The 230,686-nt window shown below is 67.5% G+C and carries 204 protein-coding genes and 4 tRNA genes (2 of these 208 cut by a window edge); 78 read left to right on the forward strand and 130 right to left on the reverse strand.

The window, feature by feature from the left end; translation table 11 throughout:
• A protein-coding gene (locus tag KF892_03790; protein ID MBX3624113.1) for a hypothetical protein crosses the window boundary here: on the reverse strand, positions 1–558 show its 5' portion. The gene continues 495 nt to the left of window position 1, outside the view; the window shows 558 of its 1,053 coding nt (coding positions 1–558); its start codon is at positions 556–558; its stop codon lies off the left edge, out of view.
• Between the two features lie 164 nt (positions 559–722).
• On the opposite strand from KF892_03790, the gene KF892_03795 reads away from it, so the two are divergent.
• Complete coding sequence (locus KF892_03795) at positions 723–1,346, forward strand: hypothetical protein (GenBank protein MBX3624114.1); 624 nt, start codon at positions 723–725, stop codon at positions 1,344–1,346.
• 222 nt (positions 1,347–1,568) lie between these two features.
• Here KF892_03795 and KF892_03800 read toward each other — a convergent pair whose 3' ends face one another.
• From KF892_03800 to KF892_03850, 11 genes are all read right to left on the reverse strand, one after another.
• Positions 1,569–4,514, reverse strand: a complete 2,946-nt coding sequence (locus KF892_03800) for a Tn3 family transposase (GenBank protein ID MBX3624115.1) — start codon at positions 4,512–4,514, stop codon at positions 1,569–1,571.
• Between the two features lie 125 nt (positions 4,515–4,639).
• A complete protein-coding gene (locus KF892_03805) occupies positions 4,640–4,897 on the reverse strand; it encodes a hemerythrin domain-containing protein (protein ID MBX3624116.1) in 258 nt (85 codons plus the stop codon).
• 112 nt (positions 4,898–5,009) lie between these two features.
• The gene (locus KF892_03810) at positions 5,010–6,191 is read right to left on the reverse strand and encodes an MFS transporter (GenBank protein MBX3624117.1); all 1,182 of its coding nucleotides are present in this window, start codon (positions 6,189–6,191) and stop codon (positions 5,010–5,012) included.
• A 39-nt stretch (positions 6,192–6,230) separates the two neighbouring features.
• Positions 6,231–6,443 (reverse strand): hypothetical protein, encoded by a 213-nt coding sequence (locus tag KF892_03815; GenBank protein MBX3624118.1) that lies wholly within the window; start codon positions 6,441–6,443, stop codon positions 6,231–6,233.
• Between the two features lie 119 nt (positions 6,444–6,562).
• Positions 6,563–7,045, reverse strand: a complete 483-nt coding sequence (locus KF892_03820; protein ID MBX3624119.1) for a MarR family transcriptional regulator — start codon at positions 7,043–7,045, stop codon at positions 6,563–6,565.
• Between the two features lie 32 nt (positions 7,046–7,077).
• Positions 7,078–8,244, reverse strand: coding sequence for an NAD(P)/FAD-dependent oxidoreductase (locus KF892_03825; protein MBX3624120.1), 1,167 nt, complete (start codon positions 8,242–8,244; stop codon positions 7,078–7,080).
• Between the two features lie 71 nt (positions 8,245–8,315).
• On the reverse strand, positions 8,316–9,017 hold the full coding sequence (locus tag KF892_03830) for an aquaporin family protein (protein ID MBX3624121.1): 702 nt from the start codon (positions 9,015–9,017) through the stop codon (positions 8,316–8,318).
• A 2-nt stretch (positions 9,018–9,019) separates the two neighbouring features.
• Positions 9,020–9,526: an arsenate reductase ArsC gene (locus KF892_03835; protein MBX3624122.1), complete on the reverse strand. Its 507-nt coding sequence runs from the start codon at positions 9,524–9,526 to the stop codon at positions 9,020–9,022.
• A 17-nt stretch (positions 9,527–9,543) separates the two neighbouring features.
• Positions 9,544–10,026 carry a glyoxalase/bleomycin resistance/dioxygenase family protein gene (locus tag KF892_03840; GenBank protein MBX3624123.1) on the reverse strand — a complete coding sequence of 161 codons (483 nt, stop codon included), beginning with the start codon at positions 10,024–10,026 and terminating at the stop codon, positions 9,544–9,546.
• A 14-nt stretch (positions 10,027–10,040) separates the two neighbouring features.
• Complete coding sequence (locus tag KF892_03845; GenBank protein MBX3624124.1) at positions 10,041–10,364, reverse strand: helix-turn-helix transcriptional regulator; 324 nt, start codon at positions 10,362–10,364, stop codon at positions 10,041–10,043.
• 47 nt (positions 10,365–10,411) lie between these two features.
• Positions 10,412–10,777, reverse strand: coding sequence for a DUF3703 domain-containing protein (locus tag KF892_03850; GenBank protein ID MBX3624125.1), 366 nt, complete (start codon positions 10,775–10,777; stop codon positions 10,412–10,414).
• A gap of 221 nt (positions 10,778–10,998) precedes the next feature.
• Here KF892_03850 and KF892_03855 point away from each other — a divergent pair, with 221 nt between their 5' ends.
• Entirely contained in the window at positions 10,999–12,702 is a 1,704-nt protein-coding gene (locus KF892_03855) for a hypothetical protein (protein MBX3624126.1), read from the forward strand.
• Between the two features lie 7 nt (positions 12,703–12,709).
• On the opposite strand, the gene KF892_03860 is transcribed toward KF892_03855, so the two are convergent.
• From KF892_03860 to KF892_03870, 3 genes are all read right to left on the reverse strand, one after another.
• A complete protein-coding gene (locus KF892_03860; protein MBX3624127.1) occupies positions 12,710–13,603 on the reverse strand; it encodes a YihY/virulence factor BrkB family protein in 894 nt (297 codons plus the stop codon).
• A 7-nt stretch (positions 13,604–13,610) separates the two neighbouring features.
• A complete protein-coding gene (locus tag KF892_03865) occupies positions 13,611–14,198 on the reverse strand; it encodes a DNA-3-methyladenine glycosylase (GenBank protein MBX3624128.1) in 588 nt (195 codons plus the stop codon).
• Between the two features lie 268 nt (positions 14,199–14,466).
• Positions 14,467–15,825 (reverse strand): chloride channel protein, encoded by a 1,359-nt coding sequence (locus KF892_03870; GenBank protein ID MBX3624129.1) that lies wholly within the window; start codon positions 15,823–15,825, stop codon positions 14,467–14,469.
• Positions 15,826–15,857: 32 nt separating this feature from the next.
• Between KF892_03870 and KF892_03875 the strand changes: the two genes are divergently transcribed.
• Positions 15,858–16,382 carry a MarR family transcriptional regulator gene (locus KF892_03875; protein ID MBX3624130.1) on the forward strand — a complete coding sequence of 175 codons (525 nt, stop codon included), beginning with the start codon at positions 15,858–15,860 and terminating at the stop codon, positions 16,380–16,382.
• 15 nt (positions 16,383–16,397) lie between these two features.
• On the opposite strand, the gene KF892_03880 is transcribed toward KF892_03875, so the two are convergent.
• The 6 genes from KF892_03880 to KF892_03905 all read right to left on the reverse strand — a co-directional run bounded on the left by KF892_03880 (position 16,398) and on the right by KF892_03905 (position 21,123).
• Positions 16,398–16,907, reverse strand: coding sequence for an OmpA family protein (locus KF892_03880; protein ID MBX3624131.1), 510 nt, complete (start codon positions 16,905–16,907; stop codon positions 16,398–16,400).
• A gap of 156 nt (positions 16,908–17,063) precedes the next feature.
• Positions 17,064–17,315 carry a hypothetical protein gene (locus KF892_03885; GenBank protein ID MBX3624132.1) on the reverse strand — a complete coding sequence of 84 codons (252 nt, stop codon included), beginning with the start codon at positions 17,313–17,315 and terminating at the stop codon, positions 17,064–17,066.
• 11 nt (positions 17,316–17,326) lie between these two features.
• On the reverse strand, positions 17,327–17,587 hold the full coding sequence (locus KF892_03890; protein MBX3624133.1) for a hypothetical protein: 261 nt from the start codon (positions 17,585–17,587) through the stop codon (positions 17,327–17,329).
• A complete protein-coding gene (locus KF892_03895; GenBank protein ID MBX3624134.1) occupies positions 17,587–17,973 on the reverse strand; it encodes a hypothetical protein in 387 nt (128 codons plus the stop codon). Before KF892_03895 ends, KF892_03890 begins: the two co-directional genes overlap by 1 nt.
• A gap of 10 nt (positions 17,974–17,983) precedes the next feature.
• A complete protein-coding gene (gene otsB, locus KF892_03900) occupies positions 17,984–18,748 on the reverse strand; it encodes a trehalose-phosphatase (protein ID MBX3624135.1) in 765 nt (254 codons plus the stop codon).
• Entirely contained in the window at positions 18,745–21,123 is a 2,379-nt protein-coding gene (locus KF892_03905; protein MBX3624136.1) for a trehalose-6-phosphate synthase, read from the reverse strand. Before KF892_03905 ends, otsB begins: the two co-directional genes overlap by 4 nt.
• Between KF892_03905 and KF892_03910 the strand changes: the two genes are divergently transcribed.
• Positions 21,074–22,156 carry a mechanosensitive ion channel family protein gene (locus KF892_03910; GenBank protein ID MBX3624137.1) on the forward strand — a complete coding sequence of 361 codons (1,083 nt, stop codon included), beginning with the start codon at positions 21,074–21,076 and terminating at the stop codon, positions 22,154–22,156. The genes KF892_03905 and KF892_03910 overlap by 50 nt on opposite strands.
• 6 nt (positions 22,157–22,162) lie before the next feature.
• On the opposite strand, the gene KF892_03915 is transcribed toward KF892_03910, so the two are convergent.
• On the reverse strand, positions 22,163–22,867 hold the full coding sequence (locus KF892_03915) for a substrate-binding domain-containing protein (protein ID MBX3624138.1): 705 nt from the start codon (positions 22,865–22,867) through the stop codon (positions 22,163–22,165).
• 137 nt (positions 22,868–23,004) lie between these two features.
• On the opposite strand from KF892_03915, the gene KF892_03920 reads away from it, so the two are divergent.
• The gene (locus KF892_03920) at positions 23,005–23,478 is read left to right on the forward strand and encodes a cupin domain-containing protein (protein MBX3624139.1); all 474 of its coding nucleotides are present in this window, start codon (positions 23,005–23,007) and stop codon (positions 23,476–23,478) included.
• Positions 23,479–23,489: 11 nt separating this feature from the next.
• Here KF892_03920 and KF892_03925 read toward each other — a convergent pair whose 3' ends face one another.
• Positions 23,490–24,305, reverse strand: coding sequence for a dienelactone hydrolase family protein (locus KF892_03925; GenBank protein MBX3624140.1), 816 nt, complete (start codon positions 24,303–24,305; stop codon positions 23,490–23,492).
• Positions 24,306–24,489: 184 nt separating this feature from the next.
• Here KF892_03925 and KF892_03930 point away from each other — a divergent pair, with 184 nt between their 5' ends.
• Genes KF892_03930 through KF892_03950 form a run of 5 tightly spaced genes read left to right on the forward strand, consistent with a single transcriptional unit; the run spans position 24,490 to position 29,020 of the window.
• Positions 24,490–25,683 (forward strand): ABC transporter substrate-binding protein, encoded by a 1,194-nt coding sequence (locus KF892_03930; GenBank protein MBX3624141.1) that lies wholly within the window; start codon positions 24,490–24,492, stop codon positions 25,681–25,683.
• On the forward strand, positions 25,680–26,600 hold the full coding sequence (locus KF892_03935; GenBank protein MBX3624142.1) for a branched-chain amino acid ABC transporter permease: 921 nt from the start codon (positions 25,680–25,682) through the stop codon (positions 26,598–26,600). The genes KF892_03930 and KF892_03935 overlap by 4 nt, the downstream gene beginning before the upstream one ends.
• Position 26,601: 1 nt before the next feature.
• Entirely contained in the window at positions 26,602–27,558 is a 957-nt protein-coding gene (locus KF892_03940) for a branched-chain amino acid ABC transporter permease (protein ID MBX3624143.1), read from the forward strand.
• On the forward strand, positions 27,555–28,310 hold the full coding sequence (locus tag KF892_03945; protein ID MBX3624144.1) for an ABC transporter ATP-binding protein: 756 nt from the start codon (positions 27,555–27,557) through the stop codon (positions 28,308–28,310). Before KF892_03940 ends, KF892_03945 begins: the two co-directional genes overlap by 4 nt.
• 26 nt (positions 28,311–28,336) lie before the next feature.
• Positions 28,337–29,020, forward strand: coding sequence for an ABC transporter ATP-binding protein (locus KF892_03950; protein MBX3624145.1), 684 nt, complete (start codon positions 28,337–28,339; stop codon positions 29,018–29,020).
• Here the strand turns inward: KF892_03950 and KF892_03955 are convergent.
• A complete protein-coding gene (locus KF892_03955; protein ID MBX3624146.1) occupies positions 29,005–29,730 on the reverse strand; it encodes a hypothetical protein in 726 nt (241 codons plus the stop codon). The two genes, KF892_03950 and KF892_03955, sit on opposite strands and share 16 nt — an antisense overlap.
• 255 nt (positions 29,731–29,985) lie before the next feature.
• Here KF892_03955 and KF892_03960 point away from each other — a divergent pair, with 255 nt between their 5' ends.
• Positions 29,986–30,897: a fasciclin domain-containing protein gene (locus KF892_03960; GenBank protein MBX3624147.1), complete on the forward strand. Its 912-nt coding sequence runs from the start codon at positions 29,986–29,988 to the stop codon at positions 30,895–30,897.
• A 40-nt stretch (positions 30,898–30,937) separates the two neighbouring features.
• The gene (locus KF892_03965) at positions 30,938–31,390 is read left to right on the forward strand and encodes a fasciclin domain-containing protein (GenBank protein ID MBX3624148.1); all 453 of its coding nucleotides are present in this window, start codon (positions 30,938–30,940) and stop codon (positions 31,388–31,390) included.
• Positions 31,391–31,420: 30 nt separating this feature from the next.
• Here the strand turns inward: KF892_03965 and KF892_03970 are convergent, their stop codons facing one another.
• Positions 31,421–32,833, reverse strand: a complete 1,413-nt coding sequence (locus tag KF892_03970; protein ID MBX3624149.1) for a hypothetical protein — start codon at positions 32,831–32,833, stop codon at positions 31,421–31,423.
• A 271-nt stretch (positions 32,834–33,104) separates the two neighbouring features.
• Between KF892_03970 and KF892_03975 the strand changes: the two genes are divergently transcribed.
• A complete protein-coding gene (locus tag KF892_03975; protein ID MBX3624150.1) occupies positions 33,105–36,899 on the forward strand; it encodes a hypothetical protein in 3,795 nt (1,264 codons plus the stop codon).
• 24 nt (positions 36,900–36,923) lie between these two features.
• A complete protein-coding gene (locus KF892_03980; GenBank protein ID MBX3624151.1) occupies positions 36,924–37,082 on the forward strand; it encodes a hypothetical protein in 159 nt (52 codons plus the stop codon).
• 22 nt (positions 37,083–37,104) lie between these two features.
• On the opposite strand, the gene KF892_03985 is transcribed toward KF892_03980, so the two are convergent.
• Both KF892_03985 and KF892_03990 read right to left on the reverse strand, forming a co-directional pair.
• Positions 37,105–37,497 carry a DUF302 domain-containing protein gene (locus KF892_03985; GenBank protein ID MBX3624152.1) on the reverse strand — a complete coding sequence of 131 codons (393 nt, stop codon included), beginning with the start codon at positions 37,495–37,497 and terminating at the stop codon, positions 37,105–37,107.
• Positions 37,498–37,534: 37 nt separating this feature from the next.
• A complete protein-coding gene (locus tag KF892_03990) occupies positions 37,535–38,341 on the reverse strand; it encodes a TlpA family protein disulfide reductase (protein ID MBX3624153.1) in 807 nt (268 codons plus the stop codon).
• Between the two features lie 151 nt (positions 38,342–38,492).
• Here KF892_03990 and KF892_03995 point away from each other — a divergent pair, with 151 nt between their 5' ends.
• A complete protein-coding gene (locus KF892_03995) occupies positions 38,493–40,754 on the forward strand; it encodes a copper-translocating P-type ATPase (protein ID MBX3624154.1) in 2,262 nt (753 codons plus the stop codon).
• A gap of 3 nt (positions 40,755–40,757) precedes the next feature.
• On the opposite strand, the gene KF892_04000 is transcribed toward KF892_03995, so the two are convergent.
• From KF892_04000 to KF892_04020, 5 genes are all read right to left on the reverse strand, one after another.
• On the reverse strand, positions 40,758–41,231 hold the full coding sequence (locus KF892_04000) for a hypothetical protein (protein ID MBX3624155.1): 474 nt from the start codon (positions 41,229–41,231) through the stop codon (positions 40,758–40,760).
• Between the two features lie 61 nt (positions 41,232–41,292).
• Complete coding sequence (locus KF892_04005; protein MBX3624156.1) at positions 41,293–44,430, reverse strand: efflux RND transporter permease subunit; 3,138 nt, start codon at positions 44,428–44,430, stop codon at positions 41,293–41,295.
• On the reverse strand, positions 44,427–45,902 hold the full coding sequence (locus KF892_04010; GenBank protein MBX3624157.1) for an efflux RND transporter periplasmic adaptor subunit: 1,476 nt from the start codon (positions 45,900–45,902) through the stop codon (positions 44,427–44,429). The genes KF892_04005 and KF892_04010 overlap by 4 nt, the downstream gene beginning before the upstream one ends.
• 5 nt (positions 45,903–45,907) lie before the next feature.
• On the reverse strand, positions 45,908–47,173 hold the full coding sequence (locus tag KF892_04015; protein ID MBX3624158.1) for a TolC family protein: 1,266 nt from the start codon (positions 47,171–47,173) through the stop codon (positions 45,908–45,910).
• A gap of 83 nt (positions 47,174–47,256) precedes the next feature.
• Positions 47,257–47,667 (reverse strand): hypothetical protein, encoded by a 411-nt coding sequence (locus tag KF892_04020; GenBank protein ID MBX3624159.1) that lies wholly within the window; start codon positions 47,665–47,667, stop codon positions 47,257–47,259.
• A 174-nt stretch (positions 47,668–47,841) separates the two neighbouring features.
• Between KF892_04020 and KF892_04025 the strand changes: the two genes are divergently transcribed.
• Positions 47,842–49,065: an MgtC/SapB family protein gene (locus KF892_04025; GenBank protein ID MBX3624160.1), complete on the forward strand. Its 1,224-nt coding sequence runs from the start codon at positions 47,842–47,844 to the stop codon at positions 49,063–49,065.
• 2 nt (positions 49,066–49,067) lie between these two features.
• On the opposite strand, the gene KF892_04030 is transcribed toward KF892_04025, so the two are convergent.
• Genes KF892_04030 through KF892_04040 form a run of 3 tightly spaced genes read right to left on the reverse strand, consistent with a single transcriptional unit; the run spans position 49,068 to position 51,764 of the window.
• Complete coding sequence (locus tag KF892_04030; GenBank protein ID MBX3624161.1) at positions 49,068–49,958, reverse strand: ribose-phosphate pyrophosphokinase; 891 nt, start codon at positions 49,956–49,958, stop codon at positions 49,068–49,070.
• The gene (locus tag KF892_04035; GenBank protein MBX3624162.1) at positions 49,955–51,481 is read right to left on the reverse strand and encodes a thymidine phosphorylase family protein; all 1,527 of its coding nucleotides are present in this window, start codon (positions 51,479–51,481) and stop codon (positions 49,955–49,957) included. The genes KF892_04030 and KF892_04035 overlap by 4 nt, the downstream gene beginning before the upstream one ends.
• 28 nt (positions 51,482–51,509) lie before the next feature.
• Entirely contained in the window at positions 51,510–51,764 is a 255-nt protein-coding gene (locus tag KF892_04040) for a heavy-metal-associated domain-containing protein (protein ID MBX3624163.1), read from the reverse strand.
• 240 nt (positions 51,765–52,004) lie between these two features.
• On the opposite strand from KF892_04040, the gene KF892_04045 reads away from it, so the two are divergent.
• The 8 genes from KF892_04045 to KF892_04080 all read left to right on the forward strand — a co-directional run bounded on the left by KF892_04045 (position 52,005) and on the right by KF892_04080 (position 59,684).
• On the forward strand, positions 52,005–52,295 hold the full coding sequence (locus tag KF892_04045) for a DUF2249 domain-containing protein (GenBank protein MBX3624164.1): 291 nt from the start codon (positions 52,005–52,007) through the stop codon (positions 52,293–52,295).
• Entirely contained in the window at positions 52,295–54,538 is a 2,244-nt protein-coding gene (locus KF892_04050; protein ID MBX3624165.1) for a nitric-oxide reductase large subunit, read from the forward strand. Before KF892_04045 ends, KF892_04050 begins: the two co-directional genes overlap by 1 nt.
• Before the next feature lie 2 nt (positions 54,539–54,540).
• Positions 54,541–54,876: a metal-sulfur cluster assembly factor gene (locus KF892_04055; protein MBX3624166.1), complete on the forward strand. Its 336-nt coding sequence runs from the start codon at positions 54,541–54,543 to the stop codon at positions 54,874–54,876.
• Entirely contained in the window at positions 54,870–55,979 is a 1,110-nt protein-coding gene (locus KF892_04060; GenBank protein MBX3624167.1) for a hypothetical protein, read from the forward strand. Before KF892_04055 ends, KF892_04060 begins: the two co-directional genes overlap by 7 nt.
• Positions 55,980–56,055: 76 nt before the next feature.
• The gene (locus tag KF892_04065; GenBank protein MBX3624168.1) at positions 56,056–57,318 is read left to right on the forward strand and encodes an NnrS family protein; all 1,263 of its coding nucleotides are present in this window, start codon (positions 56,056–56,058) and stop codon (positions 57,316–57,318) included.
• Positions 57,319–57,343: 25 nt separating this feature from the next.
• A complete protein-coding gene (locus tag KF892_04070; GenBank protein ID MBX3624169.1) occupies positions 57,344–58,360 on the forward strand; it encodes a U32 family peptidase in 1,017 nt (338 codons plus the stop codon).
• Positions 58,357–59,259, forward strand: coding sequence for a U32 family peptidase (locus tag KF892_04075; GenBank protein ID MBX3624170.1), 903 nt, complete (start codon positions 58,357–58,359; stop codon positions 59,257–59,259). The genes KF892_04070 and KF892_04075 overlap by 4 nt, the downstream gene beginning before the upstream one ends.
• On the forward strand, positions 59,259–59,684 hold the full coding sequence (locus tag KF892_04080) for an SCP2 sterol-binding domain-containing protein (GenBank protein MBX3624171.1): 426 nt from the start codon (positions 59,259–59,261) through the stop codon (positions 59,682–59,684). Before KF892_04075 ends, KF892_04080 begins: the two co-directional genes overlap by 1 nt.
• Here KF892_04080 and KF892_04085 read toward each other — a convergent pair.
• The 4 genes from KF892_04085 to KF892_04100 form a co-directional block, all read right to left on the reverse strand.
• Entirely contained in the window at positions 59,673–61,016 is a 1,344-nt protein-coding gene (locus tag KF892_04085; protein ID MBX3624172.1) for an HD domain-containing protein, read from the reverse strand. The genes KF892_04080 and KF892_04085 overlap by 12 nt on opposite strands.
• A gap of 128 nt (positions 61,017–61,144) precedes the next feature.
• Positions 61,145–61,396: a hypothetical protein gene (locus tag KF892_04090; protein MBX3624173.1), complete on the reverse strand. Its 252-nt coding sequence runs from the start codon at positions 61,394–61,396 to the stop codon at positions 61,145–61,147.
• A 70-nt stretch (positions 61,397–61,466) separates the two neighbouring features.
• Positions 61,467–62,051, reverse strand: coding sequence for an NAD(P)H-dependent oxidoreductase (locus KF892_04095; GenBank protein MBX3624174.1), 585 nt, complete (start codon positions 62,049–62,051; stop codon positions 61,467–61,469).
• Between the two features lie 43 nt (positions 62,052–62,094).
• Entirely contained in the window at positions 62,095–62,322 is a 228-nt protein-coding gene (locus KF892_04100) for a hypothetical protein (GenBank protein ID MBX3624175.1), read from the reverse strand.
• Between the two features lie 172 nt (positions 62,323–62,494).
• On the opposite strand from KF892_04100, the gene KF892_04105 reads away from it, so the two are divergent.
• Together KF892_04105 and KF892_04110 are read left to right on the forward strand one after the other, a co-directional pair.
• Positions 62,495–62,881, forward strand: coding sequence for a hypothetical protein (locus KF892_04105; GenBank protein MBX3624176.1), 387 nt, complete (start codon positions 62,495–62,497; stop codon positions 62,879–62,881).
• A gap of 1 nt (position 62,882) precedes the next feature.
• Positions 62,883–64,379, forward strand: a complete 1,497-nt coding sequence (locus tag KF892_04110; protein MBX3624177.1) for an ATP-dependent DNA helicase RecQ — start codon at positions 62,883–62,885, stop codon at positions 64,377–64,379.
• Here the strand turns inward: KF892_04110 and glgA are convergent.
• The 17 genes from glgA to mltG form a co-directional block, all read right to left on the reverse strand.
• Complete coding sequence (gene glgA, locus KF892_04115; protein MBX3624178.1) at positions 64,365–65,831, reverse strand: glycogen synthase GlgA; 1,467 nt, start codon at positions 65,829–65,831, stop codon at positions 64,365–64,367. The two genes, KF892_04110 and glgA, sit on opposite strands and share 15 nt — an antisense overlap.
• Positions 65,828–67,054 (reverse strand): glucose-1-phosphate adenylyltransferase, encoded by a 1,227-nt coding sequence (locus KF892_04120; protein ID MBX3624179.1) that lies wholly within the window; start codon positions 67,052–67,054, stop codon positions 65,828–65,830. Before KF892_04120 ends, glgA begins: the two co-directional genes overlap by 4 nt.
• Positions 67,055–67,126: 72 nt before the next feature.
• A complete protein-coding gene (locus KF892_04125; protein MBX3624180.1) occupies positions 67,127–68,341 on the reverse strand; it encodes a glycoside hydrolase in 1,215 nt (404 codons plus the stop codon).
• Positions 68,342–68,462: 121 nt separating this feature from the next.
• Complete coding sequence (locus KF892_04130) at positions 68,463–68,762, reverse strand: hypothetical protein (GenBank protein MBX3624181.1); 300 nt, start codon at positions 68,760–68,762, stop codon at positions 68,463–68,465.
• 101 nt (positions 68,763–68,863) lie between these two features.
• Positions 68,864–73,945, reverse strand: a complete 5,082-nt coding sequence (locus tag KF892_04135; GenBank protein MBX3624182.1) for a malto-oligosyltrehalose synthase — start codon at positions 73,943–73,945, stop codon at positions 68,864–68,866.
• Positions 73,938–75,764: a malto-oligosyltrehalose trehalohydrolase gene (gene treZ / locus KF892_04140; GenBank protein ID MBX3624183.1), complete on the reverse strand. Its 1,827-nt coding sequence runs from the start codon at positions 75,762–75,764 to the stop codon at positions 73,938–73,940. The genes KF892_04135 and treZ overlap by 8 nt, the downstream gene beginning before the upstream one ends.
• Entirely contained in the window at positions 75,761–77,902 is a 2,142-nt protein-coding gene (gene glgX / locus KF892_04145) for a glycogen debranching protein GlgX (protein ID MBX3624184.1), read from the reverse strand. Before glgX ends, treZ begins: the two co-directional genes overlap by 4 nt.
• A gap of 15 nt (positions 77,903–77,917) precedes the next feature.
• Positions 77,918–78,610 (reverse strand): hypothetical protein, encoded by a 693-nt coding sequence (locus KF892_04150; GenBank protein ID MBX3624185.1) that lies wholly within the window; start codon positions 78,608–78,610, stop codon positions 77,918–77,920.
• 20 nt (positions 78,611–78,630) lie between these two features.
• Entirely contained in the window at positions 78,631–81,999 is a 3,369-nt protein-coding gene (treS, locus tag KF892_04155; GenBank protein MBX3624186.1) for a maltose alpha-D-glucosyltransferase, read from the reverse strand.
• Positions 81,996–84,026 (reverse strand): alpha-1,4-glucan--maltose-1-phosphate maltosyltransferase, encoded by a 2,031-nt coding sequence (locus KF892_04160; GenBank protein ID MBX3624187.1) that lies wholly within the window; start codon positions 84,024–84,026, stop codon positions 81,996–81,998. Before KF892_04160 ends, treS begins: the two co-directional genes overlap by 4 nt.
• Positions 84,004–85,917, reverse strand: a complete 1,914-nt coding sequence (gene glgB / locus KF892_04165; protein MBX3624188.1) for a 1,4-alpha-glucan branching protein GlgB — start codon at positions 85,915–85,917, stop codon at positions 84,004–84,006. The genes KF892_04160 and glgB overlap by 23 nt, the downstream gene beginning before the upstream one ends.
• Before the next feature lie 265 nt (positions 85,918–86,182).
• Positions 86,183–86,386 carry a hypothetical protein gene (locus KF892_04170; protein ID MBX3624189.1) on the reverse strand — a complete coding sequence of 68 codons (204 nt, stop codon included), beginning with the start codon at positions 86,384–86,386 and terminating at the stop codon, positions 86,183–86,185.
• Between the two features lie 210 nt (positions 86,387–86,596).
• Positions 86,597–87,397 carry a TatD family hydrolase gene (locus tag KF892_04175; protein MBX3624190.1) on the reverse strand — a complete coding sequence of 267 codons (801 nt, stop codon included), beginning with the start codon at positions 87,395–87,397 and terminating at the stop codon, positions 86,597–86,599.
• Positions 87,398–87,425: 28 nt separating this feature from the next.
• Positions 87,426–87,824 (reverse strand): PilZ domain-containing protein, encoded by a 399-nt coding sequence (locus KF892_04180; GenBank protein ID MBX3624191.1) that lies wholly within the window; start codon positions 87,822–87,824, stop codon positions 87,426–87,428.
• Entirely contained in the window at positions 87,821–88,861 is a 1,041-nt protein-coding gene (locus tag KF892_04185; GenBank protein ID MBX3624192.1) for a DNA polymerase III subunit delta', read from the reverse strand. The genes KF892_04180 and KF892_04185 overlap by 4 nt, the downstream gene beginning before the upstream one ends.
• Positions 88,855–89,466, reverse strand: coding sequence for a dTMP kinase (locus tag KF892_04190; GenBank protein ID MBX3624193.1), 612 nt, complete (start codon positions 89,464–89,466; stop codon positions 88,855–88,857). The genes KF892_04185 and KF892_04190 overlap by 7 nt, the downstream gene beginning before the upstream one ends.
• The gene (gene mltG / locus KF892_04195; protein MBX3624194.1) at positions 89,463–90,467 is read right to left on the reverse strand and encodes an endolytic transglycosylase MltG; all 1,005 of its coding nucleotides are present in this window, start codon (positions 90,465–90,467) and stop codon (positions 89,463–89,465) included. The genes KF892_04190 and mltG overlap by 4 nt, the downstream gene beginning before the upstream one ends.
• Before the next feature lie 75 nt (positions 90,468–90,542).
• On the opposite strand from mltG, the gene KF892_04200 reads away from it, so the two are divergent.
• From KF892_04200 to KF892_04210, 3 genes are read left to right on the forward strand one after another with little or no spacing between them, the layout of a single operon-like run.
• Positions 90,543–91,463 carry a folate-binding protein YgfZ gene (locus KF892_04200; protein MBX3624195.1) on the forward strand — a complete coding sequence of 307 codons (921 nt, stop codon included), beginning with the start codon at positions 90,543–90,545 and terminating at the stop codon, positions 91,461–91,463.
• 58 nt (positions 91,464–91,521) lie between these two features.
• Entirely contained in the window at positions 91,522–91,809 is a 288-nt protein-coding gene (locus KF892_04205) for a DUF4936 family protein (GenBank protein MBX3624196.1), read from the forward strand.
• On the forward strand, positions 91,800–92,756 hold the full coding sequence (locus KF892_04210; protein ID MBX3624197.1) for an NRDE family protein: 957 nt from the start codon (positions 91,800–91,802) through the stop codon (positions 92,754–92,756). The genes KF892_04205 and KF892_04210 overlap by 10 nt, the downstream gene beginning before the upstream one ends.
• Here KF892_04210 and KF892_04215 read toward each other — a convergent pair whose 3' ends face one another.
• Positions 92,757–93,620 carry a YbgC/FadM family acyl-CoA thioesterase gene (locus tag KF892_04215; GenBank protein MBX3624198.1) on the reverse strand — a complete coding sequence of 288 codons (864 nt, stop codon included), beginning with the start codon at positions 93,618–93,620 and terminating at the stop codon, positions 92,757–92,759.
• A complete protein-coding gene (locus tag KF892_04220; GenBank protein MBX3624199.1) occupies positions 93,617–94,528 on the reverse strand; it encodes an alpha/beta hydrolase in 912 nt (303 codons plus the stop codon). The genes KF892_04215 and KF892_04220 overlap by 4 nt, the downstream gene beginning before the upstream one ends.
• A gap of 115 nt (positions 94,529–94,643) precedes the next feature.
• On the opposite strand from KF892_04220, the gene KF892_04225 reads away from it, so the two are divergent.
• Complete coding sequence (locus tag KF892_04225; protein MBX3624200.1) at positions 94,644–95,792, forward strand: iron-containing alcohol dehydrogenase; 1,149 nt, start codon at positions 94,644–94,646, stop codon at positions 95,790–95,792.
• A gap of 86 nt (positions 95,793–95,878) precedes the next feature.
• Here the strand turns inward: KF892_04225 and aceA are convergent, their stop codons facing one another.
• Positions 95,879–97,195, reverse strand: a complete 1,317-nt coding sequence (aceA, locus tag KF892_04230; protein MBX3624201.1) for an isocitrate lyase — start codon at positions 97,193–97,195, stop codon at positions 95,879–95,881.
• Positions 97,196–97,605: 410 nt separating this feature from the next.
• Here aceA and KF892_04235 point away from each other — a divergent pair, with 410 nt between their 5' ends.
• The 12 genes from KF892_04235 to KF892_04290 all read left to right on the forward strand — a co-directional run bounded on the left by KF892_04235 (position 97,606) and on the right by KF892_04290 (position 111,904).
• Positions 97,606–98,910: an aspartate aminotransferase family protein gene (locus KF892_04235; GenBank protein ID MBX3624202.1), complete on the forward strand. Its 1,305-nt coding sequence runs from the start codon at positions 97,606–97,608 to the stop codon at positions 98,908–98,910.
• Between the two features lie 10 nt (positions 98,911–98,920).
• A complete protein-coding gene (locus KF892_04240; protein MBX3624203.1) occupies positions 98,921–100,213 on the forward strand; it encodes an FAD-binding oxidoreductase in 1,293 nt (430 codons plus the stop codon).
• A gap of 124 nt (positions 100,214–100,337) precedes the next feature.
• A complete protein-coding gene (locus tag KF892_04245; protein MBX3624204.1) occupies positions 100,338–101,129 on the forward strand; it encodes a gamma-glutamyl-gamma-aminobutyrate hydrolase family protein in 792 nt (263 codons plus the stop codon).
• Between the two features lie 66 nt (positions 101,130–101,195).
• Positions 101,196–102,563, forward strand: coding sequence for a glutamine synthetase (locus tag KF892_04250; GenBank protein MBX3624205.1), 1,368 nt, complete (start codon positions 101,196–101,198; stop codon positions 102,561–102,563).
• A gap of 10 nt (positions 102,564–102,573) precedes the next feature.
• Entirely contained in the window at positions 102,574–103,950 is a 1,377-nt protein-coding gene (locus tag KF892_04255) for an aspartate aminotransferase family protein (GenBank protein ID MBX3624206.1), read from the forward strand.
• Between the two features lie 101 nt (positions 103,951–104,051).
• Positions 104,052–105,164 (forward strand): polyamine ABC transporter substrate-binding protein, encoded by a 1,113-nt coding sequence (locus tag KF892_04260; protein ID MBX3624207.1) that lies wholly within the window; start codon positions 104,052–104,054, stop codon positions 105,162–105,164.
• A 17-nt stretch (positions 105,165–105,181) separates the two neighbouring features.
• Positions 105,182–106,270 carry an ABC transporter ATP-binding protein gene (locus KF892_04265; GenBank protein MBX3624208.1) on the forward strand — a complete coding sequence of 363 codons (1,089 nt, stop codon included), beginning with the start codon at positions 105,182–105,184 and terminating at the stop codon, positions 106,268–106,270.
• Positions 106,267–107,196, forward strand: coding sequence for an ABC transporter permease subunit (locus KF892_04270; GenBank protein MBX3624209.1), 930 nt, complete (start codon positions 106,267–106,269; stop codon positions 107,194–107,196). The genes KF892_04265 and KF892_04270 overlap by 4 nt, the downstream gene beginning before the upstream one ends.
• A complete protein-coding gene (locus KF892_04275; protein MBX3624210.1) occupies positions 107,193–108,026 on the forward strand; it encodes an ABC transporter permease in 834 nt (277 codons plus the stop codon). Before KF892_04270 ends, KF892_04275 begins: the two co-directional genes overlap by 4 nt.
• A gap of 36 nt (positions 108,027–108,062) precedes the next feature.
• Entirely contained in the window at positions 108,063–109,442 is a 1,380-nt protein-coding gene (locus KF892_04280; protein MBX3624211.1) for a DUF3138 family protein, read from the forward strand.
• A gap of 21 nt (positions 109,443–109,463) precedes the next feature.
• Entirely contained in the window at positions 109,464–110,960 is a 1,497-nt protein-coding gene (locus tag KF892_04285; protein MBX3624212.1) for an aldehyde dehydrogenase, read from the forward strand.
• A 20-nt stretch (positions 110,961–110,980) separates the two neighbouring features.
• Positions 110,981–111,904 carry a DMT family transporter gene (locus KF892_04290; GenBank protein MBX3624213.1) on the forward strand — a complete coding sequence of 308 codons (924 nt, stop codon included), beginning with the start codon at positions 110,981–110,983 and terminating at the stop codon, positions 111,902–111,904.
• Here the strand turns inward: KF892_04290 and dusA are convergent.
• Positions 111,857–112,852 (reverse strand): tRNA dihydrouridine(20/20a) synthase DusA, encoded by a 996-nt coding sequence (dusA, locus tag KF892_04295; protein MBX3624214.1) that lies wholly within the window; start codon positions 112,850–112,852, stop codon positions 111,857–111,859. The two genes, KF892_04290 and dusA, sit on opposite strands and share 48 nt — an antisense overlap.
• Positions 112,853–113,110: 258 nt before the next feature.
• Here dusA and KF892_04300 point away from each other — a divergent pair, with 258 nt between their 5' ends.
• Complete coding sequence (locus tag KF892_04300) at positions 113,111–114,562, forward strand: HAMP domain-containing histidine kinase (GenBank protein MBX3624215.1); 1,452 nt, start codon at positions 113,111–113,113, stop codon at positions 114,560–114,562.
• On the opposite strand, the gene KF892_04305 is transcribed toward KF892_04300, so the two are convergent.
• The 10 genes from KF892_04305 to rimP form a co-directional block, all read right to left on the reverse strand.
• Positions 114,546–115,898: a class II fumarate hydratase gene (locus KF892_04305; GenBank protein MBX3624216.1), complete on the reverse strand. Its 1,353-nt coding sequence runs from the start codon at positions 115,896–115,898 to the stop codon at positions 114,546–114,548. The two genes, KF892_04300 and KF892_04305, sit on opposite strands and share 17 nt — an antisense overlap.
• A gap of 75 nt (positions 115,899–115,973) precedes the next feature.
• Positions 115,974–116,786, reverse strand: a complete 813-nt coding sequence (locus KF892_04310; GenBank protein MBX3624217.1) for an alpha/beta hydrolase — start codon at positions 116,784–116,786, stop codon at positions 115,974–115,976.
• A gap of 96 nt (positions 116,787–116,882) precedes the next feature.
• A complete protein-coding gene (locus KF892_04315; GenBank protein ID MBX3624218.1) occupies positions 116,883–117,974 on the reverse strand; it encodes an enoyl-CoA hydratase/isomerase family protein in 1,092 nt (363 codons plus the stop codon).
• Positions 117,971–118,879 carry a DMT family transporter gene (locus KF892_04320; protein ID MBX3624219.1) on the reverse strand — a complete coding sequence of 303 codons (909 nt, stop codon included), beginning with the start codon at positions 118,877–118,879 and terminating at the stop codon, positions 117,971–117,973. Before KF892_04320 ends, KF892_04315 begins: the two co-directional genes overlap by 4 nt.
• On the reverse strand, positions 118,879–120,708 hold the full coding sequence (gene typA, locus KF892_04325) for a translational GTPase TypA (GenBank protein MBX3624220.1): 1,830 nt from the start codon (positions 120,706–120,708) through the stop codon (positions 118,879–118,881). Before typA ends, KF892_04320 begins: the two co-directional genes overlap by 1 nt.
• Positions 120,705–121,661 (reverse strand): tRNA pseudouridine(55) synthase TruB, encoded by a 957-nt coding sequence (gene truB, locus KF892_04330; protein MBX3624221.1) that lies wholly within the window; start codon positions 121,659–121,661, stop codon positions 120,705–120,707. The genes typA and truB overlap by 4 nt, the downstream gene beginning before the upstream one ends.
• 1 nt (position 121,662) lies before the next feature.
• On the reverse strand, positions 121,663–122,028 hold the full coding sequence (gene rbfA, locus KF892_04335) for a 30S ribosome-binding factor RbfA (protein MBX3624222.1): 366 nt from the start codon (positions 122,026–122,028) through the stop codon (positions 121,663–121,665).
• Between the two features lie 83 nt (positions 122,029–122,111).
• Entirely contained in the window at positions 122,112–124,949 is a 2,838-nt protein-coding gene (infB, locus tag KF892_04340; GenBank protein MBX3624223.1) for a translation initiation factor IF-2, read from the reverse strand.
• Between the two features lie 68 nt (positions 124,950–125,017).
• The gene (nusA, locus tag KF892_04345) at positions 125,018–126,496 is read right to left on the reverse strand and encodes a transcription termination/antitermination protein NusA (GenBank protein MBX3624224.1); all 1,479 of its coding nucleotides are present in this window, start codon (positions 126,494–126,496) and stop codon (positions 125,018–125,020) included.
• Positions 126,493–127,035 (reverse strand): ribosome maturation factor RimP, encoded by a 543-nt coding sequence (rimP, locus tag KF892_04350; GenBank protein MBX3624225.1) that lies wholly within the window; start codon positions 127,033–127,035, stop codon positions 126,493–126,495. The genes nusA and rimP overlap by 4 nt, the downstream gene beginning before the upstream one ends.
• A gap of 257 nt (positions 127,036–127,292) precedes the next feature.
• Here rimP and fabI point away from each other — a divergent pair, with 257 nt between their 5' ends.
• Entirely contained in the window at positions 127,293–128,075 is a 783-nt protein-coding gene (fabI, locus tag KF892_04355) for an enoyl-ACP reductase FabI (GenBank protein ID MBX3624226.1), read from the forward strand.
• Here fabI and glk read toward each other — a convergent pair whose 3' ends face one another.
• Entirely contained in the window at positions 128,076–129,050 is a 975-nt protein-coding gene (gene glk, locus KF892_04360; GenBank protein ID MBX3624227.1) for a glucokinase, read from the reverse strand.
• On the reverse strand, positions 129,043–131,304 hold the full coding sequence (locus KF892_04365) for an arginine/lysine/ornithine decarboxylase (protein ID MBX3624228.1): 2,262 nt from the start codon (positions 131,302–131,304) through the stop codon (positions 129,043–129,045). Before KF892_04365 ends, glk begins: the two co-directional genes overlap by 8 nt.
• A gap of 96 nt (positions 131,305–131,400) precedes the next feature.
• Here KF892_04365 and KF892_04370 point away from each other — a divergent pair, with 96 nt between their 5' ends.
• The 3 genes from KF892_04370 (at position 131,401) to KF892_04380 (ending at position 132,881) form a co-directional block, all read left to right on the forward strand.
• The gene (locus KF892_04370; protein MBX3624229.1) at positions 131,401–131,841 is read left to right on the forward strand and encodes an NfeD family protein; all 441 of its coding nucleotides are present in this window, start codon (positions 131,401–131,403) and stop codon (positions 131,839–131,841) included.
• Positions 131,842–131,855: 14 nt separating this feature from the next.
• A complete protein-coding gene (locus KF892_04375; protein ID MBX3624230.1) occupies positions 131,856–132,767 on the forward strand; it encodes a paraslipin in 912 nt (303 codons plus the stop codon).
• A 23-nt stretch (positions 132,768–132,790) separates the two neighbouring features.
• Positions 132,791–132,881 (forward strand) — tRNA-Ser (locus KF892_04380).
• A gap of 53 nt (positions 132,882–132,934) precedes the next feature.
• Here the strand turns inward: KF892_04380 and KF892_04385 are convergent.
• The 4 genes from KF892_04385 to KF892_04400 all read right to left on the reverse strand — a co-directional run bounded on the left by KF892_04385 (position 132,935) and on the right by KF892_04400 (position 136,670).
• Positions 132,935–134,143: a branched-chain amino acid ABC transporter substrate-binding protein gene (locus KF892_04385; protein MBX3624231.1), complete on the reverse strand. Its 1,209-nt coding sequence runs from the start codon at positions 134,141–134,143 to the stop codon at positions 132,935–132,937.
• A gap of 161 nt (positions 134,144–134,304) precedes the next feature.
• Positions 134,305–134,745: a hypothetical protein gene (locus tag KF892_04390; protein MBX3624232.1), complete on the reverse strand. Its 441-nt coding sequence runs from the start codon at positions 134,743–134,745 to the stop codon at positions 134,305–134,307.
• Positions 134,742–135,185: a DNA polymerase III subunit chi gene (locus KF892_04395; protein MBX3624233.1), complete on the reverse strand. Its 444-nt coding sequence runs from the start codon at positions 135,183–135,185 to the stop codon at positions 134,742–134,744. Before KF892_04395 ends, KF892_04390 begins: the two co-directional genes overlap by 4 nt.
• 15 nt (positions 135,186–135,200) lie before the next feature.
• Positions 135,201–136,670: a leucyl aminopeptidase gene (locus KF892_04400; GenBank protein ID MBX3624234.1), complete on the reverse strand. Its 1,470-nt coding sequence runs from the start codon at positions 136,668–136,670 to the stop codon at positions 135,201–135,203.
• Between the two features lie 29 nt (positions 136,671–136,699).
• Between KF892_04400 and lptF the strand changes: the two genes are divergently transcribed.
• The 5 genes from lptF to KF892_04425 all read left to right on the forward strand — a co-directional run bounded on the left by lptF (position 136,700) and on the right by KF892_04425 (position 141,563).
• Positions 136,700–137,797: an LPS export ABC transporter permease LptF gene (gene lptF / locus KF892_04405; GenBank protein ID MBX3624235.1), complete on the forward strand. Its 1,098-nt coding sequence runs from the start codon at positions 136,700–136,702 to the stop codon at positions 137,795–137,797.
• Positions 137,798–137,906: 109 nt separating this feature from the next.
• Positions 137,907–139,019 carry an LPS export ABC transporter permease LptG gene (gene lptG / locus KF892_04410; protein ID MBX3624236.1) on the forward strand — a complete coding sequence of 371 codons (1,113 nt, stop codon included), beginning with the start codon at positions 137,907–137,909 and terminating at the stop codon, positions 139,017–139,019.
• Entirely contained in the window at positions 139,016–139,387 is a 372-nt protein-coding gene (locus KF892_04415; GenBank protein ID MBX3624237.1) for a CbiX/SirB N-terminal domain-containing protein, read from the forward strand. Before lptG ends, KF892_04415 begins: the two co-directional genes overlap by 4 nt.
• A 47-nt stretch (positions 139,388–139,434) precedes the next feature.
• Positions 139,435–140,394, forward strand: a complete 960-nt coding sequence (locus tag KF892_04420) for a CysB family HTH-type transcriptional regulator (GenBank protein ID MBX3624238.1) — start codon at positions 139,435–139,437, stop codon at positions 140,392–140,394.
• A complete protein-coding gene (locus KF892_04425) occupies positions 140,391–141,563 on the forward strand; it encodes a pyridoxal phosphate-dependent aminotransferase (GenBank protein MBX3624239.1) in 1,173 nt (390 codons plus the stop codon). Before KF892_04420 ends, KF892_04425 begins: the two co-directional genes overlap by 4 nt.
• Here the strand turns inward: KF892_04425 and KF892_04430 are convergent.
• The gene (locus KF892_04430) at positions 141,541–143,406 is read right to left on the reverse strand and encodes a hypothetical protein (GenBank protein MBX3624240.1); all 1,866 of its coding nucleotides are present in this window, start codon (positions 143,404–143,406) and stop codon (positions 141,541–141,543) included. The two genes, KF892_04425 and KF892_04430, sit on opposite strands and share 23 nt — an antisense overlap.
• 139 nt (positions 143,407–143,545) lie before the next feature.
• Here KF892_04430 and KF892_04435 point away from each other — a divergent pair, with 139 nt between their 5' ends.
• The 4 genes from KF892_04435 to KF892_04450 are packed head-to-tail and all read left to right on the forward strand — an operon-like array spanning position 143,546 to position 147,439.
• Positions 143,546–144,325: an enoyl-CoA hydratase gene (locus tag KF892_04435; GenBank protein ID MBX3624241.1), complete on the forward strand. Its 780-nt coding sequence runs from the start codon at positions 143,546–143,548 to the stop codon at positions 144,323–144,325.
• Between the two features lie 48 nt (positions 144,326–144,373).
• Positions 144,374–145,078 carry a Crp/Fnr family transcriptional regulator gene (locus KF892_04440; protein ID MBX3624242.1) on the forward strand — a complete coding sequence of 235 codons (705 nt, stop codon included), beginning with the start codon at positions 144,374–144,376 and terminating at the stop codon, positions 145,076–145,078.
• A 23-nt stretch (positions 145,079–145,101) separates the two neighbouring features.
• Positions 145,102–146,160 (forward strand): phosphotransferase, encoded by a 1,059-nt coding sequence (locus KF892_04445; GenBank protein MBX3624243.1) that lies wholly within the window; start codon positions 145,102–145,104, stop codon positions 146,158–146,160.
• Between the two features lie 37 nt (positions 146,161–146,197).
• Positions 146,198–147,439 (forward strand): acyl-CoA dehydrogenase family protein, encoded by a 1,242-nt coding sequence (locus tag KF892_04450; GenBank protein ID MBX3624244.1) that lies wholly within the window; start codon positions 146,198–146,200, stop codon positions 147,437–147,439.
• A 22-nt stretch (positions 147,440–147,461) separates the two neighbouring features.
• Here the strand turns inward: KF892_04450 and KF892_04455 are convergent, their stop codons facing one another.
• Positions 147,462–148,205 carry a hypothetical protein gene (locus tag KF892_04455; protein ID MBX3624245.1) on the reverse strand — a complete coding sequence of 248 codons (744 nt, stop codon included), beginning with the start codon at positions 148,203–148,205 and terminating at the stop codon, positions 147,462–147,464.
• Positions 148,206–148,268: 63 nt separating this feature from the next.
• Between KF892_04455 and KF892_04460 the strand changes: the two genes are divergently transcribed.
• Complete coding sequence (locus KF892_04460; GenBank protein MBX3624246.1) at positions 148,269–148,961, forward strand: glutathione S-transferase N-terminal domain-containing protein; 693 nt, start codon at positions 148,269–148,271, stop codon at positions 148,959–148,961.
• Between the two features lie 158 nt (positions 148,962–149,119).
• The gene (locus KF892_04465; protein ID MBX3624247.1) at positions 149,120–150,445 is read left to right on the forward strand and encodes a hypothetical protein; all 1,326 of its coding nucleotides are present in this window, start codon (positions 149,120–149,122) and stop codon (positions 150,443–150,445) included.
• A 25-nt stretch (positions 150,446–150,470) separates the two neighbouring features.
• On the opposite strand, the gene KF892_04470 is transcribed toward KF892_04465, so the two are convergent.
• The 3 genes from KF892_04470 to hrpA form a co-directional block, all read right to left on the reverse strand.
• Positions 150,471–150,547: transfer RNA gene (locus KF892_04470), tRNA-Arg, on the reverse strand.
• A 23-nt stretch (positions 150,548–150,570) separates the two neighbouring features.
• Positions 150,571–150,647 (reverse strand) — tRNA-Pro (locus KF892_04475).
• Positions 150,648–150,681: 34 nt separating this feature from the next.
• A complete protein-coding gene (hrpA, locus tag KF892_04480; protein MBX3624248.1) occupies positions 150,682–154,533 on the reverse strand; it encodes an ATP-dependent RNA helicase HrpA in 3,852 nt (1,283 codons plus the stop codon).
• A 53-nt stretch (positions 154,534–154,586) separates the two neighbouring features.
• Here hrpA and argA point away from each other — a divergent pair, with 53 nt between their 5' ends.
• The 13 genes from argA to KF892_04545 all read left to right on the forward strand — a co-directional run bounded on the left by argA (position 154,587) and on the right by KF892_04545 (position 173,113).
• A complete protein-coding gene (gene argA / locus KF892_04485; protein ID MBX3624249.1) occupies positions 154,587–155,942 on the forward strand; it encodes an amino-acid N-acetyltransferase in 1,356 nt (451 codons plus the stop codon).
• 37 nt (positions 155,943–155,979) lie between these two features.
• Entirely contained in the window at positions 155,980–156,252 is a 273-nt protein-coding gene (locus tag KF892_04490) for an oxidative damage protection protein (GenBank protein ID MBX3624250.1), read from the forward strand.
• 154 nt (positions 156,253–156,406) lie between these two features.
• The gene (locus KF892_04495; protein MBX3624251.1) at positions 156,407–156,715 is read left to right on the forward strand and encodes an H-NS histone family protein; all 309 of its coding nucleotides are present in this window, start codon (positions 156,407–156,409) and stop codon (positions 156,713–156,715) included.
• Between the two features lie 39 nt (positions 156,716–156,754).
• A complete protein-coding gene (gene dnaG, locus KF892_04500) occupies positions 156,755–158,599 on the forward strand; it encodes a DNA primase (GenBank protein MBX3624252.1) in 1,845 nt (614 codons plus the stop codon).
• Between the two features lie 329 nt (positions 158,600–158,928).
• The gene (rpoD, locus tag KF892_04505) at positions 158,929–161,136 is read left to right on the forward strand and encodes an RNA polymerase sigma factor RpoD (protein ID MBX3624253.1); all 2,208 of its coding nucleotides are present in this window, start codon (positions 158,929–158,931) and stop codon (positions 161,134–161,136) included.
• 74 nt (positions 161,137–161,210) lie between these two features.
• Positions 161,211–162,146 carry an adenylate/guanylate cyclase domain-containing protein gene (locus KF892_04510; GenBank protein ID MBX3624254.1) on the forward strand — a complete coding sequence of 312 codons (936 nt, stop codon included), beginning with the start codon at positions 161,211–161,213 and terminating at the stop codon, positions 162,144–162,146.
• Positions 162,147–162,314: 168 nt separating this feature from the next.
• The gene (locus KF892_04515) at positions 162,315–165,830 is read left to right on the forward strand and encodes a PAS domain S-box protein (protein ID MBX3624255.1); all 3,516 of its coding nucleotides are present in this window, start codon (positions 162,315–162,317) and stop codon (positions 165,828–165,830) included.
• 85 nt (positions 165,831–165,915) lie between these two features.
• Positions 165,916–166,932, forward strand: coding sequence for a ferrochelatase (gene hemH, locus KF892_04520; GenBank protein ID MBX3624256.1), 1,017 nt, complete (start codon positions 165,916–165,918; stop codon positions 166,930–166,932).
• The gene (locus KF892_04525) at positions 166,929–167,348 is read left to right on the forward strand and encodes an RNA-binding S4 domain-containing protein (GenBank protein ID MBX3624257.1); all 420 of its coding nucleotides are present in this window, start codon (positions 166,929–166,931) and stop codon (positions 167,346–167,348) included. The genes hemH and KF892_04525 overlap by 4 nt, the downstream gene beginning before the upstream one ends.
• 87 nt (positions 167,349–167,435) lie before the next feature.
• Positions 167,436–167,978: a nucleotide exchange factor GrpE gene (gene grpE, locus KF892_04530; GenBank protein MBX3624258.1), complete on the forward strand. Its 543-nt coding sequence runs from the start codon at positions 167,436–167,438 to the stop codon at positions 167,976–167,978.
• A 96-nt stretch (positions 167,979–168,074) separates the two neighbouring features.
• Entirely contained in the window at positions 168,075–170,033 is a 1,959-nt protein-coding gene (dnaK, locus tag KF892_04535; protein ID MBX3624259.1) for a molecular chaperone DnaK, read from the forward strand.
• Between the two features lie 131 nt (positions 170,034–170,164).
• A complete protein-coding gene (dnaJ, locus tag KF892_04540; protein ID MBX3624260.1) occupies positions 170,165–171,316 on the forward strand; it encodes a molecular chaperone DnaJ in 1,152 nt (383 codons plus the stop codon).
• A gap of 114 nt (positions 171,317–171,430) precedes the next feature.
• Entirely contained in the window at positions 171,431–173,113 is a 1,683-nt protein-coding gene (locus KF892_04545; GenBank protein MBX3624261.1) for a tetratricopeptide repeat protein, read from the forward strand.
• Positions 173,114–173,128: 15 nt separating this feature from the next.
• Here the strand turns inward: KF892_04545 and KF892_04550 are convergent, their stop codons facing one another.
• The 8 genes from KF892_04550 to ppsA form a co-directional block, all read right to left on the reverse strand.
• Positions 173,129–174,271 (reverse strand): PA0069 family radical SAM protein, encoded by a 1,143-nt coding sequence (locus tag KF892_04550; GenBank protein ID MBX3624262.1) that lies wholly within the window; start codon positions 174,269–174,271, stop codon positions 173,129–173,131.
• A 45-nt stretch (positions 174,272–174,316) separates the two neighbouring features.
• Positions 174,317–175,741, reverse strand: a complete 1,425-nt coding sequence (gene dnaB, locus KF892_04555) for a replicative DNA helicase (GenBank protein MBX3624263.1) — start codon at positions 175,739–175,741, stop codon at positions 174,317–174,319.
• Between the two features lie 139 nt (positions 175,742–175,880).
• Positions 175,881–176,333, reverse strand: coding sequence for a 50S ribosomal protein L9 (rplI, locus tag KF892_04560; protein ID MBX3624264.1), 453 nt, complete (start codon positions 176,331–176,333; stop codon positions 175,881–175,883).
• Positions 176,334–176,345: 12 nt separating this feature from the next.
• Entirely contained in the window at positions 176,346–176,636 is a 291-nt protein-coding gene (rpsR, locus tag KF892_04565) for a 30S ribosomal protein S18 (GenBank protein MBX3624265.1), read from the reverse strand.
• 61 nt (positions 176,637–176,697) lie between these two features.
• Positions 176,698–176,979 (reverse strand): primosomal replication protein N, encoded by a 282-nt coding sequence (gene priB, locus KF892_04570; protein ID MBX3624266.1) that lies wholly within the window; start codon positions 176,977–176,979, stop codon positions 176,698–176,700.
• Between the two features lie 37 nt (positions 176,980–177,016).
• Entirely contained in the window at positions 177,017–177,382 is a 366-nt protein-coding gene (gene rpsF, locus KF892_04575) for a 30S ribosomal protein S6 (protein ID MBX3624267.1), read from the reverse strand.
• Positions 177,383–177,538: 156 nt separating this feature from the next.
• On the reverse strand, positions 177,539–179,641 hold the full coding sequence (locus KF892_04580; protein MBX3624268.1) for a cation acetate symporter: 2,103 nt from the start codon (positions 179,639–179,641) through the stop codon (positions 177,539–177,541).
• Positions 179,642–179,714: 73 nt separating this feature from the next.
• The gene (ppsA, locus tag KF892_04585; protein ID MBX3624269.1) at positions 179,715–182,114 is read right to left on the reverse strand and encodes a phosphoenolpyruvate synthase; all 2,400 of its coding nucleotides are present in this window, start codon (positions 182,112–182,114) and stop codon (positions 179,715–179,717) included.
• Between the two features lie 206 nt (positions 182,115–182,320).
• Here ppsA and KF892_04590 point away from each other — a divergent pair, with 206 nt between their 5' ends.
• On the forward strand, positions 182,321–183,139 hold the full coding sequence (locus KF892_04590) for a kinase/pyrophosphorylase (protein MBX3624270.1): 819 nt from the start codon (positions 182,321–182,323) through the stop codon (positions 183,137–183,139).
• Here KF892_04590 and KF892_04595 read toward each other — a convergent pair.
• The 16 genes from KF892_04595 to rpsB form a co-directional block, all read right to left on the reverse strand.
• Positions 183,136–184,029: an RNA methyltransferase gene (locus KF892_04595; GenBank protein MBX3624271.1), complete on the reverse strand. Its 894-nt coding sequence runs from the start codon at positions 184,027–184,029 to the stop codon at positions 183,136–183,138. The genes KF892_04590 and KF892_04595 overlap by 4 nt on opposite strands.
• A complete protein-coding gene (gene rnhB, locus KF892_04600) occupies positions 183,911–184,537 on the reverse strand; it encodes a ribonuclease HII (protein ID MBX3624272.1) in 627 nt (208 codons plus the stop codon). Before rnhB ends, KF892_04595 begins: the two co-directional genes overlap by 119 nt.
• Complete coding sequence (gene lpxB / locus KF892_04605; GenBank protein MBX3624273.1) at positions 184,509–185,627, reverse strand: lipid-A-disaccharide synthase; 1,119 nt, start codon at positions 185,625–185,627, stop codon at positions 184,509–184,511. The genes rnhB and lpxB overlap by 29 nt, the downstream gene beginning before the upstream one ends.
• Positions 185,628–185,672: 45 nt before the next feature.
• Positions 185,673–186,458 (reverse strand): acyl-ACP--UDP-N-acetylglucosamine O-acyltransferase, encoded by a 786-nt coding sequence (gene lpxA / locus KF892_04610; protein ID MBX3624274.1) that lies wholly within the window; start codon positions 186,456–186,458, stop codon positions 185,673–185,675.
• A 17-nt stretch (positions 186,459–186,475) separates the two neighbouring features.
• Complete coding sequence (gene fabZ / locus KF892_04615) at positions 186,476–186,916, reverse strand: 3-hydroxyacyl-ACP dehydratase FabZ (protein ID MBX3624275.1); 441 nt, start codon at positions 186,914–186,916, stop codon at positions 186,476–186,478.
• A 5-nt stretch (positions 186,917–186,921) separates the two neighbouring features.
• The gene (gene lpxD / locus KF892_04620) at positions 186,922–187,953 is read right to left on the reverse strand and encodes a UDP-3-O-(3-hydroxymyristoyl)glucosamine N-acyltransferase (protein MBX3624276.1); all 1,032 of its coding nucleotides are present in this window, start codon (positions 187,951–187,953) and stop codon (positions 186,922–186,924) included.
• 3 nt (positions 187,954–187,956) lie between these two features.
• A complete protein-coding gene (locus KF892_04625; GenBank protein ID MBX3624277.1) occupies positions 187,957–188,472 on the reverse strand; it encodes an OmpH family outer membrane protein in 516 nt (171 codons plus the stop codon).
• Complete coding sequence (gene bamA, locus KF892_04630; protein MBX3624278.1) at positions 188,472–190,781, reverse strand: outer membrane protein assembly factor BamA; 2,310 nt, start codon at positions 190,779–190,781, stop codon at positions 188,472–188,474. The genes KF892_04625 and bamA overlap by 1 nt, the downstream gene beginning before the upstream one ends.
• A 7-nt stretch (positions 190,782–190,788) precedes the next feature.
• Positions 190,789–192,162, reverse strand: a complete 1,374-nt coding sequence (rseP, locus tag KF892_04635; protein ID MBX3624279.1) for an RIP metalloprotease RseP — start codon at positions 192,160–192,162, stop codon at positions 190,789–190,791.
• Entirely contained in the window at positions 192,159–193,364 is a 1,206-nt protein-coding gene (ispC, locus tag KF892_04640; protein MBX3624280.1) for a 1-deoxy-D-xylulose-5-phosphate reductoisomerase, read from the reverse strand. Before ispC ends, rseP begins: the two co-directional genes overlap by 4 nt.
• Before the next feature lie 8 nt (positions 193,365–193,372).
• Positions 193,373–194,227, reverse strand: a complete 855-nt coding sequence (locus KF892_04645; protein ID MBX3624281.1) for a phosphatidate cytidylyltransferase — start codon at positions 194,225–194,227, stop codon at positions 193,373–193,375.
• 4 nt (positions 194,228–194,231) lie between these two features.
• A complete protein-coding gene (gene uppS, locus KF892_04650) occupies positions 194,232–194,921 on the reverse strand; it encodes a di-trans,poly-cis-decaprenylcistransferase (GenBank protein MBX3624282.1) in 690 nt (229 codons plus the stop codon).
• 56 nt (positions 194,922–194,977) lie between these two features.
• The gene (gene frr / locus KF892_04655; protein MBX3624283.1) at positions 194,978–195,538 is read right to left on the reverse strand and encodes a ribosome recycling factor; all 561 of its coding nucleotides are present in this window, start codon (positions 195,536–195,538) and stop codon (positions 194,978–194,980) included.
• Between the two features lie 15 nt (positions 195,539–195,553).
• A complete protein-coding gene (gene pyrH, locus KF892_04660; GenBank protein ID MBX3624284.1) occupies positions 195,554–196,264 on the reverse strand; it encodes a UMP kinase in 711 nt (236 codons plus the stop codon).
• Positions 196,265–196,382: 118 nt separating this feature from the next.
• Positions 196,383–197,279: an elongation factor Ts gene (locus KF892_04665; protein ID MBX3624285.1), complete on the reverse strand. Its 897-nt coding sequence runs from the start codon at positions 197,277–197,279 to the stop codon at positions 196,383–196,385.
• Positions 197,280–197,408: 129 nt separating this feature from the next.
• Positions 197,409–198,155: a 30S ribosomal protein S2 gene (gene rpsB / locus KF892_04670; protein MBX3624286.1), complete on the reverse strand. Its 747-nt coding sequence runs from the start codon at positions 198,153–198,155 to the stop codon at positions 197,409–197,411.
• Between the two features lie 166 nt (positions 198,156–198,321).
• Between rpsB and KF892_04675 the strand changes: the two genes are divergently transcribed.
• From KF892_04675 to KF892_04685, 3 genes are read left to right on the forward strand one after another with little or no spacing between them, the layout of a single operon-like run.
• Positions 198,322–199,671, forward strand: coding sequence for an amidase (locus KF892_04675; GenBank protein MBX3624287.1), 1,350 nt, complete (start codon positions 198,322–198,324; stop codon positions 199,669–199,671).
• A complete protein-coding gene (locus KF892_04680) occupies positions 199,671–201,011 on the forward strand; it encodes an FAD-dependent oxidoreductase (protein ID MBX3624288.1) in 1,341 nt (446 codons plus the stop codon). The genes KF892_04675 and KF892_04680 overlap by 1 nt, the downstream gene beginning before the upstream one ends.
• A gap of 3 nt (positions 201,012–201,014) precedes the next feature.
• On the forward strand, positions 201,015–202,484 hold the full coding sequence (locus tag KF892_04685) for an NAD(P)H-hydrate dehydratase (GenBank protein ID MBX3624289.1): 1,470 nt from the start codon (positions 201,015–201,017) through the stop codon (positions 202,482–202,484).
• Between the two features lie 4 nt (positions 202,485–202,488).
• On the opposite strand, the gene rnr is transcribed toward KF892_04685, so the two are convergent.
• The gene (gene rnr, locus KF892_04690; GenBank protein ID MBX3624290.1) at positions 202,489–204,753 is read right to left on the reverse strand and encodes a ribonuclease R; all 2,265 of its coding nucleotides are present in this window, start codon (positions 204,751–204,753) and stop codon (positions 202,489–202,491) included.
• A 13-nt stretch (positions 204,754–204,766) separates the two neighbouring features.
• On the opposite strand from rnr, the gene KF892_04695 reads away from it, so the two are divergent.
• Positions 204,767–204,851, forward strand: a tRNA-Leu gene (locus KF892_04695).
• Between the two features lie 149 nt (positions 204,852–205,000).
• Here KF892_04695 and KF892_04700 read toward each other — a convergent pair.
• From KF892_04700 to KF892_04795, 20 genes are all read right to left on the reverse strand, one after another.
• Positions 205,001–205,522 (reverse strand): phosphoribosyltransferase, encoded by a 522-nt coding sequence (locus KF892_04700; GenBank protein MBX3624291.1) that lies wholly within the window; start codon positions 205,520–205,522, stop codon positions 205,001–205,003.
• Positions 205,523–205,541: 19 nt separating this feature from the next.
• Complete coding sequence (locus tag KF892_04705) at positions 205,542–206,873, reverse strand: adenylosuccinate synthase (GenBank protein ID MBX3624292.1); 1,332 nt, start codon at positions 206,871–206,873, stop codon at positions 205,542–205,544.
• Positions 206,874–206,914: 41 nt separating this feature from the next.
• A complete protein-coding gene (locus KF892_04710) occupies positions 206,915–208,078 on the reverse strand; it encodes an ATP phosphoribosyltransferase regulatory subunit (GenBank protein ID MBX3624293.1) in 1,164 nt (387 codons plus the stop codon).
• A gap of 75 nt (positions 208,079–208,153) precedes the next feature.
• Positions 208,154–208,342, reverse strand: coding sequence for a DUF2065 domain-containing protein (locus KF892_04715; protein MBX3624294.1), 189 nt, complete (start codon positions 208,340–208,342; stop codon positions 208,154–208,156).
• Between the two features lie 14 nt (positions 208,343–208,356).
• Entirely contained in the window at positions 208,357–209,259 is a 903-nt protein-coding gene (gene hflC, locus KF892_04720; GenBank protein MBX3624295.1) for a protease modulator HflC, read from the reverse strand.
• A 23-nt stretch (positions 209,260–209,282) separates the two neighbouring features.
• Positions 209,283–210,596, reverse strand: coding sequence for an FtsH protease activity modulator HflK (gene hflK / locus KF892_04725; protein MBX3624296.1), 1,314 nt, complete (start codon positions 210,594–210,596; stop codon positions 209,283–209,285).
• A 13-nt stretch (positions 210,597–210,609) separates the two neighbouring features.
• Positions 210,610–211,809 carry a GTPase HflX gene (gene hflX, locus KF892_04730; GenBank protein MBX3624297.1) on the reverse strand — a complete coding sequence of 400 codons (1,200 nt, stop codon included), beginning with the start codon at positions 211,807–211,809 and terminating at the stop codon, positions 210,610–210,612.
• Positions 211,810–211,897: 88 nt separating this feature from the next.
• On the reverse strand, positions 211,898–212,140 hold the full coding sequence (gene hfq / locus KF892_04735; protein MBX3624298.1) for an RNA chaperone Hfq: 243 nt from the start codon (positions 212,138–212,140) through the stop codon (positions 211,898–211,900).
• Between the two features lie 84 nt (positions 212,141–212,224).
• Positions 212,225–213,565, reverse strand: a complete 1,341-nt coding sequence (gene der, locus KF892_04740) for a ribosome biogenesis GTPase Der (GenBank protein MBX3624299.1) — start codon at positions 213,563–213,565, stop codon at positions 212,225–212,227.
• Between the two features lie 24 nt (positions 213,566–213,589).
• Positions 213,590–214,708 carry an outer membrane protein assembly factor BamB gene (bamB, locus tag KF892_04745; protein ID MBX3624300.1) on the reverse strand — a complete coding sequence of 373 codons (1,119 nt, stop codon included), beginning with the start codon at positions 214,706–214,708 and terminating at the stop codon, positions 213,590–213,592.
• Positions 214,705–215,388, reverse strand: coding sequence for a tetratricopeptide repeat protein (locus KF892_04750; GenBank protein ID MBX3624301.1), 684 nt, complete (start codon positions 215,386–215,388; stop codon positions 214,705–214,707). The genes bamB and KF892_04750 overlap by 4 nt, the downstream gene beginning before the upstream one ends.
• Before the next feature lie 32 nt (positions 215,389–215,420).
• Entirely contained in the window at positions 215,421–216,743 is a 1,323-nt protein-coding gene (gene hisS, locus KF892_04755) for a histidine--tRNA ligase (protein MBX3624302.1), read from the reverse strand.
• A gap of 72 nt (positions 216,744–216,815) precedes the next feature.
• Positions 216,816–218,114: a flavodoxin-dependent (E)-4-hydroxy-3-methylbut-2-enyl-diphosphate synthase gene (gene ispG, locus KF892_04760; GenBank protein ID MBX3624303.1), complete on the reverse strand. Its 1,299-nt coding sequence runs from the start codon at positions 218,112–218,114 to the stop codon at positions 216,816–216,818.
• Between the two features lie 4 nt (positions 218,115–218,118).
• Positions 218,119–219,030 carry a helix-turn-helix domain-containing protein gene (locus KF892_04765; protein ID MBX3624304.1) on the reverse strand — a complete coding sequence of 304 codons (912 nt, stop codon included), beginning with the start codon at positions 219,028–219,030 and terminating at the stop codon, positions 218,119–218,121.
• Positions 219,023–219,838, reverse strand: coding sequence for a type IV pilus biogenesis/stability protein PilW (pilW, locus tag KF892_04770; GenBank protein MBX3624305.1), 816 nt, complete (start codon positions 219,836–219,838; stop codon positions 219,023–219,025). Before pilW ends, KF892_04765 begins: the two co-directional genes overlap by 8 nt.
• Positions 219,835–220,977 carry a 23S rRNA (adenine(2503)-C(2))-methyltransferase RlmN gene (gene rlmN, locus KF892_04775; GenBank protein ID MBX3624306.1) on the reverse strand — a complete coding sequence of 381 codons (1,143 nt, stop codon included), beginning with the start codon at positions 220,975–220,977 and terminating at the stop codon, positions 219,835–219,837. Before rlmN ends, pilW begins: the two co-directional genes overlap by 4 nt.
• 57 nt (positions 220,978–221,034) lie before the next feature.
• Entirely contained in the window at positions 221,035–221,460 is a 426-nt protein-coding gene (ndk, locus tag KF892_04780) for a nucleoside-diphosphate kinase (GenBank protein ID MBX3624307.1), read from the reverse strand.
• An 84-nt stretch (positions 221,461–221,544) separates the two neighbouring features.
• Positions 221,545–223,443, reverse strand: a complete 1,899-nt coding sequence (locus KF892_04785; GenBank protein ID MBX3624308.1) for a pseudouridine synthase — start codon at positions 223,441–223,443, stop codon at positions 221,545–221,547.
• Entirely contained in the window at positions 223,440–224,255 is an 816-nt protein-coding gene (gene scpB, locus KF892_04790; protein ID MBX3624309.1) for an SMC-Scp complex subunit ScpB, read from the reverse strand. The genes KF892_04785 and scpB overlap by 4 nt, the downstream gene beginning before the upstream one ends.
• Positions 224,256–224,524: 269 nt before the next feature.
• Positions 224,525–225,520 (reverse strand): RluA family pseudouridine synthase, encoded by a 996-nt coding sequence (locus tag KF892_04795; GenBank protein ID MBX3624310.1) that lies wholly within the window; start codon positions 225,518–225,520, stop codon positions 224,525–224,527.
• Positions 225,521–225,571: 51 nt separating this feature from the next.
• Here KF892_04795 and KF892_04800 point away from each other — a divergent pair, with 51 nt between their 5' ends.
• A complete protein-coding gene (locus KF892_04800; GenBank protein ID MBX3624311.1) occupies positions 225,572–226,366 on the forward strand; it encodes an outer membrane protein assembly factor BamD in 795 nt (264 codons plus the stop codon).
• A 3-nt stretch (positions 226,367–226,369) separates the two neighbouring features.
• Here the strand turns inward: KF892_04800 and KF892_04805 are convergent, their stop codons facing one another.
• Positions 226,370–228,346, reverse strand: a complete 1,977-nt coding sequence (locus tag KF892_04805; protein MBX3624312.1) for an ATP-dependent DNA helicase — start codon at positions 228,344–228,346, stop codon at positions 226,370–226,372.
• Positions 228,343–228,543: a YdcH family protein gene (locus tag KF892_04810; GenBank protein MBX3624313.1), complete on the reverse strand. Its 201-nt coding sequence runs from the start codon at positions 228,541–228,543 to the stop codon at positions 228,343–228,345. Before KF892_04810 ends, KF892_04805 begins: the two co-directional genes overlap by 4 nt.
• Positions 228,544–228,591: 48 nt before the next feature.
• On the opposite strand from KF892_04810, the gene KF892_04815 reads away from it, so the two are divergent.
• Positions 228,592–229,356 carry a serine/threonine-protein phosphatase gene (locus KF892_04815; GenBank protein MBX3624314.1) on the forward strand — a complete coding sequence of 255 codons (765 nt, stop codon included), beginning with the start codon at positions 228,592–228,594 and terminating at the stop codon, positions 229,354–229,356.
• A gap of 4 nt (positions 229,357–229,360) precedes the next feature.
• On the opposite strand, the gene KF892_04820 is transcribed toward KF892_04815, so the two are convergent.
• Positions 229,361–229,921, reverse strand: a complete 561-nt coding sequence (locus KF892_04820; protein ID MBX3624315.1) for a hypothetical protein — start codon at positions 229,919–229,921, stop codon at positions 229,361–229,363.
• Positions 229,918–230,686, reverse strand: partial view of an AFG1 family ATPase gene (locus KF892_04825; GenBank protein ID MBX3624316.1) — the 3' portion only. It continues 329 nt past the right edge of the window; the window shows 769 of its 1,098 coding nt (coding positions 330–1,098); its start codon lies beyond the right edge, outside the window; the stop codon is at positions 229,918–229,920. Before KF892_04825 ends, KF892_04820 begins: the two co-directional genes overlap by 4 nt.

The following is a 230,686-nucleotide window of genomic DNA, read 5'->3' on the forward strand; positions in this document are numbered from 1 at the left end:
GGCCTCGGCAAGGTGGCGGCCCTTGACCTCGCGCGTCAGTTCGAAGTCTTCAGCAAGGTGGTCGACCAGCCAGCGCTTCAACGCGGGTTCGTCGGCGAACCGCGGCGTGATGGCCAGATTCGCGTCGTACACCGCGCGCCTGAGTTCGATCGCCTGGGTACCCAGGGTGTCCGCGAGCTTGCTGGGCGGGAGGTCCTGGATCCATCTCCGGGACAGCTCGGCGACCGCCTCGCGGGCCTCGCGTTCAAGCGCCATGCGCGCAGCGATTTCCTGTGCAATCGGATCGCTCGGCTCTGACAAGAGCAGTGGATTGGCCTGCCTGATGGCGTGCACAGCCAGCTCGCGATATCGCTCTTCGATCTCCGGATCGAAATCCGGCAACCCCACCTCGCCGGCGGGCCCCAACGCCTTTTTGCTCAGCGCAGACCCGATCTGGCGGCCGCAGGTTTGGCATTGCCGCACGATGTGCAAGGCCCCGTTGGTCACTTTGCGGCGACAGGCGCGGATGCCTTCCTCCGGACAGTGGCAGGCTTTGAAGGGTGTGGTTGGTTCGCTCACGCAAGGGGTTCTAGCAGATCACGTCCCGACTTCGTGGCAGCCGACGCGGCCTGGAGAACCAGATAGCTGTCCGGTAGCTGTCGGGTAGCCCTCGGGTATCCAAGCTAGTGCCTTTCGAGCGGCTGAGCCCCAGGCGCAGAATCAACCCCAGGGAGAGAAACACGATGCTGTACGACTATCCAGCGAAGTCCTTGGACATCCAGGCGCGGCTGACGAGGCTGGGCCTCGGACCCAGTCATCTGATGCTCATGGGCGCCTTCATTGCAGCCTATGGCCTCTTCGAAACCACGCTCGAGCGCGCACTGTGGACCTTGAGCGAGAAGAGCATTGAAGGCGTTCGTCCTTTCACTGAAAAGATGAATACCGAAGCTCAGTTCAAGATGCTAGGTGCCGGCAGTGCCAGGCTGAGCGACCAGTGCAATGCGGTGCTCAAGGTCGCTGCTCACGCAGCGGAAGATCTGAACGAGTACCGGAACAGCTTGGTCCATGGGTACCTCGTGTCCTACGGGCCCGGCAGCGTCCCAAGCTTCATGAAGAACCCGCATTGGCACGGTGCGACCGGAAGGAAGAAGGCGGTTGGCGATGCCTACCTCGATGAGCCTTTCCAGGACCTGGTCCTCATTGCCGCTTGGAACCTGTTTGCGCTTGTGCGTGAGGTTGAGAAGGTGTTCACCGATTCCAATGCCCCGCAAGCCATCGAAGCGATGAAGGCCGACATCGAACGGGCGAAGAGCTATGCGGGCGAAGCTCGCCACCTGCGGGCGCTCGTGAACCACGAGAAGTACTGACTCGGGTCGACCGCCGGTCCTGAAAACCCGGATCTTTCAAGCTGATTCCAAAGTCGAATGTGACGGTGCTTAAATTTTGTGCACATGAAATCCATGTGCAAATTTTTACGGTGGACCTGGACAACCACCAATGAAATCAACAACTTAGCGCACACGGCGAATCGCTCGAAATCAGAGCAGCGTCATTTCAGGTGCAAATTTTTGCGGTCACCCCATCGGAGGTCATGTTGAGCCGGCCGCCTGGCGGCGGCGCGCGACCCGGTCTAACAAGGCATCCGCGTACGGGGCAACCGTGAAGTCCATGGTCCCGCGGAAGTTGATGCCGCTGAAGTGAACCGGGCCCATGTGGGCCAGCCAGTCGTCTTCGATCGGATGCTTGTCCTTGGCAAACCGGTCAACGACCTCCTGCATCTTGTGCGTGTTCCAGGCGATCACGATGTTGGTCAGGAGGGCGTGGCAGCCGCTGATGGCGGTCATCTCGTCTTCGCGCCGGCCGCGGCTCGGCGCGATGCGCCCGAAATAGATCGCCCGCTGGAGCTGGTGCACCGATTCGCCACGATTGAGCAGGGTGTGGATCTCTCGCCTGAAGCTCTCGTTGGTGAAGTAGTCGCACAGGAAGATCGTGCGCAGCAGCCGGCCCAGGCCGTCCAATGCCTTGAAGACCGGCGAGCCGGAGGCGTTGGAGCCGAGTCGCTCCAGCAGGTCCTTTGGCGTCACCCGACCGGTGTGGATGGAGGCGATGACTCGCATGGCCTGGTCCCAGCCTTCAACGATGGACTTCTCGGTCACGATCTTGACGTTGAGGCGCTCCAGGTTCTCGGGCAGCTCCATGCCGTGTAGCAGCATGAGCTTGCGCTCGGAGAGGTTGCGCAACTGCGGGCACAAATCAAAGCCGCAGAGTTTGGCTGTGGCCATCGCAACGTTGGTGTAGCCGTGGGTGTCCACCGCCAGCCAGGCCAAGCGCCGGTCTGCAGGCTGCTTGGTGTTGTACCAATGCGCCCCGTGCACGGCCGCAGCCGCCTGGCGGGTGTTCAGCACGATGGGCTGGTCGTAGAACACGCCGTAGCTGTTGAGCACGTGGGTGTAGATGCCCACCGCGAAGGTGCGCCGGCGTGGGTCCACGCGGGCGTTGAAGAGCCGGTTGCTGGCATCGAGCGACATCATGTCGGACGAGCCCTTGTCGCCTTTGCCCCAGAGAGCGGCGATCGCGTGTTCCATTTGGAAGATCAGCACCCGTTCACTGGCATGCCGAACACGCTCGGCGTTCTCAAGCGTGCGCATGGCGGCGGCAACGTGAGACACCTCGACGCCGGGAATCATTGCGGCGACGCCAGAGGCGTCGTTCTCTGTGCCCATCGCGAACACACCGCCGTAGAGCGCGATCAGTTCCGCGACTGTCTTGGCCTTGCGGCCCAACAAGGCTTCGCTGAAGTTCGTCTTGGCATCGACTTCGATGACGATCTTCTCAATGCGCTCCTGGCCAATGATTCGGAAGATGGCATCGCGGCTGCGCGTCACCTGGAGGTCGATGTCTTGCGGTGACAGTCGCGGCAGGCTGATGTTTTTCTCTTCGTTGATCTCGAGCTTGCCGGCCTCAAGAGCTTCGGAGACGGCGAGCAGCCCGGTCTCGATGTTGTGACGCACGCGCTTGAGGTACAGCTTTGGGTCGGAGAAGAGGCCCATCGCCCCGATCAGCTTCTTGCGATCGCGGTCCCATTCGTCCTGCGGGATCAGGAAGTCTTCGCGGTTGCGGTGCTTCCAGCTGTGGTCGACCCACAGGCTGCCGCCTCGCAGCCCTTTGTGGATGGCCATCGCTGTAGAGGCCTGCAGCGCACCGAGCGCGCGCTTGCGATCCTCGCCATTGATGAGGTCATGCCAGACCTTGTGGGTGATCGACGCATCGAATCCAACTGGCAGTTCCTTGGCGCCTTGCTCCTGCAAATCACGCAGCGCCTGGGCTTGTTCCAGCGCATCGTCGCCCTCGGGTCCTTTGATGTTGATGCAGCTGAAGGCCTGGAGCACGACGGCCATGGCGAGCCGTTCGCCCGACAGGTAGTCGCGCACGACGGCTGAACCAGAGAGGTTCTTTGGCACGTCGTCCTCCGGGTACATCGCATGCAGCGCTTCGATCTTCTGACGGTCGGTGGTGTCTTTCGCGTGGATGAGCAGGCGGATCTTGATCTCACGTTCCGCGTATTCGGTGGCTGATTTGGCGCGTGTGGACTGCACCCGGTTGCGCCCATGGCCGATCATGCGGTTGATCTGCCGGCCACCGGTGTAGAAGAGGTTGTCGGTGAACTCAAGCAACGTTGCTCTCAGGAAGCAGGAGATCTCGAGCGACTTCGTGTTGTCCGAGAGTGCCTGGGTGGCGCTGGGCGGTCGGTGGACGACCGCACGGGCATAGGCGCGGATGCGCTCGCCACCGATGGCAGAGAGATCCCACTCGTCGACACCGAGCGACTTCAGGAAGACGATCTTCTGGCTCGCTTCCTTCAGCGACTTGAGACCGTGCTTGCCTGGTGCCTTTTTGAGCCACTCAAGGATGGTGCCGCCGTTGCGTCCTTTGCGGCCGCCAAACACAGCCGTGATGGCGCCGCGGAGTTGCCCAACGGGAACCTGGCTTCGCACCACCTCAAGAGCTGCGGCCACCTCGGCCTCGAAGGCTTTGCTGGTGATGCTGCGAAGCGTCCGTTCGTGAGGAATGAGAAGTCGGTGCTCGAGCAGCCATGACTCAGCGCGTTTGACCAGGTCGTCGACCGAGACGGCCGTCGCGGCAAGCGACTTCAGAGCGCCTTGCAGTTCATCGAAGTCAGTCTGGGACGGCTCGCGAAAACCCGCCCACTCATGGATCCATTTGCGGTGCTCGGTGAGGGTGGCGGCCCGTTGATACAGAGATCGGATCGTCGCGATCTGCCGCTCGTTGACGCCGAGCTCTGCGCACAGGTACTTCAGCAGGACATGAGGGATCGCGGTGATCTTCTCGAGCGATCGTCCCGACGCTCGCAAGAACACCAGCAGAACAGATGGGCCAAGGGCGCGGTCTTTGTACTTGTCCTTGAGTGCCTTGACGTCGTCGGCCGAGAGGCGAAAGCAGAGGCCGACATCGATGTCGGTGAGGCTCTTGGGAAATGCAGTGGTGCCGACGAATCGCTGATGAAACCCTGACATGGCGCCTCCCAGATGAGCCGGGCACTTTCTCCGGCAGCGGGGAGGTGGTCAAGTGTCCAGAGGCGTCTGGACACTCCGGGGTTTACCCTTGGCCAACGAGGTAACGGCTTGCAGGGGAAATCAGATCACCCCTCGTCGAGCTTGTCGAGCACCGCTTCGGCTTCGCTTCCCTGGCCGCGCAGCTTGGGGAAGAGCAGGGTGCTTTCCTTGGTGTGGTGCAGCTTCTCGGGAAACTCGTCGACGTAGAACAGCATCGCGCGCAGCACCGAGAAGTCGGGCAGCGTGTTGCGGCGGCGGTGCTCGGAGAGCAGCAGCCGGATGGTGCGCAGCATGGCCGTCAGGGCCTGGTGTTCGCTGCGGATGATCTGGAGAGTGGCGTGCATGGCGGCCTCGCTTGGCAACTCGATGCAGCCAGTATCTGGAGGCCGCCCCGGCAGCCCTTGATCCCTGACAAGGAATCGGCCGAAAAGGGCGGTCGAGGGCGCAAGCCCGGCGTCATGCGCCAGCCACGGCCGGTGCGGCGGCCGGCAGCTTCAGGATCAACAGCAGGCTCGCCGCCGAGAGCGCCAGCATCGTGACCAGCACCGCTTCGAGCCCCGCCTGCTGGAGGAAGGGCGCCACACCCTGCGTGGCCACGGCACTGCACACGAGCAGCATCAGCACCATCAGCGCCGACGCACGCCCCATCTGCGCCATCGGCACACGCAGCGCTTCGCTGAACGCCGCCGGCCCGCGCACGCCCAGGGTGCCGCAGAAGACCACCCAGAAGGCCAGCACCCAGCCGAAGGCGAGCGCGCCGCCTTGCCAGGCCCACCAGAAACCGGCGCACAACAGCAGGTGCACGACGGCACCCACCCGCACCGCCCGCACAGGCCCAAGCCACGCACTGATGCGGCCCGACTGGCTGGCCACCGCGATGAAGGCCGCCACGCCGCACACCTGCGCGGTGGCAAACGCACCGTCGCCCCATCCCATCACTGCCTGCAGCACCTGCGGCCCGCTGCCCACGAAGCACAGCAGCGCCGCGAAACACAGCGAGTGCGAGAAGGCCAGGCGCAGGTAGCGCGTGTTGCGCAGCAGGGCCAGGTAGCCGCTGGGCGCGCTGTCGTCGTGGTGGGGCAGCTGCCGCGGCGTGGCGGCGAGCGCAAACGGCATCGACAAGAGCGCCACCGCGCCGATGATGGCGAAGGTCACCCGCCAGTCGGCCACCAGCAGCAGGGCCGTGCCGAGCACCGGGCCGGCGGCGGGGATGATGGCCTCGATCATCGAGATCGCCGCCATGCCGCGCACACCGTCGCGGTCGGGCAGCGTGGCGCGGATGACGGTCGGCGACACCACGGTCGACGCCCCCGCCGCGATGCCTTGCAGCAGCCGCATCGCGAGCAGCGACCACAGCCCGGGCGCGAGCGCACAGCCGAAGCTGGCGGCGATCAACACCCACAGGCCGGCCTTGACGCAGGCGCGAGGGCCGAAGCGGTGCAGCGCCTCGCCCCACACCAGCTGCGAGGCGGCCAGCCCGGCGAGGAAGACGGCGACGGTCGCCTGGCCCTGCGCCACGCTGAGCCCGAGGCCGCGTTGCATGGTCGGCACGGCCGGCAGATAGAGATCCATCGCCAGCATGCTGGTGCAGGTGATGACGGCAAGGGGGAGGATGGTGCGAACGCTGGCGGTGGACATCAGGCCAGTGTGCCGCACGGGCGGCCGGGTTTTGGTGGCTCAGACGCGCGGCCCGTGCGCCATCGGCCGCCGAGGTGGCATCTGCGCGGTGGCGCGCCGGATCTCGAGTGCCAGCTCCGCTTCGAATTCACGCGCGAGGCATCGGTCACACACGCCGATGGCGCGGTTCGACATCGGCAGGTAGCGGTGCCCGCACTCAGTGCAGGGCTGCAGCGCGTTCGATGTCTTGGTGCTGGCGGGTTCGGGGTGCATGCCGGCCTCTTCGGGATGACGGGCACACGATAGAGAGCGGCTGGCGATGAGGCTGTCGGCGCGCCGGAAGCCTCGAAGTAGGACGGCGCCGCTTCGGCGTCGGAAACTCTTGCAGCGCGCTATGCGGCAGTTGCCTTCCGGCCGGCCGGCGCGATGCAGCAGTTGGCGGCGGTGTCTTCCCTCAGCGCCTTCATCAGGATGAGCAGCGCGTCGTGGACCGCAGCACGCTCCCGGGCGCCCAGGGCACCGAGAAGCTGTGTGGTGTGCTGGTCGAGAGTGGTGTGCAGCTCCTCGACGGTGCGTTCACCGGCGGCGGTGAGCGTGACGAGCCAGCTTCTGGCGTCGAGCGGGTTGGGCTCCTTGGTGACCAGGCCACGCTCCACCATCGCATCGACGGCGCGCGACACCCAGCTCTTTTCGAGCATGACCCGCGTGCCCAGCTCCGACAGCGGCAACGGCCCGCCGCGCCCGAGCTCGGTGAGCAGGAGGCACTGGGTGTGCGTGGTGCGGCAGCAATCGGCCACCACGCGCTGGGCCCGGGTGTAGAGGCGGGCCACTTCACGCAGAAGCTCGCCGGAGTAGTCGGTTTTGGTGACGGCCATGAGGTTGTGGCTAGCAACTAAATGCGCGCACGTTAGGCCTCCTTCGTCTTGCCGTCAATGGCGCCGGTGCGGGCGAGCGTGGCCGGGCTGGTCGGCTTGGCGTGCGGGTGCGCCCGAGGCTGGGCCAGGTGGTGCTGCAGGTGCTTCACCACGATCTCGGCATCGGGGCCTACGCCGCGCAGCGTGGCCGAGGCGTAGGTCCGCTGGTAGGACAGCCCCACGTGGTAGAGGCCTGGAACCGTGCGGCTGATGCCCCCGCGCTGCAGCGGCATGCCGCTCGGGTCGAGCGCACCCAAGGCGCGGAGGTACTCCAGGCTCGGCAGGAAGCCTGTGGCGAAGATCACCGTGTCGACGGGCTCCGCCTGGCCGTCCTGCCACACCACGCCGTCGGGGCTGAAGGTGTGGAACATGGGGCGCACGTCGGGCCGACCGGCGGCCACCGCGGCCTGGTACACGCCCGCGTCGAGCACCGAGGGCCCTGTCGCCGAATGCAGGCGCTTGAAGAGGCCGGCGCGCCAGGTGCCGATCTCGGCCGAGTCGAGGCCGAAAGCCGACCACCAGGCGTGCACGTCGGCCCCGAGGAGGCGCTGGCGGATGAAGCTCGGCGGCCGTCGTGCGGCGATCGACACCTTGGCGACCTGCGCCAGCTCGGTGGCGATCTGCACCCCCGAGTTGGCCGCGCCCACGACGACCACCCGCTGGCCTGCGAAGGCTTCGGGCGACTCATAGGCCAGCGAATGCAGCAGCCGGCCTCGGAACTCGTTTTGCCCCGGCAAGGACGGGAGGCGCGGCCGCTGGAACGAGCCCGACGCCGCGATGAGGGCGCGTGCGAGGAAGGCGCCACGCGTTGTCTGCACCTCGAAGAGGCCATCGGGGCGGCGCCGGACCTCGTTGACACGGCAATCGGTGGTCACCGGAAGCTGGTGTTCCGCGGCGTAGCGCTCGAGGTAGTCGATCGTGGCGTCGCGGCTCGGGTAGTGGCCGGGGTCGCCGGGGAAGGGCAGGCCCGGCAAGGCCGAATAGCGGGCCGGTGAAAACAGGCGCAGGCTCCGGTAGTAGTGCTTCCACGATCCACCGGCCGAATCGCCCGCTTCGAGGATGGTGAAGCGCAGGCCCGCGCGCTGGAGGTGAAAGCCTGTGGCGAGGCCGGCCTGGCCGCCGCCGATCACGATGGCGTCATACGCTTCTTGTTCTGACATGACACTCCCTTTCATGGTTGTGAATAGCAACTAAATGGGTTGAACAATGCGCCCGGGCGGGCGCAGCACTCCTACTGCATCTCGACCGTGCGAGTGGGTTCCTCGGTTGCCGGTTGCCGGTTTGGCCGAGGCTCGTCGCTCAGCAGCCGGTGGATCATCAGCGCAATGGCCGCCCCGACGCACTCGGCGATCACGAACCCTGGCGCGCTGGCAGGCGCGATCCCGGCGAAGCTGTCGCTCAGCATGCGGCCGACCACGGCGGCCGGGTTGGCGAACGAGGTGGAAGCGGTGAACCAGTAGGCCGCGCCGATGTAGCTCGCCACCATCGCCGCGACGCGGCCGGCCGGTGCGCGCAGGATCACGAGCACGAGCCCCGCGGTGGCCACCGCCTCGGCGATCCATTGGCCGGTGCCGGTGCGCAGCTTGGTTGAGACCTGCACCAACGCCATGTCGAACATCGCATGGGCCAGCCAAGCCCCCAGCGCGGCACCCATCAGCTGCGCGGCGATGTAGGGCGCCAGCGCGTGGGCTGGCAGCTCCCCGCGCCACGCCATCACGGCGCTCACGGCCGGGTTGAAGTGCGCGCCGCTGACGGGCCCGAAGACCTCGATGAGCACGTAGAGGCCGCCCACCGTGGCCAGCGTGTTGGCCAGCAGTGCGAGGGCGACGTTTCCACCGGCCAGGCGCTCGGCCATGATCCCGGAGCCGATGACGATGGCCAGCAGCAGCGCCGTGCCCAGCGCCTCGGCGGCGAGTTTGCGGGGGAGGCTCATCGTCAGCTGCCCGAGATGCCGGCCAGTGCGCGCTGCAGCTCGGGCTTGCTGAGCGTGCCCAGCGGCAGCTGCAGCAACTGGAGCATGCGGTAGCCGATCGCCTGGCGCGTGAGGTCGAAGGCGCGGCGCTTGCCTTCATCGCCGCCCTCGGCGTTCGACGGGTCGGGGTAGCCCCAATGCACCTTCACCGGCTGGCCGCCGGTGCCACCGAAGAACACCGGGCATTGCTCTGCCGCGGCGCTGTCGCACACGGTGATCACGATGGACAGGGGCGGTGCGCCGTCGCGGCTGAATTCGTCCCAGCTCTTGCTGCGGTAGCCCTGGGTGTCGACGCCGGCCGCCTGCAGCGCCTCGATGGCGAAGGGGTTGATGCGGCCGCTCGGGGCGCTGCCGGCGCTGTGCGCCTGCACGTCCTGGCCGAGCTTCTTCGCCCAATGGTTGAGCATGCCTTCAGCCAAGACGCTGCGCGCCGAGTTGTGGGTGCACAGGATGAGGACGTGGGTGGTCATTGGGTGTCAGCCGGTGCTCAGCAGCAGGAAGACGACGCCGCCGCGACGGGAATGCCGACAGGCTTGCCGCGCGTGGTGGGGGTGCAGCAGGCGTTGGGCTCGGCGGAGGACGACGTGGCAGTCTTCTCGCTGAACACCGGAATGTCGGCGAGCGTGTGGAAGTGCTCCCAGGCCACGCCTTGCGGGTCGGTGACCCAGTGCTTCTCGCTGCGGGCGTAGCAGCATGTGGTTTCGCCGCTGTCGGCGACGAGCATGTCGGCGGCATCGGCGCGTGCCTTCAGCTCCGCGAGTTCCTCCACGCTGTCGGTCTGAAAGCCGAGGTGGTCGACGCCGGGTGCACCGCCGCGGGTGGAGATGGCGAAGTTGATGCGCGGGTCGTCGAGCATCCACTTGGCGTAGTCGCTTTCGGTGCGCGTCGGCTGCGCGGCGAAGAGCTTCGAGTAGAACGCGACGCTCTTGGCGAGGTCGTCGACATGCACGTGGACGTGGAATCGCTTCATGGGAATCTCCTGGTTCAGCAATTGCAAGAGGTGCTGGCCTCGGGCAGGCAGGCTTCGCCCTGGCAGCAGTTGGCGGTGAGGTAGGCCAGCACGTCGTTCATGTGGCCGAACGATGCGCGGTAGATGAGGTTGCGGCCCTGCCGCTCCTGGCTCACGAGGCCGGCGTTGACCAGCTCCTTGAGGTGGAACGACAGCGTGGCGGCCGGCACGCCCAGGTTGTCGACCATGGTGCCGGGGGTCAGGCCGGCAGGGCCGACGACGACCAGCGCACGGAACACCTTCAGGCGCAGGTCGTGGGCGAGGGCGGCGAGGGAACGGATGACATCGTGTTCTTCCATGATTCCATCATATTCGAATAATCGAATCGTGCAGGCGGAAAGTTTGTCTATCGCGTTGTGCCTCTGCGGGCCCTGCGGATGACCCGCGCCAGGTCGGGCGCGATGGGCAGGCGCTGGAAGGGGTTGATGTCGGCGCCTCCGGTGTTGCCCACCGGAATCCAGAAGACGGTCTTGGTGGCCGCGCCGACGATCCGCATCAGCTGGCCCCAGGTCTCGCGGGCGCGGCGTTGGCGCAACGCCCACAGCAGCATGTGCACATGCGCGCGCACGTGCTCCACCGTCGAGGCCTGGCCGAGCACGTGGGCGCGCTCGAGGTGGTGGAAGGCGTCGCGCGGGCGGCCCGCCTGCTCGGCGGCGGTGGCGGCCTGCAGCTCGTGGCGCACGTGCGGGCGGATGCGTTGGGTGAAGCTCATCGGGGTCTCCTGCGAGGGTGAAGTGCCTGCATTGAAAACCCTGTAGCCGCTGCAAGGTCAAGCGCGACCGGCGCCCCACGGCCGCGGCAGGCCAATACCCAATACCCCGGTACACCAAGCGGTGTACTCAAGCCAAAGCCGCCCATGCCGCACTAGATTCGCGCGCCTTTGAAACGGTTCAACACCGTCGAGGCTTCATCCACCCACCCAGGGAGACAACCGTGACTCAGCACTTCATGGCGCGCTCATGTGCCGTTATCCGAGGGGCCTGCGCCGCCACCTTGTTGGCCGCAGGCCTGCTTCTCCACCCGCCCGCCGAAGCGGCGGTGCCCAGCCCCACGGTGACCGGGCCCGTGCCGTCGCAAGCCCCGGGCAGCGCCTCGCGCGACTACCCGTGGATGGCGACGATGCACAACCTGGCCGCCGTGGGCTACGTGGAAGAAGAGTTCTTCCTCGACGGCACGGCCAACCGCTACAACACCGCCGTGCCGCTGGGCACCAACGGCTCGGTGGTGAGCAGCGGCCACCCGTACCGCACACGCATCATCGTGCGCCGGCCCATCAGCCCGTGGAAGTTCAACGGCACCGTGCTCGCCGAATGGCAGAACGTGACGGCCGGCTACGACCTCGATGCGATGTGGGGCGCCTCGTTCGAGCACATCGTGCGCTCGGGCTATGCGTGGGTCGGCATCTCGGCGCAGCGCGTGGGCGTGCAGGGCACGCCCAATGGACTGAAGAACTGGAGCGCCACCCGCTACGGCTCGCTCGACGTGACGGCCGGCGGCACCGTGGTCGACGATTCGCTCTCGTATGACATCTACGCCCAGGCCCTGCAGGCGCTGCGCCAGCCCACCGGCGTGCGCCCGCTCGGCAAGCTCGACGCCAAGCGCGTGTTCGCGATCGGCGCCTCGCAGTCGGCGGGCCGGCTGCAGGTGTTCATCAACGCACTGCACCCGCTGATCGGCGACCCGGTCGACGCCTACCTGCTCTACATCGGCGGCGGGCTGGTGCGCAGCGACCTCACGGTGCCCATCTTCAAGCTCATCTCCGAGACCGACGTGCCGGTGCAGGTGGCCGCGCGCCAGCCCGACACGCCGCTCTTTCGCTTCTGGGAAGTGGCCGGTGCCAGCCACTCGGGCCGTCGCACGGTGCTCAACTCGCGCCCGCTGCTGGCGCGCGACGGCGTGGCGCCCACGCTCGGCGACTGCGCCCGCCCGCCGTACCCGCGCGTGCCCATCCAGTACGTGACGAACGCCGTCTTCGACCACATGGTGCGCTGGGTGCGCGAGGGCGTGCAGCCGCCGAGCGCGCCGCCGGTCACGACCGTGGGCACGGCGATCCAGCGCGACGCATATGGCAATGCGCTCGGCGGCATCCGCCTCGCCGAGTTCGCGGTGCCCACCGCGCTCAACAGCGGCGCCAACACCGGCGCGGCGTTCTGCATCCTGTATGGCAGCTACATCCCCTTCGAGCAGAGCGTGCTCGACCAGCTGTACCCCACGCACGGCAGCTACGTGGTGCCGGTGTTCAACCAGGCGCACGACACGGTGCGCGAGGGCTACGTGTTGTGGCAAGACGCGCTGCGCACCAAGCACCTGGCGGCGCACAGCATCGTGGGCTCGGGCGCGCCCTGCAGTGCCACCTGCCGCGCCGCGCAAGACCTGCTGGAGGCGAGCTACTTCTACCTCTACACGAGTGGCGCCGACGACGAGCTCACCCACAAGGTGATCCTCGCCATCAAGGCGCTTGCCCGCGGTGAAGCGGCCGGTGGCCAGGCACAGGCCTTCGCCCACAAGGTGGTGCGCAACACGCTCAAGGACTACGTCGACGACGTGCAGCGCCTGAAGGCGAAAGGCCGGCTGTCGCAGGTCTCGGCCAACGAGCTGGTGAACGGCGCCAACGCCGTGCTCGCGGCCTTGCCCTGAGGGAGGGTCAGGCGTCGGGCGGCGTTCGCGGGGCGAGCAGCTTCTCGCGCAGCACGGCGTTGACCTCGGCGCCGAAGATGAGCGTCGTCGCGCCCACATAGAGGAAGACAAGCGTGGCGACCACCCCGGCAAAACTGCCGTACACCAGCGCCAGCTTGCCGGCCGTGCGCAGCGTGTACGACAGCGTGGCCGCCGCGCCCACCCACAGCGCCGCGCCGACGATGGCCCCGGGGATGACGGTGCGCAGGCGCTGCGGGATGTCGGGCAGCCAGCCGTACATCAGCGCGTAGAGCACGGTCAGTGCGCCGAAGGCGGCGCCATAGCGCACGCCGTGCTGGAGCCAGAGGCTCTCGCGCCCCGGGCCTACGTTGGCTTCGATCGCCTGCCACACGTAGGGCATGACGATCACCGAGCTGAAGGTGAGCAGCACCCCGCCGCCGACCACCACCGTGAAGAGCGTGACCTTGATGCGCGCCTTCCAGAAGGGAAGGCCGCGCTCGATGCCGTAGGCGCGGTTGAGCGCGGTGCGCACCGCCTGCATGCCCGAGGAGGCCGTCCACAGCGTGACCACGAGGCCGATGGTGAGCAGGGCCTGGTTGCGATGCGCGAGCACCTGGTCGATGACCGGCTGCAGCGCCTCGCGCACGATGGGTGGCGTGTAGCCCATCACGCGCAAGGCCAGCGCCGCGGCGTCACCCGGCTGGCCGACGTAGGCCGCGCCCGCCGAGATCAGCAGGAGCAGCGGGAACATCGCCAGCACCGACGAGAACGCCATGCTGCCGGCCTGGTTGGCGCTCTGGTGCAGCACGTAGTTGCGGATGGCCAGCAGGATCACGCCGAGGCCCGGTGCGGCCACGGCGGCGTGGCGGGTGCGGTGCCAGAGTCTGTGCAGTCGGGTCATGTTCGGTTCACAAGAAACGCCGGCTCACGAAGCGCGAGCCGCGCAGGCCGAAGCGCCAGGGCGCGTCTTTCGCCTTCGAGATGCCGATGCGCACGCCGACCACCACCTCGGCCGGCGCCGATGACGGCTGCAGCTCGAAGGGCGGGCGGTCGAGCGGCAGGCCGTCGTGCGCTTCACGGGTGATGGCCAACGCCTCGCCCACGCGCCCCGGCCCCGCGCACAGCAGCCGGTCGTCGAGCACGCCGCGGCGCTGTCGCATCGTGGCCAGGCCGTGCGTGGGCTCGAGGGCGCGGATCAACACCCCCGCGCCGTGCCCGGCCTCGCGGCACACGAAATTGAGGCACCAGTGGAGGCCGTAGGAGCGGTACACGTAGGCATGGCCGGGCGGGCCGAACATCGTGGCGTTGCGTGCCGTGGGGCCGCTGAAGCTGTGCGAAGCCGGGTCGTCGGCGTCATAGGCTTCGGTTTCGACGATGCGGCCACCGATGCCGTCGACCAGCAGCACGGCGCCGATGAGCGCTTGGGCCACGTCCGCCGACGGCGCGGCGAAGTCGATGGCGCCGGGGCGCTGCCGCGCGGTGGCGCTCGCGGTCATGGGTGTGGCTCCGGGTGGCGCAGGTTCTGGGTTGGCATACGCCGGAATCTGCCAGATGCGCAATGACCCTCGGCCTGGAGGCTTGAAAAGAAGCGTGCCGAAAAGAAAAGGAGCCCCAGGCGGGGCTCCAAGAACAAGCGCTTCTGTCAACGTCCGCCACCGCTCGAGTAGTCACGGACGAGCAAAGTGTATTTGTTCAAATTGATTTCTGAACCGGGCATTTCCCGGGGGTTGGCGAAGGATTCGCCACAAGCGTGAAAAGTCGACGTCATGCGGGCGACTTCTCAGGCGGGTTTGCAGGCGCCGCAGGCGGCAGGCGGGTGAGCTGCACGTCGGCCAGGCTCGTGTAAAGCGGGCGGCTGAGCGTCTTCGAGACGGCGCTCGCCACGAGCGAGCAGGCCATGAGGCTCAGCACCATCGCATGGCCGTCGACCATCTCCATCACGATGATGAACGAGGTGAGCGGCGTCTGCGTGGTGGCGGCCAGGAAGCCGGCCATGCCGAGCGCGATCATCGCGGGCGCGTGCGGGTAGCTCATGAGCACGCCGATGTCGTGGCCGAGCGAGGCGCCGATGGCGAGTGCCGGGGCAAACACGCCGCCCGACACGCCCGACCAGGCCGACACCCAGGTGGCCAGCAGCTTGAAGAGCACGAAGATGCCGGGGGTGGAATCGGTGGAACCGGCCCCGTCGAGCAGCCCGCGCGTGTGGGTGTAGCCGCTGCCGAAGGTGGCGCCGTGCGTGGCAACGCCGATGAGTGCCACCACCAGGCCGCAGGCCGCGGCAAACGCCACCGGGCGCTGCTGGCGAAAGGCCGTGATCCGCCCCGCCGGCCGGCCCGAGAGCGACTGGATGAGCAGGCGCGACAGCAGCCCACCCGCCGCGCCGCAGCACAGCGCGATCATGAGACCGGGCAGCACGGCGTCGAGCCCGATGTGCGGCACGACGATGGCACCGAAATAGTTGCCCGGCCCGAGGATGGACACCGCCACCAGACCGGCCAGCACGATGCCCGCGATGATGAGGCCGCTGTTGCGGTGCTCGGGCGCACGCGACAGGCCTTCGATGGCGAACATCACGCCGGCCAGCGGCGTGTTGAAGGTGGCCGCCACGCCGGCTGCGCCACCGGCCACGAGCAGCCCGTGCTCGGTGACGGCCGAGCGCGCGGGCAGCCAGCGTTTGGCGCCGAGCATGATGCCGGCGGCGATCTGCACCGACGGACCTTCGCGCCCGATCGACAAACCGCCCAGCAGGCCGGCCGCCGTGAGCAGCATCTTGGCCACCGCGAGCTTCACCGAGACGAAAAGGCCGCGGTTGCCGGCGTCGACCGACGAGTCGAGCGCCGCGATCACGCTCGGGATGCCCGAGCCGGCCGCGCCCGCGAAGCTGCGCCGGATCAGCCACACCACGGTCGCGGCGCACAGCGGCGTCCACACCAGCGGCAGCCACCAGGCGATGGCCGCGAGGGCGTGGAAGGTGCCGAGCAATTTCTCGGTGAGCCAGGTGAAGCCGACGATCGTGAGCCCGGCGCAGGCCGCCATCGCGATGACCACGGCGCGGGCGACCCAGAGCCGCCAGTCGGCGAACTCGCGGCGCACGTTGTGCAGGAAGCGCGGCTCGGTGCTCATGCTGCGGGGCGCGGCGGTCCTATGATGGCCGCATGGCCACCCGCAAGCGCGCATCCCGCTCCCCCACACCCGACACCTCCGGTGCGATCGGCGACCACGCCTCCGCCGCGCGGGTGTTGCGGCAATTCCGCCAGGTGTTCAACGCCGTGAAGACGCATTTCCAGCAGGTCGAGAAGAAGACCGGCGTGGGCGGTGCGCAGCTGTGGGCGCTGAGCATCATCCGCTCCAACCCCGGCATCGGCGTGAACGCGCTGGCCGAGGCGATGGACGTGCACCAGTCGACCGCCAGCAACCTCGTGAAGACGCTGGCCGAGCGCGAGTACGTGGCGGTGACGAAAGGCCCGGTCGACCGGCGCAGCGTGCAGCTCAAGGTGCTGCCGGCCGGCACGCGCCTCCTCAACAAGGCGCCGGGCCCGTTCACCGGGGTGTTGCCCGACGCGCTGGCCCAGCTTCAACCGGAAACGCTGGTGCGGCTGGAGCTCGACCTGGCCGAACTGCTGGCGCGCCTGAACCCGGATGAAAACGCCGCCAACATCCCGCTCGGCCAGGTGCTCTGACACGGCCGGCCCGGCTCAGGGCTTCGCGTAGACGATGTCGGCGCGGCGGTTGTGGTTGTAGGCCGACTCGTCGTGGCCCTTGTCCTGCGGGTGCTCTTCGCCCCAGCTGATGGGCTCCATCTGCGAGTCGCGCACGCCCCAGATCTTGAGGGCCTTGAGCGTGGCTTCGGCGCGCTTCTGGCCGAGGGCGAGGTTGTACTCGGCGCTGCCGCGTTCGTCGGCGTTGCCTTCGATCTTGACCTTGAGGGTGGGCATGGCGGCGAGGTACTTGCCGTGCTGCTCGATCACGCGGGCGTCTTCGGGGCCGATCGTGGCGTCGTCGAAGGCGAAGAACACGCTGTGCTCCTTGCTCAGCGCGCTGTTGGCGTCGAGGTGGGCCGGCAGGGTGGTGGAACGCACCGTCGACGCGGCCTGGCCCATGCCATTGGTGGAGCCCGACTTGCCGGCAGCGGCGGCGCCCGGCGCTGCCGTGGCGGAGGTCGAGGCCTTGTCGGTGGGTGTGCTGGAGCATGCCGCCAGCAGCATCACGAGCCCGGCGGTTGCCACTGAAACGAGTTTGGTCACGACGTGTCTCCTGGGGTTGTCGGAGCCCCCTCTGGGCCCCGGTCGCGCCGGGATGTTACGCGCAGATTTGTCCAAATACATCATGCATTCGGACAAATGCTTCACGCCGCCGGCCGTTCAACGGCGCCGGTTCTTGTCCCAGATGGCGAGCACGATCACGGCGTAGGCAATGAAGCGGATGCAGTAGTGCAGCGGCTCCAGCTCGCTCACGCCGATCACGCCCATGGCCGCGCGGTTGACGGCTTCGATGAGGAAGGAGGCCGCGAAGAGCAGGTAGAAGCGGTCGCGGCTGCTGCGCCAGTAGCGCAGGAAGAAGAGCCCGATGGCGAATGAGCTGGCGGCGATGGCGCCGATGAGGACGTTTGACACGGCGGCGCTGTTCATGCGTCACCATCCAGGATGAGGCCCGCCAGCAGCACCAGCAGCGCCACGAGCGCCATCGACAGCCGGAAGACCGACAGGTCGGTGGTCGGGAAGACCATCTTGTCGAAGATGAGCAGCACGCTGTTGAGCGTCAGGCCGACGAAGCACAGCCCGCCCCACAGGAGCAGGCGGAAGCGGCTTCGCATGAAGGCACGCAGCAGCAGCCAGGCGCACAGGCCGGCCGTGATCGCGCAAGCGGCATAGGCAATCTCCGCCATCACGTGTCCTTTCTCAGCTTGAAGGCGTTGGCGAAGCGCTCGGCGCTGCGCTGTGTCGCGTCGTGGACGAGGTTGGTGATCCCGACGAGGTTGGCCTGGTAGCAGGCGAAGAGTTCGGTGAGGGCGTGGGCCAGGTCGGCGTCGCGCGGTGCGTAGCGGTAGGTGCCGTCGACCGCGGCCACGATGCCGGCCGCGGCCAGCTGCGAGAGCAGTTTCTCGGCGACCGGCACGGCCACGTAGAGCGCCGAGGCCATCTTTTCCGGCGTCTGCGACTCATCGGGCGCGAGATGGAAGAGGCGCGCCGCCTCGAGGAACGGTACCGACGGCACGCTCGTCAGCACGAAGCGCCGCACCGCATCGGGGATCGTGGGGTCGCGTCTCGACATGGGGGTGGGTTCAGCGGCCGAGGGTGTGCGTGAGGTCGACGAGGCGGCGCAACACGCCGGCCACATCGCGCTGAGTATCGACGTAGAAGCTCGCCCCCGTCACGTGCTCGGTGCGGCCGACGTGGATGGTGAGCCAACTGGGGCGCGACATGCGGTACACCGACTCGTCGGTCACGTCGTCGCCCATGAAGAGAACGCCGGTGGCGCCGGCTTCGGCCACCAGCGCTTCCACCGCGTGGCCCTTGGTCGACGCACCGGCCAGCACGAGGTTGACGCAGCACTTGCCGCCGAAGACGTGCAGGCGCTCGTCGAGCGGCTCGATGGTGCGCTGGATCGCCTGCCGCGCCCGCGCGTGGTCGGGGGCCTGGCGGTAGTGCAGCGTCCATGAGAGCTGCTTGTCTTCGAGCGTCACGCCCGCGGCGTCGAGCTCGGGCTGGTGCGCCGCGAGTCGGGCCTTGAGCCAGGCGGCAGCGCCGAGATGCTCGGGCGAGGGCGCATCGCCCAGGCCTTCGGCGCCGTGGTTGCCCACCACGAAGGTGGGCGAGAAGCCGAGGCGCGGCGCGAGGTCCTGCGTCGATCGGCCCGAGACCACCGCGATCTTGAAATGGCCGAGCAGGTGCAGCAGCAGACCGGCGGTCGCGGCGGGCGTGAAGGCATCGCCCGGGTCGTCGACGATGGGGGCGAGCGTGCCGTCGAAGTCGAACACCAGCAGCGCCTGCGTCTCGACCGCTCGGCGCAGGGCCACGGCGCCCTCGGGGCTGAAGATGGACCTCACGCGGCCTCCGAGGTGCCGTGGCGCTGCACGCGCGCTTCGATGCGCTGGCGCAGCCGCATGCGGGCGGCGTCGGACAGCATGCGCCCGGCCCAGCGGTAGACGTTGAACTCGCGCACCGTCATGCGCAGGCTGGCCATGCGCTCGTGCTGCTCGGCGGCGGGCATCACGAGCGCCTGGTGGATCGCGTCGGCGCACTCTTCCACGTGGTAGGGGTTCACCACCAGCGCCTCGTGCATTTCGCGCGCGGCGCCGGCGAAGCGGCTGAGCACGAGCACGCCTTGCTCGTCGCTGCGCGCGGCGACGAATTCCTTGCAGACGAGGTTCATGCCGTCGTGCAGGCTCGTCACCAGGCACACATCGGCCGCGCGGTACAGCTCGTTGAGCTGCTCATGTTCATGGTGCTCGACCAGCAGGATCACCGGCTCGTAGTCCGGCGAGCCGAAGCGGGCCGCGATGCGCCGGCACACGCGCTCGATGCGGTCCTGGAAGGAGCGGTATTCCTCCAGCGAGCTTCGCGTGGGCGCGGCCACCTGCACGAGCGTGAAGTGGCCCACCCACTCGGGGTGCTTTTCCAGCAGGCGCTCCACCGCGTGCAGCCGCTCGAGGATGCCCTTGGTGTAGTCGAAGCGGTCGACACCCACCGCGATGCGGTGCCCGGGCGTGAGCTTGAGCCGCTGGATCACCGCGGCGCGGCAGTCCTCGGCGGGGCGCCAGCGGGCGGCGAGATCCTTCGCGGGCCATTCGATCGAGATCGGGTAGCTCTCGACGTAGGTCTCGGTGTTCTGCACCGAGACGATGGAGTGCTCCTGCTCGATGCGGGCTTCAAGGTAGCGGTCGACCGTCTCCATGAAGTTCTTGCAATGGAAACGCGTGTGGAAGCCGAGGATCGTGCTGCCCAGCAGGCCCTGAAGCAGCTCGCGGCGCCACGGGCAGATGCCGAACGATTCGGGGTTGGGCCAGGGGATGTGCCAGAAGGTGAGGATGGTGGCCCCGGGCAGCTTCTCGCGGATCATCGCGGGCACCAGGGCGAAGTGGTAGTCCTGCACCAGCACGATCGGGTCTTCGCTGCGCGCTTCGGCGATCACCGCGTCGGCGAAGCGCCGGTTCACCTGCTGGTAGGCCTGCCAGTCGCTCTCGCGGAAGACCGGGCGCACGTGCGCCACGTGGCACAGCGGCCAGAGGCCTTCGTTGGCGAAGCCGTAGTAGTAGCCCTGTTCCTCTTCCGGCGTGAGCCAGATGCGGCGCAGCGAATACTCGTCGCGGCCCGGCGGCACCTTGATGCGGTCGTGTGCGTCGACCGTCTTCGTGTCGCCGCTTCCGCCGCCATGCGCGACCCAGGTGCCCGAGCAGGCGCGCATCACGGGCTCGATGGCGGTGACGAGGCCGCTCGCCGGCCGGCGCACGAAGAGTTCGCCCTTGTCGTCGAGCTCGTGGATGTAGGGCTCGCGGTTCGAGACCACGATGACCTCGTCGCCGCGCAGCTTGGTGCGCAGCAGCCCGCGCAGGCGGTCGGCGTCCCATTCGGTTTCGGGGCCGAGGGCGCGCCGGTATTCGTCTTCGAGGTCTCTGAGGCGCAGGCGGATGTCGGCCGCGAGCGGCGCGAGGTGGTGCCCGGGTGCGAGCGGTCTGAGCAGGCCTTCGCCGCGCAGCAGGCCGCGGATGCCGGCCACCCAGCCGCGCCAGCTCAGCTGCGCCACCACGACGGTGATGAAGGCCATGGCGGCGCCCAGCACGGCGATGAACGCGATCAGGTACTTGCGGGTGTCCTGGCTGCGCCGCTCGATGAAGCTCAGGTCGTGCAGGAGGACGAGGTTGGCCGCGACACCAGCGCTCGTCTGCACCGGGTGCACGCCCACGTGCACGGTGCCGCCTTCGATGGCGAGCACGGGGGGTGCCGAGTCGGCTGCCGCACGCGCCTGGTCGCACGACAGGGCGGCGGGGTAGCCCTCGGTGCGCCGGTCGAGCGTGCCTTCGCGGGTGCACAGGCCAATGCCCATGACACGCTCGTCTTTCGCCGCGCGGTCGATCATCGGCTGCAGCCGCGCGGTGTTGGCCTCGACCATCGCATCGGCGATGGCCTCGGCCAGCGCGTTGGTCACGAGTTCACCGCGCAGGTTGAGGTCGCGTGAGAACCAACGCAGCGTCAGCTGGTCCATCAACGGCAGCGCGAGAGAAGCGGCGAGGCCCAGGGTTGCCAGCAGCGGCACGAGAAAGCGGAGCTGAAGCCTCAGCGAGTTCACATGATTTCCAGAGACGCGGGGGGAGGATTCTATATTTGTGCAAATATGACCCCGAGCCCGGTGTCGTAGAGCAGCGGAGATGGGTATGACGGAGATTTGGATGGATTGGTTCAGAGACACGACCGTGTTCGGCATTTCGGTGGCCAACCTTCTGTGGGCAGCGCTGGTGGCGCTGGTGGCTTACCTGCTCATCACGCAGGCGGTGCGACTGGCGCTCAAGCGGCTGAAGAGCTTGGCCGGCCACACCTCGACGCGCGCCGACGACATGCTGGTGGAAACGCTGGGCAGCACCAATCGCGCCTTGATGCTGGTCGTGTCGCTGCTGATCGGCCTGAGCGTGCTCGACCTGCCCGACCGCTGGGCCGGGCGAGTCTCGCAGCTGTGGTTCGTGGCGCTGGCGCTTCAGATCGCGCTTTGGGCCAACACCGCCGTGACGCTCGGGCTGCGCCGTCATATCCAGCGCGCCGGGGCCGCGTCGGCGAGTGCCGCGGCCACGCTCATCTCGTGGGGCCTGCGCTCGGTGCTGTGGGCCATCGTGCTGCTGGCGATGCTGTCAAACCTCGGCGTCAACGTGACCGCCTTCGTCGCGAGCCTGGGCGTCGGCGGCATCGCGGTGGCGCTGGCCGCGCAGAACATCCTCGGCGATCTCTTCGCTTCGGTGGCGATCGCGGTCGACAAGCCCTTCGAGGTGGGTGACTTCATCGTGCTCGGCAGCATCGCCGGCACGGTGGAGGTGGTGGGTGTGAAGACCACGCGCATCCGCAGCCTCGGCGGCGAGCAGATCGTGATGTCGAACACCGAGTTGCTGAAGCAGACCGTGAGCAACTACAAGCGACTGCAGGAGCGGCGCATCGTGTTCGGCTTCCGGCTCAACTACCGCACACCGCCCGAGATGCTGCGCCGCGTGCCCGAGACGGTGAAGGCCATCGTGGAAGAGAGCCAGTCGCTGCGCTTCGACCGCGCCCACTTCAAGGGCTTCGGCGAAAGCTCGCTCGAGTTCGAGGTGGTCTACATCGTGCTGGGGCCCGACTACAACCAGTACATGGACGAGCAGCAGCGCATCAACCTCCGGCTCGCCGAAGAACTGGCCGCGATGGGCGTGGAGTTCGCCTACCCCACGCGCACGGTGCTGCTGTCGCACCCGGCGGCCGAGCCGGCCGCGGCGTGACTCGTGTCAGGCGCGTGAGGCCTTCGGCACGTCCATGCCGTGGCGGCGCTTCAGCTCGGCGGTGTCGGGCGAGGCCATGAAATCGAGCACCGCCTGGGCTTGAGGGTGCTGCGCCTGGGCCGCCACCGCGCCGGTGAAGGTGGTGGTGATTTCGAGGCCGGGCGGCATGCCGCCGAGCAGGGTGATGCCGTCGAGGTTCATCAGCTCGCTCAGCTGCTGGAAGCCGAGCTCGGCCTCGCCGCTCGCCACGAGCGAACCCACCGGCACGCCGGCGCGTGCCTGCACGAGGCGCGGCTTCAGCGTCTCGGCGATGCCCCACCGTTCGAAGAGCTTCAGCAAGGCGGTGCCGCTCGGCCCGGTGGAGTAGCCGATGCTGCGGGCCGCGAGCACCGCGCGGCGCAGCGCTTCTTCGGAGCCCACGTCAGGCTGCGGCGCACCGGCCTTCACCGCGATCGCCACCGACGAGTCGACGAGGGCGCGCCGGCTCGAGGGCTGCACGCGGCCGCCTGCGGCGAGCTTGTCGAGAGCGTCGCTTGCGAGGAAGACGAGATCGAAGGCCTCGCCGGCCTCAACGCGCCGGGCCGCGTCGACGCCGCCCACCGATTCGATCTGCATCTCAGTGCCGGTGGCCTGGCGGTAACGCTCGGCCAGCTGGGCCAGCACCTGGCGGGTGGCCATCGACGAGATTGCGCGCAGGGGGAGGGTGCTCATGCGGATGCGAAACGGGGGCGAAGGAGCGACGATTCTGGGCGAGTGCCGCGGCCTCGCCTAGCGGGGACTCGTCCTAGCTGCTATGCGCGAATGGCATGGCCGCGCCAGAATGCACCGGCACTCGACAGGAGCCCATCATGAGCAACGCCCCGTCCCAAGACCCCCGCTGGAAGCACGACGGCGTGCGCGTCGTGCCCGCCGGTTCGCTCGATGCGAACACCGCCCAGACCCCCGGCATGGACCGCAAGGCCGCGATCAACTTCGCCCGCGTCGGCGCGCAGAAGCTGTGGGCCGGCACGGTGCACATCCACGCCAACGCCAAGACGGGTGCGCATCACCATGGCCCGCTGGAGAGCGTGATCTACGTGGTGAAGGGCCGCGCCCGCATGCGCTGGGGCGAGCGGCTCGAGTTCACCGCCGAGGCCGGGCCGGGCGACTTCATCTACGTGCCGCCCTTCGTGCCCCACCAGGAGATCAACGCCAGCCGCACCGAGACGCTCGAATGCGTGCTGGTGCGAAGCGATGGCGAGGCGGTGGCCATCAACCTCGACATCGCGCCGGCCGAGCCGCCCGAAGAGGTGCGGTGGATCGACCCCACGCACCCGGGTTGACGTTCAACGGTTCAACGCGCGAGCCGGTCGCGGAAGAACGCGAGGATCTCGTCGCGCGCCTGGATCGTGGGCTGGCCGGCCTCGTCGATCAGGTGCGCGGTGACCACGCTGTGCGGCTGCGGCACGGCCTGGCGGAAGAAGGGCGGGGTGTCGGGGTTGGCGGCGCTGTCGGGCAGCACGCGGGCCACGAAACGCTGACCGAGCGCGGCCTGGTAGGCCGCGAAACGCTCGGCGCGGCAGTACGGGTCGCCCTCGAAACGGTAGGCGAGCACCTTGAGGTCGTCGCGGTCGAGGCGCTCGCGCACGGCCTTGAGATCGGCGGGCGAGATCTCCAGCCCGGCCGGGTCTTTCAGCGGCAGCGTGGGCTGCGAGAGCACCGGCGCCAGCACCGATTCCTCCAGCATCATCGTGAGCGCGAAGTTGCCGGTGAAGCACATGCCGATGGCGCCCACGCCGGGGCCGCCGCACTCCGAGTGCGCAAGCTTCGCCAGCGCGCGCAGCCACTGCGTGACCGGGCTCGTCTCGTTGGCGGCGAGCGCGCGGAACTCGGCGCTCACGCAGGCACGCTTGAAGATCTCGATGCCTTCGGCGGCCTGTGGCACCGCGCCGTCGCGCCCGAAGAGCGAGGGCATGTAGACGGTGAAGCCGGCGTCGCGCACCCAGCGCGCAAAGCGCGCCACGTGCGGGCTGATGCCGGGCATCTCGGTCATCACGATCACGCCCGGGCCGCGGCCGGCGGTGTAGACGCGCTTGGTGATGTGGTCGAGGGTGATGTCTCGGCGCTCGAAGTCGTCGAGCGGGTCGTCCTGGTCGAGAGGTCGGGGCATGTCGTGCGTCCTTCTGGAGATGAGACGATTCGACCTCTCAGCCCTCGGGAAGGCCACTGTCGGCCGCGACAAGTTCAAGGCCGAAACGGACACCCCCGGGGCTCCTACCGATGACACGCCCGCCGCGCACGGATACAAACTTGCCCGCTGCACCCTTCCTCACGCACCTTCCATGAAAGCACCCATGAGCACGCATTCCCCGGCCTTCCGTCTGGCCGCCCTGGCCGCCGCCACCCTGATGGCGCTCCCCGCCGCAGCCGCCGACCGTGTCAAGGTCGGCCTCCTCAGCACCCTGTCGGGCGCGGGCTCGGGGCTGGGCATCGACATCCGCGACGGCTTCCAGCTCGCGGTGAAGCACGCCGGCGGCAAGCTCGGCGGCCTGGCCGCCGAGGTGATCGTGGCCGACGACCAGATGAGCCCCGACGCCGCCAAGCAGACGGCCGACCGCCTGCTCAAGCGCGACAAGGTCGACTTCATGACCGGCATCGTGTTCTCGAACATCATGCTGGCCGTGGCGCCGCCGGTGTTCCAGTCGCGCACCTTCTACATCAGCGCCAACGCCGGTCCCTCGCAGCTCGCCGGCGCGCAATGCAACCCGTATTTCTTCAGCGCTTCGTACCAGAACGACAACATGCACGAGGCCGTGGGCAAGACGGTGCAGGCCCGTGGCGTGAAGAAGGTGGCGCTGCTCGCGCCCAACTACCCGGCAGGCAAGGATGCGCTGGCCGGCTTCAAGCGTTTCTACAAAGGTGAGATCGCGCTCGAGACCTACACGCCGCTCAACCAGCTCGACTACGGCGCCGAGCTGTCGCAGATCCGCGCCTCGGGCGCCGATGCGGTGTATGTGTTCCTGCCGGGCGGCCTGGGCATCAACTTCATCAAGCAGTTCACCAGCACCGGCCTCAACAAGGAGATGAAGCTTTTCGCGCCGGGCTTCTCGGCCGATGAAGACGTGATCCGCGCCGTGGGCGAGCCGATGGTCGGTATCTTGAACAGCTCGCAGTGGGCGCACGACATGGACAACGCAGCCAACAAGCGCTTCGTGGCCGACTTCCAGAAGGAATACGGCCGCCTGCCCACGCTCTACGCGGCGCAGGGGTATGACGCGGCACGCCTGATCGACGGCGCGGTGAAGACGGTGGGCGGCAAGATCGAAGACAAGGCCGCGGTGCGCAAGGCGCTCGAAGCCGCGAAGTTCGAGTCGGTGCGCGGCGAGTTCAAGTTCAACACCAACCACTTCCCGGTGCAGGATTACTACCTGCGCGAGGTGGTGAAAGACGGCCAGGGCCGCATCACCAACAAGACCCTGGGCAAGGTGTTCGACAACCACGCCGACGCGTATGCCGGCGACTGCAAGATGCCGGCCGAGACCCCGTGACCGGGATCCTCGTCCTTGAGCAGCTGCTCAACGGACTGCAGTTCGGGTTGATGCTGTTCCTGCTGGCGGCCGGGCTCACGCTCGTGTTCGGCATCATGGACATGATCAACCTGGCGCACGGTTCGCTGTACATGGTGGGCGCGTATCTCATCGCGTCCATCGCCGCTGCTTCCGGCTCGTTCTGGCTCGGGCTGGCGGGCGGCGTGGCGGCCACGGCGGTGATCGGCGTGCTGCTCGAGCTCACCGTGCTGCGCCGGCTCTACGAGCGCGACCACCTCTCGCAGGTGCTCGGCACCTTCGCCATCCTGCTGATGGCCAACGAGGGCGTGCGCATGATCTGGGGCTCGCAGCCGGTGCCGATGGCCATGCCGGCGGCGCTCTCCGGCCCGGTGGAGCTGCTGCCCGGCTTCAGCTACCCGGCTTACCGGCTCTTCATCATCGGCGTGGGGCTCGCCGTTGCGCTGCTGCTGTACCTGCTCGTCACGCGCACCCGCGTGGGCATGCAGGTGCGGGCCGGTGCGTCGAACCGCGAGATGGCCCAGGCGATGGGCACCAACGTGCGCCTGCTCTTCACCGCGCTCTTCGCCATCGGTGCGGCGCTGTGCGCGGTGGCCGGCGGCATGCTGGGCCCGCTGCTGGCGGTGCAGGTGGGCATGGGCGAGAGCATCCTCATCCTCGCCTTCGTGGTGATCGTGATCGGCGGCATCGGCTCCATCCGCGGGGCGCTGCTGGGCGCGCTGCTGGTGGGCGCGGTCGACACCGCCGGGCGCACGCTGGTGCCGCTGCTCTTCGGCCAGCTGCTCGGGCCCGCAGCCGCTGCCACTGCCGGCCCGGCCGTGGCCTCGATCCTCATCTACGTGCTCATGGCCGCCGTGCTCTTCTGGAAGCCACGCGGTCTGTTCCCCTCTCACGGCTGACATGTCTTCTTCTGTGCTGGACCACCGGCTCGACCCGCGCATCGCGATCCCGCTGCTCGTGCTGCTGGCCGCGCTGCCGCTGGGCCTCGATGCGGTCGGCGAGAGCTTCTACATCGGCGTGGCCAGCCGCATCCTCATCTTTGCGCTGGCCGCCACGAGCTTGAACCTCATCCTCGGCTTCGGCGGCATGGTGAGCTTCGGCCACGCGGCCTTCGTCGGCATGGGCGCCTACACCGTGGGCATCCTGATGCAAGGCGGGGTGGTGTCGGCATGGGTGGCGTGGCCGGCGGCCTTCGTGGTGGGTGGGCTCTTCGCTTTCGTGATCGGCCTCGTGAGCCTGCGCACGCAGGGCGTGTACTTCATCATGATCACGCTCGCCTTCGCGCAGATGCTCTTCTACCTGATGGCCTCGCTCAAGACCTGGGGCGGTGACGACGGGCTGTCGCTCGCCTCGCGCTCGCGCGTGGGGCTCGGCCTCGACCTCGGCAGCGACACGCAGTTCTTCTACGTGGTGCTGGCGGTGGGCTCGCTCGTCTTCTTCTTCATCGCCCGCCTGCTCAACGCGCGTTTCGGCCACGTGCTGCAAGGCATTCGCGAAAACGAGACGCGCATGGCCGCGCTCGGCTTCGCCGTCTTCCGCTACAAGCTGATCGCCTTCACGCTGGCCGGCGCCATCGCCGGCCTGGCGGGCGCGCTGCTGGCGAACCAGGGCAACTTCGTGAGCCCGGCGCTCATGCAGTGGAGCCAGTCGGGCATGTTGATGGTGATGGTGATCCTGGGCGGCGTGGGGTATCTCTACGGTGGCCTGGTGGGCGCGGCGGTGTTCCTGCTGCTCGAAGAAGTGCTGGTGGGCTACACGATCCACTGGCAGTTCGGGCTCGGTGCGGTGCTGCTCGCGGTGGTGCTGCTGGCGCCCAATGGCCTCTTGAGCCTGCTGCGGCGCCGGGGGGCGGTATGAGCCTTCTGCGGACCGATCAACTCGTGAAACGCTTCGGCGGGCTCGTGGCCACCGACCACGCCAGCCTGAGCGTGGAAGCGGGCGAGCTGCACGCCCTCATCGGCCCCAATGGCGCCGGCAAGACCACGCTCATCCAGCTGCTCTCGGGGGCGCTGGCGCCCGACGCCGGCCACGTCCACTTCGACGGGCACGAGGTGACCGCCACGCCCATCCATGCGCGAGTGCACCAGGGCCTCGTGCGCTCGTACCAGATCACGAGCGTGTTCAAGCGGCTTTCGGTGCTCGACAACCTGGCGCTCGCGGTGCAGTCGCGCGACGGCAGCAGCCTGCGATTCTGGAAGCCGGCGCGCACGGAGCGGGCGCGCTACGACAGCGCCGCTGCGGTGGCCGAGCGGGTGGGCCTGGGCGAGCAGCTGCAGCGCACCGCTGGTGCCTTGTCGCACGGCGAGCAGCGCCAGCTCGAAGTCGGGCTCGCGCTGGCGCTCGAGCCCAAGCTGCTGCTGCTCGACGAGCCGATGGCCGGCATGGGCCCCGAGGAGTCGGAGCGCATGGTCGCCTTGCTGCAGGGCCTGCGCGGGAACGTGACCATGCTGCTGGTCGAGCACGACATGGACGCCGTCTTCCGCCTGGCCGACCGCGTCTCCACGCTGGTGTCGGGCCGCATCATCGCCACCGGCACCGCCAGCGAGATCCGCGAACACCCGGAAGTGAAACGCGCCTACCTTGGGGACGACGCGGAGGAAACGCTGTGAGCGGCGCCTTGCTGGACGTCACTGGCCTGGAGACGGCCTATGGCGCGAGCCAGGTGCTCTTCGGCATCGACCTCGCCATCCGCCAGGGCGAAGTGGCCACGCTGCTCGGCCGCAACGGCATGGGCAAGACCACCACCGTGCGCTCGGTGCTCGGGCTCACGCGGGCGAGGGCAGGGCAGGTGCGCTTTCGCGGCGAGCGCATCGAGGCGATGCCGCCCGACCGCATCGCGCGCATGGGCCTGGCCGTGGTGCCGGAAGGGCGGCAGATCTTCCCGAACCTGTCGGTGAAGGAAAACCTGCTGGCCTTCGCCGCCCGCCGCAACGCCAGCGAAACGCCGTGGACGCTCGACCGTGTGGTGGCGCTCTTTCCCGCCCTGGCAGCACGTTTCGCCAACATGGGCAACCAGCTCTCGGGCGGCGAGCAGCAGATGCTCGCCATCGGCCGCGCGCTGATGACCAACCCGCACCTGCTGATCCTCGACGAAGCGACCGAAGGGCTCGCGCCACTCATCCGCGACGAGATCTGGCGCTGCCTCGCCGAGCTGCGCGCGCAGGGCCAGACCATCCTCGTGATCGACAAATACGTGCAGCGCCTGGTGAAGCTCGCCGACCGCCACACCATCATCGAGCGTGGCCAGGTCGTCTGGCAGGGCGGCTCGGCGGCGCTGGCCGAAGACCCCTCGCTCTGGCACCGCTACGTGGGCGTGTGAGCGAGCAGCGCCTTGGCCGCCTCGATGCGCAGCGCGAGCGGCGCAGCCTCGTCGTTCAACACACGCTGCAGGAACTGCCTCGGGTCCACGTCGCCTTCGGCGCGGCTCAGCTGCGGCTGCGCGTTTGACGCTGGCGCCGAGACGGGCTGAAGCCGTCTGAACGCGGCGTCGAAGGCGGCGGGCTTGATGCTCTCCAGCCTCGCCAACAGGTCGGCCTGGCCGTCGATGCCGGGCGGGATGTCGAGCCAGGGCGTGTCGGCAAACACGGGCGCCAAACCGGGCGCGACGAAGGCCGACCAGTTGCCCGAAGGCTGCTGCTCCGCAGGCACGAGCGCCGCATGGCGATGCGGCTCGGCTGCGGTCGGAAAGAGGCGCACACGCGCGGGCTCCACCTGCGCCAGATGACGCAGGCGCAGCCGTTCGAGAAAGGCCGCAGCCTGCGCTGCCGCGGCAGGCTCTGCGAGCGACAGCCACAGCTGCAGCCCCTCGGTGCCCGACACGGCGATCGCCGGCGCCGGCAGTTCGAGATCGTGTTGCACGGCGTGCCACACCGCGGCCAGCACCTCCCACTCGGCGGGCCGCGCCAGCTCGATTACCAGCGCGCGCACGCGGCCCTGCGCATCGATGAGGCCCGGGCTCTCTTCGTGGGCCGCGCCGGGCGCCGGCGGCGAGAGAAACAGGCGCTGTAGCTCGGTTTGCAAACGGTTCATCGGGTCGGGCGGACAGGAATCTGACGAGCGCGGATTTTCACGTGCCGCGCCGCTCGCCAGGCCGCATGGAACTTCTTTGGCCCCCGTCGCTCTAGGCGAATACTACGTAGTTCACAAAATGACCACACGGTTGTCTTGGTGAACTTTGTAGTTCACATTCCGCTTCCTGCGCGCGCTCGACCCAATCCCACACCTCCCACACCCTCAAGGAGAGACACGATGAAATGGCTCAAGACGCTTGTGACTGCATTCGCCATGACCGGCCTTCTGGCCGCCTGTGGTGGCGGCGATGACGACCCCGCACCTCCGCCCACGATCGCCGGGCTGGCTCAACAGCAGAACCTCACCGCCTTGCTCGCCGCGGCCAACAAAGCCGGCCTGTCGGCCACGCTCGCCAACACCAGCGTCGGGCTGACCGTGTTCGCCCCCACGAACGCGGCTTTCGACACGCTCGCCACGCAGCTGGGCTTTGCTGACGCCAACGCCCTGGTGGCCGCGCTGTCGCCCGCCACTCTGGCCGACATCCTCAACTACCACGTGCTCCCCACGCGACAGACCGCCGCCCAGCTGGCCAGCGGCGCCGCCACGCGTGCCACGGCCTACACCTTCGACGGCAGCCCGGCCACGCTCGCCGTGTCGACCACCGGCGGCGTGTCGCTCACCGACGCCGCGCTGACCCAGGCCACCGTGACCACCGCCAACGTGGCGGCGAGCAACGGCGTCGTGCATGTCGTCAACAAGGTGCTCGTGCCGCCCGGCGTGCTCAACGTCGTGCAGATGGCGCAGGTGAACCCGCTGTTCTCCACGCTCGTGGGCGCCGTGGTCGATGCCAACCTCGCCACCACGCTGAGCGGGGCAGGGCCGTTCACCGTGTTCGCGCCGACCAACCAGGCCTTTGCCGACATCGCCTCCACGGTGGCGTCGCTCACCCCCACGCAACTCAGCACGGTGCTGACCTACCACGTGCTGCCTTCGCAGGTGCTCGCCTCGCAGGTCCCGTTCGGCACGCCGGTGGCCACGGTGTCGGGCCAGTCGATCACGGTCCAGAACAGCCCGCTGCGCATCGTCGACACCACCGCCACACCGGCGCCGATCGTCGCCACCGACGTCCGCGCCAGCAATGGCGTCATCCACGTGATCAGCAAGGTGCTGATCCCGACGCTCTGATTTCCCCCCACCCACGTTCACCACTGACCAGGAGTCACCCATGAAGAAAGTGCTCGTTCTCACCGCCCTCGCTGCCGCTGCCCTCTCTGCGCAAGCCAAGGACATCGTCGACACCGCCGTCGCCAACGGTAATTTCAAGACGCTCGCCACCGCGCTGCAGGCCGCTGGCCTGGTCGACACGCTCAAGGGCCCCGGCCCGTTCACCGTGTTCGCCCCGACCGATGCGGCCTTTGCCAAGGTGCCGAAGGCCGACCTTGATGCCCTGCTGAAAGACAAGGCCAAGCTCACCGCCGTGCTCACCTACCACGTGGTGCCGGGCAAGGTGATGGCCAAGGACGTGAAGCCCGGCAAGGTCAAGACCGTGCAAGGCTCGGAGCTGACGGTGGCCACGGCCTCGGGCGTGATGGTCGACAACGCGAAGGTCACCGCCACCGACATCACGGCCGACAACGGCGTCATCCACGTCATCGACACGGTGGTGATCCCGAAGTAAGCGCAGCGAAGAAAGCGCCGAGACGGCGGCTCATGCCGCCAGCAGCTCGCCCATGCGCTTGAGCCCGCCCACGCGGGCCTCGCGCAGGCGCTGCTGCAGCGCGGGCCAACGTGTGTCGCCGTCTTCGGCGGCCCGTTGGCCCGCTTGTTCGAAGAGCCCCATGAACGCATCGAGCCGCGAGCGACGCAGCCATTCCTGAAGCTGCGGCACTTTCGACCAGCGCAGCTGGTTGGCCGCGCTGTCGAGGTGCATGCGCAGCCAGTCGAGCGGCACTTCGGGCACGCGCACCGGGCGGCACAGTGCGTTCTTCTCGTCGTCGCCGTCGAGCGTGGCTTCGAGGTGCGCGATGAACGCCGCGCTGAACGACGGCGAGCAGCGCCGCACGTACTGCGGCACGATGCGCTCGCCCTGGAACACCGGCTCCAGCACCGCACGCGGCAGGCCCGTGGCCGAGCAATGCACGACCACCTGGCCGGGCGGCATGGCCAGCTCGCCCTGTGCGAACTCGATGCGGTCGCGCTCGACCGCCTGCACATGGCCCAGCCGCACCACGCGCCCGATGCGCCGCAGCTGCGCCAGCTCGGCTTCGCTCACGGTGGCGCAGCGGTACATCGTGGGCTCGACGTTTGGGTCGATGCGCAGCAACAGCCGACGCGCTTCGAGCCGGGCAAACAAGTCCGGCAACGAGGCCGCGTCGCGCGCCACTTCCAGCTCCGACACGATGACCTCCAGCGTGGTGTGCGCAAAGGGCAGGGTGGGCTGGATGTGCGCCCGGTTGAGCAGCCACGCGTCGCGCGGGCGGACCCAGGTGATGGTGTCGGGGTCGGCGCCATGCTCCAGCAGCCACAGCACGGTGTCGATGGAGGTCTTGCCGCCGCCCACGATCACATGCCCGAGGGCGGGCTCGCCGAGTTGCGTGAGTTCGGTCGGCGTTACGCAGCGCACGCCGTCGGCCACGCGAAAGCGAGGCCCGTGCGTGGCGGGCACCTGGCTGTCGGCACGCGCCGCGTCGACCCATTTGCGGCGCGCCGTGAGCTGCGTGCGGCGGCCGTTGACGAGCGAGGTGGCCACGCCATCGGCGCCCACCTCATGCCGGCTCAGGTAGGTCACCCGGCCGCTGGGCAGCAGGCGCTGCTGCATCAGGCGATCGAAGTACGCGCAGATCTCGGCGCCGCTGGCCAGCTCGTTCAGGCCCTGGTTGAGGCCGACGGCGTCGACCATGCCCAGGCCAAGCGGCTGCGAGTTCACGCCGTACACCGCGGCAGCACCGTGCAGCCGCACAAAGGGATACGCATCGAGCCAGTGGCCGCCGGGCTTGGCGCGACGGTCGACGATGATCATCGTCGCCGTGCTCTCGCTCAAGAGCGTGTCGGCAAACGCCAAGGCGGTCGTGCCGGCGCCGGTGATCACGTAATCGGCTTCGAGGGTGTTGAGGTCGTCCATGTCAGAGCTCCTGTGAGTTGACGGAACTGTCTGGCCGAGGCGTGGAAGCTGGCGTGGGAGGCGGCGTGGGATCTGGATGACGGCTTGATCTGGCCTCTTTGATCAGCGCGACAATGTATATTATGTAAACTAACAAATGGTATTCGATCTATATGCGTGAACATCGACGTGTCGTCGGCCGAGATCCTGCGTATCTACAACCGACTGGACGCGCACCACGCTCCGTGGCGAGAAGTCAGCAAAACAGCAGCAAACACACGCGAGAAACCAGATGCTCGAACTCACCGGCGACCACATACGACGCCTAAATGATGAAGACCTCAGGACGCTCATCTTCTCGTTGGCCGAGGCCGAGCTGCGACGACACGGTCGGCCGATCTCCGGCCTGACCGCCGGCGGCAACCAGACCGACGCCGATGGCGGTGTCGACGTCCGCGTTGCGCTGGAAGGCACCGAGGCGACGCTCGACTTCATCAAACGGCCCGCCACCGGCTTCCAGTGCAAGTGCGAGGACATGCCGGCCACGGCGATCCTCAAGGAGATGCGCCCGCACGGCGAGCTCAGGCCATCCATCAAGGCACTGATTGCAGAGCGCGGCGCATACATCATCGTCAGCTCCCAAGGTTCCACTTCCGACAGTTCCTTGCGTCGGCGCGTCGAGGCAATGCGTGGTGCGGTCGCTGACGAACCGGACGCCGACGGGCTCATGCTGGATTTCTACGACAGGACACGCCTGGCCAACTGGGCTCGTGCCTATCCCGGCGTCGAGATGTGGGTCCGTGAGCGCATCAACGACAAGCTGGGCGGTTGGCAGTCATGCAGCGCCTGGATCGCAACGCTCAAAGGCTCGCCATACCTCCACGATGACACAGGCCGGGTCATCGCCAAGACGTCCGATTCCGCCGAGGCGATGTCAGCCGCGGCCGGCATTGATGCGATCCGCCACAAACTGCGCTCGCCGGGCAGCAGCGTGCGCTTGGTCGGGCTGTCGGGCACCGGCAAGACCCGGATGGTCCAGGCGCTCTTCGAGGCGGGCGTCGGCATCTCCTCACCGCTCGACCCCGAGGTGGCCATCTACACCGACATCGGCCATTCTCCCGAACCCACGGCGCGCGACATGCTCATCCGCCTGGTCGCGCAGGAGCAGCGAGCGATCCTCATCGTCGACAACTGCAATCCGGCGACGCATCGCAACTTGACGGAGGTACTCGGTCGCGGGACGGAGCACGTCAGCCTGATCACGGTCGAGTACGACGTGCAGGACGATGAGATCGAAGCCACCGATGTGTTCGTGCTTTCGACCGCTTCGGATGCCGTGGTCGACGACCTGATCCACCTGCTCACACCGCACATTTCGTTGACCGACCGACACCGGATCGTCGAGTTCTCGGGCGGCAATGCCCGAGTGGCGCTGGCACTGGCCCGCACGGTCAAGGCCGGCGCCACGCTAGGCACCCTGAACGACTCGGATCTCTTTCGGAGACTCTTCGTGCAAACCCAGGCCGACAGTGACGAGCTACTGCGAGCCGCTGAAGCTGTGTCCTTGGTGTACTCCTTCGACGGTACTGACCTCAGTACCGAGACAGGTGAGCTGTCTGCGCTCTCGGCCATCGCCGAATGCAGCCCGCGTGCCCTGTTCCGCCTGGTTGCGACCCTGCAAGAGCGCGATCTGGTTCAGTCGCGTGGCCGCTGGCGAGCCCTGCTGCCGCCTGCGTTGGCGAATCGACTGGCGCGGACGGCACTGAAGAACAACCCGCCAAGCGTTGTGCTTGACGCCATCATCCCGCAGGGGCGCCTACTCAAGTCGTTCAGCCGGCGCCTGAGCTGCCTGACTGACAGCCCCGAGGCCTGTGGCATCGCCGAACGCTGGCTGAGAGACGAAGGGATGTTGGCCGATCCGGCCCGGCTCAACGAATTGGGAACCGCCCTCTTCTTCAACCTGGCTCCGCTGGTCCCGGAGCAGGCCCTGGCCACGCTCGAACGCACGTTGCAAACCCAGAACGTGAAGGCGTTCATCGCGGCCCACGTCACCACCTATTGGCAATGGGTCGGACTCTTGCGCAATCTGGCCTACGAGGTCGAGCACTTCGAGCGCGCCGCGCGGCTGATCCTGGCGCTGGCCATCGCGGAGTCGCCAGACGATCGCCGACAAGACGCGAATGAGGCGTGGAAGGAGCTCTTTCACGTTGTGCTGTCAGGAACGCTCGCGCCGCCCGCCGACCGAGTGGCGTTTCTGCGCCGTCTAGCGGTGGACGCCGACCCGAACATTCAGCGCTTGGCATTGGTGGGCATCGGGTCGACCCTGCGGTCGGGCTTCTTCAGCGCATCGCACAACTTCAGTTTCGGCGCCCGCTCGCGGGGGACCGGCTGGGAGCCGCGGACGAATGAGGAGCTTCTCGAGTGGTATGACGCTGCGCTGGGCCTCGTGCGAACGTTCGGCGGCCGCGATTCTCAGCACTGCGCTGCGGTCCGGCTTGCCTTGGCCTCTCACTTTCGTCATCTCTGGCAGCACGAGGACCTCCGGGACCGGCTCATCCAGTTGAGCCGGGAACTTGCCGTGGGCGGTTGGCCGAGCGGTTGGGCGGCGGTGAGGAATTCGCTTCGCTACGACGGTGCCGGCATGACCAACCCCGGCCGCCCCGCGTTGCTGGAGTTGCTGAAGCTCTTGGCGCCGACCGACCTGGCGGAGCAGATTCGCTCGTATGCGCTCGGAGAAATCTGGAGTCCGCTTGACGTCGCGGACAGCGAGGATGCCGACGACGCGGCCGAGGAGGCCAACCCTGTCAGCGCGCACGAGCGCGTCGTGAACAAGGTCGTCGGCATGGGACAAGCTCTCGCCGCCGATCCGGACACCTTCGACGCAGTCCTCGTGGAGGCGATCCGAACCCCAAACGGCCGGCAGTTTCACCTGGGGATCGGGCTGGGGAAGGCATCGGACACGCCCGAAGTGCATTGGGCCGCGATCCACCAAGCCTTCGCGGAAGCCGACGCAAGCCAGCGCAACTTCAACCTGCTCGCGGGCTTCGTGCGCGGGCTGCGGGAAGCGAACCCGGCGCAGGCAGAAGAGCTGCTCGAGCGGCTCGTCAACGATCCGGTACTCGGGCGCATCTTCCCGCTGATCCAAGGCTGGCCCTGGAACGACGCCGGCGGCGATCGCCTGCTTCGCTCGCTGCGCCAGAGCCAGGCCAATCTCATGCAGTTCAATGCGGTGCTTGCCGGGCGTGACGGTGACGGGCTCAGCCTGCAGAAATACTGTGAAGTGCTGGACGGTGTGAGCGATCTGCCGAACGGACTGCCCGCCGCGATCGACAGCCTGTCGATGGACTTCCATCGCCTCAAGACGGCAAAGGAAGAGATGCCCGGGCAGTTGATCCAGTTGGGCCGATCGCTGCTCGTCAAGTACGACTTTCAGTCGCCCAGCCAGAACTTGGCCTATCGCCTCACGGAAGTCGCAAAGATCGTGTTCAAAGGCGAAGAGGCGGCGCCCGAAGTGCATCGTTTCGCCGAGCGTTTTGCGCACGCGCTGGACGACTATCGGACACATGCCGATTCGCTGGGTGACCTCGCCGCGGTGCTGTTCCACCTTCACCCATCCATCGCACTGGATGCGTTCCTGACTGGGCCGCGCCGCCGGCAGCTGTTTGCGATGCGGTACAGGCTCGAAGGCAGCGAACAAACCGTGGTGAACCGTGCCTCGGACGAAGCGCTCTTAGCCTGGGCGGCCATCGCACCGCAAGAACGCCTGCCCTTACTGGGCGCCGAGATCCAAATCCTTGACCGTTCCAACCCCGAGGATGCGAAGTTGACCGACCTCGCCACTCGGTTGCTGGAGATGGCGCCCCAGAAGAAGCGGGTCCTCGATGCATTCGCACGGCACTTTCACCCCAACGGCTGGTCGGGAAGCCTTGAGCAGACGCTTCGTCCGCATATGACCCTGGCCACCAACCTGGCGGGTTCGCCGGATCCCGAGATCGCCGCCTGGGCCGCCACACAGCTCGACTCGATGCGACGTCGGATCGACGGGGAGAAAAAGCTCGAGCGGGGCGCGGAGCAGAAATTCGAGTGAACTCGATCTAGCGCGCAGTAGCTGATGAAGGCCCAACTAGTGACCCGCCGGTCTTCGGCCACTGCGCTCGAGGCCGGTGTGCTTTGCCCGCCCTTCGGGTTGCTGCTGCTGCCCATCGTGGCGGCGGCAATGGCGCTGCCATCTGTGGGCGTGATTGCCAATGTGCTTCGCTGCGCACTGTGAAGGTGGATTGATCTGGGCTGACTCATCCCTGCAAGGCGTCGCGCACGCGGTGCAGCCGGGCCGACGCGTCGTCGGCGACCTCCTTGAGCGCCGGGTTTGCCGTGAGCTGCACCATCATTTCCGGGTTCAGGAAGCCGACCACGATGTCGTCGCCATCGCCCTGGCGAACGGTGACGTTGCACGGCAGCAGCAGCCCGATGTCGGCCTCGGCTTGGAGCGCCTTGTAGGCCAGCGGTGGGTTGCAAGCGCCGAGGATGCGGTGAGCCGGCATGTCCTTGCCCAACTTCTCCTTCATCGCCTTCTGGATGTCGATGTCCGACAGGACGCCGAAGCCTTCCGCCTTGAGCGCCTCGAGTACCCGCTGGATGGCTGAGTCGAAGGGCCCCTTGAGGGTGGCTTGGAAACCGTAGTTCATATCGTTCCTTTCTGCGGCCGTTTGGCCGTGCCTGTGATCATCGTGTCAGTGCTTCCAGCCTTTGATCAAGTGTGGCGGCAGACAGCTCGCCAATGCGGCTCGACACCAACTCGCCCTTGGCGTTGAAGAAGAGCGTGGTCGGATAGCCCTTCTGCTGGAAGGCGGCGCTGGCCTGCCGCTTGGAGTCGAGAAGGACATTGCGCAGAGGCAGCCGCCGGCTCTCCAGCCAACGCGAGACCTGCGCAGGATCCTCGCCCTGGTTCAGGAAGACAAAGTTCACGTCCGCATGCTTGTCTTGAGCTGCATGGAGAACCGGCATCTCGCGGACGCACGGCGGGCACCAGGTCGCCCACAGGTTGATGACGGTCGGCTTGCCTTCGAAATCCTTCAGCTGGACCGGCTTGCCCTCGACCGAGGTGAACGCCAGCGAGGGCAGCTTCTGGCCGCCATTTCCCTGAAGCGATAGCAGCACGCTACCGACCAGGAAGAAGGCGCTTCCGGCGGCGAGAGCCCAGCGCAGCGGCCTTCCGGTCGAGGGCGCTTTTCGTTCGCGGTAGAGCGTCAGCATCCAGGCCCCGAGCAGTCCGGCGGTGGAGTTCCAGCCGCCGTCCCGGATGTCCAGGATGGTCAGCGGAGCGTCGAAATACAAGGTCCGGTACTCGTAGACGAATGCCAGCCGGGCCAGCAGTACGCCCGCGAGCAAGGCATGCCACAAGCTTCGGTCCACTTCCACCGACGACTTGGACAGCCATTTCCCGACCGCCAGCGTTGCGCCCACAGAGGCGAAGACGAGCAACAGCGTCAATGGCAGCAGAAGCGGCCCTAGTTGGATAGCGTTGCTCAAGACTTGTTGCCCTCCTCTGCATAGCCATGCTATGCCCGGGTGCCAGATCAGGCGCCGGCCCTTGAAGAAGGCCTTCCGAGCCCCGGCAAATCTCCCCTTGACCTTCCAATGATGTCAAGGTTCAAACTGCCTGCAGCAACAGGAGAACGCCATGTCGACTTCGCCCCATCAGCATCACGATCACGCGCACTGCGACCACTCGTCGGAGCACTCGGGTCACACCCATCACGCACACGATCACCACCATCACGCCCACCAGCCGGCCGCTCCTCAGGTGCCGGTGAGCGGCGACGCGAGCGCGGTCGAATACACCTGCCCCATGCACCCCGAGGTGCGCCAGATGGGCCCCGGCAACTGCCCCCTCTGCGGCATGGCCCTCGAGCCGGTGCTGGCCACGGCCGAGCAAGGCGAAAGCCCCGAGCTGCGCGACATGACGCGCAGGTTCTGGATCGGCCTGGCACTCACGCTTCCGGTCTTCGTGCTCGAGATGGGCGGCCACCTCACGAACCTCAACCACCTGATCGGCCAGCAGTTGTCGAACTGGATCCAGCTCGTGCTTGGCACGCCGGTCGTGCTGTGGGCCGGCTGGCCGTTCTTCGTTCGCGCGGTCGCGTCGGTGAGGAACCGCAGCCTCAACATGTTCTCGCTCATCGCCCTTGGAACGGGGGCCGCGTGGCTGTACAGCATCGTGGGCACGGTGGCGCCGCAGCTCTTTCCGTCGAACCTGCGCCTGGCCGACGGCGCGGTGGCGATCTACTTCGAAGCGGCGGCAGTCATCACGGTGCTCGTGCTGCTGGGCCAGGTGCTCGAACTGCGCGCGCGCGAGAAGACGTCTGGCGCCATCAAGGCGCTGCTCGGGCTGGCGCCCAAGACCGCGGTGAAGGTCGACGCGCATGGCAACGACGAGACCGTGCAGGTCGACACCATCCAGGTGGGTGACCTCCTGCGTGTGCGCCCCGGCGAGAAAGTGCCCGTCGACGGCGAGCTCACCGAGGGCAAGGGCAATGTCGACGAATCGATGGTGACGGGCGAGCCCATCCCCGTCGCCAAGGCCGTCGGCTCCAAGGTCACGGCGGGCACGCTCAACCAGACCGGCGGCTTCGTGATGCGCGCCGAGAAGGTCGGCGCCGACACCCTGCTCTCTCAGATCGTGCACATGGTGGCGGCAGCGCAGCGCAGCCGCGCGCCCATCCAGCGCATGGCCGACCAGGTGGCCGGCTGGTTCGTGCCGGTGGTGATGCTCGTGGCCGCGCTGACCTTCGTCGCCTGGCTCGTGTGGGGCCCGTCGCCGGCCTTCAGCTACGCGCTCATCACCGCGGTGGCGGTGCTCATCATTGCGTGCCCGTGTGCGCTGGGGCTGGCCACGCCGATGTCGATCATGGTGGGCATCGGCAAGGGTGCGCAGCACGGCGTGCTCATCCGCGATGCCGAGGCGCTCGAAAAGATGGAGAAGGTCGACACGCTCGTGGTCGACAAGACCGGCACGCTCACCGAGGGCCGGCCGAAGGTCGTGCACGTCGAGCCCAGCCCCGGCTTCACGGCGGATGAGGTCTTGCAGAAGCTCGCGAGTGTGGAGCGCGCCAGCGAGCATCCGCTGGCCCTGGCCATCGTGATGGATGCGCAGGCGCGCAAGCTGGCCCTGTCGCCGGTCACCGACTTCGACTCGCCCGTCGGCAAGGGCGTGGTCGGCACGGTGGACGGCGTGGCCGTCGTCTCGGGAAGTGCGAAGTTCCTGGCCGAACACTCGATGGCCACCTCGGTGCTGGAGAAGAACGCCGATGCACAGCGGCAAAAGGCCGCGACGGTCATCTTCGTCGGCGTGGGCGGCAAGCTTGCCGGCTTCGTGGCGATTGCCGACCCGATCAAGGCCACCACACCGCAGGCACTGGCGGCGCTCCAGGCCGCCGGGGTGCGGGTCGTGATGCTCACCGGCGACGGAAAGACGACCGCCGAAGCGGTGGGCCGTCAGCTGGGCATCGACGAGGTGGTGGCCGAGGTGCTGCCCGAAGACAAGGCCGCGGTCGTCAAGCGCCTGCAGGGCGAAGGCCGCGTGGTGGCGATGGCCGGTGACGGCGTGAACGACGCCCCTGCCCTCGCCCAGGCCACCGTGGGCATCGCGATGGGCACCGGCACCGACGTCGCGATGGAAAGCGCCGGCATCACCCTGCTCAAGGGCGACCTGCTGGGCATCGTGAGAGCTCGCACCTTGTCTCGCGCGACGATGCGAAACATCCGCGAGAACCTGGTGCTGTCATTCGCGTACAACGTGGCTGGCATTCCGCTGGCAGCCGGCGTGCTGTATCCGTTCTTCGGGTTGCTGCTGTCGCCCGTCGTGGCCGCGGCGGCAATGGCGCTGTCGTCGGTGAGCGTGATCGCCAATGCGCTTCGGCTGCGCGCCGTCAAGGTGGAGTGACGGTCAATGCCCTTGCGCCACGCGTGAGGCGCGCGACGCCGGCGCCACCATGCCGCGGGCGGTCGCGAGCGGCGCGGCGGCACCTGCAGGCCCGAGCAGTTGTGCTTCGACGAAGGCCAGGTGCCGGGTCGAACGCACGACACCGGCCCGGAACATCAGCCCGTCACGCGCGTGCGCGAGCGACAGGAACTGCACCGCCAGTTCCAGCGTCACCACCACATCGGTGTCGTAGTGGCCGAGCCCGGCCAGCACCATCGCGGCATCGAAACCCGCGCCAATGACGCCGCCGTTGACGGCGGAGGTGCCGCCGCCACCCAGCATGCCCGGCTTCGTGGGCCGGAACTGGATGGTTGCGGCCCACGGTTCTTCGAACACGCCTTTGAAGCCAAACCACACGATCTCGTGGCGCGTGTTGAAGGCCGCCAGCGCCACGCTGCGGGTGGCGGGGTCCAGGCGAAACGGAAGGGCGTGCTGCATGTCGGAGGTCCTTGTGTGGTGGTGGACAGGCGCCATTGGGGCGCTTGCCCCCGTGGGAAGGTCAAGCCCCATGCCTGCCCAAGCCCTTGCGCCGCAAGAGCAGAAAGGCCGCGGGCACAACGAAGAGCGACAGCAGCGGCGCGGTCACCATGCCGCCGAGCATCGGCGCGGCAATGCGGCTCATCACCTCGGAGCCGGTGCCGCTGCCCCACACGATGGGCAGCAGGCCGGCGAGGATCACCGCGACCGTCATCGCCTTCGGGCGCACGCGAAGCACCGCGCCTTCGCGAATGGCCGCGAGCAGCATGGCGGCATCGACCGACTGACCGTCGCGCAGGCGGTCTTCGAGCGCATGCCGCAGGTACAGGAGCATCACGACGCCGAACTCGGCCGCCACGCCGGCCAGCGCGATGAAGCCCACGCCGGTGGCCACCGAGAGGTGGTAGCCCAGGGCGTACAGGAACCACACGCCCCCGGTGAGCGCGAGCGGCAGCGTGGCCATGATGAGCGCGGCCTCTTCCATGCGCCGGAAGGTCAGGTACAGCAGCACGAAGATGATCGCGAGCGTGGCCGGCACCACCACCTTGAGCCTGGCATTCGCACGCTCCAGGAACTCGAACTGGCCCGAGTACGCGAGGCTCATGCCGGGTTCGAGCGCGACCTGCGCCGACACGGCCTGCCGCAAGTCGGCCACCACCGAGGCGATGTCGCGGCCGCGCACGTCGACATACACCCAGCCGGACGGCCGCGCGTTCTCGCTCTTGAGCATCGGCGGCCCATCGGCGAGGCTGACCTTCGCCACGCTGCCGAGCGTGATCTGCTGGCCGGCGGGCGTGAGCACCGGCAGGTCGCGCAGCTTGTCGGCGCTGTCGCGCAGCTCGCGCGGGTAGCGCAGGTTGATGGGGAATCGCGCCAGACCCTCGACGGTCTCGCCGATGTTCTCGCCCCCGACCGCGCCGGCCACCACCGCCTGCACGTCGCTCACGTTGAGGCCGAAGCGTGCGGCGGCGGCGCGGTCGATTTGCACGTCGACATAACGCCCGCCGGTGAGGCGCTCGGCCAGCGCGGAACTCACACCCGGCACGCCCTTGGCCACACGCTCGACCTGGGCCGTGGCCTGGTCGATGGCGCGCAGGTCGGTGCCCGACACCTTCACGCCGATGGGGCTCTTGATGCCGGTCGCGAGCATGTCGATGCGGTTGCGGATGGGCGGGATCCAGATGTTGGTCAGGCCCGGGATCTTGACGGCCTCGTCCAGCGCTTCGACGAGCTTCTCGGGCGTCATGCCCGGCCGCCACTCGCTGCGTGGTTTCAGCTGCACGGTGGTCTCGAACATCTCCAGCGGCGCCGGGTCGGTGGCCGTTTCGGCGCGCCCGGCCTTGCCGAAGACACGCGCTACCTCGGGCACGGTCTTGATCATGCGGTCGCTGAGCTGCAGCAGCTCGGCCGCCTTCTGGGCCGACAGGCCCGGTAGCGCGGTCGGCATGTACAGCAGGTCGCCTTCGTCGAGCGGCGGCAGGAACTCGCCCCCCATCCGAGAAAGCGGCCACAGCGTGGTGGCGAACACGAGGCCCGCGATCACGAGCGTGAGCTTCGGCCAGCGCAGCACCGCGTCGAGCGCCGGCTGGTAGAGCGCGATCAGGCCGCGTGTGAGTGGGTTGCGCTGCTCGTCGGGAATGCGCCCACGGATCCAGTAGCCCATGAGCACCGGGATCAAGGTGACCGAGAGGCCGGCCGCCGCCGCCATCGCATAGGTCTTGGTGAAGGCAAGCGGGCCAAAGAGCCGCCCCTCCTGCGCTTCGAGGGTGAACACCGGCACGAACGACAGCGTGATGATCAGCAGCGAGAAGAAGAGCGCCGGCCCCACCTCGGTGGCGGCCTGGGTGATGACCTCCCAGCGCGCTTCGCCCTTCAGCTCTTCGGCCGGGTGCGCGTGCTGCCAGGCTTCGAGCTTCTTGTGCGCGTTTTCGATCATCACCACCGCGGCGTCGACCATCGCGCCGATGGCGATGGCAATGCCGCCGAGCGACATGATGTTGGCGTTCAGGCCCTGCCACTGCATGACGAGAAACGCCGCCATCACCCCGAGCGGCAGCGAGATGATGGCCACGAGCGCCGACCTCAGGTGCCAGAGGAACACGGCGCATACCGCGGCCACCACGGCAAACTCTTCCAGCAGCTTCATCGAGAGGTTGTCGATGGCACGCTCGATGAGCGCGCTGCGGTCATAGGTGGTGACGATCTCCACGCCCTTGGGCAGGCTGGCCTGCAGCTGCGTGAGCTTGTCCTTCACGGCTGCAATCGTGGCCTGCGCGTTCTTGCCGCTGCGCAGGATCACCACGCCGCCCACGGCCTCGCCGGTGCCATCGAGTTCCGAGATGCCGCGGCGCATCTCGGGCCCGGTCTGCACGGTCGCCACGTCGCCCAGCAACACCGGCACGCCGCCGCGCGCCGCGAGTGGCACCGCCTTGAAGTCGGCCAGCGTCTTCAGGAAGCCGCTCGCCCGCACCATGTATTCAGCCTCGGCGAGTTCCATCACCGAGCCGCCGGTCTCCTGGTTGGCGTTCATCAGCGCTTCGCGCACCTGCGCATGCGTGATGCCGTAGGCCGCGAGCTTCGCCGGGTCGAGCACCACCTGGTACTGCTTGACCATGCCGCCCACGGTCGCGACCTCGGCCACGTTGGCCACCGACTTCAGCTCGAACTTGAGGAACCAGTCCTGCAGCGCCCGCAGCTGGGCTAGGTCGTGCCGGCCGGTCTTGTCGACGAGCGCGTACTGGAACACCCAGCCCACGCCGGTCGCATCGGGCCCGAGCGAGGGCTTGGCAGTGTCGGGCAGGCGGCTTTGCACCTGGCTCAGGTATTCGAGCACCCGCGAGCGGGCCCAGTAGAGGTCGGTGTGGTCGTCGAAGAGCACGTAGACGAACGAGTCGCCGAAGAACGAATAGCCGCGCACCGTCTTCGCGCCCGGCACCGAGAGCATGGTGGTGGCCAGCGGGTAGGTCACCTGGTTCTCCACGATCTGCGGCGCCTGGCCGGGGTAGCTGGTGCGGATGATGACCTGCACGTCCGACAGGTCTGGCAGCGCGTCGATGGGTGTGGAGCGCAACGACAGCACGCCCGCCGCGGCGAGGAAGAGCGTGGCCAGCAGCACCAGGAACCGGTTGCCCACCGACCAGCGGATCAGCGCGGCGATCATTTGGCGCCTCCCGTGCGCGCGATGCGCTCGATGACGTGCTCGTCGCCCGACTGCGTGAAGCTGAACTGCACCGCATCGCCCGCCTTGAGGCCACGCGCGAGGCCCGGCTGGGCTAGCTTGAAGGGCATCTGCATGGCCGGCCATTTCAACGAGGCGATGGGCCCGTGGTCGAGCGTGATCTCTGTCTCCGACACCTCGATCACCTTGCCGCTGCCTTCGTGCATCGCCGGGCTCGCGCTCGGCTGGGGTGCCGAGGCGCCAGAAGCCGCGGCACGCGGGGCCACGCCGCGCATGCTCGCCTCGGAGTCGATGAGGAACTGGCCCGAGACCACCACCTGCTGGCCCGGCTGCAGACCTTGCAGCACTTCGAGCTGGCTGCCGAACTCGCGGCCCACACGCACCTCCACCGGCTCGTAGCGGCCGGGCGCCGTCACCACGTACACCACGGCCCGCTGGCCAGTGCGGATGACCGCATCGCTCGGCACCACGAGCGCTTCACGTTCGTCGCCCGCCAGGCGGACCTGCGCAAACATGCCCGCCCGCAAGCGACCCTGCGGGTTGGGCATCTCGATGCGCAGCTTGAGCGTGCGGGTGTCGGTGTTGGCCTGGGGCAGGATGGCGCTCACCCTGCCCTGCCGCGTCTCGCCCGGAAAGGCACTGAAACGCACCTCGACCGGCTGGCCCGGCCGCGCCGCGAAGGCCTGCGCTTCCGGCAGCGCCGCTTCCAGCCAGACAGTGGCGAGCCCGTTGATGCGCGCGAGCGTCATGCCCTGAGACACCGTCATGCCGGCGCGCACGCCGAGTTCCTGCAACACGCCGCCAATCGGCGCACGCACGGCCACCAGCGCCTGCGGCTGGCCGCTTTTCTCCACCTGCTCGATCGTGGCGGGCGGCACGCCCAGCAGCACCAGGCGCTGCCTCGCCGCCGCGGTGAGCGCCGCGTCGCCGGTGGCGCGCACCGACAGGTACTCCTGCTGCGCAGCCGTCCATTCGGGCACCAGCAATTCGGCGATCAAGGCACCCGCCGCGATCACATCGCCGGGCGCCATGCGGCCCACCTGCTGCACGAAGCCGCCGCTGCGTGCCTGGACGGTGGCCACGTCGCGCTCGTTGAGCTGCACGGTGGCCACCACGTCCACGCCGCTGCCGACGCGTTGTTTCTCCACCGTGGCCGTGCGCCAGCCGAGCGTCTGCGACAGGCGCGGGTCGACGGCCACGCCACCGGCCGGCACCTCGTCGGCGTACTTGGGCACGAGCTGCATGTCCATGAACGGCGACTTGCCGGGCTTGTCGAATTTCTGCTGCGGCATCATGGGGTCGTACCAGTAGAGGACCTTGCGCCCCTCCGGCGCGCCCACGCTTGCCGTTGCATCGGCGTGTGCTCCGCGCCAGGTGGCGACGCCGTAACCGACGCCTGCGCCGAGCACGATCAGGGCCGCAGCCGCGGCGGTGGTCTTGAAGAGGGTGTTCATGGGGGTCACTCCGCGATGAGGTGAGCGAGCCGCGCACGCTGGCTCATGAGCTGCGCTTCGAGGTCGAGGGCGCGGAACTGCGCTTCCGCCGCGTCCTTGCGGGCCACGAGCACGCTGGCGAGGTCGGCCCGGCCGGCCTCGTAGCTGGCGAGGGTCAGCTGCACCCGCTCGGCCGCCAGTGGCAGTGCCGCGGTCTTCTGCCGCTCGACCGCGCGCTCCAGCCGTCGCAGCTCGGCGAGCTGGGCCTGCACGTCGGCGCCAAGGCGTTTGAGCGCCTCGTCGCGCTCGGCTTCCAGCCGGCTCAGCTCCTTCTGGCGGGCGATGACCTGCGGCTCCTGCCGGGTGGACGGCGACACGGGCAGGTCGAACGTGAGCTGGAACGACAGCAGGTCGCCATAGGCACGGTTGCGGTTCCCATAGGCCAGCTCCCAGCCCCAATCGCCACGGCGCGAGGCCTGGGCCTCGGCCACCTCCGCGCGGGCCATCGCCAGCATCGGGGTCGACGCCAGCAGCTCGGCGTGGCGCTCGAGCCGCGGCAGGAGCGTCGCGCCATCGACCGCGAGGGTGGGCGGCGTGGCCTCGGTCTCCTCGCTCGCGGCGCCGGTCCAGCGCTCCAGGCCGGCCCGCGCCTGCTCGACGATCGCCTGCAGCTCGTCGCGCCGATCGGCCAGGGCCAGCGCTTCCTGGCGGGCCATCAGCGCCTCGGCCGGCATGGCCTTGCCGCCGGCGATGCGGGCGGCCAGCGTGTCGCGCAGCAGCCGGTTCTCATGCTCGAAGACGGCGAAGGCCTTCAGCTTGCGCTCGGCATAGTGCTGCGCGAGCCAGGCGAGCGAGGCTTCGCGACGCACGGCCAGGCGTTCGCTCTCCAGCAAGGCCCGCTCACGCTCGACCCGCGCCTGTGCGCCTTCGCGTTGGGCGGCGCGGCGCGCGGCGTTGGGCACTTCCTGCATCACGCCAACGCGGCGCATCGTCATCGACTCGCGGTTCCAGCTGAACCGGTCCATGCCGCTGATGGGGTAGTTCTCCACGCCCACCGCCAGCTTCGGGTCGGGCAGCTGGCCGGCGGCCATGCGGCTGTGCAATGCACCTTCGGCGCTGGCCTGCCGCGCCTTCAGCATGGGCGCGTGCTGCTCGGCGAGCGACAAGGCCTGCGGCAGGCTCAGCGGCGCCGACCAGGCCGGCGCCATGAGCAGCGCCCCCCATGCCACCACGGCGGTACACGCCTGCATGAGGACTCGGCCGCTTGCCGCGGCCACTTTCAACATCACCATGACGGTTCTCCAGAAGATCCAACAACGCGACGGCACCTGCAGTCACGGCTTCGCATGGAAGCCGCGCACCGCCCGTCGAGGGATCAATTGCGGAGAACGAGGTAGGCGAGATAGGCCGGTGGCGTGCCCGGTGGCGGGCCGGTGTGTGCGGCCATCACGGCCGGCAGGGCCAAGGCTTGCGCCGGGCCTTCGCGCTGCGACACCACGAAACGGCTGAGCAGCCAGTCGACCGCGAGCGCGGGCGTCAGGTCCACGGGCGGTGCGGTGTTGACCGACTGCTTGTCGCGATCGCAGTGCGCCTTGCACAGCTGGGGCGACTGCTCGTCGAGCGCCGTCATGCCAGGGCAGTCAGGCATGTCGGGCATAGCCACGACCGCCGGGGCCGGCTTGCCCGGTGTCGCACAGGCATAGGCCGCGGTGGCCAGCTGCAGACACACGAGCACGACCGCAAGAACGCTTGCGATCCAGCGGCGGTATGTCTTGTGCACGGCCATGAGACGAGTCTAGCGGGGCCTTGCGCCGGCCGGTGGCCTGCGAAGGTGACGCACGGCCAGGCAAATTGACGGCGGTCAACCGATGGCGGTCGACCGGATGCACGATGATGGCGGCCCCCGATCGCCTTCCTTCATCGCACCTTGACCGCTCTCGATCCCATCGCCTTCGGCCCCATCCTCGCCGCGCTGGCCGTCGGCCTCATCGTCGGACTCGAGCGCGGCTGGCGCGAGCGTGAGGCGGCCGATGGCCAACGGGTGGCGGGCCTGCGCACCTTTGCGCTCACCGGGCTCCTGGGTGGCGTGCTGGCGATCGTCGACCCGTGGCTGCTCACCGCGGGCAGCCTCGGGCTCGCGATCCTGGTGAGCGTGGGCTACCGGCAGTGGGTCAAGCTCTCAGGCAAGCTGAGCGCCACCTCGGCCATCGCGCAGATGCTGACCTTCGGCCTCGGCGCGCTCGCGGCAACCGGGCAGCCGCTGCTGGCGGTGAGCGCGGCCGTCATCGTGGCCACGCTGCTCAACCTGCGCTCCACGTTGCACCGCTGGCTGCGGCTGATGGAGCACCGCGAGTTGACGGCCGCCCTGCAGATGCTCGTTCTGTCGGCGGTGATCCTGCCGTTGCTGCCCGACCAGCCCTTCGGGCCCTACGGCGCGCTCAACCCTTATCGCCTTTGGTGGGCGGTGGTGCTCATCGCCGGGCTGTCGCTCTCGGGCCACGTGGCGATGCGGTTTGCCGGGGCTCAACGGGGCACGCTCCTGACCGGGCTGCTGGGCGGGCTCGCATCATCGACGGCCGCCACGCTCGCGCTCGCGCGCCAGCTGCGCGGCCGAGACGAGCTCGTCGAGCCCACGACCGCGGGCGCCCTCGCCGCCTGCGCGGTGATGTTCCTGCGCATGGCGGTGATCCTGCTCGTGATGTCGCCCGCGCTCGGGCGCGTGGCGCTGCTGCCGATGCTCGGCGCGGCCGGCACGCTGATGGTGTCTGCCGTGGTGCATTGGCAGCGCCGTCCCCGTGGCGCGCAGCCCGCGCCCGCCGCCGACCTGCCGGTCTTCGACCTCGGCACCGCGCTCGGCTTCGGCGCCTTCCTCGGCGTGATGGCCATGCTCACCGAAGCGAGCAAGCAATGGTTCGGGTTCAGCGGCCTCTACGGGCTTGCGCTTGTGTCGGGGCTGGTGGACGTGGACGCCATCACCATCTCGGCCGCGCGCATGGACGTGGCAAGCTCCGTCCCGACCTCGGTGGCCGCAGTCGCCATCGGCCTGGCGGCGCTGTCGAACATGGTGCTCAAGGCCGCGATGGCGTGGACCACCGGCGGCCGGGCGCTGGGCCGTGGCGTTGCGGTCGGCTACACCGCCGCGATGGCGGTGGCCGCGGGGCTGCTGGCCCTGGGCTTGCGCTGAGGTCAGCGCGGCAGCAGTTCGTGCACCGCACTGGCCAGGTCGCCGGCGATGGACATCGCGTTCGACGGATGGACGATCGTGTCGCAGCTCACCACCCTGCTCGCGCCCGCGGCCATGAGGTCGTCGAAGGCGCTGCCGGCGAACACGGCGTGCACCGCCACGCACACCGCCGGCGGCATGTCGAGCGTCTTCAGGTGGCCGAGCGTCTCGATCATCGTGTGGCCAGTGGAGACGATGTCGTCGACCAGCACCGGCGTGTGGCCGCGCCAGCGCGCCACGTCGGGTACCGACACCTCCACCTCGCGGTCGCCGCGCCGGGTCTTGCTCAGCACCAGCGAGGGCGCGCCCGCACGCTGCGCTACGTCGTCCACCCACTGGCGGCTTTCCTCGTCGGGGCCGATCAGCACCGGCTGGTGCACCTGCAGGCGCAGCCAGTCGGCGATGGCCTGCGCGGCGTGCACGTTGCGGGTGGGCACGCTGTAGACCTCGGCGAGATCGGCAATGCGGTGCAGATGCGGGTCGACGGTCGCGAGCCAGTCGAACCCTTGTGACAACCACCCCGCGAAGTGCTTCGCGCTGATCGTCTCGCCGGGGTGGAAGCGCACGTCCTGCCGCATGTAGGCGAGGTACGGTGCCACGAGCCCGACCGACGCTGCACCCGCGTCGCGAACGGCCGCCGCCAGCAGCAGGAGCGGCACGAGTTTGTCGTCGGGCCGGTCGAGCGTGCACACGAGCACGACGCTGCGCCCTTCGACCGCCGACACCACCCGAACGCTCGACTCCCCATCCGGGAAACGCCGCACCGAGGCCTCGCCACGCGGCGCGCCGAGCAGCGCGGCCAGGCGATCGGCCATCGCCTCGTTGCCGGGCATCGCGAGCACCACGGGGCTCATGCGTCGGCTCCGGGTTCACCGATGGTCATCAGCGGGTGCGAGGCGAGGTAGTCCATCGCGTAGGCCAGCTCGCCCGGCGTTTCGGTGTGCAAGGTGAAGAGCGGCGCGCCGCGCTCCACGTGATCGCCGAGCTTCACATGCATCTCGAGGCCGGCCACCGCGTCGGCCGGTGCCCCGGCCAGCTTGGCCACGCGCGAAAGGCGTCGGCTGTCGATCGCATGCACGAGCCCAGTCGTCTCGGAGAGGATGGGGTGCCGGATGTCGGCCACGGCGGGCTCGCGCAGGCCACCCTGCATCTCGCAGATGGCCTGGAACTTGGCCCATGCGGCGCCGCTGTCGAGCAGCTGGCAGGCCCGGTCATGGCCCTCCCCCGCCCGGCTGTGGCCGCAGAACTCGAGCAGGTGCCCGGCCAGTGCCACCGCGCGCATGCGCAGGTCGTGGGGGGCGTGCGTGGCACCGCGCAGCACCGCGAGCACGTCGTGCGCTTCCAGGGCCGGGCCGATGCCGCGGCCCACCGGCTGCGTGCCGAGCGTGCGCACGACGCGCAACTCCAGCCCGCAGGCACTGGCCACGTCTTCCAGCAAGGCCTTGAGCAGCAGGTAGTCGGCTTCGGAGCGCACCTTCGCGGTGGGGCCGACGGGCACGTCGATCACGACATGGGTCGAGCCGGCGGCGATCTTCTTCGACAGCACCGAGGCCACCAGTTGCGCGTCGCTGTCGATGTCGAGTGGCCGCTCGACGCGGATCATCACGTCGTCGGCGGGGCTCAGGTCGAGCGCACCGCCCCAGACGAAGCAGCCGCCTTCGCGTTCAACCACGCGCCGCATGGCGGGCACGTCGAGCCCCACGTGCGTCATGGTTTCCATCACATCGGCGGTACCGGCCGGCGAGGTGATCGCCCGCGAGGACGTCTTGGGCATGGTGAGGCCCGCGGCGGTGACGATCGCCACCACGATGGGCGTCGTGCGGTTGCCGGGCAGGCCGCCCACGCAATGCTTGTCGGCGATGGGCGCACGGCCCCAGGCCAGGCGCTGCCCGGCCGAGACCATCGCGCGCGTGAGGTCGATGGTCTCCTGCCGGTCCATGCGGCCGCCGGCGCACGCGGCGAGGAAGGCCGCGATGTGGGCGTCGGGGTAGCGCCCGCTGGCGATGTCTCGCACGATGGCGTCCAGGGCCGGTGCGGACAGGCGGTGGCCGTAGATCTTGGCGCGCACGTCGCTCATCGAATCGAGCGTCGGCGCATGCGCCACGTGGACGTGGTCCGAGGCGCGTATGCCCAAGGCGAGCCACGCGCTGTTGGACAGCCCGGCCTCGCCGGGCGACAGCAGGCCGGGGTCGGTGACGTTGAGCGTGGCGAGGATGCGGTGGCCGCCGTTGTGCACCAGCACGCGGGTCTGCGCGTCGAAGCCCTCGGAGCGGCAGACCACGCATTCGCGGTCCATGTAGACGACGAATTCCTGCTGCGTGTCGATGCCCATGCGCCGGGGGACCAGCGGGGTCATGTTGCTCCGCTCATGCTGCATGGCGACGGTCGTCAGGTCGGCATGCATCTCAGTGGCAGCTGCCGCAGCACCCCCCGCGCGCTGCGGCCGGGGCGGCGGTGGTTGCCGCTTCGACCGGCGTGTAGCCCGCGTCGGCAATCGCCGCCTTGAAGGCCCCGGCATCGCTGTCGCGACCGTCGATCTGCACGCGCTTGGTCCCGAGGTCGACCGACACCGTGGCGCCTGGCGCCACGGACTTGACGGCCTTGGTCACGGCGCCCACGCAGTGGCCGCAGGTCATGTCGTTGACATTGAAGACGATCATCGAAAACTCCATCGGAAGTGGTGTGTGGCGTGACTGTGAAGCTTCCCACGATGGGAGAGTCCAGCACTTTCTTTGTTTGCCCATCCTGACTGTGCTGTCTTCGCGCGGCACCCGGCGCGCAGAAGGTGGCCACTGATCCACGCGTTCTTGACGTCGATCAATCTGCGCACAAGGGCTCGTTCCTAGCATAGGTGCATCTGCAATGCAGCTTTTGTGAACCTCCAGGAAAAGGAGCCCCAGATGACGGTGACAACCTCTCAGACCCAGGTCGACGTGCGCGAGATCGCGCCCCGCGACCGACACCCGTTGATCTTCTCGACCTTCCACGGCCTCGGCGTGAACGAGTCGATGGAGCTGATCAACGACCACAACCCGAAACCGCTCTACTACCAGTTCCTCCACGAACTGGAAGGCCAGTTCCGCTGGGACTACCTGCAAGGTGGCCCCGACGTCTGGCGCGTGCGGATCATGAAGACGAGCAGCAAGGCGCCCGCCAAGGGCCCGTGCTGCGGCATGTGCGGAGGTGCATGATGAACAAGACTGCGAGGCTCTGGCGCTGGCTGGGGCTGATTTGTGTGCTGTCGTTCGGGGCGCTCGGCTACCTCGGCTGGCAGATCTATCTCTACGCGCCGCCCATCCCGAAGCAGGTCGTGACGACCGAGGGCGACGTGATCTTCACCGGCGAGCAGATCCAGCGCGGCCAGCAGGCCTGGATGGCCGCCGGCGGCCAGCAGCTCGGCACGGTGTGGGGCCACGGCAGTTATGTGGCGCCCGACTGGTCGGCCGACTGGCTGCACCGTGAAGCGCTCGCGCTGCAGGCCATCCGCACCGCGCAACTGAACGACAAGGACGTCGTCGCCGTGCGGGTGCGCGAGGAGATGCGCCGCAACACGTATGACGAAGTGAGCGGCGCGGTGAAGGTCTCGCCCGAGCGGGCACAGGCGATCAAGCAGGTCGCCAGTCACTACACCGCCCTCTTCGGCAGCGACCCCGAGCTCGCCAAGCTGCGCGAGCAGTACGCGATGACCGACGCCACCCTGCCCGACCAGGCCGACCGCCAGGCGCTCACCGCGTTCTTCTTCTGGTCGTCGTGGGCCGCCACGACCAACCGGCCGAACGAAGACAACCTCAGCTACACGAGCAACTGGCCGCACGAGCCGCTGGTGGGCAACACGATGTCGACCTCGGCCGCGATGTGGTCGATGGTGAGCATCATCCTGCTCATCGCCGGCATCGCCGCCATGCTGTGGCTGCACGGCCGTGGCGAGCATGAGGAAGAAGCGCAGGTGCCCAAGACCGACCCGCTGGCCGGTGCCAAGGCCACGCCGTCGATGAAGGCCACGCGCAAGTACTTCTTCGTCGTCATCGGCCTGATGCTGCTGCAGATCGGCATGGGCGTGATCACCGCGCACTACGCGGTCGAAGGGCAATCGTTCTTCGGGCTGCCGCTGTCCGACATCCTGCCCTACGTGACGAGCCGCACCATCCACACGCAGGTCGGCATCTTCTGGATCGCCACCGCATGGCTGGCCACCGGGCTTTACGTCGCGCCCTTGCTCTCGGGCAAGGAGCCGAAGTTCCAGAAGCTCGGTGTCGACGCGCTCTTCTGGGCGCTCATCGTGGTGGTGCTCGGCTCGGTGATCACCGGCTGGCTCGGCACGATGCAGCGCCGTGGTGTCGACTTCAGCTTCTGGCTCGGCAACCAGGGCCTCGAGTTCACGAGCATGGGCCGTGTGTGGCAGATCCTGCTCTTCGTGGGCCTGCTCTTCTGGGTGTTCCTGCTCGGGCGTGCGCTGTGGCCTGCGCTCAAGAAGGCGTCTGAGACGCGCGGCCTGATCGCGATGGTGTTCCTGTCGGCCACCTGCATCGGCGGCTTCTACGCCACCTCGCTCACCTGGGGCCAGCACACCCACTACTCGATGATCGAATACTGGCGCTGGTGGCTGGTGCACCTGTGGGTGGAAGGCTTCTTCGAAGTGTTCGCCACCGCCGTGGTCGCGCTGATCTTCACCAACCTGGGCCTCGTGCGGGCCGCCTCGGCCAACCGTGCCATCGTGGCCGAGACCATCGTGTTCCTCTTCGGCGGCATCCTCGGCACGCTGCACCACCTCTACTGGACGGGCACGCCCACCTCGGTGATCGCCGTGGGCGCGGTGTTCTCGGCCCTCGAAGTGGTGCCGCTCACGCTGATCGGTCTCGAAGCGCTGCAAACCTGGCGCCGTGCCCGCAACGTGGAATGGCTCGGTGCGTACAAGTGGGTCATCCTCTCGTTCGTGGCTGTGGGCTTCTGGAACACGGTGGGTGCCGGCCTGCTTGGCTTCGCCATCAACCCGCCGGCCTCGCTGTACTACGTGCAGGGCCTGAACATGACGGCCGCCCACGGGCACGCTGCACTCTTCGGGGTGTACGGCATGCTGGGCATCGGGCTCATGCTCTTCTGCCTGCGCGGCCTCTACGAGCGCCAGCTGCATGCCGACCAGTTCCTGAAGCCTGCCTTCTGGTGCCTCAACATCGGCCTCGGGATGATGGTCTTCATGTCGCTGCTGCCCGCGGGCATCTACCAGGCCTGGGCCAGCATCACCAAGGGCCTGTGGTACGCCCGCTCGCCGGAGATCATCCACTCCACGGTGATGGAAACGCTGGTGTGGCTGCGTGTGCCGGGTGACATCGTCTTCGCCGCCGGCAGCGTGTGGCTCGCGGTATATGCACTGAAGCTCTTGCGCCGCGACCGCCAGGCCGTGACGCAGGCGCAGACCCAGGCCACGCGAGCCTGACGATGGCCACGCCAGCTTCGTTCGCCTACGAGGGCCCAGCCGAGTGGCTGGGCCCGATCGAAAACGCGCTCAAGCGCGTGGTCGACCCGGAGGTGGCGATGACCATCGTCGACGTGGGCCTGGTGTATTCGGTCCACGTCGAACCCGGCCGCTGGCACGTCGTGATGACGATGACCTCGGCGGCCTGCCCGGTCACCGACGTCATCCTCGACGAAGCGGAAGAAGAACTCGGCCGTGTCGCCCCCAGCGGCACGGCCATCGACCTGGAGCTGGTGTGGGAACCACCGTGGACACCCGAGCGCATGAGCGCCAGGGCCAAGGCCTTCATGGGATGGTGACGCAGCGCCTGGCGCTGCGTTTTGCATTCCTGGCCCTGGTCTTCGTCGCGCTCGCGAGCGGCATCGCTGGCGGCCTCGTGCGCGCCGGCGTGTCGTGGGAGGTGCTCTCGGGCACCGGCTGGTTGCCGCGCGCCGTGCTCGGCCACGCCTTCCTCATGGTGTCGGCCTTTCTCGGCACCGTGATCGGGCTGGAGCGCGCCGTGGCGCTCAAGCACCCCGCGGCCTTCACCGCCCCCGTGGCGTCGGGCCTTTCCGGTGTGCTGCTGGTGAGTAGCCTCGCCGATCTGGCCGCCTGGCTCGCGGTGCTCGCGGCCAGCGCCTTCGTGGCGGTGAATGGGGTGGTGGTCAAGCGCCAGCGGGCGGACCACACCCTGCTCCTGCTCGTGGCCGCGGTGGCCTGGTGGGTCGGCGCCCTCGCGCATGCGTTGGGCGGCGTGGCCCAGGGCGCGATCTCGTGGTGGCTCGCCTTCCTCGTGCTCACCATCGCGGCCGAGCGGCTCGAGATGACGCGGCTCATGCGCCGCAGGCCCGGCGCGCAGCCCACGCTGCTCGCGGCCCTTGTGGTGCTGTCGGTGGGGTGCGGCCTGTCGCTGTTCGAGGCGAGTGTCGTCCCGGGCGGCCTTTTCTATGGCGCGGCATTGATCGCGCTCTCGGTCTGGCTGTTCCGCTTCGACATCGCCCGCAAGACCCTCTTCGCGCATGGCCTCAGCCGCTACATGGCGGTGTGCTTGCTGCTCGGCTACGGCTGGCTCGCGGTGGCGGGTCTCGCATGGATGGGCAGCTCGCTCGGCCTGCCCTGGCGAGATGCGGCGCTGCATGGCCTCGCGCTCGGCTTCGTGTTCAGCATGATCTTCGGCCACGCGCCGGTGATCCTGCCGGCGCTCACCCGCGTGAAGATCGCCTTCTCGTGGGCCTTCTACCTGCCGCTCGCGTTGCTGCACGGTTCACTCGTGGCCCGCCTGCTGCTGTCGCACGCCGAGCCCTCGCTGCTGCGAGTGGGCTCCGCGCTCAATGCGCTGGCGATCGTGGCCTTTGCGCTCACGGTGGGCGCCTCGGCCATCGCGTGGAAGTCGAAGTTCTCATCCGAGCGCGGGCGCCCATGAGAAGACGCCCCCTCTTGCCTTCGATCAAGGCGCCAACCCCGGCGCGGCCCTAGCCTCTGCGGCCCATATGCACCCTATGCACTGGCGTTTCGATCGACTCTTTCTCGCACCGCACCGGCTGGCGTTTGCCTGCGGTGCCTTGCTCTTCATGCTGAGCGGCGTGTGGTGGGGTTTTCTCACCCTCGGCAGCTCGTTCGGCTACGGGCTGCCGTCGCATCTTCCGCCCGGCCTGGTGCACAGCCTGCTGATGGGCTTCGGCTTCATGCCCTTCTTCTTCATCGGCCTGCTTTTCACCGCCGGCCCGAAGTGGCTGTCACGGCCGGCTGTCGATGCACGCACGCTGCTGCCCTGCCTGCTGCCGCAGGTGGCGGGCTGGCTCGTCTTCCTGCTCTCGGTGCATGCACGCGACCCGGCCTTCGCGCAGGTCGTCGGCGCCATCGGCCTCGCCGCCGTGGCGCTCGGGTGGACGGTGGCCGTGCTGCGCTTCGCCGTCATGGTCGCCACGAGCAGGGTCGACGACCGGCTGCACGTCACGCTCATCGTGGTGGGCGGCGCGGTCGGCAGCTTCGCCCTCGCGCTGGCCGCGGCCGGCGTGGCGCTCGGTGACGTGCCGCTGGTGCGCGCCGCCGTGCAACTCGGCCTCTGGGGCTTCGTCGGCCTCATCTTCGCCGCCGCCGCGCACCGCATGGTGCCTTTCTTCTCGGCCGCGGCCGTGCCCTCGCTGGACGCGTGGCGGCCAAAGGGGCTGCTGTGGGTCTTTGTCGCGGTGTTCGCGCTGCGCGCGGCCGTGTCGACCGGCGAGGTGCTCGGGGTCACGCAGGCGATCTGGGCGCTGCCCCTCGCCGCGGTCGAACTGGCCGCAGGCCTCGGCTGCATCGCGCTCGCCGTGCGATGGGGCCTGGTGCAGAGCCTGCGCATCCGCCTGCTCGCCATGCTGCACATCGGCTTCACCTGGCTCGGCGTGGCGCTGGTGCTCTTCGGCATCGCGCATGCGCTCGAAGCGGCGGGCGGCCCGGCCTCGGCGCTCGGTCTCGCGCCGATGCATGCCTACACGATGGGCTTTCTCGCGTCCACGATGCTGGCGATGGTCACGCGCGTCAGCTGCGGCCACGGCGGGCGCGTGCTCGCGGCGGATGGCTTCATCTGGCGACTCTTCTGGCTGCTGCAGGTGGCCATCCTCGCGCGGCTGCTGGGTGCGGTGCTGATGCAGGTCGACGGCCTGTGGGCCCTCGCGCTCATCCTCGCGGCGGCGCTCGGCTGGGCCATCGTCTGCTCGGCCTGGGGCGTGCGCTACGGCCATTGGTTCGGCACGCCACGGCCCGACGGCCGCGCCGGCTGAGCGTCTTTCTCTTCTTTCCGACTCCATGACCCCACGCCCCTCCAAGCCCGAGCTCGTGTGCCCGGCCGGCTCGCTGCGCGCCCTGAAGCTCGCCATCGACGCCGGCGCCGATGCCGTGTACCTCGGCCTGCGCAACGCCACCAACGCCCGCAACTTCGCCGGCCTCAACTTCGACGACGAGCAGCTGCGCGAAGGCATTGCCTACGCCCACCGCCGTGGCCGCAAGGTTCTGATGGCGCTCAACACCTTCGCCGACGGCGAGCGCATGGCCACCTGGCACGGCGCGGTGGACGCTGCCGCGCGCCTGGGTGCCGATGCGCTCATCGTGGCCGACGTCGCCGTGATGGCCTACGCCCGCGAGCACCACCCCGAGTTGCGCCTGCATCTGTCGGTGCAGGCTTCGGCCACCAGCCACGAAGCCATCGCCTTCTACCAGCGGCACTACGGCATCCAGCGCGCGGTGCTGCCGCGCGTGCTCACGCTGTCGCAGGTGGCGAGCGTGCTCAGCCACAGCACGGTCGACATCGAGGTCTTCGGCTTCGGCAGCCTCTGCGTGATGGTCGAGGGGCGCTGCGCGCTCTCGTCCTACGCCACCGGCCAGTCGCCCAACAACGCGGGCGTGTGTTCGCCGCCGTCGGCCGTGCGCTGGCAGGAAGGGCCGGAAGGCACCGATGCGCGCCTCAACGGCCTGCTCATCGACCGCTACGCGCCGCACGAGCCGCGCGGCTACCCCACGCTCTGCAAGGGCCGCTTCGACGTCAACGGCGCGCGCGACTACGCACTCGAAGAGCCCACGAGCCTCAACACACTGGCCATCCTGCCCGAGCTCATCCGCATGGGCGTGGGCGCCATCAAGATCGAAGGCCGGCAGCGCAGCCCGGCGTATGTGGAACAGGTGACGCGCGTGTGGCGACAGGCCATCGACAGCGCCGCCGCCGACCCGCACCGTTTCCGTGTCGACCCGGCCTGGACGGCGGGGCTGGCCCATCTGGCCGAAGGCCAGCAACACACCCTGGGCGCCTTTGAGCGGCCTTGGCGATGACTGCATCTCAAGAAAACTTCACCCTGTCCATCGGCCCGGTTCTCTACTACTGGCCGCGAAACGAACTGCTCCAGTTCTACGCCGACGTGGCCGAAAGCCGCGCCGGCTCGGTGGTGCTGGGCGAGGTGGTGTGCTCGCGCCGCCATGAGATGAAGACCGCCGACTGGCTGGCGCTCGCGCGCGACCTGCGCGCCGCCGGCAAGGAGGTCGTGCTCGCCACCCAAGCGCTGATCGAGTCGGAAGCCGACCTGCGCGTGCTGCGCCGCGTCGCCGAACAGGGCGAGTTCCTCGTCGAGGCCGGTGACGCGTCGGCGCTGGGCGTGCTCACCGAGATGCGCGTGCCCTTCTCGCTCGGCCCGCACATCAACGTGTACAGCCCGCAGGCGATGAACGAATACGTGCGGCTCGGGGCGACCCGCTGGGTGGCCCCGGTCGAGTTGTCGCTCGACGCCATCGGCGGCATTCGCGGTGGCGTGCCCACCGAGGTGTTCGCCTACGGCCGCATGCCGCTCGCGTTTTCCGCGCGCTGCTTCACCGCCCGCCACCACCGGCTGAGCAAGGACCAGTGCGAATTCCGCTGCCGCGACGATGCCGCCGGCCTGCTACTGTCGACCGGCGAAGGCCAGCCCTTTCTCGTGCTCAACGGCATCCAGACGCAGTCGGCCGCGCAGCAGTGCCTCATCACCGAGCACGCGCGCCTGCAGGCCGCGGGCGTCACGCGGCTGCGGCTCTCGCCGATGTCGCGGCACTTCAACGGCGTGATCGACGCGTTCGACCAGGTGATGAACCACGGCGGTGATGCGGCGCAAGCCTGGCGCGAGCTCGACGCGGCCAGCCTGCCCGGCGGTCTGGTCAACGGCTTCGCCCACGGGCAGCCCGGCATTGCACAGGTGGCGTGATGGTGGCGATGCAGATTCCGGCCGCGATGGCGGCACGCATGAAGTCGGTGGTGAGGCGGCTGCCGCAAGAGCCGCCCGCGTTCGCGCTTTCGCTCGCGCTCAACCGCTGGCTGCGCCCGCGCCTGCCGGCCGATACCACGCAGGCGCTTTCGGGCCGCCCCGTCACGGTGGAAGTCACCGACCTCGGGTTGCGCATGAAGCTCCAGCTCGGCCCGCAGGGCTTCAAGGTTGCCTCGTCCAACGCGCCGGCCGCGCTGCGCATCGTGGCCTCGTCGGCCACCTACGCGCGATTGCTGGCGGGCCAGGACGACGCCGACCGCCTCTTCTTCGAGCGGCTGCTCACGATGGAAGGCGACACCGAGATGGGCCTCGTGCTGAAGAACGCGCTCGACGCGCTCGGGCCGCTGTGGACCTCAGGGCGCTGAGGTCGATGAGGCCGATGGGGCCGTGCCCCTCAAGCGCTCGACCAGCGAGCCGATGAGCGCCTGGCCCTGAGGGTCGAGGTGGCCGGCGCGCAGGCGCTGCTCACGCTCGAGTTCGCGCATGCGCCACTCCATCTCGCCGACCAGCGTGACGATCTCGGCATAGACACGCGCGTCTTGCAGCGACGCGAGTTCGGCCACGATGTATTCAGGGCTGCCCGCGTCGAGCCCCGTGCTGGAAAACGATGCGCGGATGCGCTGGATCCGCCGCAGCCCCGACTCGAGCACCTGGCGCACCCGCGGGCTCGCCACTTCGATCTGCTGCTCGATCCAGCCGAGCTCGCCCTGGAACCGCTCCAGCGTGGCGGCGACGCGCAGGATGCGCGGAACGACCTCTTCCAGCGGCGGCGCCGAAGCCAGCTCGATCGGCATGTCGGGCGCCATGCGTGCGGCCGACGACACCGCGTCGAGCAGCTCGGGCGTGAATTCCCCGGGCACCAGCCGCGCCGCCATGCTGGCACGCAGCAAGGGTGTGCGGCCCGACTCGACCAGGCCCATCAGCCACTCGGCCGCCGCCAGGATCTGCCCATTCAGCGACACGTCGTCGCCCTTGATGCCCCGCGGGTAGCCGAAGCCATCGAGCCGCTCGTGGTGCATCAGCACCGCGTCGGCGATCTCGTTGCCGGCGCCGACCATGTCGCGCAGCACACGGCTGGCGATCAGCGGGTGCGCGGCGATGTGGCGCCACTTGGGCGCGTCCAGGCGCGTGCCTTTGCGCACGAGCTCGGGGTCGATGTAGAGCTCGCCGACGTCATGCACCAGGCCGGCGGTGGCCAGCATGCGGTGGCGGTCGATCTCGCCCGGGAGCAGGCGGCGCCCGAGCGCCATGGCGAGCATCGCCACGCCCACCGCGTGTTCGACACGCTGCGCTTGCTGCTGCCCATACACCGTCAGCAGCGACTGCATCGGCTTCGACAGCGTGAGCTTGGCGAGCGACGCGGGAATCGGCCGCGACCGATCGCTCATGCACAGCGCTTCGAGCAGCGGGTGCTGCGCGAGCAGCACGTTCGCCACCGGCTCGAAACGGCCCGGGATGATGCCGTCGACGATCTCGATGCAGTCTTCCAGTGGCTTGGCCAGCTTGTGGCACAGCAGCCGGTCGCGCGTGCTGGCATCGATGCGGGCGCCCTTGGCCAGGAGTTTGACGCCGTTGCCCGTCACGATGTCTTCCGACGCCGCCACCTCGTGCTTCTCGGAAGTCGCAACGACATGGTTGAGGTAATGCGGGTTCACCGCATCGGTCGGTTCGGTCGCAGCGGCGGTCGCGGCAGTCATGGGCAGCTCTTGGTCGAAGCCTCCGGGTGCATTCGGTTATATCGGCCGCGGGCCGGCGCAATTGAGGGCGCACGACCGCAGCGCGGCACCCTCCGTGCCGCGATTTGATCCAGATCAGGCTTTCGGGCTCAGTGCCGCAGGCCGAGCGGGGTGAGCGTCAGGTGCGAGCTGCGCAGGAGCAGGCTGCCATCGGGCAGCTCCTCCACGCTTTCGCCGCCGGCCAGCCGGTATTCGACCTGCCCGTTCGGCTCCCAGTGCTCTTGCCCGTCGGTGGGCAGGGAACGGTCTTGCACCAGGTGCTCATAGGCGCAGACCTTGTACGTCTGGCCGTCGGCGCCGCGGGCGGCAAACGAGTCGAGCAGATGCAGCTTGTAGTCCATGTCGGTCTCCTGTACGTCGGACAGACTGGGATCACGGCCGGTCGGCAACGTTCCGGAGGAACAGAGGCCTTCAGTCACCCCGGGCGCCCAGCCGCCCGAGCTTCACCAGCCAGCGTTCGCGATGCTTCGCGTCGCCTTCGATCATGCCGATCAGCGTTTCGTGGATCGGTGCAATGCCCACGAACCCGAGGATGTTTCTCTCCAGCGCCTTGAGGCTGTGCGCCCGGAAGACGAAACGGTACGCCAGCGCTGGCATGCCCATCGTCACCACGAGCCGTGCCGAGCGGCCGGCCAGCAGCTTCTTCGGGAAGCCCTGGCCGTCCATCTTCGAGAGCGCAAACCCCGGGCGCGCCACTTGCTCGAGAAAACCTTTCAGCAATGCCGGCATGCCGCCCAGCCACAGCGGAAACACGAACACCAGGTGCTCGGCCCGCAAGATCGCCTCCTGCACCGGCTTCAGGCTCTCGGGCGTTTGGCCGTCGTCCCAGTCGGCCTTGCTGCGCAGGAGGGGGAAGTCGAGCTGCGCGATCTCGCAGGTCTCGACGGTGTGGCCCGCGGCGCGGGCGCCCTGGGCATAGGCCTCGGCGAGCGCGTGGCAGAAGTGGCGCGCATGCGCGTCGGGGTGGCCTTGGAGGATGAGGATTCGTTTGCCCATGCGCCATGCTCGCAGTGCGTGGATAGGCCCCCCTTGCGCTGGCTCAATGCTTCACGTTCTCCCGGTTGAAGCCCCGCGTGGGGGCGATGGTGCTGGGCACCTGCTGCACCGAGCTGCACGGCGCCTGCCACTCGCGCAGCTCGGTGGCGAGGAGGGTGTGGCGATCGCGCTCGGCGCGCTCGATGAGGGCGAAGACGTTGTCGTCGTTGACGAGCTCGCGGCCCACGCCCCGCGTGAGGCGTGCGTAGATTTCGTCGATGCTGAGATCCATGGGCGGACTCCTTCGGTGGCAATGCCTGTCGGCTGGCAAGTGCCGTACCGAAGCGGGCCGGCGCGTGGGACTTCCCCCACACGCACTTGCCCTGTGCTCCGATGGCCCCCGCCGCCACGCCGCGCGACAGTCGCCTCATCGCTGAACACACAGCGCATCGAGGAGATTCCACATGGCAACGAGCAGCATCCTGGGCGGCACCGCCGCTCCCCAACGACCCCGCGGCACCGGCGCCGACCTGCTGGGCCCGAGCGACAGCTCCGACTCCGGCAGCGACGTGCAAGGCGAACGCACCCTTGCCACCGACGCCGACGACGGCGGCACCGGCGCGGTGCCCGCCGAACTCGACAGCGACACCGATGCCCGCGGCACCGGCGAGCGAGCCGCCGCAGCCGGCACCGAGCCGCGCGACGGCGACGACATCCTGCCCGACCGGGTGATCCGCACGGCCGACGCACTCGACGACGCCGACAGGCTGGAGGTCGACGAGCTGGTGGCCGACGAGCCCGAGCTGGGCGAAGCCGGCGACGAAGAAGCCTCAGACGACCTGCGCCACTGACGTGGCGGCCCGCAAACAGGAGCCTTCACCGGCGCGGCGGCTAGCGCGCACCTTGAAGTCGGTGTTCGGCCTCACGCAACTGCGCGAGGGCCAGCAGGCGGTGATCGAGCGCGTGCTCGCCGGCCAGCACACCCTGGCCGTCATGCCCACCGGCGCCGGCAAGTCTCTGTGCTACCAGCTGCCGGCGCTGCTGATCGACGGGCGCACCGTCGTCGTGTCGCCGCTCATCGCGCTGATGAAAGACCAGTGCGACAAGCTCGTGCAGCAGGGCGTGGCGGCCGTGCAGGTCAACAGCGCACTCGACGGCGCCGAGAGCCGCGAGGCCCTGGCCGCCGTGGCCGACGGTTCGGCGCGCATCGTCTTCACCACACCCGAGCAGCTGGCGCAGCCGACCTTCCGCGAGCAGCTCCAGCAGCACCCGATCGGCCTGCTGGTCGTCGACGAAGCCCACTGCATCTCGCAGTGGGGCCACGACTTCCGCCCGGCCTTTCTCGAGATCGCCGACGCGGCGAAGGCGCTCGGCCGCCCGCCGCTGCTCGCGCTCACGGCCACGGCCACCGAGCAGGTCACGCGAGACATCTGCCAGCAGCTGGGCATCCCGGCGGCGGGGGTGGTCAACACCGGTGCCTACCGGCCCAACCTCCGTTATGCCGTCGAGCTCGTCACCGACGACACCCACAAGCTCGAGCGGCTGCAGGCGCTCGTGGCTGGCCTGGAAGGGACGGGCATCGTCTACTGCGCCACCGTCAAGGCGGCCGAGGCCGTCTACGAGGCGCTGCTGCTCGCACGCGAGTCGGTGTCGCTGTACCACGGCAAGCTCAAGGCCGACGAGCGCCGCGCCGCGCAAGACGCCTTCATGGATGGCCAGACGCGGGTGATGGTCGCCACCAATGCCTTCGGCCTCGGCATCGACAAGCCCGACACCCGCTTCGTGCTGCACTGGCAGATGCCCTCGGGGCTCGACGCCTACTACCAGGAGTCGGGCCGCGCCGGCCGCGACGGCCTGCCCGCCACCTGCACCCTGCTCTTCCTCCAGCGCGACAAGGCTGTGCAGCAGTTCTTCATGGCCGGCCGCTACCCCGGGTTGGACGAGCTCGACGCGCTCTACGCCGCGCTCTTGCGCGAACCCGACCAGACGCTCGCGCAGCTGGGCGAGCGCCTCGACATCCCGCGCACCAAGCTGCAGGTGGCGGTGAGCCTGCTGCGGCGCTTGCGCATCGTCGGCGCCGATGCCGCTGGCCACCTGCGCCTGCTGAAGGACACGCTGGACAGCAAGACACTGCACCGACTTGCCGGCGAATACCAGGCCCGGCGCGAAGCCGACCGGGCGAAGCTGGAGCAGATGGTGGCCTACGCGCAGACCGGCCACTGCCGGTGGCGCGTGCTGCTGGAGCACCTGGAAGGCGAGGCGCTGCGCGAAGACTGTGGCACCTGCGACAGCTGCGTTCGCCTGGCGCAGCACCAGGCAGGCCTGCACCGGGAATCAGCGCCGGCCTGAAGCCGAGCCGTCGCGGTACAGCGCCACGTAGCGCTGTGCACTTTGCGGCCAGCCGAAAGGCTGGGCCATCGCGCGCTGCTGCAGGCTCCGCCAGAGGCCGGGCTGCTGGTAGAGGCGCAGCACGCGCACGAGCGTCTCGCGCAGGGCTTCGGCGCTGTCGTCCTGGAAGACGAAGCCGGTGCCATCGGGCCCCGACGCATCGCGCACCGAGTCGGCGAGGCCGCCCGTGGCGCGCACCACCGGCAGCGTGCCGTAGGCCTGGCTGTACATCTGGTTGAGCCCGCAGGGCTCGAAGCGCGATGGCATCAGAAAGACATCGACGCCCGCCTCGATGGTGTGGGCCAGGCGCTCGTTGAAACCGGTGCGCACCGCCACGCTGGCCGGGAACTCGGCCGCCAGCTCCTTGAGCCGCTGCTCGTAGCGCGGCTCGCCGCTGCCGAGCACCACCAGTTGCGCGCCCTGCTTGAGCAGCCACATCAGGTTGTCGAGGATGAGGTCGATGCCCTTCTGGTCGGTCAGCCGGCTCACCACGCCGAAGAGCGGCGTGCGTGATTTCACCGAGAACCCGAGCTCGGTCTGCAGCGCTCGCTTGTTGCCGGCCTTGTCGTCGAGACAGCCAGCCCCGTAGCGCACCGGGATCAGCGGGTCGCTCACCGGGTTCCAGACCCGGGTGTCGATGCCGTTCAGGATGCCGTGCAGGCTGGCGCTGCGGGCGCGCAGCATGCCGTCCATGCCGAAGCCGAGCGCCTCCTCTTGAATCTCGCGGGCGTAGGTCGGGCTCACGGTGGTGATGACGTCGGCGTGGCGCAGCGCGGCCTTCATCATCGAGATGCGGTCCCAGTGCAGCAGGCCTTCGCCTTCGACCTGCATCCACGCATCGGGCAGGTCGAGCACGGCCTGGCGGTCGGGCGGGAAATTGCCCTGGAACGCGAGGTTGTGAATCGTGAAGAGGCTGCGCGCGTGCGGCGCGGGCATGCGGCTCAGGTAGGCGGCGGCGAGGCCGGTGGGCCAGTCGTTGGCGTGCAGCACGTCGGCGCGCCAGTCGGCCCAGGGAGAGGCGCCCGACGCGATGCGCGCCGCCACGTGGCTCAAGAGGCCGAAACGCTCGGCATTGCTCGCATAGTCCACACCCGTCTCGTCGCCATAGGGCCCGCCGGGCAGGCCGAAGAGCGCCGGGCAGTCGAGCAGCCAGAGGCTGAAGCCCGAGGCCTGCACCCGCACCAGCTCGCAGGCGGGCCACACGCCTTCGGCCGGCAGCGGCAGGCGCTGCGAGCCTTGCTGCGCCAGTTGCGCCAGCGAGCGGTAGGCCGGCATCAGCACGCGCACGTCGTGGCCGAGTTCAGCGAGCGCGGCGGGCAGCGCCGCGCTCACGTCACCGAGGCCGCCGGTCTTGACCCACGGAGCGCATTCAGGGGTGACGAAGAGGACCTTCAGCGCGGCACTGGCGCTCATGCACGCGGCGCGGGGAAGTGGCCACGCGGCACGACGACGATGCCGTTGTCGCTCACGTGGAAACGCTGGCGGTCACGCGCCAGGTCGTAGCCGATGCTCTCGCCGGGCGGGATGAAGTTGTCGAGGTCGACGATCGCGTTGCGCAGCTTGGCGCCGCGACCGATCACGTTGCGGTCCATCACGATGCAGTGGTCGAGCACGGCATCGGGCTGCACCGTCACCGCGCGGCGCAGCATCGCGTGGTCGAGGTGGGCGTCGTTCACCACGCAGCCCGAGCCGAGCACCGAGCGGCGGATCACACCGCATTCGATCTTGGCCGACTCCGACTGGTCGGCGCTCGCGTAGATCGGCCATTCCGGGTTGGTCATGCGAAAGCGCGGCGTGGCGCCCAGCGTGTCGAGGTGGGCGGCGAAGTAGGCGTCGATGGTGCCCACGTCGCGCCAGTAGGCGGGCTCCTCGAAGTCGGCGGTGCCGGGCACGACGTTGGTGGCGAAGTCGTAGGCCATCAGCTTGTGCGTCTTCATCAGGCGCGGGAGGATGTGCTTGCCGAAGTCGCTCTCGCCCTTCTCGTGCGCGGTCTGCAGTTCCTTCATCAGCACGTCGGCGTTGAAGATGTAATTGCCCATCGAGGCGAGCGCGTGGGTCGTGCTGCCGGGCATGGGGCGGCAGGTCTGCGGCTTTTCCTGGAAGTCGGTGATGCGCAGGTGGTCGTCGGTCTCGACGATGCCGAAGCTCGGGCTCTGCTCGCGCAGCACCGGCAGCGTGGCCACGGTCACGTCGGCGTTGTTCGCCTTGTGGTGGGCGATCATCTGCCGCACGTCCATGCGGTAGATGTGGTCGGCGCCGAACACGGCCACGATGTCGGGCTTGAAGGTCTCCATCAGGTGGAGGTTCTGGTAGACCGAATCGGCCGTGCCCTGGAACCACTCGGGCCCGTTGCGCATCTGCGGCGGCACCACGGTGATGAAGTGGTCGGGAAGAAAGCGCGCCAGTTGCCAGCTTTGCCGCACGTGCTCGATCAGCGCCTGCGACTTGTACTGCACCAGCAGGTAGATCGAGTAGATCTCGCTGTTGACCAGATTGCTCAACACGAAATCGACGATGCGGTGCTTGCCGTTGAAAGGCACGGCGGGCTTGCAGCGGTGGGCCGTCAAGTCATGCAGCCGCGTGCCCTCGCCCCCCGCCATCACGAAGGCCAGCACGCTGTCGGCGGATTTATTCATGGTCTGTTCTCGTCGTCATGACGGAACAGTGGCAATCCGCGTGCCGCAGCTTTCGGAAGGATTTACGGTGTGTCAGGCAAGCGCTTTTTGCGCCATGAGAAACGTTGCCGCGTTCCAGCTCTGCCCCGCCATGCCCATCGGCATCAGCGTGCGGCCGTGGAACCACTCGGTGAAACGCCAGTCGTCGAGCGCGCAGACCTGGGCCAGCTTGCTCAACTCATGCCGGGCGGCGTCTCGCTTGCCCAGCTGCGCCAGCGCCATCGCCCAGAAGCCGCCCACGAAGGGCCAGATGCCGCCGTTGTGGTACTGGTGCGGCTGGTTCTGCTGATGGCGGTTCATGTACTGGCGCCACAGCTCGTCGTCGGGGGTGATCGGGTGCGTGACTACGCGGATCGGGTACGGCTCCGAGGCGCGTGCCTCGGTGAAGGTCTGGATGATCTCGCGCGCCATCGACTCGTCGGCCAGGCCGTAGAGCACGGCCAGCAGGTTGCCGAAGACATCGCCCTCCTCACCCGCGAACGAGAGGTTCACGAAGCTCAGGTAGAGCCCCGGGTCGCGCAGGCCTCGCCGCGCGTAGTGGCCGAGCAGCCGGCCGCGGCGGTACTCGGGCAGGTCTTTCTTGAAGGGGTGGAACAGGTGGTTGAAGTGGTAGTGCGTCTGCTCCAGGTTGGGCAGCTCGTACAGCAGCTTCACCCGGTACCAGAGCGCATTGGTGTAGAGCACGAAGCCCGAGCGGGGCATGATGTCGGCCCAGTCGCTGGCCTCGTTTTGCTGCAAAAGGAAGAAGCGCTGGTGCTCCTGGGCGAGCAGCCAGTGCAGGGCCCGGTCGATCTGCGGGCCCCAGCGCTGGTCGAGCCCGGCGATGCGGCTCTCGCGGCGCAGGTGGTCGATGGCGATCAGCCACCACAGCGTGGCGTCGATGCAGCCGAGGTACCAGAAATCGGCGTCGAGCCCTTCCGGGTCGACGTATTTCGGGATCTGGCCGTTCGGCGCCTGCAGCAGCGCGAGCGATTCGATGCTGGCCACGGCGCCGGTCTCCAGGGCCTCGTCGCCGGTGCCGGCCATCGCCAGCACGCAGATGGCGGCATCGCGGCCGAAGATGCGGGTGTAGCTGCGGGCCTCGGCCGCTTCGGTGCGGCTGGCGGCGAGGATGCCTTGCGGCGTGAGGTTGTCGCGCAGCAGTTGCAGCGACCGCGCGCTGCACTCGTCGACGAGCGTGGTGGCGTGGTCGGTGCCGTGGTGTGAGAAGGTGCGGGCCAACAGCGCAGTGTCGTGGTGGTTGCTCATGAACTGCCTTGCATCCAGACGATGCGGGGCAGTGTAGGGAGCGACGTCGCCCTGCTGCCGACATGCCGGCGTTACGTCGCGTAAACGGTGACATCGACGTGATCGATGTCACGCAGCGGGTTCAGCTCTTCGGCGGCTCGCAGTCGGGTGGCTGGCAGGCGCCGGGGCGAAGCGTCCAGTCGTGTGCGTCTTTCTCGGTGCTGATGCGTTTCTCGGCGGCCATCGCCGCGCTCGGCGAGATGGGGTCGCTGGCCGGAAAGGTCTCGTCGAGCGCTTCGTCGAGCAATTCCTGATACGTGGGCACGGTCTCGGCGGGCTTCTTCGCCTTGCCTTCGAGCCGCTCGTGGGATTCCTTCACGGCGCGCGGGTCGCGCGTGGCGGCGGGCCGTTCCGGTCGATCCGGGGTGCGTTCCTTGATCATGGGGTCTCCTTCAGGCACGACGAGGGGCATTCATGAACGGGCATTTGGCGTTCCCGCCGCTCTGTTTTGCCGCAACGATTGCCGCCCGCTCGCTGCCCATGTCACTTCGTGAAACGCAGCGCGACGGCCGGGAAGCTGGCGAACGCGTCGGCGGCGAGCAGCGACCGGGCCGAGAGGTCGAACGGGCGGCCGGTGAGCGCGTCGGTGGCCTTCAGCGGCACGCCCGGCTCCACCACCGGCGACACCACCGGCGACAGGTCGACCGCCGTGTCGCCCCACACCGCTTCGCCGAGCGGCAACGCGCCGGGCTCGGGCTGCAGGCGCGCGAAGAGCCGCGCGGCCAGCACCACCAGCACCTCGTGGCCCTGCTCGCGTGCGTAGGCCACGAGGTGCTCCTGCCGGGCGCCCGTCACCGCGAGCGGCACGTAGCGCCCGTCGCGAAAGAGCGTCGCCTGCTCGGCACGCAGCTGCAGCAATCGCCAGGTCAGCCACAGCTTGGCGCGGCCGTCGAAGGGCTGCGCGGCCAGCTGGCGCAGTTGCTCGGGGGCGTCGGGTGTGGTGTGCAGGGCTTCGAGCCCGGCGAGGTGACGATCGCGTAAGCCGAAGTCGACCGGGCGGCGGTTGTCGGGGTCCACCAGGCTCAGGTCGAGCAGCTCGTTGCCCTGGTAGACGTCGGGCACGCCGGGCGAGGTGAACTTCATCAGCACGAGCGACAGGCTGTTGAGCGCACCGAACCACGCCAGTGCGGAGGCACTCGCCTGCAGGTCGCCGAGCAGCGGGTTGGGCGAGACACGCGCCAGCACGCTGCGCACGAAGGCGGTGAGCGCGTTCTCGTAGGCCTCGTCGGGGCAGGTCCAGCTGGTGTGGCGCTTGGCCTCGCGCGCGGCCTTGAGCATGTACTGCACGATGCGCTCGCGGTAGTCGGCGAGCGTGGCCTCGGCCAGCCCTTCGGCGGGCAGCGTGCCGAGCACGGTCTGGTACAGCAGGTATTCATCGGCGGCCGAGGGCGCGGGCTCGCCGTTGAGCTCGGTCTTGTATTGGCGCGCGAGCCGCCGCCAGCGCGCCAGGCCGAGCCGCCAGGCGGCCGGCATCTCCGAGAGCACGTTGAGCCGGTTGCGCACGTCTTCCGAGCGCTTGTTGTCGTGCGTCGAGGTGGCGAGGATGGTGTGCGGCCAGCGCGCCGCGCGGTCGCTGCTTGCGCCATGGAAGGCACGCACCGTCATGCCGAAGGGGCCGGGGTCGCCACCCACCTCGTTTTGCGACACCAGCCGGTGGTATTGGTAGAAGGCGGTGTCTTCCACGCCCTTGGCCGCCACCGGCGCACAGAACTGCTGGAAGCGCGCGGCGAACTGCCACGCCGCATGCTCGGGCGGCAGCGCCGCGCCGTCGGGCCCCTGGCCGCGCAGCACGCGGCCCACGAAATCGAACACCGAACGGTCGGGCGCCTCGCTGCGCTTGCGGGCGTGGGCGATGGCCCAGTCGAGGAAGCGGATGTCTTGCGCCGAGGCGTGGCCGAGGATGTAGGTGCGGTAGACCGGCATGCACGCCGCCACCTCGGCGAGCGCGTCGCGCAGCGCGTTGAAGGTGTAGTCGCGGGTGCGGCGGTCGGCGCGGGCGATGCGCATGAGCGCGGTGGCGAGCACCGTCAGCTCGGAGGCCAGCGCGATGCGCGCCACGCTGCGCTTGCCGCGGTACACCAGCTCGGCAAAAGGCTCGCACTCGCCGCTGAAGCGCTGCCAGATGCGGTCGAAGCGCTCGGCGGCGTTGCCGTCGACCAGCACGCCGCCCGCCACCATCGCGAAGCGGTAGCCGGTGGTGCCGTGGATGGCCCACTCTTCCGGCACGTCTTCATGCGGCGCGGCGATCTTCTCGGCCACCACGTAGAGCGGCCGGGCGGGCCGCTCTCCCTGGGCCGGCGCGGGCAGCGCGAGGCCGGCGCGTTCGGCGTAGCCCTGCTGCAGCTGCGCGAAGTAGCGGGCCGGGTCGTGCAGCCCGTCGGGGTGGTCGATGCGCAGGCCGTCGACCACGCCTTGCGCCGCGAGGTCGAGCGCCATCGAGTGCGTGGCCTCGAAGACGGCCGGCTCTTCCATGCGCAGCGCGGCGAGGTCGTTGATGTCGAAGAAGCGGCGGTAGTTGATCTCGTCGGCCGCCACGCGCCAGTAGGCCAGGCGGTAGTGCTGGCCTTCGTGCAAGGCGTGCAGCGTGTCGCGGCTCGCCTCGGCGTTGATGGCGGCGAGTGCCGCGTCGACGGCCGCGGCCACCTCGGCGTGGCCTTGTGCCAGCTCGGCGAAGCGCGATTTCAGCTCCTCGCGCGTGCGGGCTACGGCCGGGTCGAAGCTCGTGCGCGCCGGCAGCGCCGCGAACGATTCGGCCAGGCCCTCGACCTGCCCGCGTGCATGCCCGTCGCCCAGGCGCTGGGCGGCATGCGTGAGCAGCAGCTCGTAGCTGCGCAGGGCGAGCGGGAAGCAATGGTCGAAGTAGCGCAGCAGCAGGCGCCCGCGGTCGGGCTCGAAGGCGAGCTTGAGCTGGCCACTGGCCAGCACGTCGCCGTAGTGCTCGCCGAGCACGGGCAGCAGGACCTTGCCTTCGAGGTCGGCGTTCACCGGGTGCCAGTCGATGTCGAAGTGGCGGGCGTAGGCGGAGGCCTGGCCGTTCTCGAGCACGTCGGTCCACCACGGGTTTTCGGCCGCGAGCACGCCCATGTGGTTGGGCACCATGTCGAGGATCAGGCCCAGCCCCAGCTCGCGGGCCGCGTTGGCGAAACGCTCGAAGCCGTCGCGCCCGCCGAGTTCGGGGTTGATCTCGTCGTGCGCCACCACGTCATAGCCGTGCAGGCTGCCAGGCCGCGCGCGCCAGATCGGCGAGCAGTAGAGGTGGCTCACGCCCAGGCGCTGCAGGTAGGGCAGCACGGCCACGGCATCGTCGAAGCTGAAATCCTTGTGCAGCTGCAGCCGGTAGGTGGCGCGCGGGATCACCGCCACCGCCCTGCCCTGCGGCCGCGCCGCCACCGTGCGCGCCGGCGACGGTCGGATCGACGCGAGCCGCGCGCACAGCGCCGAGACACGCGGGTTGTGCGCCATCGCCTCCAGCCCGAGCGGCAGCTTGCGGCGCCAGTTCGGGTGCTCGTCGACGGTGCCCGGCAGGTTGGCCTGGTCGGGCACGCCGAGCGCGTCTTCCAGCTGCACCATCATCAGCTGGGCCGGGGTGCTGGCCACGTAGGCATGCACCGCCTCCGAGACGGCGGGCGCGATGGGCTGCGTGCCGCTCGCATCGATGTGGCCTTCGGGCGGCAGCAGGCCGCGCTGCTGCAAGGTGTTGAGCAGGCGCAGCCGGTCGTGGGCACGCTCCTCGCGCTGGCGGTCGTGCATCTGCGGCGTGGGGAAGAGCTTGAGCGATTGCCGCACGTCGAGGTCGTGCCCGCGCCACCAGCCGGCGAGCGTGGGCAGGTCATGCGTGCTCACCGCCACGAGCGACTGGCGCGGGTAGGCCTCGGGGGCCTTGAAGCCGCCGCCGTGCTCGCGCTCGAAATACAGCAGCCGGTACGACAGCAGCTCGCGCTGCTGCATGGCCGAGCGCATCTCGTCGGCCACGGTGCCGAGGTCTTCGCCGATCACCATGCAGCGGTTGCGCTCGCTCTCGAGCGCCACGATGGCCAGCAGCGCCTGCAGCGGGTAGAGCACGTAGCTGCCGTCGCGCGCCGTGGCGCCCGGCGGGATCCAGTACAGCCGCATCAGCCCCATCACGTGGTCGATGCGCACCGCGCCGGCGTGCCGCATGGCCGCGCGCAGCGTGGCGACGAAGAGGCCCACGTCACGCTTGAGGCCATCGGGCCGCAGCGGCGGCAGGCCCCAGCCCTGGCCGTTGGGGTTGACCTCGTCGGGCGGCGCGCCCACCGTGGCTCCGCCCGCATACGCCGACTGGTGGCCCCAGGTGTCGGAGCCGGCGCGATCGACCGACACCGCGAGGTCGAGGTACAGCCCCACCGCCATGCCGCGCTCGCGGCAGCGGCGCGACAGGCGCGCGAGCTGCAGGTCGGCCTGCCATTGCAGGTATTCGTGGAACTCGACCTCGTCTTCATGCTCGGCGATAAAACGCTGCACCTCGGGCGAGCCCGGCTGACGGTACGGCTCGGGCCACACCGGCCAGCCCCACACCAGACTGTCTTGCGCATGGAAGTGCGCCTGCAGCGCCTCGAAGCTCGCATGCAACCGCAGATCCGGCGAGCGCGCCGCCTGGAAGCGGCGAAACTCGGCGGCACGGCTGCTGCCGGTGGCGAGATGCCGGCAGCGGAAGCTGCGGTAGAGCTGGCGCAGCAGCTCGGTCTTGAGACTGGCCACGCCTTCGTAGTCAACGGTGGTCGTGGCGCGGAGCGCGGCCCTTCGCGCCTGCACCTCCGGCGAGTTCACCCACCGCCGCGCCGGCTCGCACTCCTGCAGGTCGGGCAGCGCCTCCACGTCGAGGTAGAGCGTGTTGAGCTGCAGCCGCGACGACGGGCTGTAGGGGCTGGTGTGCCGCGGGTTGTGGCTGAACATCGCGTGCAGCGGGTTGACGCCGACGATGCCGGCGCCGTGCCGACTCCACTGCTCGATGACGGTGGCGAGGTCGCCGAAATCGCCGATGCCCCAGTTGCGCTCGGAGCGCAATGCGTAGAGCTGAACCGCCGGGCCCCAGGTGCGGCTGCCGGCACCCGCGTGGGCGGAGTCAGCGAGCGCAGGGGGCTGGTAGCAGTGGGCGGACGCGGCGACGAGCTGCACCACTTCGCCCAGGTCATCCAGTCGCAGGTGGTGGTAGCCCATGGGCATCGGCCGTGTGATGCGCAGGTGGACGTCGCGCGAATCGCCGTCGACCCGCATCTCACCCGCGTGCTCCTGGCCGCCCTCTTCGATCAAGGTCCAGCGCAGCGACGACAGGGGCTTGGGCAGACGCACCGGCACCGACCAGTCGCCGTGGCCCGCGGTGAGCGCCACGAGCGGCGGCACCACCTCGCGCTCACGCGCAGCCCGCGCCTCGCGCTCGGCCACCGCGGCGGCGTCGGCGCTGCTCGCGTCGACGCCCAGCTCGGCCAGCAGCTTCACCAGCGCCTCGGTCGAGGCCTGGTGCCTTTGGCCCCACACGTCGTGGTAGTCGGTGAGCACGCCGTGCACCGCGCACAGGCGCGCCACGGCCTGGCGGTGTTCATCCATGGTCCACCTCGGTCTGCAGCAGCACGAGCACCGAGCCGGGCTTCCAGCGCCTGCCGTCGTCGACGTGCTGGCGGTGCACCACACGCCCTTCGGGTGGCGCGACGCCTTCGAGTTCGGTGTCGGTCAGGTTGGCCACGAGGTGCCAGCGCGCGTTGTCGGCCAGCGGCCAATCGACGTGCAGCAGCCCGCCGTCGAAGCGATAGCGGCCGTCGCCCAGGCGAGGGTCGATGCGGGGCATGAGCAGCTCGCGCCGCAGAGTGAGCAGCTGGTGCACGAGCGCGAGGCGCGCGCCGTGCGCGCCCTGCTCGCGCTCGGCCCAGCGCAGCTTGGACATGCGGAAGGTCATCTCGTCGTTGGGGTCGGGAATGCGTGCGCGGGCCGACGGGTCGGCAAACGCGGCGAAGCGCGCGAACTCGTTGCGCCGCCCGTCCGACACCGCCTGCGCCAGCTCGGGGCCGAAGTCGCAGAAGTAGAGGAACGGCGTGGAGGCGGCGAACTCCTCGCCCATGAAGAGCATGGGCACGTGGGGCGAGAGCAGCAGGCAGGCGTAGACGGCATCGAGCCGGTCGGGCTGCGCGAGGTTCGACAGCCGCTCGCCCAGCGCACGGTTGCCGATCTGGTCGTGGTTCTGCACGAAGGAGACGAAGGCGCTTGGCGGCAGGTGGCCGCTCGGCTCGCCATGCGGCACGTGGCCTCGGTGCGCAGAGGGCTGACCCTGGTAGACGAATCCCTGCGCCAGTGCGCGGGCGAAGCGACCGATGGGGCCGTCGGCGTAATCGCCGTAGTAGCTGTCGGTCTCGCCGGTCAAGAGCACGTGGGCGGCGTGGTGCAGGTCATCGTTCCACTGCGCGGTGGCGTAGAGCGGTTGCCCGTCGTCGGCGCGCTGCAGCATGCTGGCCTGGTTGGTGTCGTTCTCCAGCACCAGGTGCACTTGGCGGCTCACGCCCTCAGTGCCTGCGACGCTGCGCAGCGCCTGGCCGATGTCGCTGGCGATGTGCAGCGGCGAGCTGTCGTGGATGGCGTGCACCGCGTCGAGCCGCAGGCCGTCGAAGTGGAACTCCTCCACCCAGTACAGCGCGTTGTGGCGGAAGAAGTCGCGCACCGTCTCGCTGCCCGGGCCATCGAAGTTGATCGCGGCGCCCCAGGGCGTGTGCTTCGCCTCGTTGAAGAAGGTCGGGCAGTAGGCGTGCAGGTAGTTGCCCTCAGGGCCGAAGTGGTTGTAGACGACGTCGAGCAGCACCATGAGGCCGAGGCTGTGCGCCGCGTCGACGAAGGCCTTGAGCGCGTCGGGCGTGCCGTAGCTGGCGTCGGGGGCGAACGGCAACACGCCGTCGTAGCCCCAGCCGCGCTGGCCCGGGAAGTCGGCCACCGGCATCAGCTCGATGGCGGTGATGCCGAGCTGCGCCAGCTCGGGCAGCTTCACCGCCGCCGCCTTGAAGGTGCCTTCATGGGTGAAGCTGCCCACGTGCAGTTCGTAGACCACCGCCTCGTGCCACGGCCGGCCGCGCCAGCCGGCGTCGCGCCAGCGGTAGACGCGTGGGTCGACCACGACGCTCGGCCCGTGCACGTCTTCAGGGTTGTGTCGCGAGGCCGGGTCGGGCACGAGCAGGCCGTTGCCCACGTCGTAGCGGTAGCGGGTGCCGGGGGGCGCGTCGACGCCGAGGGCTTCGTGCCAGCCCTGCGGGCCGGCTTGCATCGGCACGCGCCGGTCGTCGCCCAGCACGAGCGCCACCGCGTGCGCGGCCGGTGCCCAGAGGCGGAAATCGGTGCGGCCGTCGTCGCGCAGGGTGGCGCCGAAGGGCATGCGGTGCTGGCTCATGAGGCCTCCCGCCCGTGCGCGGGCCGGGTGAAGACGGCCATGGCGCGGCATTTCATCGTGTAGGTCTCGCCGGGCGCGAGCGCCGCGGCCTCGGGCGTGCCCGAGGCGGCCGAGGTGTCGATCGCCACCTGCCACGGCGCGCTGCCGATGGGCGGGATGCGGAAATCCATGTCTTCGTGGTGCGCGTTGAAGAGCAGCAGGAAGTCGTCGTCGAAGAGCGGCTGGCCGCGGCGGTCGTCGCCGGTAAGCGCGATGCCGGGGAGGTACATGCCCAGGCAGCGCGCGAAGTCGGTGGCCCACTCGGCTTCGGTCATCTCTTCGCCGTCCGGGCGCAGCCAGAGGAGGTCTTTCAGGCCCTCGGCCACCGGGTGGCCGCCGAAGAAGTCGCGGCGGCGGAAGGTGGGGTGGTCGCGTCGCAGCGCAGCGAGCTTGCGGGTGAAGACGAGCAACGCCTCGCGCTCGGGCGTCATCTCCCAGTCGAGCCAGTTCATCTCGTTGTCTTGGGCGTAGGCGTTGTTGTTGCCGCCTTGCGTGCGGCCGATCTCGTCGCCGGCCAGCAGCATGGGCACGCCTTGCGAGAGGAAGAGCGTGGCCAGCAGGTTGCGCTTCTGGCGCTCGCGCAAGGCCAGCACGTCAGCGTCGTCGGTGGGGCCTTCGACGCCGCAGTTCCACGACAGGTTGTGGTTGTGGCCGTCGCGGTTGTCTTCGCCGTTGGCCTCGTTGTGCTTGTCGTTGTACGAGACGACGTCGTTGAGCGTGAAGCCGTCGTGCGCGGCGATGAAGTTGATGCTGGCCGTGGGGCGGCGGCGCGCGTAGCCATACAGGTCGGACGAGCCGGTGAGGCGCTTGGCGAACTCGCCGATCACGCCGCCGTCGCCCTTCCAGTAGCTGCGCATGCCATCGCGGTACTTGTCGTTCCACTCGGCCCAGCCGGGCGGGAAGCGGCCGACCTGGTAGCCGTCTTCGCCCAGGTCCCAAGGTTCGGCGATGAGCTTCACGCGCGAGAGCACCGGGTCTTGCCGCACGGCGGCCAGGAAGGCGCCTCGGTGCGCGACTTGCCCGTTCTCGCGCGCGAGCGTGGTGGCCAGGTCGAAGCGGAAGCCGTCGACGTGCATCTCTTCCACCCAGTACCGCAGCGAGTCCATCACGAGTTGCAGCACGCGCGGGTGCTGCACGTTGAGCGAGTTGCCGCAGCCAGTGAAGTCGCCGCAGTAGCGCGGGTCTTCGGCGGGCACGTAGTAGACGGCGTTGTCGATGCCGCGCAGGCTCACCGTGGGGCCCAGGTGGTTGCCCTCGCAGGTGTGGTTGTAGACCACGTCGAGGATCACCTCGATGCCCGCGCTGTGCAGCGACTTGACCATGCTCTTGAACTCGCGCACCGGGTCGCCAAAGGCATAACGCGGCTCGGGGGCGAAGAAGCCGAAGCTGTTGTAGCCCCAGTAGTTCTGCATGCCCTTCTCGTCGAGGTGCCGGTCGTTGAGGTACGAATGGATGGGCAGCAGCTCCACCGCGGTCACGCCCAGGCGGCGCAGGTGGTCGATGGAGGCTTCGCTCGCAAGCCCCGCGTAGGTGCCGCGCAGCGGCTCGGGCACGCCGGGGTGGCGCATGGTGAAGCCGCGCACGTGCGTTTCGTAGATCACCGTGTCGCTCCACGGCACCTGGGGGTGGCGGTCGCCGTCCCAGGTGAAGGCCGGGTCGACGATGCGGCACTTGGGCATGTAGGCCGCGCTCTCGCGGCGGTCGAACGACAGGTCGGCGCGCCGGTGGCCCACCGTGTAGCCGTAGAGCGCATCGCTCCAGCGCAGCTTGCCCACGAAGTCATGCGCGTAGGGGTCGGCCACCAGCTTGTGCGGGTTGAAGCGGTGCCCCTCTTCGGGCTTGTAGGGGCCGTGCACCACGTAGCCGTAGGCCATGCCGGGGCGCGCCTGCGGCAGGTAGCAGTGCCAGACGTTGTCGGTGCGTTCCTTCAGCGTGACACGCTGGCGCTCGCGGCGGCCACGTTCGTCGAAGAAGACCAGCTCGACCTTCTCGGCGTGCTGGGAGAAAAGAGCGAAGTTGACGCCCTCGCCGTCCCATGTGGCGCCGCGCGGATACGGCCGGCCCGGCCAGATGGTGGTGATGGGCATGTCTCGGGCCATGGGGTCGGGTTCTCCTCAGGGAAGGTCGTCGAGGTCGTCGGCCTTCGGGGCCGGCCACCAGCGTTCGAGGTGGGCGGCGGCCCATCGCTGCCCGCCCAGCCCGAAGGCCAGCGCCAGTGCGAGCACCAGGCCGCCGAGCACGATGAGGAAGGCGAACGAAATGACGTGGCCGCCGATGTCGAGCTGATCGAAGGCGATCATCACGACGAAGACGAGGATGGCGTAGCGCGCGAGCACGCCCAGCGCCTGCGCATCGCGGATGCCCACGCCGCGGCAGTAGGTGACGACGGCGTTGGAGACGAAGCGCGCGAAGTAGGCCCCGAAGGCCACGATCAGCACCGCCACGATCACCTTGGGCAGGAAGAGCATGACCTTGCTCAGGAGATCGGTCACGTGCGCGAGGCCCATGCCGTTGAAGGCGATCACGAGCGCCGCGAAGATCACGAGCCAGTAGACGAGCGCAGCCAGCACCGCGGCGGTGTCGGCCTGCGTGCCGCCGCGCTGCAGGAAGCCATCGAGCCCCGAGCGCTCGGTGACGATGTGGAAGTTGATGGCGCGCAGGCCGCGCTGCACCGCGAAGCGCGCGGCTTTCGCCAGCAGGAAGCCCACCAGCAGCACCACGATGGCCACCGCCAGGCTGGGCAGGAAGGCTCCCACCTGCACGAGAAAGGCCCGCACGGGCTCCAGCATCACGTCGACTCGGTCCATGGTCGTTTCTCCGTCCGGCCCTAGCGGGGCACGAGGCCCAGGATTCCCGCGAGCGGGATGCCCACCCAGTCAGGCCGGTTGTTGAGTTCGTAGCGCAGCTCGTAGAGCGCCTTCTCCAGCTCGAAGAGCGCAAGCAGGCTGCGCTGCGATTCGAAGGATTCGTACAGCGCCCCGCCCTGCACTGCCGTGGTGTAGCCCTGCATGAAGGCGTTGCGTGCGGCCTTCTCCCACTGCGCCGCGAACGGCACGAGCTGCGCCATCTCGTCGGCCGAGGCGGTGATGCTGCGCAGCCCGCCGGCACGGGCGTAGCTGAACGAGCGCAGCATGCCGGCCACGTCGCGCAGCGGCGACTGGCGGGCTCGGCGCTCGTCGAAGCTGCGGCCGGGCTCGCCTTCGAAGTCGATGACCACGAAGTCGTTGCGCACCAGCAGCACCTGGCCGAGGTGGTAGTCGCCGTGGATGCGCGTCTTGAGCGCCCGGCCGACGGGTGCAGCGGTCTGCGAGATGTGCTCCAGCAGGCCGCGCTGGGCAGCGAGCACGGCGTGCGCGTCGTTGAGCGTGGCGCCTTCCAGTTGCGGCAGAGCGTGCTCCAACATTGCAAACGTCTGCCGCGCTTCGGCCAGCGTCTTCTCGCGCCAGGCGGCCACGTCGCTGACGGCGAGCGGCTCGGGCTTGAAGGCCGGGTCGTCGCTCGGCGTGGTGAAGGCGATGTGCAGCTCGCCAGTGCGGCGGCCGAGCGTTTCGGCCAAGGCCAGGTAGGCGCCGTGTGTCTCTTCGGGTGCAGGCGTGCTGTCATTCGCGCGCTGGAGGTCGAGCGCTCGCTGCAGGTAGGCCAGCGTGTAGCCCCAGCCATCGCCCTGGTTCGACACATAAGCCTGAAGCAGGCCGAGCGTCATCAGGCCACCGTCGGTGCCGCGGTACTCGACCACGCCCACGACCGGCACGCAGTGCGGGAAGTTGGCCACCTCGGTGAGGAAACGCCCGACCTCGAACTCGGGGTTCACGCCCGGCCGCACACGGCGATAGCCCTTGAGGAAGAGCCGCTCGCCAAAGGTGACGATGGTGTTGCTGCTCGCGGCCTGCGGGCGGCCGACAGGGAGCTTGTAGAAGTCGGCACCGGCGAGTTCGGTGTAGGCGGTGGTCGGCAGGAAGCGCAGCGTGCCGTTGGCCGTGCGCAGCTCGCGACGCTGGCCCATCGCCGCGACCACGGCGCGGCAGAAGCGCTCGTCGGCGAAGGCGTCGCCCATCACGCCCACCGCGGCCTGCTGGCGGATGCGGGCGATGGCGGCGGTGCCGAGGGCACGGTAGCGCTCTTCGTCGCCGTCCTGGTTGGCGTCTTCCCAGGCCAGCGACAGCGGCACGAAATAGGTCGAGGTCTCGGCGGGGCCGTCGAGTTCGAGCAGGGGCAGCAGCCAGCCGTCGGAGCGGCCCATCGAGTCGCGCTCCTCGTCGCCCCACACGGCGTGGTCGACGAGCCGCGCGCGTTGCAGGGCCGTGCCCTTGGCCGCATACCAGCGCTGCTGCTCGATGTGGCGCGGCAGCGTGTCGGTCTCGAACTGCGCGCGGGTCTTCACCGCGAGACCGATGCGCCACGGCACGACCTGGTCGCGGAAGATGCTGTTCCAGCCGTCGAAGAGCACCAGCACTGGCCGGTCTTCGGCCGGCAGCATGGGCTGGTGCCAGCTCGGCTCGACCGCATCGGTGCTCAGCTGGAACCAGTAGAAGCCGTGCTTGGGCAGCGTGAGCATGTAGGGCAGCTCGCCGATCGGCGGGAAGGCCGTGCGGCCCAGCAGCTCGACCGGCACGCGGCCCTTGAAGGCCGACAGGTCCAGCTCGGCCGGCTGGGCCGAGCGCGAGAGGTTGGCGACGCAGAGGATGACTTCATCTTCGAAGGTGCGCAGGTACGCGAGCACCTTGCGGTTGCCGGGCTTCAAGAAGAGCAGCTCGCCGCGGCCGAAGGCGCGGCTCGTGCCGCGCACGGCGAGCATGCGGCGCATCCAGTGCAGGAGCGACGACGGGTCGCGCAGCTGCGACTCGACGTTGACCGCCTCGTAGCCGTAGATCGCATCCATGATCGGCGGCAGGTAGAGGCGCTGCGGGTCGGCGCGCGAGAAGCCGGCGTTGCGGTCGGGGCTCCACTGCATCGGGGTGCGCACGCCGTTGCGGTCGCCGATGAAGATGTTGTCGCCCATGCCGATCTCGTCGCCGTAGTAGACGATGGGCGAGCCGCGCATCGAGAGCAAGAGGCTGTTCATCAGCTTGATGCGGTCGATGTCGTTGTCCATCAACGGCGCGAGGCGCCTCCTGATGCCGAGGTTGATGCGCGCGCGTGGGTCGGCCGCATAGGTGCCGTACATGTAGTCGCGCTCCTTGCTCGTCACCATCTCGAGCGTGAGCTCGTCGTGGTTGCGCAGGAAGATGGCCCACTGGCAGCTCTGAGGGATCTCGGGCGTCTGCGCCATGATCTCGGTGAGCGGGTAACGATCCTCCTGCGCGATGGCCATGTACATGCGCGGCATCAGCGGGAAGTGATAGGCCATGTGGCACTCGTCACCCTCGCCGAAATACTCGCGCACGTCTTCGGGCCACTGGTTGGCCTCGGCCAGCAGGAAGCGATTCGGGTAGTTGGCGTCGATGGCCGCGCGCAGCTGCTTGATGATCGCGTGCGTCTCGGGCAGGTTCTCGTTGTTAGTGCCTTCGCGTTCGATGAGGTACGGAATGGCATCGAGGCGGAAGCCGTCGACCCCCATGTCGAGCCAGAAGCGCATCACCTTGAAGATGGCTTCGAGCACGCGCGGGTTGTCGAAGTTGAGGTCGGGCTGGTGGCTGAAGAAGCGGTGCCAGAAGTAGGCCTTGGCGACCGGGTCCCAGGTCCAGTTGGACGTCTCGGTGTCGGTGAAGATGATGCGCGTGCCGCGGTACTTGTCGTCGGTGTCGCTCCAGACGTAGAAGTCGCGCTCGGGTGAGCCCGGCGGCGCCTTGCGGGCGGCCTGGAACCACGGGTGCTGGTCGCTCGTGTGGTTGATGACGAGCTCGGTGATGACCTTCAGGTCGCGCTTGTGCGCCTCGTCGAGCATCTGCCTGAAGTCGTCGAGCGTGCCGTATTGCGGGTGCACGTTCAGGTAGTCGGCGATGTCGTAGCCGTCGTCCTTCAACGGAGACGGGTAGAACGGCATCAGCCAGAGGGTGTTGACGCCCAGGTCCTTCACGTAGTCGAGCCGCGAGGTCACGCCCTGGAAGTCGCCCACGCCGTCGCCGTTCGAATCGACGAAGGCCTTGACGTTGAGCTGGTAGATGACGGCGTCTTGATACCAGAGCGCGGCGTTGGTCACCGGTGTGGTCGGGCCGTGCTCGGCAGCCTTGAGGTGGGGAATGTGCGGCGCGTTCATCGTTGGAACGACTCCGAATCACGCTCGTTGCGCACGCCACGGCGCAGGCGCATCACGTGGGCCTGGCCGGGTTCAAGGATCACGAAGTTGCGCGGGCCGCGCCAGATGAAGGCCTGCTGGTTGAGCAGGTCGTCGAGTTCGTAGGCGTCGGTGGGCTGCGCGAGGCCAAGCCAGGTGGTGTCGAGCTCGACCCAGCCCGACTGCGGGTAGCGCACGTCGAGGTTGACGACGCAGAGGATCAAGTTCTCGCCGTCGTGGGTGCGCTTGGCGTAGGCGAGGAGCTGTTCGTTGTCGGTGGTGAAGAACTCCAGGCCAGCGTTGCTCTGCAGCGCGCGGTTCTCGCGGCGGATGGCGTTGAGGCGTGTCATCAGCGGCGCTAGGCTGTCGGCCCGGTTCAGGTCCCAGTGGCGCAGCTGGTACTTCTCGGAGTGCAAGTACTCCTCGCTGCCGGCGCTGCGCGGCGTGTTCTCCATCAGCTCATAGGCGGGGCCGTAGACGCCGTAGTTGGCGCTCAAGGTGGCGGCCAGCACGAGCCGCATCGCAAACGCCGGGCGGCCCTGGCCGTGCAAGTGCTCGGAGAGGATGTCGGGCGTGTTGGGCCAGGCGTTGGGGCGGAAGTAATGCCGGCCCGGGCCCTGGCTCAGCTCGGTGAAGTACTCGGTGAGTTCCTCGGCGGTGTTGCGCCAGGTGAAGTAGGTGTACGACTGGTTGTAGCCGAGCTTGGCCAGGCGGTGCATCACCTTGGGCCGGGTGAAGGCTTCGGCGAGGAAGAGCACGTCGGGGTGCTGCTTGCGGATCTCGCCGATGCACCACTCCCAGAACGCGAACGACTTGGTGTGCGGGTTGTCGACGCGGAAGATGCGCACGCCCTCGGCGATCCAGTGGTCGAAGATGCTCTTCAACTCGAGCCAGAGTGTCTGCCAGTCCTCGGTCTCGAAGTTGAAGGGATAGATGTCCTGGTACTTCTTGGGCGGGTTCTCGGCGTACTGCACCGTGCCGTCGGGCCGCCAGCGGAACCACTGCGGGTGCTGCTGCACGTAAGGGTGGTCGGGGGCGCACTGCAGGGCGATGTCGAGCGCGATCTCGAGCTTGAGCTCGTTGGCGCGCTTGACGAGGCGGCGGAAGTCTTCCGGCGTGCCGAGCGCCGGCAGGATGCTCTTGTGCCCGCCCTCGGCCGCGCCGATGGCCCAGGGGCTTCCCACGTCGCCGGGCTCGGTGGTGAGCGCGTTGTTCTTGCCCTTACGCTTCTCGCGGCCGATGGGGTGGATGGGCGGGAAGTAAACGACGTCGAAGCCCATCTCGGCGATGCGCGGGAGCTGCTTCTCCACATCGCTGAAGCGGCCGTGCACGCCGGGCTCTGCCGACGCGGAGCGCGGGAAGAGCTCGTACCAGGCGCTGAAGCCCGCACGCTCGCGGTCGGCCACGAGCGGCAGCACCGTGCCCGACGACACGGCGAGCGACCGGTCGGGGTAACGGTCGACGAGCGCGGCTTGCTGCGGGTCGAGTGCCAGGGCTTTCAGCGCCTCAACCTCGTGTGGCTCGTTCGCCGGCTGCTTGAGCGCCGTCGAGAAGCGCAGCAGCGCGTCCCGGTCGTCGCCTTTCGCGCGGGCCGCCGCCTGGTCGACCAGCTCGGCACCCACGAGCGCGGCAATGCGGATGTCGTCGGCGTCCACACGCCGCGCCAGCTCGGTGCGCCACGAGCGGAAGTGGTCGACCCAGGCCACCGCTTCGTAGTTGTAGCGGCCGGGCACCGAGGGCGTGAAGCTCGCATGCCACTCGTCGTTCCACTTGAGCGTCATCTCCACTTCCTGCACCGCATGGCCTTCCTGCTGCCACAGCAGCATCACGCGCAGCACGTCGTGGCCGTCGGTGAAGGCGTGCACCGTCACGTGGAAGGGCTGGCCGGCGATGCACTTCGCGGCGAAGCGCCCACGGTCGATGCAGGGCAGCACCGCGTCGATGACCGCACGCAGGCGGCCGTCATGCGGCATGCCTTCCGGCGCCTCAGTCAGCTTCGCGCGGGGCATGGGGCTCCTGCTGCAAGACGATGGTGGACAGGGGCGGCAGCGTCAGGCTCAGCGAACAGGGCCGGCCATGCCAGGGGATGGTCTGCGCGTCGACGCCGCCGAGGTTGCCCCAGCCGGAGCCGCCGTAGTCGGCAGCGTCGCTGTTGAGCACCTCGCGCCAATGCCCAGGCAGCGGCACGCCGATGCGGTAGCGCTCGCGCGGCAGCGGCGTCAGGTTGCACACGACCAGCAGCGTGGCGCCGCGCCCCTTGGGCTTGCGCACGAAGGCCAGCACGCTGGCGCTCGAGTCATCCGACACCGCCCACTCGAAACCCTCGTGCGCGAAGTCGACCTCGTACAGCGCGGGGTGCTCGCGCAGCAGGCGGTTGAGGTCGCGCACGTAGCGCATCAGGCCGGCGTGCTGGGGCTGTTCGATCGCAGACCAGTCGAGCTGGCCTTCGTGCGTCCACTCGCGGCGCTGGCCGAACTCGCCGCCCATGAAGAGCAGCTTCTTGCCGGGGTGCGTCCACATGTAGCCGTAGAGCGCGCGCAGGTTGGCGAACTGCTGCCAGGTGTCGCCCGGCATCTTGTGGATGAGCGAGCCTTTGCCATAGACCACCTCGTCGTGCGAGAGCGGCAGCACGAAGTTCTCGTGGAAGGCGTAGACCAGCGAGAAGGTGAGCTGGCCGTGGTGGTACTTGCGGTGGATCGGGTCGAGCTTGTAGTAGGCCAGCGTGTCGTGCATCCAGCCCATGTTCCATTTCATGCCGAAGCCCAGGCCACCCGCCGAGGTGGGCCGCGAGACCTGCGGCCAGGCGGTGGACTCTTCGGCGATGCTCACGGTGTCGGGGTGCTCGCGGTACACCGCTTCGTTGAGCGTGCGCAGGAAGGTGATGGCCTCGAGGTTCTCGCGCCCGCCGTTGTCATTGGGCACCCATTCGCCGGCCTTGCGGGCGTAGTCGAGGTAGAGCATCGAGGCGACCGCGTCGACGCGCAGGCCGTCGAGGTGGTACTGGTCGAGCCAGAACATCGCCGACGAGAGCAGGAAGCTCCTCACCTCGTTGCGGCCGTAGTTGAAGATGCTGGAGTTCCACTCGGGGTGGAAGCCCTGGCGCGGGTCGGCGTGCTCGTAGAGGTGCGTGCCGTCGAAATACTGCAGGCCGTGCTCGTCGGTTGGGAAGTGCGAGGGCACCCAGTCGAGGATCACCCCGATGCCGCGCTGGTGCAGGTGGTCCACGAAGTACATGAAATCCTGCGGCGTGCCGTAACGCGCGGTGGGCGCGAAGTAGCCGGTCGTCTGGTAGCCCCAGGAGCCGTAGAACGGGTGCTCGGTGAGCGGCATCAGCTCCACGTGGGTGAAGCCGAGTTCGCACACGTGGTCGGCCACGAGGTGCGCGAGTTCGCGGTAGTTGTAGAACGGCGTCGGTGCCGTGGGCTCGGGCCGGCGCCACGAGCCCAAGTGCAGCTCGTAGATGCTGATCGGGGCGCCGAGGCCGTTCTTGGCGGCGCGGCGGGCCATCCACTCGGCGTCTTGCCAGTCGTGCTCGAGCGACCACAGGCGCGAGGCGGTGGCGGGCGGCAGCTCGGCCACGAGCGCATACGGGTCGGCCTTGTCGACACGGTAGCCGCCGTGGCGCGAGACGATGTGGAACTTGTAGGCCTGGCCGTGGCGGGCGGCCGGCACGCGGCCTTCCCAGATGCCGCTGCCGTCAGGGCGCGGGTGGAGCGCGTCGAGGCGGCGGTCCCAGCCGTTCCAGTCGCCGATGACGGACACCTCGGCCGCATTCGGCGCCCAGACGGCGAAGCGCGCGCCGTCGCCGTCGAGCCGGCCGCCGAGCTTGTCGTACAGGCGGGCGTGGGTGCCTTCCCGGAACAGGTAGACGTCGTGGTCGCCCAGCGGAGCGGCGGCCATCACGGCGTGCTCCGGCCGGCGCGTGAGCAGGCAAAGACGTGCGTGGCCCAGGCAGCTTTGACGGCATGCCTTACCGTTGAACGATGGGGATTGGGTGTCGCGCCTTGCCTGTGGTGCATGAAGCCCTCACGTCGAGAGTCTTCATGGGCAAGGCCTGTGCCTGCGGCGGCAGGCCGGGGGGAGGAAGGTCCGGCGCCGCGGTACTGCTGGCGGCGCCGGGGGCGCTGCGGGCCAGGACCCGCAGCAGCTCAAACTGGATTCGGGATCAGTCGGTCTCGAGTTCGTTGTCGATGGCGACGTCGTAGTCGTCCATCGCGAACTCCTTCTTGGCGATCACCGGCTTGTCGAGCGGGCGGCAGATGCGGCGCTGCAGGTGATCGAGACGGGTGGAACGGGCCACGGCTTCCAGCACTTCGGCGGGATTCATCATCAGGGCAAACGGGTTCGACAGGATTTCGGGGGTCGCCATGTTGTGCTCCAGGTAATGCGATGACAGTGGAGCCAATGTAGGCCTCAAGGGGTGAGTGCAGAAAGTCAGGTCGCCACCAGACCGCGGGTCGGAATTTCCCTGACAAGGCTGTCAGTGCGGCCGGGTCGCATCTCGCCGCTCAAACACGCGAAAACGCTGTGTCGACAAGGGCTTGCAGCACGACGACACACGAAGGCCGTCGTGCGTATTTCACGGGTGCGGCGTGACGTTCGCTGACAAGTCGGAGGGCAGGAAGAGCCGCTCGAAGTTGCGGCTCGTGTGCTCGCCCACCGCCTCGGGGGTGAGCCCCTTGAGCTCGCCGATGAGCTTGGCCACGAAGGGCACGAACGACGGGTTGTTGGTCTTGCCACGGTGCGGCACCGGGGCGAGATAGGGGCTGTCGGTCTCGATCAGGCAGCGCTCGATGGGCACGAAGCGCGCGACCTCGCGCAGGTCGGCCGCGTTCTTGAAGGTGAGGATGCCGGAGAACGAGACGTAGAAGCCGAGGTCGAGCGCGGCCCGGGCCACGTCCATCGTTTCGGTGAAGCAGTGGAAGACGCCGTGGTGTCCGCCCTCCTCCTTCAGGATGGCGATGGTGTCGTCGGACGCGCTGCGCGTGTGGATGACGAGCGGCAGGCCGGTCTGCTTCGACGCGCGGATGTGGATGCGGAAGCGTTCGCGTTGCCATTCCATGTCGGCCACCGAGCGGCCGTTCAAACGGTAGTAGTCGAGGCCGGTTTCGCCGATGCCGATGACACGCGGTTTGGCCGCAAGGGCCAGCAGGTCGTCGAGCGAAGGCTCGCGCAGGCCTTCGGTGTCGGGGTGCACGCCGGCGGTGGCCCAGAAGTTGTCGTAGGCCATCGCGAGCGCGTGCACATCGTCGAATTCTTCGAGCGTGGTGCAGATGCACAGGGCGCGGTCGACCTGTGCGGCGGCCATGGCGGCGCGGATCTCGGGGAGCTTTTCCTTGAGCTCGGGGAAACTCAGGTGGCAGTGGGAATCGACGTACATCTGGCCATTGTCGGCCAGCTGCGGAACGTCAAATGGTCTGCGTGGGCTTGGCCGACTGGATCGAGGTGCCGAGGATTTCCTCGATCTTGATCTTCAGCACCCGGGTCTTGTCGTCGGACGGGAAACGCACGCCCACGCCCTGCGTGCGGCCACCGGAGGCGTTGACCGGCGTGATCCAGGCGACCTTGCCGGCCACCGGGTAGCGCTGCGGGTCGTCGGGCAGCGAGAGCAGGAGGTAGATGTCTTCGCCGAGCTTGTACTCGCGCGTGGTGGGCACGAAGAGGCCACCGTCGGTGAAGAGCGGGATGTAGGCGGCGTAGAGCGCACCCTTCTCGCGGAACACCAGCTGGATGACGCTGGGGCGCGCACCAGCGCCAACGGGGGCATTGCCGGCGGTTCGAACGGGGGCTGAAGGCGCTTCGCTCATCGGGCCGAGTGTACCGAAGGAGGTTTCGCCGCCAAGGGGGACTTCAGCGCCTGCGCGGCCAGCAGCACGAGCGACTCCGTCATCACGGGCATATTCCACGGATGCTCGGCATGGCGCTGCGCATCGCGCAGCGTTTTCGACCAGGCCACGAGCGCCGGCAAGGCCGCGCCGGTGGGCAGCGCGGCGGTCGGGAAGTAGCGCGGCGGCGCGCCGCTGGCCAGGCACATGGCGTCGTGGCAAAGCTTCTGCAGCGCCTCGACCAGGAGCGGCAGCGGCCAGCCGGCCACGGGCGCGGCTTCGCCACCGGCCACCTGCTTGGGGAATCGCGTCCAGCTCACCGCGTCGATGCCCTCCTGCACCCAGGCCAACGCTTCGAGCGGCTGACCCCCGGCCGCCGCGAGCATCACCTCGGGCTGCGCCACCTTGTGCTGGGCCAGCCAGGCGCTGGCGACGTCGGCCGGCGGCAGGCCCAGCGCGACCGCCTGGCTGCGGCTGCGGATGGTGGGTAGCAGCGCATCGGGCGCGCCGCAGCTCAGCACGAAGCGAGCGACGCCGGGCGGCTCTTCGAGCGTCTTGAGCAGCGTGTTGGCCGAGATCGCGTTCATGCGCTCGGCCGGGTGGACCACCACCACCTTGCCTTTGCCACGCGCCGAGGTGCTCTGCGCGAAGCTCACCGCGGCGCGCACCGCCTCGACCTTGATCTCCTTGCTGGGCTTGGCTTTCGACGATTTTTCATCGTCGCCCTCGTCTCCCCCGCCCCAGCCGAGCGACTCGCGCAAGGCCTCGGGCACCAGCACCAGCAGGTCGGGGTGCGAATGCGCCTGCACGAGGTGGCAGCTGGCGCAGGTGCCGCAGGGCTTTTCAGCAGCGCCCTCGCCTTCGCACAACCAGGCTTGCGCCAGGCACAGCGACAGCTCGAACTGCCCGGTGCCCTGCGCCCCGTGCACCAGCAGCGCATGGCCGCGCTGGGTGCGCAGCGCGTCCTGCAAGGGCTTGCCGAGCCAGGGCAGCGGCAGTTGGCCGTCGGCGCCTACCACCCGCGTTGCTCCAGGTGGCCGACGACCTGCGCCCACACCTGCTCGCGCGGCAGCGAGGCGTCGATGCGGGCGAAGCGCTGCGGTGATTGCTGGCAGCGGGCGTCATAGCCGGCGCGCACCCGGTTGAAAAAGCTTTCGTCGAGCTGCTCGAAACGATCCGGCGAACGCGCCGCCGCGCGGCGCTCGGCGGCCATCGCGGCCGGCAGGTCGAACCAGATCGTGAGGTCGGGTTGCAGGCCTTGCTGCACCCAGCTTTCGAGCGTGCCGAGCACGGCGGTGTCGAAGCCGCGGCCGGCGCCCTGGTAGGCGAAGGTGGCGTCGGTGAAACGGTCGCACAACACGGTGGCGCCGCGGGCGAGCGCGGGGGCGATCACCTGCTGGAGGTGGTCACGCCGCGCGGCGAAGACGAGCAGCGCTTCGGTGAGCGCGTCCATCGGCGCATGCAGCACCAGCTCGCGCAGCTTCTCGGCGAGTGCCGTGCCGCCGGGCTCGCGCGTCATCACGACTTCGCCGCCACGTTGGCGCAGGCGCTCGGCGAGCGCCTCGATGTGGGTGGACTTGCCGGCGCCGTCGATGCCTTCGAAGGTGATGAAACGCCGTGTCATCGCTTGAGCTGGTATTGGTTGACGGCGCGATTGTGCTCGGTGAGCGACTCGCTGAAGTGGCTGGAGCCGTCGCCCTTGGCCACGAAGTACAGGGCCTTGGTCTTGTCGGGCCGCACGGTGGCGAGCAGCGAGGCGCGCCCAGGCATCGAGATCGGTGTGGGTGGCAGGCCACCGCGGGTGTAGGTGTTGTAGGGGCCGTCGGTCAGCAGGTCGACCTTGCGCAGGTTGCCGTCGAAACGCTCGCCGAGGCCGTAGATCACCGTCGGGTCGGTCTGCAGCGGCATGCCGATACGCAGGCGGTTGATGAAGACGGCGGCCACGAGCCCTCGATCTTTCGCTGCGCCGGTTTCCTTCTCGACGATGGACGCGAGCTTGAGCAGGTCGTCGGGGCTCTTGAGCGGGGTGTCGGCGCTGCGCTCGGCCCAGGCGGCGTCGAGCTGGCGTTGCATGGCGCGGTGGGCGCGCTTGAGCACGGCAAGGTCGCTCGCGCCTTTGCTGAACGCGTAGGTGTCGGGGTAGAAGCGGCCCTCGGCGCGCATGCCGGGTGCACCGATGGCGGCCATCAGATCGGCTTCGCTCAGCGCGGCGGTGGTCTGCTTGAGGTCGGGGGCCTTGGCCAGCTCGGCACGGAACTGGCGGAAGGTCCAGCCTTCGATCAGGCGCACGGTGGCCATGACCTCGTCGCCCCTGACCATCTTGTCGAGCAGCGTGCGCGGCGTGATGCCGGTGCCGACCTGGTAGCTGCCCGCGCGGATCTTGCGGGCCTGGCCCGACCAGCGAAACCATTCGTACAGCAGCCGCGCGTCGGTCTGCACGCCCGCCTGCACCCAGGCCTGGGCGGCATCGCGGGGCGAGGTCTTGGGCTCGATGGAGACTTCGATCGACGGGCTGGTGAGCGCGAGGGGCTGGTCGAGCCACCAGAAGGCAGCGCCCGCCACGGCCCCCGCCACGAGCAGCACCACGAACACCAGCGACCAGAAGAGACGCTTCAGGAACTTCACAGGCCGCCTGCCTGGCCACTGTGGCGCATCACACCTACAAGCATGAGGATCATGGCGGCTGATGATAATCGCCGCATGACGACCTCCCTCGCACTGGACGGTGCGGCGCCACTGCCGCACTGGGGCCTGATCCGCGCACACGGCGACGACGCCGCGAGCTTCCTGCACGGCCAGCTCACCAACGATTTCTCCCAGCTCGGCACCACCGAGGCACGCCTGGCCGGCTATTGCTCCGCCAAGGGCCGCCTGCTCGCGAGCTTCATCGGCTGGAAGCGCAGCGCCGACGACATCCTGCTCGCCTGCAGCGCCGACCTGCTGGCCGCCACGCAGAAGCGCCTGTCGATGTTCGTGCTGCGGTCCAAGTGCAAGCTGAGCGATGCCTCGGGCGAATGGCGCCTGCTCGGCCTCGCCGGCCCGTCGGCCGACGCCTTTCTCGGCGAAGCGGCGCCCGCGCAGGTGTGGGGCAAGAGCGTGCACGGCGGCGCTGACGTCGTGCGTCTGCCCGATGTGGACGGCACCCGGCGCTACCTGTGGGCCGCACCGCTCGACGTGCCGGCGCCTGCCCTGCCCGCCCTCGATGACGCCGCATGGCGCCTGGGTGAGGTGAAGAGCGGCGTGGCGCGCATCGAAGCCGCCACCGTCGACCAGTTCGTGCCGCAGATGCTCAATTACGAAGTGCTCGGCGGCGTCGACTTCAAGAAAGGCTGCTACCCCGGCCAGGAGGTGGTGGCACGCAGCCAGTACCGCGGCACGATCAAGCGGCGCAGCTTCCTCTTCAGCGGCCCGGCCGACCTGAAGGCCGGGCAGGAGGTCTTCCACGACGCCGACCCGTCGCAGCCGGCCGGCCTGGTGGTGAACGCCGCATCTCGGCTGGCGCTGGTCGAGCTGAAGCTGGCGGCGCTGGAAGGCGGCACGGTGCACGCGGGTGCAGCCGACGGGCCGGCCCTGATTCGTGAGGAATTGCCGTACTTGTTGCCGTCGGCCGAAACGGCCTGACACAACGCCGCGCGCCAGCGCGGCAACAGTTCACGGCGCTGCTCGGCGGAGGCGGATCGTGCGCGAGTTGTTCATCTACTATCGAGCGACACAAGAGAACGCCAGCGTCTTGCACGCCCAGGTGTCGCGCATGCAGACCGAGTTGCGCGCACGCCACCCCGGTTTGCAAGCCCGGCTGCTGCGCCGCCCACAAGCGGCAGATGGACTGCACACCTGGATGGAAACCTACTCCTCCCCCGACGGCATCAGCGACACGCTGAAGAGCGCGATCGACACGGCCGCCCAGGCCCTCGCGCCCTGGATCGAAGGCCCGCGCCACACCGAGGAGTTCGACGCATGTGCCTAGTCGCCATCGCGCTCGACCAGTCTCGGCGCTTCCCGCTCGTGATCGCGGCCAACCGCGATGAGTTCTTCCAGCGCCCGGCCGCACGCCTGGCGTGGTGGTCGCCCGGCGCCGGCCAGCCCGACATCCTCGGCGGCCGCGACCTCGAAGCCGGTGGCACCTGGCTCGGCCTCACCGCCAAAGGCCGGCTCGCCCTCATCACCAATGTGCGCGACCCCGCCAACCGCGACCCGAATGCGCCGTCGCGCGGGAGCATCGTCACGCGCTGGCTCAACGGCGACCTGACGGCCGACCGCTTCTGGATGCACACGGCGCTCTCGGGCTACAACGGCTTCAACCTCGTCGCGGCCGATTTCCGCCGCGGCGAGTGTTTCTTCGCCTCAAGCCAGGACTCGAACCCGATGCGCCTCGAGCGCGGGCTCTACGGCTTGTCGAACGCCTCGCTCGACACGCCCTGGCCCAAGGTCACGAATCTCAAGGAGCGCGTGCGCGAGTCCGTCGACGGCGCCGAGTCGCTCGACATGCTCGCCGTGGAGTTGTTCGACGCGATGAACGACCGCACCCCCGCGCCCGATGAGCAGCTGCCCATGACCGGCGTGCCGCACGAGCTGGAGAAAGCGCTGTCGCCGGCCTTCATCCGCACACCCGATGGGGCCTACGGCACCCGCAGCACCACCCTCGTCATCACCGAGCGCGTCAACAAGCGCCTCGTCACGCACGTGCTGGAGCGCAGCTACAGCCCGACCGGCGGCATGGCGCTCCTGCGCCGCTCGTCGCTCAAGGATTGGCCGCCGCGCTACACCGAAGAGGCCTCGGAGGTGCCCGCGGCGCAAGGCGTGGTGACCGAAAGCGAAGAGACGCCGGCCGAGCCGGCCCGCAAGACGCGTGTGCGCAGCCTGCTGAAGCCGGAAGGCTCGCGGCGGCGCCGGCAGCCAGCCCCAAGCGTCTGATCAGAGGGTCCGCACCATCTCGATGTGCGGGATGCCGACCTCTTCGAACATCGCACCCCGCGTGACGAACCCGGCACGCGTGTAGAAGGCCGCGGCAGACATCTGCGCGTGCAGCACCGCCTCGCGGTAGCCCTGTTCGCGCGCGGCCTTCATCAGCGCTTCCAGCACCGACTGGCCCACGCCGCTGCCGCGCATCGTCTGTGACACGGCCATGCGGCCGATCTTGGCGACGCCCGGCACATGCTCCAGCAAGCGCCCCGTGGCGAGCGGCTGGCCGAAGCGGTTGTAGGCCACGGCGTGCACACAGCCCGGGTCGGGGTCGGCCTCGTCCCACTCCATGTCTTTCGGGATGCCCTGCTCTTCGATGAACACGGTGGTGCGGATGTGGCGCGCGTCCTTGCCCAGCTCGCTCCAGCCGCCCACGCGCACGTCGACCATCGCCTTGCCGGCTTCGAAGCCTTGCAGCACTTCGCGCAGCTCCTGCGGCACGGGCTTGGAGGTCTGCGTGGCCGGGTCGGCGAACACGTAGACGAGTTCCCCCGTCACGAGCGCCTGGTCGTTGCGGAAGATGGCGCACTGGAAGATCAGCGATGAATTGCCGATGCGCGCGCAGCGCACGCCGACGTCGAGCACGTCGTCGTAGCGCGCCGAGCCCATGTACTCGAGGGTCGACTTGCGCACGAAGAGGTCGCCACCCAGATAGTCCATGGTCTCGGTGTAGGGCATCGCGAGGGCACGCCAGTAGCTGCTGACCGCCGTGTCGAAGTACATGAGGTAGTGGCCGTTGAAGACGATCTTCTGCATGTCGACCTCGACCCAGCGCACGCGCAGGCGTTCGGCGAAGCGGAATTCGTTTCTTTTCATGGTGTCAGGGCTTTCGTGAGGGCGTGGGCAGCGGCGTCGAGGGCAGCGATGGCCTCGGGCAGCGCGCGCCCCATTTTGATGAAGTCGTGCGTCACGCCGCGATAGAGCTCGAGGTCGACCGGCACGCCGGCTGCACGCAGCTTGTCGGCGTAGGCGATGCCTTCGTCGACCAGCGGGTCGCACTCGGCGAGGATGAAGCAGGCCGGCGCCACGCCTTCCGCATCGTCGGCGTTGAGCGGCGCGAAGCGCCAGTCGTCTCGGTGGGCGCGGTCAATGTAGTGGTTGAAGAACCAGTCGATCCCTTCGCCTTCGAGCAGGAAGCCGCTTTCGAACTGCTCGTGCGAGGCGGTGTCTTGATGCGCCGTGGTGCCGGGCGTGATGAGCAGTTGCAGCGCGAGCGGCAGGCCGATGTCGCGCGCATGCAGGGCCGAGACAGCGGCGAGCGTGCCACCGGCGCTGTCGCCACCCACCGCGAGCCGGGTGCCGTCGAGCCCGAGGCTTGCGCCGTGCCGCGCCAGCCAGGTCATCGCCGACCAGCTGTCTTCCACCGCGACGGGGAAGCGGTGCTCGGGCGCCAGCCGGTAGTGCAGCGCCACCACGGCCACGCCACTGCGCAACGCGAACTGGCGGCAGAGGCTGTCATGCGTTTCGAGGTTGCCGATGGTGAAGCCGCCGCCGTGCGTGTAGAGCATCACCGGCAGCACCTCGGTCGAGGGTGCATACAGGCGCGCATCGAGCGGCGTGCCGTCGGCCGCGGGGATGGTGATGTCTTCGACACGCGCGAGCGGCGCGCGGGGAAGGTCCAGCACTTCCGAGCGAAGCGTGTAGGCCTTGCGCGCGTCGCGCACCGGCAGCGAATACAGAGGCGGCACGCCGGCACGGTGGATGCGCTCGAGCAGGCCGCGCATGGTGGGGGTCAGAAGATGGCGACTCACGCGTGAGCTGTATGGGATGACCCGATGGAGCCGGGCGGAGGGCCAGAGCATACTGGCCGCTCCCTCCTCTCGCGTCCGCAGTTCCAACATGGCCTTCATCTACTACCTGACCCAGATCCAGCTCGACTTCGGCACCGTGAGCCTGCTGCCGCAGGAGTGCGAGCGCACCGGCATGAAGAAGCCGCTGGTGGTGACCGACCCCGGCATCCGTGCGGCCGGTGTGCTCGACAAGGCGCTCGCGGCCTTGGGCCAGGTGCCGCATGCGGTGTTCGACCAGACGCCGTTCAACCCCACCGAAGCGGCCGTGCGCGCGGCTGTCGAGGTCTACCGGCGCGAAGGCTGCGATGGCCTGATCGCGGTCGGTGGCGGCTCCAGCATCGACTTGGCCAAGGGCGTGGCCATCGCCGCCACGCACCCCGGCCCGCTGAAGACCTACGCCACCATCGAAGGCGGCAGCCCCAAGATCACCGAGGCCGTCGCCCCCGTGATCGCCCTGCCCACCACCGCCGGCACCGGCAGCGAGGTGGCACGCGGCGCCATCGTGATCGTCGACGACGGCCGCAAGCTCGGCTTCCACAGCTGGCACCTGCTGCCCAAGACCGCGATCTGCGACCCCGAGCTCACCCTCGGCCTGCCGCCGCTGCTCACCGCCGCCACCGGCATGGACGCCATCGCCCACTGCATGGAAACCTTCATGGCCCCGGCCGTGAACCCACCCGCCGACGGCATCTCGCTCGATGGCCTGGAGCGCGGCTGGAAGCACATCGTGCGCGCCACCGAAAACGGCGCCGACCGCGAAGCGCGCTGGAACATGATGAGCGCGAGCATGCAAGGCGCGATGGCCTTCCAGAAGGGCCTGGGCGCGGTGCACTCGCTGAGCCACAGCCTGGGTGGCGCGAACCCGAAGCTGCACCACGGCACGCTCAACGCGATGTTCCTGCCCGAGGTGGTGAAGTTCAACGCGGCGGCCGAGTCGATCCAAAAGGAGCAGCGGCTGCAACGCATGGCGCACGCCATCGGCATCGGCTCATGTGACTCAAAAGGCACCGAGCTGGCCGAAGCCCTGCGCGACCTGAACCGCCGCCTCGGCCTGCCTTCAGGCCTGCGCGCGATGGGTGTCGGCGAAGACCTCTTCGATCGCATCATCGAAGGCGCGATGAAGGATCACTGCCACAAGACCAATCCGCGCGTGGCCACCGAAGGCGAGTATCGCGAGATCATTGCCGCGTCGATGTAGCGCAAGAAAAAAGCCCGAGAGCCAACAGACTCTCGGGCCTCAACCCACTACATCAACAGCTCATCGAAGAGCTGTGTCGAAGAAGATCAGTGGAACTGCTCTTCTTCCGTCGAGCCGGTCAGCGCCTTGACCGAGGACGAACCGCCCTGGATCACGGTGGTCACGTCGTCGAAGTAACCGGCGCCCACTTCCTGCTGGTGCGACACGAAGGTGTAGCCGCGCTCGCGGGCTGCGAATTCGGGCTCTTGCACCATTTCCGTGTAGTGCTTCATGCCTTCGCCGCGGGCATAGGCATGGGCGAACTGGAACGTGTTGTACCAGTTGATGTGGATGCCGGCCAGGGTGATGAACTGGTACTTGTAGCCCAGGTCCGACAGCTTCTGCTGGAACTCGGCGATGGCCTTGTCGTCGAGGTTCTTCTTCCAGTTGAACGACGGCGAGCAGTTGTACGACAGCAGCTTGCCCGGGCACTTGGCGTGCACGGCTTGCGCGAATTCACGGGCGAAGCCGATGTCGGGCGTGCCGGTTTCGCACCACACCAGGTCGGCGTAGGGAGCGTAGGCGACACCGCGGCTGATGGCCTGCTCGAGGCCGTTCTTCACGCGGTAGAAGCCTTCTTGCGTGCGCTCGCCGGTCAGGAAGGGCTTGTCGTTCGCGTCGTGGTCGCTGGTGATCAGGTTGGCAGCTTCCGCGTCGGTACGGGCCAGCACGATGGTCGGCACGCCCATGACGTCGGCAGCGAAGCGGGCCGCGATCAGCTTCTCGCAGGCTTCTTGCGTCGGCACGAGCACCTTGCCGCCCATGTGGCCGCACTTCTTCACGGCGGCCAGCTGGTCTTCGAAGTGCACGCCAGCAGCGCCCGCGGCGATCATGTTCTTCATCAGCTCGAAGGCGTTCAGCACGCCGCCGAAACCGGCTTCCGCGTCAGCCACGATGGGCAGGAAGTAGTCGATGAATTCCTTGTGGCCCGGGCCGATGCCGCGCGACCACTGGATCTCGTCAGCACGCTTGAAGGTGTTGTTGATGCGGCGAACCATGGTCGGCACCGAGTCGTAGGCGTACAGCGACTGGTCGGGGTACATGGTTTCCGAGGTGTTGCCGTCGGCGGCGACTTGCCAGCCCGACAGGTACACGGCCTCGAGGCCAGCCTTGGCCTGCTGCATGGCTTGACCGGCGGTGATGGCACCGAACGCGTTCACGTAGCCCTTCTTGGCGCCGCCGTTGACCTTGTCCCACAGCACTTCAGCGCCGCGCTTGGCCAGCGTGTACTCGGGCTGCAGGCTGCCGCGCAGGCGCACGACGTCAGCGGCGGTGTAACCGCGCTTCACGCCCTTCCAGCGGGGGTTGGTGGCCCAATCCTTTTCAAGGGCGGCGATTTGTTGCTCACGGGTCAGGGTGGTCATGACGGACTCCAGAGGTTGAGAGAAAAACGAACGCGTCGGAAAACTGGAAGAAGGATAGCGGCGCGTCACCATAAGGGGAAGACTTATGTCTTATATAAGACACGTTGTTGAAGTGAATTAAATCAACAACTTAAGTCATTAATTTCTGTATGCGGAATCGCTTCTTTCGATACGAGAGAAATTGCGGCAGCGCAACAACTTTAACTCTCATATTGTGAAAATACGATTCCTCGATGCGGAAAAGAATGCACAACGATGATGGGGCTCAAATCGGAATCTCCGGCCTGCCTGACGGCACGGCGCGACAGTCGTAGGATCACTCGACGCCGGGCCATCGTTCATTTGCGAACCCTCCGCTCCGCCGCCCTTTGATTCAACCTACAAATCACACCCTCTGAGGAGAGCCCTCGATGAACGACCAGCTCGCCGCGTACTGGATGCCCTTCACCGCCAATCGGCAGTTCAAGCAAGCGCCGCGCCTCATCTCTCGCGCCGAGGGCATGCATTTCTGGACGCCCGAGGGCCGCCAGGTGCTCGACGGCGTGGCCGGCCTCTGGTGCGTGAACGCGGGGCATGCACGGCCGAAGATCGTGCAGGCCATCCAGGCACAAGCCGCCGAGATGGACTTTGCGCCCCCGTTCAACATGGGCCACCCCAAGCAGTTCGAATTGGCCGAGCGCCTGGTGAAGCTCACGCCGCCCGGGCTCAGCAAGGTCTTCTACACGAACTCGGGCTCCGAATCGGTCGACACCGCGCTCAAGATCGCCCTCGCCTACCACCGCGTGCGCGGTGAAGGCCAGCGCACCCGCCTCATCGGCCGCGAGCGTGGCTACCACGGGGTCAACTTCGGTGGCATCTCGGTGGGCGGCATGGTGGCCAATCGCAAGATGTTCGGCGCGATGCTCGCGGGCGTCGACCACATCCGCCACACGCACGACGCGCGCAACCTCTTCACCCGCGGCCAGCCCGAGCACGGTGCCGACCTGGCCGACGACCTGGAGCGCCTGGTTGCGCTGCACGACGCCTCGACCATCGCGGCCGTGATCGTCGAGCCCGTCGCCGGCTCCACCGGCGTGCTGATCCCGCCCAAGGGCTACCTCGAGCGGCTGCGCGCCATCTGCGACAAGCACGGCATCCTGCTGATCTTCGACGAGGTCATCACCGGCTTCGGCCGCCTCGGCTCGCCCTTCGCCGCCACGCACTTCGGCGTGACGCCCGACCTGATGACGGTGGCCAAGGGCCTCACCAACGGCTGTGTGCCGATGGGGGCCGTGTTCGCCAGCCAGAAGATCCACGATGCCTTCATGACCGGGCCCGAGCACCTGATCGAGTTCTTCCACGGCTACACCTACTCCGGCCACCCGCTCGCCTGCGCGGCCGCGCTCGGCACGCTCGACACCTACGCCGACGAAGGCCTGCTCACGCGCGGCGCCAAGGTGGCGAGCACCTTCGAGAACGCGGTGCACTCGCTGCGCGAGCACCCGAACGTAATCGACGTGCGCAACATCGGCCTCGTCGGCGGCATCGAGCTGAAGCCGATCGAGGGCCAGCCGGGCAAGCGTGCGTTCTCGGTCTTCCTCGACTGCTGGGAAAAGGGCGTGCTCATCCGCACCACCGGCGACACCATCGCGCTCTCGCCGCCGCTCATCATCGAGAACCAGCACATCGACCAGATCATCGGCACGATCTCCGATGCGTTGAAACGCGCCGCCTGACGCTCGCGTGGTGGGCTTTCTCGCCACCGACCAGGCGCTGGCCCGCGATTCGTATTACGACGCGACGGTCTCCCGCCCCACGCCGCAGCCACCGCTGCAAGGCGATCTGGCGTGCGACGTGGCCATCGTCGGCGCCGGCCTCGCGGGCCTGTCGGCCGCCATCGAGCTGGCCGAACGCGGCTACCGCGTGGCCGTGCTCGAAGCGCGCCAGGTCGGCGCAGGCGCCTCGGGCCGCAACGGCGGCCAAGCCATCGCCGGGCTCGCCTGCGACCTCTCCACCATCGAAGCGCAGCTGGGCGATGCCGACGCAAGCATGGTGTGGCAGACGACGCTCGAAGCGCTCGACCTGATCGACCAACGCCGCGCCCGTTTCGGCATCGATTGCGAATGGCAGCCCGGCTACCTGAGCCTCGCCGTCAACGCACGCAAAGGCCGGGCCCTGCAAGGCTGGTTCGACGACATGCAGCGCCGCCACGGCTACGGCGCCAAGTGGATCCCTCCGGCCGAGATGCCGCGCTGGATCGACAGCCCCCGCTTCCACAGCGGCTTCCATGACCCACGCTCGGGCCATCTCAACCCGCTCAAGTACACGCTCGGCCTCGCCCGCGCCGCCCGTGAGCTGGGCGTGCAGGTCCATGAGCAGACGCCCGTCACCCGCATCACGCCGGGCGCGACCGTGCGCCTGCACACGCCGCAGGGCGAAGTCCGAGCCGCACACGTGCTGCTTGCCGGCAACGTGTACCTGCAGGGCGTGGCACCGGCCCTCGCCCGCCGCATCATGCCGGTCGGGACCTACATCGTGGCCTCCGAGCCGCTCGATCGCGGCCTGCTGCAGCGCCTCATCCCCAGCCGGTCCGCGGTGTGCGACACCAACTTCGTGCTCGACTACTTCCGCCCCACGGCCGACCACCGCATGCTCTACGGCGGCCGGGTCAGCTACAGCACCGCCACGCCGGCCAACCTGGCCGCCAGCATGCAGCAGCGCATGGCGCAGAGCTTCCCGCAGCTCGCCGGCGCGCGGGTGAGCCACGCCTGGGGCGGCTTCGTCGACATCACGATGAACCGCGCGCCCGATTTCGGGCGGCTGCACCCCAACGTGTACTACCTGCAAGGCTTCTCGGGGCACGGCGTGGCCCTCACCGGGTTGGCAGGCCGGCTCGTCGCCGAATCCATCGCCGGCCAGGCCGAACGTTTCGACGTCTACGCGCGCCTCAAGCACCGCCCTTTCCCCGGGGGGCGCTGGCTGCGCACCCCGGCGCTCGTGCTCGGCATGGCGTACTACCGGCTGCGCGATCTGTTGTGACGAAGCCCATGCAACGCGCTTGCCGCAGTTGACTTCGCGCCGCAGCCGGGCAAACTGGTTGCAACCACATGGTCAACAGCAAGCCCAGTGCAAACCGGCCAAGAACCGGCATGCAGCAAGCCCAATGAGCGCCCTTCCCGCTTCCGCGCCAGCCCGCAAGCCTGCGGTCCTGGTTCCCGCCTGCAACCGCATGGTGGGTCAACACCCCTTCCACATCGCTGGCAAGAAGTACATCGACGCGATCCGGCTCGCCGGTTGCCTGCCGTTGATCGTGCCCTTCGTGCAATCGGACGAACTCGACGAGCTGCTCGACCATGCCGACGGCGTGCTGCTCACCGGCTCGCCGTCGAACGTGCACCCCAGCCACTTCGGCGAAGACGTGTACGACCCGAGCCTCCCGCTCGACCAGGAGCGCGACGCCTGGACGCTGCCGATGATCCCGCGCGCCCTGGCCCGCGGCATCCCGCTCTTCGCCATCTGCCGCGGTTTCCAGGAGGCCAACGTCGCGCTCGGCGGCAGCCTCTACCAGGCCGTGCAGGAAGTGCCGGGCCAGCGAGACCACCGCGGCATCACCGACAAGACACCCGAAGAGCAATACGACTTCGCGCACGAGGTGATCGTCGAAGCCGGGGGCGCGCTGGAGACCATCGTCGGCACGCGCGAATTCAAGGTCAACACTGCGCACGGCCAGGGCGTGAAACAACTCGCGCCCGGCCTGCGCGTCGAGGCTCGCGCACCTGACGGGCTGGTCGAAGCCTTCTCGATGAACAACGCCCCGGGCTTCAACCTCTGCGTGCAGTGGCACCCCGAGTGGAAGGCCGCGAGCAACCCCATTTCCGTTCGCCTCTTCACCGCCTTCGGCGACGCCTGCCGCGCGTATCGAGATCGCCACAGGCAACCTGACCCGGACCGGTAGTTCAGCCCACGAGGCGACTCCCGCCGGTGCTGCCCGCCGGCGAACCGATCCGAAACAGGTGCCCTCATGGTGGACAAGAACAACTTCAGCTTCAGCGACCTCGAACAGTGGCTCAACGACCGCCGCGTGACCGAGATCGAGTGCCTCGTGCCTGACCTCACCGGCGTGGCGCGCGGCAAGATCCTGCCGCGCGAGAAATTCACCGAAGACCGCGGCATGCGGTTGCCCGAGGCCATCGTCGCCATCGGCGTGACGGGTGAGTTCCCCGACGAAGGCCCGTACTACGACGTCATCCACGCGACCGACCGCGACATGCACCTGCGCCCCGACCCGAGCACGGTGCGCATCGTGCCCTGGGCGGTGGACCCGACCGCGCAGGTGATCCACGACTGCTTCGACCGCGACGGCAACATGATTCCCTACGCCCCGCGCTCGGTGCTGCGCCGCATCTGCGACCTCTACGCGGCCGAAGGCTGGAACCCGGTGGTCGCGCCCGAGCTGGAGTTCTACCTCGTCGAGCGCAACTCCGACCCCAACACCCCGCTGCGCCCACCCAAGGGCCGCAGCGGCCGGGCCGAGACCTCGCGCCAGGCCTATTCCATCGACGCGGTGAACGAGTTCGACCCGCTCTTCGAAGACATCTACGCCTACTGCGAGCAGATGGAGCTCAACGTCGACACGCTCATCCACGAGGTGGGTGCCGGCCAGATGGAGATCAACTTCTTCCACGACCACCCGCTCGGCCTGGCCGACGAGGTGTTCTTCTTCAAGCGCACCATCCGCGAGACGGCGCTGCGCCACGAGATGTATGCCACCTTCATGGCCAAGCCGATGGCCAACGAGCCCGGCAGCGCGATGCACGTGCACCAGAGCGTGGTGCACTCGGGCAGCGGGCAGAACATCTTCAGCAACCCCGACGGCACCCCGAGCAAGGAGTTCTACTGGTACATCGGCGGCCTGCAGAAGTACACGCCGGCCGCGATGGCGCTCTTCGCACCCTACGTCAACTCGTACCGCCGGCTCGCACGCTCGATGTCGGCCCCGATCAACATCCAGTGGGGCACAGACAACCGCACGGTCGGCATTCGCTCGCCGGTGGCCACGCCGTCCGCACGCCGCATCGAGAACCGCGTGATCGGCGCCGACGCCAACCCCTACGTCGCGCTGGCCGCCACGCTCGCCTGCGGCTACCTCGGCATGAAGAACCGCATCGAGCCCTCGCCCGAATGCAAGGGCGACGCCTACCTGTCCGAATACCAGCTGCCGCGATCGCTGAGCGAAGCACTCGGCTGGCTCAGCGACGAGAAAGACCTCCACGACGTGCTCGGCAAGGAGTTCATCACCGTCTACTCCGAGATCAAGGAGATCGAGCACGACGAGTTCATGAAGGTGATCTCGCCCTGGGAGCGCGAACACCTGCTGCTGCACGTCTGAGGCCAACACCATGACCACCAGAACCACGAAAGACTGGCAGGCCGCCGACGCCTCGCACTACCTCCACCCCTTCACCGACTTCAAGTCGCTGGCGGGCAAGGGCTCGCGCATCATCACCCGCGCCGACAACATCTACTTGTGGGACAGCGAAGGCCACAAGATCCTCGACGCGATGTCGGGCCTGTGGTGCGTGAACGTCGGCTACGGCCGCCGCGAGCTGATCGATGCCGCGACGAAGCAGCTCGAGACCCTGCCCTTCTACAACTCCTTCTTCCAGACCACCACGCCGCCGGCGATCGAGCTGGCCGAGCTGCTGGCCCAGGTGACGCCGCCGCAGTTCAAGCACGTGTTCTTCAGCGGCTCGGGCTCGGAAGGCAACGACACCATCGTGCGCATGGTGCGCCGCTATTGGGACCTGAAAGGCCAGCCCGAGCGCCACGTCATCATCAGCCGCCACAACGCGTACCACGGCTCCACGATGGCCGGCGCCTCGCTGGGCGGCATGAGTGGCATGCACGAACAAGGCGGCTTGCCCATTCCCGGCATCGTGCACATCGAGCAGCCGTTCTGGTACGAGAGCGATCGCAGCCTGAGCCGCGACGAATTTGGCCTCAAGGCCGCCCGAGCCCTGGAAGCCAAGATCCAGGAGATCGGTGCCGATAAGGTGGCCGCCTTCATCGGTGAACCAGTCCAAGGCGCCGGTGGCGTGATCGTGCCGCCCGCCACCTACTGGCCCGAGATCCAGCGCATCTGCGACAAGCACGGCATCCTGCTCGTGTCCGATGAGGTCATCACCGGCTTCGGCCGCACCGGCCAGTGGTTCGGCTGCGAGACCTTCGGCTACAAGCCCGACCTCATGACCTTCGCCAAGGGCGTGACCTCCGGCTACATCCCGCTCGGCGGTGTGATGGTGGGCGAGCGTGTGGCCAAGGTGCTCATCGAAGAAGGTGGCGAGTTCAACCACGGCTACACCTACTCCGGTCACCCCGTGGCCTGCGCGGTGGGCATTGCCAACATCCGGCTGATCCAGCGCGAGGGCCTGGTCGAGCGTGTGCGCACCGAGATCGGGCCCTACCTCGCCGAGAAGTTCGCCTCACTCGCCGAGCACCCGCTCGTGGGCGAAGTGCAGACCTGCGGAATGATGGGCGCACTGCAGCTCGTGAAAGACAAGGCCTCGGGCGAGATGTTCGACGGCAAGCTCGAAGTCGGCATGGTCTGCCGGGCGCATTGCTTCGGCAACGGGCTCATCATGCGCGCCGTCGGCGACCGCATGATCGTCGCGCCACCGCTCGTGATGACCAAGGCGCAGATCGACGAGATGGCCGGCCTGATCCGCAAGTGTCTCGATCTGACGCAGCAGGAACTGCGACAACGCGGGTGGTGGTGACCCAGACGACAACACGTGGCACGGGGTTTGCCTCTAGAGCCCCCTGTCGGCGCGCTGCCTAGACTCGCGCAGCGAAGAATCCCAACATCAAGGAGAGAGCGATGAAGCGATTGGCAGGTGTGGTGGGTGCGGTGATGGCGACAACGGCCCTGATGTGGGGCACGGCGGCCACGGCGCAGGAGGAAGAAAAAGTCCTCAACATCTACAACTGGTCCGATTACATCGCCGAAGACACGATTCGCAACTTCGAAAAAGAGACCGGCATCAAGGTCCGCTACGACAACTTCGACAACAACGAGATCGTCCACGCCAAGCTGGTGGCGGGCAAGACCGGCTACGACATCGTCGTGCCCTCGTCGCACTGGGCCAAGCTGCAGATCGACGGCGGCCTCTTGCGCAAGATCGACCGCAGCCTGATCCCCAACTACAAGAACCTCGACGCCGACGTGCAGGCGCAGCTCGCCAAGCTCGACCCGGGCAACCAGTACATGGTCAACTGGCTGTGGGGCTACACCACGGTGGGCATCAACGTCGACAAGGTGAAGGCCGCACTCGGCAGCACGCCGATGCCCGACAACGCGTGGGACCTGGTCTTCAAGCCCGAGTACATCAGCAAGCTCAAGAGCTGCGGCGTCTCGTTCCTCGACTCGCCCACCGAAGTGGTGCCGGCCGCCCTCTACTACCTGGGCAAGCCCGCCTACAGCAAGAACACGGCCGACTACCAGGCCGCGGCCAATTTGCTCAAGACCATCCGCCCCTACGTCACGCTCTTCAGCTCGTCGGGCTACATCAACGACATGGCCAGCGGCTCCATCTGCCTGGCGCTCGGCTGGTCGGGCGACATCAACATCGCCCGCCAGCGCGCCATCGACGGCAAGACCGGCCAGAAGGTCGAAGCCCTGCTGCCCAAGACCGGCGGCCTGCTCTTCTTCGACGTGATGGTGATCCCGAACGACGCCGCCCACCCCGGCAACGCGCACAAGTTCATCAACTACATCCTGAAGCCCGAGGTGCACGCGTCGCTCACCAACAAGGTGTTCTACGCCAACCCCAACAAGGAATCGAAGAAGTTCGTGAAGCCCGAGGTGGCCAACAACCCGACGGTGTTCCCGCCTGAGTCGGAGATGAAGAAGATGTCGGCGCCCGACGCGATCGCCAACGATCTGCGGCGCCTGATGACGCGCACCTACACCTCGTTCAAGACCGGCCTCTGATTCCTTCGGAGGCCCGCATGGCTTTCCTGCAGATCGAGCAGGTGGTGAAGGACTTTGACGGCGTCAAGGCCGTCAATGACGTCAGCCTCGACATCGAGAAAGGCGAGATCTTCGCGCTGCTCGGCTCCTCGGGCTGCGGCAAGACGACGCTCTTGCGCATGCTCGCGGGCTTCGAGACGCCCACCACCGGCAAGATCATCCTCAACGGGCAGTCCCTTTCGGGACTCGCGCCCTATGAGCGCCCGCTGAACATGATGTTCCAGAGCTACGCGCTCTTCCCGCACCTCACCGTCTGGGACAACATCGCCTTCGGCCTGAAACGCGACGGCCTGCCCAAAGACCAGGTCGCCGCGCAGGTCGAAGACATGTTGAAGCTCGTGCAGCTCGGCAAGTACGCCAAGCGCAAGCCGCACCAGCTCTCGGGCGGCCAGCAACAACGTGTGGCGCTGGCCCGCAGCCTCGCCAAGAAGCCGCAGCTGCTGCTGCTCGACGAGCCGCTCGGCGCGCTCGACAAGAAGCTGCGGGAAGAAACCCAGATCGAACTCGTCAACATCATCCACAACGTGGGCGTGACCTGCGTGATGGTCACCCACGACCAGGAAGAGGCCATGACCATGGCCACCCGCATCGGCATCATGAGCGAGGGCCGCCTGTTGCAGGTCGGCGCACCGGAAGAGGTTTACGAGACACCTGCGACCCGCTTCGTGGCCGACTTCATCGGCAACGTGAACCTGATGGACGGCACGCTCACCGTCGACGAGCCCGACCACGTCGTCATCACCTGCGAGGGCTGCAGCCACTACGTCGGCCACGGCATCACCGGCACCGTGGGCATGCCGGTCACGGTGGCGCTGCGGCCCGAGAAGATCCGGCTCGACGCCACGCCGCCTGTTGGCCCTCACGGCCCGCACAACCAGCTGCAAGGCACGGTGAAGGACATGTCGTACTTCGGCAGCTACACCGTCTACCACCTGCTGCTTGCGAACGGCCAGCTGCTCAAGGTCAGCGAGAGCAACACCGAGCGCCACTGCGACCTGCCCATCGCGCGGGGCGACAGCGTGTGGGCGCACTGGTCACCCACCGCCCAAGTGGTGCTCACCGCATGAAGCTCGCGACGCGCCTGCATGCACTGGCGCGGGGCCGCAGCGCGGTCATCGGCCTGCCCTACCTGTGGCTGCTGGTCTTCTTCCTGCTGCCCTTCCTGGTGGTGATGAAGATCAGCGTCTCGGAGATGGAGGCCGTCCACTTCAAGGACCTCATCACCTTCAAGGACGGCACGCTGCAGTTCGCCATCCAGCTGCGCAATTACCTCTTCATCGCCGAAGACGCGCTCTACTTCAAGACCTACCTCGCAAGCCTCAAGTACGCGGGCGTCGCCACGCTGGTGTGCCTCGCGATCGGCTACCCCTTCGCCTACTTCATGGCACGGGCCAAGCCCACTTTGCAGCCCGCCTTGCTGATGCTGGTGATGCTGCCCTTCTGGACGTCGCTGCTGCTGCGCGTCTACGCCTGGAAGGGGCTCTTGAGCGAACACGGCTGGGCGCACCAGCTCATCACCGGCCTCGGGCTCGACCATCCGCTGGCCGCGCTCGGCATCATCCAGACGCCCGGCCTCCTGCTGCACACACCGTTCTCGCTGGTGCTCGGCATGGTCTACACCTACCTGCCCTTCATGGTGCTGCCGCTCTACGCCAACCTCGCCAAGATGGACCTGCGCCTGCTCGAAGCGGCGGCCGATCTCGGGGCCACGGCCTGGGTGGCGTTCTGGAAGGTCACGGTGCCGCTCTCCAAGGCCGGCATCATCGCCGGCAGCATGCTCGTCTTCATCCCCTGCGTGGGCGAGCTCGTGGTGCCCGAACTGCTCGGCGGCCCGCAGACGCTGATGATCGGCCGCGTGATGTGGGACGAAATGTTCAGCAACAACGACTGGCCGATGGCCTCGGCGGTCGCCGTGGTGATGGTGCTGCTCATCATCGTGCCGCTGGCGCTCTTCAGCAAATACCAGGCTGAAGCGCAGGAGGCGCGGCGATGAACGGGCTGCAGAAATGGTTTGGCCGCGGTTGGCTCTCTGCGGGCTACCTCTTCCTCTACCTGCCGATCGCCGCGCTCGTCATCTATTCGTTCAACGACTCGCCCGTGCCCAACGTCTGGCGTGGCTTCACGCTGAACTGGTATGCCCAGCTCGCCGACGACCGCGAGCTGCTCGCCGGCTTCTGGCTCTCGCTCAAGATCGCCTTCTTCACCGCCTGTGGCTCGGTGGTGCTGGGCACGCTCGCGGCCTTTGCACTCGTCAAATACAAGCGCTTCTTCGGCCGCACGCTCTTCACCGGCATGGTGAGCGCGCCGCTGGTGATGCCCGAGGTGATCATCGGCCTGTCGCTGCTGCTCACGCTCGTGTCGGTGCAGCGCATGATCGGCGTGCCCGAGCGCGGGATGCTCACCATCTGGATCGGCCACATGCTGCTCGGCATGGCCTATGCCACCGTCGTGATCCAGGCCCGCCTGCAAGACCTCAACCCGCAACTCGAAGAAGCCGCGATGGACCTCGGCGCCCGCCCGGCGCAGGTGTTCATGCTGGTCACACTGCCGATGATTGCGCAGTCGCTGCTGTCGGCCTGGCTGCTCACCTTCACGCTCTCGCTCGACGACGTGGTGGTCTCCGCCTTCCTCTCGGGGCCCGGCGCCACCACCATGCCGCAGGTCATCTTCTCGCGCGCCCGCCTGGGCCTGAGCCCGAGCATCAACGCCGTGGCCACGCTGATCGTGCTTTTCGTGGCCATCGGCGTGGCGTTCGCCAGCCTCGTGATTGCCCGCCGCGAGCGCCAGCGGCAGCGCGAGATGGCCGAAGCCTACCGATCCTGACGACGACACCACACTGCAGCCACTAGGAGAGAACCAATGAAGAAGATCCTGCCCCTGGCTTTGCTGGCCGCCTTCCCGCTTGCGGTGCAGGCGCAGTCCATCGACGATCTGCGGCGAGAGCAGCGTGCGCTCAAGGAGAAGGTCGACGCGCTGGAGAAGAAGCTGAAAGACGCAGAGACCAAACCCGCCTCCGGTGGCATGACCGAGGAGCAGCAGCGCGAGTTCAACCGCATCGCCATCAAGACCGAGGCGCTGGAAGACTCGCAGGAAGCCATGGGCTTTCGCCTGCTCAAGATCAGTGGGCAGATGGACCCGAGCTTCATCTACAACAAGCTGCAGCGGCGTTCGGGCTTCCAGTTCCTGAACAAGGTGGAAGACGGCGGCTACAACTACGACAACTCCTACTTCGGCATGGCCATCCTCGACTTCCAGAAAGAACTGGAAGGCGGGACCAAATGGCGCTTCACGCTCGCACCCAACCGTGGCGTGGGCTCGGTGTTCGATGGCAACTCGCCCATCCACGAGGCCACGGTCTCCATTCCGATCTCCGACCTGCAAACGCGCGCCATCGCGGGCCAGATCCCCGACTGGTCGGGCTATGAATACCTGCAGCCCACGCTCAACAAGCTGATCACCCACAACCTGCTGTTCGACTTCACGCTGCCCACCGCCTACACCGGCGCGGGCTTCGACATCACCCGCGGCAAGTGGATCTACAAGGCCGTGGTGGCCAACATGAACAAGAGCATGCGAGATCAGCGCGAGCGCTCGCCGGTGTTTGCCTACCGCATCGACTATTCGCGCGGGGAGTTCCAGGGCTTCGGCTTTGCAGGCGTACATGGCAAGGCAGCCAACTTCACCGAGAACATCGTCGATGTGTTTGGCGATCCGATTCCACAACGCGACTCAACCGTGCACCTCTTCGAGTTCGACGCCTACTTCATCCGCGGCGACTGGACCGCGCAGGCCCAGCTGAGCTTCGGCACGCAGCGCAAGGCCGCGATCACCGCCGACCCGGTGACCGGCGACCTGCGCGATGCACGCTGGTGGGGCATCTCGACCCTCGCCGCACACAAGTTCACGCCGCGCTTCGAAGGCATTGCACGCATGGACTTCATCAGCAACCGCAAGAACGGTGGCGGCTTGCTCGGCTACACCGCGTCTGACGACCGCAATGGCATCGGCCCGGGCTGGACCGACGACGGCACGGGCACCTGGACGCAGAACGACCCCGAGACAGGCACCAACCGCTATGCCCTCTCGCTCGGCGTGGGCTACCTCTTCAACCTCAACACCACGCTGAAGGCGGAGTACCGTCTCGACCGCGCCACCGAGGCCGTGTTCCTCGACGCCAAGAACGGTGGCTACAAGAAGACCAACCACCTGCTCGGCCTCGGCGTGGTGGTGAGCTTCTGAACTGAAATGCGAGGTCGACCGATGAACAGCCCCCTGCCCGACTGGCACGCCCGCGCCGCCGAGGTGCGGCTCGATGGCCGGGCGTTCATCGATGGCCAGCGCGTCGCAGCCGCTGATGGCGAAACCTTCGCCTGCGTCTCACCCATCGACGGCCGCACGCTCACGCAGGTCGCCCGGGGTCGCGCGGCCGATGTCGACCGCGCCGTCGCCAGCGCGCGCGAAGCTTTCGCCGATGGCCGCTGGGCGCGGCAGGCGCCGGCCGCACGCAAGCAGGTGCTGATCCGCTTCGCCGAGAAGATCCACGCCGCCCGCGACGAGCTGGCCCTGCTGGAAACACTCGACATGGGCAAGCCCATCCAGTACAGCCTGTCGGTCGACGTGGCGCTCGCGGTGCGCTGCATCAACTGGTATGGCGAGGCCGTCGACAAGGTCTACGACGAGATCGCGCCCACGCCGCACAACTCGCTGGCGCTCATCACGCGTGAGCCGATGGGCGTGATCGGCGCCATCGTGCCCTGGAACTACCCGATGATCATGGCCGCCTGGAAACTCGGGCCGGCGCTCGCGGCGGGCAACTCAGTGGTGTTGAAGCCCAGCGAGAAATCGCCGCTCACCGCATTGCGGCTGGCCGAGTTGGCCGTCGAGGCGGGCTTGCCGGAGGGGGTGTTCAACGTCGTGCCTGGCTACGGCCACGAGGCCGGCGAAGCGCTCGCGCTGCACAGGGAGGTCAATGCCATCGGCTTCACCGGCTCCACGCGCGTGGGCCGCAAGATGCTCGAGTACGCAAGCCGAAGCAACCTCAAGCGCGTCTACAACGAGCTCGGCGGCAAGTCGGCCTTCGTCGTCTTCCCCGACTTCGACGACCTCGAGCGCGCCGCCAAGACGGTGGCCGGCAGCATGTTCTTCAACCAGGGCGAGTCGTGCAATGCGCCCTCGCGCGTGTTCGTGCACGAGAGCATCGCCGACGAGTTCGTGAAGATCGTGGCGGGCACCGCTCCTGCTCATCAACCGGCCGATCCGCTCGACGCGAAGACCGAGATGGGCGCGCTCGTCGACGACACGCAGCTCAAGACCGTGCTCGGCTACATCGAGGCCGGCCGCAGCGAAGGCGCGAAGATCGTCGCGGGTGGCGAGCAGGCGCGCGCCGAGACCGGCGGCTTCTACGTGCAGCCCACCGTGTTCGATGGCGTGACCAACAGCATGAAGATCGCCCGCGAAGAGATCTTCGGCCCGGTGCTTTCGGTCATCCGCTTCAAGACCGAGGAAGAAGCCGTCGCGATGGCCAACGACTCCCCTTACGGTTTGCAGGCAAGCGTCTGGAGCAGCAACCTCAACCGCGCCCACCGCGTGGCCCGTGCGCTGCGCGCCGGCACCGTGCACGTGAACCAGTACGACGAAGACGACATCACCGTGCCCTTCGGCGGTTACAAGCAGAGCGGCAACGGGCGCGACAAGTCACTGCATGCGTTCGACAAGTACACCGAGTTGAAGACCACCTGGATCCGCATCGACGGCTGATGCCGCATCATCGCGGCCTCATGTCGCAGCGCCCACCCGTCCTCGCTTACCTCTTCCTCGCCAGCTCGATGGCGCTCGTGGGCAGCTATGTGGCGCTGTCGAAAACGCTGGTGCTGGTGTTCCCGGTCTTTCTGCTCGCGTGGCTGCGCTTCGGCATCGCGGCTGTTGCGATGGCCTCCTGGGTTCGGCGGGCGCCCGACGAGGCGCCGCTGAGCCGGCATGACCGCAGCCTGCTCTTCTTCGAATCCTTCTTCGGCAACTTCCTCTTCTCGGTGTGCATGCTCTTCGGCGTGTCGATGACCTCGGCACTCGCGGCGGGCGTGATCATGGCGGCCATTCCGGCGATGGTGGCGTTGATGTCATGGATGGCGCTGCGCGAGCGCATCAGCGCGCAGGTGGCTGCCGGCATCGGCTGCGCGGTAGGGGGCATCGCGCTCGTGTCGCTGGTCAAGCATGAAGGCGGCGGCAGCACCTCGCTGCTCGGCAATGTGCTGCTCTTCTGCGCCGTGGCCTGCGAGGCGAGCTACGTGGTGATCGGCAAGAAGCTCACCGGCCAGGTCTCGGCCAAGCGCATCAGCGCCCTCGTGAACCTGTGGGGCCTCGCGCTCGTCACGCCCTTCGGTGTGTGGCAGGCCATGCGCTTCGACTTCGGCGCGGTGGCGCTCCCCTCGTGGACGCTGCTCGTCTTCTACTCGCTGGCGGCGAGCATGGTCACCGTGTGGCTGTGGATGACCGGGCTCAAGCAGGTGCAGGCCTCGTCGGCCGGGGTGTTCACCGTTTTCCTGCCGGTGAGCACGGCGCTCGTGGGCGTGCTCTTCCTCGGCGAGCGTTTCGACGGGCTGCAGGTCGGCGCGTTTGCGCTCGCGCTGGTCGGCGTGGTGCTCGCGACCTGGCCGTCAGGCGGCGACGGAAACCGCCGCGCTGCGCCGGTGCGCGAGGTCTGACACACGCTGCGGCGCTTCCGCCTTGAGCGTGTGGTCCGACCACACCTGGCGCCACTTGCGCGCGCCGGGCGTGCCGTTCCAGAGGCCCAGCATGTGGCGCGACGCATGCGACCAAGGCACCCCGGCCGCCTGCAGGCGGCTCATGTAGGCGACCATGCGGGCCTCGGCATCGCTGCGGCTGAGCGCCTGCGGGGCTTCGCCGAAGTAGCGCTCGTCCCAGTCGGCCATGAGCCAGGGGTTGTGATAGGCCTCGCGGCCGAGCATCACGCCATCGAGGTGGGCGAGCTGCTCGTCGATCTGTTCGTTTGTCTGCACGCCACCGTTGAGCACGATCGTGAACGAGGGGAAGTCACGCTTGAGCTGGTGCACCACCTCGTAGCGCAGCGGCGGGATCTCACGGTTTTCCTTGGGCGACAGGCCCTTGAGCCAGGCGTTGCGCGCATGCACCACGAACACCTCGCAGCCCGCCTCGGCCACCGTGCCGATGAAGTCGCGCACGAAGGCATAACTTTCGCCCTGGTCGATGCCGATGCGGTGCTTCACCGTCACCGGGATCGTGACCGCATCGCGCATCGCCTTCACGCAGTCGGCCACGAGCTGCGGCTCGTTCATCAGGCAGGCACCGAAGGCGCCACGCTGCACACGCTCGCTCGGGCAGCCACAGTTGAGGTTGACCTCGTCGTAGCCCCACGATTGCGCAAGCTTCGCGCATTTCGCCAGGTCGTCGGGCTCGCTGCCCCCGAGCTGCAGTGCCACAGGGTGCTCTTCGGGGTTGAAGTCGAGGTGGCGGGGCACGTCGCCATGCAGCAGCGCGCCGGTGGTCACCATCTCGGTGTAGAGCCGGGTGTGGCGGGTGATCAGGCGGTGGAAGTAGCGGCAGTGCCGGTCCGTCCAGTCCATCATCGGGGCGACGGACAAGCGCCAGGGGGAAGTTGCGTGTGCGGCCATGCGAGCGTTTTCGCCAAGAGCGGCGCGAGGCGCGCATTTTCGCAGGAGTCGGCGCCGCCGCCCGCGAGCGCCCTGCCCCCGGGTTCGCAAGTGCATGAAACCTCACGCACCTGACGCGGGCATGGGTTCCCCAACGGCGCCATGCCCTGAGAGAGAATGTTTTGGCCCCGCCGATCCGGTGGGCGCTTCAGGGAGCCGGGGCTGTCGATGGCACAAACGCTTGCCGAAACTGCCGGGACGTCATGGCTGCTCGGGTCCATGAACCCCTACGCCGTGTACGCGCTCGTGGTTGGCGTGGCCATGCTGATCATCGCGGCCGCGCAATGGCTGGCCTCCTACGGCACCGACCGGCGCGCCCTGCGCCTCTTTTCGCTTCGCTACGCCCTGGCGGCGCTCGGGTGGTTCTTCGCGCACCCCGCGGCCCAGCCGGAGCAGGTGCCCTTCGTCTCGGCGCTGGTGGCCATCGTGCTGCTCACGCTCACCGTCTGGGCGCTCGACGAATACATCGGCCATGCCACGCGCCGCCGCCTCGCCTGGACCTGGGCGCTCGCAGCGGCTGCCGCAGGCGGGCTCTGGCTTTACCTGCAGTTCGACCGCGACAACCACCTGGCGGTCTACGTGGTCATGGCGGCGGCGATGTGCTGGTGCGCATGGCTGTGCTGGCGGGCGTCGCGCCGCGAGCCGGGCGTGGGCCATCTCTACATCGCGGTCGCCTTCGCCGCGTATCCGCTGACCTTGCTGGTGAGCCTCTTCCTGGCGCCGCTTGCGCGCCTGCGGCTCGACTTCGGCTACCTCGCCGCCCTGCCCGCGCTGGTGCTCGGCGTCACCATCCTGGTGGTGAGCCTGTTGCGCGCACGCAAGCGGGTGGAAGACGAGCTTGCGCTGCGCCAGCGGGCCGAAGCGGCGCTGCGCGACCTCAACGCAAGCCTGGAGCAGCGCGTGCAGGCCCGCACCGCGGAGCTGCAGGTCATCGTCGACGGCCTGGAAGCCTTCACCCGCAACGTGTCGCACGACCTGCGTGGGCCGCTCGCCGGCCTCTCGGGCCTGGCCCGCATCTCGGCCAAGGCGCTCGACGAAGGCGACCCGGCACGCGCCAAGGTGCTGGTGAACGCGATGGCCGATGAGGCCGGCAGGTTGCAGGCGATGGTGGGTGACCTGCTCACGCTCTCGAAGGTGGGTGGCAGCGACTTGCACCTTCACCCGCAGCCGCTGCGCAGCGTGGTCGACGCCGCCGTGCGCCAGCTCGAACGCACGCCCGAGGGCGCCGAGAGCCTGCACCGCGTGGCACTCGAGATCGACGAGCTGCCCACCACCCTGGCCGACCCCGAGCTGCTGGGCCAGGTGTTCGTCAACCTCATCGGCAACGCCGCCCGCTTCTCGGCCGCCCAGCACCGGGGCGGCGACCACGGCACCGTGCGGGTGGGCGCCGAGGCACGCGGCGATGAAACCGCGATCTACGTCGCCGACGACGGACCCGGCTTCGAGCCGGCCCGTGCCGAAGACCTCTTCAAGCCCTTCCGCCGCCTGCACGATGCACAGCTCTCGCACAACGGCATCGGCCTGTCGATCGTCAAGCGCATCGTGGAGCGGCACGGTGGCCGCGTCTGGGCCGAGACACGCCCGGGCGCCGGCGCGACTTTCTGGTTCACGCTCGGAAAGAACGCCGGCTCAGGAGCCAACGCCGCCCGCGATTTCAGTCCGACCCCGTGAGCTTCTCGGGGTTGAGCAGCTCGGCGAGGCGCTCACGTCCGAGGTCGGTCTTCTCGGCCGCCACGTCGAGGATGGGCCGGCCCTCGCGGTACGCCTGCTTGGCGATCTCGGCGGCACGCTCGTAGCCGATCAAGGGGTTGAGCGCCGTCACGAGGATGGGGTTGCGCGACAGGGCTTGCTGCAACTGGCGTTCGTTGACGGTGAAGGTGGCAATGGCCTTGTCGGCAAGCAGCCGGCTCGCGTTGGCCAGCAGCGTGCTGCTCTCCAGCAGGTTGTGGGCGATGAGCGGCAGCATCACGTTGAGTTCGAAGTTGCCCGACTGGCCGGCCACCGTGATGGCCGCATCGAGGCCGATCACCTGCGCCGCCACCATCGTGGTCGCCTCGGGGATGACCGGGTTCACCTTGCCCGGCATGATCGACGAGCCGGGCTGCAGCGCCTGCAACTCGATCTCGGCCAGGCCGGCGAGCGGGCCCGAGTTCATCCAGCGCAGGTCGTTGGCGATCTTCATCAGCGACACCGCCACCCGCTTGAAGCCGCCCGACACCGCCACCGCCGTGTCTTGCGAGCCCATCGCGGCAAAGAAGCTGTCGGCCGGGCGAAACGGCAGGCCGGTGAGCGTGCTCAGCTCGGCCGCGAACGCCTGCGAGAACTGCGGATGCGCGTTGACCCCGGTGCCCACCGCGGTGCCACCTTGCGCGAGCTGCAGCAGCGCCGGCTGCAGCCCTCGCAGTTGCTCGGCGCCGGCCTCCACCTGATGCGCCCAGCCTTGCAGCACCTGGCTCATGCGCACCGGCATCGCGTCCATCAGGTGCGTGCGGCCGGTCTTCACATGCCGGTGCACGCTGGCCGATTTGCGGCGCGTCACCTGCGCCAGATGCTCGAGCGCGGGCAGCAGGTGGCGGTGCAGCTCGAGCGCAGCGCTCAAGTGCAGCGCCGTCGGGATCGCGTCGTTGCTGCTCTGCCCGGCGTTCACGTGGTCGTTGGGGTGGATGGGCTCGCCGTGCGCGCGGCTCGCGAGCGTGGCGATCACCTCGTTCGCATTCATGTTGCTGCTGGTGCCCGAGCCGGTCTGGAACACGTCGACCGGGAAATGCGTGCGCAACTCGTCGTCGGGCATGCCGAGCAGCTGCTGGCAGGCCGCATCGATCGCCGCCGCGATGGGCCCGGGCACCTGAGCCAGCTTCCGATTGGCCAGCGCGGCCGCCTGCTTGACGAGCACCAGCGCGCGGATGAATGCAGGTGGCATGCCCTGCCCGCTCACGGGAAAGTTGTCGACCGCGCGCTGCGTCTGCGCGCCATAGAGCGCCTCGGCCGGCACGGCCAGGGCGCCCATGCTGTCGTGCTCGGTGCGGGTGGGGTTGGGGGTGCTCACGGGCGGCTCCTTGGAAGGCGACACCCGTGAACCGTATCAGGTAGGCCGCTGCAAACGGCCGCCCGATACCGCTGTGCCCGGCGTGGTCTTGAAGAGCCACCGGCCGGGCCCTTGCGCAGCGAAGGGCTTCCATGCGCCGGGCTTCTGCGCGAGGCGATCGGCCACCACGTAGAGCGCAAGCGGGTTCATGCCCAGGCCGAAGTGGCTGGCGTGGATGCCGATGTTCTCGGTCAGCGGCGATTCTTCGTTCAGGCTGCAGCGCCACGACACCACGCCGTCGGTGCGCGAATACACCGAGGTGGTGGGCACCGGCGGCGCCTGGCGCACCTGGTCGATCAGCGGGTCGGCTTCGCTCAGCTTGTGGCCGCTCAGAAACTCATACAGGCGCCAGGCATTGTTGGCGCGTGGGTGGCCGCTGAAGGGCGTGCCGAGCGTGATGACGCAGCGTGTCTGCTGCGGCAGCTCCTTGGCGATCTCGCGCGCGTAGATGCCGCCCAGGCTCCAGCCGACGAGGCTCAGCGCTTCGCCATGCTTCTGCACGATCGACTCGGCGCGCTCGCGGCAGCGTTCCAGCACGCCTTCGCGCGGTCCGAGGTTGAAGCCCTGCTCCCATTCGTATGGCGTGTAGCCGCGCGAGCGCAGGAAGGTGCGCAGCGGAAAGGTGGTGAGGTCGGGCGCGCTCAGGCCGGGGAAGACGAGCACCGGATGGCCGTCGCCGGCCGGCAGCCGGTTGAAAAGCGGCGCGGCGGCCACGCTGGCCGCGAGTTCCCACGGCGCGCGCCCTTCCATCAACAACAGCAAGGCATTGGGCGCCTTGGGGTCGGCGGGATGAGGGTCGTTGGGCTGCATCAGGAAATGGGAGGCGTGGTCGCGTTGCGACCATCGTACCCAGCCCACGTGTCGGTTGCGTGAGGCAGCGCCTCTAGTCGCGTTGGGGGTTTGGCCTTAACGCAGATCGCGCAGCGGATGGGCGTGAGCCGGCCAGGGGCTTGCGAAGAACGGCGTCACCATCGCGGCGTCGACGGCCTCGATCGCCGCTGGCTGCCAGCGTGGCTGGTGGTCCTTGTCGACGGCGAGCGCGCGAATGCCCTCCACCGTCTCGCTCGCCGCGCCGGGGCGCAGGTGGAAACAGTGGCGCACGAGGGCACGCTCCATGCGCAGCTCGTCGGCGAGCGCCATCGTGCGCGCCCGTCGCACCTGCTCCAGCGTGACAGCCAGCATCAGGGGCGAACGCTGGCGCAGCGCCTTCAGCGTGTCGACTGCCCAGGGGCTGCCGTCGGCGGCCAACGAGGCGACGATGTCGGCGGTGGAGGCAGCGGCGAAATGCCGGTCGATCGTGTCGCGGTGAGTGCCCAGGCTGGCCGCACCGGCCGGCCGAGCCCGCGCGCGCACCGCCGAGAGCACCTGGGCGCCGTTGTCCATCGGCTGATCGGCGAGCGATTCCATCAGCATCGGCAGCTCCGCCGAGGGCATGAACACATCGGCGAGGCCGACGTCGATGGCATCGCCCGCACCGACGACGTGCCCCGTGAGCGCCAGGTACTCGCCGAGGTACCCCGGGCAGCGCGCGAGGAACCAGCCACCGCCCACATCGGGGAAGAGGCCGATGTTGGTTTCGGGCATGGCGAGCTTGCTGTGCTCGGTGACCACGCGCAGGCTGCAGCCCTGGGCGAGGCCCATGCCACCGCCCATGGTGATGCCGTCCATCAGCACCACGGTCGGCTTGCCGTAGGTGTGGATCAGGTGGTTGAGGCTGTATTCCTCGGTGAAGAAATCTTCGAGCGTCGGGTCGCCGGCCAGTACAGCCTGGTGGAAGAAGCGGATGTCGCCGCCCGCGCAGAAGGCCGGAGCCTTACCCTCGCGGCCGGCGCCGCGCAGCAGCACCGCGCTCACGTTGTCGTCATGGCGCCACCGCAGCAGTGCCGCGGTGATCTCACGGATCATCGGGAGCGACAGTGCATTGAGTGCCGAGGGCCGGTTCAGCGTGATCACGCCAAGTTGGCCTCGCAGCTCCGCGAGGACGGTGTTGTCGCTCATGCTCGTTCCTTCGACACACTGGGTGGCGACGACCGCATCGCCACCAACTCGTTGGCCACCAGGGCACCGATCACGAGCGCCCCGCCGGTGAGCGCCGTCGTGCCCGGCGCTTCACCCGCGCCCCACCATGCCCACAGTACGCCGAAGATCACTTCCAGCAGGCCCAGCAGCGAGAGCTCGGGCGCCGGCAGCACGCGGCTCAGCCGCACGACCAGCAGGCAGGGAATGGCGAGCTGCACGACACCCAGCATGCCGAGCAACGCCACGTCATGCGGGGTGGCCTTGAATGGGAAGGCCAGCGGCAGCGTCACGAGCGAGGAAATCACCGCGCCGATCAGCACGGCGGGCAACATGTCGTGCGCCTCGTCGTTGCCGTGGTTCACGTGCTGGAGCACCGTCCAGTTGATGGCCGCCGCCACCGGCACGGCAAACGCCACCGCGATGCCCGCCAAGGCGCCTGCCTCCTGGGCCGAGGCCCCCTGGCTGAACATCCACCCGATGCCGCCGCCTGCCACCACGATGGCAGCCCAGGTGCGGGGCGCGAGCTTGTGGTGCAGGAAGAGGCGCGCGAAGAGCGCGGTGATGAGCGGCCCGAGCGCCATCGTCACGAGCACGTTGGCCACGCGGGTCAGCGTGAGCGCCACCATGAAGGCGGTGAACATCACCGACCAGCACAGCCCCGACACCCACACCGGCCACGGAGAACGCACCAGCCCCCGCCACAGCGCCGGCCCACGCATCCAGTGCAGCGCGATGCCCAGCCCGAGCGCGTTGAACGCACTGCGCCAGAAGGTGACTTCGAAACTGGCCGCCGCATCGAGGTGGCGGGTAACGACGCCGGCGATGCTCCACAGGAGCGTCACCAGCACCATCAAAGCCGCGGCGCGGCCGTGCGTCAACGCCATCAGGCCGCTTCGCGCGAGGCCCTCTTGCGCTCGTGTTCCTTGAGGTGGCGCTTGCGCACGCGGATCGACTTGGGCGTGATTTCGACCAGCTCGTCGTCGTCGATGAATTCCACGCCGTATTCCAGCGTGAGGTCGATCGGCGGCGTGATCTTGATCGCGTCTTCCTTGCCCGACACGCGGAAGTTGGTGAGCTGCTTCGTGCGGGTAGCGTTCACGACGAGGTCGTTGTCGCGGTTGTGGATGCCGACGATCATGCCTTCGTACACCGGGTCGTTCGCCTTCACGAACATGCGGCCGCGGTCGTCGAGCTTGCCGAGCGCGTAGGTGAAGATTTCACCGTCGTCCATCGAGATCAGCACGCCGTTCTTGCGGCCACCGATGTCGCCCTTGTGCGGCTCGTAGCCGTCGAAGATGTTGCTGATGAGGCCGGAACCGCGGGTCAGGTTCATGAACTCGTTGCTGAAGCCAATGAGGCCCCGCGCGGGGATGCGGTACTCGAGGCGCACGCGGCCCCGGCCGTCCGGCTCCATGTTGACCATCTCGCCCTTGCGCTCGCCCAGCGCCTGCATCACGCCGCCCTGGTGCTGCTCTTCCACGTCGGCGGTCACGAGTTCGATCGGCTCGCACTTCACGCCGTCGATGTCCTTGAAGACGACGCGCGGCTTGCTCACGGCCAGCTCGTAGCCTTCGCGGCGCATGTTTTCCAGCAGGATGGTGAGGTGCAGTTCGCCGCGGCCCGAGACTTCGAAGATGCCGTCTTCGTCGGTCTCTTTCACGCGCAGGGCCACGTTGTGCTGCAGTTCCTTCTGCAGGCGGTCCCAGATCTGGCGGCTCGTCACGTACTTGCCTTCGCGGCCGGCCAGCGGGCTGGTGTTGACGCAGAAGTTCATCGTGAGCGTGGGCTCGTCGACCTTCAGCATGGGCAGCGGGGCCGGGTCGGTGGGGCTGGTGACGGTGACGCCGATGCCGATGTCTTCGATGCCGTTGATCAGCACGATGTCGCCGGGGCCGGCTTCGGTGGTCTGCATGCGATCCAGGCCCTGGAAGGTCAGCACCTGGTTGATGCGGCCCTTGGTGGCCTTGCCGTCCGGGCCTTCCATCACGAGCACGTCCATCGCTGGCTTCAAGGTGCCCTGGCTGATGCGGCCCACGCCGATGCGGCCGACGAAGCTCGAGAAGTCTAGCGCCGAGATCTGCAGCTGCAGCGGCGCGCTGGGGTCCCCGGCATTCGGCGGCACGTGCTTCAGGATCGTGTCGAAGAGCGCCGACATGTCAGGGCCCCACTGCTCGCCGGGAGCGCCTTCCGTCAGCGACGACCAGCCGTTGATGCCCGAGGCGTAGACGACGGGGAAGTCGAGCTGCTCATCGCTCGCGCCCAGCTTGTCGAAGAGGTCGAAGGCAGCGTTGATCACGGCGTCGGGCTTGGCGCCGGGCTTGTCGACCTTGTTCACGACAACGATGGGCTTCAGGCCGAGGGCCAGCGCCTTCTTGGTCACGAAGCGCGTCTGCGGCATCGGACCTTCCTGGGCATCGATCAACAGCACCACACCATCGACCATCGACAGCGCACGCTCGACCTCGCCGCCGAAGTCGGCGTGACCCGGGGTGTCGACGATGTTGATGTGCGTGCCCTGCCAGCTCACGGCGCAGTTCTTCGCCAGGATGGTGATGCCACGTTCGCGTTCGATGGCGTTGTTGTCCATCACGGTGTCGACCACTTTTTCGTGCTCGGCGAAGGTGCCCGACTGGCGAAGCAGCTGGTCCACCATGGTGGTTTTGCCATGGTCGACGTGGGCGATGATGGCGATGTTGCGGATCTGTCTTGTCATGTGAAGCTCTCTTGCGCAGGATGGGTGTTGAGGAGGCCCTGCACCTCCAGCGGACTCAAGAGCCGCGTTGAAATCAGTTCACCGGCGATGATGTGGCCGCTGCCCAGGAAGGCCTGGGGCTGCGGGCCGTAGACACGCACCTGCCGGGTGTCGGCGAGCGGCGTGCGGCGACGCACACCGCTCAAAAATCGGCCGGCGTCTTCGTCGTTCAGGCGCACCAGCGGGCAATCGGCCAAGAGCGTGTCGGCGGGTTGCAGCAGCGCGTCGCGCTCGGCTTCGGTCTGGGCCGCCAATTGTTCCAGGGTCACGGCGCCCGTGAGCGCCAGCGGGCCGCTGCCGGTGCGTCGCAATGCGGACAAATGCGCGCCGCAGCCGAGCGCCTCGCCGATGTCTTCAGCGAGCGTGCGGATGTAGGTGCCCTTGCTGCAGCGGACGTCGATCACAAGGCGGTCATGCTGCCAGTCGAGGATGTCGATGCTGTGAATCGTGACGGTTCGGGCTTCGCGCTCGACTTCCTGGCCGGCGCGGGCGTATTCGTAGAGGGCCTTGCCCTCGTGCTTGAGCGCCGAGTGCATCGGCGGCACCTGCTGGATGACGCCGGTGAAACGGCAGCAGGCGGCGTCGATCTGTTCACGGGTGACCGCGACGTCGCGGGTCTTCGTGACCTCGCCTTCAGCGTCGGCCGTCGTCGTGGTTTCACCCAGCTTCAGCGTGGCGGTGTAGCGCTTGTCGGCGTCGAGGCTCACCTGCGAGAACTTGGTGGCCGCCCCGAAGCACAACGGCAACAGGCCGGTGGCCAGCGGGTCGAGCGTGCCGGTGTGGCCCGCTTTCTCGGCGCGGTAAAGGCGCTTGGCTTTCTGCAACGCGTCGTTGCTCGACAGGCCGAGCGGCTTGTCGAGCAGCAGCACGCCGTGGACGGCGCGCTTGGGCGTGCGGACGCGTTGCGCTTGCATGTCAGTCTTCTTTGGCCCGCGTGGAATTGGCCTGCTGGATCAGCGCACTGAGCTCGGCGGCACGCTCGGTGGTGCGGTCGAACTGGAAATGCAAGGTCGGCACCGTGTGAATCTGCAGGCGCTTAAAGAGGCCGTTGCGCAGGAAGCCCGCGGCCTCGTTGAGCGCGGCTTCGCACTCGGCCACGTCACCCACCAGCACCGAGAAGAACACCTTGGCGTGCGCATAGTCGGGCGACACCTCCACGGCCTGCAGCGTGACCATGCCGATGCGCGGGTCCTTCAGCTCGCGGATCAGCTCCGACAGATCGCGCTGGATCTGGTCGGCGATGCGGAAACCGCGGTTGGGAATGGATCGTTTGTGTCGCATGGGGGTACTCCTTTGCCGGGCCCCTCAAAAACAAACCCCGCCTTGTTGCGGGCGGGGTTTGCGTTCGAGGCCAACTCCGCGCCTTATAGCGTTCGGGCAACCTCTTTCAACTCGAAGAACTCGAGCTGGTCGCCTTCCTTGATGTCGTTGTAGTTCTTGAGCTTGATACCGCACTCAAACCCAGCCGCCACCTCACGCACGTCGTCCTTGATGCGGCGCACCGATTCGACTTCGCCTGTGTAGACCACCACGTTCTCGCGCAGCAGGCGGAAGCGCGCGTTGCGGCGCACCACACCAGCCGTGACCATCGAGCCCGCCACCGTGCCGATCTTGGAGGCCACGAACACCGTGCGGATCTCGGCCGTGCCGATGACTTCTTCGCGCTGCTCAGGGGCCAGCATGCCGGTCATCGCTGCCTTCACGTCGTCCACGGCGTCGTAGATGATGTTGTAGTAGCGGATGTCGACACCGTTGTGCTCGGCCAGCTTGCGCGCGCCGGCATCGGCACGTGTGTTGAAGCCGATGAGCACCGCCTTCGAAGCGATCGCGAGGTTGATGTCGGACTCGCTGATGCCACCCACGGCGGCGTGCACGATCTGCACCTTGACCTCGCTGGTCGACAGCTTGAGCAGCGACTGCGCCAGTGCTTCCTGCGAGCCCTGCACGTCGGCCTTGATGATGAGCGGCAGGGTCTGCGCCTGGCCTTCGCCCATGTTCTCGAACATGTTCTCGAGCTTGGCGGCCTGCTGCTTGGCGAGCTTGACGTCGCGGTACTTGCCCTGGCGGAAGGTCGCGATTTCGCGCGCACGGCGCTCGTCGCTCAGCACCATGAACTCGTCACCCGCTTGCGGCACGTCGGTCAGGCCCTGGATCTCGACCGGCAGCGACGGACCGGCTTCGGTCGCGTTCTTGCCGTTTTCGTCCAGCATGGCGCGCACGCGGCCGTAGGTCGAACCAGCCAGCACCACGTCGCCACGCTTGAGCGTGCCCGACTGCACCAGCACGGTGGCCACCGGGCCGCGGCCCTTGTCGAGCTGGGCTTCGATGACGAGGCCCTTGGCCGGGGCGTCCTTGGCCGCCTTGAGTTCGAGCACTTCGGCTTGCAGCAGCACCTGCTCGAGCAGAGCGTCGATGCCCTGGCCGGTCTTGGCCGACACGGGCACGAAAGGCGAATCACCACCGAACTCTTCCGGCACCACCTCTTCGGCCACGAGCTCGCTCTTCACGCGCTCTGGGTTGGCTTCGGGCTTGTCGATCTTGTTCATGGCCACGACGATGGGCACGCCCGCCGCCTTGGCATGGTGGATGGCTTCCTTCGTCTGCGGCATCACGCCGTCGTCGGCTGCCACCACCAGGATGACGATGTCGGTGGCCTTGGCGCCACGGGCACGCATGGCGGTGAACGCCGCGTGGCCCGGGGTGTCGAGGAAGGTGATCATGCCGCGCGGCGTGTCGACGTGGTACGCGCCGATGTGCTGCGTGATACCACCCGCTTCGCCTGCGGCGACACGGGCACGGCGGATGTAGTCGAGCAGCGAGGTCTTGCCATGGTCGACGTGGCCCATGACGGTCACCACCGGCGCGCGCGCCAGCTGCTCGTATTGCGCCTCGACCGCTTCCTCTTCCAGGAAGGCGTCGGGGTCATCGAGCTTGGCGGCAAACGCCTTGTGGCCCATTTCCTCCACGAGGATCATGGCCGTCTCCTGGTCGAGCTGCTGGTTGATGGTGACCATCTGGCCCAGCTTCATCATCTGCTTGATAACCTCGGACGCCTTGACCGACATCTTGTGGGCCAGGTCGGCCACGCTGATGGTCTCGGGCACGTGCACTTCCTGCACCTGCTGCTCGACCGGCGCGACGAAGGTCGACTGGCCGGAATCACCCCGGTCGCCGCGACGGCCGCTGCGCGGTGCGCGCCAGCCCGGGCGGGCGCTGGCACCAGCCGGTGCATCGCTGCGACCCTTGACTGCGCCACGCTTCTTGGCGGCGTCGTCGGCCCAGCTGGACGAGAGCTTTTCCGATTTGACGGACTTCTTGTCGCCTGGCTTGGCGGCAGCACCCGGTGCCGGCGCCGCGCCAGGGGCTGCGGTCGGCTTGTGGATGGTGCCCTTGATGCCTTCCTTGGTCGCTTCAGGCTTCGGCTCCGGCGGCTTGGCCTGCAGCACCCTCTTGGGCGCGTTCATCATCGCGCGGATCGCCATCGCCTCGTCCTCGGCGGCCTTGCGGCGCTTGGCGAGGTCTTCTGCGCGCTTCTTTTCCTCGTCCACCACGTCGGCGGCCTTGACCACGCGCAGCGCGGGCTTGGCCGGCTCGGCCGGAGCGGCCGGTGCCGGGGCTGGCGCAGGCTCGGGAGCCGGAGCCGCCTTGCCCGCGGCGGCAGTCGCCTTGGCGGCCTCGGCCGCTTCGGCCGCAGCCTTGGCGGCCGCTTCGGCCGCCTCGCGGGCACGCTGCTCAGCAGCTTCACGCTCGCGCTGCTCCTGCTCTTCACGCAGACGGCGCTTTTCGGCAAGCTCGGCTTCCTGGCGGCGCAGCAGCTCGGCCTGGGCGTCGGCCTCGGCCTGCCGGCGGGCAAGTTCTTCCTCGCTCACCACGGGTGCGGCCGGCTCCTCGGGAGCAGCCTCGTCGCGTTTGACGAAGGTGCGCTTCTTGCGCACTTCGACCTGGATGGTGCGCGCCTTGCCGCTGGCATCGGCCTGCTTGATCTCGCTCGTCGACTTGCGGGTGAGCGTGATCTTCTTGCGCTCGGCGCCGGCCGTGCCGTGCGAGGTGCGCAGGAAGTCGAGCAACCGCTCCTTGTCGGATTCGGTCAGCGCGTCTTCGGTCGATTTCTTGGCGACGCCGGCCGATTGGAGCTGCTCGAGCAGCGCCGCGGCAGAGCGGTTCAGCTCGGCGGCCAACTGGGCAACGGTGGTCACAGCCATTTGTGGAATTCCTTGCGTGGGTCTTGCGGTGCTGCTGCGGTCGGTGGGCGGACGGGCGTTCGAGGCGATCAGGTGGTGAACCAGTGTTCACGAGCCTTCATGATCAGCGCCTTGGCTTCGTCTTCGCCCACACCGGTCATGTCGGTGAGTTCGTCGACGGCCAGATCGGCCAGGTCGTCGCGGGTGTGCACACCCCCGTCGGCGAGTTTGGCGATGAGCTGCGGCGTGAGGCCATCGAGGTCTTTCAGGTTCTGAGAGACGTCGTCGACCTTCTCTTCGCGCACGATCTCCATCGTGAGCAGCGCATCCTTGGCACGGGTGCGCAGCTCGTTGACGGTGTCTTCGTCGAAGCCTTCGATTTCCAGCATTTCCTGCATGGGCACGTAGGCCACTTCTTCCAGGCTGCTGAAACCCTCGGCGATGAGGATGTCGGCCACCTCGGCATCGACGTCGAGCTTCTCGACGAAGAGCGTGCGCACGGCATCGCTCTCTTCGTTCTGCTTCGCCTGCGACTCTTCGGCGGTCATGATGTTGATGCGCCAGCCGGTCATCTCGGACGCGAGGCGCACGTTCTGGCCGCCGCGGCCGATGGCGATGGCGAGGTTTTCCTCGTCGACCACCACGTCCATCGCATGGCGTTCTTCGTCCACCACGATCGACTGCACGTTGGCCGGGGCCAGCGCACCGATCACGAATTGGGCTGGGTCTTCCGACCACAGCACGATGTCGACACGTTCGCCGGCGAGTTCATTGGTCACGGCATTGACGCGCGAGCCGCGCACGCCGACACAGGTGCCGATGGGGTCGACGCGCTTGTCGTGCGAGATCACGGCGATCTTGGCGCGTGAGCCGGGGTCGCGGGCGCAGCTCTTGATCTCGAGCAGACCTTGTTCGATCTCGGGCACTTCCTGGCCGAAGAGTTCGATCATGAAACCGGGCGCGCTGCGCGACAGCATGATCTGCGGGCCACGCAGCGTCGGGTCGACGCCGGTGATGAAGGCACGCACGCGGTCGCCCGAACGGAGGTTTTCCTTCGGGATCATTTCGCTGCGCTTCAAGCGGCCTTCGACGCGGCCCGATTCGACGATGATGTCGCCCTTGTCGAGACGCTTGACAGTGCCGACGAAGATCTTCTCGCCGCGGGCGAGGAAGTCGTTCAGCAGCTGTTCGCGCTCGGCGTCGCGGATCTTCTGCAGGATCACCTGCTTGGCCGCCTGTGCACCGATGCGGCCGATGGTCACCGACTCGACCGGCTCTTCGATGTAGTCGTCGACCTCGATGTCGGGGATCTGCTCCTGCGCTTCAAAGAGCAGTATCTCGGAGTCGGGGAGTTGCAGGCCGGCTTCGTTGGGCACCACATGCCAACGGCGGAAGGTCTCGTAGTCGCCGCTCTCTCGATCGATGGTGACGCGGATGTCCACCTCGCCGCCATGCAGCTTCTTGCTGGCAGAGGCCAGGGCCGCCTCGACGGCGTTGAACACGACTTCGCGATCCACGCTCTTTTCGCGCGAGATGGCATCCACCAGCATCAGCAGTTCACGATTCATTGCTTGTGATCTCCGTCTACTTCATCAGCCGTCGCCGGGTTGCCCACGTCGGATTCAGCGGCCGGCAGGAAACGCCGGCCCTTGAAGTCCAGTTGGGGCACCAGGCGGGCCTCCTTTACTTCTTGGAGCGAAAAATCCAGGGCGGTCTCGGTCTTGCCGTCGAGGAAGACCAGACGCCAGCCTTCTGGCAGGGCTTCGAGCGTGCCCTTGTAGTGCTTGCGGCCCTTGAACGCGACCTTCAAGGCCAGGTCGATTTCCTGGCCCACGAAACGCTCGTAGTCGGCCTGCTTCTTCAGCGGCCGGTCGAGGCCGGGCGACGACACTTCCAGCCGCTCATAGGCACAGCCCTCGACCTCGAGCACATGCTGCAACTGGCGCGTGACCTTCTCGCAGTCTTCGACGACGATGAACTCACCCGCGGGATCGTTGACCACCCGATCGATGTAGACGCGCAGCAGCCCCTTGGCGCTGCGTTCGCAGTCCACGAGCTCGTAACCGAGACCGGTCACGGTACTTTCAACAACGGCTTGCCAGTTCAACTTGCGTCAGCGTTCAGGGTCAAAGGCTTCAAAAAGCGCGAAGCAAAAAAAAAGGGCTGGAAGAATCCGCCCATGCAGTTTTCTTGCGAAAAGCGCATTGTAGCGGGCAGTGCAGTTACCGGCAAGACCTTGGGTTGTCAAGTCTGCAGGTTTTGCAGGGCTGCCAAGGAGTTGTCGAGTTCGTGCGGCCCGGGTGGCAGGCCCGGCCTGCGTGCCAGAATCGCGCCCTGACTTTTTCTCAACAGTGCGGAGACAGCATGGGATTCCTGGCCGGCAAACGTTTCTTGATCACCGGAGTGCTCAACAACCGCTCCATCGCCTTTGGGATCGCCCGCGCCTGCCACCGCGAAGGTGCCGAGCTGGCCTTCAGCTACGTCGGCGATCGTTTCAAGGAGCGCGTGACCGAGTACGCCGCCGAATTCGGCTCAAAGCTGGTGTTCGACTGCGACGTGGGCAACGACGAGCAGATCGAGTCGACGTTCAAGGGGCTCGCCGACGCATGGGGCCAGTACGACGGCTTCGTGCACTCCATCGGCTTCGCCCCGCGTGAAGCCATCGCCGGCAACTTCCTCGACGGCCTCTCCCGCGAGAACTACCGCATCGCCCACGACATCTCGGCCTACAGTTTCCCGGCGATGGCAAAGGCCGCCCTGCCGCACCTGCGCCCCGGAGCCGCCTTGCTGACGCTCACCTACCTCGGCGCCGTGCGCTACGTGCCCAACTACAACACCATGGGCCTGGCCAAGGCGTCGCTCGAGTCGAGCGTGCGCTACCTCGCGCAGGCGCTCGGCGACAAAGGCATCCGGGTCAACGGCATCTCGGCCGGCCCGATCAAGACGCTCGCCGCTTCGGGCATCAAGGACTTCGGCAAGCTGCAAGCCGAGTTCGCCGCTGCGGCGCCGATCCGCCGCAACATCACGATCGACGACGTGGGCAACGCAGCCGCTTTCCTGCTGTCGGACCTGGCCGCCGGCATCAGCGCCGAAATCACCTATGTCGACGGTGGGTTCAGCCAGGTGATGGGCGGCGGCGAAGGCTGATCAGAGTTCGTCCAGCGCCCGCGAGGCTCCGGCCAGCGCGGGCGACTGCTTGGCCACGATCACGTACACCGGGATCGACGCCAGGTAGTCTCGGTAGCGGCCCTTCTGCTCGAAGGCCGCACGGAAGCCCGAGCGCGCGATGCGCTCGCCACCGAGCCGCGGCAGGATGCCGCCGCCAACGTAAACGCCGCCCAGCGCGCCCAGTGACAACGCCAGGTTGCCGGCCACCGTGCCCAGCATGCTCAGGAAGAGCGCGAGGGACTCCACCGCCTGCGTGTTGCTGCCGTTGACCGCCGCATCGCTGACCTCAGCGGCCGTCTGCAGAGACGCATCGACCCCATCGATCCCGCACAAGGCCTGGTACAGGTTGACGAGCCCCGGCCCCGACAAGGCCCGCTCTGCGGAGGCGTGGCCGAAACGATCGCGCAGGGCGCGTGTCACCGCCTCTTCCCGATCGTTGGTCGGCGACAGCGTCACATGCCCGCCCTCGCCCATGATCGGTACCAGCCCGCCCCCACGGGGTGCCGGCAGCAGGCCCGACACGCCGAGCCCCGTCCCGGGCCCGAGCAAGGCCACCGGCGCACCCGCCTTCGGCTGGCCACCGCCCACCTGCACCAGGTCCTCTGCGGGCAGGCTTGGCAAAGACAAGGCGAGCGCGGTGAAGTCATTGATGACCAGCAACCGCTTCACCCCGAGCGCCAGCTCCAGGGCCGAGATCGAGAACGACCAATGGTGGTTGGTCATCTTCACCTCGTCGCCCACCAGCGGCGTGGCAATGCCGATGCTGCACGAATGCGGCACGGGCTTGCCCTGCTCCTTCAGGTAGTGCTGCAGCGCGGCGAGCAACGACGGGTGATCCTTGCACGGGTAGGTGCAGACCGACTCGATCGGCCGGCCCGCGGCGGCTTGCCAGGCAAAACGGGCATTCGTGCCGCCGACATCGCCCAGCAGGCGGGGGTAGGAAGACTCACTCATCTCGCACGCAGTCCACGTAGTAGCAATGGGTGCCGGCATCGCCGTCTTCCTCGACGAGCCCGTGCACGTCGGTGTCGAAGCCCGGGAACTGAGCATTGAACGCGCGGGTGAAGCGCAGGTAGTCGACGATCTTGCTATTGAAACGCTCACCCGGAATGAGCAGCGGAATGCCCGGCGGGTACGGCGTGACGAGCGAGGCGGTGATGCGCCCTTCCAGATCGTCGATCGCCACCCGTTCGGTCTGGCCGTGGGCGATGCGCGCGAAGGCATCGCTCGGCTTCATCGCCGGGTGCAGGTTCGACAGGTACATCTCCGTCGTGAGGCGTGCGATGTCACTCTTGGCATAGGCCTCGTGAATGGCCTGGCTCAGGTCTTTCAGGCCCATGCGCTCGTAGCGCGGATGCTGCGCCACGAATTCGGGCAACACGCGCCACAGCGGCGCGTTCCTGTCGTAGTCGTCCTTGAACTGCTGCAGCGCGGTCAGCAGCGTGTTCCAGCGGCCCTTGGTGATGCCGATGGTGAACATGATGAAGAACGAGTACAGGCCCGTCTTCTCGACCACCACGCCGTGTTCGGCGAGGAACTTGGTGACGATGCTCGCCGGAATGCCCGTCTTGGCGAACTTGCCCGACATGTCGAGCCCCGGCGTGATGATGGTGCTCTTGATTGGGTCGAGCATGTTGAAGTCGTCGGCCAGGTCGCCGAAACCATGCCACTTCTCGCCGGCCTTGAGCATCCAGTCGTCGCTCTTGCCGATGCCCGAGTTCACGAGCTTCTCCGGGCCCCAGACCTTGAACCACCAGTCCTTGCCGTATTCCTTGTCGACCTTGCGCATGGCGCGCCGGAAGTCGAGCGCCTCCTGAATGCTCTCTTCCACCAGCGCATGGCCACCGGGCGCTTCCATCATCGCCGCCGCCACGTCGCAGCTCGCGATGATCGCGTACTGCGGGCTGGTGGAGCTGTGCATGAGGTACGCCTCGTTGAAGAGGTGGCGGTTGAGCTTGCGGGTCTGTGAGTCCTGCACCAGCACCTGCGAGGCCTGGCTGATGCCGGCGAGCAGCTTGTGCGTCGACTGGGTGGCGAACACCAGCTGGTCTTTCGGACGCTGGCGCGCACGCCCCATCGCGTGATAGGTGCTGTAGAAGGTGTGGAAGGCCGCATGCGGCAGCCAGGCCTCGTCGAAGTGCAGCGTGTCGATGTAGCCGTCGAGCGAATGCTTGATGATCTCGGTGTTGTAGAGCACACCGTCATACGTGCTCTGCGTGAGCGTGAGAATGCGTGGCTTGACCTTCTTCGGGTCGACACCGGCGAGCAGCGGGTTGGCGGCGATCTTCTGCTGGATGGCTTCCTTCGAAAACTCGCTCTCCGGAATCGGGCCGATGATCCCGTAGTGGTTGCGCGTGGGCCGCAGGAACACCGGCACCGCGCCCGTCATGATGATCGCGTGCAGGATGGACTTGTGGCAATTGCGGTCGACCACCACCACATCGCCCGGCGCCACCGCGTGGTGCCACACCATCTTGTTGCTGGTGCTGGTGCCGTTGGTCACGAAGAAGCAGTGGTCGGCGTTGAAGATGCGCGCTGCGTTGCGCTCGCTCGCGGCGATGGGGCCGGTGTGGTCGAGCAGCTGGCCCAGCTCGTCGACGCTGTTGCACACGTCGGCGCGCAGCATGTTCTCGCCGAAGAACTGGTGAAACATCTGGCCGACCGGGCTCTTGAGGAATGCCACGCCACCCGAGTGGCCCGGGCAGTGCCACGAGTACGAACCGTCCTGTGCGTAGTCGACCAGCGCCCGGAAGAACGGCGGGGCCAGCCCGTCGAGATACGACTTCGCCTCGCGGATGATGTGGCGCGCCACGAACTCCGGCGTGTCCTCGAACATATGGATGAAGCCGTGCAGCTCGCGCAGCACGTCGTTGGGCAGGTGCTGCGACGTGCGCGTCTCGCCATACAGATAGATCGGGATCTCGGCGTTCTTGAAGCGGATCTCCTGGATGAACTTGCGCAGGTTCAGCACTGCGGGGTCGAGTTCCGGGCCGCCGGCGAACTCTTCGTCGTCGATCGACAGGATGAAGGCGCTGGCCCGGCTCTGCTGCTGCGCGAACTGCGCGAGGTCGCCGTAGCTCGTGGCGCCCAGCACCTCGAAGCCCTCTTTCTCGATGGCCTGCGCGAGCGCCCTGATGCCGAGGCCGGAGGTGTTCTCGGACCGGTAGTCCTCGTCGATGATCACGATGGGAAAACGAAAGCGCAGCATGGCAACCCCGGGGCAGGCAACTTGGAAAAGCGCGAAGTGTAGAACCAGGATGCGACGGGAATACACTGCCCCGTCAACAACCTTCATGGAGGAGGAATGGACCTTTCAACGGCAACGTTCTGGTGGGTCTTGGCCGGTGTGGCCGTGGCCGCCGAGCTGACCACCGGCACCTTCTACCTCTTGATGATCGCGCTGGGTCTGGCGGCGGGCGCCGTGTCTGCGCACCTCGGCCTGTCGGCAAGCCTGCAGATCACGGTTGCAGCCGTCGTCGCCGGTGGCGCCACCGCGCTGTGGCACTGGCGGCGCATGAAACTTCCGAGGTCAGCCCCGGTGGCCGAGAACCGCGACGTCAACCTCGACATCGGGGAGCGCGTGCAGGTCGACGCCTGGGGCAGCGACCGCACCACGCGCGTCAGCTATCGCGGCACGCTCTGGACCGCCCGCCTGCTGCCCGACAGCCCTGCCCTCCCCGGCCCGCATCTCGTCAAGGCCGTCGAAGGCAACTGGCTGGTGCTGGCCCCCGCTTCATCCCACTGAGAAGGCTCTCGCACATGGAAATCGCCCTCATCCTGGCGGTCATCGCCGTCATCTTCATCGTCCGCACCTTCAAGATCGTGCCGCAGCAGCACGCCTGGGTCGTCGAACGGCTCGGCAAATACGACCGCACGCTCACGCCGGGCCTCAAGTTCGTCGTGCCTTTCATCGAGCGTGTGGCCTACAAGCACTCACTCAAGGAAGTGCCGCTCGACGTGCCGAGCCAGGTCTGCATCACGCGCGACAACACCCAGCTCCAGGTCGACGGGATCATCTATTTCCAGGTGACCGACCCGATGCGCGCGAGCTACGGGTCGAGCAACTACATCATGGCCATCACCCAGCTCGCGCAGACGCTCCTGCGCTCGGTGATCGGCAAGATGGAACTCGACAAGACCTTCGAGGAGCGCGACGCGATCAACTCCTCGGTGGTTAACGCGCTCGACGAGGCCGCCGCCAACTGGGGCGTGAAGGTGCTGCGCTACGAGATCAAAGACCTGACGCCGCCCGCCGAGATCCTGCGCGCGATGCAGGCGCAGATCACCGCCGAGCGCGAGAAGCGTGCACTGATCGCAGCCTCCGAGGGCCGCAAGCAGGAGCAGATCAACATCGCGACAGGCGAACGCGAGGCCTTCATCGCCCGCTCCGAAGGCCAGCGCCAGGCCGACATCAACCAGGCCCAAGGTGAAGCCGCCGCCATCGTGGCCGTGGCCGACGCGACGGCCGATGCCATCCGCAAGGTGGCGCAGGCGATCCAGTCGCCCGGCGGCGAGCAGGCGGTGCAGCTCAAGGTGGCCGAAAAAGCAGTCGAGGCCTTTGCCCAGCTCGCCCAGAAGAACAACACGATGATCGTGCCGGGCAACATGAGCGAAGTCGCCGCGTTGATCTCGACGTCGATGGCGCTCATCAAGCAGAAGACGCCCGTTTGAGTCGGCTAGAATCCGCCGCTTCCGGAGAGGTGGATGAGCGGTTTAAGTCGCACGCCTGGAAAGCGTGTGAGGGTTAATAGCCCTCCGCGGGTTCGAATCCCGCCCTCTCCGCCAGACATGAAAAAGGGCGCCTCGCGGCGCCCTTTTCTTTTGCATGGAACGGAAGCTCAGCGCACCACGGCGATCTGCTCGCGCTTCTCACCCTTGTAGGTGTAGAGCGTCAGCGCGCCGTTCTTGACGTCGCCCTTCTCGTCGAACGAGATGGTGCCGGTCACGCCCTTGAAGTCGGCGGTCTTGGCCAGCTCCGGCAGGTACTTGGCCGGATCAGCCGAGTCGGCCTTGACCATGGCGGCGACCATCACGTTCACGGCGTCGTACACATACGGTGCATAGATCTGCACGTCGGTGTTGAACTTGGCCTTGAACTTGGTCTTGAACTCTTCCAGGCCAGCCTTCTGCTCGCCTTCCACGCCACCGGCTTCGGCGCACACCACCTGGCCGTCGGCCATCGCGCCACCGGCCAGCTTGGGCAGCTCGCCCGTGCAGATGCCGTCGCCACCCATGAACTTGGCCTTGATGCCCAGTTGCTTGGCCTGGCGGATCATCGGGCCGGCCACCGCGTCCATGCCGCCGTAGAACACGACGTCAGGTTTGACGGCCTTCACTTTGGTCAGGATGGCGGTGAAGTCGGTGGCCTTGTCGGTGGTGAACTCGTGAGCCGCGACCTTGCCGCCTGCGGCAGCAACGCCCTTCTCGAACTCTTCGGCAACGCCCTGGCCGTAAGCGGTGCGGTCGTCGATGACGGCGATCGACTTGCCCTTGAGCTGGGCGATCGAGTACTTGCCGAGGGTGCCCCCGAGGTGCACGTCGTCAGCCACCACGCGGAAGGTGGTCTTGAAGCCCTGGCGGGTGAACTTGGGGTTGGTCGCCGACGGCGAGATCTGCGGAATGCCAGCGTCGCTGTAGATCTTGGAGGCCGGGATCGAGGTGCCCGAGTTCAGGTGGCCGACCACGCCGTTGACCTTGGAGTCGACCAGCTTCTGCGCGGCCGCGGTGCCTTGCTTCGGGTCGCCTGCGTCGTCTTCGGCAACCAGCTCGAAGGTGACCTTCTTGCCGCCGATCATCACGCCCTTGGCGTTCAGCTCGTCGATCGCCATGCGGGCGCCGTACTCGTTGTCCTTGCCGAGGTGGGCAATGGCGCCGCTGGTGGGGGCCACGTGACCGATCTTGATCACCGAGGAGTCGGCGGCAGCGGCCGGAGCCGAGGCGGGAGCCGATGCTGCCGGTGCGGCGGCTTCTTGCTTCTTGCCGCAGGCCGACAACATCACGAGGGCAACGGTGGCCATCGCGGAGAGCGCAAAGGTCGATCTCTTCATATAAGTGTTTCCTTGAGGGTTGGGAAAGCTGATGAGCAAAGCTTGTGCCTATGCCTGCTGTCTCAGACAGTCCGCCATGATCTCGAATCCCGGCGAAAAAGCAATACGAGGTGTTGCTCTAAAACACCCGCCGCACGGGCCTCTCGATCAGCGCATTTGGATCAGCGCTTTTGCAGGCGGTCGAGTTCGAGCGAGACGGCGCGGGCGACCATCTCGCGCAGGTTGGCGGCGAGCTGTGCGCGCATCTCGCGCACGAGGCTGTCGGTCATGCGCGCAAGCACCGGCGAGAGCGACTCGCGCAGGCGGTGCTCGAACATCAGGTCGAGCTGTTTGTCGAGATCGGCCAGCACGCGCTGCACCACGCGGGCTTCGTCGATGACCGCGGCCGGCGCAACGGGCGCAGGAGGCGGAGCCGGCACCACCGGCGCCGCGCGCTCAGGGCGGCCCAGCGGCGCGGGTGCCGTCGCGGCGAACGCCGGATCGACCGGCAACGGCGGGAACTCGTCGTCCTCGACGGCGGGCTGCGTCTTGGGTAGCACCACAACCTCGGTGAGCACCGGGACACGCTGCGGCGGCTGGGGCGGCGGGACGTTCGGCTTCACGGCTGCGCTTCCTGGGCGACATCGTGGCGGGCGATCTCATAGCCACGGTCGCTGTAGTGTTTCCAGCGGGCGCGGCCGGCCTGGCGATCTTCGCCGTCGTGCGAGACCAGCTCGATCACCCGCGCGAACGTCTCGAAACCGTCGACCAGCTCGTTGCCGAGATTGAGCAGCACCTCGTGGTGCGGTGCCTCGCGCACCTGCTCGCTCAGCCACACCGGGGTGTCGCGCAGGCGAGCCGCGGGCACCTGGCCCGGCCGCGCGTAGACGTGCGGCACGAAGTCGAGCGGCTCGAAGACCCAGAGCTGCTTGTCGAAGCGCGCGAGAACGTCTCCTGGTGCGCTGACCACCACTTTGGCGCCGCGGCGCACCGCTTTGCGCAGCAGGCGGCAGGCATAGCCCATGCGGTCGGGCACGTTGAAATGGAAGCTGACCTCGGTCACGGCTCGATGGAGACGTCAGCCCGCCCGTCGCGAGGCGAACGACAGCACGAAGTGCGTCAGCAAGGGCACCGGCCGGCCGGTCGAGCCCTTGGCGGTGCCCGACTTCCAGGCGGTGCCGGCGATGTCGAGGTGGGCCCAACGGTACTTGCCGGTGAACTTCTTGAGGAACATCGCGGCAGTGATGGCCCCGCCCTCGCGCGGGCCGACGTTGCCGATGTCGGCGAAGTTGCTCTTCAGGCCTTCGGCGTATTCCTCGTCGAGCGGCATGCGCCAGGCCGGGTCGAGCGCGGCGCGGCTGGCGGCGAGCAGGTCGTCGGCGAGCGCGTCGTCGGGCGAGAAGAGGCCGGTGTTGAGGTTGCCCAGTGCCACCACGCACGCGCCGGTGAGCGTGGCCACGTCGACCACAGCCGCCGGCTTGAAGCGCTCGGCATAGGTGAGCGCATCGCAGAGGATGAGGCGGCCTTCGGCGTCGGTGTTGAGGATCTCGATGGTCTGGCCCGACATGCTCGTGACGACGTCACCCGGCTTGATGGCGCGGCCGTCGGGCATGTTCTCGCAGGTGGGCACGATCACCACGAGGTTGAGCTTGGGCTTGAGTTCGGCCACGGCGCGCAAGGTGCCGAGCACGCTGGCCGCACCACCCATGTCGAACTTCATCTCGTCCATGCCGGCCGCCGGCTTGATGGAGATGCCGCCGGTGTCGAAGGTGATGCCCTTGCCCACGAGCACGATGGGGGCCTCGGTCTTGGCCGCGCCGTGGTAGCGGGCCACGATGAACTTCAAGGGCTCGTGCGAGCCCTGGGCCACCGCGAGGAAGGATCCCATACCGAGCTTCTCGACGTCTTTCCGGTCGAGCACTTCGACCTTGAGCTCGTGCGCACGGCCGAGCTTCTTGGCCTGGTCGGCCAGGTAGCTTGGCGTGCAGTGGTTGGCCGGGCGGTTGCCGAGGTTGCGCGCGAAGGTCACGCCGGCCGCGATGGCCTGGCCTCGCAGCAAGCCGGCCTGCACGGCCTTGGCCTGCGCCTTGGTGCACAGGAACGTGAGCTTGTCGACCTGGGGCGCCGGCGGCGCGCTGGGCTTGGTGTCGCGGTACTGGTAGATGGCGTCGGCGGTGGCCGTGGCGGCGGCTTCGGCGTGCGCGTCGTCGAGTTCACCGCCAATGAGCGCGACCGCCACATGGCGCACGCCCAGGCCCTTGACCTGGCCCACGCCCGCGGCCACGGCCGACTTGAATTCCTTGACACCGCCCTTGCCTGCCGCAACCGCGACCACACGCGCGGCCTTCACGCCGGCCGGGCGGTGCAGGTAGAGCTTGTTGCCGGACTTGAGTTTCCAGTCGTGATGGGCCAGCGCATCGTTCAGCGGCGACGCGAGCTTGGCATCGAGCGACGCATCGACCGCCTCGCCGGCCACCACGAGCACCAGTGCATCGGCGGTGACGGAAGACAAGGCCGCAGCTGCGGCGATCTGATGACGGAAGTCCATAATGCGGCGGCCCTTTCAATGATCCAACGATGTTATTCGATTCCTCTCTGAGGCGAGACCTGTCGCGCTCCTTCGGCGCGACCCTCGTGGTCATCCTCACCATCGTCGTGACGATGATGCTGATCCGCACGCTCGGGCAGGCGGCGGTGGGCCGCATTTCGCCGCAAGACGTGGTGCTGCTGCTCGGCTATTTCGCCCTCGCCCACCTGCCGACGATGCTGGCGCTCTCGCTCTTCATCTCGGTCGTGGCCACGCTCGGGCGCATGTACCGCGAGAGCGAAATGGCCATCTGGTTTGCCAGTGGGGTGGGCCTCTCGCGCTTCGTGCGGCCGGTGCTGCGGGTGAGCTGGCCGGTGTTGCTCGTCGTGGCGCTGCTGGTGCTCTTCGTGTGGCCGTGGGTCAACCAGAAGAGCAACGAGATGCGCGAGCGCTTCGAGCAACGCTCCGACCTGTCTCGCGTGGCGCCCGGCCAGTTCCAGACCTCGCGTGACGGGCAGCGCGTCTTCTTCATCGAGCGCTCCACCGACAACGGCCGCGACGCGCGCAACGTCTTCATCCTCGCCCGCCACGGCGACAGCGAATCGGTCACCTCCGCCCGCAGCGGGCGCATCGAGAACACAGCGGAGGCCAACTTCCTCGTGCTCGACAACGGCCAGCGCAGCGAGCAGAACCTGAAGACGAACGAGAAGACCGCCTCACGCTTCGAGACCTATCGGGTGCAGGCCGGCGAGAAGGCGCTGAGCAGCGTGGAGAAGCTGCCGCCCAAGGCACAGCGCAGCGCCGACCTCGTGCGCGACACCGACGCTGCCGGCCGCGGCGAGCTGGCCTGGCGGCTCGGGCTCGCGCTCGGCGCGGGCAACCTGCTGCTGCTGGGCATCGGCCTGTCGGCCACCTCGCCGCGCCGGGCGAGCAATTGGAACCTGCTCTTCGCACTGCTGGCCTTCGTCGTCTACTACAACCTCATCAACCTGACCAAGGCCTGGGTGTCGAGCGGCAAGCTGGAGATGGGCGCGGCGCTGGCCGTGATCCACGGTGGCGCTTTCCTCGTGGCGGTCGGGCTCATCTGGTGGCGTGACCACGGCACGCACTTGCAGCTGCTGCCCGCACGGAAGGCGGTCACCGCATGAGACCGCACATGTCAACCGCCGCTCGCGGGCCGAGCGCCGGGCCGCTCCCAAGCCGGCCCGCCATCCCCCTGGGGGATCGGCCGACGTACCCGTCGGACGAGGGGCTGTCATGAAAACGGTTCGCCGACTGCTTTACCGCGACATCGTCTCCTCGGTGTTCTTCGTGGCGCTGGCCTTCCTGTCGCTCTTCTTCTTCATCGACTTCGTCGACGAGCTGGCCGACGTGGGCAAGGGCTACACCGCCTTCCATGCCGCGCTGCACTCCATCCTCGAGCTGCCGGGGCATCTGTACGAGTTGGTGCCGATCGCGGTGCTGATCGGCACCATCTATGCGCTCTCGCGCATGGCGCAGTCGTCGGAGTTCACCATCCTGCGCACGGGCGGCCTCGCACCTGGCCGTGCGCTGACACTGCTGGCCGGTCTCGGCGTGGCTTTCGCGGTGATGACCTTCGTGGTGGGCGACTACGTGGCGCCGCTCAGCGAGCGGGCCGCGACCCTGGTGCAGTCGCGCGCCAAGGGCGGCTTCAGCGTGGGCGGCTCGGGCGCGTGGCTGAAAGACAAGACCATGACGCCTCAGGGCGAGCGCTCGTACTCGATCAACGTCGAGCGGGCCAACTCGGGCGGCGAGCTGCTCAACGTGCGCGTCTTCGAGTTCGACCAGAACGGCCGCCTGCTGCGCCGCATCGGCGCGGCCAGTGGCAACGTGAGCAAGGACGGCGTCTGGTCGCTCGCCAACGTCACCATCACCGACTGGAGCGCCATCGACGCGCCCGGCTTCCAGCTCAACGTCACCGAAGAGAAACGCGCCACCTACGACTGGGCGAGTTCGCTGCCCGCGAGCGTGGTGGCAGCGGCCGTGCTGTCTGAAAAGTCGATGTCGACGCTCGAACTCTTCCGCTACATCAACCACCTGGCCGACAACGAACAGGCCGCCCAGCGCTACGAGATCCGCTTCTGGAAGCGCGCGCTCTACCCGCTGGCCTGCCTGGTGATGATCGGTCTGGCCCTGCCCTTCGCCTACCTGCACGGCCGCGCAGGCGGCGTGAGCCTCAAGGTCTTCGGCGGGATCATGCTGGGCATCAGCTTCGTGCTGCTCAACAATGTCGCGCAGCACCTCGGCCTGCTGCGGGGTTGGACGCCATGGATCGTGGCCGCGACACCCAGCCTGCTCTACCTCCTCCTCTCGATGGCCGCGTTCAGCTGGCTGGTGCGATACCGATGAGCACGCCCGGCCTGCTGCTCTTCGCCCACGGCGCCCGCGACCCGAACTGGGCCTTGCCCTTCGAAGCCGTGGCCGCGCTCGTGCGCGCCCAACGCCCCGAGATGCCCGTCCAGCTGGCGTTCCTGGAGTTCATGAGCCCGGCACTGCCCGAAGCGGGAGCACGACTCGCCGCGCAAGGCTGCACGGAGGTGGCCGTGGTGCCGCTCTTCCTTGGGGCCGGTGGTCATGTGCGCAAGGACCTGCCCGCCCTGCTCGCCGGCCTGGCCGCGGCCTACCCGCAGGTGAGCTGGTCGCTCAAGCCGGCGATCGGCGAGATCGAGAGCGTGGTCCAGGCCATGGCCGAAGCGGCCCTGCATCTCGCTTCTTAATACACAGGGTGGAATAATCCGGGCAGCTCACATACTGCTCTGGATATATGAACCTCCACCAGTTCCGGTTTGTCCAGGAAGCGGTCCGGCGTGACCTCAACCTGACCGAGACCGCCAAGGCGCTCTTCACCTCGCAGCCCGGCATCTCCAAGGCCATCCTCGAACTCGAGGGCGAGCTGGGCGTCGACATCTTTGCCCGCCACGGCAAGCGCCTGCGCCGGGTGACCGAGCCCGGCCAGCACGTGCTGGCCAGCATCGAGATCATCATGCGCGAGGTCAACAACCTGAAGCGCATCGGCGAAGAGTTCTCCAAGCAGGACAGCGGCACGCTCTCCATCGCCACCACGCACAGCCAGGCCCGCTACTTCCTGCCCGAGCCGCTGGCCCAGCTGCGCAAGCGCTTCCCCAAGGTCAACATCAGCCTGCACCAGGGCTCGCCCGCGCAGGTGGCGCAGATGCTGCAAGAGGAAGTGGCCGACATCGGCATCGCCACCGAATCCATCGGCGACGTGGACGAACTCGTGTCCCTGCCTTGCTACGAATGGCAGCACGCGGTGGTGATGCCGGCCAGCCACCCACTCGCGCAACACGAGCGCTTGAGCCTCGAAGACCTGGCACGTGAGCCGATCGTCACCTACCACCCGTCGTTCAGCGGGCGCACGCGGGTCGACCAGGCGTTCGCAGCGCGCCACCTCAAGCCCAACATCGTGCTGGAAGCCATCGACGCCGACGTGATCAAGACCTACGTGCGCCTGGGGCTGGGCGTGGGCATCGTGGCCGAGATCGCGGTGCGCGACGACCCACCCGGCGGCGAGCTGATCTCGCGCCCCGTGGGCCACCTCTTCGGCCGCAGCATCACGCGCGTGGCCTTCAAGCGCGGGGCGTACCTGCGCAACTTCGTGTTCTCGTTTGCCGAGATGCTGTCGGAGCGCCTCAACCGCGCCCTCATCACCAAGGCCATGTCGTCCCGCGAGGGCAGCACCGACACCAGCGACTACCAGCTATGAGCACCCGCTTCACCCCACCCGCGATCACGAGCCGGCTGCCGAAGGTCGGCACCACCATCTTCACCGTGATGTCGGCGCTGGCGCAGCAGCACAATGCCGTCAACCTCGGCCAGGGCTTCCCGGATTTCGACTGCGACCCGCGCCTGCTCGATGCGGTGAACGCCGCCATGCGCCGCGGCCTCAACCAATACCCGCCGATGGCCGGCGTGCTGCCGCTGCGCGAAGCCATCGCGAGCAAGCTCACGCGGCTCTACGGCCACAGCTACGACCCGGTGAATGAGATCACCATCACGGCGGGTGCGACGCAGGCCATCCTCACCGCCATCCTCGCCATCGTGCACCCGGGTGACGAAGTGATCGTGCTCGACCCGAGCTACGACAGCTACGAGCCCAACATCGAGCTGGCCGGCGGCCACGCGGTGCACGTGCCGCTCACGCCGCGCAGCTTCCGGCCCGATTTCGACCGCATCGCCGCCGCCATCGGCCCGCGCACCCGCGCCATCCTCATCAACACGCCGCACAACCCGAGCGCCACCGTCTGGTCGGCCGACGACATGCGGCGCCTCACCGAGCTGCTGCGCCCGACCAACATCCTCGTGATCGCCGACGAGGTCTACGAGCACATGGTGTTCGACGGCGCGCAGCACGAGAGCGTCTCGCGCCACCCGGAGCTCGCAGCGCGCAGCTTCGTGGTGTCGAGCTTCGGCAAGACCTACCACGTGACCGGCTGGAAGGTGGGCTACGTGGCCGCACCCGCGCCGCTGATGGCCGAGTTCCGCAAGGTGCACCAGTTCAATGTGTTCACCGTCAACACGCCGGTGCAACACGGCCTCGCCGACTACATGGCCGACCCCGCACCCTACGAGCAGCTGCCCGGCTTCTACCAGCGCAAGCGCGACCTCTTCCGCGACGGGCTGGCGTCGACCCGGCTCAGGCTGCTGCCCACCACTGGCAGCTACTTCCAGAGCGTCGACTACTCCGAGGTGAGCGACCTGAGCGAAGAGGCGTTCTGCCGCTGGCTCACGAGCGAAGTGGGCGTGGCGGCGATTCCGCTATCGGCCTTCTACCCCGGAGGCTTCGAGCAGAAGCTGGCGCGTTTCTGCTTTGCGAAGAAAGACGAGACGCTGAAGCTCGCGCTGGAGCGGCTCAACGATCGCTTTGCTTCTTGATGCCGTTCTTGAACTCGTCCTTGAAGTCGAGGTCATCCAGCGTCAGCGGCGGCCGGTCGGTCGACACGTCGAGGTCGAGCGAGAAGCTCGCCGGCGGCTCGGCGGGCTCGGGCGACGCGGGCACGCTGGTCACGGTCGACGCCGCTTGATCGCCGATCGGCAGGAGCAAATCCACCCCCTCCACATCGACGGCGCGCTCGGCCAGATCACGCGCGGTGCTGTAGAGGAAGAGCAGCTCGCGGTAGGCCGGCACATCGAAGGTCGGGCCTGCATCGCGGCGGAAAAGCGCAGTGTCGAGCAGCTCCATCGCCTGTGACGGGCGGCTCCAGGCGTCTTGCAGGCGTTGCATCACCTCGGGGTAGCCCTCGAGGTTGAGGCCGGCTTCGGGGTCGACATCCCACTCTGGCGCATAGGCATTGAAGCGGCGGTTGAAGCGCTCGCGGATGCGGTCGTAGGGCTCACGCTCGCCGCGGCGGCGGTAGATCTCGAGCAGCTTCAGGTACGGCAAGGGGCTCACGCCGCCCGTGCTGCGCACGTGGCCCATGAGCAGGTCGATGGCCGCTTCGTCCTGGCCCAGCACGACGAAGAACTCGGCCTGCTGCTCCAGGTCGATCAGCTCCTCGGCCGACATCGGCCGGCGAGGCTCGACCACCGCATCGGGCTCGGTGGCGCGCACCGCCATGAGGGGGGCCGGGGCCGGCGACACGCTGTCGGCCGATGGCGCCGCGGCCGGCAGTGGCGAAGGCGCCGAGACCACGCCTGACACGCTGGGCGCCTTGGTGGGGTCGTCCAGGCCTTCTTCCAGGAGCGAAGATGCAGCCGCCGCCCCGCCGGGTTGCTCGGCCCACCAGGCGGCCGCGGCGCGGTCGCGCTTGCGCAGCCACCACATCGCCCCCAATGCCGCCGTCAGCAGCAGGCAGAGAAACACCAGCAGATAGACGAGCGGGTTCGCATAGCGGCTGGCTTCGGCCTCGCGCACGCGCGCCTGCATCTGCTCGAGCGACTTCTGCGTCGCCTGGCCGTCGACACGCAGCTTCTGCAGCGCGGCCTCCATCGCCTTCAGTCGCTCCAACTCCTCACGCCGCAAGGCCACTTCCGGGTCGACGTAGCGTGGGGCACCGCCCGAAGCGGCGCCCTCGGGCGGCATGCTGAGCCGGGTTTCCATCTGCAGCTGCGGCAGGATCAGCGCATCGGCCTCGACCGGGTCCAGCCGCAGCACTGGCCCGCGCGGACGGGCGGCCGGCGCCGGCGCCGGGGCGCGAGGCTTGGTGGCGGTGCGCGCCGGGGCGGCATCTGCCGAGGCCGCGCGCTCGGTCTCGCCACGGCGCAAGCGCGCGCGGGGGGTGGCCGACGTCGGGGTGGAGGCCTGCGCAGCGGGCGGCACGGCCGAGAGCACAGGAGACACCGCGGTCTCGGCCCGGTCGGCCTCCCAGCGGTCTGGCAATGCCGCAGCCACGGCAGCAGACCCTGGCGGATCGGCCAGCAGTGTGAAGTTGCGCGAGAGGCTCGAGGGGCAGCCCAGCTGGAGATGCACTGCCACGACGGGCTCATCCACCGCCAGGGTGGTGCTCACGCGGATGCGGCGCTCGCCCGTCGTCGCGGCGGTCTCGAGACGGGTACGGACCACGTTCTCAGGCAACACCCGGTCGCCGAAGTTCACTTCGGCCTTGACGCACCGCGGCTCGATGGTCTCACCGGCATCGAGGCGCAGGCCAATGGTGAGGTTGAGCGGCTGCCCCAAGACGGCCGTGGTGCCGACCTTGCCCAGCCCCAGCGCCGTCGCGGCATCCGTGCCCAGCCCAAGGGCGAGCGACAGCGCGAGCGAGGTGACAAATCTCTGCATTCGTGGGGCAGCGGGGGTATCGATTCACTCTAGCATGAAGCACCCGTTCTCCGAGGCGAAGCGGGGCTCGCAGAGCGGCATTCCATGCTGCATGACACAATGGCCGGTGTGCCTCGAGCACCTATTCGACACCCGCCACATGCCATCAGAACTGCACGCCGAACGCCGTGATGCGGCCCTGGTCCTGACCCTCAGCGACCCGGACACGCGCAACACGCTGTCGGAGCAGGTCTTCGCCGCCGGCATCGAAGCGCTCGACGTGGCCGAGAGCGACCCGAGCGTGCGCTGCATCGTGCTGCGCGGTGAAGGCGACTTCTTCTGTGCGGGCGGCAACCTGCAGCGCCTCAAGTCCAACCGCCAGGCCGACCGCTCCGTCCAGGACAACATGCTCCAGCGCTTCCATGGTTTCGTGGAAGCGCTGCGTGTCTTCCCGAAGCCGGTGATCGCAGCCGTCGAAGGTGCAGCCGCAGGGGGCGGCTTCTCACTGGCCCTCGCCTGTGACCTGATCGTGGCCGCCGAAGACGCGAAGTTCATCCTCTCGTATGGCCGCATCGGCCTCTCACCCGACGGCGGCGCGACCTGGCAACTCATGCAGCGCCTGCCGCGCAACCTCGTGCTGCAGATGCTGTGGCTCCACGAGCCCGTGACGGCAGCGCAGTTGCAGGCGCACGGCCTCGTCAACTGGGTGGTGCCCAAAGGACAGACGAGTGCTCAGGCGTTCGCGATTGCCGAGCAGCTCGCGGCCTGCGCTCCCAATGCGATTGCCAGTGCCAAGGAGCTCGTCAACCAGTGGCCCGAGCGCAGCCTGACGCAGCAGCTCGACCTCGAGCGCGAGCATTTCCTCGACAACCTCTTCCACCCGAACAGCGGTGAAGGCCTTCAGTCTTTCCTGGACAAACGGCCGCCCGCATTCGAGTAAGACCACAGCGCAGACACCACAGCGATTGCTGTCGCGACAGAGACAACCATGAACAGCCCCGTTCTTACAATCGAAGAGCAGTCCAACATCGAGTCCGGCGCGTGGTTCTCCAAACTCTCACAGCCTCTGCGGGAAGCCATCTTGTCGAGAGCCCATGTGAGGCGCCTGGCCGATGGCGCGATGCTCGCGTCGCGCGGCGCGCAAGCCGAGAGCTGGTCGGGCGTGGCCAAAGGCGCGGTGCGCGTGAGCTCGGTGTCGCTCTCGGGCAAGGAGATCACGCTCACGTATGTGGAGCCGGGCGTGTGGTTCGGCGACATCTCGCTGTTCGACAACTTCCCGCGCACGCACGATTCGTATGCGCACGGCGAGACCACCCTGCTCGTGGTGCGCAAGCCCGACTTCCAGGAGCTGCTCGCGCAATTCCCCGAGCTGTACGAAGCGCTGCTGCGCCTCAACTGCCGCCGCCTGCGCTTGATGTTCGACATGATCGAAGACCTCAACACGCGGCCGTTGTCGGCACGCCTGGCCAAGCAGATCCTGCTGCTGGCGCGCGGTTACGGCGTGAAGCAAGGCGACGAGATCCGCATCGGCCTGCAGCTGGCGCAGGAAGACCTGGCGCAGCTTCTCGGCGCCTCGCGCCAGCGTGTGAACCAGGAGCTCAAGGGCTTCGAGCGTGCCGGCGCGGTGCGCATCGAGCCCACGCGCCTCGTGGTGCTCTCGCGCGAGAAGCTGATCTCACTTTCCGAACGCTGACGGCACCCTGGTGCCGGTGACCCATGAGTACCGACACCAGCCCCCATACGATCGACACGCAGGCGCTCGAGCGTTACCTGCAGGCCCATCTGCCCGGCTATCGCGGCCCGCTGCAGATCGAGAAGTTCAAGGGCGGCCAGTCCAACCCCACCTACAAGCTCGTCACGCCGGAGCGTTCCTATGTGATGCGCTCCAAGCCGGGGCCGGTGGCCAAGCTGCTGCCGTCGGCGCACGCGATCGAGCGTGAGTACCGCGTGATGTCGGCACTGCAAGGCACCGCCGTGCCGGTGCCACGGATGCACCTGCTCTGCGAAGACGAATCGGTGATCGGCCGCGCCTTCTTCATCATGGAGTTCATGCAAGGCCGGGTGCTGTGGGACCAGTCCCTGCCCGGCATGTCGCGCGACGAACGCGCCGCGCTCTACGACGAGATGAACCGCGTGATCGCCGCCCTGCACCAGGTCGACGTGAAGGCGATCGGCCTCGCCGACTACGGCAAGCCCGGCAGCTACTTCGAGCGCCAGATCGCACGCTGGAGCAAGCAGTACGTCGCCTCGATCACCCTGCCCATCGAGGCGATGGACCGGCTGATGGAGTGGCTGCCGGCGCACATGCCGGCCAGCGCACGTGATGAATCGCAAGTGTCGATCGTGCACGGCGACTACCGCCTCGACAACCTGATGTTCCACCCGACCGAGCCACGTGCCATCGCCGTGCTCGACTGGGAACTGTCGACGCTCGGCCATCCGCTCGCTGACTTCAGCTACCACTGCATGTCGTGGCACATCCCGCAGGCCACCTTCCGTGGCATCGGCGGGCTCGACCTCGCGTCACTGGGCATCCCGACAGAGGCCGACTACCTGCGCCGCTACTGCGAGCGCACAGGCCGCCACGACGTGGCCAGCGTAGAAGCCGACTGGAACTTCTACCTCGCCTACAACCTCTTCCGCGCCGCCGGCATCTCGCAAGGCATCGCCAAACGCGTGGAGAACGGCACTGCCTCCAGCGCCGAAGCGCGCCAGGTGGCCGCGAGCGCCCGCCCGCTGGCCGACATGGCCTGGCACTTTGCCCAGCAGGCCTGAACCCTCTCTCACCCCCGGATCACCCAAGGAGACGCACATGGACTTCGCCTATTCCCCACGTACCCAGGAGCTGCAAGCCAACCTGCTGCGCTTCATGGACGACTACATCTACCCGGCCGAAGCGCGCTACACCGCCGAGATCGAAGCCAACACCAAGGCCGGCAAGCGCTGGACGCCGCTCGAGACGATCGAAGAGCTGAAGGTCAAGGCCCGCGCACAAGGACTGTGGAACCTCTTCCTGCCGCCGAGCGCCGACGGCTCGGTGCGCGAAGCCGAATACGGCCCCGGCCTGTCGAACCAGGAATACGCGCCGCTGGCCGAGATCATGGGCCGCGTGATGTGGTCAAGCGAGGTCTTCAACTGCTCGGCGCCCGACACCGGCAACATGGAAACCATCATTCGCTACGGCACGGCTGAGCACAAGAAGCGCTGGGCCGAGCCGCTGCTCGACGGCAAGATCCGCAGCGCCTTCGCGATGACCGAGCCGGCCGTGGCCTCGTCGGATGCGACCAACATCGAAGCGCGCATCGAACGCCAGGGCGACGAGTACGTCATCAACGGCCGCAAGTGGTGGATCTCGGGCGCCGGCGACCCGCGCTGCGCGATCTACATCTTCATGGGCAAGACCGACCCGAGCGCGCCGCGCCATAGCCAGCAGTCGATGATCCTCGTGCCGGCCGACACCAAGGGCATCACCGTGATCCGCCCCCTGCCCGTCTTCGGCTACGACGACGCGCCGCACGGCCACTGCGAGATCCTGTTCGAGAACGTGCGGGTGCCGGTGAGCAACGTGCTGCTCGGCGAAGGCCGTGGCTTCGAGATCGCCCAAGGCCGCCTCGGCCCGGGCCGCATCCACCACTGCATGCGACTGATCGGCCTGGCCGAGCGTGCGCTTGAACTGATGTGCCGGCGTGCCAGCTCGCGCGTGGCCTTCGGCCGCACCGTGGCCGAGCAAGGCGTGACGCGCGAGCGCATCGCCGAAGCCCGCTGCCGCATCGAGCAGGCCCGCCTGCTCACGCTCAAGTCAGCCTGGATGATGGACGTGGCCGGCAACAAGACCGCCAAGGCCGAGATCGCGATGATCAAGGTGGTGGCGCCGTCGATGGCCTGCCAGGTGATCGACTGGGCCATGCAGGTGCACGGTGGCGGCGGCATGTCGGACGACTTCCCGCTCGCCTACTTCTATGCGATGGCCCGCACGTTGCGTTATGCCGACGGCCCGGACGAAGTGCACCGCAACGCCATCGCCAAGCTGGAACTCGGGCGCTACGCCGCCTGAGGGCAACGCACTGCCGGAGGGGTCAACGCCCCTTCGGCGGGTCTTCCGGGCCGAGCTGGGTTTGCCAGGCGGTGGAGCCGGTCGTGTGCCAATCGGGCGAACCTTCAGCGCCCACACCCGCCACGCGCAGCGCCTGCAAGACGGCGACCTCGAAGAGCCCGACCGCCTGCGTCATGAGCGCCACTTCAGGCTCGGGCAATTGCAAGCGCAGGTAAGCCCGGCCGCGCAGCAGCATCAGCACGAAGGGCGGGTCTGATTTCAGGAAGCCGGCCAGCGACTCTTCCAGTTGCTTGGCCAACGCGCCCTCGACCCACGACGCCGCCTCGGGTTGCGAGCTGCTGACCAGACCGAAGCGCGAGCGCACCTCTTTCGCCGCCTTGTACGGCACCTTCGGAAACATCGCCAGCCAGCGCATCTCTTCCGGCGTGTTGCCGTCGATCACCGTCTGCGTGCTTTCGGTGAAGCGCTCGAAGGCCTGGCGCTCCAGGTTTTCGAGCAGGCCTTGAGAGATCAGCAGCACCTGCAGGTTGTGCGACAGGCCCAGCTCCATGCGCAGGCGCAGCTCATGGCCGTCGATGTACTGGCGCTGCGGCGGGCCCCACTCCAGGCGCCACGGCTTGCTCTCCATGCCGCCGGTGATGACGAAGCCTTCGCCTTCGGCTTCACGCTTGTACTTGAGCTTGTTGTACTTGGCCCATTCCTCGACCTCGCGCCACACCGGGCCAGGAGCCGGGCGGGAAATCAGCTTCTTGAATGCATCAAGCATGATGAGGTGGCATCCACTAGAGTGGGCACACGGCAGTTGCCGCGATGACAGGAGACTATAGCGATGATCGACGTGTATTCGTGGGCTACCCCCAACGGCCACAAGGTCCACATCATGCTCGAGGAGTGCGGCCTGCCCTACCGCGCGCACCCGGTGAACATCGGCGCCGGCGACCAGTTCAAGCCTGAGTTCCTGGCGATCAGCCCGAACAACAAGATCCCCGCCATCGTCGACCCCGACGGGCCGGATGGCGAGCCGATCTCCTTGTTCGAATCGGGCGCCATCCTGCTCTACCTCGCCGGCAAGACCGGGCGTTTTCTGCCCAGCACGGTACGTGGGCGCTACGAGGTGCTGGAGTGGCTGATGTTCCAGATGGGCGGCGTGGGCCCGATGCTCGGCCAGGCGCATCACTTCCGCATCTACGCGCCCGAGAAGTTGCCCTATGCCATCGACCGCTACACCAACGAAGCCAAGCGGCTCTATGGCGTGATGGACAAGCGCCTGGCCAAGAGCAAGTACATCGCCGGCCCCGAGTACACGATTGCCGACATCGCCATCTTCCCGTGGCTGCGCTCGTGGAAGAACCAGGGCATCGACTGGGCCGACTACCCGCACCTCAAGGGCTGGTTCGACGAGATCGCGGCGCGGCCTGCCGTGCAGCGTGGGGTGGAAGTGCTGGCCGACCTGCGCAAACCGCTGGTCGACTCACAAGCGCGCGACGTGCTCTTCGGCAAGCAGCAGTACGAGCGACGTTGACCGGCGGGCACTGAAGGTGGCCTGCGCCCCCTAGACCCGGGGTCGCGAAATCGGCGAAAGCGCGTACTGTCCGCGTCAAAATACACACTTTCGCCCGTCTGGGCGATGGTTTAGCGCGCCCGATGAACTTGTCCGAGCCACTTCAGCCTTCAGGTCCGATGCCCGCCATCGCCGGCCAGACGCTCCATCCGGGCGAAAGGCTGTGCGACTTCGAGATCGTGCAGGTGATCGGGCTCACGAGCTTCGGTGTGCTGTACCTCGGGCGCCAGCTGCAGGATGGCAGCACGGTCGCCATCAAGGAGTACATGCCGTCGAGCCTGGCCACACGCACGCGTGACGGTCGGGTCGAAGTGACCGACCCGGCGCATCTGCCGGCGTTCGAGCGCGGCCTGCAAGCCTTCCTGGCCGAAGCGCTGACCCTGTCGCAGTTCGAGCACCCCAACCTCTTGCGCGTGAGCGCGGTGTGGGAAGACAACGGCACCGCGTACCGCTCGATGCCCTACCTCAGCGGCACCACGCTGCTCGCGTGGCGAACCGGCATCGCCGAGCCTGCTTCGCAAGCGCAGATGGAAGCCTTGCTCGAAGGCCTGCTGGACGCCCTGCGCACGCTGTACCAGGCCGGCTTGGCGCACGGCCAGGTCGAGCCCCTCAACATCTACATCGGCGAAGACGGCCAACCCGTGCTGATGGACTTCGACGCCGTGCACCAGGCGGTTCAGAGCGACCCGAACAAGCCGTATGTCGACGCCTACGCCGACCCTGCGCGCGTGGAGGCGACGATGAGCACCGACCTGCGCGCCGTGGCGGCGGTGCTGCACTTCGCGGTCAGCGGTGACTGGGCGCCCGTGCGTCAGGGGCAGGCACTGCGCTACCCGTCTTTGGCCGACGTGCTGCTGCGCTTCAAGAGCAGCGCGTCGGCGTTGGAATACAAGCCAGAGTTCCTCTCCGCAATCGACACCGCTTTGGCTCAGCCGCTGCTTCATGCACCCGGCACGATCACCGAGTTTCGCGAGCTGTTTGCGCCCGATTCGTCGGCGGCACCGCTGGTGGCGCCCGTTGGTATCGCGGAGAAGAAGCGGGCCAAGCGCCACAAGCGCGAGCCCATCCCGCCGGCACCGCCTGCGTACCCGTTGAACTCCAGCGAAAGCGTGCTGGCCCTGTTGGCCAACTTCGAGCGCGGGCCCGCGCCGTCCGCCGAAGACGTGGAGCCGTTTCAGGTCCCGGAGGTCCCGACGCTCACCGAAGAGGCCGAGCCGGCATTGCCTCCGCTGCGCATCGTCAACCCATTCGATGACCTGGAAGGCCGAGACTCGCTGCCCAATCTCTCGGTGGATGAGCCGGCCGACTACGAACCACTGCCCTACACGCCCATGCCGAGCATCCGTCGGCGCAATCCGTGGAAGCAACGCCTCCCGGTGATTGCCACGATGGCGGCAGTGCTCATCGCCGTCTTGGGCGCCCTTGCCTGGCAGCTGTTTGGGTGAGGGTATGAGGCACGGCGGCCAGAGCTGGCCTGCCCGGAGGGACTCGAACCCCCGACCTGCTGCTTAGAAGGCAGCTGCTCTATCCAGTTGAGCTACGGGCAGTGAGGGGGTGACCCACAGAAGAATGGTCGGAGCGGCGGGATTCGAACTCGCGACCTACTGGTCCCAAACCAGTTGCGCTACCAGGCTGCGCTACGCTCCGATCGGCGCGCATTGTACCCAGGGTATTCGCGCGCTCAGGCGTTGATTTGCTGCAAAGCTTTCTCGAGCCGCTTCACGCTCACCGGCTGAGGTGTGCGCAACTCCTGCGCGAAGAGGCTCACGCGAAGCTCTTCGAGCAGCCAGCGGAATTCATCGAGCCGTGCATCACGCACGCCCCGCCGGTCGGCCATCAGCCGCAGGTAGCGCTGCTCCAGCGGACGCATCTCGGCGAGGCGTGTGGCGTCACGGGTGGGGTCGCTGCGCAGCTTGTCGAGCCGCATCGTCACGCCCTTCAGGTAGCGCGGCAGATGCGCCAGCTGGGCCCAAGGGGTGTCGAGCACGAAGCGCTTCGGCAAGAGGCGCATGAGCTGCGCCTGGATGTCGTCGGCGACGTCTTTTGGCGGCCGGGCGTCCTTCAACTTGCGCGCTGCGGCGGCGTATTCGGTGAGGATGGCCAGCGCCCCGCGCGCCACCTCGTTGGCAATCAGCGTGAGGCGACCACGGCCTTCGTCGATGCGCTTGCGGAACACTTGCGCATCGGTCGGCAGCGGATCACCGAGAAAGGCACGGTCGAGGGCCAGATCGACGATCTGCTGGCGCAACTCGTCGGCCGTGCCGAGCGGCATGTAGAAGACGGCCATCTTCTGCAGGTCGGGGATGTTCTTCTCGAGGTACTTGAGCGCATCCTTGATCTGCAACGCGACCAGGCGGCGCAAGCCGGCGCGGTGCTTGGCCGCAGCGATGTCGGGCTCGTCGAACACCTCGATCAGCACGTGGTCGCCCTTGTCGATCAAAGCCGGGAAGCCGACGAGGCTCTGACTGCCACGCTTGACTTCCATCAACTCTGGCAGCTCGCCGAAGGTCCAGTCGGTGTAGCGGGCATCGCTCGTGGTCGGGGGCGCGACGATCTCGGCTTTGACCGGCGCATGGGGTTTCGCCGCGGCGGCGGGCACAGGCTCTGCCTCCGCCGCTTTCGGCAGGCCGGGGCGCAACACCGCCAGCGCCTGGAACGCCGAGCGCGCCTGCCCGCCCAGCTCGGCCTTGAGGCTTGCGAGGTTGCGGCCCATCGCGAGCTGCCGGCCGTGCTCGTCGACCACGCGGAAGTTCATGAAGAGGTGCGGCGGCAACTGTTCGAGCTTGAAGTCGTTGCGTTGCACCGCGAGTTGCGTGCGATCGCGCACCGCCTTGAGCAGACTGTCGACCAGCGAACCTTGCGCAAACGGCGTGAGCTCGCAGAACTCGGCGGCGTAGTCGGGCAGCGGCACCAGGCGCGAACGTGGCCGCTGGTGCAGGCTCTTCACGAGCGCGAGCACCTTGTCCTTCAACATGCCGGGCACCAGCCATTCGCAGCGCTCGTCGCTCACCTGGTTGAGCGCAAAGATGGGCACGGTGACGGTGACACCGTCTTTCGCATCACCCGGCTCGTGGAGGTAGGTCGCGCTGCAGTCCACGCCGCCCAGGCGCACGGTCTTGGGGAACGCCGCGGTGGTGATGCCGGCCGCTTCATGGCGCATCAGCTCGTCGCGCGTGAGCAGCAGCAGTTTCGGCTGGCGCTTCACCTCTTCGCGGTACCAGCGCTCCAGCGTCGAGCCGCTCACCACATCGGCCGGCAGCTGCTGGTCGTAGAAGGCGTAGATCAGCTCGTCGTCGACCAGCACGTCCTGCCGGCGCGACTTGTGCTCCAGTTCCTCGACCTGCTGGATGAGCTTGCGGTTGGCGGCGAGGAACGGCAGGCGTGTCTCCCACTCGCCATTCACCAGCGCTTCGCGGATGAAGATCTCGCGCGCCGCGACCGGGTCGACGTTGCCGAAGTTCACCCGCCGGTTGCTGTAGACCACGATGCCGTAGAGCGTGGCGCGCTCCAGCGCCACCACCTCGCCGGCCTTCTTCTCCCAATGCGGCTCGAGCAGCTGCGTCTTCAAGAGGTGCGCGCCGACGATCGGTAGCCACTGCGGCTCGATGTTGGCGATGCCGCGGCCGAAAAGGCGCGTGGTCTCGACCAGCTCGGCCGCGACGATCCAGCGGCCCGGCTTCTTGCTCAGGTTGGCGCCCGGGTGCTTGTAAAAACGGATGCCACGTGCGCCAAGGTACCAGTCGTCCTCGTCGCTCTTGAGGCCGATATTGCCCAGCAGGCCGGCGAGCATGGTCATGTGGAGCTGGTCGTAGGTGGCGGGCGAACCGTTCAGCCGCCAGCCGTGTTCGGCCACGACCGTGTGCAGCTGGGAATGGATGTCGCGCCACTCGCGCACGCGGCGCGGCGAGATGAAGTTGTCGCGCAGCAGCTGCTCCTGCTTGCGGTTCGACAGCTTGTGTTCGCCCTGGCCACCTTTGCTGTCTTCCAGCCACTTCCAGAGCTTGAGCGTGCCCACAAACTCCGACTTCTCGTCGTCGAACTTCTTGTGGGCGTTGTCGGCGGCCTGTTGCTGCTCGATGGGGCGGTCGCGCACGTCCTGCACGCTGAGGGCCGACGCGATGACGAGCACCTCGGCCAAGGCTTGGCGGTTGCGCGCTTCGAGGATCATGCGGCCGACGCGCGGGTCGAGCGGCAGCTTGGCAAGTTCGCGGCCGGTGGCGGTCAACTCGTTCTGGTCGTCGACGGCACCGAGCTCGTTGAGCAGCTGATAGCCGTCGGCCACCGCACGGCGAGGGGGCGGCTCGAGGAACGGGAAGTCTTCGACCAGACCCAGCCCAAGCGACTTCATGCGCAGGATCACGCCCGCCAGCGACGAACGCAGGATCTCGGGGTCGGTGAAGCGCGGGCGTTCGTTGAAGTCCTTCTCGTCGTAGAGGCGGATGCAGATGCCGTTGCTGACCCGGCCACAACGCCCGGCGCGCTGGTTGGCCGCGGCCTGGCTCACCGCTTCGATCTGCAGCTGCTCGACCTTGTTGCGGTAGCTGTAGCGCTTGACGCGGGCAGTGCCGGCGTCGATCACGTATTGGATGCCCGGCACGGTCAGCGAGGTCTCGGCCACGTTGGTGGCCAGCACGATGCGGCGGGCGCTGTGCGGCTCGAAGACGCGGTCTTGCTCCTGCTGCGAGAGGCGGGCGAACAGCGGCACCACTTCCACGCCCGGTGGATGGTGGCGACGAAGATGGTCGGCGGCCTCGCGGATCTCGCGCTCGCCGGGCAGGAAGACGAGCACGTCACCCGCACCTTCGCGCCAGAGTTCGTCGACGGCATCGCCGATCGCGTCGTTGAGCCCGTACTCGCGGCTCTCCTCGAACGGCCGGTAGCGCTGCTCGACCGGAAAGAGGCGCCCCGACACCATGATCACCGGCGCCGGCCCGTGGCGCGACGCGAAGTGCTGCGCGAAGCGGTCGGCGTCGATGGTGGCCGAGGTGACGATGATCTTGAGGTCGGGCCGGCGTGGCAGGATCTGCCGCAGATAGCCGAGTAGGAAGTCGATGTTGAGGCTGCGCTCGTGGGCCTCGTCGATGATCAGCGTGTCATACGCCTTGAGCAGTGGGTCGGTCTGCGTCTCGGCGAGCAGGATGCCGTCGGTCATGAGCTTCACGCTCGCGTCCGGCTGCAGGCGGTCCTGGAAGCGCACCTTGTAGCCCACGATTTCGCCGAGCGGCGTCTTCAGCTCGTCGGCGATGCGCTTGGCCACGCTGGAGGCGGCAATGCGCCGCGGCTGGGTGTGGCCAATGAGCTTGCCGGTGTTGGCACGGCCCCGGCCCATCGCGAGTGCAATCTTCGGCAGCTGGGTGGTCTTGCCGGAGCCGGTCTCGCCGCAAACGATCACGACCTGGGCTTGAGACAGCGCGCGTTCGATCTCCTCGCGTTTGCCCGAGACGGGCAGCGATTCAGGGAAGGTGATCGGGGGCAAGGGCGTCGCGGTCACCGGGGCGGGCCGGCCACGACGCGCGGGGGCGTCTGTCGTCAAGGGTCGTCGTGCAAAATCGCGGATTATTTCAGCCTCTCGCCTGTGGCGCGCGCATGGACCTCATCTTTCCGCACACCTTCGTCCCGTGGTTCCGTTCGGTCGCGCCGCACATCCACGCGCATCGAGGCAAGACCTTCGTGGTGGCCATCGCGGGCGAGCTGATCGCGGCGGGCAAGCTCACGGCTTTCGCACAGGACTGCGCCCTGATGCAGGCGATGGGCGTCAAGCTCGTGCTGGTACACGGCTTTCGCCCGCAGGTGGAAGAGCAGCTGCAGGCCAAGGGCCACGTCTCGCGCTTCAGCCACGGCATGCGCGTCACCGACCCGGTGGCGCTCGACTGCGCGCAAGAAGCCGCGGGCCAGCTCCGATATGAGATCGAAGCGGCGTTTTCACAAGGCCTGCCCAATACCCCCATGGCCGGCGCAGCCGTGCGCATGATCTCGGGCAACTTCATCACCGCACGGCCCGTTGGCATCGTCGACGGTGTGGATTTCCAGCACACCGGCCTCGTGCGCAAGATCGACGCCATCGCCATCCGCCAGAACATCGACGCGGGCTCGCTGGTGTTGCTCTCACCCTTCGGCTTCTCGCCCACCGGCGAGGCCTTCAACCTCAGCATGGAAGACGTGGCCACCAGCGCGGCGATCGAGCTGCAGGCCGACAAGCTGCTCTTCGTGACCGAGGTTCGCGGCATCCCGCAAGACCCGCATGCCGGCGACCCGCGCGATGAAGACGTCGAGATCGACCAGGAGCTGGCGCTGGCGGATGCCGAAAAGCTGCTCGCCCAACTGCCGAACCCGACCCAGCCCACCGACACGGCCTTCTACCTGCAGCATGCCGTCAAGGCCAGCAAGGAAGGCGTGGAGCGGGTGCACATCCTGCCCTTCAAGGTGGACGGGGGCGTGCTGATGGAGGTCTTCACGCACGACGGCATCGGCACCATGATCGTCGACGAAAAACTCGAGAGCCTGCGCGAAGCCACCGCCGACGACATCGGCGGCATCCTGCAGCTGATCGAGCCGTTTGAAAAAGACGGCACGCTCGTCAAACGCGACCGCACCGAGATCGAGCGCGACATCGACCACTACACCGTGATCGAGCACGACGGCGTGATCTTCGGCTGCGCGGCGCTCTACCCCTACCCCGAAGCCAAGACCGGCGAAATGGCCGCCCTCACCGTGAGCAACAACGTGCAAGGCCAGGGCGACGGCGAGCGCATCCTCAAGCGCATCGAACAGCGCGCCAAGGCCATGGGCATGACGAGCATCTTCGTTCTGACGACGCGCACCATGCACTGGTTCATCAAGCGCGGTTTCGCGCAGGTCGACCCCGACTGGTTGCCCGAGTCACGCAAGCGCAAATACAACTGGGACCGCCGCTCCCAGGTGCTGGTGAAGAAACTGGCCTGAAGACCGTTTTAGATTCTCAATTTCACAGGAGTACCTCATGGCCCGCACCATTCAATGCGTGTATCTGAAGAAAGAAGGCGAAGGCCTGGATTTCGCGCCGTACCCGGGCGAGCTGGGCAAACGTATCTACAACGAGATCAGCAAGGAAGCCTGGCAGCTGTGGATGAAACACCAGACCATGCTGGTCAACGAGAACCGTTTGAACCTGGCCGACCAGCGTGCCCGCCAGTATCTGGCGCGCCAGATGGAACGATTCTTCTTCGGTGAAGGCGCCGAACAGCCTGCGGGGTATGTCCCGCCCTCGGCCTGACGTTTATCTGGCCCGGGCGCAATATGGGCGACTCCTCGATTCTGAGGAGCGAGTCTCATTTGACCCGACGTGCAAATCCAGTTTGGCGGCACGAGAGTTTCCAGACCCTAAAATCGCGGCCTTAATACCCAGGCGCTACCCAAGGGAGATTCTCATGTCCTCACTGCAAGACTTGCTGGCAAAACGCGCGGCACTCGAACAGGAAATCGAGGCGACCCAAAAACGCGAGCGCCAAGACGCCATCGCAAAGGTCAAATCCATCATGGCCGAATATGGGCTCACGGTGGCCGATCTGGCGACCAAGGGCTCCGGCCCCAAGGCGGGCGTCAGCAAAGGCACGAAGGTCGCGCCCAAGTACCGCAACAGCGCGACCGGCGAAACCTGGAGCGGCCGCGGGCTGCAGCCCAACTGGCTCAAGGCCGCCATCGCTTCCGGCAAGAAGCTCGACGACTTCGCGCTTTGATGCCCGGGTGAGGCGGCAGGCAGGCTCTAGACTGGCGGGGTGATCCCGCCCAGCTTCGTCCAGGAACTGCTCTCCCGCGTCGACATCGTCGAGGTCGTCGGCCGCTATGTCCAGCTCAAGAAAGCGGGCATCAACCACAAAGGTTTGTGCCCGTTTCACGGCGAAAAGACACCGAGTTTCATCGTCAGCCCCACCCGGCAGACCTACCACTGCTTCGGTTGCGGCGTGCACGGCAATGCCATCGGCTTCCTGATGGAAAACAGCGGCATGGGCTTCATCGATGCCGTGCGCGACCTGGCGCAACAGGTGGGCCTCACCGTGCCGGAGGACGACCGCTCGCCCCAGGAGCGTGAACGCGCCGCTGAGCTGAAGCAGAAGCAGGCCACGTTGAACGATGTGCTGGCAAAGGCCGCCGAGCACTACCGCAAGCAGCTCAAGGGCAACCCCCGTGCGGTGGAGTACCTGAAGGGCCGCGGGCTCACAGGCGAGATCGCCGCGGCATTCGGCCTCGGCTACGCACCCGACGGCTGGCGGGGCCTCGCGAGCGTCTTCCCGCACTACGACGACCCGCTGCTGGAAGAAAGCGGCCTCGTGATCGCCCAGGGCGAGACCGAGGAGGAACGCAAGCGCTACGACCGCTTCCGCGACCGGATCATGTTCCCCATCCGCTCGGTGCAGGGCGAGGTGATCGGCTTTGGTGGCCGGGTGCTCGACAAGGGCGAGCCGAAATACCTCAATTCGCCCGAGACGCCTGTGTTCGTCAAGGGCCGTGAGCTCTACGGCCTGCACGAGGCCCGGGCCGCGATCCGCCAGAAAGGCTACGTGCTGGTGGTCGAGGGCTACATGGACGTGGTGGCCCTGGCGCAACTGGGGTTCCCCAATGCGGTGGCCACCTTGGGCACCGCCTGCACGGCCGAACACGTGCAAAAGCTTTTCCGGTTCACCGAGTCGGTGGTGTTCAGCTTCGACGGTGACGCCGCCGGCCGCCGCGCCGCGGGGCGCGCCCTCGAAGCCTCCCTGCCGCATGCGACCGACGTTCGCAGCATCCGCTTCCTCTTCCTGCCCACCGAGCACGACCCGGACTCCTATGTGCGAGAGCACGGCACGGAGGCGTTCGAAGCGTATGTGTCGCAGGCAGTGCCACTGTCGCGCCAGCTCGTCGAGGCCGCCCGCGAAGGGGTCGATCTCGACAGCGCCGAGGGCCGCGCCAAGTTCCTGGCGAACGCCAAACCGCTGTGGACCGCCCTGCCGGAAGGCGCCTTGAAGCTGCAACTGCTCGGCGAGCTGGCGCAAATGGCCGGGCTGGCGGGGCCCGACCTGTCACGCCTGTGGCAGGTAACCGGCGGGCAGCGGCGACCGCCACAGCCCAAGGATGAGGAACTGGAGTCCTCGATCCCGCTGGCGACGCAGTCGCCCCGAGGGTCCACGCGGGCGCCTCGCTTCGCCGGCCGCGCCGCCCCCGCCCGCAAGGAAGACACGGCCTTGCGGATGCTGCTCCTGCACAGCGATTGGTGGCAGCAGCTCGACGCTGACGACCACGAGCTGCTGGCCGAGTTGCCCGCCCCTCATGGCCCGCTGTGCTCCTGGCTGGAGCGCCACCTCCACGACCAGGGTGAAACCCCCTGGGCCGTGCTCGAACAGGCTCTCCAGGACACCGAATGGGCCGAGACCGTCGCCCGTTGGATGCCCGAGAGCGTGCTGGCCGACGAGATCCAGTTCGCCGACCTGCGCCGGGTGGTCGACAGCCTGCGCATCGACGCCCTGAAAGACGCCCAGCGTGCGCTCATCGAGCGCGCCGGCAGCGACCCGGCGGCGCTGGCCCGCTGGCGCGAGCTCGACACCCGTATCCGCCAGCTGAGTGCTTCGCAAACCTCTTTGACGTAAGGCCGCTCTTCGCCGATAATGGAGGGTTTGTTACGCGGCAAGAGTGACAGCAGCACCTCCGGTCCCGGCCACCCTCTGACCCAGGGTCCCCATACAAGGCCACCTCCTCCCGCAAGGGCTGCGCTTCTTCGATGGTCACGCCAGCTTGTCCGCACACGGCTACTTCTCCCGGTTTCGACCGTTTGAAGTGGCTGCGCCATGCCGGGTCTCTTCGTCGCCCTTGAACGATCGGTTCACGCCTGCATCTGCTGCAGGCTCTGTCCGTCGTTTGGTGCGCCTTCGAGGCCCCGGCACCAAGCCGTGACGCCCATCACCATCTGAGGATTTGCATGACCGCGAAGAAGAGCGCTCCCGCGAAGGCAGCCCCCGCTGCGCCCGCCAAGGCCACGAAGGCCGACGCCGAAGACAAGAAGAAGACCAAGGCCGCAGCTGCGCCTGCGAAGCCCGCCGCCAAGGCCGCCGCGCCTGCTGAAAAGGGCAAGCCGGGCCGCAAGCCCAAGGCCGGCGCTGCCGCCAAGAAGGAAGAGCCGGAAGAGGACTTCTCCGACATCGAAGCCGACTTGGCCGGTGAGCCGGAAGCCGAAGCCGACGCGGGCGAAGAAAAGGCTGCCAAGGCCAAGCCGCTTCGCATGAAGGTGTCGCGCGCCAAGGAGCGCGCGCTGATGCGTGAATTCGGCCTCGACGAGACCGCGCTCACCGAAGAGGAAGTCACCAAGCGCCGCCAGGAGCTGAAGACCCTCATCAAGATGGGCAAGACGCGCGGTTTCCTGACGCACCAGGAAATCAACGACCACCTGCCCGAAAAGCTGGTCGACGCGGAAATCCTCGAAGCCATCGTGTCGATGCTCAACGACATGGGCATCGCGGTCTACGAGCAGGCGCCCGACGCCGCCACCCTGCTGATCGCAGGCTCCGGCACCGCCACCGCGACGGAAGAAGAAGCCGAAGAAGCCGCCGAAGCGGCGCTCTCCACCGTCGACTCCGAATTCGGCCGAACCACCGACCCGGTGCGCATGTACATGCGCGAAATGGGCACGGTCGAGCTGCTCACGCGTGAAGGCGAAATCGAGATCGCCAAGCGCATCGAAGGCGGCCTGCAGGCCATGATGCTGGCCATCAGCGCGTCGCCGACGACCATCGCCGAGATCCTCGCCTACGCCGACAAGATCGCCGCCGGCGAGATGCAGATCTCCGAAGTGGTCGACGGGTTCGTCTCGGAAGACGAGGCCGACGACTACGTGGCCGAAGAAGACGTCGACTTCTTCGACGAGGAAGACGACGACGACGGCAACGGCGGCAGCAAGGCGCTGACCAAGAAGCTGGAAGAGCTGAAGGCCGCGGCGCTCATCAAGTTCGAAAGCCTGCGCACCAACTTCGACAAGATGCGCAAGTCGTTCGAGAAGGAAGGCTACCAGTCGCCCTCGTACAACAAGGCGCAGCAGGCCATCAGCGACGAGCTGATGACGATCCGCTTCACCGTCAAGAACATCGAGAAGCTGTGCGGCATCCTGCGCTCGCAGGTCGACGACGTGCGCCGCTACGAACGCGAGCTGCGCAAGATCCTGGTCGACAAGTGCGGCATGCCGCAAGACTACTTCGTCAAGAACTTCCCGCCCAACCTGCTCAACCTGAAGTGGCCCGAGAAGGAAGCCGCAAGCGGCAAGCCCTACAGCGCCATCCTCACGCGCAACCTGCCGGCCATCCAGGAACTGCAGCAGAAGCTGATCGACCAGCAGGCCCGGGCCGTCGTGCCGCTGGAAGACCTGAAGGAGATCAACCGCCGCATGAACGAGGGCGAGAAGTCCTCGCGCGATGCGAAGAAGGAAATGATCGAGGCCAACCTGCGCCTCGTGATCTCGATCGCGAAGAAGTACACCAACCGCGGCCTGCAGTTCCTCGACCTCATCCAGGAAGGCAACATCGGCCTGATGAAGGCGGTGGACAAGTTCGAATACCGCCGCGGCTACAAGTTCTCGACCTATGCCACGTGGTGGATCCGCCAGGCCATCACCCGCTCGATCGCCGACCAGGCGCGCACCATCCGCATTCCGGTGCACATGATCGAGACGATCAACAAGATGAACCGGTTGAGCCGCCAGCACCTCCAGGAGTTCGGCTTCGAGCCCGACGCGCCGACGCTGGCCGAGAAGATGGAGATCCCCGAGGACAAGATCCGCAAGATCATGAAGATCGCGAAGGAGCCGATCTCGATGGAAACCCCCATCGGCGACGACGACGATTCGCATCTCGGCGACTTCATCGAGGACACCAACAACACCGCGCCGATCGAAGCCGCCATGCAGGCCGGCCTGCGCGACGTGGTGAAGGACATCCTCGACAGCCTCACCCCGCGCGAGGCGAAGGTGCTGCGCATGCGCTTCGGCATCGAGATGTCGACCGACCACACGCTGGAAGAAGTGGGCAAGCAGTTCGACGTGACCCGCGAGCGCATCCGCCAGATCGAAGCCAAGGCGATCCGCAAGCTCAAGCACCCGAGCCGTTCGGACAAGCTCCGGACCTACCTCGACAACCTCTGATCGCTTGAACAAGCTCAAAGCCCCGGCCTAATTCGCCGGGGCTTTTTTCATATGGAGTGCCATAAACTTCACACATGACGCAGATTCTTCAGCGCACCGTCCTCTTTGCCGACCTGCGCGGCAGCACGGCGCTGTATGAGACGCTCGGCAACACCGAGGCCACGACGGTGGTCACCCGCAGCGTCTCCCTGATCTCGCAGATCGTCTCCACCTCGGGCGGCGTCGTCGTCAAGACGCTCGGCGACGGCCTGATGGCGGTGTTTGCCGATTCCGCCGAGGCGGTTGCCGCCGCCGACGAGATGCACGATTCGCTAGACCGCATCGTGCCGCCCTCCGGCCAGCGCAACGTGCCGGTGCTCAAGCTGCAGGTCGGCCTCGCCCACGGCGAAGTGGTCGAGATGTCGGGCGACTGCTTCGGCGACGCCGTCAATGTCGCCGCCCGCCTGCTCGACCACGCCGGCGACAACGAAACGCTCGCTACCGCCAGCGTCGTGGCCGGCCTCACCGCCGACATGCGCGAGCGCTGCCGCAGCCTCGACAAGGTCCAGCTGCGCGGCCGTGTGGAGCCAGTGCACGTCTACCTGATCGAAGGCCGCCGCTTCGGCGACACCGCCGCCACCGCCTACGGCGAGCTGCTGCCGCAGGCCGAGCCGGAAGGCATCCGCCTCGTGTGGCTCGACCTCAACCGCGTCTACGCCGGCCCGAGCCTGCCCGTGGTGCTCGGCCGCAGCCCGCAGGTCACCTATTGCATCGACGACTCGCGCGTGTCGCGCTCGCATGCCCGCATCGACTGGCATGGTGGCGCCTTCCAGCTCACCGACCTCAGCTACAACGGCACCTACGTGCGCTTCTCCAATGGCTCGGAGATCGTGTCGCTGCGCCGCGGCACCTGCACGCTGCACGGCTCGGGCCTGATCGGCCTGGGCGCCACGCTCACCGATCCGACCGCACCGTGCGTGCGCTTCGAGGTGCTCAAGTTCGCCGACACGCAGCCGCAAGACGCGCTGTAGTTCGCCCGGCTTGATCGGTCGCGTTTTCGTGCATCACTGCGCGGAAGTGCAGGCGATCCCGGGCTCTCGAATTCGGCCTTCTCCGCTAAAGTCATCGGCATGTTGCGGGCCGGTTCTTCTCTCGTTGACGTCGCTTTGGCGACGCGTTGAACAGCGCTCGCCCCGGTCATGGCCACCACCACCGTCGAGGCCAGCCGTGAGAGCACGCTGCGCGCGGTGGGCAAGCTCGGTGGCGCGCCCGAAGAAGAATTCGACATCCTGGTGCGCCTGCTTGCGCGCCAGCTTCCCGGCGGCGCCGTCTGGCTCGCCGTGCTCGATCAGCACCAGCGCCCGCACCTCAAGGCCCATGTCGGCCTCGCCGAACCGAAGCTCCCGCTGCTCGCAACCGAGCTGGCCCTGACCCTCTCACTCGACGACACCGCGCTGCAGCAGGGCATCGACGTCTCCGGCGACGGCTGGGCCGCGTGCCGGGTGGTCGCGCAGCAGCATGCGGTGGGCATTCTCGGCGTCGCACGCCCGGCCGGCGCCATCGACGACAACGCCCTGGCCTCGCTGCGCGAAGCCGCCACGCTGGCCGGCGCGCTGCTCGATGCGCGGCTGAAGGAAAGCCTCTGGCGCCACCATGCCGAGCGCGTGCGCGAGGCGAGCCTCTCCAGCACCGACTGGCTCTGGGAGAGCGATGACCAGGGCCGCGTGCGCTGGGTGTCGTCGGGCGTGCAGGCCAACACCGGCATGCCACCCAACCTCGTGATCGGCCGCACGCTGCAGCAGATCAACGAGCCGGTCGAGGGCGACACCACCCGTTCCTGGGAGCGGTACCAAGACGCGCGCTCTCGGCAGGCCCCCTTCCGCGACGTGCTGGCGCACCGGCCCTCGCCGAGCGGCCGCATCACCGTGAGCATCAGCGGCACGCCGGTGTTCGACGAAACCGGCACCTTCCGCGGCTACCGCGGCACCACCAGCAACGTCACCGAGCGCATCGAAGCCCAGCGTGCCGCGCAAGCGGCCGAGCGCCTGCTGAGCGAGGCGATCGACAGTCTCACCGCGGGCGTGATGATCTCCGACCCACAAGGCCGTGTCGTGGTCGCCAACGCGGTGTGGCGGCGCGGCCTGGCCGCCTACATGCACGGCGACCCGAGCTGGCCCGAGATCGTGCAGCGCATGGCCGACGCGGGCGACTACCCCGCCGCCCAGGGCCGCGACGACTTCGTGCGCTGGCGACTCTCACTCGCCTCGCCGCGCGGCGAGCAACACGAGATGCGCTGGAAAGGCCGCTGGGTGATCGTGAGCGACCGGCGGCTCAACGACGGCAGCGTGGTGCACCTGTCCATCGACATCAGCGACCGCAAGGAAGCCGAACTCGCCCTCGCACGCCAGCAGGAGCAGCTGCGCGAATCGCAAGACCAGCTGAGCGCCGTGCTGGGCGCCGTGCCCGACCTGTGGTTCGTGCTCGACGACGAGGGCCGCTACCTCGCCTGCAGCTCCGACAAGCACCCGATGCTCGTGCACTCCTGGGACAGCGTGCGCGGCCTGCCCTTCGACAGCGGTGTGCCGCGCCACATCGCCGACCTGGCCCTGCCCGCCATCCGGCTGGCCCTGGCCCGTGGCGAGGTGCAGCGCATCCAGTACGACCTCACCACGCGCGACGGCGTCATGCGCACCTTCGAAGCGCGCATCTCACCGATGCCCAACAATCGCGTGCTCTACGTCACCCGTGACCTCACCGAGCTGCGCAACCTCGAGCGCGACGTGCTCATCATGCAGCGCGCGTTCGAGGCCGAGGCGTCGCTCTCGATGTGCGTGTCCGATGCCTTGCAGCCCGACATGCCGCTGATCTACGTCAACCCAGCCTTCGAGCGGCTCACCGGCTACAGCCGGGCCGAGGCGCTTGGCCAGAACTGCCGCTTCCTCCAGGGCCACCTGCGCGACGAGCCCGGCTGCTCCACCTTGCGTGAAGCCATCGACCAAGGCCGCTCGGCGTCGGTCACGGTCCGCAACGTGCGCAAGGACGGGAGCGTGTTCTCCAACGCCGTGCACGTGGCGCCGGTGCGCGATGCGAATGGCCAGCTCACCCACTACATCGGCGTGCAGCGCGACGTGACCGAGCAGACCCGCGCGGCCGACAAGCTGCGCCTGTCCGAAGAGCTGTACCGCTCGGTGGCGCTGGCCATCAGCGACGGCCTGCTCGTGGTCACCCCGGCCCTCGGCATCCTCGCGGTGAACCCTGCGGGGTGCGACATCGTCGGCGCCGAGCAGACTGCCCTCATGAACGCCCAAGGCGATGCCTGGCCCTTCGAGCTGCTGGGCCCCGACGCCGCACCACTCGCAAGCGACCAGCACCCGGTGCTGCGGGTGATCGCCAACGACGAGCCGCTGGTCAACCAGATCCACGCCCTGCGCCGCGCCGACGGCCAGCAGCGCTGGGTGGCACTGAACGCCCACCCGCTGCAACTGCGCCCCGAAGCGCAGACCTTCGCGGTGGTACTGACCTTCCGCGACATCACGCAACAGCGCAGCTCCGAGCAGGCCCTGCGCGACAAGCAGGCGGCCGAGCTGGCGAGCCACGCCAAGAGCGAGTTCCTCTCGCGCATGAGCCATGAGATGCGCACGCCGCTCAATGCGGTGATCGGCTTCGCCCAGCTCCTCAACCTGAGCCCCGCCAGCCTCGATGGCGCCACCGTGCGCGACTACGCCGGCCACGTGCTCGAAGCCGGCGAGCACCTGCTCGCCCTGATCGACGACGTGCTCGACCTGCAGAAGATCGAAGAAGGCGCGCTCACGCTGAAACTCAACCCGGTCGACCTCCACCAGGCTGTGACGCGCGCGAGCGAGCTGCTGATGCCCCTGGCACAGGCGGCTGGCGTGCGCTTCGAGCTGAGCGTGCCGCCGGCCACCTGGGTGCAGGCCGACATGCAGCGGCTGCGCCAGGTGCTGCTCAACGTGGGCTCCAACGCCATCAAGTACAACCACCCGGGCGGCATCGTGCGCTGGCGGCTCGACGCACTGCCCGACCGCGTGGCCCTGTGTATCGAAGACACCGGCTCGGGCATGACCGACGAGCAGATGAGCCGGCTCTTCCAGCCCTTCGAGCGCCTGGGCCGCGAGACCTCCACCATCGAAGGCACCGGGCTCGGGCTCATCATCGCGCGCAGCCTCACGCAGGCCATCGGCGGGCGGCTGTCCATCGTGAGCCGCGCGGGCCTGGGCACCAGCGTGCGCCTCGAGCTGCAGCCGGCCGACGCCCCGGCGGCCACACCGATCAAGACGGAGCCCGTCGCCATGCCCTCGCAGGCCCGCCCCCTGCGCATGCTCTACGTCGAAGACAACCGCATCAACGCCATCCTCTTCGAGGAAGCGATGCGCCTGCATGGCGACCGCATCGAGCTGCGCGTGGCCGAAGACGGCGACCAGGCCTTGACCGTCGCCCAGGAATGGCAGCCCGAGATGCTGGTGCTCGACGCCCACCTGCCCGGCGCCTCGGGCTTCGAGGTGCTGCAATTGCTGCGCGCCCTGCCCGGCCTCGACAACGTGCCCGCCTACATGTGCTCGGCCGACGCCATGCCCGACGACGTGCAGCGTGCCTACGAAGCCGGCTTCATCGGCTACTGGACCAAGCCGATCCACGTGGGCACGATCCTCGCCGACGTGGAGCAGTGCCTGCAGCGCAGCCGCAGCAGCGCCTGAGCGGCCTCGTCCGCCCGCCCGGGCGGCGCCACGATAATCGCGCCCTGCCCGCCGCACCTCGGCGGCGACCTTCACACTCCCGCCGATGACCGCCCCCGACACCGCCGTCCTCCTGTGCAACCTCGGCACGCCCGATGCGCCCACCACGCCCGCCGTGCGCCGCTACCTGTCGCAATTCCTGCACGACCCGCGCGTGGTGGAGATCCCGCGCGTCATCTGGTGCCCGATCCTGCACGGGATCATCCTGCGCACGCGGCCGGCGCAGTCGGCCAAGCGCTACGCCAGCATCTGGACGCCTGAGGGCTCGCCGCTCACCGTCTGGTCGGACAAGCAGGCCAAGCTCCTGGCCGGCTACCTCGGCGAGCGCGGCCATCGGGTCAGCGTGCGTTTCGCCATGCGCTATGGCAACCCGTCGATCCCGTCGGTGCTCGGCGAGCTCAAGGCCGGTGGGGCACGCCGTGTGCTGGTGCTGCCCATGTACCCGCAATACTGCGCCGCCACCACTGCCAGCACGGCCGACGCCGTGAACGCCTGGGCGAAGAAGGAGCGCGCCTTGCCCGAGCTGCGCTTCGTGAACCGCTTCCACGACGACCCGCGCTACATCGACGCGCTGGCCAAGCGCCTGTCGGACCACTGGATGACCCACGGCCGCGGCGAGCGGCTGGTGATGAGCTTCCACGGCATGCCCAAGCGCACGCGCGACCTCGGCGACCCTTATTTCGACGAGTGCATGGAAACCGCCCGCCTGGTGGCCGCCCGTGCCGACGTGAAGGCCGAGCAATTGGTCGTCACCTTCCAGAGCCGCCTCGGCCGCGCCGAGTGGCTCCAGCCCTACACCGAGCCGACGCTCGTGCAACTCGCCCGGCAAGGCGTGAAGAAGGTCGACGTGATGTGCCCCGGTTTCGTGGCCGACAACCTGGAGACGCTGGAAGAAATCGCCCAGGAAGCGCGCGACGCCTTCTTGAAGGCAGGCGGCACCGACTTCAACTACGTGCCATGCCTCAACGATCAGCACGAGTGGATGGCGGCCCTGGCCGCGCTGGCATTGCGCCACCTGCAGGGCTGGGACACCCAACGGCCCGCCCCGGCCAGCCGCCCATGAACGACAAGGCGAGCTCCGGCATGCGGCTCGACAAATGGCTCTGGGCCGCCCGCTTCTACAAGACTCGCAGCCTCGCCACGCAGGAGATCGACAAGGGCCGGGTGCAGGTGAACGGCCAGGCCGCCAAGCCGGCGCGCGAGCTCAAGCCCGGCGACCTGCTCGACATCCGCCAGGCGGCGCAGAGCCCCCGCTCGATCAAGGTGGTGGCCCTGAGCCACGTGCGCGGCCCGGCGCCCGTGGCGCAGGCGCTCTACGAAGAAACGCCCGAGAGCATCGCCCGCCGCGAAGAAGCGGCCCGCGCGCGCCGCGAGACGCCAGAGCCCGCCCTCGCTATCGAACAAGGCCGGCCGACCAAGCGCGACCGCCGCAAGCTGGCCGATTGGGACCGCTGGAGCGCTTCCATCGACTCTGACTGAGCGCAGTCGAAAAAAAAGCGCGCTTCCGGCTCTTGAAATCCCGGGGGCATGACCCACATGCCCCGCTTCCACAGGTAATCCCGACCCATGCAGAACACGGACGACAACACCCAGGACGCGGCCGCCACCGGCGCCGCCGATCCCCAGAACCCGGCCTCCGCCGAGGCCTCGCCCTCCGCCACGGCCGCCGAGCCCTCCCTCGAATCGCGCCTCGCCGAGATGTCTGACGCCTACCTGCGCGCCAAGGCCGAGACAGAAAACATCCGCCGCCGCGCCGAGGAGGAAGTCTCCAAGGCCCGCAAGTTCGCCGTCGAAGGGTTTGCCGAAAGTCTGCTTCCGGTGAAAGACAGCCTCGAGGCGGCCATCGCCATCCAGGCCGCCACGCCCGAGCAGCTGCTCGAAGGCGTGCACGCCACGCTGCGCCAGCTCTCGCAGGCGCTCGAGCGCAACAAGGTGATCGAGATCAACCCGCAGGCGAGCGCCAGGTTCGATCCTCACCAGCACCAGGCGATCAGCATGGTGCCGGCCGAGCAGGAGGCCAACACGGTCGTCACCGTGCTGCAGAAGGGCTACCTCATCGCCGACCGCGTGCTGCGCCCGGCGCTCGTGACGGTGGCCGCGCCCAAGTAAACGATCCACAGACATGCGGCCCTTGAAAAGACCGCAGTTATCCACAACTCGAGAACAACCGAATTTCAGTCCAACGGACTTCAGGAGTAAACGAACATGGCAAAGATCATCGGCATCGACCTCGGCACCACCAACTCGTGCGTTTCCATCATGGAAGGCAACACCACCAAGGTGATCGAGAACAGTGAAGGTGCACGCACCACGCCGTCCATCGTGGCCTACCAGGAAGACGGCGAGATCCTCGTCGGCGCTTCCGCCAAGCGCCAGGCGGTCACCAACCCGCGCAACACGCTGTACGCCGTCAAGCGCCTGATCGGCCGCAAGTTCACCGAGAAGGAAGTGCAGAAGGACATCGACCTGATGCCCTACAAGATCGTGGCTGCCGACAACGGCGACGCCTGGGTGGAGGTGCGTGGCAACAAGCTCGCCGCACAGCAGGTCAGCGCCGAGATCCTGCGCAAGATGAAGAAGACCGCCGAGGACTATCTCGGTGAGCCCGTGACCGAAGCCGTGATCACGGTGCCGGCCTACTTCAACGACAGCCAGCGCCAGGCCACCAAGGACGCCGGCCGCATCGCGGGCCTCGACGTCAAGCGCATCATCAACGAGCCCACCGCTGCGGCCCTCGCCTTCGGCCTCGACAAGGCCGCCAAGGGCGACCGCAAGATCGCCGTGTACGACCTGGGCGGCGGCACCTTCGACATCTCGATCATCGAGATCGCCGACGTCGATGGCGAGAAGCAGTTCGAAGTGCTCTCCACCAACGGCGACACCTTCCTCGGTGGAGAAGACTTCGACCAGCGCGTCATCGACTACATCATTGCCGAGTTCAAGAAGGAGCAAGGCGTCGACCTGTCGAAGGACGTGCTCGCCCTGCAGCGTCTGAAGGAAGCTGCCGAAAAGGCCAAGATCGAACTGTCGAACAGCTCGCAGACCGACATCAACCTGCCGTATGTGACGGCCGATGCATCGGGCCCGAAGCACCTCAACATCAAGCTCACGCGTGCCAAGCTCGAAGCCCTGGTCGAAGACCTGATCGAGCGCACCATCGCCCCGTGCCGCACCGCCATCAAGGATGCGGGCGTGAACACGAGCGAGATCGACGACGTGATCCTCGTGGGCGGCATGACCCGCATGCCCAAGGTGCAGGACAAGGTCAAGGAGTTCTTCGGCAAGGAGCCGCGCAAGGACGTCAACCCTGACGAAGCCGTGGCCGTGGGTGCCGCGATACAGGGCCAGGTGCTGGCAGGCGACCGCACCGACGTGCTGCTGCTCGACGTCACCCCGCTGTCGCTCGGCATCGAGACGATGGGCGGCGTGATGACCAAGATGATCAAGAAGAACACCACCATCCCGACCAAGTTCTCGCAGGTCTTCTCGACCGCGGAAGACGGCCAGCCGGCGGTGACGATCAAGGTCTATCAAGGCGAGCGCGAGATGGCCTCGGGCAACAAGAGCCTGGGCGAGTTCAACCTCGAAGGCATCGCGCCCGCACCGCGTGGCACGCCGCAGATCGAGGTGAGCTTCGACATCGACGCCAACGGCATCCTGCACGTGGGCGCCAAGGACAAGGGCACCGGCAAGGAAAACAAGATCACCATCAAGGCCAACTCGGGTCTCAGCGAAGACGAGATCCAGGCGATGGTGAAAGACGCCGAGCTCAACGCCGCCGAAGACAAGAAGAAGGTCGAGCTCGTGCAGGCCCGCAACCAGGCCGATGCCCTCGTGCACAGCGTGAAGAAGTCGCTCACCGAATACGGCGACAAGCTCGATGCCGGCGAGAAGGAAAAGATCGAGTCCGCCTTGAAGGAGGCTGAAGAAGCCATCAAGGGCGACGACAAGGACGCGATCGACGCCAAGAGCGAAGCGCTGATGACCGCCAGCCAGAAGCTGGGCGAGAAGGTCTACGCCGACGCGCAGGCCGCGCAAGCCGCGGCCGGTGCGGCGGCGCAACCCGAAGGCCCGGCAGGCGGGGCGAGCGCGAGCGCCAGCGCGAAGCCGGCCGACGACAACGTCGTCGACGCCGACTTCAAGGAAGTGAAGGACAAGAAGTAACCCGGCCCACGGCGGCGGCGCGCCGCTGCCAAGAATTCCCCCGTGGGCTGGCGAAACCAGCACGCGGGGGATTTCGCGTTTAAAGACGCGACGGTAGAAACGACAGCGACCTGAATCAGCAGCACACAGACATGGCAAAGCGCGACTACTACGAAGTCCTCGGTGTGGCGAAGAACGCCTCCGACGACGACATCAAGAAGGCCTACCGCAAGCTGGCCATGAAATTCCACCCTGACCGCAACCAGGGTGACGGCGCCAAGAAGGCCGAAGAGCAGTTCAAGGAGGTCAAGGAGGCCTACGAGATGCTCTCCGAGCCGCAGAAGCGCGCTGCCTACGACCAATACGGCCACGCCGGGGTCGACCCCAACGCCGGCGGCTTCCGGCCGGGTGGCCCGGGTGCGGAAGGCTTCGGTGGTTTCGCCGAGGCCTTCGGCGACATCTTCGGCGACATCTTCGGTGGCCAGGGCGGCGCTGGCGGCCAGCGCCGGGCGCAGCAGGTCTACCGCGGCAGCGACCTCAGCTACACGATGGAGATCACGCTCGAGGAAGCCGCGCACGGCAAGGAGACGCAGATCCGCATTCCCAGCTGGGAAGAGTGCGCCACCTGCCACGGCACGGGTGCCAAGCCCGGCACGCATGCCAAGACCTGCCCGAGCTGCAACGGCGCCGGCACCGTCACCATGCGCCAGGGCTTCTTCAGCATCCAGCAGACCTGCCCGCACTGCCACGGCTCGGGCCGGGTGATCCCCGACCCGTGCACCACCTGCCACGGCCAGGGCAAGACGAAGAAGACGAAGACGCTGGAGGTGAAGATCCCCGCCGGCATCAACGAAGGCATGCGCATCCGCTCGGCCGGCAACGGCGAGCCCGGCACCAATGGCGGCCCGGCCGGCGATCTCTACATCGAGATCCGCATCAAGCAGCACGAGATCTTCGAACGCGACGGCGACGACCTGCACTGCACCGTGCCGGTCAGCATGACCACCGCAGCGCTCGGCAGCACGATCGAGGTGCCCACGCTCGGCGGCAAGGCCGAGATCGACTTGCCCGAAGGCACGCAGCACGGCAAGACCTTCCGCCTGCGCGGCAAGGGCATCAAGGGCGTGCGCTCCAGCTACCCGGGCGACCTGTACTGCCACGTGAGCGTGGAGACGCCGGTCAAGCTCACCGAGCACCAGCGCAAGCTCCTGCGCGAACTCGACGAGTCGCTGGCCAAGTCGCCCGACAAGCACTCGCCCAACGCCAAGAGCTGGACCAACCGGGTCAAGGACCTGTTCAAGTAAGCCTGAGCGTTCAAGTCAGCCTCTGCGGGGGCCGATAACTCCAGGGAGAGGCGCAACGGCGCCTCGTGTGCAGGCAGTAGTTCACGCTGTCGCGCCCCTGGAGACCCCGTGCAACTGCTCGACCGAGACATCGCCGACTGCAAGGCTCTGGTTGTCGATGGCAACCCGACCTCGCGCAGCATTCTTTCAGCGCAGCTGAGAGAGTTCGGCGTGGGCACGGTCGTGCAATGCGGCCGCATCAAAGACGCCCGCAAGCAGCTCGAAGCCCGTCCCTTCGACGTGGTGCTCTGCGAGCACCGCTTCGACCAGGAAGACCCCAACTACACTGCGCAGCACCTGCTCGACGACCTGCGCAAGGCGCAGCTGCTGCCCTTTTCCACCGTCTTCATCATCGTGACCGGCGAAGCCTCGTACACGATGGTGGCCGACGCCGCCGAGTCCGCCCTCGACAGCTACCTGCTCAAGCCGCACACCGCCACCTCGCTCGGCGAGCGGCTGATGCAGGCGCGCAAGCGCAAGAAGACGCTCGCCGACATCTTCACCGCCATCGAGCAGGCCGACTACCAGCACGCCACCCGGCTGTGCCTGCAGCGTTTCGCCAGCCGCTCGATCTACTGGCTGTATGCCGCGCGCATCGGCTCCGAGCTGCTGCTGCGCCAGGGCATGCACGACGAGGCCAAGAAGCTCTGCGAGGCCGTGCTCGAAACCGGCGCCCTGCCCTGGGCGCGCTTAGGGATAGCCCGCGCGCAGATCGACGCCAACCAGCCCACGCAGGCCATGCGCACGCTGGAGACGCTGATCGGCGACCACCCGAGCCACGTCGATGCGTATGACGTGATGGGGCGCGTGCAGGTGGAGCAAGGCAACCTCAACGAGGCGCTCGACACCTTCCGCAAGGCCAGCTCGCTCACGCCCAGCTCGATCGCGCGGCTGCAGAAGCACGGCATGCTGGCCTTCTTCATGGGCGACCGCGACGAAGCCGCGAAGATGCTCGACCGCGCCGCCACGCTCGGCATCAGCTCGAAGATGTTCGACTTCCAGTCGCTGGTGCTGCTCGCCTTCAGCCGCTTCCAGCAGCGCGACAGCAAGGGGCTGCAGCGCTGCGTCGACAACCTCCAGCACGCGCTCGAACGCGCGCCGAACAGCAAGCGGCTGCAGCGCTTTGCCAGCATCGTCTCGACCCTCAACCTCATGCTGCAAAAGCAGGTGGCGGCGGTGGTCGCCGAAGTCCGGGGGCTCTTCAGCAAGCTCGACGAGCCGGGCCTCGACATCGAAGCCGGCTGCAACCTCCTGGCGCTGCTCTCGCAGCTCACCGCGGGCGAGATCCAGCTCGATGGCTCGGAAGGCTGGGTCGACACGCTCGGCCTGCGCTTCGCCAGCTCCAAGGGTCTGACCGAATTGCTCGCGGGCGCCGCCGGTGTGCACCCGCCGTTCGCCGAGCGTGTGCGCCAGGCCCATCTGCGCATCAGCGAAATGGCCGAGCAGGCCGTGACGCACACCGTGCAGGGCAACCACCGCTCGGCGGTGCAGGCGCTGCTCGCCCACGCCGAGCGCACCTACAACGCCAAGCTGATCGACATGGCGCGCATGACGCTGCAGCGCCACGGCGCCCGCATCGACGACGCGGCCACCCTCTCAGAACGCGCCGACGCGCTGCGCGACCTCTACGCGGTGGGCGTGAGCGCGGCGATGCTGGGCCAAGCCGGTGGGCGGCAACCCGGTGCGCTGAACCTGCGCGACGTGCGTCCTTCCGACGAAGGTGCTGCCGAAGACCCGCCAGAGCCCGTCGCGGCCTGATGGGCCGGCTCTGCGTCAGAACAACTCGCCCTGCCCCGGGTCGGCCTTCGGCGCGGCCCGCATCGGCGCTGGAGCGCGCGCAATCACCGGCTTGCGAAAGAGCGACAGGTCGAGCTCGATCCGGGTCTTGTTGAGCCCGAGCCGGGCACAGGCCTTGTCGAAGCGCTGGCGCAGCAGCTGCGCCCACACACCGGTGCCTTTCATGCGCGTGGCGAAGTTCGCGTCGTAGTCCTTGCCGCCACGCATCTCGCGGATGCGCGCCATCACGCGTGCCGCCCGCTCGGGAAAGTGCTGGTCGAGCCACTGCTGGAAAAGCGGGTTCACCTCCCACGGCAGCCGCAGCACGATGCTGAAGGCCGACTGCGCACCCGCCTCGGCGGCGGCTTCGAGGATGCGCTCCAGCTCCGGCTCGTTGATGAAGGGAATGACCGGCGACACGCTCACGCCCACCGGCACGCCCGCCTTCGCCAGCGTCTCGACCACGCGCAGCCGACGGTGCGGGGCCGCCGCCCGCGGCTCGAGGATTCGCGCGAGCTTGGGGTCGAGCGAGGTGATCGAGACGTAGATCGCCACCAGCCGCTGCGCCGCCATCGGCGCCACGAGATCCAGGTCGCGCTCGATCCCTGAAGACTTGGTGACCATCGAAAATGGATGTCGGCATTCGTGCATCAGCTCGATGATGGACCGCGTGATGCCGAGCTTGCGCTCGATGGGCTGGTAGGCGTCGGTGGCCGCGCCGATGTTGATCATCGAGGGCTCGTAGGCCCGGCTGGCGAAGGCTTCGCGCAGACGCTCGGCGGCGTTCACCTTGGCGATGATCTTGGTCTCGAAGTCGAGGCCGGGCGAGAGGTTGAGGTAGCTGTGCGTGGGCCGCGCGAAGCAGTAGATGCAGCCGTGCTCGCAGCCGCGATACGGGTTCACCGACAGGTCGAAGCCGATGTCGGGCGAGTCGTTGCTGGACAGCACCGACTTGACCCGCTCCTCGATGATCTGCGTCTCGCGCGGCAGGTGCTCTTCTTCGGCCAGCTGGTCGATCGAGCCCCAGCCGTCATCGAAGGTCTCTCCCGATTGGCGGGCATAGCGGTGGACGATGGCCCACGCCGTGCCGCGACCTTTGTGCGGGTCGCGCTCGAGCGGAGAGGTAGGTTTTGTCGGCATACTGTGTATTTATACAGCATGCCGTTCTTGCGCGTTGGTAGAAGCTCAGTAGAAGTCGTCACCGCCACTGCCGGGCGCCATGTTCTCGAACTTCGTGAGCGGCTTCAGGAACGCAAGCTTCACTGTGCCGGTCGGGCCGTTACGCTGCTTGCCGATGATGATCTCGGCCACGCCCGGCTCCTTCGACTGCTCCTTGAGGTAGTAGTCGTCGCGGTAGATGAACATGATCACGTCCGCGTCCTGTTCGATGGCGCCCGACTCGCGCAGGTCGCTCATCATCGGGCGCTTGTCGGTGCGGGTCTCCACGCTTCGGTTGAGCTGCGAGAGCGCGATGACCGGGCACTTCAGTTCCTTCGCCAGGGACTTGAGGCCGCGCGAGATCTCGCCAATCACGGTGGCACGGTTTTCTTCGCTGCCGCCGCCGCTGCCACTCATGAGCTGCAGGTAGTCGACGACGATCAGGCCCAGCTGGCCGCATTGGCGTGCCTGGCGGCGCGCCCGGGCGCGCAACTCGCTCGGGCTCAAGGCCGAGCCTTCGTCGATGAAGACGGCGGCCTTGCCGAGCTTCTCGACAGCCTCGGACAGGCGGCCCCATTCGTCGTCGTGCAGCTTGCCGGTGCGCAGGTGGCCCTGGTCGATGCGGCCGAGCGAGCCGACCATCCGCAAAGCCAGCTGGGCCGCGCCCATTTCCATCGAGAACACGACTACCGGGAGGCCTTCGTTGACGGCCACGTTTTCGGCGATGTTGAGTGCGAAGGCGGTCTTGCCCATCGAGGGGCGAGCGGCCAGCACGATGAGGTCGCCGGGTTGCAGGCCAGCGGTCATCTTGTCCATGTCGTAGAAGCCGGTGCGAACACCCGTCACCTCTTCGGCGCCGTTCTCGTGCAGCTCGTTCACGCGGTCGATCAGCTGCACGACGAGCGTGTCCATGCTGATGAAACCCTGGCGCGAGCGCGAGCCTTCTTCGCCGATCTTGAAGATCTTGCTCTCGGCTTCGTCGAGGATCTGCGGCACCGGCCGGCCCTGCGGGTTGAAGGCAGCGGTGGCGATCTCGTCGCTGGCGGCGACCAGTTTGCGCAGCACGGCACGCTCGCGCACGATCTCGGCGTAGCGGCGCAGGTTGGCCGCACTCGGCACGCTCTGCGCCAGCGCATTGAGGTACACCAGGCCACCGCAGGCTTCGGCCTTGCCCAGGCTCTGCAACTGCTCAAAGACGGTGATGACGTCGGCCGGCTTGGAGTTGTTGATCAGGCCACCAATGGCCGCATAGATCAGCTGGTGCTCGTGGCGATAGAAGTCGCTGTCGTTGAGCAGGTCACCGGCGCGGTCCCACGCGCTGTTGTCGATCAGCAGGCCGCCGAGCACGCTCTGCTCGGCTTCGATGGAGTGCGGTGGGATGCGCAAGCGCGCGACTTCGTCGTCGCCTCTGGAGGAGCCCGGGAAATCATTGTTCGAGAAGACGGCGGCCATCGGGAAATGATACGAAGAGGCTCCTGCCACGCCTGTGGACAAGCCTGGGGAAATTCGGTGGGCCTTGGGTGGAAATCAAGAGCCCGCAAAGAAAAAGGGCCGGCAGAGCCGACCCTTTGTCGTGGAGCGCGGGTAAACCTCAGTCGGTCTCGCCCACCACCACCACCTTGACCTCGACCACCACATCGGAGTGCGGTGCGACGGACACGGTGTGCTCGCCAACCGTCTTCAGCGGGCCGTTGGGCAGGCGAACTTGCGACTTGACGACCTTGAAGTCGATGCGGTTGAGCGCATCGGCGATGTCGTGGTTCGTCACCGAGCCGAACAGGCGGCCATCCACACCCGCCTTTTGCGTGATGTGAACAGTGCGGCCATTCAGCTTCTCGCCCAGGGCTTGAGCAGCAGCCAGCTTTTCAGCGGCAGCCTTCTCGAGCTCGGCACGGCGGGCTTCGAATTCCTTGATCGCGGCTTCGGTCGCACGGCGTGCGGCACGGGTCGGGATCAGGAAGTTGCGGGCATAACCATCCTTCACCTTGACGACGTCGCCGAGGTTGCCGAGGTTGGCCACTTTTTCGAGCAGGATCACTTGCATGTCGATTGCTCCTTAGACCTTGTGCTGGTCGCTGTACGGCAGCAAAGCCAGGAAGCGAGCGCGCTTGATGCAGGTAGTGAGCTGGCGCTGGAAGAACGCGCGCGTGCCGGTCAGGCGGGCGGGCGTGATCTTGCCGTTTTCACCGATGAAGTCGCGCAGCGTGTCGATGTCCTTGTAGTCGATTTGCTCGACGCCGGTCACCGTGAAGCGGCAGAAACGCTTGCGGCGGAACAGCAGGGACTGTTGGTTGCGCTTGGGCTTGCGGTCCTTCGAGAACCGACCTTTACCACGTGGCGGGGGCATATTTCACCTCTCTAGAAATTCAATCCGGAACAAACAAGAGCCGGTCACTGGGGACTGCAGCTCATTCGAATTCGGTCACATGCAGGACGGTGCCTCGGCCATTGCGCTGGTGGGTCAGAAAGCCGGCAAAGGTGCCAGTCGATCCGATCTCCAGCTTCATGAGGCGCTGCGCGAGATCCCCGATCGCCACTGCGCGCATCTCCAACGAGACTTTGCGAGGGGAGCCAGCTTCGGTGACCTGCGATTCGTGCTTGAGGCCGAAATCACATGCTGGAAGACCAGCGGGGGTGTAGCGCACTGCACCTCGCTCCACCAGCTGCGCCGACAGAACCGTGCGGTTCATGCCAGCCTCGCCTTCAGGAGCGCCGAGGTACTGTCAATCAGGCCGAAGCCTCCTGCTGGGGAGCCTTGCGGGCCTCGTCCTTTTCCACCGACTTCATCATCACCGACGGGCCGGTCTCGGCCTTGTCCTTGACGACGGTCAGGTGACGCAGCACGGCGTCGTTGAAGCGGAAGCCGGTCTCGAGCTCGCCGAGCACTTCCTTGCTGCATTCGATGTTGATGCAGAGGTAGTGGGCCTTGGCCAGCTTCTGGATCAGGTAAGCCATCTGGCGACGGCCCCAGTCTTCCACGCGGTGCACCTTGCCACCACCATTGGTGACGATGCCCTTGTAGCGCTCCAGCATGGCCGGAACCTGTTCGCTCTGATCCGGATGGATGAGCAGGATGATTTCGTAATGACGCATAGGACTCCTTCTGGTTTCCAGTGTGGAAGCCACCCCGTGAGCGTCTTGTCTTTCAGGAAGGAGACCTGGCGAAATCCAGGCGAAACGTCCATCAGACCGGGTGTGGCAAGGGAAGCCCGCGATTCTACTCTGAAACCAGCCCACGCCGGTGAGCCTCTACTGCGGCAGACGCGGGGTGCGGATGCGCTCGAGGAAGGCTTCGCTGGCGGCAGAGCGCCGGGGCGTCAGCAGGCTCACGACGACAGTGACGACGAAGCTGGCAGCCACGCCGAACACACCCGCCGAGATCGGCTGGATGCCCAGCCAGAGGTCCACCGGCACCACGACGTGAAAGATGTCACGCATCCAGGCCTCGTTGCGGACCATGTAGTACAGCGTGACCGACAGACCGGCCACCATGCCCGCCACGGCACCGGCCGCGTTGGCCCGTTTCCAGAACACGCCCAGCACCAAGGCCGAGAAGAGCGCCGAGCCTGCGATCGAGAAGGCAGCGGACACGAGAAACACGATGTCGGCCGGCTTCTGCGCCGCGACCGCTGCTGCGCTCAAGGCGACGACCAGCAGCAGCATCTTCGAGGTGGTGACCCGTCGGCTGTTGGACGCGCTCGCGTCGACGACCCTGAAATACACGTCGTGCGAGAGCGCATTCGAGATTGTGAGCAGTAGGCCATCGGCCGTGGAGAGCGCTGCGGCCAATGCGCCGGCCGCCACCATGCCCGACACCACGAAGGGCAGCCCGGCGATCTCGGGCGTGGCGAGCACGACCATGTCGCTGCCGATGCGGATCTCGCCCAGCTGCAGTACGCCGTCGCGATTGATGTCGCTCACGCTCAGGAGTCCGGCGTCGACCTTGGCCCAGTTGGCGATCCAACCCGGCAGCTGGTCGAACGGCGTGCCCACCAGCACGTTGAACACCTCGAACTTGACCATCACCGCCAGCGCGGGCGCCGACAAGTACAGCAGCAGGATGAAGAAGAGCGACCAGGTCACCGATTGGCGGGCCTGCCGCACCGACGGCGTGGTGTAGCTGCGCATCAGCAAGTGCGGCAGGGCCGCGGTGCCGATGGTCAGGCAGAACACCAGTGCGAGGAAGTTGCGACGTGAGTCGTCGAAGTCTCGCTGCTGCGCGGCCGTGCCCTTGGGGTCACCGGCGTAAGCGGTGCCATGCGCCGGCAGGCCCCCGAGAGGCTGCGCCCTCGCCTCTGCCGCCGCCTTCGCCTGCGACCACACCCGGCGAGCCGTCTCGGCATCTCGGGGCAAGGCCAGCAGGGCCTTCTCGGCCGACTGGATGCGCGCAAGCGGCGCGTCTTCCGCGCGCAGCTGCTGCACGCGCTGGCGCGCGGACTCCTGGTCGCGCGCCAGTGCTGCCGGGATGTCCTTCAGCTTGGCCGCGTATTCCTCGGCTCGCGCCTTGTAGAGCGCGATCACCTCCAGCTCGCGTGGGTCGGCCCGCAAGGCGTTCTCGCGCTCGGTCACTTTCTGCAGCTGTTGCCCGTAGGCAAGCTGGGGCAGCGGCACGCCGGTCTGCTTGACCGAAAGCCAGAACACCGGCACCAGGAACGCCACCACCAGCACGATGTACTGAGCGACTTGCGTCCACGTGACAGCACGCATTCCGCCGAGGAACGAGCACACGAGGATGCCGCCCAGCCCGAGGAACACGCCGATCTCGAAGCCCACCCCGACGAGATGGCTCGCGATCAGCCCGATCGCATAGATCTGCGCCACGACATAGGTGAACGAGCACAGGATCGCCGCCAGCACGCCCATCAGGCGCGGACCGTGGCTCCCATAGCGCGCACCCAGGAAGTCTGGGATCGTGTACTGGCCGAAGCTGCGCAGATACGGCGCGAGCAGCAGCGCGACGAGGCAATAGCCGCCCGTCCATCCCATGATGAACGCCAGGCCCGCGTAGCCCTGCAGGTACATGGTGCCGGCCAGGCTGATGAACGACGCGGCCGACATCCAGTCGGCCGCCGTCGCCATGCCGTTGTAGGCCGCGGGCACACGCCGGCCCGCCACGTAGTACTCGTCGGCATCCGAGGTACGGCACAACACGCCGATCCCCGCGTAAAGCAACACGGTGGAGAGCAGGAAGATCGCGCCGATCCAGCGGCGCGACATGCCCATCGCTTCGAGCCCGGCCAGCGCAGCGATGAAGAGCAGCAGCCCCAGCACGTAGGCGCCATAGACCCGGTTCAGCCGGCGGGTGAAGGCCCGCGGGCTCAGGTCATCGGATGCAGCGGTGGGGCCGGCCATGGCGGGCCATTCTCACGGGGCGCAGCGGCCCCGTGCCATCCTCATCTACCCTCGCCGAGGCGTGTGTGGGCGATCAGCGGCGCGTGGCCAGCCGCCGCCACGTCTCCACCACCGTATCGGGGTTGAGCGAGATCGAGACGATGCCCTCGGCGGCAAGCCAGTCGGCGAAGTCGGCGTGGTCGCTGGGCCCCTGTCCGCAGATGCCCACGTACTTGCCCACCGCGCGGCACGCCGTGATGGCCCGCGAGATCAGCGCCTTGACCGCCGGGTCGCGCTCGTCGAAGTCGGCCGCGAGGATCTCCATGCCCGAGTCACGGTCCAGGCCGAGGGTGAGCTGGGTCAGGTCGTTGGAGCCGATCGACATGCCGTCGAAGAACTCCAGGAACTGGTCGGCCAGCACCGCGTTGCTGGGGATCTCGCACATCATGATGATGCGCAAGCCCTCGTGCCCGCGCTTCAAGCCCTTCTCGGCCAGCATCTCGGTCACGCGCTTGGCCTGGCCGAGCGTTCTGACGAAGGGCACCATGATCTCGACGTTGGTCAGGCCCATGTCGTTGCGCACGCGCTTCAAGGCCTCGCACTCCATCGAGAAGGCGTCGCCGAACCCGTCGCTCACGTAGCGCGAGGCGCCGCGGAAGCCGAGCATGGGGTTCTCTTCCTCGGGCTCGTAGCGGCTGCCGCCGATGAGCTTGCGGTACTCGTTGGACTTGAAATCGGAGAGGCGCACGATCACCGGCTTGGGCCAGAAGGCGGCGGCGATGGTGGCCACGCCTTCGGTGAGCTTGTCGACGTAGAAGGCACGCGGCGAAGCATGGCCTCTGGCCACCGACTCGACGGCCTTCTTGAGGTCGATGTCGATGTTGGGGTAGTCGAGGATGGCCTTGGGGTGCACGCCGATGTTGTTGTTGATGATGAACTCGAGGCGGGCGAGGCCCACGCCGGAGTTGGGCATCTGGGCGAAGTCGAAGGCGAGCTGGGGGTTGCCCACGTTCATCATGATCTTGATGGGGCAGTACGGCAGCTCGCCACGGTCGACTTCGGTGATCTCGGTCTCGAGCAGGCCGTCGTAGATGTAGCCGGTGTCGCCTTCGGAGCAGGCCACCGTGACGAGGGCACCGTCTTTGAGGGTGTCGGTGGCGTCGCCGCAGCCGACGACGGCGGGGATGCCGAGTTCGCGGGCGATGATGGCGGCGTGGCAGGTGCGGCCACCGCGGTTGGTGACGATGGCACTCGCCCGCTTCATGACGGGCTCCCAGTTGGGGTCGGTCATGTCGGTGACGAGCACATCACCAGCCTGCACGCTGTCCATCTCGGCCAGGCTGTGCACGATGCGCACGGGGCCGGTGCCGATCTTCTGGCCGATGGCGCGGCCTTCGGCGAGCACGGTACCGGTGCCTTTCAGCTTGTAGCGCTGTTCGGCCTTGCCTTCTTGCTGGCTCTTCACCGTCTCGGGGCGGGCCTGCAGGATGTAGAGCTGGCCGTCGCTGCCGTCCTTGCCCCACTCGATGTCCATCGGGCGGCCGTAGTGCTGCTCGATGATGAGGGCGTATTGGGCGAGTTCGGTGACGTCGGCATCGGTGAGCGAGTAGCGATTGCGCTGCTCGGTGGCGGTGTCCACCGTCTTGACGAGCTTGCCGGAGGCTTTCTTTTCCTCGGGGGTGGCGAACTCCATCTTGATGAGCTTGGAGCCGAGGTTGCGCCGGATGATGGCTTGCTTGCCGTTCTTGAGCGCGGGCTTGTGGACGTAGAACTCGTCGGGGTTGACGGCGCCTTGCACCACGGTTTCGCCCAGGCCGTAGCTGGAGGTGATGAAGACGACGTCCTTGAAGCCGCTTTCGGTGTCGATGGTGAACATGACACCGGCCGCGCCGAGGTCGGAGCGCACCATGCGCTGCACGCCTGCCGACAAGGCGACGTCGGTGTGGGCGAAGCCCTTGTGCACGCGGTAGCTGATGGCGCGGTCGTTGTAGAGGCTGGCGAAGACCTCTTTCATCTTGTGCAGCACGTCGTCGATGCCGACGACGTTGAGGAAGGTCTCTTGCTGGCCGGCGAAGCTGGCGTCGGGCAGGTCTTCGGCGGTGGCCGACGAACGCACGGCGAAGGAGGCGCCTTCGTTGCCGGCGGTGAGCTTGGCGAACTCGGCGGTGATGGCCTCTTGCAGGTCGGCAGGAAACGGGGTGTCTTCGACCCAGCGGCGGATCTCGGCACCGGCTTCGGCGAGCGCGCGCACGTCTTCGGTGTTGAGGGTGGCTAGGCGCTGGTTGATGCGCTCGGCCAGGCCGTTGTGGGCGAGGAATCGGCGGAAGGCGTGCGCCGTCGTGGCAAAGCCGCCGGGCACCCGCACGCCCGAGGCGGCCAGCTGGCTGATCATCTCGCCGAGCGAGGCGTTCTTGCCGCCGACCGACTCGACGTCGGTCATTCTCAGATGTTCAAACGGTACGACCAGGGCGGTCGCCAGGTTTGGGGTGGACATGGGAAAACTCCGTGATGTTGGTAAACCGGGTGTTCCCAGCGCCGCGAGCCGATCAGGGGCTCAAGCGGCAAAGCGACTCGCTGCGTGTCGAGTTGTGATTGGAGTGCAGGCGGTGGCATGCGTTGGTGCGACTGGGAAGAGTCGAAAAAGATTCTAGGCGCGATTTGCCTATGATCGACCCCCTCACTCCACGGGCCGTCTTTCACATGCCGAATCGCACTGTGTACTTTGTCTCCGATGGCACCGGCATCACCGCCGAAACCTTCGGCAATTCGATCCTCGCGCAGTTTCCCGGCAAGCCACGGCACGTGCGGCGCCCTTTCATCGACACGCTCGACAAAGCCCATCAGGTGGTGCGCGAGATCAACCAGACGGCTGAACTCGAAGGTGTACGACCGGTCGTTTTTCTGACGCTGGTCGACCCCGACATGCTGGGCGTGCTCAAAGCCAGCAAAGGCATGGTGCTGGACATGTTCAACACCTTCATCGAGCCGCTGGAGGCCGAGTTCGGTGTCAAGTCCAACCACCGCATCGGGCGTTTCGCCGATGTGTCGAAGAGCCAGGAGTACACCGACCGCATCGAGGCGATCAACTTCTCGCTCGCCCACGACGACGGGCAATCGGCCAAGAACCTGGAACAGGCCGACGTCATCCTGGTTGGCGTGAGCCGCAGTGGCAAGACGCCGACTTCGCTCTACCTCGCCATGCAGCACGGCATCAAGGCCGCCAACTACCCGCTGATTCCGGAAGACTTCGATCGCAACGAGCTGCCCAAGAGCCTGGCGCCGCACAAGGCGAAATGCTTCGGTCTCACCATTGCGCCCGAACGTCTCGCGGAGATTCGCAACGAGCGCCGGCCCAACAGCCAATACGCCAACCTCGAGAACTGCAAACGCGAGGTCGCGCAGGCCGAGCAGATGATGCGCCGCGAGGGCATCTCGTGGCTGTCGTCCACGCACAAGTCGATCGAAGAGATCGCCACCACCATCCTGCGCGACATCCGGCCCGACCGGCTGATGTACTAAAACCGCTGGCGCGTCGATTCGTACAGGCAGACGGCGGCGGCGGCGGCCACGTTGAGGGACTCCTCGCCGCCCGGCTGAGCAATGCGCAGGGTCAGCGAGCACCGCGCCTCGAGCGCCGCAGACACGCCCTGCCCTTCGTGGCCCATCACCCAGGCGCAGGGCCAGGGCAGGTCGACTTCATGCAGCGCGCGCGGAGCATGCGAGCTGGTGGCGATCAAGGGCACGCGCAGGGCATCGAGTTGAGCGTCACCGGCCAGCTCAACGAGGTTGAGGCCGAAATGCGCGCCCATGCCGGCACGCAGCACCTTGCCTGACCACAGCGCCGCCGTGCCCTTCAGTGCCACGCATTGGGTGAAGCCGAAGGCCGCCGCCGTGCGCAGGATGGTGCCGACGTTGCCGGCGTCCTGCAGCCGGTCGAGCACGACGGTGGGCGCCAGCGGCTGAAGCTCGCCTGCACCGGGCCAGTCGGACACAAAGCCGATCGACGCGGGTGATTCGAGCGAGCTGATGCCCGCCATCAAGGCCACGGGCAGCACGGCGACGGCATTCGCCTGGCTGGCGATGTCCCTGAGCGCGGGTTGCGCCCAGGCGTCTTCCGAGATCACCGCCTGCGCCGGCCGGCCGCCACGTTGCAGCAGCGCCGAGCAGAGGTGATCGCCTTCGATCCAGAGCTGGCCGAGCTTGCGATAGCCGGCCGGGTCGCTCGCGAGCTTGCGCAGGCGCACGAGCAACGGGTTGTCGCGCGAGCTGATCGCCTTGACGTGGGCCACGTCAGGGTGGCCCTTCGAGCGCCTCGCGCACCGGCGCGAACGAGCGCCGGTGGTGCACGCAGGCACCGTGCGCGCGCAAGGCCGCCAGATGCTCCGCCGTGGCGTAGCCCTTGTGCCCATCGAAGCCGTATTGCGGGTGCGCCTCGTGCAGCGAGAGGCACAACCGATCGCGGTGCACCTTGGCCAGGATGGACGCCGCCGAGATCGACTTCACCTTGGCATCGCCCTTGACGATGGCCTCGGCCGCGATCTTGAGCACCGGCAGGCGGTTGCCGTCGACCAGCACCTTGCCGGGTTTCAGGCGCAGGCCTTCGACGGCGCGCCGCATCGCGAGCATGGTCGCGTGAAGGATGTTGAGCGTGTCGATCTCCTCGACCGAGGCCTCGGCGATCGAGCAGCACAGCGCCTTGGCACGGATCTCGTCGTAGAGGCGTTCACGCGCGAGCGCCGTGAGCTGCTTCGAATCCTTGAGGCCGCGGATGGGTTTCAGCTCATCCAGGATCACAGCTGCTGCGACCACCGGCCCGGCCAAGGGGCCGCGCCCGGCTTCGTCGACACCCGCCACGAGCCCGATGACATCGAAGCTCAGGCCGAGCTGTTCAGGCACGGAGGACTTTTTCGATGGCATCGGTGGCGGCTTGAGCGGTGTTGCAGCGCAGTTGCTGGTGCAGGCCTTCGAAGCGCTGGACGAGCGATGCGCTGGCTTCGGGGTCGTCCAGCCACTTGAAAGCGGCGCGGGCCAGATTGTCGGGGGTCGCCTCAGCTTGCAGCAACTCCGGCACGGCAAAGTCCCGCAACAGGATGTTCGGCAGGCCCACCCAGGGCTGGTAGGCCATTCGCTTCATGAGCTGGTAGGTCAGCCAGTGCATCACGTAGGTGATGACCATCGGCCGCTTGAAGAGCGCGGCTTCGAGCGTGGCGGTGCCGCTGGCGATCAGCGTGACGTCGCAGGCCGCGAGTGCCTGGTGCGACATGCCGTCCACCACCTGCACGCCGGTTGAGGGGGCGTACTGCGCGACCAGCGGGTCGATCATCGAGCGCAGGCTCGGCACCGCGGGCAGCACGAAGCGCAGGCCGGGGCGCTCGCGCTTCATGAGCTGCGCGGCGGCGAGCACGCGCGGCGCGTTGTACTGGACCTCGGAGCGCCGGCTGCCGGGCAGCAAGGCGACCACCTGGGCGTCGTCCTCCAGCCCGAGCGCCGCCCGCGAGGCAGCACGGGGCACGTCCATCGGGATCGCATCGGCCAGGGGGTGGCCGACGTAGCTGGCGGCGATGCCATGCCTGGCATAGATCTCGGGCTCGAACGGGAAGATGCACAGCACGTGGTCAGCCGCGGCACGGATCTTCTCGATGCGCTTGCCGCGCCAGGCCCAGATCGACGGGCTGATGAAGTGCACGGTCTTGATGCCGGCTGACTTGAGACGGGTTTCCAGGCCGAGGTTGAAGTCGGGCGCGTCGACGCCGATGAAGGCATCGGGCCGCTCTTTCAGCAAACGGTCACCCAGCGCGTTGCGGATGCCCAGCAGCTCACGGTAGTGCCGCAGCACCTCGACGTAGCCGCGCACCGCCAGCTTCTCATGCGGCCACCAGGCGTCGAAACCATCCTCGGCCATGCGAGGACCGCCGATGCCGAAGCTGGTGAGCTCGGGCCAGCGCGCCTTCAGGCCGCCGAGCAGCAGGCCTGCCAGCAGATCGCCAGACGTTTCGCCGGCCACCATGCCCAGGCGAGGGCCTGTCGTCTTGTCCATTGGGTGCCCCGCGGCTCAGCGCACGAGGCCGCGGGTGGAGGCGGCGAGGAAATCCAGCATCGTCTGGATGTCTTCGTCACCGCCCTGCCCGCGCAGGCCCTCGACATCGGCCTTGGCCTGCTCAAGCGTAGCCCCGCTGCGGAAGATGAGCTTGTGCATCTGCCGGATCACCCGTTGCCGTTCGTCGCTGAAGCCTCGGCGCTTGAGGCCGGTGAGATTGACCGCGCGCACTGCCAGCGGGTTGCCATCGACGGTCATGAAGGGTGCGACGTCCTGCGCCACATGGCCCTGGAAGCCGACCATCGCATGTGCGCCGACGTGCACGAACTGGTGCACGCCCGACAAGCCACCAATCACCGCCCAGTCGCCCACGTGCACATGGCCCGCAAGCGTCACGTTGTTGGCCATCACCGTGTGGCTGCCCACGCACGAGTCGTGCGCGATGTGTACGTAGGCCATGATCCAGTTGTCGCTGCCGATGCGGGTGACGCCCTGCTCCTTGAAGGTGCCGGTGTTGAAGGTGCAGAACTCGCGGATGGTGTTGCGGTCGCCGATCACGAGCTCGGTGACTTCTCCGCCATGCGACATGTCCTGCGGCATCGCGCCGATGGAGCTGAACTGGTAGAACTTGTTGTCGCGGCCGATGGTCGTGCGGCCTTCGATCACGCAGTGCGGGCCAACGGTGGTGCCTTCGCCAATGCGCACCTCGGGGCCGATCACCGCATAAGGGCCCACCGTCACCGAGCCGGCCAGCTGTGCCTTCGGGTCGATGATCGCGGTCGGGTGGATGTTGTTGCTCATCGCAAGCCCCTTCCGGATCACGCGATACGGCGCATCGTGCAGGTCAGCTGGGCTTCCACGGCCAGTTCTCCGGCCACCAGGCCCCGCGCGGCAAAGCGGCACACGCCGGCCTTCATGCGATCGAGGTCGACTTCGAGCATCAGTTGGTCACCCGGCTCCACCGGGCGCTTGAAGCGAGCGCCGTCGATACCGGCGAAATAAAAAACGGTCTGGTCGTCGAGCTGGATGCCCATCGTCTCGATGGCGAGGATGGCTGCCGCCTGCGCCAACGCTTCGAGCATCAGCACGCCCGGCATCACCGGGCGATGCGGGAAGTGGCCGTTGAAATACGGCTCGTTGATGCTGACATTCTTGATCGCCTGGATGCGCTTGTTCTTCTCGAGCGTCAGCACCCGGTCCACCAGCAGGATGGGGTAGCGGTGCGGCAGCGTCTTCAGGATTTGGTGGATGTCGATCATGGTCGTCATGGAGTCTTCTTTTCAAGGGCGCGCAGGCGCTCCCTCAATGCATGCAGATTGCGCAGCGTGGCCGCGTTCTTTTCCCAGGTCGCATTGTCGTCCATGGGAAAGAGGCCGCTGTACGTTCCCGGCTTGAGGATCGAGCGTGTCACCGCGGTGCACGATGAGATCACCGTGCCATCGCAGATCTTGAGGTGGCCGGTGATCATGGCCGCGCCACCGATGATGCAGCGGCTGCCGATGATGGAGCTGCCGGCGATGCCCGTGCAGCCGGCGATGGCGGTGTGTGCGCCGATGCGGCAGTTGTGTCCGATCTGAACCAGGTTGTCGATCTTCACGCCGTCTTCGATGACGGTGTCGTCGAGGGCCCCGCGGTCGATGCAGGTGTTGGCGCCGATCTCGACGTCGTTGCCGATGCGAACGTTGCCCAGCTGCTCGATCTTCACGGCACCGCTCGGGCTGGCCGCAAAGCCGAAACCGTCTGCGCCCAGCACCACGCCGCTGTGCACGATGCCACGTGCGCCGATCTGGGTGCCGAACATGAGGCTGACTCGTGGCGCGAGGCGGGTGCCCCAGCCGACGCGAGCATCGCGCCCGATGAAACAGTGGGCGCCAATCACGGCGTCTTCCTCGATCACGGCACCGGCTTCGATGACGACGAACGGGCCGATGCTCGCCGACCTGGCCACCTGCGCCGAGGGGTCGATGGCAGCGCTCGGGTGGATACCGGGAAGGTCACGCGGCCGGCTGCGCGCGGCCCACCATTGCGTGAGGTGCGCAAACGAGAGATAGGCATCGGCCGTCACGATCGTCGCGCCGCGCGCGATGGCAGCATCGCGGGCACCCGGGCCGACGATCACGCAGCCCGCCTCAGAGCCAGCCAGCTGGCTCTGGTACTTGATGTTGGAGAGAAAGGAGATGGTGGACGGCGTGGCGCCTTCCAGGGGCCCGATGCGCGTGATGCGGTGGGCCGGGTCGCCGATCAGCTCGCCACCCAGGTGCGCGGCGATCTCACCCAGTGTGGCCGCCTCAGCCACCGATCACTTTCCGCCTTGTGCGTTGAGCACCTTGATCACGCGGTCGGTGATGTCGACACGCGCGCTGGCGTGGAACGCTTCCTGGACCACGAGGTCGTAGCGCTCCTGCTCGGCGATCTGGCGCACGACCGTCAGCACGCGCTCCCGCAGGGCAATCATCTCGTCGTTGCGGCGCTGGGCCAGGTCTTCTCGGTAGGTGCGCTGCTTGCGCTGCAGTTCGCGGTCCTGGTCGATCAGCTCGCGCTGGCGGCGGTCACGCTCGGCGTCGGGCAAGGTCGGGCTTTCGCGATCCAGCTTGGTGGCGGCGGCCTTGAGCTTGCTGTTGAGTTCGGTGAGTTCCTTCTCGCGCCGATTGAAGTCGGCTTCCAGCTTCACCCACCCCGCCTGGTTGGGGAGCGCATCGCGCATCACCTTGTCGCTGTTGACGTAGGCAATCTTCAGGTCCTGGGCGTGCGCGAGCGAGGCGGCAACGACCAGGCAGACGGCAGAGAACACCGACTTGATGGATGAGCGGCTCATTAGAACGCGGTCCCGATCTGGAATTGGAGACGCTGGATTCTATCCGTGCGCTCGTAACGGATCGGCTTGCCCCAACTGAGCTTGAGCGGGCCGACCGGCGAGACCCAGCTGAGGCCGAGACCCGCCGAGACGCGCAGCGGGTCGAAGGGCCAGTCCTTGTCCCAGACGCTGCCGGCGTCGACATACGCGAAGAAGCGCAGGGTGCGGTCGTTGCCCGCCCCGGGCACCGGCAGATAGAGCTCGCTGTTGAGGTTCAGGCGCCTCGTCCCGCCCACGAAGGCTCCGGTCACGTCCACGGGGCCAAGCGTCCCCTGATCGAATGCGCGCACCGTACCAAGGCCGCCACCGTAGAAGCGCTTGAACACCGGGTAGGGCTTGCCTTGCAAGCCCTCGCCCCACCCCAGCTCGGCATTGACGGCAAAGGTGTACTTCTTCGTCAGCGGCCAGTAGTGCTGGTATTGCAGGTTGCTGCGCAGGTAGCGGGTGTCGGCTGCGGCACCCCACTCGACGTTGATGCGCTTGTAGCTGCCTTCGTTGGGCACCAGGGCGCTGTCGCGGCCGTCGCGCGTCCAACCGATGGTGATCGGCACCGAGGTGCTCTTCTCGCCGTACTGCTGGTTCTGCAGCCAGTAGGTACTGGGCAGGAGATCGCCCTTGATCTTGGTCTGCTCGATGCCGGCGCCAAAGAAGACCGTGTCGTATTCGCTGAACGGCACCCCGAACTTGATCGACGCGCCCGGCGTGATGAACTCGTACTCCTCACCCTGGCTGTTGATCGGCTTCTGGGTGCGGTAGAAAACGTCGACTGCACGCGAGATGCCGTCGATGGTGAAGTACGGGTCGACCGCGCTCACCACCAGCGTGCGGGCGGACTTGCTGGTGTTGATGTCGATGCCGAGGTAGTTGCCGGTGCCGAAGACGTTGTCCTGCTTGATCGACGCCGACAACGCGAGCTTGTCGGCGCTGGAGAAGCCGGCCCCCAGCGACAGGTTGCCCGTCGGCTTCTCGACCACCGTCAGGGTGAGGTCCACCTGGTCGGGCGAGCCGGGCACCTCGTTGGTCTCGATGTTCACTTCCTTGAAGTAGCCCAGCCGGTCGACCCGGTCGCGCGACAACTTGATGCGGTTGCCGTCGTACCAGGAGGACTCGAACTGCCGGAACTCGCGGCGGATCACCTCGTCGCGGGTGCGGCTGTTGCCGGCGACGTTGATGCGGCGCACGTAGACGCGTCGCTGCGGATCGGCCACCAGCACGAGCACCACCTGCCCGGTGGCGCGGTCGATCTCGGGGCGTGCGTCGACGCGCGCGAATGCGTAGCCATAGGTGCCGAAGCGGTCGGTGAAGGCCTTCGAGGTCTCGGCGACCGATTCGGCGCGATACGGCTCGCCCGGCTCGATCTTGACGAGCGACTTGAACTCGTCTTCCTTGCCAAGGTAGTCGCCCTCCAGCTTCACGCCGGTCACGGTGTACGGCTGGCCTTCGCGGATGTTGACGGTGATGGTGATGTCTTGCTTGTCACCCGAGATGCTCACTTCGGTCGACTCGATCGCGAACTCGAGGTAGCCGCGGTTGAGGTAGTACGAGCGCAGCGTCTCCAGGTCGGCCGTGAGCTTCGAGCGCGAGTAGCGGTCGCCCTTGGTGTACCAGTTGAGCCAGCTGCCGTCGTTGAGGTCGAACAGCCCGGTGAGCGTGCTTTCCGAGAACGCCTTGCTGCCGAGGATGCGGATGTCGCGGATGCGCGAAGGGCCGCCTTCGGTGATGGTGAACGTCACGTTGACGCGGTTGCGCTCCTGCGGCGTGACGGTCGTCACCACCTCGGCGGCATAGAGGCTCTTCGTCAGGTACTGGCGCTTCAACTCCTGCTCGGCGCGGTCGGCCAGGGCCTTGTCGAAGGGCAGGCCTTCGCCGATGCCGAAGTCTTTCAGCGACTTGATGAGCACGTCCTTGTCGAATTCCTTCAGGCCCACGAAGTCGATGTTGGCGATGACGGCGCGCTCGTCGACGATCACGACGACCACGTCGCCGTCGACCTCGACGCGCACGTCCTTGAAGAGACCAGTCGCGAACAGTGCGCGCAAGGCGGCAGCGCCCTTTTCATCGGTGTAGGTGTCGCCGATGCGGAACGGCAAGGAGGCAAACACGGTGCCGGCGTCGGAGCGCTGCAGGCCTTCGACGCGGATGTCCTTCAGCACGAACGGAGCCACGGCCCAGGCCGACCCGGACTGCAAAGCCAGCCCCAGGGCAATCGAGAGGATGCTCGGACGGACGGACGACAGGCGGAGGCGTGACGAGACAGGGAGAGTGCGCATGCAGTATTCAGTGCAGGCCCAGGATCCGGGCCACGTCGTTGTAGAGGGCGAGCGACGTCATCACGAGCATCAGCGCCACACCACCGCGCTGCAATCGATCCAACCACGCATCAGAGGGCGGTCGCCCCGTCACGGCTTCGAAAAGATAGTACATGAGGTGCCCACCATCGAGGACCGGCAAGGGCAGCAGGTTGAGCACCCCGAGGCTCACGCTGACCACCGCGAGAAAACCGAGATAGTAAGCGAGGCCCATCTTCACCGATTGGCCGGCGTAGTCGGCAATGGTCAGCGGACCACTCAGGTTCTTGAGCGAGGCCTCGCCGATCAACATGCGGCCGAGCATGCGCAGCGTGAGCGCCGAGACCTCCCAGGTGCGAGACGCGGCCTGCGCGAAGCCGTCCCACAGACCGTAGCGCACGGTCACCATCTCGATCGGCAGCCCGAGGCCCGCCTCGATGCGGCCGACCCGTTTGTCGCCATCGGTCACGATCGCCGGCTTGACCGCCAGCTCGAGCACCTGCCCGTCGCGCTGCACCGACCAGCGCTGCGGGTCCGTCGAGCGGCGATCGGCGCTCGCGCGGATGGTCTGCCAGAGCTGGTCCATGGTGCGCATCGGCGTGCCATCGATGCTCAGCACCACATCGCCCGCCTTGAGCCCGGCCAAAGCGCCTGCACCACCCGGCTTGACCGAGGCGAGCAAGGGCGCGTCACCGCGGTAGGGTGCGCCCAGGCCGATGCTTTGCATCAGCTTGGCGTCGACGTCCTTGGCATTCAGCTTGTCGAGCTCGAGCACGACGGTGCGCTGGGCATGGCCCTCGCCATTGGTCACCAGGAGCTGGATCCTGCGCCCCTCCAGCACGGCATGGGTGACCTGCCAGCGCAGGTCGGTGAGCGAGCGCACGTCTTCCCAGTCGGCACCATCGGTCGACCAGGCGCGCACCCAGTCGCCCGAGCGCATGCCGGCACGCTCGGCCACGCTCTCCGCGACCGGTGCAGAGAGCCGCGCCTTGGGCTCTTCGACGCCGACCCAGTGCTGTGCGGCATACAGCAGCACTGCGAGCAGCAGATTGGCCGCCGGCCCGGCCGCGACGATCGCGGCGCGTTGGCGCAGCGGTTTGCGGTTGAAGGCCATGTGCAGCTCTTGCGGCTCGACGGGGCCCTCACGCTCGTCGAGCATGCGCACATAGCCGCCGAGGGGCAAGGCCGACAGCACGAATTCCGTGCCGCCCGGCCGCGGCTGACGCCGCCACAGTACCTTTCCGAAACCGACCGAGAAGCGCAGCACCTTCACCCCGCACGCACGAGCCACCCGATAGTGGCCGTACTCGTGGATGACGATGAGCACGCCCAGCGTCAGGATGAAGGCGAGAACGGTGGTCATGGCGTGCGCAGGCGGCTCACCTGCTGCTCGGCCGCGCGGCGCGCGCTGGCGTCGAGCGAGAGCAGCCCTTCGATCGAACGGCAGGCATCCAACGAAGGCGTGATCGCATCGAGCGTGTGCGCATTGACGCTGTGAATCTGGTCGAAGCGGATGGTTCCCGCGAGGAACGCTGCCACCGCCACCTCGTTGGCGGCGTTGAGCACCGCGGTGCTGCCCTCTGCACCACGCAAGGTGTCCCACGCCAGTTGCAGGCCGGGGTAGCGTTGCATGTCGGCCGGCTCGAACTGCAGCGATGCCAGCGTCGTGAAATCGAGCGCGCTCGCTCCCGATTCGATGCGCTCGGGGAACGACAGGCCGTAGGCGATCGGCACGCGCATGTCGGGCGTGCCGAGCTGGGCGAGCACCGAGTTGTCGCGACACACCACCATCGAATGGATGATGCTCTGCGGGTGGATCACGACGCGGATCTGTTCCGGTGTGAGGTCGAAGAGCCAACGCGCCTCGATGACCTCGAGTGCCTTGTTCATCATGGTTGCCGAGTCGACCGAAATCTTGCGGCCCATCACCCAGTTGGGGTGGGCGCAGGCCTCATCGGGCGTGACCTTGCCGAGTGTCTTGGGGTCGCGCTGGCGGAAGGGCCCGCCTGACGCGGTGAGCACGATGTGGTCGATGCGCCGGCCCCAGGTACTGCGGTCCTCGGGCAGGCACTGGAAGATCGCGGAATGCTCGCTGTCGATGGGCAGGAGCGTCGCGCCGCCCTCCTTCACCGCCTTCATGAAGAACGCGCCACCCACGACGAGTGCCTCCTTGTTGGCGAGCATCAGGCGCTTGCCGGCCCGCGCCGCGGCGATACAAGGCTCCAGCCCCGCGGCTCCGACGATGGAGGCCATCACCGAATCCACATCAGGGTGCGCCGCCACCAGCGACAGGGCGCCCGAGCCTTCGAGCACCTCCGTGCGCAGGCCCGCGGCCTTCAGGCCTTCACGCAGGACCTTGGCAAGGCCGGGCTGGGTGATCACCGCGTAGCGCGGTTTCCATTCCACGCACTGCGCGAGGAGGTTGTCGACCCGGCTGTGCGCCGTCAGCGCAAAGACGTCGTACCGCTCGCGGTGACGCGACATGACGTCGAGCGTGTTCGCACCCACGCTGCCGGTCGAACCCAGAACACAGACGCGCTGCCGCGCGGAGGAAGTCGATTGCATGAGCTTGCTCAGAAATTGCCGAGCGTGCTCAGCGCCATCGCGATGGGAAACACAGGCAGCAGTGCGTCGACCCGGTCGAGCACCCCACCATGCCCTGGCAGCAGGTTGCTGCTGTCCTTGGCCCCGGCGCTGCGCTTCACGAGCGATTCGACCAGGTCCCCTACCACGCTCATCGCGCTAAGGAAGACGAGCGCCAGCACGAGCCCCGGCACGCCCAGGCGCTCCAGCAGCACAGTGAAAAGGCTGGCCGAGTCGACGGCAGGCAGCTGCCAGTGACGATCAGCCCAGGTCCACGCCCAGGCCAGGGCTTGCACGCCGACCATCCCGCACCACACCCCTTCCCAGCTCTTGCCGGGACTGATGGCGGGCGCGAGCTTGCGCCGGCCGAAGGTCTTGCCGCCGAAGTAGGCGGCGATGTCGGCCACCCAGACGAGGCAGAAGACCGAGAGCAGGAAGTTGATGCCGGCCGCCTTGGCACTCGAGAGCGCGAGCCAGGCCGTCCAGATCGCGGCCATGCCGATCAGCCAGCGGGCCACGCGAGGCAGGTGCGGCCATGATCCGACGCCCACCTTCAGCGCGAGCGCACCACCCAAGACCCATACGGCGAATGCCAGCCACCAGGCCGCGCTCGGCCCCACGCGCACCCAGCCCGCCCACAGCGCCACGCCGCAGGCGGCCGCCGTCACAAGGCCCATCGCCACCGCAGCCGCGGAAGATGCACCGTTGAGGCGCCCCCACTCCCAGGCCGCGGCGCCCGCCATCGCCAGCATCAGCAGGGCGAACGGCCAGGCCATCGGCGCAAAGAGCGCCGGCAGCAAGACGAGCAACATGACGACCGCGGTGATGACACGTTGCTTCAACATGGTGTCAGGCCTTCGCCAGTGCCGCGGCGTCGGCCGACGACACCAGCCCGAAGCGGCGATCGCGCCGCGCGTAATCGGCCAGTGCCGCATCGAGTTCAGCCTCGCCGAAGTCGGGCCAGAGGCAGTCGCTGAACACGAACTCCGAATACGCCGACTGCCAGAGGAGGAAATTGCTCACGCGCTTTTCGCCGCCGGTGCGGATGAAGAGATCGGGGTCGGGCGCGAAGCTCATCGCCATGTAGCGCGAGAGCGTGGCCTCGTCCAAAGCCTCCGGTGCCACACCATCGGCGATCGCCTTCTGGCAGGCCTGCACCACGTCCCAGCGGCCGCCGTAGTTGAACGCGACCGACAGGTTGATGCGGGTGTTGTGGCGCGTGGACTCCTCGGCACGGTCGAGCGCCGCGCGCACCGCGGGCGCGACGTGGGAACGATCCCCGACGATGCGGATGCGCACGCCCTCGCCCACCATCTTGGTGAGGTGCTTCGAGACGGTGGAAATGGCCAGGCTCATCAGCCCCGACACCTCATCGGCCGGGCGCTTCCAGTTCTCGGATGAGAACGCGAACACCGTGACGTACTCAACCCCGCGGTCAGCGCAGGCCTTCACCACCCCAACGAGTGCGTCGACCCCAAACTTATGCCCGACGAAGCGGGGCATGAAGCGCTTCTTGGCCCAGCGGCCATTGCCATCCATCACGATGGCGATGTGGCGTGGGACGCGCTGCGCTGAGTCCACGAAGGCGCTGTGTGTCAGACGGCCATGATCTCGGCTTCCTTGGCCGAGGTGAGGCGGTCGATTTCCGCAATGATGCGGTCGGTGAGCTTCTGCACCTCGTCGAGCGAGCGACGCTCGTCGTCCTCGGTGATGAGCTTGTCTTTGAGGAGCTTCTTGGCCTGGTCGTTGGCGTCGCGGCGCAGGTTGCGCACCGCGATGCGCGAATCTTCAGCGGCCGAACGCACCACCTTCGTCAGATCGCGGCGGCGCTCTTCAGTCAATGCCGGCAGCGGCACACGCAGCAGGTCGCCTTGTGCGGCGGGGTTGAGCCCCAGGTCCGACTCGCGGATGGCTTTCTCGATTTTCGGGCCCATGCCCTTTTCCCAGGGCTGCACGCTGATCGTGCGGGCGTCGAGCAGGCTCACGTTGGCGACCTGGCTGATGGGAACCATCGAGCCGTAGTAGTCGACCTGCACCTGGTCGAGGATGCCAGGGTGGGCGCGGCCGGTGCGGATCTTGCCGAGTTCGTTCTTGAACGATTCGATGGACTTGGCCATCTTCTGTTCTGCGTTCTTGCGGATGTCTGCGATGCTCATTTCAGTGCTCCTGCCTCACACGTGCACCAGAGTGCCTTCGTCTTCACCCAGCACCACGCGCTTGAGCGCGCCGGCCTTGAAGATGCTGAAGACCTTGATCGGCAGCTTCTGGTCGCGGCACAGCGCGAAGGCGGTTGCGTCGAGCACCTGCAGGTTGCGGGTGATGGCTTCGTCGAACGTGACCCGGCTGTAGCGCGTGGCGCTCGGGTCTTTCTTGGGATCGGCGGTGTAGACGCCGTCGACCTTGGTGGCCTTGAGCACGATCTCGGCGCCGATCTCGGCGCCGCGCAGTGCCGCGGCCGTGTCGGTGGTGAAGAAGGGGTTGCCGGTGCCGGCAGCGAAGACCACCACCTTGCCTTCTTCGAGGTATTGCAGCGCCTTCGGGCGCACGTAGGGCTCGACGACCTGCTCGATGCCGATGGCCGACATCACGCGCGCCGTCATGCCCTCTTGCCGCATGGTGTCGGCCAGCGCCAGCGAGTTCATCACCGTCGCGAGCATACCCATGTAGTCGGCCGTCGCCCGGTCCATGCCGACCGAGCCGCCCGCCACGCCGCGGAAGATGTTGCCCCCGCCGATCACCACCGCCACTTCGCACCCGAGCTGCGTCACTTCCTGGATCTCGCGCACCATGCGAACGATGGTCGCGCGGTTGATGCCATAGGCATCGTCGCCCATCAGGGCTTCGCCAGAAAGTTTGAGCAGGATGCGCTTGTAGGCTTGCATTCAGTTTCCTCGTGAAGTCGACTTGTGGTCAGACGGACTTGCGGTCAGGACGGGGTGGATTGAGTCTATCCGCGAAGCCGGGCCCGAAGGCCCGGCGTGCGACGGCTCAGTGTGGGTTTCAGGCGCCCTTGGCAGCCGCCACTTGCGCCGCCACTTCGGCAGCGAAGTCGTCGACCTTCTTCTCGATGCCTTCACCGACCACGTAGAGCGTGAAGCCCTTGACCGTGGTGTTGGTCGACTTGAGGTACTGCTCGACGGTCTGCTTGCCATCAGCGGCCTTCACGAACACCTGGTTCAGCAGACTGACTTCCTTCAGGTACTTCTGCACCGAGCCTTCGACCATCTTGGTGACGATGTCGGCCGGCTTGCCCGATTCGGCAGCCTTCAGCGACGCGACCGAGCGCTCCTTCTCGATCAGGGTGGCCGGCACGTCGTTCGCCGACAGCGACACCGGCTTCATGGCGGCCACGTGCATGGCCACGTCCTTCGCCGCGACTTCATCACCGTCGAACTCGACGACCACGCCGATGCGGGTGCCGTGCAGGTAGCTGGCGAGCTTGCCGCCATTGGAATAGCGCTTGAAGCGGCGGAACGACATGTTTTCGCCGATCTTGCCGACGAGGCCCTTGCGCACGTCTTCCAGGGTCGGGCCGAAACCGTCTTGCGAATAGGGCAGCGCGCCCAGCGCCGCCACGTCGGCCGGGTTGCTCTTGGCGATCAGCTCGGCCGCAGCCTTGGCGAGGGCCAGGAACGAGTCGTTCTTGGTGACGAAGTCGGTTTCGCAGTTGACTTCGAGGATGGCACCTGTCGTGCCTTCCACGGCCGCGGCGACCACGCCCTCGGCGGTGATGCGCGAAGCAGCCTTGCCGGCCTTGCTGCCCAGCTTGACGCGCAGCAGCTCTTCCGCCTTGTCGAAGTCGCCGTCGGCTTCGGTGAGTGCCTTCTTGCACTCCATCATCGGGGCGTCGGTCTTGGCGCGCAGCTCGGCGACCATGCTTGCGGTGATTGCAGCCATCTCAAATCTCCTGTTGCTCGGGGTCGACTGCAGGCGCCGACCACCGGAATCGTCATGCGTTGGTTGAAAAAAAGGGGCTGTCAAAGCCCCTTTTCATGCTCACCCGGCAGGTGAGTCGGGGCGAGCCGCTCAGGCGTTCTCGCTGACTTCCACGAATTCGTCGCCTTCGGCCGACACAGCCTGGACCACTTCGTTCGTGGCGTTGGCCTTGCCTTCCAGCACGGCATCAGCCACGGCACGGGCGTACAGCGCGACGGCCTTCGACGAGTCGTCGTTGCCCGGAATCACGTAGTCGATGCCGTCGGGCGAGTGGTTGGAGTCCACCACGCCGATCACGGGAATGCCGAGCTTCTTGGCTTCAGCCACGGCGATCTTGTGGTAGCCGACGTCGATGACGAAGATCGCATCGGGCAGGGCGTTCATGTCTTGAATGCCGCCGATGTCCTTCTCGAGCTTGGCCAGCTCGCGCTGGAACAGCAGAGCTTCCTTCTTGATACGGATTTCAGAGCCCGATTCGACCTGGGCTTGCATGTCCTTCAGCTTCTTCAGCGAGCCCTTGACCGTCTTGAAGTTGGTCAGCATGCCGCCGAGCCAGCGCTGGTCGACGTAGGGCATGCCGGCGCGCTTGGCTTCCTGCACGATCACTTCGCGCGCCTGGCGCTTGGTGCCGACCATCAGGATCGTGCCGCGCTTGGCGGCGAGCTGGCGGATGAACTTCATCGCGTCGAGGAAGAGCGGCTGCGTCTTCTCGAGGTTGATGATGTGGATCTTGTTGCGATGGCCGTAGATGTACGGGGCCATCTTGGGGTTCCAGAAGCGCGTTTGGTGCCCGAAATGGACGCCGGCTTCCAGCATTTCACGCATGGTGACGGACATGAATCACTCCAAAGGTTGGTTCTAGAATCCGGCCAGAATCGCCAGCGCTTTTTCGTAAAGCGGGCGACACCTTCAACGGCCGGATTCGCGATTTGTTCACCCACGCCAGCCCGACATGGGCGGCACTCAGGTAAACCCGCGGAGTATAGCAGGCACTCTCCCACCCATGACGAATGACCTGACCGCCGCCCGAGCCGCCCTGCTGCAAGGGCGCACGACGGCCGCCGAGTCCTTGGCCACCAGCTTGCAGGCCGCCGGGAGCGCCGCCAACGCCAAGACGTATCTCAAGCGCTTCGATGCCCAGGCGATGGCCGCTGCGGACAGCGTCGATCGGCTGCACACGGCCGGCGCGCCACTCCCCGCCCTCGCAGGCCTCGCGGTGAGCGTGAAGGCCTTGTTCGACGTGCAAGGCCACACCACGACGGCCGCGTCCCGCGTGTTGGCCGATGCGCCCGAGGCACAGACCGACAGCCCTGCGGTCGCACGACTGCGCGCCGCCGGTGCCGCGCTCACCGGCCACACCAACATGACCGAGTTCGCGTTCTCCGGAGTGGGCTTGAACCCTCACCACGGCACGCCGGCGAACGCAGGCACGTCGGCCCTCGATCCTGAACCGCGCATCCCCGGCGGTTCGACCTCCGGCGGCGCCGTCTCGGTCGCCAGCGGCGCGGCATGGGCCGCCCTGGGCTCCGATACCGGCGGCTCGATCCGCATCCCCGCCGCGCTGCAAGGGCTGGTCGGCTTCAAGAACACCGCCAGGCTGACACCCACCGAGGGCGCCATTCCGCTGTCGACCACTCTCGACACCGCCTGCGCCATCACCCGCTCGGTGCGCGATGCGGTGCTGCTGCACGAAGTGCTGGCCGCACGCAGCGCCAGCCTGCCCGGCCGCCCGATCAATGCGCTCCGGCTCGCCGTGCCCGCGCCGCAACTCGAGGGCCTGGACGAGACCGTGGCCCGCGCCTTCGAGCGCACCGTCGCCAGGCTCAGACAAGCCGGTGCACAGATCGACACCATCGCCCTGCCCGAACTCGGCGACCTCGCCGCGATCAACGCCACCGGTGGCTTCTCTGCCGCCGAAAGCTGGGCCTGGCACCGCCATCTCTTGAAAGAACACCAAGCCGACTACGACCCACGAGTCGCACTGCGCATCCGCCGCGGTGAAACGATGTCGGCCGCCGACTACCTCGACCTCACGCGCGCCCGCGCCGACTGGATTGCCCGCATGACCCTCACGCTGCGCCGCTACGACGCGCTGATCAGCCCCACCGTCCCCATCGTCGCACCCACCATCGCCAGCGTGGCGAGCGACGAGGCCTTCTTCGCCGCCAACACCCTGCTGCTGCGCAACCCCTCCGTCGTGAACATGCTCGACGGCTGCGCACTGTCCCTCCCCTGCCACACGCCGGATGAGCTGCCCGTGGGCCTGATGGTCTGGAGCCACGCACTCCAAGACGACACCGTGCTCGACGCCTCGCTCGCCATCGAAGCCACGCTTGCGAAGGAGCGCTCCTGATGCGCGTCGCCGTGATCGGCGCCGGCATCGTCGGCGTGACGTCTGCCTATGAGCTGGCGGCTGATGGACACGATGTGACGGTCTTCGAGCGGCGCGGCAGCGTCGCCGCCGAATCAAGCTTCGCCAACGCCGGCGTGATCGCGCCCGGCTACGTGACCCCCTGGGCCTCGCCCGGCATGCCGTGGCATGTGATGAGCCACCTCTTTCAACGCCACGCACCGGTGCGGCTCAACGCGCGCCTGAGCGCGTCGACACTCGGCTGGATGTGGCGCTGGTGGCGAGCCTGCCGCCCGGCCGCCTATCGAAGCAACCGCAATCACCTGCGGCGTCTGGCCACCTACAGCAAGCAGCGTCTGCACAAACTCACCCAGACCTTGCAGCTCGACTATGAGCGTGCAGAAGGCTACCTCGTGCTGTTGCGCAGCGCGCGCGAAGCCGAGCGCGCACAAGCCGGCCTGACCCTGCTGACTGAAGCCGGCATCCGGCACCACTTCCTCGACGCTTCGCAATGCCGCCAGGTCGAGCCGGGGCTGAGCGCTGACGCACCGCTGCACGCTGGCATCCATCTGCCGCAAGACGAGGTGGGCAACTGTCGCCAGTTCGCGCTGCTGTTGCGCACCGAGGCCGAGCGCCTGGGTGCGAAGTTCCGCTTCCACACCACCGTGCAGAGCCTCATGCCGGGCAGCAGGCCGACGCTGACCAAGGTCTATTCGCCGATGGAGGAATCGACCTGGGTGAGCGCCGACGCCGCGCGCCTCGACGGCCCACCGACCGACGTGCTGCCCTTCGAACCCGAGACCGAGACCTTCGACGCCGTCGTCATCTGCGCCGCCGTCGACTCGACCACGCTGCTGCGCCCGCATGGCTTGAAGCTGCCGCTGGCGCCGGTGTATGGCTACTCGGTCACGGCGCCGCTGCGCAAGCTCGACGTGCACCCCGACATGGGCCCGCGCTCGGCCGTGATGGACGAGCGCTACAAGGTCGCCGTCAGCCGCATCGGCTCGCGCCTGCGCGTGGCTGGCAGCGCCGAGATCGGCGGCCGGCCCGGGCAGCATCACAAGGCGGCGCTCGCCACGCTCTACAAGGTGCTCAACGACTGGTTCCCCGGCGCCGCGCACATGAGCCAGGCCCAGGTGTGGAAAGGCGCGCGCCCCATGCTCCCCGACGGCCCCCCCCTGCTGGGAGCCAGCGGCCTGCCGGGGGTTTGGCTCAACCTCGGCCACGGCTCCAGCGGTTGGGCGCTGGCCTGCGGCTCGGCTCGTGTGGTGGCCGATGCGGTGTCATCGCGCGCTGCCGCCATCGACACCGAAGGCCTCGGCCTCGAACGCCTGCGGCACTGAGCCATGCAGCGCATCCTGCCCACCCGGCGCGACTGGCCTCTGCACGATGTGGCCGCGTCGCGGCTGATCGAGCAGCAGGCGCAGGTGGGGTTGCCACCTCACACCCTGATGCAGCGAGCGGGCGCGGCAGTTGCCGCACTCACGCGCGCATTGCATCCGCACGCACAACGCGTGTGGATCGCCTGCGGCCCCGGCAACAACGGCGGCGACGGGCTGGATGCCGCGATCCATCTGCTTGCCGCAGGCTGGTCGGTCGACGTCACGTTGATCGGTGACCCCGCACAGCTACCGGCGGATGCGGCCGATGCCTACGCGCGAGCGCGCGCGGCTGGCGTCCCGGTCGGCACAAGTACCCGGCCTGCCCGCGCACCCGATGTCGCCATCGATGCCGTGCTGGGCCTGGGCAGCCGCCGGCCGCCAGCCGGTGAGCTTGCCGCGCTCATCGAAACCCTGAATGCCCTCACCTGCCCGGTGTTGGCGGTCGATCTGCCCTCCGGATTGAATGCAGACACTGGACAGGCGCATGGCGAGGCCTGCGTCGTCGCGGATCACACGCTGTCGCTGCTGACGCTCAAGCCGGGTCTCTTCACAGGCGCGGGGCGAGACCATGCGGGCGAGGTGTGGTTCGAGTCCTTGGATGTCACACACGATGGCGCGAGCACCAGGCTCGGTGGTGCTCCAGCGCTGGCTCACCACCACCGCCATGCCCAGCACAAAGGGAGCTTCGGCGACGTCGCCGTGGTCGGCGGCGCCGCGGGCATGGCGGGTGCGGCATGGCTCGCTGCGCGTGCAGCGCATGCAGCGGGCAGCGGCCGCGTGTACGTCGATATGCTCGACCCCGCGGCAAGGCTGGATGCCGGACGGCCCGAGCTGATGGTCCGCCCCGGCTGGTGGCAGCCCGCCACCGCCGAATCGAGCACCGTGGTCGCCGGCTGCGGCGGCGGCACGGCGATCCGCCAGGCACTGCCTCGTTTGTTGAGCACTGCCGGCCGGCTGGTGCTGGATGCTGATGCCCTGAATGCGGTGTCGGCCGATCCCACACTGGCCAGCCTTTTGTCGGCACGTCGTTCGCGTCAGCGCGAAACGGTGCTGACCCCTCATCCTCTCGAAGCCGCGCGACTCTTGAATACCGACACCACGAGCGTGCAGTCAGACCGCCTCGCCGCCGCTCGCCGTCTTTCGCAGCAATTCGGCAGCGTCGTTGTGCTGAAGGGCTCGGGGTCGGTGATTGCAGCCCCCGACGGCACGCTGTGGATCAATGGCACCGGCAACGCCGCCCTCGCGAGCGCTGGCACAGGCGACGTGCTCGCAGGATGGATCGGCGGCTGCTGGTCGGCGTCGGGCAGCAACGCGCTGGATGCAGCCCGTCATGCCACCTGGCTGCACGGCCTGGCCGCCGAGCGCAGCCCAACGGCGCCGCTGCGGGCGGCCGATCTGATCGAGGCCATGCACAGCGCAGCGCCGCAGCGCTGAGGGCTCAGCGCCGGCGCGCCGTCTTGCCGCTGGCTTTGCGGGCCGCCGACTTGGCCGCACGCACCGGGTGTGCGCCGCTCTTCTTGCCGGAGACGCTCTCCTTGCGGGCTCTCGTCGCGGCTTTCACCGCACGGTCGGCCTCCTTCACCGCGGCCAGCTCGGCGACGGCGCCCTTGCCGGCACCCGCCTTGTCGCGCTTCGCACGCGCCTGCAGCACGCCGTCTTCGCCTTCGTGGACCATGCGGAAGTCGATCTTGCGGCCGTCAAGGTCGACGCGACTCACCTGCACACGCACGCGAGACCCGATGGCGTAGCGCACACCGGAGCGTTCGCCCCGCAGTTCCTGTCTCGCTTCGTCGAAGCGGAAATATTCGCCGCCGAGTTCGGTGATGTGGATCAGGCCTTCGACGTACAAGCTGTCGAGCGTCACGAAGAGCCCGAAGCTCGTCACGGCGCTCACCGTGCCGCTGTACTCCTCACCCAGGTGCTCGCGCATGAAGCGGCACTTGAGCCAGGCTTCGACATCACGCGAGGCCTCGTCTGCACGGCGCTCGTTCGCGCTGCAATGTGCGCCCACGCCTTCCCACCGCTCTTCTTCCGCGTGCGAGTTCTTCCTCGACTTGCCCGCAGCCTCGATATGGCCGCTCAGGAGGCTGTAGCGCTTGCCCAACAGCAGCGCCTTGATGACCCGGTGCACCAGCAGGTCGGGGTAACGGCGGATCGGGCTCGTGAAGTGCGTGTAGGCCTCGTAGGCCAGCCCGAAGTGGCCGCTGTTGACGCCGGTGTAGATGGCCTGCTGCATGGATCTCAGCAGCATGGTGTGGATCTGCTGGGCGTCGGGGCGGTCTTTGGTCGCGGCGGCGATGGCCTGGAACTCACCGGGCTTCGGATCGTCGCCCACGTTCATGCCGAGGCCGAGCTGCCTGAGGTAGTTCTGCAGCAGCGTCTTCTTCTCGGGTGTCGGCCCTTCGTGCACGCGGTACAGCGACGAATGCTTGGCCGATGCGATGAAGTCGGCCGAGCACACATTGGCGGCCAGCATCGCCTCTTCGATCAGCTTGTGCGCTTCGGTACGCGTGCGCGGCACGATCTTCTCGATGCGACCGTTGTCGTCGCAGATGATTTGCGTCTCGGTCGTCTCGAAGTCGACCGCTCCGCGTTTGGCGCGGGCCTTGAGCAGGGCGCGGTAGACCTCGTGCAGGTGGAGCAGGTGCGGCACCAGGTCCTTGCGGCGTGCCGCCTCCGGACCGCGCGTGTTCGCCAGGATGGCGGCCACCTCGTTGTACGTGAAGCGCGCGTGCGAGCAGATCACGGCCGGGAAGAACTGGTAGGCGTGAATGTCGCCCTCTTTCGTGATGAGCATGTCGCACACCATCGACAGCCGGTCTTCGTTCGGGTTGAGCGAACACAGTCCGTTGGAGAGCTTCTCCGGCAGCATCGGGATCACGCGGCGCGGGAAGTACACCGACGTGGCGCGCTCATACGCGTCGTCGTCCAGCGGCTCACCGGGCTTCACGTAGTGGCTCACGTCGGCGATCGCCACCACGAGGCGATAGCCGTCGAACGCGCTCTTGCCACGGCCGTGCTTCGCGGGCTCGCAATACACAGCGTCGTCGAAGTCACGGGCGTCTTCGCCGTCGATGGTGACGAGCGGCACGTCGGTGAGGTCGATGCGATCACGCTTGTCGGCGGGGCGCACCTTCTCGGGCAGGCTGGCCGTCTGCGCCAGAGTCTCCGGCGAGAAACGATGCGGCACTTCGTACTTGCGCACCGCGATCTCGATCTCCATGCCGGGGTCGTCGATCTCGCCCAGTACTTCGGTCACGCGGCCCATCGGCTGCGAATACAGCGACGGGGGCTCGGTCAGCTCGATGGCGACGACCTGGCCTGCGGTCGCGTTCGCGATCGCGTTCTTCGGGACCATGATGTCCTGACCGTAGCGCTTGTCTTCGGGCGCCACGAGCCAGATGCCGCTCTCGTGCAGCAGGCGGCCGATGATGGGCGTCTTGCGGCGCTCGAGGATCTCGAGCACGCGGCCCTCGGGGCGGCCCTTGCGGTCGTAGCGCACCACGCGCGCCTTCACACGATCGCGATGCAGCACCGCACGCATTTCCTGCGGCGAAAGATAGAGATCGGGCTGGTTGTCATCGCGCACGACGAAGCCGTGTCCATCGCGATGACCTTGCACTGTCCCTTCGACTTCGCTCATCAGCTCAGCGCCGATGGCAGTCGTGTTTGAAAATTTCGATTGTTTGATGATATAGTCCAAGACTTCCTGAAATGCCCAGGTGGCGGAATTGGTAGACGCACTAGTTTCAGGTACTAGCGGGTAACTCCGTGGAGGTTCGAGTCCTCTCCTGGGCACCAAGTGGTTGAAGAGATAGAAAAAGAAAAGCGTGGAATGAAGAGGCCTGCATCATGCAGGCCTTTTTGTTTGTGCGCTCGTTTGTTGATGCGTTGAATGGGGCCATCGTTGCCGCCTCGCCGCACCTGAACCTGAACGCGCAGGCGGTCAATCAGATCGCAAACTTCCGCGCCAGGCCGTCCGGGCGCAGCTCGTCGTACTCTTCGAACGGCTGATGGATCCATGGGCTCGTGGGCAGCAATTCGACGTAGTAGTCGGGCGTGTAGCTCGACACGCCCTTGGTCCAGATGACCGCAGAGCGCAGCTCGGTGATGGCCGGCATGCTGCGCAGGCGCTCCACCACCGCCCTGAGCGTGACGCCGGAGTCAGCCAAGTCGTCCACCAGCAGGATGCGACCCGCCAGCTCGCCCTTGGGCAGCGTGATGTACTTCGCCATGTCGAGCCGGCCTTGGATGGTGCCGGCCTCGGCGCGATACGAACTCGTCGACATGATGCCGAGCGGCTTGTCGAACACCCGCGACAGCACGTCACCCGGGCGCATGCCCCCACGCGCTAGACACAGGATCTGGTCGAACTGCCAGCCCGATGCATGCACCTTGAGCGCCAGGCGCTCGATCAACAGGTGGTATTCGTCCCAGGAGACGTAGAGGTGTTTGCCGTCTTCGGTCAACATTCAGGAAGCTCCTTCTGCCTCAAGCCTGATAGGGATGGCGCAACAGGATGGTGTGGTCACGGTCGGGGCCGGTGGAGACCATGTCGATCGGCGCACCGATGAATTCCTGCACACGTTCGAGGTAGCGGCGCGCGTTCAGCGGCAGCTGATCCCACTGCGTGATGCCCGCGGTCTTCTCGGTCCAGCCCGGGAAGGTGTCGTAGATGGGCACGCAAGCGTCGATCTCGTCGGCATCGAGCGGCAGGATGTCGAGGCGCTTGCCGTTGAGGTCGTAGCCCACGCAGACCTTGATCTCGGCCAGGCCGTCGAGCACGTCGAGCTTGGTGATGCACAGGCCGGAGATGCCGTTGATGATGATCGAGCGCTTGAGCAGCGCGGCGTCGAGCCAGCCACAGCGGCGCGGACGCCCGGTCACCGTGCCACGCTCCTGGCCGACGACGGAGAGGTGGTTGCCGACGGTGCCCGGCGTGTCCCACTCGAGCTCGGTCGGGAATGGGCCGCTGCCCACGCGCGTGGTGTAGGCCTTGGTGATGCCGAGCACGTAGTGCAGCATGTCCGGGCCCACGCCGGCGCCGGCGGCGGCGTTGCCCGCCACGCAATTGCTCGAGGTCACATACGGGTAGGTGCCGTGGTCGATATCGAGCAGCGTGCCCTGTGCGCCTTCGAAGAGGATGTTGTCGCCCTTCTGGCTCGCGGTGTAGAGCTGATAGCCCACGTCGGCCAGCATCGGCTTCAGCGCCTCGGCAACCTTCATCGCATGGTCGAAGATCGGCTGGAACTCGAGCGGCTTCGACTTGAGGTACCCGCTAAGCGCGAAGTTGTGCAACTCGAGCAGTTCGCGCAGCTTCTTCGCAAAGCGCTCGGGGTGCTTGAGGTCCTGCACGCGCATCGCGCGGCGTGCAACCTTGTCTTCGTAGGCCGGCCCGATGCCCTTGCCAGTGGTGCCGATCTTGCCGGCGCCACTGGTCTCGCGCAGCGCCTCGCGCGCACGGTCCACTTCCACATGGAACGGCAGGATCAGCGGGCATGACTCGCTGATGTACAGGCGCGAGCGCACGTCGAGGCCGATGGCCTCCAGGCGCTCGATCTCGCTCAGGAGGTGGCTCGGGTCGACCACCACGCCGTTGCCGATGAAGCACTTCACGCCGTCGCGCATGATCCCCGACGGGATCAGCTGCAGCGCCGTCTTCACGCCCTTGATGACGAGCGTGTGGCCGGCGTTGTGGCCGCCCTGGAAGCGCACCACCGCCTGCGCGTGGTCGGTCAGCCAGTCGACGACCTTGCCCTTGCCTTCGTCACCCCACTGGGTGCCCACGACGACCACGTTGTGGCCGCTGCGCTTCTGTTGCATTGCTGAATCCGGTTTGCTTGAAGAATGAATGTGCTGCAGCGTCAGAGCGCGCGCACGAGCCATTGGCCCTGGACTAGGGCAAGTTCACGGTCGCAGGCGAATTCTTCGCCTTCATGCTCGTGCCCCGGCAGGATGCAGACCACCGACTCGCCCTGCTCACGCAAGGCACGCACGGCAGCGCGCAGCTCCGGCTGCTCGCCCCAGGGCGCACGAATGGCCGGGCGCATGGAGCGCACAGGCGCCACTGCCACCAGTTGCTTCAGGTCCATGCTGAAGCCGGCCGCCGGGCGATTGCGGCCGAAGACAGCCCCCACCTCGTCGTAACGCCCACCTCGCACCAGCGCATCGCTGGTGCCGGCCGCGTAGATCGCGAAGCGGGCGCCGCTGTAGTACGCGTAGCCGCTGTGGTCGGCCAAGTCGAAGCCGATGCGCACATCTGGATATGCCTGTCGCAGGTGCTGCGCGAGCCAGCCCAGGTCGTCGAGCGCAGCATGGATCAGCGGGTGCGCTGGCAATTCCTGGCGTGCAGCCTGCAGCACGTCTTGGCCCCCATAGAGCCTGAGCAGCGCACCCAGCCCCTGACGTGCCGAAGCCGGCAAGGTTGCCGAGGCAGCCTCCATTGCCGCCTGGTCCTTCGCGGCGAGTGCCGCGTAGACCTGCCCGAGCACCGATGAGTCGAGCGACAGCCCGGCCAACACACCGCGCACGATGCGTGCATCGCCCATGTCGAGCGTCAGCTGGGTGATGCCGGCGCGGCGCAGCGCATCGAGCGCCAGTTCCTGCACTTCCAGGTCGGCCTCCAAGCCGGCATGGCCGTAGATCTCAGCGCCAAATTGCAGCGGTTCTCGTGTGCCATGCAGGCCATCAGGCCGGGTGTGCAGCACCGGCCCGCAGTAGCAAAGGCGCGTCACGCCCTGGCGATTGAGCAGATGTGCGTCGATGCGGGCGACCTGCGAGGTCGTGTCGGCACGTACACCCAAGGTGCGGCCACTCAATTGGTCGACGAGCTTGAAGGTCTTGAGGTCCAGTTCGCGGCCGGCACCGGACAACAGCGACTCGAGGTGCTCCAGCAGCGGCGGCATGACGAGTTCGAACCCGTAGCCGCGAGCGCCGTCGAGCAGGTCGCGACGGAGTTCCTCGATGCGTCTGGCCTGCGCGGGCAGGACGTCAGCAATGTGCTCGGGCAGCAGCCAAGCAGACGACATGTGAAATGACCGGGGGATTAAAAACAAGATTGTACCGGCCGGCTGAGCCCGGCCGGCTGCTGTTACCGCGCGGCGTCAGGGCCAGATCAGCAGCAGGGCGATCAGCCCCAGGACCATGCTGGTGAGGCCAAGGAAGCGGAGCTGCCCGTCCGAGAGCTGCAAGGCCCGCTGAAAGACCTGCCGCCACGCCCCCGGGCTCAGGAACGGCAACAGGCCCTCCACCACCAGCATCAGGGCCAGGGCGCTGAGCAGCAGATCCGACATGGCGGACGCCCGCCCTACTCGCTCTTCTTCTTGCCGGAGACCGATGCTCCACCCATCTCACCCCGCATCGCGCGGAAGAACTCGCTCGACGGGTCGACCACCATCACGTCGGAACGGTTCTGGAAGCTTGCCCGATAGGCCTCGAGGCTGCGGTAGAACTTGGCAAACTGCGGGTCGCGGCCAAACGCCTCGGCGTAGATCGCCGACGCCTTCGCATCGCCCTCACCCTTGATCGTCTGTGCATCGCGGTAGGCCTCGGCCAGGATCACTTCGCGCTGGCGCTCCGCGTCGGCACGGATCTTTTCCGCCTCGGCCGCGCCCGTGGAGCGCAGCTGGTTCGCCACGCGCTTGCGCTCCGACTCCATGCGGCCATAGACCGAGCCGGTGATGTTGGCGGAGAAGTCCACGCGCTTGATGCGCACGTCGATGATCTCGATGCCGAAGCTCTTGGCTTCGTCGGCGAGGCGCGTTCGCACGCCCTGCATCACGTTGTCGCGGTCGGTGGAGAGCATGGCCTGCACCGTGCGCTTGGTGACTTCCTCGTTGAAGGCGCCTTGCACGATCGGGCTCAAGCGTGCCTCGACGTTGCGCATGTCGGTGCCGCTGTTGCGGATGAACTGGCGCGGCTCGGTCACGCGCCACTTGACGAGCCAGTCGATCACGAGGCTCTTCTTCTCGGCGGTGAAGATGGGGCGGGTCTCGGGGCTGTCGAGCGTCTGCACCCGGCGGTCAAGGAAGACGACGTTCTGCAGCGGAGGCGGCTGCTTGAACTTGAGTCCTGGCTCGGTGATGACTTCCTTGATCTCGCCCAGGGCATAGACGACGGCAAACTGCTTCTGGTCCACGATGAAGAGCGTGGAATACACCAGCATCAGCAGCACGATGAAGCCGATGGCGAAGGTTCCGATTCGATTCATGGTCTTGTGCTTTCTGCCCTGATTCAACGTGCGTCGCGGTCGCGGCTTCGCTGCCCGTCACGCAGGCGCGCGTCTGCCGCGCTGCCGGGTGCAGACGTCGACGACCCGGTGTCGGCCGGCGAGGTGGTGGCCGGCTGCGCCGACGAGGGCGCTGCGGATTGCTGGATCAGCTTGTCCAGCGGCAGGTACAGCAGGTTCGAGTTGTTGCGACCATCGACCATCACCTTGCTCACACCGGCATAGATGTCGCGCATGGTGTCGATGTAGATGCGGTCACGCGTGACGGAGGGAGCCTTCTGGTATTCGGACAACACGCGACTGAAACGCTGCGCGTCACCCTCGGCACGTGCAATCACGCGAGCCTTGTAGGCTTCGGCCTCTTCATGGAGGCGGGCCGCACTGCCGCGGGCCTTCGGGATCACGTCGTTGGCATACGCCTGGCCTTCGTTCTTAGCCTTTTCGCGGTCAGCGCCGGCACGGAAGGCGTCGTCGAAAGCGGCCTGCACCTGCTCGGGCGCCTGCACGCTGCCAACGTTGACGTTGACCACCAGGATGCCGGTATTGAGCCGGTCAAGCTGGGCCTGCAGCAGGGCCATCAGCTGCGACGAGATCTCGTCACGCTGCTCGTAGAGCACCTGGTCCATGTTGCTCTTGCCCACGATCTCGCGCACGGCCGACTCGGCAGCCTGGATCACCGCCTCATCGGGCTTGGCGTTTTCGAACAGGTAGGCGCGTGCGTCCTTCAGCCGGTATTGCACGGTGAAACGGATGTCGACGATGTTCTCGTCTTTCGTGAGCATCGACGATTCGCGCAGGCCCGTGGCCTGCACCACGGCGCTGCGCCCCACTTCCACCGAGCGAAGCTGCGTGACGGCCACGACCTCGTTCGCCTGGAACGGGTACGGGAAGCGCCAATTGAAGCCGGCGTCCACCGTGTGGCTGTACTTGCCGAACGAGGTCACCACGGCCTGCTGGCCTTCTTGCACGATGAAGAAGCCGCTGGCGGCCCACACCAGCACCACGAGGCCCGCCACGAGGCTGATGCCGATGCCAGTGCCGCGCATGTCGGGCTGGAAGTTGGGGCCGCCGTTACCCGTGCCGTTCGAGCGCTGCTTGCCGCCGAAGAGGCCACTCAACTTGCGATTGAAATCGCGCCAGAGTTCATCGAGGTCGGGCGGCCCATCGCCTCGCCCGCCGTTGTTGAGCACCAGCTCGGGGCGGCGGCCGAATCGCCCACGCACCGTGTGCCACGCCCCGGTCAAGAGGGCACGGGCCGCAGCGGCCACCTCGCGCAGGTGCACGGGCTGGTCGCCGGAGAAAGAAGAAGTAGCGCTCATGGTCATGACAGGTTCAGAGTTGTCGTCGGGTCGCTCTGGGGTTGTCTTCGGCCTCGGTCTCATGCCGGGGCTCGGGTTCGGTGGAATCTGACGCCGCCGCCTCGTGGAAGTTCAAGCCGGGGCGTCGGCCTTCCGTCACTGCGGCAGAGATCAGCCGCCGCAGCTCGGGCAGCCCGGTGCCGTTCAGCGCACTCACGAAAACGCGGGGGACCCGCACCCCGCCGTCACGCTCGATCACGTCGCTCAAGGCATGGGGCCGCTGCGATTCGGCAAGATTATCGAGTTTGTTGTAGACGAGGATCTGCGGAATGGTGTCTGCACCGATGTCCTGCAACACGCGCTGGACCTCGGTCATCTGCTCGTCGAGCACCGGGCTCGCGGCATCGACCACGTGCAGCAGCAGGTCGGCATCGGCCGCTTCCTGCAACGTGGCCTCGAAGGCTTCGACGAGCTTGTGCGGCAGATCGCGGATGAAGCCGACCGTGTCCGACAGCGACGCAGTGGTGTCAATGTCTTCCAGGTAGAACTGGCGGGTCGTCGTGTCGAGGGTAGCGAACAGCTGGTCGGCGGCATAGGCACGCGCCTTCACCAGCGCGTTGAACAAGGTCGACTTGCCGGCGTTGGTGTAGCCGACGAGCGAAACGCGGAAGGTGCCGCTGCGCTCGCGCGAGCGCCGCTGGGTACCACGCTGGCGCTTTACCTTGACCAAGCGCTCCTTCACGGACTTGATGCGCTCGCCGATCATGCGGCGGTCAAGTTCGATCTGGGCTTCGCCGGGGCCGCCACGGGTGCCGATGCCACCCCGCTGGCGCTCCAGGTGGCTCCAGCGGCGCACAAGCCGCGTCGACAGGTATTGCAACCGAGCCAGCTCGACCTGGAGCTTGCCTTCGTGACTCTGCGCCCGCGCGCCAAAGATCTCGAGGATCAGCATCGTGCGGTCGGCCACGGCCACGCCCAGGTGGCGCTCGAGGTTGCGCTGTTGCGCGGGCGACAAGGCCTGGTCGAACAGCACGGCCTCGGCCTTGTGCCCTTCGACGAGAGCCTTGATCTCGTCGGCCTTGCCCGAACCGACGAAGAGCGCCGGGTCCGGTGCCTTGCGCTTGGCGATCACCCGCGCGACCGGCACGTCACCCGCCGATTCGGCGAGCAAAGCCAGCTCGTCGAGCGTCTCGTCGAAATGGGAACGACCGCCAAGGTCGACACCCACCAGGATGGCGCGAGGGGAATCTCCCGCCGCCGAGGCGGCGGTTGGTGCCGCTGCTGTCAAGGTGAGGTCCGCCTGGGCGGGCGCAGCCCGGAACTCAGGTCTGCTCCGGAGCCTCTGCGGCGTGGAAGTTCACCGCTCGGCCTGGCACAACGGTGGAGATCGCGTGCTTGTAGACCATCTGCGTCACGGTATTGCGCAACAGCACCACATACTGGTCGAAAGACTCGATATGGCCCTGGAGTTTGATGCCGTTCACAAGGTAGATCGACACCGGAACGTGCTCCTTGCGAAGCAGGTTCAAAAACGGGTCTTGTAGAAGCTGCCCTTTGTTGCTCACGATATGCTCCGTGATATGTAGAGTGGATGAGGCATTCACGTTAACACAGCCCTGCACCGCAGCGCCGCTTTAACGACAATGAGCCTAGTCTTTATCGGCGTAGGGGTTCTTGCCCGAGCGCATCTCGATGCGCAGCGGCGTGCCGACCAGCTTGAAATGATCGCGGAAGCGTTGTTCCAGGAAGCGCTTGTAGACGTCGGTCACGTGCTCGAGCGAGTTGCCGTGGATCACGATCACCGGCGGGCTCATCCCACCTTGGTGCGCGTAGCGCAGCTTCGGGCGGAAGCCCCCCGAGCGCTTGGGTGTCTGGAATTCCACCGCCTCATGCAGCAGGCGCGTCAACACCGGCGTGCTCATCTTGCGCGTGGCCGAGGCGTGGGCGTCGGCGATGGCCTGCCACAGCGGCCCGAGCCCCTGCCGCTTGAGCGCTGAAATGCGCAGCACTGGCGCGAATTTCAGGAAGGCCAAGCGCTGGGCGATCGAGCGCTCCAGGGTTTCGCGTTGATAGTCGTCGATGGCGTCCCATTTGTTCACGGCCAGCACCACGGCCCGGCCGCTTTCGAGGATGTAGCCGGCGATGTGGGCGTCTTGCTCGCTGACGCCCTGCGTGGCATCGAGCAGCAGCAGCACCACATCGGCACTGGCGATGGCCTGCAGCGTCTTGACCACTGAGAACTTCTCGATCGCCTCGAACACCTTGCCCTTGCGGCGCAGGCCAGCCGTATCGATCAACTCAAACTTCTGGCCGTGACGCTCGAAGGGGATGCGGATCGCATCGCGGGTCGTGCCAGGCATGTCGAAGGCAACGAGGCGCTCCTCGCCGAGCCAGGTGTTGATGAGGGTCGACTTGCCCACGTTGGGCCGGCCGGCCACGGCCAAGCGGATCGGCGCTTGTTCGCCGGCACCCTCTTCGTCGTCGTGATCTTCATCGAACGGGAAATCGGCGAGCACGGCATCGAGCAGGCTGCGAATGCCCTGGCCGTGCGCCGATGAGATCGGGTGCGGCTCGCCCATGCCCAACTCGTACAACTCGCCCAGCAGAGGCGAATCGCTCATGCCTTCGGCCTTGTTGGCGGCGAGGAAGACCTTCTTGTTCGCCGTGCGCAGGTAGCGCGCGATGTCGTGGTCTTGCGCCGACACCCCTGCCCTGAGGTCGACGACGAAGATCACCGCATCGGCTTCGGCCACGGCCTGGCGCGTCTGCTTGGCCATTTCCTTGACGATGCCGGTGGAACTGTCGGGCTCGAAGCCCCCGGTGTCGACGACGATGTATTCGCGGTCGGCCAGGCGGCCGTCACCGTAGTGCCGGTCGCGTGTCAGCCCGGAATAGTCGGCCACGATCGCGTCGCGGCTCTTGGTCATGCGGTTGAACAGGGTGGACTTGCCCACGTTCGGGCGGCCCACCACCGCAATCACTGGTTTCATGACGTCAGGATGCTCTGTGTTCGGTCACTCGGGACGGAAGGCATGCAGCCCGCCGTTGGTCGTGACCACCAGCAGCGTCAGGCCCGACGCGGCCGGCGTGCTTCGGATGGCGCTGCCGTCGGTGGGCAGCCGCAGCACGGCCTCGCCGGTGTCGCGCGCGAACCAGTGCACCATGCCCTTCACGTCTCCAACGACCACCGCCTTGCCGAGCACCACGGGGGCGCTCAGGCTGCGATAAAGCAGACTTTCGATGGTCCAAGCGGGGGTGCCATCGCTCGTCTTCCAGGCGTTCACGCGGTCGCTCGCGTCCACGCCGACCACCATCTGCTCGTCGGCGCCAACACCGACGATTCCGCCGGCATTGCGCGACCAGACCGTGCTGCCGCGCTCGGCGTTCACGCAGGCCACCGCGGCTTGATATGCACGCGCGCAGAACACGTCGCGCACCCGTGCGGCGGGGCCGACCACATCCGCCAGACGTTCGACTTCGTTGGTGCCGCGTGGCGATGCCAGCGTCGCTTCCCATCGAGGGGCGCCGGCCAAGGGGTCGAGCCCGACCAGCTTGGCGCCCTGCCCGACCACCAGGGTGTCCCTGAACGGCATCAGCACGCTGGCGGCGGCGAGATTGAGAGCATCGCTCGGGCGTTGATAGGTCCAGAGCTTGCGGCCATCGAGCGCGTCGAAGGCATGCACCGAGCGATCGACCGCCACCACGAACACACGCTCACCCGCCACCAAGGGAGCCGTCACCACGCGGGACGGCAGCGGCTTGCGCCACGACACCTTGCCAGCCTGCAGCGTGACGAGCTGGTTGTTGCGCGTGACGACACTGGTGAAACGGCCGTCGCTGCCCACACCGGCGCTCAGCTTGTCGCCCACCTCGGCGCGCCAGACTTCCTTGCCGGTGTCGGCCTGCAAGGCGAGCACCAAGCCACTGTCGTCGGCGACGGTGAAGAGGCCCGCGTTCACGGACACGGCCAGCGGGAACGTCACCTTGCCGATGTCCTCGTTCCACACCTGCTTGCCCGAGACCTTCGCCTCCAGGGGTTGCAGCGGGGTCGGGTCGGGTCGGCCGGAACCGGCACACCCCGCGAGAACTGCGCACAGGGCCCAGGCGCCGATGCGGCGCGACCACAAGGTCATTTGCCGGCTCCGGAGAAGGCAGCGGCCTTCGACGTTTCGGCCGGTGCCGCGCCCAGGGCGGCCAGCTTGGCTTCGACGATGCGGCGGTACTCCACCGTCTCCTCAATGGCCTTCCAGGCCTGCAGGTAGGCAGCCTTGGCGTCATCCTTCTTGCCCTGGGCCAGCAACACGTCGCCACGACGGTCGGCGACCAGGCCGGCAAATTCCTTGCCTGTGGCGCCGTCGAGCTGCTTCAGCGCTTCGTCGTACTTCTTCTCGTCGAGCAGCAAGCCGGCCAGGCGCAGGCGGGCCACGGTCCGGTATTCGTCTTCGCTTGCGTTTTCGGCGGCCCAGCCGAGCGTGGCACGCGCCGCTTCGCCCTGCCCCTTCTCATGCTGCAGCTTGGCGGTGAGCAAGGCGCTCTGTTGCGCGTAGCCGGTGCGGCCGAAGCGCTCCTTCATGTCGCCGAAGACACGCACGGTCTTCTCGACATCCCCCGCCTGCACGGACTTCTCGAGCTCTTCGAACAGCACGCCGGCCTTGACCGACTGATCGCGCTGCCAGTTGCTCCAACCCATCCAGGCCGCGTATCCGCCGAGCGCCAGGATCAGCACCCAGGTGATGAGGTTGCCGTACTGCTTCCAGAAGGCTTTCAGCTGGTCGAGCTGCTCTTGTTCTTCGAGGTCGAGATGCGTGGCCATGAGGGGATACGTTTCTGCAAAAGAGTCGGGGATTATGCGGCCAGCAGTTCGGCGGCCCAGGTGGCGGCGTCGTCAAGGCGCAGGCCGCGCTGCGGCACGGCCGCATCGCGCAAGGATTTGAGCGACACCTCGCCGCGGGCGACTTCGTCGTCGCCGAAGATGAGGGCAAAGCGGGCGCCGCTCGCGTCAGCCCGCTTGAACTGGCTCTTCATGCTGCCGCCCCCGGCGTGCATGAGCACCGAGACGCCGGCACTGCGCAGGGCCTCGATCACGAGCATCGCCCGCGCCACGGTCGCCTCGCTCGGGATCACGGCGTAAGCGACGGGTGCGCTGCTGGGCACCGGCACCGCCAGCTCCTGCAACAGCAGCAGCAGTCGCTCGATGCCGAGGCCGAAACCCACGGCCGGGGCCGGTTTGCCACCCAGCTGTTCGATCAACCCGTCGTAGCGGCCACCACCGCACACCGTGCCCTGCGAGCCCAGGTGGTCGGTGACCCACTCGAAGACGGTCAGGTTGTAGTAGTCCATGCCCCGCACCAGGCGGGTGTTGACGCGGTATTCGAGGCCGGCTGCGTCGAGCACCTTACGCACGGCATTGAAGTGCGCGAGTGAGGCGTCGCCGAGGAAATCCATCAGCTTGGGCGCCGCTTCGACCACCGCCTGCATGGCCGGGTTCTTGGTGTCGAGGATGCGCAGCGGGTTGCTGTGCAGGCGGCGCTTGCCGTCGTCATCGAGCTTGTCGGCGTGCTGCTCGAAGTGGCGGATCAGCGCCTCGCGGTGAGCCTTGCGTTCGTCAGGCTGGCCGAGGCTGTTGATCTCGAGCCGCACATGCTGGCCGACGACCAGGCCCAGTTCGCGCCAGAGGCTGCGCACCATCAGGATCATCTCGGCATCCACATCCGGCCCGGCGAACCCAAGGGCCTCGACGTCGAGCTGGTTGAACTGCCGATAGCGCCCCTTCTGCGGCCGCTCGTGGCGGAACATCGGGCCCATGGTCCAGATGCGCAGCGGCCCGTTGTAGAGCGCGTTGTGCTCCACCATCGCCCGCACGATGCCAGCCGTGGCCTCGGGGCGCAGCGTGAGCTTGTCGCCGTTCATCGAATCGGTGAAGGAATACATCTCCTTCTCGACGATGTCGGTCACCTCACCCAGGCCGCGCACGAAGAGCGCGGTGGGCTCGACGATGGGCGTCAGCAGGTACTGGTAGCCGTAGTTGTGCAGCACACGGCGCACCGTGGTCTCGAACCAGGCCCAGATGGCGGAATCCGGCAGCTTCTCGGTGCGCGGCACCGACGGCGGCAGGATGTCGTTCATGCCCTTCACGGCCTGCAGGGCGGCGTTCTTTTTGTCAGCCATCTCTAACGAAAGATGAGGGAAATGGGGGCCGTCGCGTGCGACGGCGTCGTTCGCCGGGAGCGCGCGGCCCGGTCAGGCCGGCGCGGTCGAATGCTGGGCAGTCGCGCTGCCGTAGCGCTTCTCGATGTAGTTCTCGACCAGCGCCTGGAATTCTTCGGCGATGCGTTCGCCACGCAGCGTGAGCGCCTTCTCGCCGTCGATGAACACCGGCGCGGCCGGCGCCTCGCCGGTGCCGGGCAGGCTGATGCCGATGTCGGCATGCTTGCTTTCGCCCGGGCCGTTGACGATGCAACCCATCACCGCGACCTTCATCTTCTCGACGCCCGGATACCGCGCACGCCACACCGGCATCTGCAGGCGCAGGTAGTCGTCGATCTGCTTGGCGAGTTCCTGGAAGGTGGTGCTGGTGGTACGGCCACAACCGGGGCAGGCGGTCACGCTGGGATTGAACGAGCGCAGGCCGAGCGCCTGCAGGATCTCGAGCGCCACCACCACTTCCTGCGTGCGCGCCTCGCCCGGCTGCGGAGTGAGCGAGACACGGATGGTGTCGCCGATGCCCTCTTGCAGGAGCAGCGACAGAGCGGCCGTGGAGGCCACCGTGCCCTTGGTGCCCATGCCGGCCTCGGTGAGGCCGAGGTGCAGCGGGTAGTCGCAACGCTTGGCGAGCGCGCGGTACACGCTCACGAGGTCTTGCACGCCCGACATCTTGCACGACAGCACGATCTGCTCAGCCCTGAGGCCCACCTCTTCCGCCCGGCGAGCCGACTCGATCGCCGACGTGATGATGGCGCGGTACATGATCTGCTGCGGCTCGAAGGGCTCGGCGAGCTTGGCGTTCTCGTCCATCATCTGCGCGAGCAGCTCCTGGTCGAGGCTGCCCCAGTTGACGCCGATGCGCACGACCTTGTCGTACTTGGCCGCCACTTCGACCATCTGGGCGAACTGCTTGTCGCGCTTGTCGCCCTTGCCCACGTTGCCCGGGTTGATGCGGTACTTGGACAAGGCCTCGGCACACGCCGGATATTCCGTGAGCAGGCGATGGCCGTTGTAGTGGAAGTCGCCCACCAGCGGCACGTCGATGCCCATGCGGTCGAGCTGGTCGCGGATGTGCGGCACGGCCGCGGCAGCTTCCGGCGTGTTGACCGTGATGCGCACGAGCTCGGAGCCGGCCACCGCCAGCTCCTTGACCTGGATCGCCGTCTCGATCGCATCGACCGTGTCGGTGTTGGTCATCGACTGCACCCGCACGGGTGCGTCGCCCCCGATCGTGACCAGGCGCGAACCCCAGCGCACCTGCGCCTGCAGATTGCGCCGCACGACGGGAGCAGCCGGTTCGATGAAATCGTCAAGGGCAGGACGGGCCTGGGTCATCACATCACCTGAGTTCGAGCTTGGCCACGTTGTCGCGCGAAGGCGCGAGGTCGACAGGGCGACCACGGAACGACACCTGCGTGGCCGAGGCGTTGCCGATTCTCACCCGCAGCGGAGTAGGCCCGTCGAGGCCCACGGTTTCTCCGGCCTCCAGCAGGCGCGACATCAAGGCATTGCCGCGGCCGTCGATCACCTCGACCCACGACTGCTCCTTTGCGCGCAACAGCAGCGCGCCACCGGGCGGCGTGGCCGCGGGCGCAACCACAGGCGACGAAGCCAACACCGCCGGCACCGACGCCGCCTCGGCACTCGGTGCGGGCGCCGATGCAGGCGATACCGCGGAAGCCACCGGATCCGGAGCCACCGTGACAACGGTCGGCGGCGGCAAGGTCACGACGGTGGAGGTCGTGGGCGCCGAGGCCGCATCGCCTTCGCGCGCCCCCGTACCGCTGGCCTGCTGTGCCAAATCGGCCACCCAGCCGGCCGGCAACACGTACATCACGGCACTGGCCACCACCAGCACGACGGCTGCGATGACGATGGGGCTCTTGAGGAAGCTCAGGTCGCTCGGGACACGCCGCCCCGGCTTGTCGCGGAACGGCTCGTTGAGCCCGCGGCTCAGCTGAGAAAGCCCCTGGTCGGCGGGCTGTGGCAGCAAGGCCAGCACGGGTGCGGCATCGATCTTGAGCGTGCGGCAGACGGTCTGCGCCAGCGCGCGGGTGAAGGTCGCACCGGGCAGTTCGTCGTAGCGGTCAGCTTCGAGCAACTCAAGCTTGCGCGGCGCCACCTTGATGGACGTGGCCAGGGCCGCGATGTGCAGCCCCTTGGCGACACGCGCCTGCCGCAAAAGGCTGCCGGCGGTATCAGGTGTGGGGGTCGGTTCGGCGATCGGGGTGTCGCCCGTCGCGTCACTCATTGAACAAGCCCCGATCGAAGGCCGAAGCTTCGCGCGACTGCGGGAAGCGGCTGCGCAGCTCACGGCCAAGGTCGTTCACACCCTGGCGATTGCCGAGCTTGTTTTCGACCCGGGCCGCCAGCCACAGGGTCTGCGCGTTGGATTGGTTCGGCATCGCGTTCACACGGCGGATGTAGAAGCGCGCCCGCTCCGCTTCGCCCCGGCGCAGCAGCACTTCGGCAAGGTTGACCGCCGTGGCCGGGTTCGAGGGATCGCGCTCGTAGGCCTTGGTCAAGGCCAGCTCCGCCTCAGGCCACTGGCCGGCGCGGGCGTAGCAGACCCCGCTGATCATCAGCGTGCGGGGCGCGGACTGGTATTGCTGGATGCCGAGCGCCTGCTGGAACATCGCCTGCGCCTCGCCGTAGCGTTTCTGCTGGCATTGGTACCAGCCGTAGTTGTGCAGGCTGTCGCCGTCGTTGGGGTTGATCTGCAATGCGCGCCGGAAGCTTTCCTGCGCCAGCGTATCGTCGCCTAGCGCGGCGTAGATCAGGCCACGAAGGTTGTAGGCCTCGCCGAGGTTGGGGTTCAGCGACACGGCCTGCTTCACCTCGTCGAGCGCCGTGGTGTGCTGGCCACGCCCGAAATACGCGCTCGCCAGCTCGAGGCGCACACGCGCACGTTTGCTGGCCTCGCTTTCGTCGGACGCGGTGATGCGATCGGGCGTGTCACCTGACGCCGGAGCCGGCGCCGGCAAGGCACAACCCGCGATCCAGGCACTGGACACCCAGCAAGCGGCGGCGACCCACAAGCGACTGCGGCCGAGACTCATGCATGTTTCTCCGGAGGTGGGGACGAAGGGGTCTTGCGGTGGATCTGGATCGGCGCGCGCGTCATGCGCTCGGCGGCGTTGGTGCGGTCCTGCACTTCGCCTGCGAGTTGCCCGCAGGCGGCGGCGATGTCGTCACCGCGCGTCTTGCGCACGGTGGTCACGACACCGGCGTCCTGCAGCACCCGCGCAAACGCGGTGACACGCTCGCGCGGCGAACGGGTAAGGCCCGACTCGGGGAACGGGTTGAAGGGAATCAGGTTGAACTTGCACGAAACGCGGCGACTGATCTCGACCAGCGCCTCGGCATGGGCCGGCGTGTCGTTCACCCCGTCGAGCATGCAGTACTCGAAGGTGATGAAGTCGCGAGGCGCACGGTCGAGGTAGCGGTTGCAGGCAGCGAGCAATTCGGCGATCGGGTACTTCTTGTTGAGCGGCACGAGGTTGTCGCGCAGCGCGTCATCGGGCGCATGCAGCGACACGGCAAGCGCCACCGGGCAGTCATCGCGCAGGCGATCGATCATCGGCACCACACCGGAGGTGGACACCGTGACACGGCGGCGCGAAAGACCATAGCCGTGGTCGTCGAGCATCACCCGTAGCGCCGGCACGAGGGCCGAGTAGTTCTGCAGCGGCTCGCCCATGCCCATCATCACCACGTTGGTGATGGCACGTTCGCCGGGCGCGAGATTCAGCCGCTTGCGCAGGTGGTGCTCGGCAAACCAGAGCTGCGCCACGATTTCGCCTGTGGTGAGGTTGCGGCTGAAGCCTTGGTGGCCGGTCGAGCAGAAGCGGCAGCCGACGGCACACCCCGCCTGCGACGACACGCACAGCGTGCCGCGATCGTCTTCCGGAATGAAAACGCTCTCGACGGCGTTACCACCGCCCACGTCGAAGAGCCACTTGATGGTGCCGTCACTCGAGGCCTGCTCGCTGAGGACGGACAAGGGCATGACCGTTGCCACGCCGGCGAGCTTGTCGCGCAGCGATTTGGCCAGGTCGGACATCGCCGAGAAGTCGGCTTCGCCCTTTTGATGAATCCAGCGGAAGAGCTGCGTGGCGCGGAAGCGCTTTTCACCCAGCTTCTCGCAAAACGCGGCCAATCCGTCGAGATCGAAGTCGAGCAGGTTGGCCGGTGTCATGGGGGTGGTTCCTTGCGCTCAGGCAGGCAACGCCTACACGAGGCGCAAGGCCAGCGCTCAGCGGCTGTAGACGTTCATGCCGGGGAAGAAGAACGCCACTTCGACGGCGGCCGTTTCCGGAGCGTCGGAGCCGTGCACGGCATTGGCGTCGATGCTGTCGGCGAAGTCGGCGCGGATGGTGCCCTTCTCGGCCTTCTTCGGGTCGGTCGCGCCCATCAGATCGCGGTTCTTGGCGATGGCGCCTTCACCTTCGAGCACCTGGATCATCACCGGGCCGGAGACCATGAAGTCCACCAGGTCCTTGAAGAACGGGCGGGCCTTGTGCACTGCGTAGAACTGCTCGGCTTCATTGCGCGAGAGGTGCGCCATGCGCGCGGCAATGATCTTGAGACCGGCGCCCTCGAAGCGAGCGTAGATCTGGCCGATCACATTCTTTGCGACCGCGTCGGGTTTGATGATGGAAAGGGTACGTTCGATCGCCATATTTCTTCTCCTGAATCAAGCACTTGGCAAAGTTTTGGATTCTAACGCTTGAAGGTGGGTTCCTTCGTGAATACCAGCAGGGGCTCAGCGCCCGCCACGGCGGTTGCCGCCGAAGCCACCGCCGCCACCCCCACCGAAGCCACCACCGCCCCCGCCGCCCTTGCCGCGGCCGCCGCGATTCTTGCGGTGGAAGGCATCGGCGCCGATGTAGCCGACGGAGGTTTGCAGCGGATCGGGCTCACGCGGCCCGCCCTTCTTGTTGCCCCCGCCCTGCGGGCGCTGAGGCCCGCTGCCCCCCGCACCGAAACCACCGCCGCCACGGCCGAAGCCGCCGCCGCCCACCGGGCCGCGCGGCTTCTGCACGAAGCGCTTGTCGAAGGTCTGCTCCAGCGGGTTGGGGATCTTGCTGGGGTCGAAGTCAAGATCGTCATCGCGATCCTGGTCGTCGTAGTTGCTCTCACGGGCCTGCGCCGGCACGGGCTGCTGTTGGCCACCACGCGGGCCGCGGTCCTGCCGGTTGCCCCGGTCGTTGCGATCGTTGCGGTTGCCGCGCTTCTGGTTGTTCTGCTGCTGGCCGTGGCCGCCGCGGTCGCCCTGCTGCTGGCCGGGGTTGTTGCCACTGGCCAGGCGCCGGATCGCCCGGACGTCGTTCTCATCGAGGTCGACCCACACGCCGCGCTTCAGGCCGCGCGGCAGCACGACGGTGCCATAGCGGATGCGGATGAGGCGGCTGACGGTCAGGCCCACTTCGTCGAAGAGCTTGCGCACTTCACGGTTGCGGCCTTCGGTGATGACGACGCGATACCAATGGTTGGCGCCTTCGCCGCCCCCGTCCTGGATGGACTTGAAGCTGGCCATCTGGCCTTCGATGTTCACGCCGTTGAGCAACTCTTCCTTGTCGTCCTCGGTCAAGGTGCCCAGCACGCGCACGGCGTATTCACGCTCGACGCCGAAGCGCGGATGCATCAGCTGGTTGGCCAGCTCGCCCGAGGTGGTGAAGAGCAGCAGCCCTTCGGTGTTGAGGTCGAGACGCCCCACCGACTGCCACTTGCCCTGCTGCAGGCGCGGCAGACGGCGGAAGACCGTCGGCCGGCCTTCCGGGTCGTCGTGGGTGACGACCTCACCGACAGGCTTGTGGTACGCGATGATGCGCGCCGGCGGCGGCACGATGCGGATGCGCACCGGCTTGCCCTTGATCTTCACCTGGTCGCCGAACGACACCCGCTGGCCCACGTGCGCCGGCTGGTCGTTGACGGTCACGTGGCCGTCTTCGATCAGCTGCTCCATGTCGCGGCGCGAGCCGATGCCCGACTGCGCGAGCACCTTGTGCAGCTTGGGCGCGTCGGGCTCGGCGGCCAGCACGCGCTTGTGTTCGGCCGCGGCCTCGTCGCTCCCCTCGGCCGACTCCGCAGCTTCTTCAGCGACCGGCGTTTCGACGTCGAAATCACCGGAGAGCACCTGCGCAAAAACCTCGCCGGCCTGGCTGGCCACCGTCTGGGCCGCCACGGCCGGGTCGGGTGCGGCCTCCCGCTCGCGCTGGCGATCCTTGCGGTTGCGGCGACGGTTGCGCGAAGAACGCGGCCGGTCGTCGCCTTCTGCGGCATCGGCTGCGTTGGCGGGGTCGCCGCCCTCGGCCGGCTCCGAACCCTCGGGCGCCGAGATCGCTTCGCTGGGTTCGGATCGAGCGGGCGCAGGCGCTTCACCCGGCTCGCGAGCTGCGAGCTCTTGGGGAGCGACCTCTGCCGCCGCCGCAGGCGCAGCCGCGTCGGCAGCTTCGGGCTTTGCGGCGGTGCGACGCTTGCGCGCGGGCTTGGGTGCGGCTTCAACCACCGCACCCTGCCCCTCGGCCGCGGCTTCGTCGGCGGGGGGCGCCGCTTCGGCCTTGACCGTGCGGCGACGCCGCACAGGCTTGGCCTCGGCAGGCGCCGCATCGTTCGATGCAGGGCTCACGTCAACCGGGGTGTCGTCGTCGGGCTGATTCATGCTTGGGGGTCCATCGGGACGGTCTTTGCCGCGGGTTCGGAAGGGAATTCGGGATCATCGGACGGTGCTGCCGTCTCGGTCTCAACGTGATCGGGAGGAAGTTGCTCGGCCAGCTCGTGAGCGATCGGCGCCTCATCGGTGGCCACTTCGGCCTCGGCAAGCAGAACCTCATCGCCAGTGGGTTCGATCGCGGCTGCTGCGGCCCCATCGTCCAGACTCAACACGGCCTGGGCGGAGTCTTCCTCCAGAAGCGAGCCCTGGTCGGGCAGCGCCTCGGCCAGCGCCACCGCCGAGGCGGTGGCACCGCCTTCCAGCATCGGCAGCTGCTCCAGGCTGGCGAGGCCGAGATCGTCGAGAAACTGTTTGGTGGTGGCGTAAAGCGCGGGGCGACCGGGTGCCTCGCGGTAGCCGATGGCGTCGATCCAGCCTCGGTCTTCGAGCTGCTTGACGATCTGGCTGCTGACAGTCACGCCGCGAATGTCTTCGATGTCGCCACGCGTCACCGGCTGGCGGTAGGCAATGATGGCCAAGGTCTCCATCACTGCACGAGAGTATTTCGGCGGCTTCTCGGGGTTCAGGCGATCGAGGTAGTCGCGCATCTCGGGACGGCTTTGAAAGCGCCACCCGGTGGACAGCGCCACGAGCTCCACGCCACGCCCCTCCCAATCGCGCGTCAGCTCGTCGAGCAAGGCCCGCAGGCTGTCGGGGCCCAGCTCCTCGGCGAACAGGGTGCGCATGTCCTTCAGGGGCAAGGGCTGCTGCGCACAGATGAGCGCGGTTTCGAGGACGCGCTTCGCATCCTGTGTGTTCATAGATGTCGTCTACATCCTCAGTCGGGGATCGCCGGACTCGTCTCCGGCACCGGACTCTCTCACAGCGGCTTCCCGCCCAAGGCTGCCGGCAAAGCGGCGGGCCCACGTCGATGGCTGCTGAGTGTTTGGCCTTGAAGTTCACACCGCTCATCGCGGTGAACCAGGGGTCGCGCCCCTTCCGGCGCGATCATTTCCGCAGGTGGGCGCTGTGCGCGGCGCGTCGAACGCTCGTTACCCTGGGGAAAGTGCCCGCATTGTATAGAAGCTCGTCAGAGGCCGCCACGGACCGCCACGACCTGTTGCCAGGCGAGCGCCAAGTCGGCTGGCAAACCGGCCTCGAAGGCCACCGTTTTGCCGGTGCCGGGGTGCTCGAATGCCAGCCGCTGCGCATGCAGGGCCTGCCGCTGCAAGCCGAGCGCGGGGCGGCCGCCGTACATCGTGTCGGCCAGCAGCGGGTGGCCGCGCGACGCGAGGTGGACACGGATCTGGTGGGTTCGGCCGGTGTGCAGCTTGCATCGCACGGCGGTCACCGGCCCGTCGGGCGTCTCTTCGACCGCAAGCCGTGTGACATCGGTCTGCGCCGGTTTGCCCCCGGGCACGATGGCCATGCGCACTCGCGATTGCGGGTCGCGTGCGAGGCGCCGGTCGATGTGCAGGAACTCCTCGGCCAGGCGGCCGTGGATCAGCGCCAGGTATTCACGCTGAACCTCTCGTGCGGCGATGGCCCGCACCAGCGCCGTGACCGCCGGCAAGGTTTTGCCGACCACCATCAGGCCGGAGGTGTCCTTGTCGAGCCTGTGCACGATGCCCGCCCGAGGCAGCGCCGCCGCGCCGGGGTGATGGGCCAGCAAGCCGTTGAGCAAGGTGCCCGACCAGTTGCCCGCCGCGGGGTGCACCACCAGGCCCGAGGGCTTGTCGACCACGATGAGCTGATCGTCTTCGAACACGATGGGCAGGGCAATCGGCTCCGCCTTGAAAGCTCGGCTCTCGGCGGTGGGCACCAGCTCGACCTCGACACGCTGCCCCGCCAGCACCTTGCGCGACGCGCTCTTCGCGGCCACGCCGTCGACCCACACATGGCCGTCATCGATGAGATGCTGAAGATGGTTGCGCGAGAACTCCTCGGCCATCGTGACCAGCATCTTGTCGAGACGCGTGCCGTGCAGATCGGCAGGCACGGTGCTCGTGCGACGCTCCGGTGTGTCGTCTTCCTCCTGCTGTTCTGCCGGCAGGGGCACCACGTCCGGCAGCGGGGGGCGAACCATATACTCTGCGCTTTCCACTCGAAGCGCTGCCGCGGCGGCGCCATGTCGTTGATGAATCGGATCCGCTGGACTCGCCGCGCGTCGAAAGCCTTGTCGCTGGCCGTGGTGTCGCTGCTGCTGTCGGCCTGCGACTCGATCCCGAAGGACGAAACCGCCGGCATGAGCGTGGAGAAATTGTATTCAGAGGCGCGCGAAGAAGCCTCCGCCGGCAACTACGAGCGTGCGCTCAAGCTCTACGAGCGCCTGGAGGGCCGCGCAGCCGGCACGCTGCTGTCGCAGCAGGCACAGCTGGAGCGTGCTTACATGAGCTTCCGCACCGGCGAGAAGGCCCAGGCGCTGGCCATCGTCGAGCGTTTCATCAAGCTGCACCCGACGAGCCCTGCCTTCGACTACGCGCTCTACCTGCAGGGCGTGATCAACTTCAACGACAACCTCGGCATCTTCGGCAGCCTGGCCAACCAGGACTTGTCCGAGCGTGACCAGCAGGCCTCGCGCGACTCGTACCAGTCGTTCAAGCAGCTCACCGAGCAGTTCCCGCGCTCGAAGTACACGCCCGATGCGCAGGTGCGCATGCGCTACATCGTGAACTCGCTCGCCGCCTACGAAGTGCACGTGGCGCGCTACTACTACCGCCGCGGTGCCTACCTGGCCGCGGTCAACCGGGCGCAGCAGACGCTGCAGGAATTCCAGCAGGCCCCTGCCGCCGAAGAGGCGCTCGCCCTCATGGTGCAGAGCTACGACAAGCTCGGCATGACCCAGCTGCGCGACGACGCCAACCGCATCCTGCGCAAGAACTTCCCGACCAGCGGCTTCATCGCGACGCTGCCGGCGCCGGCCGCGAAGTAAGGCTCAGAACGGCAGCGCCGCTGCCGACAGGTCGTTCAACCACGCGAGCGCTTCGGCCTCGCTCATCACGCGCGTCATCGGCGGCAAGGCCTCGCGCAGACGCTTGCCGTAGTTCATGCCGGCCATGCGGGGGTCGCAGACGACCAGCAAACCGCGGTCGGTCTCGCTGCGGATGAGCCGCCCTGCCCCCTGCTTCAACGAGACCGCAGCCTCGGCGATGAAGTAGTCGGCGAAGGGGTTGCGGCCCTCGCTCTCGAGCCGCTTCACGCGGGCTTCCACCAGCGGGTCGTTGGGTGGCGGGAAGGGCAGCTTGTCGATCAGCACGCACTGCAAGGCTTCGCCCGGCACGTCGATGCCTTCCCAGAAGCTTTGCGATCCGACCAGCACCGAGCGCGGCTGGTTGAGGAACTGTTGGAGGAGCTGGCGCTTTGGCGCGTCGCCCTGTTGCAGCACCTGGATCGAATCCCCTTCCGCTTCGAACAAGGCGCGCAGGCGATCGCCGATGGCCTGCAGCGCCCGCAACGTGGTCGTGAGCACGAAGGTCCGCCCACCCAGCGCCCGGGCGAAACGCGCCGCCAATGCGGCGACCTCGGCCGGGTGCGCCGGCTCGTTGGGCTTGGGAAACCGCGTCGGCACGTAGAGCCGCGCGTGGGCGGCATAGTCGAACGGGCTGCCGACGCGCAGCACCGTGGCATCGTCGAGCCCCGCCGACTCGGTGAACCAGCTCAGGCGCTCGTCGTCACCCAGCGTTGCGGAGGTGAAGATCCAGGCCTTGGGCGCCGCATCCATCTGCTCGCGCAGCGCTTCGCGGATGTCGAGCGGCGACTCGACCAGCCGCGCCTGATGCGGCGACAGGTCGATCCAGCGCACATGCCCCGGCACCGCGTCGTGGCGGAAGCGCTCGGCATTGGTCGCGAGCGCGCGGGCACGTTCGGCGAGCTTCGTGAAGTCCGGGGCGAGTTCGTCGACGGTGTCCAGGGCTTCAGCGGCGGCGAGGCAGGTTTGCGCTACCGCGCCGATACACGACAGAAACTCCTCGCGTGTAGACCGCTCGTCCCAGCGCAGCTTGAAACTGCCGCGCACCTCGCGCAGCGGCCCCACCGCGGCAAGCCGCAGCTCGCGGGCCGCCCGGTCGCAGGCGCCCGACAGGTCTTGCCAAGGCATCAGGCCACGCGCCAGCTGCAGGCCCACGGCGAGCATGTCGCGGGCGAAGTCGATCACCTGCGCACTGCCCAGCGTCACGCCAAGGAACTGTACACCGGCTTCGGCCAGCTGGTGCGCCTCGTCGAACACCGCCACTTCCACGCTCGGCAGCAGCTCGGCCACCCCACTGTCGCGCAACGCCATGTCGGCAAAGAAGAGGTGGTGGTTGACGACCACCAGGTCGGCCGCCATCGCCTCGCGCCGGGCTTTCATCACATGGCACTGCCGGTAGTCGGCGCACTCGCTGCCGAGGCAGTTCTCGCGCGACGAGGTGACGAGCGGGATCACGCTGGAGCGTTCGTCCAGCCCCTCGAGCTCGGCCAGGTCGCCACTCTGCGTGCCCTGTGCCCAGGCTTCGATCTTGGCCAGGGTGCGCACGGCCCAGCGGTCGGGCAACTGGGCCGACTGGTGCGCCTGCTTCATGCGATGCAGGCAGAGGTAGCTGGCACGGCCCTTCAGCAATGCGAGCGAGACGGGCAGTTGGAGGGCGTCGCGCAGCCTCGGCAGATCGCGCAGGAAGAGCTGGTCCTGCAGGCTCTTCGTCGCAGTGCTGACGAGCGCGCGCTTGCCGGAGAGCAGCGTGGGGATGAGGTAGGCGAAGGTCTTGCCCACGCCCGTGCCGGCCTCGGCCACGAGCGCCGTCCGCTCATCGATGGCGTCGGCCACCGCAAACGCCATGCGCTGCTGGACCTCGCGCTCCACATAGCGTGCGTCCGCCTCGGCCAAGGGCCCGCCCGACGCAAACGCCTGCGCCACATGCTCGCGAAGGATGCTCATGCAGGCTCGGGGGGCTCCAACTCGGCTTCGAGTCGGGAGATCTGATCGCGAAGGATGAGGCGCCGCTTCTTCAGCCGGCGCAAGGCGAGCTCGTCGGGCCGACCCGCACCCACCTCGTCGATGAGCGAATCGAGGTCGGCGTGTTCCATGCGCAGCTCGATCAATCGGCGCTGTGGCGAATGCAGGTTGTCATCCATGAAAGCGCGATGAGGGCAGCGAGGCGGAACCGATTATAGTTTTCGCCCATGAGCACACCTCCTGGCTATCGCCTGTCTGCGGCCACCGGCATTCACCGCGGAGACCGCGCCTACCAGCAAGACCAGGTCGAGATCCTGCCTCACCACCGTGTGCCCGGCTGCGCGCTCGCCGTGCTGGCCGACGGCATGGGCGGCAAGAGCGGTGGTCGCAAGGCCGCCGACCAGGTGATCCTCACCGCCAAGCAACTCTTCGATCGCTACAGCCCCAACCAGGACGACCCCTCCGAGCTGCTCAAGCAGCTGGTGCTGGAGGCGCACTTGATGATCAAGCTGACCGCGATCACGGCCGAGGAAGAGCCGCACAGCACGGTCACCGCCTTCCTGATCAGCCCGTCTCGCGAATGCGACATGATCCACGCGGGCGACTCCCGCGTGTACCACTTCCGTGGGCCCGACATGGTCCGCCGCACCATCGACCATTCGTTCGTGCAGAGGCTCGTCGACGAAGGCCAGATCACCGAAGACGAGGCCAACACCCATCCGCAGTCCAACCTGCTGACGGGCTGCCTGGGCACCTTCCAGGACCCTCCGCTCACCCTTCACCACATCGACCGCCTGGAGATCGGCGACACGATGCTCGCCTGCAGCGATGGCCTGTGGCACTACTTCACCCCGAAGGAACTGGGCGCGATCGTGCACACCCTGCCGCCGCGCGAAGCGAGCGAGATGCTGGTGAGCAAGGCCCGGCAACGGGCACGTGGGTCGGGCGACAACCTGTCGCTGGCGCTGGTGCGCCTCGACCCCCTGAGCTGACGCCTCAGCGGCTGCCGGCGCTGGCCGGTGGTGGCAAGGGCCGGGGTGCCGGCTTGTTGCGGGCACGTTCGGCGTTGCGCTCCTCGACCTTCTTCCGGTGCGCCTCGATCTCGCGCTGGCGAGCCTCAAAGTCGGCGCGCTTGGCGTCTTCCTGGGCGCTGCGGTCGGGCACTTCCGCCTTCTTCTGGCGCGGCTTGGGTGCCTTGCGCGGTGCCGGCGCCGCACTGGATGCCGACGGCGCCGGAGCCACCGCCGAGGCCGCAGCGTCCGACGCGCCTGCCTTGTCGGCCAGGCGCTTCTTGCGCGCATCGGCACGCGCCTGACGCTCGGCGGCATCGAGCGCGTTCTCCTGCGCCGTCACATGGCTCAGGGCTTTTTGCTTGTCGATGCGCACAGAGTCAAGACAAGGGGTGACGACGAACTGCGACTTGCAGGCTTCGGCACGACGAGCGTGCTCCGCCTCGATGGCGGCGCGTTCGCGCTTGAGTTCTTCGCGGGTGGCAGCGTGTGCGGAGAAGGCGGCCGCGCCCATCACGCCAACGAGAAAAATCGACACCGCCTTCATGTGAGCGAGGTGTCCACGTCACGCTTCGCGAGCGACAGGAACTCGGTCGACTGCATCTCGTTCAGCCTCGACACGGTGCGCGGGAACTCGTGTGCCAGCGGCCCTTCGGTGTAGAGCTGCTCCGGCGGCACGGCGGCCGACATGATGAGCTTTACACGCCGGTCATAGAGCACGTCCACCAGCCAGGTGAAACGGCGTGCCTCCGACGCGAGCCGCGGTGACATCTGCGGCACGTCCGACAACAGCACCGTGTGGAACTGCGTCGCGAGTTCCAGGTAGTCGTTCTGCGAGCGCGGGCCACCGCAAAGCTGCTTGAAGTCGAACCACACGGCACCCCCGGCCTTGCGGCGCGCATGCAGCTCACGGTGCTCGATGTGCAGCACCGGTGCCTCGTCCTTGGCTTCGGCCAGTCGGTTGAAGGCGTCGGTCATCTCTGCGTCCGCCTCGGCCCCGAGCGGCGTGTGATAGAGCTTCACCTGCTCCAGCGTGCGACGGCGGTAGTCGGTGCCGTTGTCGACACTCAGCACCTCCATCTTCTCCTTCAGCAGCTCGATGGCCGGAAGAATGCGGTCGCGGTGCAGGCCGTTCGGGTACAGCCCGTCGGGCTCGAAGTTGGACGTGGTGACGATGCTCACCCGGTGCTCGAACAGCGATTCGAGCAAGCGGTGCAGGATCATCGCGTCGGTCACGTCGGCGACGTGAAACTCGTCAAAGCAGATGAGCCGATAACGCCGCGCAATGCGCTTGCCCAGCTCGTGCAGCGGG

The organism is Rhizobacter sp. (assembly GCA_019635355.1).
Classification (GTDB): Bacteria; Pseudomonadota; Gammaproteobacteria; order Burkholderiales; family Burkholderiaceae_C; genus Rhizobacter.

Coding starts and splice junctions, on each gene's coding strand:
- infB (MBX3624223.1), bottom strand. CDS start 124,949: ATGGCTGTGACCACCGTTGCCCAGTTGGCCGCCGAGCTGAACCGCTCT.
- dusA (MBX3624214.1), bottom strand. CDS start 112,852: ATGGCCGCACACGCAACTTCCCCCTGGCGCTTGTCCGTCGCCCCGATG.
- KF892_03830 (MBX3624121.1), bottom strand. CDS start 9,017: ATGAGCCTCCCCCGCAAACTCGCCGCCGAGGCGCTGGGCACGGCGCTG.
- KF892_04385 (MBX3624231.1), bottom strand. CDS start 134,143: ATGAAGAGATCGACCTTTGCGCTCTCCGCGATGGCCACCGTTGCCCTC.
- uppS (MBX3624282.1), bottom strand. CDS start 194,921: ATGGATGGCAATGGCCGCTGGGCCAAGAAGCGCTTCATGCCCCGCTTC.
- rpsF (MBX3624267.1), bottom strand. CDS start 177,382: ATGCGTCATTACGAAATCATCCTGCTCATCCATCCGGATCAGAGCGAA.
- KF892_04180 (MBX3624191.1), bottom strand. CDS start 87,824: ATGAGCGAAGCGCCTTCAGCCCCCGTTCGAACCGCCGGCAATGCCCCC.
- KF892_04590 (MBX3624270.1), top strand. CDS start 182,321: ATGCCGAATCGCACTGTGTACTTTGTCTCCGATGGCACCGGCATCACC.
- rplI (MBX3624264.1), bottom strand. CDS start 176,333: ATGCAAGTGATCCTGCTCGAAAAAGTGGCCAACCTCGGCAACCTCGGC.
- aceA (MBX3624201.1), bottom strand. CDS start 97,195: ATGACCACCCTGACCCGTGAGCAACAAATCGCCGCCCTTGAAAAGGAT.
- KF892_03820 (MBX3624119.1), bottom strand. CDS start 7,045: ATGGCCGTCACCAAAACCGACTACTCCGGCGAGCTTCTGCGTGAAGTG.
- treZ (MBX3624183.1), bottom strand. CDS start 75,764: ATGAGCCAGCACCGCATGCCCTTCGGCGCCACCCTGCGCGACGACGGC.
- KF892_04070 (MBX3624169.1), top strand. CDS start 57,344: ATGACCCCACGCCCCTCCAAGCCCGAGCTCGTGTGCCCGGCCGGCTCG.
- KF892_04050 (MBX3624165.1), top strand. CDS start 52,295: ATGAACAAGACTGCGAGGCTCTGGCGCTGGCTGGGGCTGATTTGTGTG.
- KF892_04030 (MBX3624161.1), bottom strand. CDS start 49,958: ATGAGCCCCGTGGTGCTCGCGATGCCCGGCAACGAGGCGATGGCCGAT.
- KF892_04210 (MBX3624197.1), top strand. CDS start 91,800: ATGTGCCTAGTCGCCATCGCGCTCGACCAGTCTCGGCGCTTCCCGCTC.
- KF892_04320 (MBX3624219.1), bottom strand. CDS start 118,879: ATGGCGTTGACGCACGGCCGCGCCGCGGCTTTGATGGTGCTGGTGACG.
- KF892_03895 (MBX3624134.1), bottom strand. CDS start 17,973: ATGTCGAGACGCGACCCCACGATCCCCGATGCGGTGCGGCGCTTCGTG.
- KF892_04275 (MBX3624210.1), top strand. CDS start 107,193: ATGAACGGGCTGCAGAAATGGTTTGGCCGCGGTTGGCTCTCTGCGGGC.
- KF892_04035 (MBX3624162.1), bottom strand. CDS start 51,481: ATGCAGCATGAGCGGAGCAACATGACCCCGCTGGTCCCCCGGCGCATG.
- rpoD (MBX3624253.1), top strand. CDS start 158,929: ATGACCGCGAAGAAGAGCGCTCCCGCGAAGGCAGCCCCCGCTGCGCCC.
- hflK (MBX3624296.1), bottom strand. CDS start 210,596: ATGAGCGCTACTTCTTCTTTCTCCGGCGACCAGCCCGTGCACCTGCGC.
- rlmN (MBX3624306.1), bottom strand. CDS start 220,977: ATGACACCGGCCAACCTGCTCGACTTCGATCTCGACGGATTGGCCGCG.
- frr (MBX3624283.1), bottom strand. CDS start 195,538: ATGAGCATCGCAGACATCCGCAAGAACGCAGAACAGAAGATGGCCAAG.
- KF892_04515 (MBX3624255.1), top strand. CDS start 162,315: ATGGCCACCACCACCGTCGAGGCCAGCCGTGAGAGCACGCTGCGCGCG.
- KF892_04135 (MBX3624182.1), bottom strand. CDS start 73,945: ATGGATGAACACCGCCAGGCCGTGGCGCGCCTGTGCGCGGTGCACGGC.
- KF892_04490 (MBX3624250.1), top strand. CDS start 155,980: ATGGCCCGCACCATTCAATGCGTGTATCTGAAGAAAGAAGGCGAAGGC.
- KF892_03965 (MBX3624148.1), top strand. CDS start 30,938: ATGAAGAAAGTGCTCGTTCTCACCGCCCTCGCTGCCGCTGCCCTCTCT.
- KF892_04440 (MBX3624242.1), top strand. CDS start 144,374: ATGAACAGCCCCGTTCTTACAATCGAAGAGCAGTCCAACATCGAGTCC.
- KF892_04365 (MBX3624228.1), bottom strand. CDS start 131,304: ATGCTGCGCTTTCGTTTTCCCATCGTGATCATCGACGAGGACTACCGG.
- KF892_03955 (MBX3624146.1), bottom strand. CDS start 29,730: ATGAACCGTTTGCAAACCGAGCTACAGCGCCTGTTTCTCTCGCCGCCG.
- lptF (MBX3624235.1), top strand. CDS start 136,700: ATGTTATTCGATTCCTCTCTGAGGCGAGACCTGTCGCGCTCCTTCGGC.
- lptG (MBX3624236.1), top strand. CDS start 137,907: ATGAAAACGGTTCGCCGACTGCTTTACCGCGACATCGTCTCCTCGGTG.
- KF892_03915 (MBX3624138.1), bottom strand. CDS start 22,867: ATGAGCACCCTCCCCCTGCGCGCAATCTCGTCGATGGCCACCCGCCAG.
- KF892_04125 (MBX3624180.1), bottom strand. CDS start 68,341: ATGAGCAACCACCACGACACTGCGCTGTTGGCCCGCACCTTCTCACAC.
- KF892_04190 (MBX3624193.1), bottom strand. CDS start 89,466: ATGACACGGCGTTTCATCACCTTCGAAGGCATCGACGGCGCCGGCAAG.
- rbfA (MBX3624222.1), bottom strand. CDS start 122,028: ATGCGACACAAACGATCCATTCCCAACCGCGGTTTCCGCATCGCCGAC.
- hisS (MBX3624302.1), bottom strand. CDS start 216,743: ATGGCTGACAAAAAGAACGCCGCCCTGCAGGCCGTGAAGGGCATGAAC.
- KF892_03980 (MBX3624151.1), top strand. CDS start 36,924: ATGAAGGCCCAACTAGTGACCCGCCGGTCTTCGGCCACTGCGCTCGAG.
- KF892_03940 (MBX3624143.1), top strand. CDS start 26,602: ATGTCTTCTTCTGTGCTGGACCACCGGCTCGACCCGCGCATCGCGATC.
- KF892_04175 (MBX3624190.1), bottom strand. CDS start 87,397: ATGTACGTCGATTCCCACTGCCACCTGAGTTTCCCCGAGCTCAAGGAA.
- KF892_04215 (MBX3624198.1), bottom strand. CDS start 93,620: ATGAAAAGAAACGAATTCCGCTTCGCCGAACGCCTGCGCGTGCGCTGG.
- KF892_04015 (MBX3624158.1), bottom strand. CDS start 47,173: ATGGTGATGTTGAAAGTGGCCGCGGCAAGCGGCCGAGTCCTCATGCAG.
- KF892_04750 (MBX3624301.1), bottom strand. CDS start 215,388: ATGGCCACGCATCTCGACCTCGAAGAACAAGAGCAGCTCGACCAGCTG.
- KF892_03840 (MBX3624123.1), bottom strand. CDS start 10,026: ATGAAGCGATTCCACGTCCACGTGCATGTCGACGACCTCGCCAAGAGC.
- KF892_04080 (MBX3624171.1), top strand. CDS start 59,259: ATGGTGGCGATGCAGATTCCGGCCGCGATGGCGGCACGCATGAAGTCG.
- ispC (MBX3624280.1), bottom strand. CDS start 193,364: ATGCAATCGACTTCCTCCGCGCGGCAGCGCGTCTGTGTTCTGGGTTCG.
- bamA (MBX3624278.1), bottom strand. CDS start 190,781: ATGCGCACTCTCCCTGTCTCGTCACGCCTCCGCCTGTCGTCCGTCCGT.
- hemH (MBX3624256.1), top strand. CDS start 165,916: ATGACCGCCCCCGACACCGCCGTCCTCCTGTGCAACCTCGGCACGCCC.
- KF892_04300 (MBX3624215.1), top strand. CDS start 113,111: ATGAACCCCTACGCCGTGTACGCGCTCGTGGTTGGCGTGGCCATGCTG.
- KF892_04375 (MBX3624230.1), top strand. CDS start 131,856: ATGGAAATCGCCCTCATCCTGGCGGTCATCGCCGTCATCTTCATCGTC.
- KF892_04680 (MBX3624288.1), top strand. CDS start 199,671: ATGCGCGTCGCCGTGATCGGCGCCGGCATCGTCGGCGTGACGTCTGCC.
- rpsB (MBX3624286.1), bottom strand. CDS start 198,155: ATGTCCGTCACCATGCGTGAAATGCTGGAAGCCGGCGTCCATTTCGGG.
- KF892_04150 (MBX3624185.1), bottom strand. CDS start 78,610: ATGGACCGAGTCGACGTGATGCTGGAGCCCGTGCGGGCCTTTCTCGTG.
- KF892_04415 (MBX3624237.1), top strand. CDS start 139,016: ATGAGCACGCCCGGCCTGCTGCTCTTCGCCCACGGCGCCCGCGACCCG.
- KF892_04000 (MBX3624155.1), bottom strand. CDS start 41,231: ATGCAGCACGCCCTTCCGTTTCGCCTGGACCCCGCCACCCGCAGCGTG.
- KF892_04265 (MBX3624208.1), top strand. CDS start 105,182: ATGGCTTTCCTGCAGATCGAGCAGGTGGTGAAGGACTTTGACGGCGTC.
- KF892_04400 (MBX3624234.1), bottom strand. CDS start 136,670: ATGGACTTCCGTCATCAGATCGCCGCAGCTGCGGCCTTGTCTTCCGTC.
- KF892_04765 (MBX3624304.1), bottom strand. CDS start 219,030: ATGAGTGACGCGACGGGCGACACCCCGATCGCCGAACCGACCCCCACA.
- KF892_04200 (MBX3624195.1), top strand. CDS start 90,543: ATGACGACCTCCCTCGCACTGGACGGTGCGGCGCCACTGCCGCACTGG.
- KF892_04170 (MBX3624189.1), bottom strand. CDS start 86,386: ATGGCGACCCCCGAAATCCTGTCGAACCCGTTTGCCCTGATGATGAAT.
- KF892_04255 (MBX3624206.1), top strand. CDS start 102,574: ATGACCACCAGAACCACGAAAGACTGGCAGGCCGCCGACGCCTCGCAC.
- KF892_04245 (MBX3624204.1), top strand. CDS start 100,338: ATGAGCGCCCTTCCCGCTTCCGCGCCAGCCCGCAAGCCTGCGGTCCTG.
- glk (MBX3624227.1), bottom strand. CDS start 129,050: ATGAGTGAGTCTTCCTACCCCCGCCTGCTGGGCGATGTCGGCGGCACG.
- grpE (MBX3624258.1), top strand. CDS start 167,436: ATGCAGAACACGGACGACAACACCCAGGACGCGGCCGCCACCGGCGCC.
- ppsA (MBX3624269.1), bottom strand. CDS start 182,114: ATGTCCACCCCAAACCTGGCGACCGCCCTGGTCGTACCGTTTGAACAT.
- KF892_04100 (MBX3624175.1), bottom strand. CDS start 62,322: ATGGATCTCAGCATCGACGAAATCTACGCACGCCTCACGCGGGGCGTG.
- KF892_04310 (MBX3624217.1), bottom strand. CDS start 116,786: ATGCAGCCCAACGACCCTCATCCCGCCGACCCCAAGGCGCCCAATGCC.
- glgB (MBX3624188.1), bottom strand. CDS start 85,917: ATGGCCGCCGCTCCGCTGGGCGACCACGACGTCTACCTGTTCCGGGAA.
- KF892_04465 (MBX3624247.1), top strand. CDS start 149,120: ATGCCCGCCATCGCCGGCCAGACGCTCCATCCGGGCGAAAGGCTGTGC.
- KF892_03930 (MBX3624141.1), top strand. CDS start 24,490: ATGAGCACGCATTCCCCGGCCTTCCGTCTGGCCGCCCTGGCCGCCGCC.
- KF892_04250 (MBX3624205.1), top strand. CDS start 101,196: ATGGTGGACAAGAACAACTTCAGCTTCAGCGACCTCGAACAGTGGCTC.
- hflC (MBX3624295.1), bottom strand. CDS start 209,259: ATGAATCGAATCGGAACCTTCGCCATCGGCTTCATCGTGCTGCTGATG.
- ispG (MBX3624303.1), bottom strand. CDS start 218,114: ATGACCCAGGCCCGTCCTGCCCTTGACGATTTCATCGAACCGGCTGCT.
- glgX (MBX3624184.1), bottom strand. CDS start 77,902: ATGGCCCGAGACATGCCCATCACCACCATCTGGCCGGGCCGGCCGTAT.
- nusA (MBX3624224.1), bottom strand. CDS start 126,496: ATGAATCGTGAACTGCTGATGCTGGTGGATGCCATCTCGCGCGAAAAG.
- rnhB (MBX3624272.1), bottom strand. CDS start 184,537: ATGCCATCGAAAAAGTCCTCCGTGCCTGAACAGCTCGGCCTGAGCTTC.
- KF892_04010 (MBX3624157.1), bottom strand. CDS start 45,902: ATGAACACCCTCTTCAAGACCACCGCCGCGGCTGCGGCCCTGATCGTG.
- der (MBX3624299.1), bottom strand. CDS start 213,565: ATGAAACCAGTGATTGCGGTGGTGGGCCGCCCGAACGTGGGCAAGTCC.
- priB (MBX3624266.1), bottom strand. CDS start 176,979: ATGAACCGCACGGTTCTGTCGGCGCAGCTGGTGGAGCGAGGTGCAGTG.
- KF892_03985 (MBX3624152.1), bottom strand. CDS start 37,497: ATGAACTACGGTTTCCAAGCCACCCTCAAGGGGCCCTTCGACTCAGCC.
- pilW (MBX3624305.1), bottom strand. CDS start 219,838: ATGAGTCTCGGCCGCAGTCGCTTGTGGGTCGCCGCCGCTTGCTGGGTG.
- KF892_04075 (MBX3624170.1), top strand. CDS start 58,357: ATGACTGCATCTCAAGAAAACTTCACCCTGTCCATCGGCCCGGTTCTC.
- truB (MBX3624221.1), bottom strand. CDS start 121,661: ATGCAAGCGCAACGCGTCCGCACGCCCAAGCGCGCCGTCCACGGCGTG.
- rseP (MBX3624279.1), bottom strand. CDS start 192,162: ATGACCACCGTTCTCGCCTTCATCCTGACGCTGGGCGTGCTCATCGTC.
- KF892_04260 (MBX3624207.1), top strand. CDS start 104,052: ATGAAGCGATTGGCAGGTGTGGTGGGTGCGGTGATGGCGACAACGGCC.
- KF892_04525 (MBX3624257.1), top strand. CDS start 166,929: ATGAACGACAAGGCGAGCTCCGGCATGCGGCTCGACAAATGGCTCTGG.
- KF892_04090 (MBX3624173.1), bottom strand. CDS start 61,396: ATGGACTACAAGCTGCATCTGCTCGACTCGTTTGCCGCCCGCGGCGCC.
- KF892_04460 (MBX3624246.1), top strand. CDS start 148,269: ATGATCGACGTGTATTCGTGGGCTACCCCCAACGGCCACAAGGTCCAC.
- KF892_04085 (MBX3624172.1), bottom strand. CDS start 61,016: ATGACTGCCGCGACCGCCGCTGCGACCGAACCGACCGATGCGGTGAAC.
- KF892_04710 (MBX3624293.1), bottom strand. CDS start 208,078: ATGTCGTCTGCTTGGCTGCTGCCCGAGCACATTGCTGACGTCCTGCCC.
- KF892_04580 (MBX3624268.1), bottom strand. CDS start 179,641: ATGGCCGGCCCCACCGCTGCATCCGATGACCTGAGCCCGCGGGCCTTC.
- KF892_04715 (MBX3624294.1), bottom strand. CDS start 208,342: ATGTCGGATCTGCTGCTCAGCGCCCTGGCCCTGATGCTGGTGGTGGAG.
- KF892_03870 (MBX3624129.1), bottom strand. CDS start 15,825: ATGAGCACCGAGCCGCGCTTCCTGCACAACGTGCGCCGCGAGTTCGCC.
- KF892_04305 (MBX3624216.1), bottom strand. CDS start 115,898: ATGGGCGCCCTGGCCGTGCCGGCCGAGGCGCTCTATGGCGCGCAGACG.
- dnaJ (MBX3624260.1), top strand. CDS start 170,165: ATGGCAAAGCGCGACTACTACGAAGTCCTCGGTGTGGCGAAGAACGCC.
- KF892_04595 (MBX3624271.1), bottom strand. CDS start 184,029: ATGGGCACAAGGGCTACGCCACGGCGGAGCATCTGGCGGCCTTGCGCG.
- KF892_04040 (MBX3624163.1), bottom strand. CDS start 51,764: ATGATCGTCTTCAATGTCAACGACATGACCTGCGGCCACTGCGTGGGC.
- KF892_04060 (MBX3624167.1), top strand. CDS start 54,870: ATGGTGACGCAGCGCCTGGCGCTGCGTTTTGCATTCCTGGCCCTGGTC.
- KF892_04810 (MBX3624313.1), bottom strand. CDS start 228,543: ATGGATGACAACCTGCATTCGCCACAGCGCCGATTGATCGAGCTGCGC.
- KF892_03815 (MBX3624118.1), bottom strand. CDS start 6,443: ATGCACCCCGAACCCGCCAGCACCAAGACATCGAACGCGCTGCAGCCC.
- bamB (MBX3624300.1), bottom strand. CDS start 214,708: ATGACCTTGTGGTCGCGCCGCATCGGCGCCTGGGCCCTGTGCGCAGTT.
- KF892_04800 (MBX3624311.1), top strand. CDS start 225,572: ATGAATCGGATCCGCTGGACTCGCCGCGCGTCGAAAGCCTTGTCGCTG.
- KF892_04495 (MBX3624251.1), top strand. CDS start 156,407: ATGTCCTCACTGCAAGACTTGCTGGCAAAACGCGCGGCACTCGAACAG.
- KF892_04705 (MBX3624292.1), bottom strand. CDS start 206,873: ATGCAACAGAAGCGCAGCGGCCACAACGTGGTCGTCGTGGGCACCCAG.
- dnaB (MBX3624263.1), bottom strand. CDS start 175,741: ATGGCCGCCGTCTTCTCGAACAATGATTTCCCGGGCTCCTCCAGAGGC.
- dnaK (MBX3624259.1), top strand. CDS start 168,075: ATGGCAAAGATCATCGGCATCGACCTCGGCACCACCAACTCGTGCGTT.
- KF892_04625 (MBX3624277.1), bottom strand. CDS start 188,472: ATGAGCCGCTCATCCATCAAGTCGGTGTTCTCTGCCGTCTGCCTGGTC.
- KF892_04160 (MBX3624187.1), bottom strand. CDS start 84,026: ATGCCCCGCGCGAAGCTGACTGAGGCGCCGGAAGGCATGCCGCATGAC.
- KF892_03825 (MBX3624120.1), bottom strand. CDS start 8,244: ATGTCAGAACAAGAAGCGTATGACGCCATCGTGATCGGCGGCGGCCAG.
- KF892_03995 (MBX3624154.1), top strand. CDS start 38,493: ATGTCGACTTCGCCCCATCAGCATCACGATCACGCGCACTGCGACCAC.
- KF892_04420 (MBX3624238.1), top strand. CDS start 139,435: ATGAACCTCCACCAGTTCCGGTTTGTCCAGGAAGCGGTCCGGCGTGAC.
- KF892_04290 (MBX3624213.1), top strand. CDS start 110,981: ATGTCGCAGCGCCCACCCGTCCTCGCTTACCTCTTCCTCGCCAGCTCG.
- KF892_04425 (MBX3624239.1), top strand. CDS start 140,391: ATGAGCACCCGCTTCACCCCACCCGCGATCACGAGCCGGCTGCCGAAG.
- KF892_04675 (MBX3624287.1), top strand. CDS start 198,322: ATGACGAATGACCTGACCGCCGCCCGAGCCGCCCTGCTGCAAGGGCGC.
- KF892_04055 (MBX3624166.1), top strand. CDS start 54,541: ATGGCCACGCCAGCTTCGTTCGCCTACGAGGGCCCAGCCGAGTGGCTG.
- KF892_04315 (MBX3624218.1), bottom strand. CDS start 117,974: ATGAGCGACAACACCGTCCTCGCGGAGCTGCGAGGCCAACTTGGCGTG.
- KF892_04645 (MBX3624281.1), bottom strand. CDS start 194,227: ATGTTGAAGCAACGTGTCATCACCGCGGTCGTCATGTTGCTCGTCTTG.
- KF892_04280 (MBX3624211.1), top strand. CDS start 108,063: ATGAAGAAGATCCTGCCCCTGGCTTTGCTGGCCGCCTTCCCGCTTGCG.
- KF892_04370 (MBX3624229.1), top strand. CDS start 131,401: ATGGACCTTTCAACGGCAACGTTCTGGTGGGTCTTGGCCGGTGTGGCC.
- KF892_04225 (MBX3624200.1), top strand. CDS start 94,644: ATGGCCTTCATCTACTACCTGACCCAGATCCAGCTCGACTTCGGCACC.
- KF892_04665 (MBX3624285.1), bottom strand. CDS start 197,279: ATGGCTGCAATCACCGCAAGCATGGTCGCCGAGCTGCGCGCCAAGACC.
- lpxB (MBX3624273.1), bottom strand. CDS start 185,627: ATGGTGGCCGGCGAAACGTCTGGCGATCTGCTGGCAGGCCTGCTGCTC.
- KF892_04435 (MBX3624241.1), top strand. CDS start 143,546: ATGCCATCAGAACTGCACGCCGAACGCCGTGATGCGGCCCTGGTCCTG.
- argA (MBX3624249.1), top strand. CDS start 154,587: ATGGACCTCATCTTTCCGCACACCTTCGTCCCGTGGTTCCGTTCGGTC.
- scpB (MBX3624309.1), bottom strand. CDS start 224,255: ATGAACACACAGGATGCGAAGCGCGTCCTCGAAACCGCGCTCATCTGT.
- KF892_04820 (MBX3624315.1), bottom strand. CDS start 229,921: ATGAAGGCGGTGTCGATTTTTCTCGTTGGCGTGATGGGCGCGGCCGCC.
- KF892_04105 (MBX3624176.1), top strand. CDS start 62,495: ATGGCAACGAGCAGCATCCTGGGCGGCACCGCCGCTCCCCAACGACCC.
- KF892_03920 (MBX3624139.1), top strand. CDS start 23,005: ATGAGCAACGCCCCGTCCCAAGACCCCCGCTGGAAGCACGACGGCGTG.
- lpxA (MBX3624274.1), bottom strand. CDS start 186,458: ATGAGCAACAACATCCACCCGACCGCGATCATCGACCCGAAGGCACAG.
- KF892_04285 (MBX3624212.1), top strand. CDS start 109,464: ATGAACAGCCCCCTGCCCGACTGGCACGCCCGCGCCGCCGAGGTGCGG.
- KF892_04795 (MBX3624310.1), bottom strand. CDS start 225,520: ATGGTTCGCCCCCCGCTGCCGGACGTGGTGCCCCTGCCGGCAGAACAG.
- KF892_04005 (MBX3624156.1), bottom strand. CDS start 44,430: ATGATCGCCGCGCTGATCCGCTGGTCGGTGGGCAACCGGTTCCTGGTG.
- KF892_04120 (MBX3624179.1), bottom strand. CDS start 67,054: ATGAATAAATCCGCCGACAGCGTGCTGGCCTTCGTGATGGCGGGGGGC.
- KF892_04550 (MBX3624262.1), bottom strand. CDS start 174,271: ATGCCGACAAAACCTACCTCTCCGCTCGAGCGCGACCCGCACAAAGGT.
- KF892_04455 (MBX3624245.1), bottom strand. CDS start 148,205: ATGCTTGATGCATTCAAGAAGCTGATTTCCCGCCCGGCTCCTGGCCCG.
- KF892_03795 (MBX3624114.1), top strand. CDS start 723: ATGCTGTACGACTATCCAGCGAAGTCCTTGGACATCCAGGCGCGGCTG.
- KF892_04020 (MBX3624159.1), bottom strand. CDS start 47,667: ATGGCCGTGCACAAGACATACCGCCGCTGGATCGCAAGCGTTCTTGCG.
- KF892_04700 (MBX3624291.1), bottom strand. CDS start 205,522: ATGTTGACCGAAGACGGCAAACACCTCTACGTCTCCTGGGACGAATAC.
- KF892_03910 (MBX3624137.1), top strand. CDS start 21,074: ATGACGGAGATTTGGATGGATTGGTTCAGAGACACGACCGTGTTCGGC.
- KF892_04450 (MBX3624244.1), top strand. CDS start 146,198: ATGGACTTCGCCTATTCCCCACGTACCCAGGAGCTGCAAGCCAACCTG.
- KF892_04510 (MBX3624254.1), top strand. CDS start 161,211: ATGACGCAGATTCTTCAGCGCACCGTCCTCTTTGCCGACCTGCGCGGC.
- KF892_04685 (MBX3624289.1), top strand. CDS start 201,015: ATGCAGCGCATCCTGCCCACCCGGCGCGACTGGCCTCTGCACGATGTG.
- KF892_03880 (MBX3624131.1), bottom strand. CDS start 16,907: ATGCTGCTGGCGGCATGCTCCAGCACACCCACCGACAAGGCCTCGACC.
- KF892_04445 (MBX3624243.1), top strand. CDS start 145,102: ATGAGTACCGACACCAGCCCCCATACGATCGACACGCAGGCGCTCGAG.
- KF892_03860 (MBX3624127.1), bottom strand. CDS start 13,603: ATGACCCGACTGCACAGACTCTGGCACCGCACCCGCCACGCCGCCGTG.
- KF892_03905 (MBX3624136.1), bottom strand. CDS start 21,123: ATGCCGAACACGGTCGTGTCTCTGAACCAATCCATCCAAATCTCCGTC.
- pyrH (MBX3624284.1), bottom strand. CDS start 196,264: ATGCAAGCCTACAAGCGCATCCTGCTCAAACTTTCTGGCGAAGCCCTG.
- KF892_03810 (MBX3624117.1), bottom strand. CDS start 6,191: ATGTCCACCGCCAGCGTTCGCACCATCCTCCCCCTTGCCGTCATCACC.
- KF892_04095 (MBX3624174.1), bottom strand. CDS start 62,051: ATGGGCAAACGAATCCTCATCCTCCAAGGCCACCCCGACGCGCATGCG.
- KF892_03975 (MBX3624150.1), top strand. CDS start 33,105: ATGCTCGAACTCACCGGCGACCACATACGACGCCTAAATGATGAAGAC.
- KF892_03875 (MBX3624130.1), top strand. CDS start 15,858: ATGGCCACCCGCAAGCGCGCATCCCGCTCCCCCACACCCGACACCTCC.
- KF892_04220 (MBX3624199.1), bottom strand. CDS start 94,528: ATGCGCGGCCTGCTCGAGCGCATCCACCGTGCCGGCGTGCCGCCTCTG.
- KF892_04430 (MBX3624240.1), bottom strand. CDS start 143,406: ATGCAGAGATTTGTCACCTCGCTCGCGCTGTCGCTCGCCCTTGGGCTG.
- KF892_03925 (MBX3624140.1), bottom strand. CDS start 24,305: ATGCCCCGACCTCTCGACCAGGACGACCCGCTCGACGACTTCGAGCGC.
- fabZ (MBX3624275.1), bottom strand. CDS start 186,916: ATGATCGACATCCACCAAATCCTGAAGACGCTGCCGCACCGCTACCCC.
- KF892_03845 (MBX3624124.1), bottom strand. CDS start 10,364: ATGGAAGAACACGATGTCATCCGTTCCCTCGCCGCCCTCGCCCACGAC.
- KF892_03800 (MBX3624115.1), bottom strand. CDS start 4,514: ATGTCAGGGTTTCATCAGCGATTCGTCGGCACCACTGCATTTCCCAAG.
- KF892_04045 (MBX3624164.1), top strand. CDS start 52,005: ATGACGGTGACAACCTCTCAGACCCAGGTCGACGTGCGCGAGATCGCG.
- KF892_04815 (MBX3624314.1), top strand. CDS start 228,592: ATGAGCACACCTCCTGGCTATCGCCTGTCTGCGGCCACCGGCATTCAC.
- KF892_03850 (MBX3624125.1), bottom strand. CDS start 10,777: ATGAGCTTCACCCAACGCATCCGCCCGCACGTGCGCCACGAGCTGCAG.
- KF892_04785 (MBX3624308.1), bottom strand. CDS start 223,443: ATGAATCAGCCCGACGACGACACCCCGGTTGACGTGAGCCCTGCATCG.
- KF892_04270 (MBX3624209.1), top strand. CDS start 106,267: ATGAAGCTCGCGACGCGCCTGCATGCACTGGCGCGGGGCCGCAGCGCG.
- KF892_04130 (MBX3624181.1), bottom strand. CDS start 68,762: ATGATCAAGGAACGCACCCCGGATCGACCGGAACGGCCCGCCGCCACG.
- ndk (MBX3624307.1), bottom strand. CDS start 221,460: ATGGCGATCGAACGTACCCTTTCCATCATCAAACCCGACGCGGTCGCA.
- rpsR (MBX3624265.1), bottom strand. CDS start 176,636: ATGCCCCCGCCACGTGGTAAAGGTCGGTTCTCGAAGGACCGCAAGCCC.
- KF892_03970 (MBX3624149.1), bottom strand. CDS start 32,833: ATGGACGACCTCAACACCCTCGAAGCCGATTACGTGATCACCGGCGCC.
- glgA (MBX3624178.1), bottom strand. CDS start 65,831: ATGAGCGCCAGTGCCGCGCTGAAGGTCCTCTTCGTCACCCCTGAATGC.
- KF892_03945 (MBX3624144.1), top strand. CDS start 27,555: ATGAGCCTTCTGCGGACCGATCAACTCGTGAAACGCTTCGGCGGGCTC.
- treS (MBX3624186.1), bottom strand. CDS start 81,999: ATGAACGCGCCGCACATTCCCCACCTCAAGGCTGCCGAGCACGGCCCG.
- typA (MBX3624220.1), bottom strand. CDS start 120,708: ATGACAAGACAGATCCGCAACATCGCCATCATCGCCCACGTCGACCAT.
- KF892_03805 (MBX3624116.1), bottom strand. CDS start 4,897: ATGCACGCCACTCTCCAGATCATCCGCAGCGAACACCAGGCCCTGACG.
- KF892_03865 (MBX3624128.1), bottom strand. CDS start 14,198: ATGACCGCGAGCGCCACCGCGCGGCAGCGCCCCGGCGCCATCGACTTC.
- KF892_03835 (MBX3624122.1), bottom strand. CDS start 9,526: ATGACCACCCACGTCCTCATCCTGTGCACCCACAACTCGGCGCGCAGC.
- KF892_04065 (MBX3624168.1), top strand. CDS start 56,056: ATGCACTGGCGTTTCGATCGACTCTTTCTCGCACCGCACCGGCTGGCG.
- KF892_04235 (MBX3624202.1), top strand. CDS start 97,606: ATGAACGACCAGCTCGCCGCGTACTGGATGCCCTTCACCGCCAATCGG.
- KF892_03960 (MBX3624147.1), top strand. CDS start 29,986: ATGACCGGCCTTCTGGCCGCCTGTGGTGGCGGCGATGACGACCCCGCA.
- KF892_04805 (MBX3624312.1), bottom strand. CDS start 228,346: ATGAGCATCCTTCGCGAGCATGTGGCGCAGGCGTTTGCGTCGGGCGGG.
- fabI (MBX3624226.1), top strand. CDS start 127,293: ATGGGATTCCTGGCCGGCAAACGTTTCTTGATCACCGGAGTGCTCAAC.
- KF892_03890 (MBX3624133.1), bottom strand. CDS start 17,587: ATGGCGGAGATTGCCTATGCCGCTTGCGCGATCACGGCCGGCCTGTGC.